At 71.3% G+C, this 228,757-nt stretch carries 192 protein-coding genes, 5 tRNA genes and 1 pseudogene (1 of these 198 cut by a window edge); 105 read left to right on the top strand and 93 right to left on the bottom strand.

Features of this window, described 5'->3' with window-relative positions:
• The 9 genes from ACFVQ0_RS27215 to ACFVQ0_RS27175 all read left to right on the top strand — a co-directional run.
• On the top strand, positions 1-525 hold the 3' portion of the coding sequence (locus ACFVQ0_RS27215; protein WP_390091821.1) for a tetratricopeptide repeat protein. Its footprint begins 2,232 nt before the window's first position; only the last 525 of its 2,757 coding nucleotides appear in the window; the start codon falls outside the window, past its left edge; the stop codon is at positions 523-525.
• 2 nt (positions 526-527) lie between these two features.
• On the top strand, positions 528-1,751 hold the full coding sequence (locus ACFVQ0_RS27210; protein ID WP_390091820.1) for a PP2C family serine/threonine-protein phosphatase: 1,224 nt from the start codon (positions 528-530) through the stop codon (positions 1,749-1,751).
• A gap of 89 nt (positions 1,752-1,840) precedes the next feature.
• Positions 1,841-3,199 (top strand): VWA domain-containing protein, encoded by a 1,359-nt coding sequence (locus ACFVQ0_RS27205; protein WP_390091819.1) that lies wholly within the window; start codon positions 1,841-1,843, stop codon positions 3,197-3,199.
• A gap of 107 nt (positions 3,200-3,306) precedes the next feature.
• Positions 3,307-4,689 carry an FHA domain-containing protein gene (locus ACFVQ0_RS27200; protein WP_390091818.1) on the top strand — a complete coding sequence of 461 codons (1,383 nt, stop codon included), beginning with the start codon at positions 3,307-3,309 and terminating at the stop codon, positions 4,687-4,689.
• Between the two features lie 109 nt (positions 4,690-4,798).
• The gene (locus ACFVQ0_RS27195) at positions 4,799-5,203 is read left to right on the top strand and encodes a globin (RefSeq protein WP_390091817.1); all 405 of its coding nucleotides are present in this window, start codon (positions 4,799-4,801) and stop codon (positions 5,201-5,203) included.
• A gap of 194 nt (positions 5,204-5,397) precedes the next feature.
• Positions 5,398-8,733: an FtsX-like permease family protein gene (locus ACFVQ0_RS27190; RefSeq protein WP_390091816.1), complete on the top strand. Its 3,336-nt coding sequence runs from the start codon at positions 5,398-5,400 to the stop codon at positions 8,731-8,733.
• A gap of 1 nt (position 8,734) precedes the next feature.
• Positions 8,735-11,548, top strand: coding sequence for an ABC transporter permease (locus tag ACFVQ0_RS27185; protein ID WP_390091815.1), 2,814 nt, complete (start codon positions 8,735-8,737; stop codon positions 11,546-11,548).
• A complete protein-coding gene (locus ACFVQ0_RS27180; protein WP_390091814.1) occupies positions 11,545-12,507 on the top strand; it encodes an ABC transporter ATP-binding protein in 963 nt (320 codons plus the stop codon). The genes ACFVQ0_RS27185 and ACFVQ0_RS27180 overlap by 4 nt, the downstream gene beginning before the upstream one ends.
• A gap of 59 nt (positions 12,508-12,566) precedes the next feature.
• Positions 12,567-13,616 carry a DUF2804 domain-containing protein gene (locus tag ACFVQ0_RS27175; protein ID WP_390091813.1) on the top strand — a complete coding sequence of 350 codons (1,050 nt, stop codon included), beginning with the start codon at positions 12,567-12,569 and terminating at the stop codon, positions 13,614-13,616.
• 72 nt (positions 13,617-13,688) lie between these two features.
• On the opposite strand, the gene ACFVQ0_RS27170 is transcribed toward ACFVQ0_RS27175, so the two are convergent.
• The 7 genes and pseudogenes from ACFVQ0_RS27170 to ACFVQ0_RS27140 all read right to left on the bottom strand — a co-directional run bounded on the left by ACFVQ0_RS27170 (position 13,689) and on the right by ACFVQ0_RS27140 (position 22,897).
• Positions 13,689-14,381 (bottom strand): hypothetical protein, encoded by a 693-nt coding sequence (locus tag ACFVQ0_RS27170; RefSeq protein ID WP_390091812.1) that lies wholly within the window; start codon positions 14,379-14,381, stop codon positions 13,689-13,691.
• Entirely contained in the window at positions 14,378-14,800 is a 423-nt protein-coding gene (locus ACFVQ0_RS27165; RefSeq protein ID WP_158072267.1) for a thioesterase family protein, read from the bottom strand. Before ACFVQ0_RS27165 ends, ACFVQ0_RS27170 begins: the two co-directional genes overlap by 4 nt.
• Positions 14,801-14,805: 5 nt before the next feature.
• Positions 14,806-16,470 carry an energy-dependent translational throttle protein EttA gene (gene ettA, locus ACFVQ0_RS27160; RefSeq protein ID WP_390091811.1) on the bottom strand — a complete coding sequence of 555 codons (1,665 nt, stop codon included), beginning with the start codon at positions 16,468-16,470 and terminating at the stop codon, positions 14,806-14,808.
• Positions 16,471-16,687: 217 nt separating this feature from the next.
• Positions 16,688-18,142, bottom strand: coding sequence for an LAETG motif-containing sortase-dependent surface protein (locus tag ACFVQ0_RS27155; RefSeq protein WP_390091810.1), 1,455 nt, complete (start codon positions 18,140-18,142; stop codon positions 16,688-16,690).
• A gap of 492 nt (positions 18,143-18,634) precedes the next feature.
• Positions 18,635-19,042: pseudogene (locus tag ACFVQ0_RS27150) on the bottom strand (single-stranded DNA-binding protein); the annotation flags it as partial.
• 103 nt (positions 19,043-19,145) lie between these two features.
• A complete protein-coding gene (locus ACFVQ0_RS27145; protein ID WP_390091809.1) occupies positions 19,146-21,257 on the bottom strand; it encodes a GTPase in 2,112 nt (703 codons plus the stop codon).
• A complete protein-coding gene (locus ACFVQ0_RS27140; protein WP_390091863.1) occupies positions 21,245-22,897 on the bottom strand; it encodes a dynamin family protein in 1,653 nt (550 codons plus the stop codon). The genes ACFVQ0_RS27145 and ACFVQ0_RS27140 overlap by 13 nt, the downstream gene beginning before the upstream one ends.
• A gap of 316 nt (positions 22,898-23,213) precedes the next feature.
• On the opposite strand from ACFVQ0_RS27140, the gene ACFVQ0_RS27135 reads away from it, so the two are divergent.
• From ACFVQ0_RS27135 to ACFVQ0_RS27120, 4 genes are all read left to right on the top strand, one after another.
• Positions 23,214-23,286 (top strand) — tRNA-Arg (locus ACFVQ0_RS27135).
• 191 nt (positions 23,287-23,477) lie between these two features.
• Positions 23,478-23,933 carry a MarR family winged helix-turn-helix transcriptional regulator gene (locus tag ACFVQ0_RS27130; RefSeq protein WP_390091808.1) on the top strand — a complete coding sequence of 152 codons (456 nt, stop codon included), beginning with the start codon at positions 23,478-23,480 and terminating at the stop codon, positions 23,931-23,933.
• Positions 23,930-24,790 (top strand): ABC transporter ATP-binding protein, encoded by an 861-nt coding sequence (locus ACFVQ0_RS27125; protein ID WP_390091807.1) that lies wholly within the window; start codon positions 23,930-23,932, stop codon positions 24,788-24,790. The genes ACFVQ0_RS27130 and ACFVQ0_RS27125 overlap by 4 nt, the downstream gene beginning before the upstream one ends.
• Positions 24,750-25,604, top strand: coding sequence for an ABC transporter permease (locus ACFVQ0_RS27120; RefSeq protein WP_390091806.1), 855 nt, complete (start codon positions 24,750-24,752; stop codon positions 25,602-25,604). Before ACFVQ0_RS27125 ends, ACFVQ0_RS27120 begins: the two co-directional genes overlap by 41 nt.
• Before the next feature lie 146 nt (positions 25,605-25,750).
• Here the strand turns inward: ACFVQ0_RS27120 and ACFVQ0_RS27115 are convergent, their stop codons facing one another.
• Positions 25,751-26,212, bottom strand: a complete 462-nt coding sequence (locus ACFVQ0_RS27115; RefSeq protein ID WP_390091805.1) for a hypothetical protein — start codon at positions 26,210-26,212, stop codon at positions 25,751-25,753.
• A gap of 274 nt (positions 26,213-26,486) precedes the next feature.
• Between ACFVQ0_RS27115 and ACFVQ0_RS27110 the strand changes: the two genes are divergently transcribed.
• From ACFVQ0_RS27110 to ACFVQ0_RS27085, 6 genes are all read left to right on the top strand, one after another.
• The gene (locus tag ACFVQ0_RS27110; protein WP_390091804.1) at positions 26,487-30,317 is read left to right on the top strand and encodes a DNA-binding protein; all 3,831 of its coding nucleotides are present in this window, start codon (positions 26,487-26,489) and stop codon (positions 30,315-30,317) included.
• 342 nt (positions 30,318-30,659) lie between these two features.
• Positions 30,660-32,201: a sugar ABC transporter ATP-binding protein gene (locus tag ACFVQ0_RS27105; protein WP_390091803.1), complete on the top strand. Its 1,542-nt coding sequence runs from the start codon at positions 30,660-30,662 to the stop codon at positions 32,199-32,201.
• Positions 32,198-33,253, top strand: coding sequence for an ABC transporter permease (locus ACFVQ0_RS27100; protein WP_390091802.1), 1,056 nt, complete (start codon positions 32,198-32,200; stop codon positions 33,251-33,253). Before ACFVQ0_RS27105 ends, ACFVQ0_RS27100 begins: the two co-directional genes overlap by 4 nt.
• Entirely contained in the window at positions 33,237-34,289 is a 1,053-nt protein-coding gene (locus ACFVQ0_RS27095) for an ABC transporter permease (RefSeq protein ID WP_390091801.1), read from the top strand. Before ACFVQ0_RS27100 ends, ACFVQ0_RS27095 begins: the two co-directional genes overlap by 17 nt.
• Positions 34,290-34,329: 40 nt before the next feature.
• On the top strand, positions 34,330-35,421 hold the full coding sequence (gene rhaS / locus ACFVQ0_RS27090; RefSeq protein WP_390091800.1) for a rhamnose ABC transporter substrate-binding protein: 1,092 nt from the start codon (positions 34,330-34,332) through the stop codon (positions 35,419-35,421).
• Positions 35,422-35,648: 227 nt separating this feature from the next.
• On the top strand, positions 35,649-36,758 hold the full coding sequence (locus ACFVQ0_RS27085) for a hypothetical protein (RefSeq protein ID WP_390091799.1): 1,110 nt from the start codon (positions 35,649-35,651) through the stop codon (positions 36,756-36,758).
• Positions 36,759-36,822: 64 nt separating this feature from the next.
• Here ACFVQ0_RS27085 and ACFVQ0_RS27080 read toward each other — a convergent pair whose 3' ends face one another.
• Positions 36,823-37,617, bottom strand: a complete 795-nt coding sequence (locus ACFVQ0_RS27080) for an SDR family oxidoreductase (protein WP_390091798.1) — start codon at positions 37,615-37,617, stop codon at positions 36,823-36,825.
• 184 nt (positions 37,618-37,801) lie between these two features.
• Between ACFVQ0_RS27080 and ACFVQ0_RS27075 the strand changes: the two genes are divergently transcribed.
• A complete protein-coding gene (locus tag ACFVQ0_RS27075) occupies positions 37,802-38,683 on the top strand; it encodes a helix-turn-helix transcriptional regulator (protein WP_390091797.1) in 882 nt (293 codons plus the stop codon).
• Here ACFVQ0_RS27075 and ACFVQ0_RS27070 read toward each other — a convergent pair.
• From ACFVQ0_RS27070 to iolC, 10 genes are all read right to left on the bottom strand, one after another.
• On the bottom strand, positions 38,667-39,197 hold the full coding sequence (locus tag ACFVQ0_RS27070; RefSeq protein ID WP_390091796.1) for a DUF1772 domain-containing protein: 531 nt from the start codon (positions 39,195-39,197) through the stop codon (positions 38,667-38,669). The genes ACFVQ0_RS27075 and ACFVQ0_RS27070 overlap by 17 nt on opposite strands.
• A 168-nt stretch (positions 39,198-39,365) precedes the next feature.
• On the bottom strand, positions 39,366-40,244 hold the full coding sequence (locus tag ACFVQ0_RS27065; RefSeq protein WP_390091795.1) for an ABC transporter permease: 879 nt from the start codon (positions 40,242-40,244) through the stop codon (positions 39,366-39,368).
• Complete coding sequence (locus ACFVQ0_RS27060) at positions 40,241-42,811, bottom strand: alpha/beta fold hydrolase (RefSeq protein WP_390091862.1); 2,571 nt, start codon at positions 42,809-42,811, stop codon at positions 40,241-40,243. The genes ACFVQ0_RS27065 and ACFVQ0_RS27060 overlap by 4 nt, the downstream gene beginning before the upstream one ends.
• Positions 42,812-42,965: 154 nt before the next feature.
• Positions 42,966-43,775, bottom strand: a complete 810-nt coding sequence (locus tag ACFVQ0_RS27055; RefSeq protein ID WP_390091794.1) for an alpha/beta fold hydrolase — start codon at positions 43,773-43,775, stop codon at positions 42,966-42,968.
• A gap of 24 nt (positions 43,776-43,799) precedes the next feature.
• Positions 43,800-44,432 (bottom strand): DUF4291 domain-containing protein, encoded by a 633-nt coding sequence (locus ACFVQ0_RS27050; protein ID WP_390091793.1) that lies wholly within the window; start codon positions 44,430-44,432, stop codon positions 43,800-43,802.
• Positions 44,433-44,580: 148 nt separating this feature from the next.
• The gene (gene mmsA, locus ACFVQ0_RS27045; RefSeq protein ID WP_390091792.1) at positions 44,581-46,080 is read right to left on the bottom strand and encodes a CoA-acylating methylmalonate-semialdehyde dehydrogenase; all 1,500 of its coding nucleotides are present in this window, start codon (positions 46,078-46,080) and stop codon (positions 44,581-44,583) included.
• Between the two features lie 12 nt (positions 46,081-46,092).
• The gene (gene iolD / locus ACFVQ0_RS27040; protein ID WP_390091791.1) at positions 46,093-47,970 is read right to left on the bottom strand and encodes a 3D-(3,5/4)-trihydroxycyclohexane-1,2-dione acylhydrolase (decyclizing); all 1,878 of its coding nucleotides are present in this window, start codon (positions 47,968-47,970) and stop codon (positions 46,093-46,095) included.
• Entirely contained in the window at positions 47,967-48,848 is an 882-nt protein-coding gene (gene iolB, locus ACFVQ0_RS27035) for a 5-deoxy-glucuronate isomerase (RefSeq protein ID WP_390091790.1), read from the bottom strand. The genes iolD and iolB overlap by 4 nt, the downstream gene beginning before the upstream one ends.
• On the bottom strand, positions 48,845-49,762 hold the full coding sequence (locus ACFVQ0_RS27030) for a deoxyribose-phosphate aldolase (RefSeq protein WP_390091789.1): 918 nt from the start codon (positions 49,760-49,762) through the stop codon (positions 48,845-48,847). Before ACFVQ0_RS27030 ends, iolB begins: the two co-directional genes overlap by 4 nt.
• On the bottom strand, positions 49,759-50,826 hold the full coding sequence (gene iolC / locus ACFVQ0_RS27025) for a 5-dehydro-2-deoxygluconokinase (protein WP_390091788.1): 1,068 nt from the start codon (positions 50,824-50,826) through the stop codon (positions 49,759-49,761). The genes ACFVQ0_RS27030 and iolC overlap by 4 nt, the downstream gene beginning before the upstream one ends.
• A gap of 147 nt (positions 50,827-50,973) precedes the next feature.
• On the opposite strand from iolC, the gene ACFVQ0_RS27020 reads away from it, so the two are divergent.
• On the top strand, positions 50,974-51,909 hold the full coding sequence (locus ACFVQ0_RS27020) for a sugar phosphate isomerase/epimerase family protein (protein WP_390091787.1): 936 nt from the start codon (positions 50,974-50,976) through the stop codon (positions 51,907-51,909).
• Between the two features lie 23 nt (positions 51,910-51,932).
• Here the strand turns inward: ACFVQ0_RS27020 and ACFVQ0_RS27015 are convergent, their stop codons facing one another.
• A complete protein-coding gene (locus ACFVQ0_RS27015; RefSeq protein WP_390091786.1) occupies positions 51,933-52,775 on the bottom strand; it encodes a DUF3626 domain-containing protein in 843 nt (280 codons plus the stop codon).
• A 50-nt stretch (positions 52,776-52,825) separates the two neighbouring features.
• The gene (locus tag ACFVQ0_RS27010) at positions 52,826-53,191 is read right to left on the bottom strand and encodes a hypothetical protein (RefSeq protein WP_390091785.1); all 366 of its coding nucleotides are present in this window, start codon (positions 53,189-53,191) and stop codon (positions 52,826-52,828) included.
• Between the two features lie 260 nt (positions 53,192-53,451).
• On the opposite strand from ACFVQ0_RS27010, the gene ACFVQ0_RS27005 reads away from it, so the two are divergent.
• The 3 genes from ACFVQ0_RS27005 to ACFVQ0_RS26995 all read left to right on the top strand — a co-directional run bounded on the left by ACFVQ0_RS27005 (position 53,452) and on the right by ACFVQ0_RS26995 (position 56,537).
• Positions 53,452-53,649, top strand: a complete 198-nt coding sequence (locus tag ACFVQ0_RS27005) for a helix-turn-helix transcriptional regulator (RefSeq protein WP_390091784.1) — start codon at positions 53,452-53,454, stop codon at positions 53,647-53,649.
• A 139-nt stretch (positions 53,650-53,788) separates the two neighbouring features.
• A complete protein-coding gene (locus tag ACFVQ0_RS27000; RefSeq protein ID WP_390091783.1) occupies positions 53,789-54,109 on the top strand; it encodes a heavy-metal-associated domain-containing protein in 321 nt (106 codons plus the stop codon).
• Between the two features lie 112 nt (positions 54,110-54,221).
• A complete protein-coding gene (locus tag ACFVQ0_RS26995) occupies positions 54,222-56,537 on the top strand; it encodes a heavy metal translocating P-type ATPase (RefSeq protein WP_390091782.1) in 2,316 nt (771 codons plus the stop codon).
• A 508-nt stretch (positions 56,538-57,045) separates the two neighbouring features.
• Here ACFVQ0_RS26995 and ACFVQ0_RS26990 read toward each other — a convergent pair.
• Both ACFVQ0_RS26990 and ACFVQ0_RS26985 read right to left on the bottom strand, forming a co-directional pair.
• Positions 57,046-58,335 (bottom strand): citrate synthase, encoded by a 1,290-nt coding sequence (locus ACFVQ0_RS26990; RefSeq protein ID WP_123525920.1) that lies wholly within the window; start codon positions 58,333-58,335, stop codon positions 57,046-57,048.
• Between the two features lie 129 nt (positions 58,336-58,464).
• Entirely contained in the window at positions 58,465-60,786 is a 2,322-nt protein-coding gene (locus ACFVQ0_RS26985; RefSeq protein ID WP_390091861.1) for an ATP-dependent RecD-like DNA helicase, read from the bottom strand.
• 191 nt (positions 60,787-60,977) lie between these two features.
• On the opposite strand from ACFVQ0_RS26985, the gene ACFVQ0_RS26980 reads away from it, so the two are divergent.
• Positions 60,978-61,808, top strand: a complete 831-nt coding sequence (locus ACFVQ0_RS26980) for a tetratricopeptide repeat protein (RefSeq protein WP_390091781.1) — start codon at positions 60,978-60,980, stop codon at positions 61,806-61,808.
• Between the two features lie 63 nt (positions 61,809-61,871).
• Here ACFVQ0_RS26980 and ACFVQ0_RS26975 read toward each other — a convergent pair whose 3' ends face one another.
• Positions 61,872-62,522 (bottom strand): NAD(P)-dependent oxidoreductase, encoded by a 651-nt coding sequence (locus ACFVQ0_RS26975; protein ID WP_390091780.1) that lies wholly within the window; start codon positions 62,520-62,522, stop codon positions 61,872-61,874.
• A 102-nt stretch (positions 62,523-62,624) separates the two neighbouring features.
• On the opposite strand from ACFVQ0_RS26975, the gene ACFVQ0_RS26970 reads away from it, so the two are divergent.
• Positions 62,625-63,032 carry a winged helix-turn-helix transcriptional regulator gene (locus tag ACFVQ0_RS26970; RefSeq protein WP_390091779.1) on the top strand — a complete coding sequence of 136 codons (408 nt, stop codon included), beginning with the start codon at positions 62,625-62,627 and terminating at the stop codon, positions 63,030-63,032.
• Here ACFVQ0_RS26970 and ACFVQ0_RS26965 read toward each other — a convergent pair.
• A complete protein-coding gene (locus ACFVQ0_RS26965) occupies positions 62,985-63,260 on the bottom strand; it encodes a hypothetical protein (RefSeq protein WP_390091860.1) in 276 nt (91 codons plus the stop codon). The two genes, ACFVQ0_RS26970 and ACFVQ0_RS26965, sit on opposite strands and share 48 nt — an antisense overlap.
• 193 nt (positions 63,261-63,453) lie before the next feature.
• Between ACFVQ0_RS26965 and ACFVQ0_RS26960 the strand changes: the two genes are divergently transcribed.
• From ACFVQ0_RS26960 to ACFVQ0_RS26950, 3 genes are all read left to right on the top strand, one after another.
• Positions 63,454-64,278 carry a helix-turn-helix domain-containing protein gene (locus tag ACFVQ0_RS26960; RefSeq protein WP_390091778.1) on the top strand — a complete coding sequence of 275 codons (825 nt, stop codon included), beginning with the start codon at positions 63,454-63,456 and terminating at the stop codon, positions 64,276-64,278.
• Positions 64,265-64,489 (top strand): DUF397 domain-containing protein, encoded by a 225-nt coding sequence (locus ACFVQ0_RS26955; RefSeq protein WP_390091777.1) that lies wholly within the window; start codon positions 64,265-64,267, stop codon positions 64,487-64,489. The genes ACFVQ0_RS26960 and ACFVQ0_RS26955 overlap by 14 nt, the downstream gene beginning before the upstream one ends.
• A gap of 136 nt (positions 64,490-64,625) precedes the next feature.
• A complete protein-coding gene (locus ACFVQ0_RS26950; protein WP_390091776.1) occupies positions 64,626-66,137 on the top strand; it encodes a carotenoid oxygenase family protein in 1,512 nt (503 codons plus the stop codon).
• Positions 66,138-66,342: 205 nt separating this feature from the next.
• Here the strand turns inward: ACFVQ0_RS26950 and ACFVQ0_RS26945 are convergent, their stop codons facing one another.
• From ACFVQ0_RS26945 to ACFVQ0_RS26935, 3 genes are read right to left on the bottom strand one after another with little or no spacing between them, the layout of a single operon-like run.
• Positions 66,343-67,170, bottom strand: coding sequence for a sugar phosphate isomerase/epimerase family protein (locus tag ACFVQ0_RS26945; RefSeq protein ID WP_390091775.1), 828 nt, complete (start codon positions 67,168-67,170; stop codon positions 66,343-66,345).
• Positions 67,167-68,312, bottom strand: a complete 1,146-nt coding sequence (locus tag ACFVQ0_RS26940) for a dihydrodipicolinate synthase family protein (RefSeq protein WP_390091774.1) — start codon at positions 68,310-68,312, stop codon at positions 67,167-67,169. The genes ACFVQ0_RS26945 and ACFVQ0_RS26940 overlap by 4 nt, the downstream gene beginning before the upstream one ends.
• On the bottom strand, positions 68,309-69,460 hold the full coding sequence (locus tag ACFVQ0_RS26935) for a Gfo/Idh/MocA family protein (protein WP_390091773.1): 1,152 nt from the start codon (positions 69,458-69,460) through the stop codon (positions 68,309-68,311). Before ACFVQ0_RS26935 ends, ACFVQ0_RS26940 begins: the two co-directional genes overlap by 4 nt.
• A 128-nt stretch (positions 69,461-69,588) precedes the next feature.
• Here ACFVQ0_RS26935 and ACFVQ0_RS26930 point away from each other — a divergent pair, with 128 nt between their 5' ends.
• A complete protein-coding gene (locus ACFVQ0_RS26930) occupies positions 69,589-70,674 on the top strand; it encodes a LacI family DNA-binding transcriptional regulator (protein ID WP_390091772.1) in 1,086 nt (361 codons plus the stop codon).
• Positions 70,675-70,822: 148 nt separating this feature from the next.
• Positions 70,823-71,611: a sugar phosphate isomerase/epimerase family protein gene (locus tag ACFVQ0_RS26925; RefSeq protein WP_390091771.1), complete on the top strand. Its 789-nt coding sequence runs from the start codon at positions 70,823-70,825 to the stop codon at positions 71,609-71,611.
• Between the two features lie 28 nt (positions 71,612-71,639).
• Here ACFVQ0_RS26925 and ACFVQ0_RS26920 read toward each other — a convergent pair whose 3' ends face one another.
• The gene (locus tag ACFVQ0_RS26920) at positions 71,640-72,542 is read right to left on the bottom strand and encodes an EamA family transporter (RefSeq protein ID WP_390091770.1); all 903 of its coding nucleotides are present in this window, start codon (positions 72,540-72,542) and stop codon (positions 71,640-71,642) included.
• Between the two features lie 113 nt (positions 72,543-72,655).
• Here ACFVQ0_RS26920 and ACFVQ0_RS26915 point away from each other — a divergent pair, with 113 nt between their 5' ends.
• Both ACFVQ0_RS26915 and ACFVQ0_RS26910 read left to right on the top strand, forming a co-directional pair.
• On the top strand, positions 72,656-73,567 hold the full coding sequence (locus tag ACFVQ0_RS26915) for a LysR family transcriptional regulator (protein WP_390091769.1): 912 nt from the start codon (positions 72,656-72,658) through the stop codon (positions 73,565-73,567).
• A 147-nt stretch (positions 73,568-73,714) separates the two neighbouring features.
• Positions 73,715-75,565, top strand: coding sequence for a glycoside hydrolase family 3 protein (locus ACFVQ0_RS26910; protein WP_390091768.1), 1,851 nt, complete (start codon positions 73,715-73,717; stop codon positions 75,563-75,565).
• 57 nt (positions 75,566-75,622) lie between these two features.
• Here ACFVQ0_RS26910 and ACFVQ0_RS26905 read toward each other — a convergent pair whose 3' ends face one another.
• Positions 75,623-77,098, bottom strand: a complete 1,476-nt coding sequence (locus tag ACFVQ0_RS26905) for a S28 family serine protease (RefSeq protein ID WP_390091767.1) — start codon at positions 77,096-77,098, stop codon at positions 75,623-75,625.
• 100 nt (positions 77,099-77,198) lie between these two features.
• On the bottom strand, positions 77,199-77,627 hold the full coding sequence (locus tag ACFVQ0_RS26900; RefSeq protein WP_390091766.1) for a hypothetical protein: 429 nt from the start codon (positions 77,625-77,627) through the stop codon (positions 77,199-77,201).
• A 176-nt stretch (positions 77,628-77,803) separates the two neighbouring features.
• Here ACFVQ0_RS26900 and ACFVQ0_RS26895 point away from each other — a divergent pair, with 176 nt between their 5' ends.
• Positions 77,804-78,301, top strand: a complete 498-nt coding sequence (locus tag ACFVQ0_RS26895; RefSeq protein WP_390091765.1) for a hypothetical protein — start codon at positions 77,804-77,806, stop codon at positions 78,299-78,301.
• Between the two features lie 18 nt (positions 78,302-78,319).
• On the opposite strand, the gene ACFVQ0_RS26890 is transcribed toward ACFVQ0_RS26895, so the two are convergent.
• Both ACFVQ0_RS26890 and ACFVQ0_RS26885 read right to left on the bottom strand, forming a co-directional pair.
• The gene (locus ACFVQ0_RS26890; RefSeq protein WP_390091764.1) at positions 78,320-82,060 is read right to left on the bottom strand and encodes an ABC transporter ATP-binding protein; all 3,741 of its coding nucleotides are present in this window, start codon (positions 82,058-82,060) and stop codon (positions 78,320-78,322) included.
• Between the two features lie 271 nt (positions 82,061-82,331).
• Positions 82,332-83,789, bottom strand: coding sequence for an MFS transporter (locus ACFVQ0_RS26885; protein WP_390091763.1), 1,458 nt, complete (start codon positions 83,787-83,789; stop codon positions 82,332-82,334).
• Between the two features lie 179 nt (positions 83,790-83,968).
• On the opposite strand from ACFVQ0_RS26885, the gene ACFVQ0_RS26880 reads away from it, so the two are divergent.
• On the top strand, positions 83,969-84,616 hold the full coding sequence (locus tag ACFVQ0_RS26880; protein ID WP_390091859.1) for a TetR/AcrR family transcriptional regulator: 648 nt from the start codon (positions 83,969-83,971) through the stop codon (positions 84,614-84,616).
• A gap of 4 nt (positions 84,617-84,620) precedes the next feature.
• On the opposite strand, the gene ACFVQ0_RS26875 is transcribed toward ACFVQ0_RS26880, so the two are convergent.
• The 3 genes from ACFVQ0_RS26875 to speB all read right to left on the bottom strand — a co-directional run bounded on the left by ACFVQ0_RS26875 (position 84,621) and on the right by speB (position 88,258).
• Positions 84,621-85,523, bottom strand: coding sequence for a serine hydrolase (locus tag ACFVQ0_RS26875; RefSeq protein ID WP_390091762.1), 903 nt, complete (start codon positions 85,521-85,523; stop codon positions 84,621-84,623).
• A gap of 84 nt (positions 85,524-85,607) precedes the next feature.
• A complete protein-coding gene (locus ACFVQ0_RS26870; protein WP_390091761.1) occupies positions 85,608-87,293 on the bottom strand; it encodes a thiamine pyrophosphate-binding protein in 1,686 nt (561 codons plus the stop codon).
• Positions 87,290-88,258, bottom strand: coding sequence for an agmatinase (gene speB / locus ACFVQ0_RS26865; protein ID WP_371773072.1), 969 nt, complete (start codon positions 88,256-88,258; stop codon positions 87,290-87,292). Before speB ends, ACFVQ0_RS26870 begins: the two co-directional genes overlap by 4 nt.
• Before the next feature lie 321 nt (positions 88,259-88,579).
• On the opposite strand from speB, the gene ACFVQ0_RS26860 reads away from it, so the two are divergent.
• Complete coding sequence (locus ACFVQ0_RS26860) at positions 88,580-89,257, top strand: TMEM175 family protein (RefSeq protein ID WP_390091760.1); 678 nt, start codon at positions 88,580-88,582, stop codon at positions 89,255-89,257.
• A 5-nt stretch (positions 89,258-89,262) separates the two neighbouring features.
• Here ACFVQ0_RS26860 and ACFVQ0_RS26855 read toward each other — a convergent pair whose 3' ends face one another.
• Positions 89,263-90,750 (bottom strand): sodium:solute symporter, encoded by a 1,488-nt coding sequence (locus tag ACFVQ0_RS26855; protein ID WP_390091759.1) that lies wholly within the window; start codon positions 90,748-90,750, stop codon positions 89,263-89,265.
• Positions 90,751-90,876: 126 nt separating this feature from the next.
• Here ACFVQ0_RS26855 and ACFVQ0_RS26850 point away from each other — a divergent pair, with 126 nt between their 5' ends.
• From ACFVQ0_RS26850 to ACFVQ0_RS26800, 11 genes are all read left to right on the top strand, one after another.
• Complete coding sequence (locus ACFVQ0_RS26850; RefSeq protein ID WP_390091758.1) at positions 90,877-92,331, top strand: PucR family transcriptional regulator; 1,455 nt, start codon at positions 90,877-90,879, stop codon at positions 92,329-92,331.
• Between the two features lie 103 nt (positions 92,332-92,434).
• On the top strand, positions 92,435-92,743 hold the full coding sequence (locus ACFVQ0_RS26845; RefSeq protein WP_390091757.1) for a hypothetical protein: 309 nt from the start codon (positions 92,435-92,437) through the stop codon (positions 92,741-92,743).
• Positions 92,744-92,916: 173 nt separating this feature from the next.
• Complete coding sequence (gene eccD, locus ACFVQ0_RS26840) at positions 92,917-94,257, top strand: type VII secretion integral membrane protein EccD (RefSeq protein WP_390091756.1); 1,341 nt, start codon at positions 92,917-92,919, stop codon at positions 94,255-94,257.
• Positions 94,258-94,330: 73 nt separating this feature from the next.
• Positions 94,331-95,446: a MinD/ParA family protein gene (locus ACFVQ0_RS26835; RefSeq protein WP_390091755.1), complete on the top strand. Its 1,116-nt coding sequence runs from the start codon at positions 94,331-94,333 to the stop codon at positions 95,444-95,446.
• 52 nt (positions 95,447-95,498) lie between these two features.
• A complete protein-coding gene (gene eccCa, locus ACFVQ0_RS26830) occupies positions 95,499-99,518 on the top strand; it encodes a type VII secretion protein EccCa (RefSeq protein WP_390091754.1) in 4,020 nt (1,339 codons plus the stop codon).
• A 46-nt stretch (positions 99,519-99,564) separates the two neighbouring features.
• Positions 99,565-100,977, top strand: a complete 1,413-nt coding sequence (locus tag ACFVQ0_RS26825) for a DUF6177 family protein (RefSeq protein WP_390091753.1) — start codon at positions 99,565-99,567, stop codon at positions 100,975-100,977.
• A 130-nt stretch (positions 100,978-101,107) separates the two neighbouring features.
• Positions 101,108-101,440, top strand: a complete 333-nt coding sequence (locus tag ACFVQ0_RS26820; protein ID WP_073739529.1) for a hypothetical protein — start codon at positions 101,108-101,110, stop codon at positions 101,438-101,440.
• A gap of 36 nt (positions 101,441-101,476) precedes the next feature.
• Positions 101,477-101,797 carry a pore-forming ESAT-6 family protein gene (locus ACFVQ0_RS26815; protein ID WP_390091858.1) on the top strand — a complete coding sequence of 107 codons (321 nt, stop codon included), beginning with the start codon at positions 101,477-101,479 and terminating at the stop codon, positions 101,795-101,797.
• A 47-nt stretch (positions 101,798-101,844) separates the two neighbouring features.
• The gene (locus ACFVQ0_RS26810) at positions 101,845-102,270 is read left to right on the top strand and encodes a DUF6507 family protein (protein ID WP_390091752.1); all 426 of its coding nucleotides are present in this window, start codon (positions 101,845-101,847) and stop codon (positions 102,268-102,270) included.
• Positions 102,267-104,753, top strand: coding sequence for a hypothetical protein (locus ACFVQ0_RS26805; RefSeq protein ID WP_390091751.1), 2,487 nt, complete (start codon positions 102,267-102,269; stop codon positions 104,751-104,753). The genes ACFVQ0_RS26810 and ACFVQ0_RS26805 overlap by 4 nt, the downstream gene beginning before the upstream one ends.
• A gap of 10 nt (positions 104,754-104,763) precedes the next feature.
• Complete coding sequence (locus ACFVQ0_RS26800) at positions 104,764-105,051, top strand: hypothetical protein (RefSeq protein ID WP_390091750.1); 288 nt, start codon at positions 104,764-104,766, stop codon at positions 105,049-105,051.
• 381 nt (positions 105,052-105,432) lie between these two features.
• On the opposite strand, the gene ACFVQ0_RS26795 is transcribed toward ACFVQ0_RS26800, so the two are convergent.
• Both ACFVQ0_RS26795 and ACFVQ0_RS26790 read right to left on the bottom strand, forming a co-directional pair.
• A complete protein-coding gene (locus ACFVQ0_RS26795) occupies positions 105,433-106,947 on the bottom strand; it encodes a DHA2 family efflux MFS transporter permease subunit (protein WP_390091749.1) in 1,515 nt (504 codons plus the stop codon).
• A 33-nt stretch (positions 106,948-106,980) separates the two neighbouring features.
• Complete coding sequence (locus ACFVQ0_RS26790) at positions 106,981-107,577, bottom strand: NADPH-dependent FMN reductase (protein ID WP_390091748.1); 597 nt, start codon at positions 107,575-107,577, stop codon at positions 106,981-106,983.
• Between the two features lie 99 nt (positions 107,578-107,676).
• Between ACFVQ0_RS26790 and ACFVQ0_RS26785 the strand changes: the two genes are divergently transcribed.
• The 4 genes from ACFVQ0_RS26785 (at position 107,677) to ACFVQ0_RS26770 (ending at position 111,809) form a co-directional block, all read left to right on the top strand.
• Positions 107,677-108,480: a TetR/AcrR family transcriptional regulator gene (locus tag ACFVQ0_RS26785; RefSeq protein WP_390091747.1), complete on the top strand. Its 804-nt coding sequence runs from the start codon at positions 107,677-107,679 to the stop codon at positions 108,478-108,480.
• A 165-nt stretch (positions 108,481-108,645) separates the two neighbouring features.
• Positions 108,646-109,803 (top strand): acyl-CoA dehydrogenase family protein, encoded by a 1,158-nt coding sequence (locus ACFVQ0_RS26780; protein ID WP_390091746.1) that lies wholly within the window; start codon positions 108,646-108,648, stop codon positions 109,801-109,803.
• Positions 109,804-109,821: 18 nt separating this feature from the next.
• The gene (gene tesB, locus ACFVQ0_RS26775) at positions 109,822-110,709 is read left to right on the top strand and encodes an acyl-CoA thioesterase II (protein ID WP_390091745.1); all 888 of its coding nucleotides are present in this window, start codon (positions 109,822-109,824) and stop codon (positions 110,707-110,709) included.
• A 59-nt stretch (positions 110,710-110,768) separates the two neighbouring features.
• A complete protein-coding gene (locus tag ACFVQ0_RS26770) occupies positions 110,769-111,809 on the top strand; it encodes a cation diffusion facilitator family transporter (protein WP_390091744.1) in 1,041 nt (346 codons plus the stop codon).
• A 12-nt stretch (positions 111,810-111,821) separates the two neighbouring features.
• On the opposite strand, the gene ACFVQ0_RS26765 is transcribed toward ACFVQ0_RS26770, so the two are convergent.
• On the bottom strand, positions 111,822-112,184 hold the full coding sequence (locus ACFVQ0_RS26765) for a DoxX family protein (RefSeq protein WP_390091743.1): 363 nt from the start codon (positions 112,182-112,184) through the stop codon (positions 111,822-111,824).
• Between the two features lie 122 nt (positions 112,185-112,306).
• Here ACFVQ0_RS26765 and ACFVQ0_RS26760 point away from each other — a divergent pair, with 122 nt between their 5' ends.
• Complete coding sequence (locus ACFVQ0_RS26760; RefSeq protein ID WP_390091742.1) at positions 112,307-112,684, top strand: winged helix-turn-helix transcriptional regulator; 378 nt, start codon at positions 112,307-112,309, stop codon at positions 112,682-112,684.
• Positions 112,685-112,708: 24 nt separating this feature from the next.
• On the opposite strand, the gene ACFVQ0_RS26755 is transcribed toward ACFVQ0_RS26760, so the two are convergent.
• The 4 genes from ACFVQ0_RS26755 to ACFVQ0_RS26740 form a co-directional block, all read right to left on the bottom strand.
• Positions 112,709-113,488 (bottom strand): phosphatase, encoded by a 780-nt coding sequence (locus tag ACFVQ0_RS26755; protein ID WP_024489938.1) that lies wholly within the window; start codon positions 113,486-113,488, stop codon positions 112,709-112,711.
• Between the two features lie 67 nt (positions 113,489-113,555).
• Positions 113,556-115,052 carry a DUF6056 family protein gene (locus tag ACFVQ0_RS26750; protein ID WP_390091741.1) on the bottom strand — a complete coding sequence of 499 codons (1,497 nt, stop codon included), beginning with the start codon at positions 115,050-115,052 and terminating at the stop codon, positions 113,556-113,558.
• A gap of 24 nt (positions 115,053-115,076) precedes the next feature.
• Positions 115,077-116,510, bottom strand: coding sequence for a glycosyltransferase (locus ACFVQ0_RS26745; RefSeq protein ID WP_390091740.1), 1,434 nt, complete (start codon positions 116,508-116,510; stop codon positions 115,077-115,079).
• Positions 116,511-116,651: 141 nt separating this feature from the next.
• Positions 116,652-117,296: a TetR family transcriptional regulator gene (locus ACFVQ0_RS26740; protein ID WP_390091739.1), complete on the bottom strand. Its 645-nt coding sequence runs from the start codon at positions 117,294-117,296 to the stop codon at positions 116,652-116,654.
• A 96-nt stretch (positions 117,297-117,392) separates the two neighbouring features.
• Between ACFVQ0_RS26740 and ACFVQ0_RS26735 the strand changes: the two genes are divergently transcribed.
• The 10 genes from ACFVQ0_RS26735 (at position 117,393) to ACFVQ0_RS26690 (ending at position 127,312) form a co-directional block, all read left to right on the top strand.
• The gene (locus ACFVQ0_RS26735; protein ID WP_390091738.1) at positions 117,393-119,000 is read left to right on the top strand and encodes a carboxyl transferase domain-containing protein; all 1,608 of its coding nucleotides are present in this window, start codon (positions 117,393-117,395) and stop codon (positions 118,998-119,000) included.
• Positions 119,001-119,007: 7 nt separating this feature from the next.
• Positions 119,008-121,089, top strand: a complete 2,082-nt coding sequence (locus ACFVQ0_RS26730) for a biotin carboxylase N-terminal domain-containing protein (RefSeq protein WP_390091737.1) — start codon at positions 119,008-119,010, stop codon at positions 121,087-121,089.
• Complete coding sequence (locus ACFVQ0_RS26725) at positions 121,086-122,045, top strand: hydroxymethylglutaryl-CoA lyase (protein WP_390091736.1); 960 nt, start codon at positions 121,086-121,088, stop codon at positions 122,043-122,045. The genes ACFVQ0_RS26730 and ACFVQ0_RS26725 overlap by 4 nt, the downstream gene beginning before the upstream one ends.
• 5 nt (positions 122,046-122,050) lie before the next feature.
• Positions 122,051-123,217 carry an acyl-CoA dehydrogenase family protein gene (locus tag ACFVQ0_RS26720; RefSeq protein WP_390091735.1) on the top strand — a complete coding sequence of 389 codons (1,167 nt, stop codon included), beginning with the start codon at positions 122,051-122,053 and terminating at the stop codon, positions 123,215-123,217.
• Between the two features lie 144 nt (positions 123,218-123,361).
• Positions 123,362-124,030, top strand: a complete 669-nt coding sequence (locus tag ACFVQ0_RS26715) for a YdcF family protein (RefSeq protein WP_390091734.1) — start codon at positions 123,362-123,364, stop codon at positions 124,028-124,030.
• 74 nt (positions 124,031-124,104) lie between these two features.
• Entirely contained in the window at positions 124,105-124,323 is a 219-nt protein-coding gene (locus ACFVQ0_RS26710; RefSeq protein ID WP_371773050.1) for a type II toxin-antitoxin system VapB family antitoxin, read from the top strand.
• On the top strand, positions 124,320-124,745 hold the full coding sequence (locus tag ACFVQ0_RS26705) for a PIN domain nuclease (RefSeq protein WP_390091733.1): 426 nt from the start codon (positions 124,320-124,322) through the stop codon (positions 124,743-124,745). The genes ACFVQ0_RS26710 and ACFVQ0_RS26705 overlap by 4 nt, the downstream gene beginning before the upstream one ends.
• Positions 124,746-124,884: 139 nt before the next feature.
• A complete protein-coding gene (locus ACFVQ0_RS26700; RefSeq protein ID WP_390091732.1) occupies positions 124,885-125,445 on the top strand; it encodes a histidine phosphatase family protein in 561 nt (186 codons plus the stop codon).
• Between the two features lie 55 nt (positions 125,446-125,500).
• The gene (locus tag ACFVQ0_RS26695) at positions 125,501-126,142 is read left to right on the top strand and encodes a GNAT family N-acetyltransferase (RefSeq protein WP_390091731.1); all 642 of its coding nucleotides are present in this window, start codon (positions 125,501-125,503) and stop codon (positions 126,140-126,142) included.
• 126 nt (positions 126,143-126,268) lie between these two features.
• The gene (locus ACFVQ0_RS26690; RefSeq protein ID WP_390091730.1) at positions 126,269-127,312 is read left to right on the top strand and encodes an ABC transporter substrate-binding protein; all 1,044 of its coding nucleotides are present in this window, start codon (positions 126,269-126,271) and stop codon (positions 127,310-127,312) included.
• Between the two features lie 100 nt (positions 127,313-127,412).
• On the opposite strand, the gene ACFVQ0_RS26685 is transcribed toward ACFVQ0_RS26690, so the two are convergent.
• Complete coding sequence (locus ACFVQ0_RS26685; protein ID WP_390091729.1) at positions 127,413-129,047, bottom strand: beta-N-acetylhexosaminidase; 1,635 nt, start codon at positions 129,045-129,047, stop codon at positions 127,413-127,415.
• A gap of 347 nt (positions 129,048-129,394) precedes the next feature.
• Here ACFVQ0_RS26685 and ACFVQ0_RS26680 point away from each other — a divergent pair, with 347 nt between their 5' ends.
• Together ACFVQ0_RS26680 and glmS are read left to right on the top strand one after the other, a co-directional pair.
• Positions 129,395-129,670 (top strand): hypothetical protein, encoded by a 276-nt coding sequence (locus tag ACFVQ0_RS26680; RefSeq protein ID WP_024489833.1) that lies wholly within the window; start codon positions 129,395-129,397, stop codon positions 129,668-129,670.
• Between the two features lie 98 nt (positions 129,671-129,768).
• Positions 129,769-131,598 carry a glutamine--fructose-6-phosphate transaminase (isomerizing) gene (gene glmS / locus ACFVQ0_RS26675; protein ID WP_390091728.1) on the top strand — a complete coding sequence of 610 codons (1,830 nt, stop codon included), beginning with the start codon at positions 129,769-129,771 and terminating at the stop codon, positions 131,596-131,598.
• Positions 131,599-131,849: 251 nt separating this feature from the next.
• On the opposite strand, the gene ACFVQ0_RS26670 is transcribed toward glmS, so the two are convergent.
• Positions 131,850-132,371, bottom strand: coding sequence for a universal stress protein (locus ACFVQ0_RS26670; RefSeq protein WP_024495021.1), 522 nt, complete (start codon positions 132,369-132,371; stop codon positions 131,850-131,852).
• Between the two features lie 1,080 nt (positions 132,372-133,451).
• Here ACFVQ0_RS26670 and ACFVQ0_RS26665 point away from each other — a divergent pair.
• The 3 genes from ACFVQ0_RS26665 (at position 133,452) to ACFVQ0_RS26655 (ending at position 135,501) form a co-directional block, all read left to right on the top strand.
• Positions 133,452-134,687: a helix-turn-helix domain-containing protein gene (locus tag ACFVQ0_RS26665; RefSeq protein ID WP_390091727.1), complete on the top strand. Its 1,236-nt coding sequence runs from the start codon at positions 133,452-133,454 to the stop codon at positions 134,685-134,687.
• Between the two features lie 10 nt (positions 134,688-134,697).
• Entirely contained in the window at positions 134,698-135,300 is a 603-nt protein-coding gene (gene orn, locus ACFVQ0_RS26660; RefSeq protein ID WP_390091726.1) for an oligoribonuclease, read from the top strand.
• A 128-nt stretch (positions 135,301-135,428) separates the two neighbouring features.
• Positions 135,429-135,501, top strand: a tRNA-His gene (locus ACFVQ0_RS26655).
• A 61-nt stretch (positions 135,502-135,562) separates the two neighbouring features.
• Here ACFVQ0_RS26655 and ACFVQ0_RS26650 read toward each other — a convergent pair.
• On the bottom strand, positions 135,563-135,919 hold the full coding sequence (locus ACFVQ0_RS26650) for a MerR family transcriptional regulator (RefSeq protein WP_390091725.1): 357 nt from the start codon (positions 135,917-135,919) through the stop codon (positions 135,563-135,565).
• A 188-nt stretch (positions 135,920-136,107) separates the two neighbouring features.
• On the opposite strand from ACFVQ0_RS26650, the gene ACFVQ0_RS26645 reads away from it, so the two are divergent.
• On the top strand, positions 136,108-137,013 hold the full coding sequence (locus tag ACFVQ0_RS26645; RefSeq protein ID WP_390091724.1) for an NADP-dependent oxidoreductase: 906 nt from the start codon (positions 136,108-136,110) through the stop codon (positions 137,011-137,013).
• A 52-nt stretch (positions 137,014-137,065) separates the two neighbouring features.
• On the opposite strand, the gene ACFVQ0_RS26640 is transcribed toward ACFVQ0_RS26645, so the two are convergent.
• The 5 genes from ACFVQ0_RS26640 to ACFVQ0_RS26620 form a co-directional block, all read right to left on the bottom strand.
• Positions 137,066-138,097 carry a LacI family DNA-binding transcriptional regulator gene (locus ACFVQ0_RS26640; protein WP_390091723.1) on the bottom strand — a complete coding sequence of 344 codons (1,032 nt, stop codon included), beginning with the start codon at positions 138,095-138,097 and terminating at the stop codon, positions 137,066-137,068.
• A 315-nt stretch (positions 138,098-138,412) separates the two neighbouring features.
• A complete protein-coding gene (locus ACFVQ0_RS26635; RefSeq protein ID WP_390091722.1) occupies positions 138,413-139,873 on the bottom strand; it encodes a GH1 family beta-glucosidase in 1,461 nt (486 codons plus the stop codon).
• A gap of 123 nt (positions 139,874-139,996) precedes the next feature.
• A complete protein-coding gene (locus tag ACFVQ0_RS26630; RefSeq protein ID WP_390091721.1) occupies positions 139,997-140,917 on the bottom strand; it encodes a carbohydrate ABC transporter permease in 921 nt (306 codons plus the stop codon).
• A gap of 15 nt (positions 140,918-140,932) precedes the next feature.
• Positions 140,933-141,931 (bottom strand): carbohydrate ABC transporter permease, encoded by a 999-nt coding sequence (locus ACFVQ0_RS26625; RefSeq protein WP_390091720.1) that lies wholly within the window; start codon positions 141,929-141,931, stop codon positions 140,933-140,935.
• A 188-nt stretch (positions 141,932-142,119) separates the two neighbouring features.
• On the bottom strand, positions 142,120-143,445 hold the full coding sequence (locus ACFVQ0_RS26620) for an ABC transporter substrate-binding protein (protein ID WP_390091719.1): 1,326 nt from the start codon (positions 143,443-143,445) through the stop codon (positions 142,120-142,122).
• A gap of 657 nt (positions 143,446-144,102) precedes the next feature.
• On the opposite strand from ACFVQ0_RS26620, the gene aspT (ACFVQ0_RS26615) reads away from it, so the two are divergent.
• The 3 genes from aspT (ACFVQ0_RS26615) (at position 144,103) to ACFVQ0_RS26605 (ending at position 149,227) form a co-directional block, all read left to right on the top strand.
• A complete protein-coding gene (aspT, locus tag ACFVQ0_RS26615; protein ID WP_390091718.1) occupies positions 144,103-145,779 on the top strand; it encodes an aspartate-alanine antiporter in 1,677 nt (558 codons plus the stop codon).
• 9 nt (positions 145,780-145,788) lie between these two features.
• Positions 145,789-147,492: an aspartate-alanine antiporter gene (aspT, locus tag ACFVQ0_RS26610; protein WP_390091717.1), complete on the top strand. Its 1,704-nt coding sequence runs from the start codon at positions 145,789-145,791 to the stop codon at positions 147,490-147,492.
• Between the two features lie 73 nt (positions 147,493-147,565).
• Positions 147,566-149,227 carry a bifunctional aspartate transaminase/aspartate 4-decarboxylase gene (locus ACFVQ0_RS26605; RefSeq protein WP_390091716.1) on the top strand — a complete coding sequence of 554 codons (1,662 nt, stop codon included), beginning with the start codon at positions 147,566-147,568 and terminating at the stop codon, positions 149,225-149,227.
• Between the two features lie 39 nt (positions 149,228-149,266).
• Here ACFVQ0_RS26605 and ACFVQ0_RS26600 read toward each other — a convergent pair whose 3' ends face one another.
• A complete protein-coding gene (locus tag ACFVQ0_RS26600; protein WP_390091715.1) occupies positions 149,267-149,959 on the bottom strand; it encodes a FadR/GntR family transcriptional regulator in 693 nt (230 codons plus the stop codon).
• A 186-nt stretch (positions 149,960-150,145) separates the two neighbouring features.
• Here ACFVQ0_RS26600 and ACFVQ0_RS26595 point away from each other — a divergent pair, with 186 nt between their 5' ends.
• Entirely contained in the window at positions 150,146-151,945 is a 1,800-nt protein-coding gene (locus tag ACFVQ0_RS26595; protein ID WP_390091857.1) for a 2-isopropylmalate synthase, read from the top strand.
• Positions 151,946-152,021: 76 nt separating this feature from the next.
• Here the strand turns inward: ACFVQ0_RS26595 and ACFVQ0_RS26590 are convergent, their stop codons facing one another.
• From ACFVQ0_RS26590 to ACFVQ0_RS26580, 3 genes are all read right to left on the bottom strand, one after another.
• A complete protein-coding gene (locus tag ACFVQ0_RS26590) occupies positions 152,022-153,488 on the bottom strand; it encodes a cellulose binding domain-containing protein (RefSeq protein WP_390091714.1) in 1,467 nt (488 codons plus the stop codon).
• 131 nt (positions 153,489-153,619) lie between these two features.
• Positions 153,620-155,065 (bottom strand): ATP-binding protein, encoded by a 1,446-nt coding sequence (locus tag ACFVQ0_RS26585; RefSeq protein WP_390091713.1) that lies wholly within the window; start codon positions 155,063-155,065, stop codon positions 153,620-153,622.
• The gene (locus tag ACFVQ0_RS26580) at positions 155,062-155,772 is read right to left on the bottom strand and encodes a response regulator transcription factor (protein WP_363224220.1); all 711 of its coding nucleotides are present in this window, start codon (positions 155,770-155,772) and stop codon (positions 155,062-155,064) included. The genes ACFVQ0_RS26585 and ACFVQ0_RS26580 overlap by 4 nt, the downstream gene beginning before the upstream one ends.
• Before the next feature lie 79 nt (positions 155,773-155,851).
• On the opposite strand from ACFVQ0_RS26580, the gene ACFVQ0_RS26575 reads away from it, so the two are divergent.
• Positions 155,852-156,388, top strand: coding sequence for a hypothetical protein (locus ACFVQ0_RS26575; protein ID WP_390091712.1), 537 nt, complete (start codon positions 155,852-155,854; stop codon positions 156,386-156,388).
• Between the two features lie 18 nt (positions 156,389-156,406).
• Here ACFVQ0_RS26575 and ACFVQ0_RS26570 read toward each other — a convergent pair whose 3' ends face one another.
• Entirely contained in the window at positions 156,407-157,333 is a 927-nt protein-coding gene (locus ACFVQ0_RS26570; protein WP_390091711.1) for a spermidine synthase, read from the bottom strand.
• A 93-nt stretch (positions 157,334-157,426) separates the two neighbouring features.
• Complete coding sequence (locus tag ACFVQ0_RS26565) at positions 157,427-157,897, bottom strand: hypothetical protein (protein ID WP_390091710.1); 471 nt, start codon at positions 157,895-157,897, stop codon at positions 157,427-157,429.
• A gap of 241 nt (positions 157,898-158,138) precedes the next feature.
• On the opposite strand from ACFVQ0_RS26565, the gene ACFVQ0_RS26560 reads away from it, so the two are divergent.
• On the top strand, positions 158,139-159,494 hold the full coding sequence (locus tag ACFVQ0_RS26560) for a tetratricopeptide repeat protein (protein WP_390091709.1): 1,356 nt from the start codon (positions 158,139-158,141) through the stop codon (positions 159,492-159,494).
• A gap of 58 nt (positions 159,495-159,552) precedes the next feature.
• Here the strand turns inward: ACFVQ0_RS26560 and ACFVQ0_RS26555 are convergent, their stop codons facing one another.
• Positions 159,553-160,149: a histidine phosphatase family protein gene (locus ACFVQ0_RS26555; RefSeq protein WP_390091708.1), complete on the bottom strand. Its 597-nt coding sequence runs from the start codon at positions 160,147-160,149 to the stop codon at positions 159,553-159,555.
• A 300-nt stretch (positions 160,150-160,449) separates the two neighbouring features.
• Here ACFVQ0_RS26555 and ACFVQ0_RS26550 point away from each other — a divergent pair, with 300 nt between their 5' ends.
• From ACFVQ0_RS26550 to ACFVQ0_RS26520, 7 genes are all read left to right on the top strand, one after another.
• A complete protein-coding gene (locus ACFVQ0_RS26550; protein ID WP_390091856.1) occupies positions 160,450-161,445 on the top strand; it encodes a phosphatase PAP2 family protein in 996 nt (331 codons plus the stop codon).
• On the top strand, positions 161,327-162,571 hold the full coding sequence (locus tag ACFVQ0_RS26545; protein WP_390091707.1) for a hypothetical protein: 1,245 nt from the start codon (positions 161,327-161,329) through the stop codon (positions 162,569-162,571). The genes ACFVQ0_RS26550 and ACFVQ0_RS26545 overlap by 119 nt, the downstream gene beginning before the upstream one ends.
• Positions 162,562-164,178: a hypothetical protein gene (locus ACFVQ0_RS26540; RefSeq protein WP_390091706.1), complete on the top strand. Its 1,617-nt coding sequence runs from the start codon at positions 162,562-162,564 to the stop codon at positions 164,176-164,178. Before ACFVQ0_RS26545 ends, ACFVQ0_RS26540 begins: the two co-directional genes overlap by 10 nt.
• Complete coding sequence (locus ACFVQ0_RS26535; protein WP_390091705.1) at positions 164,175-165,509, top strand: AAA domain-containing protein; 1,335 nt, start codon at positions 164,175-164,177, stop codon at positions 165,507-165,509. Before ACFVQ0_RS26540 ends, ACFVQ0_RS26535 begins: the two co-directional genes overlap by 4 nt.
• Positions 165,510-165,624: 115 nt before the next feature.
• Positions 165,625-165,966, top strand: coding sequence for a hypothetical protein (locus ACFVQ0_RS26530; RefSeq protein ID WP_327336994.1), 342 nt, complete (start codon positions 165,625-165,627; stop codon positions 165,964-165,966).
• Between the two features lie 199 nt (positions 165,967-166,165).
• Positions 166,166-166,882, top strand: a complete 717-nt coding sequence (locus tag ACFVQ0_RS26525) for a bifunctional DNA primase/polymerase (protein ID WP_390091704.1) — start codon at positions 166,166-166,168, stop codon at positions 166,880-166,882.
• Positions 166,873-166,946: transfer RNA gene (locus tag ACFVQ0_RS26520), tRNA-Lys, on the top strand. The genes ACFVQ0_RS26525 and ACFVQ0_RS26520 overlap by 10 nt, the downstream gene beginning before the upstream one ends.
• Before the next feature lie 60 nt (positions 166,947-167,006).
• Here ACFVQ0_RS26520 and ACFVQ0_RS26515 read toward each other — a convergent pair.
• Complete coding sequence (locus ACFVQ0_RS26515) at positions 167,007-168,221, bottom strand: M6 family metalloprotease domain-containing protein (RefSeq protein ID WP_390091703.1); 1,215 nt, start codon at positions 168,219-168,221, stop codon at positions 167,007-167,009.
• A gap of 429 nt (positions 168,222-168,650) precedes the next feature.
• Between ACFVQ0_RS26515 and ACFVQ0_RS26510 the strand changes: the two genes are divergently transcribed.
• Positions 168,651-170,546, top strand: coding sequence for a putative bifunctional diguanylate cyclase/phosphodiesterase (locus tag ACFVQ0_RS26510; protein WP_390091702.1), 1,896 nt, complete (start codon positions 168,651-168,653; stop codon positions 170,544-170,546).
• Positions 170,547-170,570: 24 nt separating this feature from the next.
• On the opposite strand, the gene ACFVQ0_RS26505 is transcribed toward ACFVQ0_RS26510, so the two are convergent.
• Both ACFVQ0_RS26505 and ACFVQ0_RS26500 read right to left on the bottom strand, forming a co-directional pair.
• Positions 170,571-171,668, bottom strand: a complete 1,098-nt coding sequence (locus ACFVQ0_RS26505; RefSeq protein WP_390091701.1) for an LLM class flavin-dependent oxidoreductase — start codon at positions 171,666-171,668, stop codon at positions 170,571-170,573.
• Between the two features lie 138 nt (positions 171,669-171,806).
• The gene (locus ACFVQ0_RS26500) at positions 171,807-172,619 is read right to left on the bottom strand and encodes a decarboxylase (protein WP_390091700.1); all 813 of its coding nucleotides are present in this window, start codon (positions 172,617-172,619) and stop codon (positions 171,807-171,809) included.
• Between the two features lie 198 nt (positions 172,620-172,817).
• Between ACFVQ0_RS26500 and ACFVQ0_RS26495 the strand changes: the two genes are divergently transcribed.
• The 8 genes from ACFVQ0_RS26495 to ACFVQ0_RS26460 all read left to right on the top strand — a co-directional run bounded on the left by ACFVQ0_RS26495 (position 172,818) and on the right by ACFVQ0_RS26460 (position 179,899).
• Complete coding sequence (locus ACFVQ0_RS26495) at positions 172,818-173,777, top strand: D-2-hydroxyacid dehydrogenase (RefSeq protein ID WP_390091699.1); 960 nt, start codon at positions 172,818-172,820, stop codon at positions 173,775-173,777.
• 256 nt (positions 173,778-174,033) lie between these two features.
• The gene (gene ehuB, locus ACFVQ0_RS26490) at positions 174,034-174,936 is read left to right on the top strand and encodes an ectoine/hydroxyectoine ABC transporter substrate-binding protein EhuB (RefSeq protein WP_390091698.1); all 903 of its coding nucleotides are present in this window, start codon (positions 174,034-174,036) and stop codon (positions 174,934-174,936) included.
• Positions 174,937-174,956: 20 nt separating this feature from the next.
• Complete coding sequence (gene ehuC / locus ACFVQ0_RS26485; RefSeq protein ID WP_390091697.1) at positions 174,957-175,691, top strand: ectoine/hydroxyectoine ABC transporter permease subunit EhuC; 735 nt, start codon at positions 174,957-174,959, stop codon at positions 175,689-175,691.
• A complete protein-coding gene (gene ehuD, locus ACFVQ0_RS26480) occupies positions 175,688-176,332 on the top strand; it encodes an ectoine/hydroxyectoine ABC transporter permease subunit EhuD (RefSeq protein WP_390091696.1) in 645 nt (214 codons plus the stop codon). The genes ehuC and ehuD overlap by 4 nt, the downstream gene beginning before the upstream one ends.
• Positions 176,322-177,173, top strand: coding sequence for an ectoine/hydroxyectoine ABC transporter ATP-binding protein EhuA (gene ehuA / locus ACFVQ0_RS26475; RefSeq protein ID WP_390091695.1), 852 nt, complete (start codon positions 176,322-176,324; stop codon positions 177,171-177,173). The genes ehuD and ehuA overlap by 11 nt, the downstream gene beginning before the upstream one ends.
• Before the next feature lie 166 nt (positions 177,174-177,339).
• The gene (locus ACFVQ0_RS26470) at positions 177,340-178,098 is read left to right on the top strand and encodes an IclR family transcriptional regulator (RefSeq protein ID WP_390091694.1); all 759 of its coding nucleotides are present in this window, start codon (positions 177,340-177,342) and stop codon (positions 178,096-178,098) included.
• 91 nt (positions 178,099-178,189) lie between these two features.
• A tRNA-Lys gene (locus ACFVQ0_RS26465) sits at positions 178,190-178,263 on the top strand.
• Positions 178,264-178,393: 130 nt separating this feature from the next.
• The gene (locus tag ACFVQ0_RS26460; RefSeq protein ID WP_390091693.1) at positions 178,394-179,899 is read left to right on the top strand and encodes an MFS transporter; all 1,506 of its coding nucleotides are present in this window, start codon (positions 178,394-178,396) and stop codon (positions 179,897-179,899) included.
• On the opposite strand, the gene ACFVQ0_RS26455 is transcribed toward ACFVQ0_RS26460, so the two are convergent.
• The 4 genes from ACFVQ0_RS26455 to ACFVQ0_RS26440 all read right to left on the bottom strand — a co-directional run bounded on the left by ACFVQ0_RS26455 (position 179,885) and on the right by ACFVQ0_RS26440 (position 185,450).
• Positions 179,885-181,552 (bottom strand): AMP-binding protein, encoded by a 1,668-nt coding sequence (locus ACFVQ0_RS26455; protein WP_390091692.1) that lies wholly within the window; start codon positions 181,550-181,552, stop codon positions 179,885-179,887. The genes ACFVQ0_RS26460 and ACFVQ0_RS26455 overlap by 15 nt on opposite strands.
• Before the next feature lie 26 nt (positions 181,553-181,578).
• Positions 181,579-182,169: a lytic polysaccharide monooxygenase gene (locus tag ACFVQ0_RS26450; protein WP_390091691.1), complete on the bottom strand. Its 591-nt coding sequence runs from the start codon at positions 182,167-182,169 to the stop codon at positions 181,579-181,581.
• A 160-nt stretch (positions 182,170-182,329) separates the two neighbouring features.
• Positions 182,330-184,003, bottom strand: coding sequence for an SPFH domain-containing protein (locus tag ACFVQ0_RS26445; protein ID WP_390091690.1), 1,674 nt, complete (start codon positions 184,001-184,003; stop codon positions 182,330-182,332).
• Between the two features lie 25 nt (positions 184,004-184,028).
• Positions 184,029-185,450: a peptidoglycan-binding protein gene (locus ACFVQ0_RS26440; protein ID WP_390091689.1), complete on the bottom strand. Its 1,422-nt coding sequence runs from the start codon at positions 185,448-185,450 to the stop codon at positions 184,029-184,031.
• Positions 185,451-185,633: 183 nt separating this feature from the next.
• Between ACFVQ0_RS26440 and ACFVQ0_RS26435 the strand changes: the two genes are divergently transcribed.
• From ACFVQ0_RS26435 to ACFVQ0_RS26425, 3 genes are all read left to right on the top strand, one after another.
• Positions 185,634-185,707 (top strand) — tRNA-Lys (locus tag ACFVQ0_RS26435).
• A gap of 567 nt (positions 185,708-186,274) precedes the next feature.
• On the top strand, positions 186,275-188,191 hold the full coding sequence (locus tag ACFVQ0_RS26430; RefSeq protein WP_390091688.1) for a glycosyltransferase family 2 protein: 1,917 nt from the start codon (positions 186,275-186,277) through the stop codon (positions 188,189-188,191).
• Positions 188,188-190,122, top strand: a complete 1,935-nt coding sequence (locus ACFVQ0_RS26425; protein ID WP_390091687.1) for a galactose oxidase-like domain-containing protein — start codon at positions 188,188-188,190, stop codon at positions 190,120-190,122. Before ACFVQ0_RS26430 ends, ACFVQ0_RS26425 begins: the two co-directional genes overlap by 4 nt.
• Positions 190,123-190,164: 42 nt before the next feature.
• On the opposite strand, the gene ACFVQ0_RS26420 is transcribed toward ACFVQ0_RS26425, so the two are convergent.
• From ACFVQ0_RS26420 to ACFVQ0_RS26355, 14 genes are all read right to left on the bottom strand, one after another.
• On the bottom strand, positions 190,165-191,214 hold the full coding sequence (locus tag ACFVQ0_RS26420; RefSeq protein ID WP_390091686.1) for a glycoside hydrolase family 6 protein: 1,050 nt from the start codon (positions 191,212-191,214) through the stop codon (positions 190,165-190,167).
• Between the two features lie 368 nt (positions 191,215-191,582).
• Positions 191,583-192,314: a class F sortase gene (locus ACFVQ0_RS26415; RefSeq protein WP_390091685.1), complete on the bottom strand. Its 732-nt coding sequence runs from the start codon at positions 192,312-192,314 to the stop codon at positions 191,583-191,585.
• Between the two features lies 1 nt (position 192,315).
• Complete coding sequence (locus ACFVQ0_RS26410; RefSeq protein ID WP_390091684.1) at positions 192,316-192,879, bottom strand: hypothetical protein; 564 nt, start codon at positions 192,877-192,879, stop codon at positions 192,316-192,318.
• A 117-nt stretch (positions 192,880-192,996) separates the two neighbouring features.
• On the bottom strand, positions 192,997-193,785 hold the full coding sequence (locus ACFVQ0_RS26405; RefSeq protein ID WP_390091683.1) for an HAD-IIA family hydrolase: 789 nt from the start codon (positions 193,783-193,785) through the stop codon (positions 192,997-192,999).
• A gap of 118 nt (positions 193,786-193,903) precedes the next feature.
• A complete protein-coding gene (locus ACFVQ0_RS26400) occupies positions 193,904-195,391 on the bottom strand; it encodes an alkaline phosphatase family protein (protein ID WP_390091855.1) in 1,488 nt (495 codons plus the stop codon).
• A 162-nt stretch (positions 195,392-195,553) separates the two neighbouring features.
• Positions 195,554-196,615 carry a 2-aminoethylphosphonate ABC transporter substrate-binding protein gene (locus ACFVQ0_RS26395; protein WP_390091682.1) on the bottom strand — a complete coding sequence of 354 codons (1,062 nt, stop codon included), beginning with the start codon at positions 196,613-196,615 and terminating at the stop codon, positions 195,554-195,556.
• A gap of 40 nt (positions 196,616-196,655) precedes the next feature.
• Positions 196,656-197,453 carry an ABC transporter permease gene (locus ACFVQ0_RS26390; RefSeq protein ID WP_390091681.1) on the bottom strand — a complete coding sequence of 266 codons (798 nt, stop codon included), beginning with the start codon at positions 197,451-197,453 and terminating at the stop codon, positions 196,656-196,658.
• Positions 197,440-198,336, bottom strand: a complete 897-nt coding sequence (locus tag ACFVQ0_RS26385; protein WP_390091680.1) for a 2-aminoethylphosphonate ABC transporter permease subunit — start codon at positions 198,334-198,336, stop codon at positions 197,440-197,442. The genes ACFVQ0_RS26390 and ACFVQ0_RS26385 overlap by 14 nt, the downstream gene beginning before the upstream one ends.
• Positions 198,329-199,411 (bottom strand): ABC transporter ATP-binding protein, encoded by a 1,083-nt coding sequence (locus ACFVQ0_RS26380; protein ID WP_390091679.1) that lies wholly within the window; start codon positions 199,409-199,411, stop codon positions 198,329-198,331. The genes ACFVQ0_RS26385 and ACFVQ0_RS26380 overlap by 8 nt, the downstream gene beginning before the upstream one ends.
• On the bottom strand, positions 199,408-200,067 hold the full coding sequence (locus tag ACFVQ0_RS26375; protein WP_390091854.1) for an HAD family hydrolase: 660 nt from the start codon (positions 200,065-200,067) through the stop codon (positions 199,408-199,410). Before ACFVQ0_RS26375 ends, ACFVQ0_RS26380 begins: the two co-directional genes overlap by 4 nt.
• An 89-nt stretch (positions 200,068-200,156) precedes the next feature.
• Entirely contained in the window at positions 200,157-201,281 is a 1,125-nt protein-coding gene (locus ACFVQ0_RS26370) for a TIGR03364 family FAD-dependent oxidoreductase (protein ID WP_390091678.1), read from the bottom strand.
• Positions 201,282-201,457: 176 nt separating this feature from the next.
• Positions 201,458-202,222, bottom strand: a complete 765-nt coding sequence (locus tag ACFVQ0_RS26365; RefSeq protein ID WP_389208572.1) for a GntR family transcriptional regulator — start codon at positions 202,220-202,222, stop codon at positions 201,458-201,460.
• Positions 202,223-202,332: 110 nt separating this feature from the next.
• Complete coding sequence (locus ACFVQ0_RS26360) at positions 202,333-203,517, bottom strand: hypothetical protein (protein ID WP_390091677.1); 1,185 nt, start codon at positions 203,515-203,517, stop codon at positions 202,333-202,335.
• A 198-nt stretch (positions 203,518-203,715) separates the two neighbouring features.
• Positions 203,716-204,834, bottom strand: coding sequence for an ROK family protein (locus ACFVQ0_RS26355; protein WP_390091676.1), 1,119 nt, complete (start codon positions 204,832-204,834; stop codon positions 203,716-203,718).
• Between the two features lie 56 nt (positions 204,835-204,890).
• Between ACFVQ0_RS26355 and ACFVQ0_RS26350 the strand changes: the two genes are divergently transcribed.
• Both ACFVQ0_RS26350 and ACFVQ0_RS26345 read left to right on the top strand, forming a co-directional pair.
• The gene (locus ACFVQ0_RS26350; protein ID WP_390091675.1) at positions 204,891-206,054 is read left to right on the top strand and encodes a Gfo/Idh/MocA family oxidoreductase; all 1,164 of its coding nucleotides are present in this window, start codon (positions 204,891-204,893) and stop codon (positions 206,052-206,054) included.
• Positions 206,051-206,530, top strand: coding sequence for a heme-degrading domain-containing protein (locus ACFVQ0_RS26345; RefSeq protein WP_390091674.1), 480 nt, complete (start codon positions 206,051-206,053; stop codon positions 206,528-206,530). The genes ACFVQ0_RS26350 and ACFVQ0_RS26345 overlap by 4 nt, the downstream gene beginning before the upstream one ends.
• 100 nt (positions 206,531-206,630) lie before the next feature.
• Here ACFVQ0_RS26345 and ACFVQ0_RS26340 read toward each other — a convergent pair whose 3' ends face one another.
• The 6 genes from ACFVQ0_RS26340 to ACFVQ0_RS26315 form a co-directional block, all read right to left on the bottom strand.
• A complete protein-coding gene (locus ACFVQ0_RS26340; RefSeq protein ID WP_390091673.1) occupies positions 206,631-207,491 on the bottom strand; it encodes a fumarylacetoacetate hydrolase family protein in 861 nt (286 codons plus the stop codon).
• 136 nt (positions 207,492-207,627) lie between these two features.
• Positions 207,628-208,398, bottom strand: a complete 771-nt coding sequence (locus tag ACFVQ0_RS26335) for a YidC/Oxa1 family membrane protein insertase (RefSeq protein ID WP_390091672.1) — start codon at positions 208,396-208,398, stop codon at positions 207,628-207,630.
• A 154-nt stretch (positions 208,399-208,552) separates the two neighbouring features.
• Positions 208,553-208,888 carry a DUF6412 domain-containing protein gene (locus tag ACFVQ0_RS26330; RefSeq protein ID WP_390091671.1) on the bottom strand — a complete coding sequence of 112 codons (336 nt, stop codon included), beginning with the start codon at positions 208,886-208,888 and terminating at the stop codon, positions 208,553-208,555.
• A gap of 135 nt (positions 208,889-209,023) precedes the next feature.
• Positions 209,024-210,529 (bottom strand): sodium:solute symporter, encoded by a 1,506-nt coding sequence (locus ACFVQ0_RS26325; RefSeq protein ID WP_390091670.1) that lies wholly within the window; start codon positions 210,527-210,529, stop codon positions 209,024-209,026.
• Positions 210,526-210,684, bottom strand: a complete 159-nt coding sequence (locus ACFVQ0_RS26320) for a DUF3311 domain-containing protein (RefSeq protein WP_390091853.1) — start codon at positions 210,682-210,684, stop codon at positions 210,526-210,528. Before ACFVQ0_RS26320 ends, ACFVQ0_RS26325 begins: the two co-directional genes overlap by 4 nt.
• 95 nt (positions 210,685-210,779) lie before the next feature.
• Positions 210,780-211,562 carry a class E sortase gene (locus ACFVQ0_RS26315; RefSeq protein WP_390091669.1) on the bottom strand — a complete coding sequence of 261 codons (783 nt, stop codon included), beginning with the start codon at positions 211,560-211,562 and terminating at the stop codon, positions 210,780-210,782.
• Between the two features lie 87 nt (positions 211,563-211,649).
• On the opposite strand from ACFVQ0_RS26315, the gene ACFVQ0_RS26310 reads away from it, so the two are divergent.
• The 5 genes from ACFVQ0_RS26310 to ACFVQ0_RS26290 all read left to right on the top strand — a co-directional run bounded on the left by ACFVQ0_RS26310 (position 211,650) and on the right by ACFVQ0_RS26290 (position 216,739).
• A complete protein-coding gene (locus ACFVQ0_RS26310) occupies positions 211,650-212,654 on the top strand; it encodes an SEC-C metal-binding domain-containing protein (RefSeq protein WP_390091668.1) in 1,005 nt (334 codons plus the stop codon).
• Between the two features lie 67 nt (positions 212,655-212,721).
• Positions 212,722-213,222 carry a GNAT family N-acetyltransferase gene (locus ACFVQ0_RS26305; RefSeq protein WP_390091667.1) on the top strand — a complete coding sequence of 167 codons (501 nt, stop codon included), beginning with the start codon at positions 212,722-212,724 and terminating at the stop codon, positions 213,220-213,222.
• A gap of 107 nt (positions 213,223-213,329) precedes the next feature.
• Positions 213,330-214,187 (top strand): methyltransferase domain-containing protein, encoded by an 858-nt coding sequence (locus ACFVQ0_RS26300; RefSeq protein WP_390091666.1) that lies wholly within the window; start codon positions 213,330-213,332, stop codon positions 214,185-214,187.
• Between the two features lie 472 nt (positions 214,188-214,659).
• The gene (locus ACFVQ0_RS26295; RefSeq protein ID WP_390091665.1) at positions 214,660-215,637 is read left to right on the top strand and encodes a NaeI family type II restriction endonuclease; all 978 of its coding nucleotides are present in this window, start codon (positions 214,660-214,662) and stop codon (positions 215,635-215,637) included.
• A gap of 715 nt (positions 215,638-216,352) precedes the next feature.
• On the top strand, positions 216,353-216,739 hold the full coding sequence (locus tag ACFVQ0_RS26290; RefSeq protein ID WP_390091852.1) for a very short patch repair endonuclease: 387 nt from the start codon (positions 216,353-216,355) through the stop codon (positions 216,737-216,739).
• On the opposite strand, the gene ACFVQ0_RS26285 is transcribed toward ACFVQ0_RS26290, so the two are convergent.
• Entirely contained in the window at positions 216,674-217,885 is a 1,212-nt protein-coding gene (locus ACFVQ0_RS26285; protein WP_390091664.1) for a DNA cytosine methyltransferase, read from the bottom strand. The genes ACFVQ0_RS26290 and ACFVQ0_RS26285 overlap by 66 nt on opposite strands.
• A 161-nt stretch (positions 217,886-218,046) precedes the next feature.
• Between ACFVQ0_RS26285 and ACFVQ0_RS26280 the strand changes: the two genes are divergently transcribed.
• Positions 218,047-218,790, top strand: a complete 744-nt coding sequence (locus ACFVQ0_RS26280; protein ID WP_390091663.1) for an HNH endonuclease — start codon at positions 218,047-218,049, stop codon at positions 218,788-218,790.
• A 141-nt stretch (positions 218,791-218,931) separates the two neighbouring features.
• Positions 218,932-219,084: a hypothetical protein gene (locus ACFVQ0_RS26275; protein WP_390091662.1), complete on the top strand. Its 153-nt coding sequence runs from the start codon at positions 218,932-218,934 to the stop codon at positions 219,082-219,084.
• Between the two features lie 718 nt (positions 219,085-219,802).
• Here the strand turns inward: ACFVQ0_RS26275 and ACFVQ0_RS26270 are convergent.
• The 3 genes from ACFVQ0_RS26270 to ACFVQ0_RS26260 form a co-directional block, all read right to left on the bottom strand.
• On the bottom strand, positions 219,803-220,951 hold the full coding sequence (locus ACFVQ0_RS26270; protein WP_390091661.1) for a tetratricopeptide repeat protein: 1,149 nt from the start codon (positions 220,949-220,951) through the stop codon (positions 219,803-219,805).
• Complete coding sequence (locus ACFVQ0_RS26265; protein ID WP_390091660.1) at positions 220,948-222,186, bottom strand: ATP-binding protein; 1,239 nt, start codon at positions 222,184-222,186, stop codon at positions 220,948-220,950. Before ACFVQ0_RS26265 ends, ACFVQ0_RS26270 begins: the two co-directional genes overlap by 4 nt.
• Before the next feature lie 83 nt (positions 222,187-222,269).
• Positions 222,270-223,799 (bottom strand): hypothetical protein, encoded by a 1,530-nt coding sequence (locus ACFVQ0_RS26260; RefSeq protein ID WP_390091659.1) that lies wholly within the window; start codon positions 223,797-223,799, stop codon positions 222,270-222,272.
• Positions 223,800-224,069: 270 nt separating this feature from the next.
• Between ACFVQ0_RS26260 and ACFVQ0_RS26255 the strand changes: the two genes are divergently transcribed.
• Entirely contained in the window at positions 224,070-224,870 is an 801-nt protein-coding gene (locus ACFVQ0_RS26255; RefSeq protein WP_390091658.1) for an alpha/beta fold hydrolase, read from the top strand.
• Between the two features lie 25 nt (positions 224,871-224,895).
• Here ACFVQ0_RS26255 and ACFVQ0_RS26250 read toward each other — a convergent pair whose 3' ends face one another.
• Both ACFVQ0_RS26250 and ACFVQ0_RS26245 read right to left on the bottom strand, forming a co-directional pair.
• Positions 224,896-225,498, bottom strand: a complete 603-nt coding sequence (locus tag ACFVQ0_RS26250; RefSeq protein WP_390091851.1) for a dihydrofolate reductase family protein — start codon at positions 225,496-225,498, stop codon at positions 224,896-224,898.
• A 218-nt stretch (positions 225,499-225,716) separates the two neighbouring features.
• On the bottom strand, positions 225,717-226,313 hold the full coding sequence (locus ACFVQ0_RS26245) for a TetR family transcriptional regulator (RefSeq protein WP_390091850.1): 597 nt from the start codon (positions 226,311-226,313) through the stop codon (positions 225,717-225,719).
• Positions 226,314-226,416: 103 nt separating this feature from the next.
• Here ACFVQ0_RS26245 and ACFVQ0_RS26240 point away from each other — a divergent pair, with 103 nt between their 5' ends.
• Together ACFVQ0_RS26240 and ACFVQ0_RS26235 are read left to right on the top strand one after the other, a co-directional pair.
• Complete coding sequence (locus tag ACFVQ0_RS26240) at positions 226,417-227,442, top strand: oxidoreductase (protein ID WP_390091657.1); 1,026 nt, start codon at positions 226,417-226,419, stop codon at positions 227,440-227,442.
• A gap of 5 nt (positions 227,443-227,447) precedes the next feature.
• Positions 227,448-228,194: a DUF1838 family protein gene (locus tag ACFVQ0_RS26235; RefSeq protein WP_390091656.1), complete on the top strand. Its 747-nt coding sequence runs from the start codon at positions 227,448-227,450 to the stop codon at positions 228,192-228,194.
• Here ACFVQ0_RS26235 and ACFVQ0_RS26230 read toward each other — a convergent pair.
• On the bottom strand, positions 228,178-228,757 hold a 580-nt coding region (locus ACFVQ0_RS26230), incomplete at its 5' end, for a GNAT family N-acetyltransferase (protein ID WP_390091655.1). The two genes, ACFVQ0_RS26235 and ACFVQ0_RS26230, sit on opposite strands and share 17 nt — an antisense overlap.

Below are 228,757 nucleotides of genomic sequence, written 5' to 3'. Positions count from 1 at the left end.
CTGGTGTGGGCCACCGATCCGAGCTTCGTGAGCGCCGCGTTCGGCCTGGCCCGGGTGCGGATCGCCGCCGGGGACCGGGGCGGGGCCGTCAGTTCGCTGGAGTCCGTGCCGGAGGCGTCGATCCACTACACGGCGGCCCGGGTCGCGGCGGTACGGGCCAGGCTGCGCGACCGGGCCCCGCAGGAGGCGCTGATCACCGATCTGATGGCGGCCTCCGCCCAGGTCTCCGGGCTGGCCGGTCTCGGTCTGGACGCGGTGCGCCGGGAGCAGTTGTCGACCGAGGTGCTGGGGACGGCGCTCGACTGGGTACTCTCCGGAAGTCCCGCGGCCAGTCCCCCGGCCCCGCCCGCGAGCGGCGGCGGGCAGGGGCCCGGGAAGCTGCTCGGAGTCGAGTTGAACGAGCGCGGCCTGCGGTTCGGGCTGGAGCGTTCGTACCGGATGCTCGCCCGGCTCGCGGAGCCCGGTGCCGAGAGGATCGAACTGGTGGAGCGGGCCAACCGTTTCCGCCCCCGAACGTGGGTGTGAAGATGTCGCAGAACGACCAGGAGACTGCCTTGTCGAGGTGTCCCGGCTGCCAGGAGCCGCTGGAGCCGGGGGATCTGTTCTGCGGTGCGTGCGGGTACGACCTGTCGTCCGTGCCCGAGCCGCCGCAGGACCACCCGACGATCGCCATGGGCACCGCGGTGACCGCCCCCGCCGAGCCCGGTCCGGCCGCCGCGCCGGCCGCGTCCGGCGATTTCGAGCTGGCGGCGCCCGCGGCGGGTGCGGCGCCCGATCCCCGTGCCGTCGCGGAGCCCTCCCCGACGCCGCCGGCCGGTACCAAGGTGTGCGTGGCCTGCCGGGCGGGCCGTGTCGATCTCGACGGCTACTGCGAGAACTGCGGCCACGCCCAGCCCCGCGAACGCGATCACATGGAGCAGGAGCTCGGCTCGGTCGCCGCGGTCACCGATCGCGGGCTGCGCCACCACCGCAACGAGGACTCGTTCGCGATCTCGACGACCGCGCTGCCCGACGGCACCCCGGCCGTGGTGGCGATCGTCTGCGACGGGGTGTCCTCCGCCAGCCGCCCCGACGAGGCGTCGGCCGCCGCGACGACCGCCGCCAACGAGTCGCTGCTGGAGTCGCTGCCACGCGGAACGCATCCGCAGCAGGCGATGCACGAGGCGATCGTGGCGGCCGCCGAATCGGTCAACCGGCTGGCCCAGGATCCCGGCCCGGCCGGGGAACGCGATCCGCACCGCCAGCAGAACGCCCCGGCGTGCACCCTGGTCGGCGCGATCATGGCCAACGGGCTGCTGATCGTCGGCTGGGTCGGCGACAGCCGGGTGTACTGGGTGCCCGAGGACCGGAACAGTCCGCCGGCCCGGCTCACGGAGGACGATTCCTGGGCCGCGCAGATGGTCGCGGCGGGCCTGATGAACGAGGCGGAGGCGTACGCGGACGAGCGGGCCCACGCCATCACCGGCTGGCTGGGCGCCGACTCCTACGAACTGGAGCCGCACACCGCCTCGTTCAAGCCGGACCGGCCGGGTACCGCGGTGATCTGCACGGACGGCCTGTGGAACTACGCGGAGTCCGCGGCGGAGATGTCCGCCGCGCTGCCCCAGGACGCGTACGAACGGCCGCTGCACGGCGCCCAGGTGCTGGTGGGTCACGCGCTCGACGGCGGGGGCCACGACAACGTAACAGTGGCACTGCTGCCGTTCGCCGTACCGGCGCAAGGGGCAGGATCCGCCGGGAGCGACGGTTGAGTCCTGTTCCGTCCGCCCCTTGCCCCTCCGATGTCTTTGTCCGTAAATCTGTCTTCATCTGACACGTGGAGCCTCAAGGAGCCGATCAGATGGCCAACTTCTCCAAGTCGAACGTGCCGCAGTTCTCCGTCGAGGTGTACCAGAACGAATTCCTGCCCGAGGGCGGCCGTGAGGTCAACGGCATCATCACCGTCACCTCGACCGGCGGTGGCACCACGGGCGGGGTTCCGCTGACGGGCGCCGCCCAGGCCTCCTCGCACCTGCCGGGACAGGCGCCGAACGCCGCCGTGGTGATCATGGTGGACTGCTCGGGTTCGATGGACTACCCGCCCACCAAGATGCGCAACGCCCGCGACGCCACGTCGGCGGCCATCGACACCCTGCGCGACGGCACCTCCTTCGCCGTGATCGGCGGTACGCACATCGCCAAGGAGGTCTACCCGGGCGGCGGCCGGCTCGCCACGGCCGGTCCGCAGACCAGGGCCCAGGCCAAGGAGGCGCTGCGCCGGCTCAGCGCGGGCGGCGGCACGGCGATCGGTACGTGGCTGCGGCTGGCCGACCGGCTGCTGGGCGCCACGGAGGTGAGCATCCGGCACGGCATCCTGCTGACCGACGGGCGCAACGAGCACGAGGCGCCGGAGGATCTGCGGGCCGCGCTCGACGCGTGTGCGGGCCGGTTCACCTGTGACGCCCGCGGGGTCGGCACCGACTGGGAAGTGAAAGAGGTCACAGCGATCGCCTCCGCACTGCTCGGCACCGCCGACATCGTCGCCGATCCGGCGGGGCTGGCCGCGGACTTCACGCAGATGATGGAGAACGCGATGGGCAAGGAGGTCGCGGACGTCGCGCTGCGGCTCTGGACCCCGGTAGGCGTGGAGATCAAGTTCGTCAAGCAGGTCGCGCCGACGGTCGCCGAACTGACCGACCGCCGTACGGAGGCGGGCCCGCGCGCGGGCGACTACCCCACCGGCTCCTGGGGCGACGAGTCCCGTGACTACCACGTGTGCGTGCAGGTACCGGAGGCCGGTATCGGTCAGGAGATGCTGGCGGCCCGGGTCTCGCTGATCCTTCCCGACCCGTCGGGCGGCGCGCCCCAGACCCTTTCGCAGGGGCTGGTACGGGCGGTGTGGACGGACGACATGGTGGCCTCGACGTCGATCAATCCGCAGGTCGCGCACTACACAGGTCAGGCGGAGCTGGCACAAGTCATCCAGCAGGGGCTCGATGCCCGCAAGTCGGGAGACTTCGACGGCGCGACGGCCAAACTCGGCCGCGCGGTGCAGCTGGCGTCGGCGTCCGGGAACGCGGACACTGCGAAACTGCTTTCGAAGGTGGTAGATGTCGTCGACGCGGCGACAGGTACTGTGCGACTGAAGGCGAAGGTCGCGGAAGCGGACGAGATGACACTCGAAACGCGCTCCACGAAGACCGTCCGCGTCAAGAAGTAACCACATATCCGCACTGATGAGCCGCCCGGCCGGATCCGTCCGCCGGGCGGCGAAGCAAGAAAAATGACGGCCCCCTGGGCCGGACGAGGAGAGGGGGAAGCGCCGACATGCCGACCTGCCCGAACGGACACCAGTCGGGTTCCGAGGACTGGTGCGAGGTCTGCGGCCATCGCGTGGCCGGGGCCGCTGTCCCCCCGCCGCCTCCTCCGCCGCCCGCGCCCGGCTACGGATACCCGCCGAGCCCCGGCCCGGACGCGAGCGCCCAGGCCGAGATCTGCCCGCAGTGCCGCACCCCGAGGGAGGCGATGGCGCCGTTCTGCGAGGAGTGCCGCTGGAACTTCCTCACGAACACCGCGACCTCGTACACCCCTCTGGCACCGCAGCACGGCGGACCGAGCGGCCCCGGTGGACCCGGTCCCGGCCCCGGTGGACCTGGCCCCGGCCCCGAGATCAGCCCGCCCCAGGGCTTCCCCGGCCAGCAGCCGCCCGGACCGCCGCAGCCCCGCGACCCGTTCGAGTACCAGGGTTCGCGCCCCTCGCAGGTGAACCGTCCGGCCGAACCGCTCTCCTCCGCTCCCGGTCAGCCCGGCCCCGGTCGGCCGCCGTTCCCGGGACAGCACGGGCAGCAGGGCCCGCCGCCTCCGCCGCCGTTCCAGCAGGGCCCCGGTCAGGGCCCGCAGGGACAGCCCGGTCCGCAGGGGCAGCACGGCCAGCAGAACCAGCAGGGCTTCCCGCAGGGACAGCAGGGGTTCCCGCAGGGACAGCAGCACGCCCAGCAGCAGGGTTCCTCGCAGGGCTCGCCGCCGCCGCCCTCGTTCCAGCAGCAGAGTGCCGCGCCCGCGTTCCAGCAGACCGCTCCCCCGGTCTTCGACCCGCCCGCCCCGCCGCCCGCCCCGCAGGCCGAGCGGCCCGGCGACGACGACTGGATGCTGTCGCCGCCCGCGCAGCCCCAGGCGCCGCAGCCGCCGATGCAGCAGCAGCCCTACCCCGGGCAGAACCAGGGCCCCGGCATGGGCCAGGACCAGGGTCCGGGGCAGGCACCCGGTCAGGGCCAGGGACCCGGTCAGGGACCGGACCAGGCGTCCACGAGCTGGGCGGCCGTCGTCGCTCCGGACCGTGACTACTTCCTGGCGATGATGCAGCGCAGCGGCCCCGAGGCCACCGGGCTCAACCTGCCCGCGTACTCCCCTGAGCAGCACCTTCCGCTGACCGGCAGCCAGATCACCATCGGCCGCCGCCGGCACAGCACGGGCGAGTCCCCCGACATCGACCTGTCCGTGCCCCCGGAGGACCCGGGTGTCTCGCACCAGCACGCGGTGCTGGTGCAGCAGCCGGACAGCAGCTGGGCCGTGGTCGACCAGAACTCCACCAACGGCACCACGCTCAACGGCGCGGAGGACCCGATCCAGCCCTACGTCCCCGTTCCGCTCCAGGACGGCGACCAGGTGCACGTCGGGGCGTGGACGACGATCACGATCCGCCGGGGCTGACGCTCCGGGCACGACGCACGGCCGGTGAGGGACGCCCTCACCGGCCGTTGTGATCATCGGGATGCACCGGCCCCCTGTTCCCCGCGGCGGCGTCTGCGACGATGGACAGGTGACTGAGAACCCGCGCGACACGGTGCAGGAGCTGACCTTCTACGAGCAGGTCGGCGGCGAGGAGACCTTCCGGCGCCTGGTCCACCGCTTCTACGAGGGCGTGGCCGGGGACCCGCTGCTGCGGCCGATGTACCCGGAGGAGGATCTGGGCCCGGCCGAGGAGCGGTTCACGCTGTTCCTGATCCAGTACTGGGGCGGCCCGCGCACCTACAGCGACCAGCGCGGACACCCGCGACTGCGGATGCGGCACGTACCGTTCCGGGTGGACCGGGCCGCGCACGACGCCTGGCTGAGCCATATGCGGGTGGCGCTCGACGAGCTCGGGCTGGCCCCGGAGCACGAGCGGCAGCTGTGGGACTACCTCACCTACGCGGCCGCCTCGATGGTGAACACCGAGGGCTGAGTACGGGTGTGAGCAGCGGGCGCGAGCAGCGGGCCGGGACGCACCGCGACGTGTGCGGAATCCGGTACTCCGCCGCCGAATAACGGTCACGATCCCATCAAGGTGTGGCCATGGGCGGTATACCGCGACAGGTCCACTCTGAAAGCATCCATGCAACGCCGGGGGGCGTGTTCATGAGATGAGGGTGGGGCAGGGTGACGGGGTTCGTTCTACTGCGGGTGAGGGCGCACCGGCTCCTCCTCGCCGCGGCCGTGCTGGCCGTGCTGCTCACCACCGCCGTCCTGGCCGCGCTCACCGCCTTCTCCGGCTCGATCGGCGACGCCGCGCTGCGCCACACCCTCACGCACCGGTCCGCCGCCGACGCGTCCTTCCTCATATCGGCGCAGGTCGCGCCCGAGCAGCGGGACGCCGTCGACGCCTCGGCGCGCAAGGCCGCCCGCACCACGTTCGACGGCCTTCCGGTGACCGTACGGAAGCTGGAGGCGTCGGGCCCGTACGCGCTGCCGCGCGGTCTCCAGACCCCGGCCGCCCGCCGCGGCGACCCCGACCTCACCCACTTCGCCTCGCTCGACCTCAGCCGCGTCCGGCTCACCGGCGGACGGATGCCCTCGGCCGGGGCGGGGAAGCCCGGAGACCCGGTCCAGGTCGCGCTGCCGGGCACCGCCGCGGAGGCCCTCGGGCTGAAGCCGGGCGCCCGGCTGACGCTCACCGACCGGATCGGCGGCAAGCGTCAGCAGATCCTCGTCACCGGTCTCTACGAGGCCACGGACCAGGCCGATCCGTACTGGCAGCTGGACCCGGCCGGCGGGCGCGGCGTCCGCCGGGTCGTCTTCACGACGTACGGACCGCTGCTCACAGACCCCGCGGTGCTCGGTTCGGGCCGGACCAGTTCCGGCGAGGTCTCCTATCTGGCGTCGGCCGACTTCCGCACCCTCACCACGGACCGGATGGCCGCGCTGCGCCGTGCGGCGACCGAGGGCCCCAAGCAGTTGCTCGCCGCCCCCGAGCTCAAGGACGGGGCGAGCGCGCAGACCCAGCTGCCCACCGTTCTCGACCAGATCGAGCGGGGGCTGCTCGTCTCCCGCTCGACGCTGATGATCGTGGCCGTGCAGCTGGTGCTGCTGGCCGGTTACACGCTGCTGCTGGTGGCCAGGCTGCTGAGCAGTGAGCGCGGCGGCGAGACGGAGCTGCTGCGGGCGCGCGGCGGGTCGCGCGCCCGGATCACCTCGTTCGCCGCGATCGAGGCGCTGCTGCTCGCGCTGCCCGCCGCCGTCGTCGCCCCGCTGCTCAGCGATCCGCTGACCCGGCTGCTGGCCGACCGGGGTGAGCTGTCCCGGATCGGGCTGCGGCTCGGCGGGGCCCCCACCGGGACCGTCTGGCTGGTGGCCGCCGTGACCGCGCTGGCGTGCGCGCTCGCCGTGGTGGCGCCGGCCCTCGCCGCGAGCGCCGGCGGACGCCGCTCCACCCGCGCCGCCGCCCTGCCCGCGCCGGTGCGCGCCGGGGCGGACGTCGGGCTGCTGGCGGTCGCGGGGGTGGCGTACTGGCAGCTCGACCGGCAGACCGGGGGCACGGGCAGCGGCGCCCTCAGCGACGACCGGGCGGGCGGCCTCGGCATCGATCCGCTGCTGGTCGTGGCGCCCGCCCTGGCCCTGCTCGCGGGCACCGTGGTGACGCTGCGGCTGCTGCCGCCCGCGGCCAGGCTCGCGGAGCGGCGGGCGGCCGGCGGCCGGGGGCTCGTCACGGCGCTGGCCGGCTGGCAGTTCAGCCGCCGCCCGCTGCGCGGCGCGGGTCCGGTGCTGCTGCTGGTGCTGTCGGTCGCGATGGGCATGCTGGCGATCGGCCAGAGCGCCTCGTGGGACCGTTCGCAGCAGGACCAGGCGGACTTCAGGTCCGGCGCCCCGGTCCGGCTGCTGGGCGGCGTCAACGCGGACCCGGCGCGCTCGGGCGCGTACGCGCGGCTGGCGGGGGTACGGCAGGCGGCGCCCGCGTTCCGTACGTCGGTGGAGCTCTCCGGGGGCCGCACGGCAGAGGTGCTGGCCCTGGACACCGGGCACGCCGACGAGCGGATGCTGATGCGCGACGACCTCGCCGACGGGGCCAAGGGCCGCCTGTTCGACTCCCTGGCGCCCTCTCGCACCACACGGGCGGGACTGCCGCTGCCGTCCGGCAGCACCGGGCTCCGCCTCGATCTGCGCATAGCGTCCGGGCCGAAGGCGGGAAGCACCCCGCGTTCCGGCACGAGCCCGGTGGTCACCGTGCTGCTGGAGGACCGTTACGGCATCCCGTACCGGGTGGTCGCCGGTTCCGTGCCGGTGGACGGGAAGGCACATCCGCTCTCGCTGAAGGTGGACCCGGCCGGTGAACTGTCGGTGACCGGGTTCGAGCTGGACAGCGCGCAGCCGGTCGGGCGGGGCGAATCGCACCGGCTCACCGTGAACCGGCTGCGGACCGTGACCGGGGGCGGCGCCGAACGGCCGGTCCCGGTCCCCGCCGGGTTCCGCTGGCGGGCGGCCCTGAGCACCGACGCGCTCGGGGAGGTCCGGCCGGGCCCCGCACTGCATCCGACCGGCTCGGCCGCACGGCCGCTCACCCTCGACTACCCGACCGGTTCCGTCACGGAGAAGGACGCTGTGTACGCGGTGCCGGCCCTCAATGTGCGGATCACCGCCGCGCGGCCCCCGGCGGCCACGCTCAACGGCGTGGCCACGGACGCCTATCTGAAGGCCTCCGGTGCCAGGACCGGCCAGAGCGTGGACGTGACGCTGGCCGGTGAGACGGTCCGGGTGAAGATCGTGCGGACCGTCCACGCGCTCCCGACGACCGGTCCTGGCTCCACCGCCTCCCTGTCCTCCACCTCCCTGTCCTCCGGGCAGACGCGGGCGGCCCGGGACGGCGGCGCCCTGCTCCTCGACCTCAGGGCCGTCAGCCAGGTCTTCGCGGAGCGCCCGAACTCCGTGCTCACCGCCACCGAGTGGTGGCTGAGCACCGCTCCCGGCCGCAGTGCCGAGGTGGCGGCCGCGCTCCGCGACCGGCCCGACACCGATCCGGCGCAGGTCCAGGTACGGGACGAGGTCGCGGACGAGCTGGTGAGCGATCCGCTGGGGGCAGGCCCGCAGTCCGCGCTGCTGGCGGTGGCGGTCGTCGCGGCGGCGCTGGCCGGGGTCGGCTTCGCGGTGACAGCGGTCGGCTCGCGGCGTGAACGGTCCGCCGAGTTCGCCGTCCTGCGGGCGCTGGGGGCGCCACGACGGCGGCTGGCCCGCATGATCGCCGCCGAACAGGGCGTGCTGATCGCCATCGGACTGCTGGTGGGAGCGGTCCTCGGGGCGCTGCTGACCCGGGCGGTGGTGCCGCTCGTCGTGCTGACCGGACAGGCCGCCCGGCCCGTACCGGACGTCTCTGTGCAGCTGCCCGCCGGACAGGTCGCGGTGCTGCTCGCCGCCTTCGCCGCCCTGCCGCTGCTGATCGTCGCGGTCCTCGCGCTCCGGCGGACAGACCCGGCGGTCTCGCTGCGCCATCAGGGAGACAACTGACATGAGCCCGCGTCCGAAGTTCTCCCGTACGACAGCGGCCTGCGCGCCATGGGTACGCACCCGGCTGCGCACCGCCCCGGGGGCGGCCTGCGCGCTCGGGCTGCTCGTGCTGCTGACGGCGTTCCTGGCCGCCGCGTTCCCACGGGCCGTCGACCGGTACGAGGGCGAGGGGCTGCGCCACGACCTCGACGCCGCCTCCCCCAGGCGCAGCGTCCTGGAGGTCAGCAGTCCGCCGCCGGGACTCCAGCTGCCGGAGGCGGCGCGCGAGAAGGCGGTGCGGGACGAGTCACTGGGCTCCGTGCACCGGGCGCTGCTGGCCGGGCTGCCAGGTCCGCTGCGGGCCGACAGCGGCCAGTCCGCGTACGGACTCCGGACGACGAACCCGATCTCCGCCACCGAGCCCTGGTTCCCCCGCCCCTACGGCATCGACCCGGAGCTGACGTACACGACGCAGTCGGGACTGCACGACCACGCCACCCTGCGCGCGGGCAGGTGGCCGGCCGTCCGCGGCAAGGTCACCGCCGCCACCAAGGAAGTACAGGCGGCGGTCACCGAGGAGACCGCGAAGGCGCTGCGGATCAAGGTCGGCTCGACCGTCTCCGTACCGGTCGCCAGGGGCGGGCGGTTCACGGTACGGATCACCGGCATCGTCACCCCGCTGCGCCCGGAGGCCGCCTACTGGTCGGCCGAGCAACTGCTGCGCACCCCCTCGCTGGTGGCCAAACCGTCGAAGACCGAGCCGCGCTACTACTGGACGGCGGCGCTGCTGCTGCCTCCGGACGCCGCGCCGGCGCTCCTCGCGACCACCGGACAGCCCGAGGCGTACTGGCGGATGATGCCGGACGTCTCGCGGCTGACCACCCAGGACACGGACCGGCTCCGCTCGTCCGTGGCCTCCCTGGAGGGCGGTCCCGGGCTGCTGAAAGTGCGCGCGTCCGCCGGTGCGACCGCGACGGTGACGACCGACCTGGACGAGACCGTCAGCACGTACGAGGGGACGCGGCAGGCGATCCGCCCTGTCGTCACCGTCGCCGCCGTCGGCATCGGGGCCGTCGCCGCCATCGTGCTGCTGATGACGGGCGGGCTGATCGCCGGCCGGCGACACGACGAACTCGCGCTGCTGCGGGCCCGGGGCGGCTCCCTGCGGTCCATCGGGGGCCGGCTGCTCGCCGAGACCGCGGTGACGGCCGTGCCCGCCGCCGCGCTGGGCCTGCTGCTCGCGGTGCTGGTGACCGGCGGGGGCCGACTGTGGCCCTCGGCGGCCGGGGCGGCGGCGGTAGGCGTACTGGTCTGCGCCGCGCTTCCGCTCCGTACCGTGCTGGCGCACCGCAGACCACGGCTGCACGGCGGCCGGGACGACCTGGTGAGCGTGCGGCCGTCCCGGCGGCGCACCGTCGCCGAGCTGACCCTGCTGGTGCTGGCCGTCGGCGCGGTCGTCGCCCTGCGCCGGCGCGGCACGGGCGGCGAGGGGGGCACCGACCTCCTGGCCAGCGCCGCCCCCGTGCTGGTCGCGCTGATCGCGGCGCTGGTGCTCGTCCGGCTCTACCCGCTGCCGCTGCGGCTCGCGCTGCGCTCCGTGGCACGGCTGCGCGGCGCCATCGGCTTCCTGGCGCTGGCCCGTGCCGGACGCTCCTCCGCCGCCGGCACGCTCCCGCTGCTGGCGCTGCTGGTGGCGCTGACGACGGCGGCGTTCGGCGGCTCGGTCCTGGCGGGGGTCGCGTCCGCCCGGGACACCGCGGCGGTCCTCGCGACCGGCGCGGACGCCCGGATCAGCGGCGAGGCCGACTCCGCACCACTGCCGGACAGCCTGGTCCGTGCGGTGTCCGGGGCGGACGGCGTACGGGAGGTGGCGGGCGTGCAGATCGAGTACGGCGTCTCGCTGCCGCCGCCCGAGCACGGCTTCGAGGACGCCCAGGGCACCACCCTGATCGGTGTCGACCCGGTCGGCTACGCCCGGCTGGCCCGGTCCACCGGCGTCGGCTCCTTCACCGCGGACCGGCTGAAGTACACCGGCCCGCCGACGCCGAAGGGCACGATGCCCGCCAAGGACCGGGTGCTGCCGGTCCTCGCCTCGCCGTCCGTCGCCCAGCGGCTCGGGGACCGGCCGCGCGACCTCCAGTCGATGGCCGGGGACTTCAAGGTCCGGGTGGCGGGCACGGTGGCGCACACGCCCGCCGTCACCGACACCTCCTTCATGGTCGTCGACGCGTCGGCCCTCACCCACCGGCAGACCACCGCCCTGCTGCTCACCGGCGACCGGCTGGACGCCGGGACGCTGCGTGCGGCGGCCCACAAGGCGGGCGAGGGCTTCACCGTGCGGCTGCGCTCGGAAGCGCGCGCGGCCTACGTGGACACCCCCATGCAGGTGGGCGCCGAGCGGATCTACACGGCGGCGATCGCGGCCGGCGCGGGCTACGCCCTGCTCGCCGTGCTCCTCTCGCTGCTCCGCACGGCACCGGAGCGCACCACACTGCTGGCCCGGCTGCGCACCATGGGCATCGGCACCCGGCAGGGCGGGCGCCTGCTGGGCTACGAGGCCATGCCGCAGGCGCTGCTCGCCGCCGTGGGCGGCCTGCTCGTCGGCCGGGCCACCATCGCGCTGCTGGCACCGGGCGTCGATCTGGTGCACCTCGCGCTCGCGACCGGGACGGGCTCCGGTCTGCTCTACGACGCACCGCTGCGGGCGGATGTGTGGTCCATGGTCCTGCCGGCACTCGGCGTGGTCGCCCTCACCGCCGCGGTGGCCGGTGTACAGGCCTGGTGGACCGGCCGCCGCGGCTCGATCACCGAACTCAGGGCAGGAGACTCCCGATGACGACTCCGTCGACCGATTCCACACTGGCGGAACTCGAACAGCGGGCCGCCGCACGCCGCGACCGGCCCTCCTACGGGCACGACGCGCTGATCTCCTGCGACCGGCTGGTGCGCATCTTCACCACGGACGGGGTGGAGGTGCAGGCCCTCCAGGGGCTCGATCTGCTGGTCGCGGAGGGCGAGTTGCTGGCGCTGGTCGGCGCTTCCGGCAGCGGCAAGTCGACGCTGATGAACATCCTGGCGGGCCTCGACGTACCGACGGCGGGCGCGGCGAAGGTGGCGGGCTGCGATCTGCTGTCGATGGGGCAGAAGGAGCGGCTCCGCTACCGCCGGGACGTCGTCGGTTTCGTCTGGCAGCAGACCGCCCGCAACCTGCTGCCCTATCTGACGGCGATCCAGAACGTCACGCTGCCGATGCAGCTGCGCGGCGGCCGGCGCAACCGTGAACGGGCAGCGCGCGCCGAGTCGTTGCTCGCGATGCTGGAGGTTGCGGACTGCCGTGACCGGCGCCCGAGGCAGATGTCGGGCGGTCAGCAGCAGCGGGTGGCGATCGCGGTCTCGCTGGCCAACTCCCCCTCGGTGCTGCTCGCGGACGAGCCGACCGGGGAGCTGGACTCGGCCACCGGTGAGCAGGTCTTCGCCGCCTTCCGCCGCGCCAACGAGGAGCTGGGCACGACGATCGTGATCGTCACGCACGACCAGGCCGTCGCCAACGAGGTCCGTCGCACGGTCGCCATCCGGGACGGCCGCACCTCCTTCGAGGTGGTGCGCCGCACCGAGGTCGACGCGGCGACGGGCCAGGAGTCCCAGGTGGCCCGCGAGTACGCGATGCTCGACCGGGCGGGGCGGCTGCAACTGCCCGCCGACTACACGGAGTCGCTGGGCATGGAGCACCGCGTGCTGCTGGAGCTGGAGCAGGACCACATCGGGGTCTGGCCGGACGCCCGCGAACCGGAGTGAGGCGGACCGCCCCGGAGGCGTCCCGAGGCCTGTCGCACGGTCCGCTGTAGGCTCCGCGCATGGCGACGCACGAGCACGAGATCACCGAGCCCGTCGATCTCTGCCGGCCCGACGGCCGTCTCGATCCGGCGGCGGTCGGCTGGTCCAGGGTGCCGCTGCACCGCGCCAATCTGCGTGGCTGGGGCCGGACGAAGCGCTGGGAGTACTGGTGCGTGACGACGCCCACCCATCTGGTGGCGCTGACCGTCAGTGACCTCGACTTCCTCGCCCTGAACACGGTCTACCTGCTCGAATACGCCCCGGGCGGGCTGGAGTCGGAGCGCACCGCGATCGTCCCCGGCGGCTTCGGCACCGGGCTCCCCGACACCGTGGCCGGGACCCCCGCCTCACAGGACGTGGTGGTCGGACCCGCTCGGCCGTCCGGCGGCAAGGTGCGGATCGAGATCCGCGACGAGAGCGCCGGGACCCGGCTGAGGGCCCGGTGTCTGACCTCGGACCGGGTGCCGCTTGAGGTGGACCTGCTGGTCGCCCGGCCACCGGGGCACGAATCGCTCTCCGTCGTGGTGCCGTGGAGCGACCGGCGCTTCCAGTACACCTCCAAGCACACCGCGCTCCCCGCGTCCGGCCGGGTCAGGGTCGGCACGGAGTTCCTGGAGTTCGACGGGGACGACACCTGGGCCGTCCTGGACCACGGCCGGGGCCGCTGGCCGCGCACGGTCGACTGGAACTGGGGCGCCGCCTCCGGACGCACCGGCGGGCACACGGTGGGCCTCCAGTTCGGCGGACGCTGGACGGCGGGCACGGGCTCCACCGAGAACGGGCTCTGCGTGGACGGCCGGCTCACCAAGATCGGCGAGGAGCTGGACTGGCGGTGGTCGACGGCCGACCTGCTCGCGCCCTGGACCATCCGTACGCCCTCGTCCGGCCAGGTCGACCTGACGTTCACGCCGTTCCACAACCGGTCGGCGCACACGGAGGCGGGTCTGATCGCCAACCGCACCGACCAGTGCTTCGGCCACTACGACGGCCGCGTCCGCACCGACGACGGCGAAGAGATCGTGGTGGAACGGCTGCTGGGCTGGGCCGAGGACGTCCACATGCGCTGGTGACCTGACTGCCGATCGCTCCTGGTCAGGAACAGGACGGACAGACCCTGCCGGACAGCCGCTGCCGGACTGGCTTTAGCCGCCGACCGAGACGCCGAGCGGGCCCAGCCCGGCACCGGCCCGGCGCAGGGCGATCGCGCCGAACGGGGTGCGCAGCCGCAGCCACGCCCCCGCCGTGAGCAGGGCGACGGGGAAGTCGGGCGCGGACCGGAGGAACCCGAGGGCCTGTGCCGCGTGCACGGCGCGCAGCGGGAGCTCCGTGCCGCCGACGGTCCGGGACCAGATGTCGCGTCCGATGAGATCCCGCTCCGCCCGCGTACGCCGGTCCTCCGGCAGTGCCTCGTCGCGCGCCCGGAACTCCTTCACGGCGGCGTTCAGTGCCGTGCCCAGGGCGACGGGGCCGGGCAGTGCCGGGTGGCGGCACTCCTGCCAGCCGCCGCGCGGGGGCAGCACGCCCGTCCAGGGCGGTCCGGTCACCGGCTGGGGCAGCGCCCCGGCGCCGGCGTCCGGTCCCTCGACGTCCAGGGATTCGAGGAGTTCGCCGGCCGACACCGTGACGTCGAAGTCATGGGTGTCCGCGAGGCGTACCGCACGGATCGCCAGGACCTCGAACGACGGCGGCCGGCCGAACACGGCGAGTGCCCCGCCGCCCGCCTGGAGGCGTACGGCGGCGGCCCGGTCGTAGTGGAGCAGCCGGCCGAGGAAGGCCGCGAGATCCGCGGCCTCCCTCGCGTCGGCGAACAGCAGCGACTGCACGGGCACGGTCATGCCGCGGCGGGCTCCTCTGCCAGGTACTTCTGGAGGAAGAGCTTCTCCTCCGCGGAGATCCGCCGAGGGCGCTCCTCCGCCAGGTCGTAGGGGACGACGATGGTCGACGCCCGTACGTAGACCTGCTCCGGGTCCTTGATCTCGTAGGCGATCGTCAGCGACGCGGCGCCGATCTTCGTGACCCAGGACTCGACGGTGACCGGCGTGTGCCGGTGGACCAGCGGCCGGACGTAGTCGATCTCGTGCCGGGCCACGACGGAGCCGCCCGCGAACGACGGCGAGCCGTCGCCCGGCGCCAGCCGGAACATGAAGTCGATGCGCGCCTCCTCCAGGTAGCGGAGGAAGACCACGTTGTTGACGTGGCCGAAGGCATCCATGTCCGACCAGCGCAGCGGGCAGCTGTAGATGTGACGTGCCAAGTCGATCAGCCTCGCGTGAGCTTCTTGTACGTGGCGCGGTGCGGACGGGCCGCGTCCGCACCGAGGCGCTCGACCTTGTTCTTCTCGTACGACTCGAAGTTGCCCTCGAACCAGTACCACTTGGAGTCGCCCTCGTACGCCAGGATGTGCGTGGCGACGCGGTCCAGGAACCAGCGGTCGTGGGAGATGACCACGGCCGCACCCGGGAACTCCAGGAGTGCGTTCTCCAGCGAGGAGAGGGTCTCGACGTCGAGGTCGTTGGTGGGCTCGTCGAGGAGCAGCAGGTTGCCGCCCTCCTTGAGCGTCAGCGCCAGGTTGAGGCGGTTGCGCTCACCACCGGAGAGGACACCGGCCGGCTTCTGCTGGTCCGGGCCCTTGAAGCCGAACGCGGAGACGTAGGCCCGCGAGGGCATCTCGACCTGGCCGACGTTGATGTAGTCCAGCTCGTCGGAGACGACGGCCCAGAGGGTCTTCTTCGGGTCGATGTTGGCGCGGGACTGGTCGACGTAGGAGATCTTGACCGTGTCGCCGACCTTGATGGCGCCGGAGTCCGGCGTCTCCAGGCCCTGGATCATCTTGAACAGCGTGGTCTTGCCCGCGCCGTTCGGACCGATGATGCCGACGATGCCGTTGCGCGGCAGCGTGAACGACAGGTCGTCGATGAGGACCTTGTCACCGAAGGCCTTCGAGAGGTTCTCGACCTCGACGACGATGGAACCGAGCCGCGGGCCCGGCGGGATCTGGATCTCCTCGAAGTCCAGCTTCCGCATCTTGTCCGCCTCGGCCGCCATCTCCTCGTACCGGGCGAGACGTGCCTTGGACTTGGTCTGCCGGCCCTTGGCGTTGGAGCGGACCCACTCCAGCTCTTCCTTGAGCCGCTTCTGACGCTTCTCGTCCTTGCGGCCCTCGACCTTGAGGCGGGTGGCCTTCTTCTCCAGGTACGTGGAGTAGTTGCCCTCGTAGGGGATGGCGCGGCCGCGGTCGAGTTCGAGGATCCACTCGGCGACGTTGTTCAGGAAGTACCGGTCGTGGGTCACGGCCACCACGGCGCCCGCGTACTTCGAGAGGTGCTGCTCCAGCCAGTTCACCGACTCGGCGTCCAGGTGGTTGGTGGGCTCGTCGAGCAGCAGCAGGTCCGGCGCCTCGATGAGCAGCTTGCAGAGCGCCACGCGGCGCTTCTCGCCACCGGAGAGGTTGACGACCGGCCAGTCGCCGGGCGGGCAGCCCAGGGCGTCCATGGCCTGCTCCAGCTGAGCGTCCAGGTCCCACGCGTTGGCGTGGTCCAGGTCCTCCTGGAGCTTGCCCATCTCGTCCATGAGTGCGTCGGTGTAGTCAGTCGCCATTTCCTCGGCGACCTCGTTGAACCGCTTCAGCTTGCCCATGATCTCGGCGGCGCCGTCCTGGACGTTCTCCAGCACGGACTTCGACTCGTCGAGGTGGGGCTCCTGCATGAGGATGCCGACGCTGAACCCGGGCGACAGGAAGGCGTCACCGTTGGACGGCTGCTCCAGGCCCGCCATGATCTTCAGCACCGTGGACTTACCGGCACCGTTGGGACCCACCACACCGATCTTCGCGCCGGGCAGGAAGCTCAGCGTGACGTCGTCAAGGATGACCTTGTCGCCGTGCGCCTTGCGTGTCTTGCGCATCGTGTAGATGTACTCAGCCAAGAGAAACCGTCCGGCAATCGATGAGTGGGCAGATACACCCATCTTGCCTGACGTCCGGGCCCGGATGGAAACCAGTACTGCCCGCGGTACCCGCCTTCCCGCTCCCCGGTCGGGTCCGGCCCGGACCCGACCCGGGCCCCGGGTACGCGACAGCCCCGGTACGCGGTCGCGTACCGGGGCTGCCATCAGCACATCGTCACCGTGTGCCTACGGTTCATCACTGGCCGGAGGTCTGGCCCTTGCGCCGACGGAGGAAGAAGACCGCGCCGCCGCCGATGACGACGAGGGCGATCGCGATCCCCGCGATGACCGGGGTGGCGTTGGAGCTTCCGGTCTCGGCGAGGTCACCCTCCGCGCCCGTGGAGCTGCCGCCCGCGGTGGCGGTGGTCGTGCTCGGCTGGTCAGCGGTCTGGGTGTCGAGGCCGCCGGTGGTGGTGGCGGGGCTGCTGGTCTTGCAGTCCAGCACGCCACTGAACGTCTTCGTGAACCCGCCGGGACCGGTGATCGTGAAGTCGTACGCCTGGTCCTCCGCGACCGGCACGGTCACCGTCGCGGACTTGCCCGCCGCGACGGTGTGCTCCGCCCCGGCCAGCTCGAAGGTGAACGGCTCGTCACCCTTGTTGCTCGCGGTGACGTCGACCCCGCCCTTGGCGCAGTTCTTCTTGGCGGAGAGCGCGGGCATCGCGCCCTTCTTGGCCCAGGTCGCCGTGGCGCTCGCGGAGACCGTGGACTCGCTGGAGCCGGCCAGGATCTGGGTCTGGCTCTTGGTCACACCGGCGAAGGCCCGGCCGACCGGTACCGAGGTGGTGGCCTGGACGGTCAGCGCCGCGGAGCCGTCGGCGGCGGCGGTCGGAACGTCGAAGTAGAGCTCGGTGCCGTTGGCCGCCGTGGTGACGTCCTTGCCCTTCTTGTCGGTGACCTTGATGCCGCTGGCGGAGTCGGCGGGCGGGGCCACCGAGACCTGACCGGCGTTGGTGCGGACGGTGACCGGGCCCAGCCGCTCACCGGACCGGCCGGACACGGCGGCGTTGTCCAGGGAGAGGGACGCCTTGGGCTCCGCCGTGTCGGTGGCCGACTTCTGCAGCCAGTCGGCGAGCTTCTCCGCCTGGCTATCGGACGCGTCGACGTCGGCGTTGTCCGAGAAGCGCCAGATGGCCACCTGGGTGCCCGCGGCGGCGGTCTTCTCGGTGAGCGGCCCGGTGCCCGCCGCCTCCGCGAGTGCCGAGAGGTCGTCGACCTGCGGGTAGGAGTGCTCAAGGATCCAGCGGATCCGGCCGGCGTTCTTGTTGCCGCCCAGCGAGGTCTGGTCCCAGGGGGTCTCCAGGTACTTCGCCTGGTCCTGGGTGGGGTTGTGGATGTCGATGCAGTACGTCTTGAGCTTGCCGCCGCCGTCGACGGTCATCTCGAAGAGCCCGGCCGGCAGCTGCTGGTCCTTGCCGTCCGCGTGCAGCACCGCGACGTCGTACGTCTTCAACCCGTCCAGTACCGCGCTCGCGCCGCCCTGGTGCTGCGGCGCCTCGTCGGCGGCCGCACCACCCGCACCGGCGAGGGTGCCGGCGATGACCAGACCGGATGCCACCACCGACGCCGCCAGGCGGGATATGCCCCGGATCCGTCGGGAATTGACCGTCGCCCTGGATGACGAAACGGTCGCTGAAGAAGCAAAAAACACAGAATTCCCCTCCGGGCGAGACCCTCGCGCCTGGTGCGCGTGTGGGGAATGTCCCGCCTGCCGACTCAAGTGCCCTGTGAGTACTGGGGAATCCTAAGTACGAAGCGAAGCACAGTCCCCCGTCATACCTTCGGATAACCATTCCGACTCAGAATCGTTATCCCCGGTATCGCCTCAGCGCGCGGCGGTTGGTGCGGCCGGTCAGGGCGCGGACACGAGCTCGGGCCCGCTCTTCCGGCGAACCACCCGCCGCCTGGCAGCTGGACGTTCCCCCCGGTCCGGCGGACCGCCCCGCCCTCCCTGCGGATCCTCCTGACCCAACTGGCCCAACTGGTCCGCCTCGCCCTCCTGGTCCATCCGACCCTCCTGGCCCACCTGATCCACCTGATCCAGCTGGCCCAGTTGATCCGGCAGCTCAGGCAGCTCAGGCTGGTCTGACCGCTGTTGCTCCGGCCGGTCCCGCCCGGACACCTCGCGCACCGCCCACCGGTCCGGCTCGGCCGCAACCGCACCGCCGGTGCGCGAGACCAGCCCCGGGTCCGCCCTGACCACCCGTCGGAACGCCGACGTGCCCCTGGTCAGATCGTGGCCCACCGCCGTCGCCTCGATGTCCACGAACGTCCGTCGCTGCCCCTCCCGTTCCTCCTCACGCACCTTCAGCCTGCCGTGCACCACCAGAGGTTCCCCGACGGAAACGGAACCCGTCAGATTGGACGCCAGGGTGCGCCATGCCCACACGGTGTAGAAGCTGGTGTGTCCGTCCGCCCAGAGCTGTTTCTCCCGGTCCCACCGCCGCGGCGTCACCGCGAACCGGAATCGCGCCATTCCGCCGCTCCGGGTCTCCCGGAACTCCACACCGGTGGCCGCATTGCCCACCAGCGTCACCAGGGTCTCGTTCATGACTCCGCCTCCCCCTCGCACTGGATTCAGTGACCCGCGCCCTTGCGGCCGGTCACTGATCCCATGCTGAGGGGGAGGCGGAATTCCTGCCGGCGCCTGTGGACTAACGGCCCGTTGTGGAAAACTCCGTCACCGCCACGAACCGTTCCCGCACCTCGCGGTAGCGCACCAGTTCCGCCGACACCGGATCGAGCACCCGGGCCCGCCCGCAGGCGGCCGCCGCCTCGCGCAGCCTGCGTTCGGCCTCCTGGCCGTACCGTCGTGCGGGCCCCCGGGCCGCCGCCGCGCACGACCACTCCACCAGCGGGCCGCCGATGATCCCCGCCAGCATCACCAGAGCGGGCGTCAGCAGCCCCGGTTCGAGCACGCCGATGATCTGGCCGATCAGCCACAGGCCGCCGAAGATCTGCAGCAGCGTCATCGCCACCTGGGCCAGTACGGCCGCGGGCCACCAGGCCGGGCGCGGAGGCCTGTTGCCGGCCCGCCCCCGGTGCGTACCGGCTCGCGCGCCGGGTTCCGCCGGCTCACCGGCGTCGTTCTCCGCGCCCCGCACCGGCGCCGCGCCGGCGCGCTCTGCCAGTTCGTCGAGCGCCTCCGGCAGCCCCTGCGCCCCGTGCACCGCGGCCTCGCGCACCGCTTGCGCCCACGGTCCCGGCAGCCCGTCGACGGCTTCGTCCGCGACCGTGCGTACCGCCTGTTCGACCCGCTGACGTGCGGTGAGCTGCTCCTCCGGCGGGGCGGTGAGTGCCGTCCGGTCGAGCAGCCGAGGGTGCCGGGTGGACTCGTACCAGCGCCACAGGCGCAGCCACGGTGTCCCGCACGCCCGGCCCGCGTTCCGGCGCCATTCGCGCTCCGCCGCCTGACCGGCCGCGGCGGCGCCGACGGCCTCCGCGAGCCGGCCGGCGAACTCCTCCCGTGCCCGCTCCCCCAGCCCGGTCCGCCCCTCGGCCACGTACACCGGGCGGAGCCTGGCGGCGGCGGCGTCCACATCGGCGGAGAGCCGGCGCGTCGCGGCCGTGCGCTCCTGGACGAACCGGCCGAGGAGTTCGCGCAGTTCGCCCACCCCGTCGCCGGTGAGCGCGGACAGGGAGAGCACGGTGGCGCCCGGTTCGCCGTGCTCGCCGAGGGCCATGCCGTCCTCGTCGAGCAGTCGGCGCAGATCGTCCAGGACCTGGTCGGCCGCGTCGCCGGGCAGCCGGTCGATCTGGTTGAGGACGACGAAGGTGACCTCCGCGTGCCCGGCGAGCGGGCGCAGATAGCGCTCGTGCAGTGCGGCGTCCGCGTACTTCTCCGGGTCCACGACCCAGACGACCGCGTCGACCAGCGCCAGCACCCGGTCCACCTGTTCGCGGTGTCCGGCCGCCGCCGAGTCGTGGTCCGGCAGGTCGACCAGGACGAGCCCCTGGAGCGTCTCGTCGGCCCCCGCGCCACCTGGCTGCGGCCGCCGCCTGAGCCGTCCCGGGATCGCCAGCCGGTCCAGCAGCCCCGCGGCGCCGTCCGTCCACGAGCAGGCGATGGGCGAGGCGGTGGTCGGCCTGCGTAGCCCGGACTCGGAGATCTGCGCGCCCGCCAGGGAGTTGAAGAGCGTCGACTTGCCGCTGCCGCTCGCTCCGGCGATCGCGACGACGGTGTGCCGGGAGGAGAGCCGCTGGCGCGCGGCGGCCTCGTCGAGCACTCGGCCCGCCTCCGCGAGGTCGGTCCGGTCGAGCCGGGCCCTGGAGAGCCCGACGAGCTCACGCAGTGCGTCCAGTCGGGGGCCGAGCGGGCTGCCGGAGGGGACGTACGCCTCGACCTGGGGCCGGGCGTCGTCCTCCGGTGCGGCCGCCGGTGCCTCCCGGGGCACGGCCCCGGCGGCGGCGCGGCGCGCGATGAGACCGTCGTCCCAGCCACCCCCCGTCCCGCCCAGGTCCTTCCCCCGGCCCTTCTCCCGGGCCGGTGCGCCGCTCTGCCCGCCGGCCTGTGCGCCGTCCTGCGCCGGGGCCTTCGCCCGGTCCCCGTCGGGAGCGGAACCCCCGTCCGGGCCGCGTCCAGGCTCGGACCGCGACTCGGACCGCGACTCGGACCCTGACTCGGTACGCGGCTCGGACCGTGGGTCGGACCGTGAGTCGGACCGTGGGTCGGACTGCGACTCGGAACGCGCCTCGGGCTGCGGCTCGGACCGCGGTCCTTGTCCCCGGCCCGGACCCTCGTCAGTGACGGCAGTCATCGCTGCCACCTCTCCTTCTGCAGTACGGACAGCGCGGCGATCAGTTCTGCTTGCGGCTCGGGGGCCACGTCGAGTGCGTCCAGCGGGGCGAGACGACGGTCGCGTTCGCCCCCGAGGACCTGGTCGAGATAGCTGGTGAGCAGTGCCCCGCCCTTGTCACGCAGCCTCAGGGCGCCCTGCGCGCCGATGCGTTCGGCCAGCTTTTCGCCGGCGGTACGGGCCCGCCGGCCGCCGAGCAGGGCGGCGGCCAGCAGGGCGGCGACGGTCTCCGCGTCGGGCGCCGCGTTGCGTTCCATGAGCCGCACCTCTTCCTCGGCCAGCTCCTCCAGGACCCTGCGCCAGCGCCGTACGGTCATGGCGATCCGGCCCCGGATGTCCTCCGCGGGCCCCCATCCGCCCTCTTCCCGGCCCACCTCCTCGAAGCCGAGGACCGCGGCCGCGGGCTCCTGCCGCCAGGTCGTCCGGATCTGTTCGTCGGCGGCCGCCACCGCGCACTCCAGGAGTGCGGCGAGGCTCTCCACCAGGGCTTCGAGGACTTCCTCCGTTGTGCTGTACAGCGGGTATCCGCGCCACCGGGTGCGGGCGTCCCCGGCGAGCGCCCCGCCGTTCTGCAGCCGCCGGCGTACTCGTGCGCCCTCCTTCCGGTACGCGTCCTCCACCACGCCGGTCAGCCGTACGGCGGCCGCGTACTGGGCCGCGACGGCCCCGGCGAGGGCGGGCAGCCGGACATCGAGCGAGTCGATGACCCCGGCCGCCGTACGCCCGACCGCCTGCTGACGGGCCGCCGGATCCTGCGCGCGGTGGCTGAGCCAGGCGCGCAGCGGGGCGACCGCCGTGGTGGGCAGCAGTCCGCTGCCGCCGCCCGCCGACTCGGGCAGTTCGGGGATGGTGAAGCGGGGGACCTCGCCGAGACCGGCCTTGGTGAGGAGCGCCCCGTACTGCCGCGACACCTCGGCGATCACCTGGTGCGGCACCCGGTCCAGGACGGTGACGAGCGAGGCGTCGTACTCCTTGGCGGTGCGCAGCAGGTGCCAGGGCACGGCGTCGGCGTACCGGGCCGCGGTGGTCACCATCACCCAGATGTCCGCCGCGCAGACGAGTTCGGCGGCCAGCACCCGGTTGCGCACGACGAGCGAGTCGATGTCGGGGGCGTCCAGCAGGGCGAGCCCGCGCGGCAGCCCGGCGGCGGTCTCGACGCGGAGCGCGGTCCCTTCCTCCGCCGCCTTCCCGCCGGCTCCGTCGAGGTGGTCGCACTGGCCGGGGTTGGCGGACTCCTCGGGCGACAGCCAGACCCGGGTCAGCTGCGGGAGCACCCGGATGTCGGCGAACCAGTGATGATCATCCGGATGGCAGACCAGCACCGGGGTACGCGTGGTCGGCCGCAGCACCCCGGCCTCGCTGACCCGGCGCCCCACCAGGGAGTTGACGAGCGTCGACTTGCCCGCGCCGGTGGACCCTCCGATGACCGCGAGCAGGGGTGCCTCCGGGTCCTTGAGGCGTGGCAGCAGGTAGTCGTCGAGCTGGGCGAGCAGCTCGATCCTGGTCTGCCTGGCGCGTGGAGCGCCCGGCAGCGGGAGTGGAAGACGCACGGCAGCGACACGGTCGCGCAGGGCGGAGAGTGCGTCGATGAGCTGAGGCCGTACGTCCAAGGTCACCACATGCGAAGAATGCCCAATTTTGGCGCCTTTTTGAAGCGTATAGCCCCCTCTGCGCGGCGGTTCCTCCTCAGGACAGAGGGGACGAGTGGGGCGCAGGCATAACGAGTGCACAACGCCCGGGGCGTGAGGCGCCAAAAGCTATGCATGAATCGCACCTACCTGCGATTATCGTTTCGCTTCACCGAACCTCCACATCGTGCCACGCAGGTGAAGCAACCGGGTCCAGGCGTTCGGAGCCCTATCCTTGTCCCGGCAGGTCGCGGACCGCCCGGGTCCCAGGGCTCCAGGTCACCGAGTCCACCACCCGGCCCCCGTAGCTCAGTGGATAGAGCAGGCGCCTTCTAAGCGCTTGGCCGCAGGTTCGAGTCCTGCCGGGGGCGCAGTTCGGCCCAGCCGATGCGGGGCCCTCCCACGGGAGGGCCTTTTTGCCGGCCGGAGGGACGCTAGCGAGCCCGGCGTAGTGACGGCGTAAATGACAGCGGGGTCGCGGGCCATGACAGCGGGGCCACGGGCGATGACAGCGGGGGCGCAGGCGCTGACATTAGTTCGTATGCAGAGCTAAAATGGAGCGGTGAAGGCGAGTGAACTCTCCGACGAGCTCGCCGGACTCCTGCCCCGTATCCAGCGGCTCGCCCGGCGCAGGCTGTGGAGCGGCTCTTCCGCTCCCCGGATGCGCGGGGCGCACGCCGAGCTGTTGCGGCTGGTGGTCACCGAGCCCGGCGTGCGCGTCTCGGCGGCCGCGCGGAGCCTCTCCCTGGCGGCCAACTCGGTGAGCACGCTGGTGAACCACCTGGCCGCGGAGGGGCTGCTGCGGCGGGAGAAGGACCCCGGGGACGGGCGCGCGGCGCTGCTGTACCCCACGCCCGCCGGGGTGGAGAGGCTGCATGAGTGGCACGCCCGCCGTGCCGCGCTCTTCCGCCGGCACCTGGCGGGGCTCGACGCCGAGGACCGCGCGGCGCTCGCCGCCGCCCTCCCGGCCCTGCACAGACTCGCCGCTTCCATGCGTGAGGGGGATGAGACCGAGTGACCACAGAAGCCGTACCCGCCGTCCGGTGCACCGGCCTGACCTACAGTTTCGGCGGCTCGAAGGCCGTCGACGGGCTGGACCTGCTGGTCCGGCCCGGGGAGGTGTTCGGGCTCCTCGGGCCGAACGGCGCGGGCAAGACCACCACCATGCGCGCCATCACCACCCTGCTGCCCGTCCCGGCCGGGACCGTCGAGGTGTTCGGCCATGACGCCGCACGGGAACGGATGGCGGTACGACGGCTGCTCGGCTACGTACCGCAGCAGTTGTCGGCCGACGCCGGGCTCACCGGGCTGGAGAACGTCCAGCTCTTCGCCCGGGTCTACGACGTGCCCCGCCGCGAGCGCGCGGCCCGGGTCGCCCAGGCGCTGGACGCCGTCGGGCTCGGCGAGGTCGCGGGGCGGCTCGCCGCCACGTACTCCGGCGGCATGGTGCGCCGCCTCGAACTGGCCCAGGCCCTGGTCAGCGCCCCCCGCCTGCTGATCCTGGACGAGCCGACGATCGGCCTGGACCCGATCGCCCGGGACAGCGTCTGGGACCGGATCAACGAGATCCGGACCGGCACCGGGATGACCGTGCTGGTGACCACCCACTCCATGGACGAGGCCGACCGCCGCTGCGACCGGCTCGCCCTGATGCACCTCGGCAGGCTCCGCGCGCTCGGCACCCCCGTCGAGCTGAAGGGCGAACTGGTCGCCCACCGCCGGGAATCCGGCGAACCCGCCACCCCGCCGCCGTCCCTGGAGGACGTCTTCCGGTACCACTCCGGAAGCGGACTGGACGACCCCGGGTCCGAGGCGGAGAAGGGAGCGTTCAACGATGTCCGCCGAACCCGCCGCACCGCGACCCGGCGCGGCTGAGCCCGATCCGCGCTTCGCCCTGCTGCTCACCCCGCCCCCGCCGCGCACCGGCTGGCGGGTCGTACCGGCGCGGGTCGGCGCGATGTGCGCTGTCGAACTGCAGAAGCTGCTGCACGACCGGACGGAGATCTACACCCGTGCCGTCCAGCCCGCGCTGTGGCTGCTGATCTTCGGTACGACGTTCTCCCGCATCCACGCCATCCCCACCGGTGGCGTCCCCTATCTCGACTTCCTCGCGCCCGGGATCATCGCCCAGTCGGCCATGTTCATCGCGATCTTCTACGGCATCATGATCATCTGGGAGCGCGACTCCGGGGTCCTCACCAAACTCATGGTCACACCGACCCCCCGGTCGGCCCTCGTGACCGGCAAGGCGTTCGCCGCCGGGGTGAAGGCCGTCATCCAGGCCGTCGTCGTCATCGTGATCGCCGCCCTGCTCGGCGTCGGCATGAGCTGGAACCCGCTGCACCTGCTCGGTGTGGCCGTGGTCGTCGTGCTCGCCTCCGCGTTCTTCTCGTGCCTGTCGATGACGATCGCCGGGATCGTGCTCACCCGTGACCGGCTGATGGGCATCGGCCAGGCCATCACGATGCCGCTGTTCTTCGCCTCCAACGCGCTCTACCCGGTCGCCCTGATGCCCGGCTGGCTCCAGGCGGTCAGCAAGGTGAACCCGCTGAGCTACCAGGTAGACGCCCTGCGCGGCCTGCTCATCGGCACGCCGTCCCATCTCGGCCTGGACTTCGGGGTGCTGGCCTTCGCCGCCGCCGTCGGCATCGTGGCCGCCGGATCCCTGCTCGGCCGGCTCGCCCGCTGACGCCACCGGGCGAAGGCTGTCGGTGCACCGGGGCGTGACCGGTTGGGCGGCGCCGCGCGTGGGCGCGATCCGGGTGGCGGGCCGCGTTGGGCCCGCCACCCGCCGGTCACGTCCCCGATCTCACCGGGCGGTGAGCCTGGCCGGACTCAGGACCACTTCTCCGTGCGGACGTAGGAGCCCTGCTTTCCGTCGAGGCGGATCTTGAGCCAGTCGTGGGTGCTGTTGGTCACCCCGGCCGCGATGACGGCGCCGTTGGGATTGCAGCGCTTCGAGCCGCTGTCCGCGACCTTCCGGAGCTTCTTCCCGCCCGTGGCCTCGTAGAGCCGGACCCTCATGGTGGCCTTGGTGTTGTAGCACCGCAGGACGACACGGGTCTTGCGGCTCGGCGACTTGTACGCCTTGGACTTCCACTGGCCGCTGCGCTGGGCGGGGACCCAGAAGTTGCTGTGGAGCGTGTGCCATCCGGCCTTCGCCGAGACGGCGTTCATCGAGACAGCCTTCGCCGGGACGGCCTTCTCGGGAGCGGCTGTCGCGGGGTTCGCCGTGGCCAGGCCGGATCCGAGCGCCAGGGCGGCGAGCGAAAGCGTGAGGCTCTTCCGGAGATTCATGTCCGGGGTTCCTTTCCCTAGTTGTGAACGCCGCGGGAACGGCCCACGACGTCCGTACGGCGGCACTGCGATGCGGTGCCGCGCCGGCCCTGCGGATCGGGCCGACGTGACCAGTCCAGCCGCCCGCACCGTTGTTCAGCAGGCCCCCTCCGCCACACCGAACAAAAAAGATCGCCCGGTCGGAGGGGCCGGATCGGCCCTTGTCCGGTTCCCCCGCGCCTTTTTACGGTGGTGGGAGACGGGTGCGACGGCGACTCAAGGGGAGAACAGCGCGATGGGGCGTCGTGAGACACCGGTGGATCCGGCCGCGGGGCCGGTGCAGCGGTTCGCCTACGAGTTACGGAAGCTGCGGCAGGAGGCGGGCGGTCTCACCTACCGGGAGATGGCGCGCCGCGTCCGCTACTCGCTCACCTCGCTCTCGCAGGCCGCCGCCGGCGAGCAGTTGCCGTCGCTGGCCCTCACCCTCGCCTATGTGGAGGCGTGCGGCGGCGACCCCGTTATGTGGAAGCGGCGTTGGCAGGAGGCGGCCCAGGAGCTGGGTGAAGCGGTGCGCGAGGACGAGGACGTCCCGTCGCCCTACCAGGGCCTGGCCAGGTTCGAACAGGGTGACCACGAACGGTTCTTCGGCCGTGCCGCCCTCGTGGAGGATGTCCGCGAGCTGGTGCTCTCGCACCGCTTCGCCGCTGTCTTCGGCCCCTCCGGAAGCGGTAAGTCCTCCCTGCTGCGGGCGGGGCTGATCCCCGCCCTGCGCGCCGAGTCCGGCTCCCTGGCGGAGATCCGCGTCCTGACCCCGGGTGAGCATCCGCTGCGCACCCACGAGCAGGCGCTACGGCCCAAGGAGGCCCGGGGCGACACCGTCCTCGTCGTGGACCAGTTCGAGGAGGTCTTCACTCTGTGCCGGGAGCCCGCCGAGCGCGCGGAGTTCCTCGAAGCCCTCCTCGCGGCCCGGGAGAGCGACCGGCTGCGCGTCGTGATCGCCGTACGGGCCGACTTCTACGGCCGCTGCGCCGAGCACCGGGGCCTCGCGGACGCTCTGCGGGAGGCGAGCCTGCTGGTGGGGCCGATGAGCCCGGCCGAACTGCGCGAGGCTGTCGTGAGACCCGCCCAGGGCGCGGGGCTGATCGTCGAGCGTGAGCTGACCGCCCTCCTGGTCGAGGAGGCCGTGCGCGAACCGGGCGGTCTGCCCCTGCTCTCCCACTGCCTGCGTGAGACGTGGCGCCGCCGCCGCGGCCGGGCGCTGACCATGGAGGCGTACGCGGCGGCGGGCGGCATGCACGGCGCGATCGCGAAGACCGCGGAAGAGGTCTACAGCCGGTTCTCCACCGACGAGGCGGAACTGGCCCGGCTCGTGATGCTGCGGTTGATCACCCCCGGAGAGGGCTCCCCGGACACCCGCCGCCCGGTGGGGCGTACGGAACTGGACTTCGCCCCCGCCGACGCGGTGGCCCCGGTCCTCGACCGCCTGGCCGGAGCCCGCCTCCTCACCCTCGACGACCACACGGTCGACCTGGCCCACGAAGCCCTCATCACGTCCTGGCCCCGCCTGCACGCCTGGGTCGAGGAGACCCGCGAGCGCCTGCGCACCCACCGCCGCCTGACCGAGGCGGCCCACACGTGGGAGGGTCTGGCCCGTGATCCGGGATCCCTCTACCGGGGTACGCGCCTGGCGACGGCGGAGGAGCACCTCGCGGATCAGCCCCTGACCCCGGTGGAACAGGCGTTTCTGACCGGCAGCCGGACCGCCCGCACCAGGGAACTCCGCCGCCGCCGCACCCTGCTGACCGCCCTCGCCTCCCTCCTCGTCCTCGCTCTCGTCGCGGGACTCACCGCCTGGCAGCAGTCACGCACCAGCGACCACCGCCACCGGGAGTCCGAAGCCCGCCGGATCGCGGCGGTGGCCGACAGCATGCGCGCCACCGACCCGGTCACCGCGGCCCGGCTGAGCGTCGCGTCCTGGCGACTCGCCCACACCGTGGAGACCCGCTCGGCCGTGCTCTCCGCACTGAACAGCCATGAACGTGACGCATTCCGGATCCCGGAGGGCGACGCCCGCTCCACCGTCCGCCGCCTCACCGGCGACGGGCGGACCCTGGTCTCGGCCTCCCGCGACCACGTCCGCGTCTGGGACCTGCGAACCCACCGCCTCACCCACACCTACCCGGGACCCGGGCGACGGCTGTCCGGTCCGGACAACGACGTGATCAGCCCGGACGGCCGGACGTTGGCGCTGCGCGGGGAGGAGTCCGTGGCGCTGTGGGACATCCGCACCGGGCGGCTGACGAAGCACCTGCGAGCGGAGCTTCCGGCATCCACCGTCTTCAGCGGGGACGGACGCAGCCTCGTGATCCAGGCCGCGAACGGCACGCGCGTATGGGATGTGCGGAATCACCGGCTGCGGATGGGCACGGGAGCGGGCGAAGTGGAGGAGACCTCGGAAGCGGCCATCAGCGCGGACGGGCACCGACTGGCGGCGTGCGACGCCCGGCACCACCTCCAGATCCGGGAAACCGGCCGCCGCGCCCCACTGAAACTGTCCTGGACGGCCGCGTACGGGCCAGGCTTCTGTGCCCGGCCCCGCATCGCCTTCTCCCCCGACGGCACCGCCGTCGCGCTCGGTTCCGCCACCGGAGTCCGGATCCGCGACATCGTCTCGGGGCGTGAACTCGCCCGGCTGGACACGGAAGCGGCGGCCGACGTGCGGTTCAGCCCGGACGGGGCGTTCGTGGCCACGCTCGACGAGGAAGGCCGCCTCCTCCTGTGGCGCCTGGCGTCACCCGCCGCGGCTCCGGTGTTCCGTCACACCCTGGGCAGCGGGGACGTCGACCACTACGAGGTCGATTTCGCCGCGGCCGGGCTCCGGTACCTCGACAGCTCGCGCACGGCGGTCCGGACTCTGGCACTGGGCGGGTCGACCACGTCCGGCTGGCGCCGGCAGGCCGTGTCCGACGCCCTGCTGTCCCGGGACGGCCGGACATTGGCCACCCTGCGCGCCCCGACGGACGACAAGGACGACAAAGACGGAAAGGGCGACATGGACGGCAGCGGTGTCAGCCTGTGGGACACCCGGACCGGCAAGGCGGTCATGACCACGCCGGACGAGCCGTGCCCCACAGAAGAGACCGACGCCGGGGAGACCGATACCGGGAAGGCCGATGCCGGGGCGGAGACCGGCTCGTCCTCTGGGCCGCGCGCCGAGGAGGAGACGGCCACGGCCGACGGCGGGGAACTCCAGGACGCGTCGCAGGACCTCGACTGCTTCGACGTGATGGCGTTGAGCGCCGACGGCCGCACCTTCGCCTACGCCAGAAGCGGCACCTTCCCGGACGAGCCCGCCGGCTCGCGCGTCGCGGTCTGGGACGTACCGGAGCACCGCAGGCGCGCGACCGTCACCGTCCGCCCCGACCGGGACGGGATGACCGGCGTCGACGGACTGGCCCTGAGCCCCGACGGCCGCACCCTGTACATGTCCCGGACCACCACACGGCAGTTCGTCGAGGTCTGGGACGTACAGCGGAACAAGCGCCTGCGGACGCTGGACGATGTCCCCTCGGGCGGCTTGGCCGTCCGCGACGACCAGCGCCTCCTCGTCACCGGGCAGGACCAGGTGGCCGACCTGCGTACGGGGCGCACCGATCACCGCACCCTCGGCGACGGCGTGTCCGATGTGGCGGCCTTCAGCCCGGACGGGGCGCATTTCGCGGCCGGTGACGCCCAGGGGCGCGTCACCGTGTGGGACGGCGAGGTCCGCGACCGCGTCGGGGCGGTCACCGCGGGACCCGGCGAAGCCACCGCCGCGCTCGCCTTCTCCCCGGACGGCGGCACCCTGGCGGTCGCCGGCAGCGGGGGCACTGTCCGACTCTGGGACGTGGCCTCCAGCCGCCCTCTCGGATCCGCCCTCCCCACCGCCGGAGACCGCCCCCTGGGGCTCGCCTTCGACCGGGACGGCACCACGTTGTACGTCACCGGCACCCACGCCCGGCTCCGGACGTACGGCATCGCCCCCGCCCGGGTCGCTGACCAGGTCTGTGCCCGTACCGGCTCCGGGCTCTCCCCTGCGGCCTGGAGGGCGTACCTGCCCGGCATCCCGTATCGCAGCACCTGCTGACCTGTCAGGCCCTCGCGTCCGCGCACAACGACACACGACTGCGCGTGACACGCATGACGCACACGAAGACGCATGACGACGCACACCTCACATGGCATGAATCGATTCATCGCGCGGATGATCGCTCCCCCGCCGACTCCCCGTCAAGGACCCCCGCGATCCCGTCCCACCGTCAACCCGCTTCCCGCACCGATCCCTCCAGCCTTAGCAAATTCCCACGACCCACCCATTGACTACGCCCGCGCACCCCGTCTAGCTTCCGAGGAGCCCGGTTGAAACCTTTCACGACGTGTGGGTCCTCACGGCCTCCCGCCGGTCCGGTCCACCGCTCAGGAGCCCCTCATGAACAAGTCCGCCAAGGGCCCGGACTCGGCACCGGAGCCGGCCCCGGTGCTGGCCCTAAAAGAGGTGCGCAAATCCTTCGGCGCCGTAAGGGCCCTGCAAGACGTGTCGCTCGAACTCTTCCCCGGTGAGGCGCACGCACTCGCCGGGGAGAACGGCGCGGGAAAGTCCACCCTCATCAAGACACTCGCCGGGGTGCACCGTCCTGACAACGGTGTCGTACTGCTCGACGGGAAGCCCGTCGTCTTCAGCGGCCCCGCCGCCGCCCGCGATGCCGGTATCGCCGTCATCTACCAGGAACCGACGCTGTTCCCCGATCTGTCGATCGCGGAGAACATCTTCATGGGCCGTCAGCCCCGTCGTTCCCTCGGCCGGATCGACCGCGGAGCCGTGCGCGACACGACCGCGGGGCTGATGCGCCGGCTCGGCGTCGATCTGGACCCCGACCGGCCGGCCCGCGGGCTGTCCATCGCCGACCAGCAGATCGTCGAGATCGCCAAGGCGCTCTCCTTCGAGGCCCGCGTCCTGATCATGGACGAGCCGACCGCCGCGCTCACCGGCAGCGAGACCGCCCGGCTGTTCTCCGTCGTACGGGCGCTGCGCGCCGAGGGTGCGGCCGTGCTGTTCATCTCGCACCGGCTGGACGAGATATTCGAGCTGTGCCAGCGCGTCACCACCCTCAGGGACGGCCGGTGGATCTCCACGGAGCCGCTGGACGGGCTCACCCAGGACGGGCTCGTGCGGCTCATGGTCGGCCGCGACCTCGACGAGCTCTACCCGAAGCAGGACGCCGCCGTCGGGGAAGTCGCCCTCTCCGTGCGGCGCCTGACCCGGGAGGGCGTCTTCCGCGACGTGTCGTTCGAGGTGCGCCGGGGCGAGATCGTCGCACTGGCCGGGCTCGTCGGGGCCGGGCGCACGGAGGTGGCGCAGGCCGTCTTCGGCGTCGACCGCCCCGACGCGGGCGAGGTACGGGTGAACGGCACCGTGCTGCGCGCCGGTTCGCCCACCGCCGCGATGGCCGCCGGACTCGCCCTCGTACCCGAGGACCGCCGGCAGCGCGGGCTCGTCATGGAGATGTCGATCGAGCGCAACATCGGCCTCACCGGGCTCGGCAGGGTCCGCCGCCGCGGACTGGTCAGCCGGGCCCTGGAGCACGACCGGGCCGCCGACTGGGCGCTGCGCCTCCAGCTCAAGTACAACCGGCTGGCCGACTCCGCCGGCGTCCTGTCCGGCGGCAACCAGCAGAAGGTCGTGCTGGCCAAGTGGCTGGCGACCGAACCCTGCGTACTCATCGTCGACGAGCCGACCCGGGGCATCGACGTCGGCACCAAGGCCGAGGTCCACCGGCTGCTCTCCGCACTGGCCGCCGACGGGCTCGCGGTGCTGATGATCTCCTCCGATCTGCCCGAGGTGATCGGCATGGCCGACCGGGTGCTCGTCATGCACGAGGGCCGGCTCGCCGCCGAACTCCCGCGCGCGGACGCCACCGAGGAGACCGTCATGGCGGCGGCGACCGGACTCGGCGAAAGGACAGCGGCATGACCACCACCGTCGCAAGCCCGCCGGACAGCGGCCCGAAGGCGCCGAGCCGCAGCGCGGCCTCGCTCGTGGACACCGTCTTCCGGGCCCGCGAGATCTCCATCGCCGGGGCGCTGATCCTGCTGATCCTCGGCACCTACCTGGCCAACCCGCGCTTCCTGTCCGACCAGGGCATCAAGGACCTGCTGCTCAACTCCTCGATCCTGGTGCTGCTCGCGGTCGGCCAGTCGGCCGTCGTGATCACCCGCAACATCGACCTCTCGGTCGGCTCCGTCGTCGGGCTCTCCGCGTTCGCCTGCGGCAAGTTCGTCGCCGGTACCGATCACGGGGTGGTCACCGTGATGCTGCTGGGCATCGCCATCGGGGTGGTGTGCGGGCTGGTGTCCGGCGCACTCGTCAGTTTCGGCAGGGTGCCCGCGCTCGTCGTGACGCTCGGCATGCTCTACATCATCCAGGGCGTCGACTACTGGTGGGCCAAGGGCGACCAGATCGGCGCCGCCGAGGTCCCCGACCAGATCCTCGGCCTCGGCAGCGGATCCCTGCTGGGCGTGCCGTACCTGCCACTGATCACCGTGGTGCTGCTCGCCGCGACCGCGTACTTCCTGCGCGGCTACCGCTCGGGGCGCGAGCTGTACGCGATCGGGTCGAACCCGGAGGCCGCGGTGCTCGCCGGGGTGCCGATCCGGCGCCGGATCCTGGCCGCGTACGCCTTCTCGGGGGCCGTCGCCGGTTTCGCCGGGACGCTGTGGCTGGCCAGGTTCGGCACGGTCGTCGCGGACAACGCGCACGGCTGGGAGCTGACCGTCGTGAGCGCCGTCGTCGTCGGCGGCGTCGCCATCACCGGCGGCACGGGCACGGTCTGGGGCGCCGCGCTGGGCGCCCTGCTGCTCACCACCATCGGCAGCGTGCTGGTGGTCCTGAAGGTCGACTCGTTCTGGCAGGGCGCCATCACCGGCGCGCTGCTGCTCCTGGCCATCAGCATCGACCGAATCGTGAACCTGCGGATGACCGCCGCACTGAGGAAGAGGAGCGCCCGGCATGGCAATGGCGCCTGAGACCGAGAAGGCGGTGCCCGCCGCCCCGAAGGGGTCCGCCAGGACGAGGGGTTCGCTGCGTGGACTGGCGCTGCGCTGGGACAGCGCGGTCGGGGCGCTGCTGGTGGCGGTGGTCGTCGTGGGGCTCGCCACCACCGACGGCTTCGGTTCCGGTGAGAACCTCGCGTTCGCGTTCAACGACATCGTCGAGGTCGCCCTCATCGCGCTGCCGATGACCCTTCTGGTGGTCGCCGGACAGGTCGACCTGTCGGTCGCCTCGATGCTGGGCCTGGGCAGCGCGCTGACCGGTGCGCTGTGGAACGCGGGGTGGGCGTTCGAGACGATCGTGCCGGTGGTGCTGCTGGTGGGCGTCGCCGGGGGGCTGCTCAACGGCTGGCTGGTCACCAAGGTCGGGCTGCCGTCGCTGGCCGTCACGATCGGCACGCTCGCGCTCTTCCGGGGGCTGGCCTCCGTGGCGCTCGGCAGCGACGCGGTGACGGACTTCCCGCAGACGTACGCGGACTGGGCCGTCGACACCACCACGGTGCCCGGCACCTTCCTCACGTACCCCGTCCTGCTGTTCATCGTGCTCGCCGTGGTCACCGCGATCGTGCTGCACGCGACCGGCCTGGGGCGTTCGCTGTTCGCGATCGGGGCGCAGGAGGAGGCCGCGTACTTCGCGGGCATCCGGGTCAAGCGGATCAAGCTGCTGCTGTTCGTCGTCACCGGGCTGTTCTCCGCCTTCGCGGGGATCGTCTTCACACTCCGCTACGGAAGCGCCCGCGCCGACAACGGGCTCGGCTTCGAGATGCTCGTGATCGCCTCCGTGCTGCTCGGCGGCATCGACTTCGACGGCGGAAAGGGCACGCTGTTCGGCGCGGTCGCCGGGGTGCTGCTCATCGGTGTCCTGAAGAACCTGCTGACCCTCAACGACGTCGCCAACGAGGTGCAGGTCATCGTGACCGGTCTGCTGCTCGTGGCTTCCGTGCTCACCCCACGCGTCATCGCGGCCGTGGTCGAACGACGCCACCGGCGCGCCGCCGGGGCCCGCCCGTAACCCTTCCCGTCCCACTCTCCTCGAAAGGCACCCCGCCGCCATGATGCTCCGCACCGCCGCCGGTCGTCGCGCCGTCGCCACCGCCACCGGCGCGCTCTCGCTCGCCCTCGCCCTCAGCGCCTGTTCCGGCACCACGAAGGACAGTTCCGACAAGGAGTCCACGAAGACCGGGGCCGGGGCCACGGCGAAGGCCGATCCCGGCGCGGCGCTCAAGAAGGGGCTGAAGCTCGCCTTCCTGCCCAAGCAGATCAACAACCCGTACGAGAAGATCGTCGACGACGCGGGGATCGAGGCGGCCAAGGAGTACGGCGGCACGGGCAAGGAGGTCGGCCCGTCCGACGCCAGCGCCTCCTCGCAGGTCAGCTACGTCAACACGCTGATCCAGCAGCGCCAGGACGCGATCCTGGTCGCCGCCAACGACCCGAACGCGGTGTGCGGCCCGCTGAAGCAGGCCATGAAGAAGAACATCAAGGTCGTGGCGTACGACTCCGACACCGCGAAGGAGTGCCGCCAGCTCTTCATCAACCAGGCGAGCTCCGAGGAGATCGGCCGCAGCCTGGTGCAGCACCTCGGTGAGCAGATCGGCTACAAGGGCAAGATCGCGATCCTCTCGGCCACCCAGAACGCGACGAACCAGAACACCTGGATCGACTTCATGAAGGACGAGCTGAAGCTGCCCAAGTACAAGGACATGAAGCTGGTGAAGGTGGCGTACGGGGACGACGCGGACCAGAAGTCGTTCCAGCAGACCCAGGGCCTGATGCAGGCCTACCCCGATCTGAAGGGCATCATCTCGCCCACCACCGTCGGCATCGCCGCCGCCGCCCGCTACCTGAGCGACTCCTCTTACAAGGGCAAGGTCGTGCTGAACGGCCTGGGCACGCCGAACCAGATGCGCAAGTACGTCAAGGACGACACCGTCGAGCAGTTCTCGCTGTGGAACCCGGAGGAGCTCGGGTACCTCGGTTCGTACGCCGCCGCGGCGCTGGCGTCCGGTCAGATCACCGGTGCCGAGGGCGAGAAGTTCAAGGCGGGCAAGCTCGGCGAGTACACGGTCGGCAAGGACGGCGAGGTCATCCTCGGCAAGCCGACCGTCTTCGACAAGAAGAACATCGACAAGTTCGACTTCTGAACCGCCGCTCGACCACCGGCACGTGGCGGCCTTCCCACGCCCGGACTCCCCAGGGGTCCGGGCCCGCCGTCTGTCCGGACAAAGCCCGTCACCGATGTCCGTACATTCACCCTTCAGAACTTTGTTCGCCCATGCCGGAAACCGGCGTAGGATCCGGGCGAATTGACTACGGGAGCGCCGCCGCGGGCGGCACGCGTCACCGGGCCGAGCGGCCCGAAGGGGGAACGGTGGCACACAGGAACAAGCCGGTGCGGCTGAGACGGGCGACCTGGTGGTGCCGCGTCACCGGCACCGCGGCGCTGGTGACCGGGGCCGTCACCGCGCTGAACCTGCTCTTCCCGGCCCAGGACGGGCCGCTGCTGGGCGACGGTTCGGTGCTCTACGCGGTACTGACGGCCCTGCTGGGCCTGCTGTGGTGGGCCGGTGCGCTGCTCGCCCCGCCCCTGACCGTCCCGTCGCCGCCGCACGCCACCGGCTTCGTCCCGGTCCCCGCGCGGCTGCCCCGCCGCCGGATGACCCGTGCGACTCTCATGCCCTCGCTGTTCATGGCCGTGCTGCCACTCGTCGTGGTGCGCACGGTCGGGGCCCACGCCGGGCCGTTGAAGCCGGTGATGCCGCTGCTCATCGCCGTCGCCGCCCTGATCTCGCTGTTCCTGCTGCGCGGTTGGCTGAGCGGCCTCACCGGCGGCTCAGCCCACTCCGGGCCCGCCGAGCTGCGCCGGGACGCAGCTGCCGGGGAGGTCGCGGCCCGCCGGGTGCGGGTGGGGCCGGCCGTGTGGGTCGGTGAGGGCGACGGACGCTGGAGCGCGTCGCGCCGGCTGATGGTGGTGGCGGAGGACCGGCAGATCGCGCTGCGGACCGCGCAGGAGGAGACCGCGTACTTCCCGTGGCTGGACCTGGAGTCGGCCGCTGTCCTGGAGGGCCGGGAGGGCTGGCTGTGCTGGGCGGCGGCCGGTGGCTCCTGGGGCGATCCGGTGGAGCAGATGGGCGCCGCGCTGGTCACCGATGACGGTTACGTGGTCTGGGGGTCCACCGACCGCCACGTCGCGGAAGCGGCGTACGCGCCGGAGCACTCCTACCCCACGGCACCCCGAAGCGTGCGCCGTGCTCCGCGCGCCTCCCTCTACCGCCCCGACGTGCACGGGTACGCGCTGGCCATGGCCGCGGCGACCCTCCTCGCCCTCGTGCCGGCCGAACGCGGTGTGGGGCCGGACGCGCTGTCCTGGTGCCTGGCCCTGGCCGGTGCCTTCACCGGCGTCCGCGGGGTGTACGGCTACACCCGGCGGCTCGCCGAGCGTCCGGGCCCTGGCTGGGCGCCCCCGGGGTCCGGCGGATGATCTCCTCGATCGCCGGTCGGCTGCCGGAATCGCGGCCTGCGAAATCCATGACACCGAGTCTGTCCTACGCGGTTGTGGCGATGCCGCCGTCGACGGGGATCACGGCGCCCGTGAGGTAGGCGCCTGCCCGGCTGGCGAGGAACACGGCGACACCTGCCATGTCGTCGTCGCGGCCGATCCGGCCCAGTGGGGCCGACGCCGCGATCGCCTCGCCGAGCTCATCGAGGGTCGCCGCCATCATCGTCGACGGAAACGGCCCCGGCGCCACGGCGTTCACGCTGACGTGCTGCGGTCCCAGCTCCTTGGCGAGCACTCTGGTGAGTTGATGCAGTGCGGCCTTGCTGCTGGAGTACGAGTAGTTGGGCCGCTGGGGGATGTGGATGGCGGCGATGCTGCCGATGTTGATGATCCGTGCGGGATCGTCGGCGGTGCCCGCCCTGCGAAGTGCGGGCAGCAGCGCCTGGACCAGCCAGAACGGCGACTTCAGGTTGAGGTCGACGACCGTGTCCCAGGCCGCGTCCGGGAACGTCTCCAGCGGCTCGTCCCACATCGCGCCCGCGTTGTTGACGAGGATGTCGAGACGTTCCGAGTCGGCGGCGACGAGGCCGGACAGCCGCCGGCACTCGTCGTGGCGGGACAGGTCGGCCGGGATGGCCCGCACTTCACCGAATTCGGACAGCCGTTCCTGCGCCTGAGCGCACGCTTTCGCGTTGCGTGAGCTGATGACCACGCGGGCGCCCGCCTGGAGAAGGCCACGCGCGATCATCATCCCGATGCCTCTGGTGCCACCGGTGACGAGCGCGCGCTTTCCGCTCAGATCGAAGAGTTCTTCGTGCGTTGTGAATTGGTTGTCTAGCACTTGACGCCTTACTGGTCGGTCGTACGGGATGGTGCGCCGGGGTGTTCAGCATCTCGGTGTGAGGGTGCTCCGGCCTGCCGTGTCACCGCATGGAACCCGTATTCGTGCGCGGGTGGGAGTCACTGCTCTTCCGGGTAACGGCAGTACCTCCCAGCACATCGCCACACGACCTACGGTGGGTGAAGTGACCGACAGCAAGAGGCATGAGCAGGCCGACGAGGTGCGGGAGTTCCTCAGCACCCGTCGCGCCCGGCTCACCCCCCAGCGGGCAGGGCTGCCCGTCTTCGGCGGCAATCGACGTGTGACCGGGTTGCGCCGGGAGGAGGTAGCACTGCTGGCCGGGATGAGCGTCGACTACTACATCCGTCTTGAGCGCGGGAACTTGCGGGGCGCCTCGGACTCGGTACTGGACTCCTTGTGCCACGCACTTCAGCTCGACGATGCCGAGCGGGCCCACCTCTACGACCTGGCCCGCGCCACCGCGTCGGAGCGCCGGCCGCCCACTGCGACGGGGCGGATCCGACCGGTGGTGCTGCGGGTGCTCGACGCGATGACCGACCAGCCGGCCTACATCCGCAACGGGCGGTTCGACATCCTCGCCGCCAACCCTCTCGGCCAGGCTCTGTATGCCCCGGTCTACGATTCTCCGCTGTTCGCGCAGCGTGGTCCGGTCAACACCGCGCGGTTCCTGTTCCTCGATCCTGGTTCTGCCGATTTCTGGCCCGATCGGGAGAAGGCCGCCAACGACTCGGTCGCCCTGCTGCGCACCGAGACCGGCCGCTCGCCGCAGGACAAGGGCCTGATGGACCTGATCGGCGAGCTCTCCACGAAGAGCGGCGAGTTCGCCCGGCGTTGGGCTCGGCACGACGTGAGGTTCCACCACTCCGGCGTGAAGCGACTCCACCACCCGCTCGTCGGGGACCTGGCCCTGCCCTACGACGCCCTCGACCTGCCCGCTGACCCCGGGCTCCGTATCACCGTCTACTCGCCCGAGCCCGACTCACCCGAACGCCAGGCACTCGATCTTCTGGGCAGCTGGATTCGGAGCACTAGTTGGCGGCAATGATCAGCAGGATGAACGCGGCGAGCGAGAGCGCGGTCCGGACCTGGTGAAGGATGTTCCAGCGAGCCTCGAACGCGGTACGGGCCACGCTGTCGGCCTTCGCGCCGACCTCGCCGTCCTCGCCCGGTGCCGCTGCGGCCGGTACCGGCACCGAGGCGGGCGCGGACACCGGTTCGGACACCGGTTCCGCTGCGGCGAGCGCCTTGTTGAGCGGGATGTTGCCCGCGATCGTGACCACATGGGAGACGACGGAGCAGGCCAGCGCCCCGGCCACCAGCGGCCATTCCCAGTCGTGGGTCCCGGCGACGAGCGTGACGGCGGGAAAGACGATCACGCCGAGGAAGACGATCAGAAACCCGGGTCCGGGGACCTTCTCGTTGATCCGGCGCATCGCGGCCGTGAATCCGTCGTCCGGCAGGGCCGCGAGGCCGGGCATGACGACGACCAGGAACGTCAGCAGGAATCCCGCGTACAGGCCGGTCGTGGTCACGGCGAGGGCGAGGAACAAGGAGGCCATGGCTCATCATGGCGCAGCGGCCCCGGCCGCACAGCCTGAATTCGCATGCCCGTGCGACCGAAGGTCCGCTGCCGGGGCCGGGACCGGACCGGCCCTGGGTGGGGGGCGGACCGGCCCCCGCCGGTCCGTCCCCCACCCGCGTCCGCCGCGGTGTCGCCCCGGCGGGGTTCAGGACACGATGTCCTTACGGCTGAACCCCCGGAAGGCGAGCGCGAACAGGATGAGGGCGTACGCAACCGAGACCGAGGCGCCCTTCACCATGCCGCCCCACTCCAGTTCGGGCTGGAGCGCGTCCGCCCAGGCGAACTGCCAGTGCGCGGGCAGGAAGTCGCGCCAGGAGCCGAGCGCGGTGACGGCGTCCAGCACATTGCCGACGATGGTCAGCCCGACCGCGCCGCCGACCGCGCCCAGCGGGGCGTCCGTCCTGGTCGACAGCCAGAACGCCAGCCCGGCGGTGACGAGTTGGGAGACGAAGATGAAGGCGACGACGAGCGCGAGCCTGGGCACCGTGTCCCCGGTCGCGAGCGCGCCCCCGGTGGGCAGTTCGAGCGGCCCCCAGCCGTACGCGGCGGCGCCGGCGGCCAGCGCGACGAGCGGCAGCAGCACCATCGCGGCCAGGCTGAAGCCGAGCGCCACGACGAGCTTGCTCCACAGCAGCCGGGCCCTGGGCACGGGCGCCGCCAACAGATAGCGCAGCGAGGACCAGCTGGCCTCAGAGGCGACGGTGTCGCCGCAGAACAGCGCGACCGGGACCACGAGCAGGAAGCCGGCCGAGACGAACAGGCAGGTCGCGGCGAAGTTCGCGGCGGACTGGGTCGCGGTGTCCATCAGGGTGAGCCGGCTGCCGCCCCCCGGCCCGCCGTCCGGGGTGCCGCCGATCGCGAACGCGATGATCAGGATGAACGGCAGGGCGGCCAGCACCCCGCCCATCAGCAGGGTGCGCCGTCTGCGCAGCTGCCGGGCGGCCTCCACCCGCAGCGGGAGGGTGTGCCGGGCGCGGTATCCGGGCGCTTCCGGCGCTTCGGTGACTTCGGCTGCGGTACTCATGCGGAGCCTCCGGAGATCAGGGTGAGGAACGCGTCCTCCAGGCGGCGGTGCGGTCCGACGCCGGTCAACGGGACGTCGAGGCGGACCAGTTCCGCGATCAGCTGCGAGGACGTCGCCCCGTCGAGCCGGACCAGGAGCCCGTGTCCGTCGTCCGTGCGGACGGCGGAGGCGAGGCCGGGGAGTGCGGCGATCTTCTCCACCAGGGGTTCGGTGAGCCGGTCCGCCGTGCTGACGAGCAGCATGTCGCCGGAGCCGGTGATCTCGGCGACCGGGCCCGCCTGGACGAGCCGTCCCCGGTCCATGACCACCAGGTGGGTGCAGGACTGTTCGACCTCGGACAGCAGGTGGCTGGAGACGATGACGGTACGGCCGCCGGCCGCGTACCGGATCATCACGTCCCGCATCTCGCGGATCTGGGGCGGGTCGAGGCCGTTGGTCGGCTCGTCGAGGATGAGGAGGTCCGGCATGCCCAGCATGGCCTGGGCGATGGCGAGCCGTTGCCGCATGCCCTGCGAGTACGTGCGGACCGCGCGGGCCAGCGCGTCACCGAGCCCGGCGATCTCCAGGGCCTCTTCGATGCACGAGTCGGCGGCGGGGCGTCCGGTGGCCTGCCAGTAAAGCTCCAGGTTGGCGCGTCCGGACAGGTGCGGCAGGAATCCGGCCCCCTCCACGAAGGCACCGACGCGGGAGAGGACGGGCGCCCCGGGCCGGATGGCCCGCCCGAAGACCCGGATCTCGCCGTCGTCGGGGGTGATGAGCCCCATCAGCATGCGCAGCGTGGTGGTCTTGCCCGCGCCGTTCGGGCCGAGGAGCCCGAGCACCTGGCCCTTCTCGACGCGGAAGGACAGCTCGCGGACGGCGTACCGGTCGGCGGACCTGGCGTACTTCTTCGACAGGCCGGTGATCTGGAGCGGTACGTCGGTGAGTTCGGGGTCGGGGGCGGGGGTGGTCGTCCGGCGCCGCGTGGTGAGCAGCAGGGCAGCGGCGATCAGGACGGCGGCGGCCGGGAGCGCCCAGGTCCACCGGGGCAGCCCGGCGGAGGCGGTGGTGAGGCCGGGCACGGTGGGGATGGTGAGCGGGCTGTCGAGGGAGACGGTGTACGTGGTCGGCGCGGCCGGGGAGGCGTAGCCGAGGTCGGTGGCGGCCAGTACGAGCCGCAGCCGGTGTCCGGAGTCGAATTCGTGGTCGACGGCGGGCAGGTTCAGCGTGAGGGGCCTGCCCTGCTGGTCCGGGGTGATCCGGTAGGGGGCGACGAGCTGGGAGGGCAGCGCCTGCTGCTTGCCGTCCGGCGAGACGTCGTACACCTTGCCGAACAGGACCGCGTCGCCCTTGCCCGCCTTCACGTTCACGCGGACGGTCGGTGAGCCGGTGACGCGGCGCGCGGTCTTGAGCGGGGCGGATTCGAAGCGGGCGTTCTGTCCGGGGAAGTCGACGGAGAGCCCGCCGCCGAAGTTGGACAGCTGGGCGAGGCCGCCGCCGAGGCCGGGAACGGCGGAGATGGCGGGCGGTCCGGCTCCGGCGGGGTTGTTGAACGTCTGGGCCCCGCCGCGCAGTTCGACCGGTTCGCCGCCGCTGTGGAGTCCGGGGTAGCTGTCGCCGCTCGCGCCCCTGGTGAGGGCGGCTCCGTCGGTGGAGTCGATGCCTCCGGTCCGGGTGACGCGGAACGCCGGTCCGGTGTCGGTGCCCTTGTCGTCCTTGAGGTAGCGGTCGAACCAGCTGGTGACCCGTTGCCGTACCCGGTCGGACTCCTTGTCGCCGCCGTCGTGGCCGCCGGCGACCCAGTCGACGGAGACGGGCGCGCCGTTCGCCTCGATGGCCTTCGCCATGGCGTCGGCCTCGCCGAGCGGGAAGAGCGAGTCGGCCTGTCCCTGCATGATCAGCGCGGGCACCTTGATCCGGTCGGCCACGGCGCTCGGTGACCGCTCGGTGAGCAGCGCGCGGGCGGCGGCGTCCGGCTTCCCGATGACGGCGACCCGCTGGTACATCTCGCAGAGCCGCTTCTCCAGGTTGTCACAGCCGCCGCCGGTGGTCAGGAAGATCCCGGCCCACAGCTTCTTGAACACCCCGTCGGGGAACAGCGCGTCGGCGAGGTTCCAGTACGTCATCTCCGGGGCGATGGCGTCGACCCGCCGGTCGTACCCGGCGGCCAGCAGCGAGATCGCCCCGCCGTAGGAGGCGCCGGTGACCCCGACCCTGGGGTCACCGGAGGCGTCGAGCCGTACTTCGGGCTGTTCGGCCAGCCAGTCGATCAGCCGGGAGACGTCCTTCACCTCGGCGTCGGGTGCGTTGAGGGAGGTCTTCCCGCCGGATTTGCCGAAGCCGCGGGCGGACCAGGTCAGCACGGCGTATCCGTCGCGGGCCAGCTGCTGCGCCTGGGAACGGGAGTTGTCCTTGGTGCGGCCGTAGCCGTGGCCGATGAGCACGGCGGGCCTGCGCTGCGAGCCTCCGGTGGTGAAGTACGAGGTGTCGATGGACACCCCGTCGATACGCATCATCCGGTCCTGGCGGTGCACGGCCGGCGCGCTGTCGTCGGCCACGGCGGTCCAGGTGCCCGCACCGGCCAGCACGACGAACGCGGCGACGCCGGCCGCCCACCGGCCTCGGGCACGGGGCAGCAGGCGTCGCCACCGGGACGTACGGGCGTGAGGGATCTCCATGCGTCGAGCCTATGCGGGCCGCCACGGCGTCCTGGCAGCCGCCAGGGGGAGGTACCCGGCCTCCTCAGGGCGTACGGCGTTCCCCGGGCGTACTGCGCTCGCGGTACGGGGGTGCCGCCAGCGCCTCGGCGGTGGCGCTCGCGAAGGCCTCCGGGTTGTCGAGCATGATGTTGTGCCCGCAGTCCGGGATCGCGACCACGGACACCCCGGCGGCGCTGAGGGCGTCGGCACCGGGGAGCCGGTCGCTCTCCGGCAGCAGGAAGGTGCGGGGAATCCTCAGCCCCACCAGGAGCTCCCGCATCGTGGGGACCGTGCCCCCGGCGAGGTGGACCGCGCTGCGGTACAGGGCCTCCCGGCCGGCCAGCCGCATCGTGGCCCACCAGTGGGCACCGGCCCGGTCGCGGATCTCCTCCCAGCCGCCCGCCAGGAACTCCTGCTCGGAGTAGGAGGCGATGTCGCTGCTGCCGCCGGAGAGGCGGGTGGGCGGGATCGGGTCGAGGTTGGCGTCGACCAGGACGAGCCGGGAGACCAGCCGAGGGTGCCGCGCGGCCAGGACGATGGCCACGGAGCCGCCCATGCTGTGCGCGATCAGCTCCGCGCCCGTGACACCCGCGGCTGTCAGGGCCTCGGCAAGCGCGTCCGCGTGTGCTTCCAGCGTGTAGCCGAAGCCGGTCGGCCGGTCGCTGATGCCGTGGCCGAGCAGGTCGATCAGCAGGGAACGGCGCCCGGCCAGCAGCGGGTGGACGGCGGTCTGCGTGAAGTAGGCGGGGGAACTGGCACCCAGCCCGTGCACGTAGACGCGGGCCGGTTCCCGCCCCGGCAGCTCGACCCAGCGGATCCGGTCGCCTTCGGGCGTCACAACGGCGTTGCGCACTGTCTGCCCCCGTTCACATCGAGATCAGTGGATGGATTGAACCGGAGCAGCCACCGTAGCCGGGGGCACCTGCCCGGCGGCCGGGTACGGCGTCTCCGCCGGCAGCAGCCGGGCCGCAGCTTCGTCCGCACCCTCGCGGACCAGCTCATGGATCCGACGGGCCAGCGGGGTCACGTCGCGGACGGACACCGTCCACTCGTCCGCGTAACGCCGCGCCGCCTCACCCGAGAGGCCGAGCTGGAGGGAGCGGTACGGAAGCCGGTTCAGGTGCAGATCGCGCTCGGGGTCCCACTGGACGCGCGCCGGGGCGCGGCGCAGAGTGCGCTGCCAGCTCGCGCGGTCGGGGTGCACGCCCCGTTCGTAGTGAGAGAGTTCGGCGTTCGCGAGCGCCCAGTCGAAGCCCTCACGGGTGATCTCGACGGCGAGCACGGTCTCCTGACCCTCCTTCAGTGCCCAGCCGCAGCGGTACATCATCCACAGAAAGCTGGGCTTTATCCATGTCATGCGATCCCGCTTCCAGGCCGGCGGGAAGCGCCCGTCGCGGGCGGCGGGCAGGCCGAGGTGAGGGGAGTACGCCTGGTAGACGGTGATGGTGGTGTCGGTGTGGAGCGCGCGTATCTCGTGCTGGTGCGGCGTCGGTTCGGCCGGTCGGGTCATGCGGACATCCCAACACGGCGGTACGAACGGGGCGAAGGGATTTTCCTCGCGGTCAGTCCGTCACGGTCGCCTCACGAACCACCGCAGGGCCGCCTCCCGGGGGGAGCGGCCCTGCGGTTGCGTGCGGGTGCGGTTCAGGTGGGCGCGGTCAGTGGTTGCTGGGGAAGCCCAGGTCCACGCCGGCCGGGGCGTCGGCCGGGTCCGGCCAGCGGGTGGTGGTGACCTTGCCGCGGGTGTAGAAGTGCACGCCGTCGTTGCCGTAGATGTGGTGGTCGCCGAAGAGCGAGTCCTTCCAGCCACCGAAGGAGTGGTAGCCCACCGGGACCGGGATCGGGACGTTGATGCCGACCATGCCCGCCTCGATCTCCAGCTGGAAGCGGCGGGCGGCGCCGCCGTCGCGGGTGAAGATCGCGGTGCCGTTGCCGTACGGCGAGGCGTTCATCAGCGCGACGCCCTCCTCGTACGTGTCGACGCGCAGCACGCACAGGACCGGGCCGAAGATCTCGTCCTTGTAGGCGTCCGAGTCGGTGGAGACGTTGTCGAGGAGGGAGAGGCCGATCCAGTGGCCGTCCGCGAAGCCCTCGACCGTGTGGCCTGTGCCGTCCAAGACGACATCGGCGCCCTGGGCGGCCGCGCCGGTCACGTAGGAGGCGACCTTGTCGCGGTGGGCGGCAGTGATCAGCGGGCCCATCTCGGAGGCCGGGTCGTTGCCGGGGCCGATCTTGATCTTCTCGGCGCGGTCCTTGATCCGGGCGACGAGGTCGTCCGCGACCGCGCCGACGGCGACGACCGCGGAGATCGCCATGCAGCGCTCACCGGCCGAGCCGTACGCGGCGGAGACGGCGGCGTCGGCGGCGGCGTCGAGGTCCGCGTCGGGCAGCACCAGCATGTGGTTCTTCGCACCGCCGAGGGCCTGGACGCGCTTGCCGTTGGCGGAGGCCGTGGCGTGGATGTAGCGGGCGATCGGGGTGGACCCGACGAACGAGACGACGGAGACGTCCGGGTGGTTCAGCAGGCCGTCGACGGCGACCTTGTCACCGTGCAGGACGTTCAGGACGCCGTCCGGCAGACCGGCCTCAGAGGCCAGCTCGGCAAGGAGGTTGGCGGCCGACGGGTCCTTCTCGCTGGGCTTGAGGACGAACGTGTTGCCGCAGGCGATGGCCAGCGGGAACATCCACATCGGCACCATGGCCGGGAAGTTGAACGGCGTGATGCCCGCCACGACACCGATCGACTGGCGGATCGAGGAGACGTCGACCCGGGTGGACACCTGGGTCGACAGCTCGCCCTTGAGCTGGGTGGTGATGCCGCACGCCAGCTCGACGATCTCCAGTCCGCGGGCCACCTCGCCCAGCGCGTCCGAGTGCACCTTGCCGTGCTCGGCGGTGATCAGCGCGGCGATCTCGTCCCGGTGGGCGTCCAGCAGCGCGCGGTAGCGGAACAGGATCGCGGTCCGGGCGGACAGCGAGGAGGTGCCCCACGTCGCGTACGCGTCCTTCGCGGCGGCCACCGCGGCGTCGACCTCGTCCGGGGAGGCCAGCGCGACCTGGGTGGTGACGGCACCGGTGGCCGGGTCGGTGACCGGGCCGTAGTTGCCCGACGCGCCCTCGACGGTCTTGCCACCGATCCAGTGGTTGACGGTCTTCATTCTGTGACTCCTTCAGAGGTGGCTGCGTCGGTCGGTGACGTGACGTTCGTACTCTTCCCGGGCTCTTGCCGCCGACGGGCGAGTGGCCGTCTCGGCCACGGGAACATCCCACCACGCCTGTGCCGGAGGGGGCCCCGACACTGTGTCTGCCGTTTCGGTCTCGACGTAGACACAAGTGGGACGGTCCTCCGCCCGCGCCACCGCGAGGGCTTCCCGCAGTTCACGGACGGTGCTGGCCCGCAGCACCCGCATCCCGAGCGAGGCCGCGTTCGCCGCGAGATCGACGGGGAGCGGCGGACCGGTGAAGCCGCCGTCGGCGGCGCGGTGGCGGTAGGCGGTGCCGAAGCGTTCGGCGCCGACGGACTCGGAGAGTCCGCCGATGGACGCGTACCCGTGGTTCTGCAGGACGACCAGCTTGACGGGCAGGCCCTGCTGGACGGCGGTGACGATCTCGGTGGGGTTCATCAGGTACGTGCCGTCGCCGACGAGCGCCCAGACCGGGGAGCCGGGGGCGGCCAGCTGGACGCCGATCGCCGCCGGGATCTCGTATCCCATGCAGGAGTAGCCGTACTCGACGTGGTACTGGTGCGGCGACCGGGTCCGCCAGAGTTTGTGCAGGTCACCGGGGAGCGAACCGGCCGCGTTGATCAGGATGTCGTCGTCGGTGACCAGTTCGTCGAGGAGACCGAGGACCTGGGCCTGGGTGGGGCGGGCGGCCGGGTCCGGGGTGGCGTAGGCGGCGTCGACGCGCTTCTCCCAGGCCGCCTTGGCCCCGGTGTACTCGCTCTCGTACGCGGGGTCCACGCGGTGCTCGCCCGCCAGGATCCCGGTCAGTGCTTCGAGTGCGGTGCGGGCGTCGGCGACGAGCGGGAGCGCGCCGAGCTTGTGGGCGTCGAATCCGGTGATGTTGAGGTTGAGGAAGCGCACCTCCGGGTCGGCGAAGAGGGTGGCGGACGCGGTGGTGAAGTCGGAGTAGCGGGTGCCGACCCCGATCACCAGGTCGGCGGTGCGCGCCAGTTCGTCGGCGGTCGCGGTGCCGGTGTGGCCGATGCCGCCGAGGTCGGCGGGGTGGTCGTGGCGCAGGGAGCCCTTGCCCGCCTGGGTGGAGGCGACGGGGATCGCGGTGGCGGCGGCGAACGCGGCCAGGGCCTCCTCGGCGGCGCTGTGGTGGACCCCGCCGCCCGCGACGACCAGCGGCCGGCGGGCGGCGCGCACCGCCGCCGCCGCCCGGTCGAGCTCCTGCGGGTCCGGGACCGGTCTGCGTACGTGCCAGACGCGGGTCGCGAAGAACTCCTCCGGCCAGTCGTACGCCTCGGCCTGGACGTCCTGCGGCAGCGCGAGCGTGACGGCACCGGTCTCCGCCGGGTCGGTGAGGACCCGCACGGCCCGGAGCGCGGCCGTGATCAGCGCCTCCGGGCGGTCGATCCGGTCGAAGTAGCGGGAGACGGGGCGCAGGCAGTCGTTGACCGAGATGTCGCCCTGGCCCGGGACCTCCAGCTGCTGGAGCACGGGCTCCGCGGGGCGGGTCGCGAAGGTGTCGCCGGGCAGCAGCAGGACCGGGAGGCGGTTGATGGTGGCGAGGGCCGCCCCGGTGACGAGATTGGTGGCGCCCGGACCGATGGAGGTGGTGACGGCGTGCGCGGAGAGCCGGCCGGACCGGCGGGCGTATCCGACGGCGGCGTGCACCATGGCCTGCTCGTTGCGGCCCTGGAGGTAGGGCATGGTGTCCCCGGCCTCCAGGAGCGCCTGGCCGACGCCCGCGACGTTACCGTGGCCGAAGATCCCCCAGGTGGCGCCGATCAGCCGGCGGTGCACGCCGTCGCGTTCGGTGTACTGGGCGGCGAGGAAGTCCACCAGCGCCTGGGCGGTGGTGAGGCGGCGGGTACTCATGCGCGGTCCTCCGGTCCGTAGAACGGGAGCCTGGGGTCCATGGGCCCGGACGGCCAGGTGTCGCGGATCCAGCCGTGCTCGGGGTGGTCGCGGATCAGCCACTGCCGCTCGTCGCCCGGGCCCGCCATCACGTTGAGGTAGTACAGCGTGCGGCCGGGCGCGGCGATGGACGGGCCGTGCCAGCCGTCCGGGATCAGGACCGCGTCGCCGCTGCGGACCTCGGCCAGCACGTCCGTACCGCCGGGGCGGGACGGGGACACCCGGTGGTAGCCGAGGCCGTCGTCCGCCACCTCGAAGTAGTAGATCTCTTCGAGCACGCACTCCTCACCGGGGCGGTCCTCGTCGTGCTTGTGCGGCGGGTAGGAGGACCAGTTGCCGCCGGGCGTCAGTACCTCGACGGCGATCAGCCGGTCGCAGTCGAAGGTGTCGGCGGCGGCGAAGTTGTTGACCTGCCGGGAGCAGGTGCCGGAGCCGCGCAGCTCGACGGGTACCTCCGGCGCGGGGCCGTAGCGAGCGGGGAGTCGTCGCTCGCACTTCGCTCCTGCCAGGGCGAAGCGGCCCCCTGCGCCGGAGGCGATCTGTGCATGGGCGTCACGCGGTACGTACGCGAAGTCGGATACCCCGCTGAACACGCTTTCCCGGCCCAGCAGTTCAAAGATCTCATCTGAGACGTGCACCGTACAGGCACCCGTCAACGGCAGCACGATCCACTCGCTCTCTCCGGTGACAAGTGTGTGAACACCTCCCGGTTCGAGCTCCACCACGCGCAGGCTCGACCGCTCCCAGCCGGCCTGCTCAGGGCTGATGTCGAGGGCGTAGGGTCCGCGCGCCGCGCTCCCGGCCGGCAGGTGGTACCCGGGTTCTCCGTACATGGTCATGCTCCCTCCCTACCCCTCGCGCCCGGTTCGAGCAGCGATACGGCCGTGTCGACCGCGGCGCCCACGTCCCCGTCCGACGGGTAGAGCAGCGACCGCCCCACCACCAGACCCCGGACGGTCGGCAGCCGCAGCGCGGTGCGCCACCTCTCGTACGCCCCGTCCTGGTCCGCGCCCACCTCGCCGCCGAGCAGCACGGCGGGCAGCGTGGAGCTCTCCATGACCCGCGCCATGTCCTCGGGCTTCTCGGTGACCGGGACCTTGAGCCAGGTGTACGCGGAGGTGCCGGCGAGTCCGGAGGCGATGGCGATGGAGGTGCTCACCGCGGCGGCGCTCAGGTCGTTGCGGACCTTGCCGCCGGTGCGGCGGCAGAGGAACGGTTCGACGAAGACCGGCAGCCGGTAGGCGGCCATGGCGTCGATCGCGCGGGCGGTGGTGTGCATCGTGTCGAGGGAGCCGGGGTCGTCGTAGTCGATCCGCAGCAGCAGCTTGCCCGCGTCGAAGCCGAGCCGGGCGAGGTCTTCCGGGCGGTGTCCGGTGAAGCGGTCGTCCAGCTCGAAGGCGGCGCCGGCCAGGCCGCCCCGGTTCATCGAGCCGATGACGACCTTGTCCTCCAGCGCGCCCAGGAGCAGCAGGTCGTCGAGGATGTCGGCGGTGGCGAGGACGCCGTCGACGCCGGGTCTGGAGAGCGCCAGGCAGAGCCGGTCCAGCAGTTCGAACCGGTTGGCCATGGCGAGTTCCCGCTCCCCGACGGCGAGCGAGCCCCGGGCCGGATGGTCGGCGGCGATGATCATCAGCCGCCCGCCGCTGCCGACGAGCGGCCGCCTGCGCCGCCGCGCGGCGGCCTCCGCGACGGCTTCCGGGTGGTGCATGCGCAGGTGGACGAGGTCGGAGACGGAAGCGGCCGGGGCGGTCATGAAGCCGCTCCGGTTCCGGTGGGCGCGGGGCGCGGGTCCGTCGCGTTGACGGAGCCCGCGGCGAGGGCCGCCTCGACCTCGTGCGGGAACGGCATCGCGGAGGAGCAGGCGAGCCTGGAGGCCACGATGGCGCCCGCCGCGTTGGCGTACCGCATGACGCGGGCGGTGTCCCAGCCGGCGAGCAGACCGTGGCAGAGCGCGCCGCCGAACGCGTCCCCGGCGCCCAGGCCGTTGACCACCTCGACCGGGAGCGGCGGAACGTCGGCGACCGTGCCGTCGCGGTGGACCGCGAGGACGCCGCCGGGGCCCTGCTTCACGACGGCCAGCTCGACCCCGGCGGCGAGCAGGGCGCGCGCGGCGGCGTACGGTTCGCGCTCGCCGGTCGCGATCTCGCACTCGTCGAGGTTGCCCACGGCGACGGTGGCGTGGGCGAGGGCCTCGCGGTAGCGGGCGGAGGCGGCGGGGTGGGGCGAGCGGCCGGGCGGGCCGCCGGGTGCGGGGTCCTGCGGAGTCTCTGCCGTGGCGTCCCGCGGGGCGTCCCAGAACATCGGGCGCCAGTCGAGGTCGAAGACCGTGATGCCCGAACGGTTCCTGGCCCGCAGCGCGGTGAGCGTCGCGGAGCAGCTGGGTTCGGCGCAGAGTCCGGTGCCGGTCATCCAGAAGACCCGGGCGGACGCGACGGCCTCCAGGTCCAGTTCCGAGGGGTGGATCTCCAGGTCCGGGGCCTTGGGCGCACGGTAGAAGTAGAGCGGGAAGTCGTCGGGCGGGAAGATCTCGCAGAAGGTGACGGGGGTCGGGTACGCGTCGACGTCCGTCACCCACCGGTCGTCCACCCCGAACTCCCTGAGCTGCTGGTGGAGGTACTCCCCGAACGCGTCCCGCCCCGTCCGGGTCACCACCGCGCTGCGCCTGCCCAGCCGTGCCGCCGCGACGGCGACGTTGGTGGGCGAACCGCCGAGGAACTTCCCGAAGGCGTCCACCCGGGCCAGCGGCAGGCCCGTCTGGAGGGGGTAGAGATCCACTCCGATCCGGCCCATCGTGATCACGTCGTACGGCTCAGCCATCTGTGTCCCTTCGACGACCCGTGCGGCAGCTGGCGGACGCAACTGTCGCCCCCGGTCTAACTCCTCCCCCGAATGCTGTCAATGATTGGTCCGGACATACGGACTAATGCTTGACACCCCTCTCCCCGGGCGCGGAGGCTGGAGCGCATGACCACCTCCGCACCCCCTCCGGCCCGCATCCGCATCGGCTCCGCGCCCGACTCCTGGGGGGTGTGGTTCCCCGACGATCCGCGGCAGGTGCCCTGGCAGCGCTTCCTCGACGAGGTCTCCACCGCCGGTTACGAGTGGATCGAGCTCGGCCCGTACGGCTACCTCCCGACCGATCCGGCCCGGCTCACCGACGAGACCCACAGCCGAGGGCTCAGCGTTTCCGCGGGTACCGTTTTCACCGGATTGCACCACGGTCCGGGCGTCTGGGAACGGACCTGGGCGCATGTCGCGGACATCGCGGAGCTCACCCGGGCGATGGGTGCGGACCATCTCGTGGTCATCCCGTCGTTCTGGCGCGACGACAAGACGGGCGAGGTGCTGGAGGACCGCACCCTCACCGCCGAGCAGTGGCGTGACCTCACCACCCAGACGGAGCGGCTGGGGCGCGAGGTGCGGGACCGTTTCGGTCTGCGGATCGTCGTCCACCCGCACGCCGACACCCATATCGACAGCGAGGAGAACGTCAGCCGCTTCCTCGACGCCACCGATTCCTCGCTGGTCTCGCTCTGCCTCGACACCGGGCACTACGCGTACTGCGGCGGCGACAGCGTCAAGCTGATCGAGACCTACGGTGAACGGATCGGCTATCTGCACCTCAAGCAGGTCGACCCGGAGATCCTGGCCGAAGTGGTGGCGGACGAGGTGCCGTTCGGGCCGGCGGTGGCGCGCGGGGTGATGTGCGAGCCGCCGGGCGGGGTGCCCGCCCTGGCGCCGGTGCTGGAAGCCGCCCGCCGGCTGGACGTGGACCTGTTCGCGATCGTCGAGCAGGACATGTACCCGTGCGCGCCCGACGCGCCGTTCCCGATCGCCCGCCGCACCAGGGAGTTCCTGCGCTCCTGCGGCGGCCCGGGGCAGGCCGCCCGACCCGTCTGAACGGCGCTGCGGCCTTCGGGCGATCAGGCCGATTCGGTACGGGCCGGGGCGCCGAACCGGGCCAGGCAGTGCCAGACCTTCTTCAGCGACTGCGCGGCGTAGCGGCCGGTGCGGGCGGCCTCCCCGATGATCCGGGGATCGAGCAGTCCGCCCCGGGAGATCTCCACGCCGAGATCGACGAACTCCTGCCCCCGGTAGTCCGCGTGGCGGCGCAGCTCCGCCGCGGTCAGGCGGAACCCGCCGTGCCATTCCGTGGGGCAGGGCAGCCGTCGCGCGGCCTCCTCCACGGCGGTGCCCCGGAAGCTCGGGTCGAGGACCAGCGCCTCCGGATGGCGGTCGAGCAGGACCGGCCCGTGCACCTGCGCCTCGATGTAGTCGTCGAGCGCGTCCCGGCTGTCGGACTCCGCGAGTTCGATGAGGCCCATCCGGTCGGCGACGCCGAAGTCGGAGGGCTCGGCGGCGCTGTCCGGGTAACAGAAGGTGGTTCGCTCCAGCGCCTGCGCGGTCAGCCTGAAGTGCGCGGAGCCGAACCGTGGTGCTGCCCCGGTCTCCTGGCGCCGGAAGTTCAACGCCCCGTACACCGGCCGCCGCTCGCCGGGCGCGCCGTCGTACGCGCCGCCGAAGATCCGGCTCTCCCAGCGCCACCGGTCACCGCCCGGATGAGCCGTCAGCCCGCCGTTGCTGGTGCCGGTGACGAACTGCGAACGGTAGACGCCGTCCTGGGCGAGCGCGGCCAGGACGGAGCGGCCGCCCGCCATCCGGTCCGGGTGGAAGTTCAGCGTGAGCGGCACGGAGCGGTCCAGCGGCCGCCCGGAGGAGAGGGAGGCCACATGACGCAGCGCGGCCCACTCCTGCCCCCCGTTCACCCGGCCCGGCTCCTGTCTCCGGTCTGCCCGGCCCGGCTCCCGTCTGCCGTTCATGTGGCGTCGGGATCCGCGGCCCGGCCGTCCCGCGTGTCCGTCGCGACGGCCTCCGCGTCCTTCGACAGGTTCACCGCCTGGAGCAGGCTCAGGCCCCGCTCGGCCGTGCGCAGAGCCTTGACCGCGGCCACGGTGCGGGGCGGGCCCTCGTACCCGGTCGATGCCATCCTGCGCAGCGCCCAGCGGCCGCGCAGTTCCGCGTCCGGAACGGCGCCGGCCTCGGCGGTGAGGGCCATGGCCCTCTCCAGGCCGGGGCGTTCCTCGGCGGGTGCGGTGTCCAGAGCCTGCCGGAGCAGGGTGGTGATGTCGTCCGCCTCGCGCAGTACGAGTACGGCCATGTTCTGCTTCCCGAAACCAGTCATGGAACGATCGTGCCCGGAGTCCGTCTCGGTATCACCGCAGTTGAGGCACATCTGAGCTGCGGAGGCCGGGGCGCGCGGTCTCGCGGGCGCGCAGGGTGCGTTTGCCCCATTGCGTCCCTTCCGCCACAGAGGTCACTCCCCCGTCACGCATATCTCCATTGCGCGGGTCTTTCGTCACAGGCGCTCGACAGCCCCTCCCCGCTTCTGATCGCGCTCGTTCACCCGGACACAGCCCGAGTGATCCAGAGAGGTGTCACCGAATGACGGACAGAAGGCTCTGGTCCTACAAGGACATCGCCGCTCACATCCGGGTGCAGCCGGACACCGTCCGCTCCTACCGGAAACGCGGCCTCCTTCCGCCACCGGACCACGTGGAGGGCGGCAGACCGTACTGGTACGCGGACACCATCCGCACCTGGGTCACCACCCGCCCCGGCAACCGGAGCCGCCGTGACTGACCCGCCCGACACCCGCACCGCTCGCATTCATACCCCCTAGGGGTATAGTGTGGTGAGTGTGGAGGCGCACCGGCCTTCCCGGACCCCCGCCGGGCGCCCGTCTCCACACCCACACGTGCCCGTCGAAGAGGAGAAAACGATGACCGCCGAGACCCAGCTCCCCCAGGCGAACGGCCAGGCGACCGGCTCCTGCTGCTCCCCCAGCGGCTCCTGCCACGACGGCGCGAGCGCCGACGCGAAGCAGGGCGGCGTGACCACGGTCTACCAGGTCACCGGCATGACCTGCGGACACTGCGAGGGCGCCGTTTCGGAGGAGATCTCCGGAATCGAGGGCGTCACCTCGGTGAAGGCGGTGGCGTCCACCGGCCAGGTGACGGTGACCTCCCGGGCCCCGCTGGACGGGGAGGCCGTACGCGCCGCCGTCGACGAGGCCGGTTACGAGCTGACCGGCCGGGCCTGACCGCCGGAACCCCCGTCTTCCACTCCACCCGCGTCACCCCTTCGCCGCCGGGCCGGACCGACCAGCAGATACTGGTGGGGTACGGCCCGGTCGGCGTTTCAGGAGTTCGGACATGCACAGCGCGACAGAGACCGAAGCCCCGGCGGCGGAGAGCTCGGAGGCCGAGTTCATGATCGGCGGGATGACCTGCGCCTCCTGCGCGGCCCGCGTCGAGAAGAAGCTGAACCGGATGGACGGGGTCACCGCCACCGTCAACTACGCCACCGAGAAGGCCCGGGTCCTCTACGGACCGGAGACCGGCGTCGCGGATCTGATCGCGACCGTGCGGAAGACGGGCTACACGGCGGAACCGGTCCACCGCCCCGCACCGGCACCGGCCCCTCCGAGCCAGGAGACGGCACCGACACCCCAGGCGCCCGAGAAGTCGGAGACAGCTGACCCCGGCCCCGACACCGACGCAGCCCTCGCCTCGCTGCGCCGGCGCCTCATCGTGTCGGCGGTCCTCGCCGTCCCCGTCGTCCTGCTGGCGATGATCCCGGCCCTCCAGTTCGACAACTGGCAGTGGCTCTCGCTCACCCTGGCCTCCCCCGTCGTCGTCTGGGGCGGGCTGCCCTTCCACCGGGCGACCTGGACCAACCTGCGGCACGGCGCGGCCACCATGGACACCCTCGTCTCGGTCGGCACCCTCGCCGCCTTCGGCTGGTCGCTCTGGGCGCTGTTCCTCGGTGACGCCGGAATGCCCGGCATGCGGCACGGCTTCGACTTCACGGTCTCGCGCACGGAAGGCTCCTCCACGATCTACCTGGAGGTGGCCGCGGGAGTCGTCACGTTCATCCTGCTGGGCCGCTACCTGGAGGCGCGGTCCAAGCGGAAGGCCGGTTCCGCCCTGCGGGCCCTGATGCACCTGGGTGCCAAGGACGTCGCGGTGCTGCGCGACGGCACCGAGGTACGCGTCCCGGTCGCCCGGCTCACGGTCGGGGACCGCTTCGTGGTCCGGCCCGGGGAGAAGGTCGCCACCGACGGCACGGTCGTCGAGGGCGCCTCCGCGGTGGACGCGTCCATGCTCACCGGCGAGTCCGTCCCGGTCGACGTGGTGGCCGGGGACTCCGTCACCGGCGCCACCGTGAACGTCTCGGGCCGGCTCGTCGTCGAGGCCACCCGGGTCGGCGCGGACACCCAGCTGGCCCGGATGGCGAAGCTGGTCGAGGACGCGCAGAACGGCAAGGCCGAGGTGCAGCGGCTCGCGGACCGGATCTCGGCGGTGTTCGTCCCCGTGGTCCTGCTGATCGCGGTGGCCACCCTGATCGCCTGGCTGCTGGCCACGGACGACGTGACGGCCGCTTTCACCGCCGCCGTCGCCGTGCTGATCATCGCCTGCCCGTGCGCCCTCGGCCTCGCCACCCCGACCGCCCTCATGGTCGGCACCGGACGCGGCGCCCAGCTCGGCATCCTCATCAAGGGCCCCGAAGTACTGGAGACCACCCGCCGCGTCGACACCATCGTCCTCGACAAGACCGGCACCGTCACCACCGGCAAAATGACCCTCCACTCCGTCCACACCACCCCCGGCACCACGGAAACCGACATCCTGCGCCTCGCCGGAGCACTGGAACACGCCTCCGAACACCCCATCGCCCAGGCCGTCGCCACCGGAGCCACCGAACGCACCACCACCCCCCTCCCCACCCCCGAGAACTTCGTCAACGTCCCCGGCCTCGGCGTCCAGGGCGCCGTCGAGGGGTACAAGGTGCTCGTCGGCCGCCCCCGGCTGCTCACCGAAGCCGGAATCGGCCTTCCGGATGTGCTGACCGCCGCCCTGACGGAAGCCGCCGCGCAGGGACGTACGGCGGTCGCGGTCGCCTGGGACGGTGAGGCGCGGGGCGTCCTCGAAGTCGCCGACGCGGTCAAGGAATCCAGCGCGGCGGCCGTCGCGGACCTCCGCGCACTCGGCCTGACACCGATCCTGCTGACCGGCGACAACCGCGCGGTGGCCCAGTCCGTGGCCCGCGCGGTCGGGATCGACGAGGTGCGGGCCGAGGTGCTTCCCGAGGAAAAGGCGCACGTCATCGAGCGGTTGCAGGCCGAGGGACGTGCGGTCGCGATGGTCGGGGACGGGGTCAACGACGCCGCCGCACTGGCCACCGCCGACCTCGGTCTGGCGATGGGAACCGGCACGGACGCGGCGATCGAGGCGAGCGATCTGACCCTCGTTCGTGGAGATCTCAAGGTGGCCGCCGATGCCATCCGGCTCTCCCGGCGTACCCTGACCACCATCAGGGGCAACCTTTTCTGGGCATTCGGTTACAACGTTGCTGCTCTACCCCTTGCGGCATTTGGCCTGCTCAACCCTATGATTGCTGGAGCGGCGATGGCGTTCTCATCGGTCTTCGTCGTAACGAACAGCCTGCGCTTGAGGTCCTTCACGTAACGTCCACAAAGAGATCTAGATCACACTGATTCAGGGGTAACCATTCGGTGGGTTCGCGAGTCTAAGAGTGCGATGCCAAAGGATGTCTTGGGGGACGTCCGACGGAGGGTCTTGGGGGACGCTCCGGGCAAGCGTTGGCCGGGGCACGTGCACCGGGGAGCTTTGAGCGGCCCTCCCGTCGGTACGTACCCCGGCAGACCGCCGGCAGGCAGGTTGTACGAGAGGTAAGCGCAGTACACGCAGTACCCGAGGAACCCAGGAGCTTCGGCTCCCACTGAACGCCCGGCCGGATCCCGTGGGGGGAATCCGCTCCGGGATATGGGAAGCGCCTCGCTGTCGGCCCGTGGGGGGATCGACGGCGGGGCGCTTCTCGCATGTGCACCTCGGTCCCGGCCCCGGCGGGACAAGCAAATCGCCCCGGACACCGCGCTCTGTGCGAAAGCGCGGCAGTCGGGGCGAAGGCAACCGGCCGGGAGGGGCCGGGGGTGAGGCAGGGGTGGTCCGGGGCTCAGCGGCCCTCGACCGGGACGAAGTCGCGCAGGACCTCGCCGGTGTAGATCTGGCGCGGGCGGCCGATGCGGGAACCCGGCTCCTTGATCATCTCGTGCCACTGGGCGATCCAGCCCGGAAGCCGGCCGATCGCGAAGAGCACGGTGAACATCTCGCTCGGGAAGCCCATGGCCCGGTAGATGAGACCGGTGTAGAAGTCCACGTTGGGGTAGAGGTTGCGCGAGACGAAGTACTCGTCGGAGAGCGCGTGCTCCTCCAGCTTGAGCGCGATGTCGAGCAGCTCGTCGGACTTGCCGAGCGAGGAGAGCACATCGTGGGCCGCGGCCTTGATGATCTTGGCGCGCGGGTCGAAGGACTTGTACACCCGGTGGCCGAAGCCCATCAGGCGGACGCCGTCCTCCTTGTTCTTCACCTTGCTGATGAAGGAGTCGACGTCGCCGCCGTTGGCCTGGATGCCCTCAAGCATCTCCAGCACCGACTGGTTGGCGCCACCGTGCAGGGGGCCCCACAGCGCCGAGATACCGGCGGAGATCGAGGCGAACATGTTCGCCTGCGAGGAGCCGACCAGACGCACGGTGGAGGTCGAACAGTTCTGCTCGTGGTCCGCGTGCAGGATGAGCAGCTTCTCCAGCGCCGAGACGACGACCGGGTCCGGCACGTACTCCTGGGCGGGGACCGAGAAGGTCATGCGCAGGAAGTTCTCGACGTAACCGAGGTCGTTGCGCGGGTAGACGAACGGGTGACCGATCGACTTCTTGTACGCGTACGCCGCGATGGTCGGCAGCTTGGCCAGCAGCCGGATCGTCGAGAGGTGACGCTGCTCCTCGTCGAACGGGTTGTGGCTGTCCTGGTAGAACGTGGACAGCGCGCTGACGACCGAGGACAGCATGGCCATCGGGTGGGCGTCGCGCGGGAAGCCGTCGAAGAACCGCTTGACGTCCTCGTGCAGCAGCGTGTGCTGGGTGATCTCGTTCTTGAAGGTCGACAGCTCGTCGACCTTCGGAAGCTCACCGTTGATGAGCGTGTACGCGACTTCGAGGAACGTCGATTGCTCGGCGAGCTGCTCGATCGGGTAGCCGCGGTACCGCAGGATGCCCTGCTCGCCATCGAGGTAGGTGATGGCGGATTTATACGCAGCGGTGTTGCCGTATCCGCTGTCCAGCGTCACCAGGCCGGTGTTCGCCCGGAGCTTCCCGATGTCGAAGCCCTTGTCGCCGACGGTGCTGTCGATCACCGGGTAGGTGTACTCGTCATCGCCGTACCGCAGTACTACAGAGTTGTCGCTCACGTCATCCCTCACCGACGTAGTGCCTCTTCTTCGAGGTTCCCTGACTGTCTCTACCCTCCCCCATTTGGCTCAGGAGAGTGCACTCGGGGTCGTCCATTGGACCTACTCGCGGCACTGAGTGCCGCGAACTTATTCATCCTGCCCCCTTGACTGCGGTTCCGGAAGACCTCCGTGATGTTTCCCACCGATTTGATCGATCATTTTTTCGGCAGATCCTCCTTCCACACCTCCCCGCAGCCGGTAATCCAGCGCTGTGCAACGTCTGCCTGCGGAAACCGTGCGGACCGCCTGCCCGATCGCCTGCCGCGAGCCGACCAGGACGACGAGCTTCTTCGCCCTCGTCACGGCCGTGTAGAGCAGGTTCCGCTGGAGCATCATCCAGGCGCTCTTCGTCACCGGGATGACGACGGCCGGGTACTCGCTGCCCTGGGAGCGGTGGATCGTCATGGCGTACGCGTGGGACAGCTCGTCCAGCTCGTCGAAGTCGTAACCGATCTCCTCGTCCTCGTCCGTGAGGACGGTCAGCCTCTGCTCGTCGGCGTCGAGAGCGGTGACCACGCCGACGGTGCCGTTGAAGACACCGTTCTCGCCCTTGTCGTAGTTGTTGCGGATCTGGGTGACCTTGTCGCCCACCCGGAACACCCGGCCGCCGAACCGCTTCTCCGGCAGATCGGGGCGGGCGGGTGTGATGGCCTGCTGGAGCAGACCGTTGAGGTGGCCCGCGCCGGCCGGTCCTCGGTGCATCGGAGCGAGTACCTGCACGTCGCGGCGGGGGTTCAGGCCGAACTTCGCCGGGATGCGGCGGGCCGCGACATCGACCGCGAGCACGCCCGCGTCCTCCGTCTCGTCCGCCACGAAGAGGAAGAAGTCGCTCAGCCCCTGGGTGAGCGGCGGGATACCGGAGTTGATCCGGTGGGCGTTGGTGACGACGCCGGACTTCTGGGCCTGCCGGAAGATGGTGGTCAGCCGGACCGCCGGAACGGGGCCGCCGTCGGCCAGCAGATCCCGCAGCACCTCCCCCGCGCCGACCGACGGCAGCTGGTCCACGTCCCCGACGAGCAGCAGATGTGCACCGGGTGCCACCGCCTTGACGAGCTTGTTGGCGAGCAGCAGATCGAGCATCGACGCCTCGTCCACGACGACCAGATCGGCGTCCAGCGGGCGGTCCCGGTCGTACGCGGCGTCCCCGCCGGGCTTGAGCTCCAGCAGCCTGTGCACGGTGGAGGCCTCGGCCCCCGTCAGCTCGGAGAGCCGCTTCGCCGCCCGCCCGGTCGGCGCGGCCAGCACCACCTTGGCCTTCTTGGCGCGCGCCAGCTCCACGATGGACCGGACGGTGAACGACTTACCGCAGCCCGGCCCGCCCGTCAGCACAGCCACCTTCCGGCTGAGCGCGAGCCGCACGGCGGCCTCCTGCTCGGGCGCCAGAGTCGCGCCGGTACGGCCCGCGAGCCACTTCAGGGCCTTGTCCCAGTCGACGCCCCCGAAGGCCGGCATCCGCTCCTCCGGCGTCCGCAGCAGCCGCCGCACCTGGGCGGCGAGCGCGATCTCGGCCCGGTGGAAGGGCACCAGGTACACGGCGGTGACCGGCTCACCGCCCTCCGGCGAGGGCACCTTCTCCCGTACGACGCCCTCCGGGTCCTCGGCCAGTTCGGCGAGGCACTCGATGACCAGCCCGGTGTCCACCTGGAGCAGCTTCACCGCGTCCGCGATCAGCCGCTCCTCGGGCAGGAAGCAGTGGCCCTGGTCCGTGGACTGCGACAGCGCGTACTGGAGCCCGGCCTTGACCCGTTCCGGGCTGTCGTGCGGGATGCCGACCGCCTGGGCGATCTTGTCGGCGGTGAGGAAGCCGATGCCCCAGACGTCGGCGGCCAGCCGGTAGGGCTCGTTCTTCACCACGGAGATCGAGGCGTCCTCGTACTTCTTGTAGATGCGGACGGCGATGGACGTCGAGACACCTACGCCCTGGAGGAAGACCATGACCTCCTTGATCGCCTTCTGCTCCTCCCAGGCGGCGGCGATCATCTTCGTCCGCTTCGGACCGAGCCCCGGCACCTCGACGAGCCGCTTCGGCTGCTGCTCGATGATGTCGAGGGTGTCGACGCCGAAGTGGGTGGTGATCCGGTCGGCCATGACGGGACCGATGCCCTTGATCAGCCCGGAGCCGAGGTAGCGGCGGATGCCCTGGATGGTGGCGGGGAGGATCGTCGTGTAGTTCTCGACGGTGAACTGCTTGCCGTACTGCGAGTGCGAGCCCCAACGCCCTTCCATCCGCAGCGACTCCCCGGGCTGCGCCCCGAGCAGCGACCCGACGACGGTGAGCAGGTCGTTGCTCCCCCGCCCGGTGTCGACGCGCGCGACCGTGTACCCGTTCTCCTCGTTCGCGAACGTGATGCGTTCGAGTACGCCTTCCAGGACGGCCAGGTTGGGCGTGGACGATGTCGTGGAGGACATGGTGGACATGGGTGCGACGGTACCGGGCTGCGCCGACACCACGCGGTACGTCCCCGGATACCGGGCCATCCAGTGGACGCCCTGGCCTTCTTCGTCGCGGCAGCCCACGGCGGAGGCTCCGCACTGACCACGACACCTGCCTCAGGATCGCCGAGGAGTTCGGGGCGCAAGGCATCCGTATGCTCCCGGCCATGAGATTCTTCCGGTCGCGCGGCCGAAGCGACGCCGAACAAATAACGGGAACGCCTGTCGACGAGGCCAAAGCCCTCTACGAAGCCCGGCGCTACGCCGAGGCGGAGGCCGCGTCCCGCGCGGTGGCCCGGTCGCGGCCGCCCAACGACGAGTACGCGGCGGTGGCGCTGAACATCGCCGCGCTCGCGACGGGCGCCCAGGGGCGCCACGCCGAGTCGCTCGCCACCTATGACGAAGCGCTGGCGGCCTTCAGCCGGACGTTCGGAGCCGATCACTGGCTGACCCTGAAGCTGCGCTCGGACCGTGCCCAGCAGAGGATCTCGCTCGGACAGCACGCCGAGTGCGAGGCGGAATGCAGGGCCGTCATCGAGGCCGCCGGGCGCGGTACCGGGCCGGAATGGTCCCAGCTGACAGCGGCCGCCCGCAATGGGCTGGCCTTCGCCCTCAACGCACAGGGACGTCACCAGGAGGCCGAGGTGCTCGCCCGCGAGTCCCTGGCCGCCTATCCCGAACGTGACCGGGGTGCGCTCGTACTGCGGCTCGGCCTGGCTCGCAGCCTCAACGGTCAGTCCCGCTACGAAGAGGCCCTCACCGAGGCACGCCGTGCCGACAAGCTGTACCGCTCACTGCCCGAGCAACAGCGCCACCCGGATGTGGGCGGCGTTGAACTGGTCTTCGCCACCGCCCTGTTGGGATTGGGTCGCGCTCCCGACGCCCGACGTCAGGCCGCGACCGCTCACGATGCCTGCCTGGCCTCGTTCGGCCCCGACCACCGCCGCACCGTCGAAGCCCGAACGCTGCTCGAACGTATAGACGACACTCGTCCATGAGCGCGCACTGTTGATGGCCGGACTCGACCACGCCCGACCGGGACCGGCACCCCGGCCCGGCGGTCAGCCCGCCACTGCCGTGAGGGAGCGGTGGTGCTTCGGGGTCTCGATCTCGTCGACCAGCGCGACCGCGAGGTCCGCGTAGGAGAAGGACGGGGCGCCGTCGGCCATCACCTGCTCGCCGCCCGTCCGGTAATGGCCGGTGCGCGGGGCCTCGTCGTCCAGCATCACGGGCGGCGGGGCGATGACGAGCCAGTCGATGCCGGTCTCCGCGGCGCGGAGCACGTCGAGTTCGGCGGAGTGGCCGAGCGAGAAGGCCCGCGCCTCCTCCGGGAAGCCCGGAGCGTCATGGACGGCCACGCCCGGCGCGGTCTCCAGGACGGACCCGATACCGATGAGCACCAACCGGCCGACGCCCGCCCGCGCCAGCCCGTCCAACAGGGCGTGCGCCGCGCTCACGTAGAAGTCCCGCGACGGCACGTCCATCCGGCCGGCCGCGCTGATCGCGGCGTCGTGCCCCGCCGCGGCCTCCGCGACGCTGTCCGCCCGGGTGACATCACCGGCGACGACACGGACGCTGTCACCGGCCGGGCCCTTGTACGCGGCCACGTCCCGCACCACGGCCGTCACCCGATGCCCACGGGCGACGGCCTCCGCGACGGCCCGCCGCCCGGCCCGTCCACCGGCCCCGAAGACAATAATCCTGCTGCTCATGGGGTTCCCCCTCGCCAAGGCCCGCGGACCGCCGGCCGATGAGGCGGACGCTAGCCCCGCACCCCATGGTTTCCGCAACGATAGTTACGTACGCTCGCCAGGGTGAGCCAACCACTTGATCCCGAAATGTTCACCGGCTGCTCCCACACGGCTTCCCCGTTCCGGATCGGCGGCAAATGGACCCCGAAGATCATCCGGTGCCTGGAGTCCGGCCCGCGGCGCTTCTCCGAGCTGGAGATCCCGCTGCGCTCCATCACGCCGAAGGTGCTGACGGAGACCCTGCGCGCGATGGAACGGGACGCGCTCATCACCCGCACCGTCCACCTGGACGCCCCGGCCCCGGCCCCGGTCAGCTACGAACTGACCCCGCTCGGCCGCACCCTCCTCGCGCCCATGGCCGCCTGCTGCGCATGGGCGGCGGAGCACCTGCCGACGCTGCTGGACGCCAGGGACGCCCACGGGTCACCAGTCGTCGATGCCGGGATCGGCCACCGCCACGCCCAGCCGTGAGCCCCGGCTCTCCGCGACCCGCTTGACCGTCCGCAGCGACTCGGTCAACCGACAGGCGAGGAAGTGGAGTTCCGTCCCGGCGGCCTTCCGGTCCGCCAGGAGTTCGGTGGCGTGCCCGATCAGATCACCCGCCATGGCGAGCTGGATGTTCTCGAAGCCGTCCGCCATCCGCGACACGTACCCGCTGCCGTCCCCGATGACGTAACACGGCTTGCCGTCCTGCCCCATCCAGGGCAGTTGCCTGATCCCGTCGCCCTCGCGCCCGTTGTGCTCCACGTCGGCCCTCTTCTCCCGATTCCGATCCCGATGACGAGTTCAATGCTTTGTGTAGCGAACCCATCACAGAATGGGGTCACGGATCGCTACGCTGCCAGGGGGTGGGGGATGACAGCGCGTCCGTCAAGACGGGGAGTCGGATCACGTGGGAACGAAGCGAAGGCCGCGTACGCCTCGGGAGAAGTACGGCGAGGAGCTGAAGCTGCGGCGCATCGCGGCGGGGCTGACGCAGGAGGCGCTGGGCGAGATGGTGGTGTGCTCGCCCACGCTGATCAGTCACTACGAGGCCGGGCGACGGCTGCCGAGCCCGGAGGACGCGCAGCGGATCGACCGCGCACTGGGCACGGACGGGTTCTTCGCCCGGTGGCTGGAGGACCTGGACTCGAAGTACGCCGACCACTTCGCGTCCGTGGCCGACCTGGAAAAGCAGGCGACGCTCATCCAGCAGTTCGCGCTCTCACTCGTGCCGGGGCTGCTCCAGACGGAGGGCTATGCGCGAGCACTGTTCCAGGCGGTCAGTCCGAACTACCGCCCGGAAGACGTTGACAAGGACGTTGTCATTCGAACAGCCCGTGCCCGCATCCTCGATGGACCGCTGGCCCCCATCCTGTGGACGATGCTGGACGAAGCGGTACTACGACGGCAGGTCGGCGGCCCCAAGGTCATGGCAGAGCAGCTGAACAAGATCGCAGACATGGCCGAGACCGGACGACTCCGGCTTCATGTGCTTCCGTTCGGGACGGGAGCACACTCTCTGCAAGAGGGCCTGGCATCCCTGATGAGCTTCGCGGACGCGCAACCAGTGGCCTACGTCGAGGGCTACTTGACGGGCAATCTGATGGACGATCCACTGATGGTGAAGGCATGCCGTACGGTCTACGATCTTGCCCTGAGCGATGCGATGTCGCATCAGGAATCACTTGCCCTTGTGCGAGCGGCAGCAGAGGATCACGAACATGGCCAGCAGTAAGCGGAGTGTCGCGAACTCATCCACTCTCTCTGGATGGTTCAAGTCCAGCTACAGCGGCGGAAGCCAGGGAGACTGCCTGGAGGTCGCCGCCGGCCATGCCGCCGTCCCCGTCCGTGACAGCAAGTCCCCCGCCGGCCCCGCCATTGTCTTCGCCACAGCAGGCTGGGCCTCCTTCGTCACCGCCGTCAAGGGGGGCCGGTTCACGGCCTGATCCTGGCCCTGACCCACGTAAGGAACAGGGGGTCTGACACCACCCCAGAACGGTGTCCACCCCTCCTCCGCCGGGGCGTTCGGCGTCGCAGACTCATGACCGTGGTTCACGACAACACCGGTCAGGAGTAAGGCACATGACGCGACACACACGACGCGACGTACTGCGCGGGGCGGCGGCGCTGGCTGCCGCGGGCGGGCTCGTCGCCGCCGGGCCCGGCTCGCAGCCGGCCGCCGCCGCCCAGGAACCGGGCGGGGCGGGCACGCGGCACTTTCCGTTCCTTGAGGGGGCGTTCAAGCCGGTCACCGAGGAGCTGACCGCGTTCGACCTTCCGGTCACCGGGCGCATCCCGCGCGAGCTGAACGGCCGGTATCTGCGCAACGGGCCCAATGTCCTCGGCCTGGAGGACCCGCGCGCCCATCACTGGATGCTCGGCGCCGGCATGGTGCACGGGGTGCGGCTGCGCGACGGGCGGGCCGAGTGGTACCGCAACCGGTGGGTTCGGTCGTCGCAGGTCGCGGGCGAGCTCGGGGAGCCGTATCCGGGGCCCGTGCCGCCGGACGACTTCCCCTGCAACACCCACGTCATCCCGTACCGGGGGCGGATTCTCGCGCTCCAGGAGAGCGGGCCGACGCCGTACGAGCTGGACGGCGAGCTGAACACCGTGGGAACCCATGACTTCCGGGGGACGCTGGAGGGCGCGTTCACCGCCCATACCAAGTTCGACGCGCACGCGGGTGAGCTGCACGCGATCACGTACTACCCGACCTGGGACCACGTACGGCATCTGGTCGTGGACCCGGCGGGCCGGGTCTCGCGCACCACACGGATTCCGGTGGCGGACGCGCCGATGATCCACGACTTCGCGCTCACCGAGAACTACGTGGTGGTCTTCGACATGCCGGTCACCTTCGACCCGGCGGGGGCCGAGCGCGGTGACCCGGTGCCGTACGTCTGGAACCGGAAGCACCCGGCGCGGGTCGGCGTCCTGCCGCGCGCGGGCGGTACGACGCGGTGGTTCGAGGTGGACCCGGTCTACTACTCGCACACGCTGAACGCGTACGAGGAGGGGTCGGACATCGTCGTCGACCTGACGACGTTCCCGGCGCCCTTCCTCGTCGCCGGCAACGGCTCGGGCGGTCCGTACGGGGCCGGTACCGGGCGGCTGGAACGGTGGACGATCGGCCTCGGTCACGGCCGGGTGCGGACGCGGACCATCGACGACCGGCCGCAGGAGTTCCCGCGCGTCAACGAGGCGCTGGTGTCGCGCCGGCACCGCTACGGATACTCGGCGGCGGCCGGGGAGATGACGCTGGCCTACCTCACGGCCGACGGCGGCAGCCCGCCCGACCGGGCGTTCGGCAACGCGCTCTACAAGCACGATCTGTTGCGCGGCACCTCGCAGGTCCACCGGCTGCCCCGGAACGCGGCGGCGAGCGAGGCGGTGTTCGTGCCGTCCGACCCGTGCGCCCGTAAGGCGGCCGAGGACGACGGGTACGCGATCGCGTACGTGCACAATCCGGACCGCGGGGCGTCGGACCTGCTGATCCTCGCCGCGCAGGACTTCACGGGCGAGCCGGTCGCCCGGATCGAGCTGCCCGGGCGGGTGCCGCTCGGCTTCCACGGGAGCTGGATTCCGGACGCCTGAGCTCCCCGCACAGCGAAACGGGGCCCGGTCTTCCGACCGGACCCCACTCGCTCTCCCCCGCTGTCAGGGCTTCCCCATCCCCCCGGATACACCCCCCGGAAGCTCCCGACTACAGATATGACTCGGCAGGGCCCCGGAGGGTTGCACGGTTGGGCAATCTTTCTGCCCCGGAGGTCACTTGCGCCGATACCTCCCGGTCACGGCGTCAGCAGGCGTGCTCCACGTACCGGGCGGCGACCTCCGCGAGGACCTCTGAGCCGTCGCGGGCCCACAGCTCCTCGTTGAAGATCTCCACCTCGATCGGCCCGTCGAAGCCGGTGGCCTCCACCGCCGTGCGGAAGGCGCGGAAGTCCACGCAGCCGTCGCCCAGTTGGCCCCGGCCGACCAGCACGCCCGCCGGGAGCGGGGTGATCCAGTCGGCGAGCTGGAAGGAGTGGATGCGGCCGCCCGCGCCCGCGCGGGCGATCTGGGCCGGGGCCTGGTCGTCCCACCAGAGGTGGTACGTGTCGACGACGACCCCGACCTGGTCCGCCGGGAAGCGTTCCGCGAGGTCCAGGGCCTGGGACAGGGTGGAGACCACGCAGCGGTCGGAGGCGAACATCGGGTGCAGCGGCTCGATCGCCAGGCGCACGCCCCGCTCCGCCGCGTACGGGGCCAGCTCCCCCAGTGCGTCCGCGATGCGCTCGCGGGCGCCGTACAGGTCCTTGGATCCGGCCGGGAGGCCGCCCGAGACCAGCACCAGGGTGTCCGTGGAGAGGCCCGCCGCCTCGTCGAGCGCCGCGCGGTTGTCGTCCAGGGCGCGGGCGCGCCCGGCCGGGTCGAGGGCGGTGAGGAAACCGCCCCGGCAGAGGCTGGTGACGGACAGGCCCGCGTCGGAGAGGAGACGGGCCGTCGCCTCCACGCCGTACTCCTGGACGGGGGCGCGCCACAGGCCGACCTTGTCGATGCCCGCCTTCACGCAGCCCTCGGTCAGCTCGGGCAGCGACCACTGCTTGATGGTCTCCTGATTGATGGAGAGACGGCCGTCGCTCATCGGGTGCCTCCGTTGACCGTGAGCAGCGCGCGCATCCGGGAGTCCGCCAGTTCGGGATCGGGGAACAGGCCGAGCCGGTCGGCCAGTTCGTACGCCTTCGCCAGATGCGGCAGCGAGCGGGCCGACTGGAGGCCGCCCACCATCGTGAAGTGGTCCTGGTGACCGGCCAGCCAGGCGAGGAACACCACGCCCGTCTTGTAGTAGCGGGTCGGCGTCTGGAAGAGGTGGCGGGACAACTCGACCGTCGGGTCCAGGAGTTCGCGGAAGCCCTTGGTGTCGCCGGTGTCCAGGACCCGGACCGCGTGCGCGGCGAGCGGGCCGAGCGGGTCGAAGATGCCGAGCAGCGCGTGGCTGAAGCCCCGGTCGTCGCCCGCGATCAGTTCGGGGTAGTTGAAGTCGTCGCCCGTGTAGCAGCGCACCCCGCTGGGCAGGCGGCGCCGGACGTCGATCTCGCGCTCCGCGTCGAGGAGGGAGATCTTGATGCCGTCGACCTTGTCCGGGTGTTCCGCGATGACCTGGAGGAAGGTGTCGGTGGCCGCGTCGAGGTCCGCGGAGCCCCAGTAGCCGTCCAGCGCCGGGTCGAACATCGGGCCGAGCCAGTGCAGCACGACCGGCTCGGAGGCCTGGCGCAGCAGGTGGGCGTACGTCTCCAGGTAGTCCTGCGGGCCGTTCGCCGCGGCGGCGAGTGCGCGGGAGGCCATCAGGATGGCCTGCGCCCCGCTCCCCTCGACCAGGGCGAGCTGTTCCTCGTACGCGGACCGGACCTCGGCCAGCGAGGCGGGGCCGGGCGGCAGCTGGTCGGTGCCGACGCCGCAGGCGATCGCGCCGCCGACGGACTTGGCCTCCGCCGCCGAGCGCCGGATCAGCTCGGCGGCACCGGCCCAGTCCAGGCCCATGCCGCGCTGGGCGGTGTCCATGGCCTCCGCGACCCCGAGGCCGTGCGACCAGAGGTGGCGGCGGAAGGCGAGGGTGGCGTCCCAGTCGACGGCGGCCGGGGAGTCGGGGCTGACGTCCGCGTACGGGTCGGCCACGACGTGGGCGGCCGAGAAGACCGTACGGGAGGCCAGCGGCGCCCCGCCCGGGGCGAGGTCGAGCGGGGTGGTGCGGGGCTCGTACGGGCCCTGCGGGAGGTGGATGGTCACAGGCTCAGCTCCGGGACGTCGAAGCGGCGGCCGTCCGCGGAGGACTTGAGGCCGAGCTCCGCGAGCTGGACGCCGCGCGCGCCCGCCATCAGGTCCCAGGTGTAGGGCTCGTCCAGCACGATGTGGCGCAGGAACAGCTCCCACTGGGCCTTGAAGCCGTTGTCGAAGACCGTGTTGTCGGGGACTTCCTGCCACTGGTCGCGGAAGGACTCGGTGGCCGGGAGGTCCGGGTTCCAGACCGGCTTGGGGGTGGCCGATCGGTGCTGGACGCGGCAGTTGCGCAGCCCCGCGACGGCGGAGCCGTGGGTGCCGTCGACCTGGAACTCGACCAGTTCGTCGCGGTTGACCCGGACCGTCCAGGAGGAGTTGATCTGCGCGACGGCGCCGCTCTCCAGCTGGAAGATGCCGTACGCGGCGTCGTCGGCGGTCGCGGCGTACGGCTTGCCGTGCTCGTCCCAGCGCTCCGGGATGTGCGTCTGGACGTGCGCCTGGACGGTGGTGACCCGGCCGAACAGCTCGTGGAGCACGTACTCCCAGTGCGGGAACATGTCGACGACGATGCCGCCGCCGTCCTCCGCGCGGTAGTTCCAGGACGGGCGCTGGGCCTCCTGCCAGTCGCCCTCGAAGACCCAGTAGCCGAACTCGCCGCGCACGGAGAGGATCTCCCCGAAGAAGCCGCCGTCGATGAGGCGCTTCAGCTTCAGCAGGCCCGGCAGGAAGATCTTGTCCTGGACGACACCGTGCTTGATGCCGGCGTCCCGGGCGAGCCGGGCCAGCTCCAGGGCGCCCGCGACGTCGGTGGCGGTGGGCTTCTCGGTGTAGATGTGCTTGCCCGCCGCGATGGCCTTCTTGATCGCGTCGACGCGTGCCGAGGTGACCTGGGCGTCGAAGTAGATGTCGATGGTCTCGTCCGCGAGCACCGCGTCGAGGTCGGTCGACCACTCGGTCAGGCCGTGCTGCTCGGCAAGCGCCTCCAGCGCGTGGGCCCGGCGGCCGACGAGGACCGGCTCGGGCCACAGCACGTCGCCGTTGCCGAGGTCGAGGCCGCCCTGCTCCCTGATCGCGAGGACCGAGCGCACCAGGTGCTGCCGGTATCCCATGCGACCCGTCACGCCGTTCATGGCGATGCGCACTGTCCTGCGTGTCACGAAAGTTCCTCCATACACTCGTAGCAAGCGCTTTCTATCGTGGATGACGCTAGCCTGCCGACAGCGGCCCGGACAAGAGGGGCCCACCGATTGGACCTCTCCCCTCACCACACCCCGGAGGAATCCCGATGACTGTCACCCTGGCGGACGTGGCGGCTCGCGCCCGGGTGTCCCCGGCCACGGTCTCCCGTGTGCTGAACGGCAACTACCCGGTGGCGGCGTCCACTCGGGAGCGGGTCCTGCGTGCGGTGGACGATCTGGACTACGTGCTGAACGGGCCCGCCAGCTCACTCGCGGCCGCCACCTCCGACCTGATCGGCATCCTGGTCAACGACATCGCGGACCCCTTCTTCGGGATCATGGCGGGCGCCGCGCAGACGGAGATCGGCGGTCCGGGCGACGGTTCCGGCCGGGCGGGCGGCGAGAAGCTCGCCATCGTCTGCAACACCGGCGGCACCCCGGAACGCGAGCTCACCTACCTGACCCTGCTCCAGCGCCAGCGCGCCGCCGCCGTCGTCCTGACCGGCGGCGCGGTGGAGGACCCGGCGCACCGGGCCGCCGTGTCCGCGAAGCTGGCCAAGCTCGCGGACGCCGGGACCAGGGTGGTCCTGTGCGGGCGGCCCCCGCTGCCGGACAGCGAAGCGGTCCTGGCCGCGCTCGCCTTCGACAACCGGGGCGGCGGCCGGCGGCTGACCGAGCACCTGATCTCGCTGGGCCACCGCAGCATCGGCTACGCGGCGGGCCCGCTGGAGCGGACCACGACCCGCCACCGGCTGGAGGGCCACCGCGAGGCGATGAGGGCGGCGGGGCTGTACGGGGACGGGGGCGGGGGCTTGCGTGCCGAGGAGCGTCTCACCGTGCACGGCTCCTACGACCGCGGCTCGGGCTACGACGCCACCGTCGAACTCCTGCGCCGCGAACCGGGGATCACGGCCGTCGTCGCCGCGAACGACACGGTCGCCCTGGGCGCCGCCGCGGCCATCCGCGACCAGGGACTGCGCATCCCCGAGGACATCTCGGTGGCCGGATTCGACGATCTGCCGTTCTCGGTGGACGTGGTCCCGGCGCTGACCACGGTGCGGCTGCCGCTCTTCGAGGCGGGGGCGCGGGCGGGCCGGCTGGCGATGGGCAAGGAGGCCCCGCCGCCGGGCGGCATCGCGACGATCCCGGCGGAGCTGATGGTGCGCGGCTCGACGGCGGCGCCCCGGAAGTGACCCGCTCGCGGTGTCCGGGTCCGCAGGGGTGACTTGGTTGCGCCCGACCGGGGCATCCGTAGTTCAGGCCGCAAGCCGATGATGTACCGGCCACCGACCGGGCCGTACGGTGCGGGGGCAGGGCAGGTACCGATGGAAGGACACGCACGTGAAGCTCGCTTTCTCCACCCTCGGGGTGCCGGGGCTGCCGATATCCGAGGTCGTCCGGCTGGCCGCCGAGCACGGCTACCAGGGGGTGGAGCTGCGCGCCCACCCGGAGGAGCCGGTGCACCCCGGGCTCTCGATGCTCGAACGCGCCGATGTGGTCGAGGAGTTCAAGCGGGGCGGGATCGAGATCCTGACCGTGGCCGGCTACGTCAGGGCCGCGTCCGAGGGCGAGGACCAGCCGGTGCTCGACGAGCTGGCCGGTCTGGTGGAGCTGGCCAGGGACCTGGGCGCGCGCAACGTCCGGGTCTTCCCCGGCGGCGGTGGCCAGGACCCCGCCACGGCCGACGCGACCGCCGCCCGCAGGCTGGCCGCCGCCGCTCCGTACGCCGCGGACATGGGCGTACGCATCCTGCTGGAGACCCACGACTCGCACCGCGCGGGAGCCGACGTGGCACGGGTGGTGGGCACGGTGGGGCACGGGAGCATCGGCGCGCTGTGGGACGTCATGCACACCTGGCTGGCCGGGGAGGAGCCGGTCGCGAGCCATGCGGTGCTGGCCCCGCACCTGGGCTACGTCCAGGTGAAGGACATCGCGTCCGCCGAGGACACCGAGCCCCTCGCCCTGGGCGCCGGGGTGCTGCCGCTGCGGGCCTGCCTGGACACCCTGGACCCGGACAGCTGGGTCTGCTGGGAGTACGAGAAGCGCTGGCACCCGGGGGCGGCGGAGCTGCCGGGGCTGCTGAGCGCGGGGCGCGAGCACCTGCTGCGGCTGGGCGCGCCGAAGCAGTAGGGCCGCGGCCGCCCGCCGGAGCCGGCCCTCAGACGGGGGCCGGCTCGGGGCTCTTCGGCGTCACGCCCCGGGGCCGCCGCGCCCCGGCGAGCGAGGTCAGCGCCACCCCGCCGACCAGCAGCGCCGCCGCGCACCACCGCAGCGGGCTCACCGACTCGTCGAGCAGCAGGGCGGCCGAGGACATCCCGAAGACGGGCACCAGCAGGGTGAACGGGGCCACGGAGGAAGCCGGGTACCGGCTCAGCAGGAAGCCCCAGGCCCCGAAGCCGAACACCGTGGTGATCCAGGCGACGTAGACGATGATCGCGGCGCCGCTCCAGTCGAGCGCGGCCAGTGCCTCCGTATCGCGGTGCCGGCCCTCGAAGAGGAGCGAGAGCCCCAGCAGCGGCAGTACCGGGACGGTGGAGACCCAGACCATGAAGTTGAGGGCGTCGGGCGGGGCGGCCTTGCGGGTCAGCACGTTGGACACGCCCCAGCAGGCCGCCGCCGCGATCACCAGGACGAAGGCGAGCACCGGCCCGCCCGCCCCTTCGTCGACCGCCGCGACCCCGATACCGGCGAGGGCCACGCCCATCCCCAGCACCCTTACCCGGCCCGGCCGTTCGCCCAGCGCGAGCGCCGCGAACAAGGCGGTGAAGACGGCCTGGACCTGGAGGACCAGGGAGGAGAGTCCGGCGCCCATCCCCCGGTCCATGCCGATGAACAGCAGCCCGAACTTGGCCATCCCGAGGACCAGGCCCACCCCCACCACCCACTTCCAGGCGACCTTCGGGCGGCCGACGAAGAAGACCGCGGGCAGCGCCGCGACCAGGAAGCGCAGGGCGGAGAAGAGCAGCGGCGGGAAGTGCGCGAGGCCCAGCTCGATGACGACGAAATTGACACCCCAGACGGCTGCCACCAGGGCGGCCAGGGCGATGTGGAGGGGACGCATGCCCCGAGGATCACCCGCACCGACCGTTTAGCACCAGCGCGGATTTCTTCATGGTGAAATTGAGTGCTGCTAATGAATCCCCCTGACGCACTGATGTGATCCCGGAGGCTCCGGTGCTCGATCTCTCCCGGCTGCGCGCGCTGCACGCCATCTCCGTGCACGGTTCCGTCGCGGGCGCCGCCGCCGCGCTCGGCTACACCCCGTCGGCGGTCTCGCAGCAGATCACCAAGCTGGAGCGGGAGACCCGCACGACGCTGCTTGAGCGTCGCGGACGCGGGGTCGCGCTCACCGAGGAGGCGCTCCATCTGGCCGCCACCGCACAGCAGTTGCTGGCGATCGTGGAGCGGGCCGAGACGACCCTGGAGGAGCGCAGGGGGCTGCCGACGGGGCGGCTGTCGATCGGCGCGTTCGCCTCCGCGGCGCGTGGGCTGCTGCCCGGGGTGCTGGCGGAGCTGGACCGCGAGCACCCGGCCCTGGACGTGCGGATGACCGAGGTCGATCCGCACCTCTCGGTCGACCTGGTGGCCAAGGGCGTGATCGACCTGGCCGTCGCGCACGACTGGGACATCGCGCCGCTGCCCGCCCCGGAGGGCGTGGCGCAGGCGGTGATCGGGGAGGACCGCTGCGATCTGCTGGTGCCCGCGGGCCACCGGCTGGCGGGCCGGGACGGGGTGCGGCGCGAGGAGCTGGCGCGGGAGCGGTGGATCTGCCAGCCGCCGGGGACGGTCTGCCACGACTGGCTCGTACGGACACTGCGTACGGCGGGCTACGAGCCGGACATCCGGCACCAGGCGGAGGAGAACCACACCCAACTGGCCCTGCTCGCCGCCGGTCTCGGCGTCGCGATGATGCCCCGGCTGGGACGCGGGCCGCTGCCGGACGGGGTGGCGGCGGTGCGGATCGAGCCGGTTCCGGTGCGCAGGCTGTACGCGCTGTGGCGCACGGAGGCGGCCCGCCGCCCGGCGATCACGGCGGCCGTCTCGGCGCTCCAGGCGCACGGCGTGGACGCGGGGCTGCGGCAGTAGCGGCCGGTCCGGGGCGCGGCGGCGTCCGACGGGGACGCGCTCAAAACGGTCCGCACCCTTGACCGGAAGTTATTTTCTGGATATCCGTGATCCCTGGAAGTTTCTTTCACCATCATCTCGTCACCGAGTACGGCCGAAGGAGCTCACGTGCACCACCGCCCCTCCAGACGCACCCTCCTCACCGCCACCGCCGCCACCGCAGTCGTCGCGGCGACGGGTACGGCACTCGCCCCCGGCGCCGTCGCCGCCCGGAACTCCTCCGGCGGCAGCCACAACTCCGCAGCCACCACCCGGCGGCTGAAGCGGATCATCTCCCGGATGAGCCTGGAGGAGAAGGTCGGCCAGCTGTTCGTCATGCGGGTCTACGGGCACTCCGCCACCGACCCCGACCAGGCCGACATCGACGCCAACCTCGCCGAGATCGGTGTGCGCACCGCGGCGGAGATGATCGCCAAGTACCACCTCGGCGGGATCATCTACTTCACCTGGGCGCACAACACCCGTGACCCGCACCAGATCGCGGATCTCTCCAACGGCATCCAGCGCGCCGGTCTGGCGGGTCCCAGCTCCCTGCCGCTCCTCATCTCCACCGACCAGGAGCACGGCATCGTCTGCCGGGTCGGTGAGCCCGCCACGCTGATGCCGGGCGCGATGGCGCTGGGCGCGGGCCGTTCGCGCTCCGACGCCCGCGAGGCGGGGCGGATCGCGGGCGCCGAGCTGGCCGCGATCGGCATCTGCCAGAACTACGCGCCGGACGCGGACGTCAACGTCAACCCGGCCAACCCGGTGATCGGGGTGCGCTCCTTCGGCTCGGACCCGGAGTCGGTGGCCGGGATGGTCGCCGCCCAGGTGAAGGGGTACCAGAGCGCCGGGATCGCCTCCACGGCCAAGCACTTCCCCGGCCACGGCGACACCAGCACCGACAGCCACACCGGCCTGCCGGTCATCACCCACACCCGCGAGCAGTGGGCCGAGCTGGACCGGCCGCCGTTCCGGGCCGCGATCGCCGCCGGTATCGACTCGATCATGACCGCGCACATCGTGGTCCCCGCGCTCGACCCGGCCGAGGACCCGGCGACCCTGTCCCGGCCCATCCTCACCGGAATCCTGCGCGAGGAACTGGGCTACGACGGCGTCGTGGTCACCGACTCGCTCGGCATGGAGGGCGTGCGGACGAAGTACGGCGACGAGCGCGTGCCGGTGCTCGCCGTACAGGCGGGCGTCGACCAGCTGCTCAACCCGCCGGACCTCGACGTCTCCTGGAACGCCCTGCTGGCGGCCGTGAAGAGCGGCGAGGTCAGTGAGGCCCGGATCGATGAATCGATCCTGCGCATCCTGCGGCTGAAGACGAAGCTCGGGCTGTTCGAGGACCCGTTCGTCAGCCGCCGGGGCGTGGACCGTACGGTCGGCACCCGGTCGCACCTGGCCGCCGCCGACCGGATCGCGGAGCACACCACCACGCTGCTGGCCAACAAGGGCGCGCTGCTGCCGCTGTCGCGCCGCTCGCACCGCGAACTGCTGGTGGTGGGCGCCGATCCGGCCTCCCCGTCCGGTACGACGGGACCGCCGACGGCCACCCTGGCCGCGGAGTTCAAGAAGCTGGGGTACGCGGCCACCGCCCTGTCCACCGGCACCGCGCCCGCCCGGGCGGACATCGACGCGGCGGTGGCGGCCGCGCGGGGCAAGGACGCGGTGGTGGTGGGCACGTACAACGTCACGGCGACCAGCTCGCAACGGACCCTGGTGAGCGCGCTGGCCGCGACCGGCGTGCCGGTGATCACGCTCGCGATCCGCAATCCGTACGACATCGCCCAGCTGGACGGCACGGGGCACGCGGCGAGCCTGGCCGCGTACTCCTGGACGGATGTCGAACTGCGGGCGGCGGCACGGGTGATCGCGGGCCGCGCCGAACCGCGTGGCGCCCTGCCGGTGCCGGTCCAGCGCGCGGACGACCCGTCGCGGGTGCTGTACCCGGTGGGCTACGGGCTGTCGTACTAGCTCGCTGAAGGACCCTCCCTGTGCCGGCGGCAGCCACTGCCGCCGGCACAGGTACGGCTACGGGCGCCGGTGGCCGAGCCGGTGCTCGGTCGTCAGGTCCCGCTTGTCGAGCACCGCGTCGAACTTCGCGAGCGGCTTCGCCTTGGCCGGGTCCGCCTGGACGGCGGCCGGGGCGACGCCCGCCCAGCGCAGGATGGCGGCGGTGGCCGTGGCGTTCTCGGCCGGGACGAGCCCCGCGACGGTCGCCCCGTGGTTGCCGCCGGGCACGGTGAAGACGTGGCTGTCACGGGCGCCGGCTCCGAGCCGGAAGCGCTCCGCGCCGTAGGGGTCGTTCTCCCCGTACACGTACAGCATGTGATCGGCGTGGTGCTTCACCCAGTTGTCGATGTCGCGCATCACCCCGGGCTGGAACTTCATCGGGATGGAGCGCGGCACGAAGGTGCGCGGCGGCTGGTAGCCGTAGCGGCTCAGCTTGCCGAGCCAGGGCTGCTTGATGTCGGGCGAACCCAGCTGGGTGCCCGCCTGGTAGTAGTACGGCGTGTACGTCTCCAGGCCCTGGTCGGCGTAGGCGGAGAAGCCGGAGATCGAGTCGACGGAGTCCCAGATCTCCTGGTCGGTGGCAGACTTGGCGTCCGCCGGAAGGGAGTCGCAGTCGGCGAGCAGGCTGTACTGCCAGAACGCCCAGACGTAGTCCATGACGACGGCCTCGTACGCCTTGTCGAGGGTGCCGACGGTGTTGAAGGTGTAGCCGTTCTCGGCGGCGTACTGCCGGTACTTCTTCTCCAGCGGCTCCCGGCGGATGAGCGCCTGACGCTGCACGCCGTTCAGCTTGTCGCGGCACTCCTTGGTCCCGACGTTGGCCAGGAACCGGTCGTACGTCGAGTCCTCCTTGTCGACCACGTCGTTGGGCGCGACGTACGCGACGACGCCGTCCATGTCCTTCGGGTAGTAGCGCTCGTAGTACGTGGCCGTCATGCCGCCCTTGGAACCGCCGGTGGTCAGCCAGTTCTTCGAGTAGATCCGCTTCAGCGCGGTGAAGACCCGGTGCTGGTCGGCGGCGGCCTGCTGGATGTCGAGCTTGGACCAGTCGGCGGGCGACGGGCGGGACGGGGTGAAGAACCGGTACTCCAGCGAGACCTGGTTGCCGTCCACGATCCGGGTCGGCTCGGAGCGGCCGGGGTTGGTGGAGACGTTGTATCCGCTGGTGAAGAACACCGTCGGGCGGGAGGTGTCCTTGTGCAGCAGGGTGATCCGCTGCTGGAACGTCCCCTTGGACGGGTGCCGGTGGTCGACCGGCTGGGTGTAGTCGAGTACGAAGTAGCGGTACCCCGGGTAGGGCTTCTCCTCGATCAGGCTCATTCCCGGGATGGCCAGGATGCGGTCCTTGATGTCCGTACTCGTACCGGTGTCACCGACGGCGGATCGGAGCGCGGCCGGTTCGGCGGCGGTGGCCGCCCCGGCGGAGGCACCCGTCGCGCTCACTGTGCCGATGAGCATCGCGAGCGACAGGACACCTCTGAGAGCCTTGCGCATTCTCACCCTCCCCTTGGTTCACAACAGACCACGTGAACCTAGCGGGGCAACACCGGTGCCGCCAGACCTCATTGCCGCCGGGCCCCGACAAATCACCCGGTCAGCACAGGATCCAGTCCGTGGTGCCCGTCTTCCCCGAGATGGTGCCGGACGCCCGGACGCACCGGTTCAGCGCGTGGACCGTCACCGGACCGGCCTGCTGCGTGAAGTTGCCCTTGTCGACGACGGGGCGGCCGCCGCGCGGCTGGATCTGTACGGACATCTTGCGGCGCGCTCCGGGCTTGGCGGCGACCGCGAGGGCGCAGGCGTAGGAGCGGGTCCGGTAGACGCGCAGCTCGCCCGTGCCGAACTTCAGGGTCTTCGCGGGGCGTCCGGCGCAGACCGACGCGGCTTCCGCACCGGTCGCGCCGATCCCGCCGACGAGCACTCCGAGGGCGGTGGCCAGGGCGAGCACCAGCAGCCGCGCGGAGCCCCCGCGCCCCGTGCGCCCACCCGGCACCCCGGCCCGTCCGATCGTCGCTCCTGTCACCAGGCCACCCCATCGCCTCATCGAACACATGCACCTCTTTCCGACGCATGCGCATATCTGCGTACGACGCGGGAGGCCATCCGGAGGTTGCACCCGGCGTGCTCCACATTTCGGGCAACCAAATCGCCACACGATGACTCCAACAGGACAGAGCCATACGAAAGGAAGGCATCGACATGACCCGCCCCAGCACCTCCCGGCACCCCCGCGGCCGCCGCATCATCGGCCGCACCCTGCTCGCGGCCGCGCTCCTGACCGCGGTCGCCGCCGTCCCGGCCGCCGCCGCCGTCGCACCCCAGCGGGCGACCACCGCCGCGGCCCGCGACGACGTCGCGGAGGCGGAGGCCCAGCAGGTCTCCCACTTCTACGCCTCGTACCTCGACGCCGTCGCCGCGGAGAACGGCGGCAACCTCGCCACCGCGCTCCGCGGCTTCTACCTGGCGCCCGAGCTGCGCAAGGAGCTGCGCGCCTGGGAGAAGGCCAACCACGCGGACGGCGTGCTGCGCGCCCAGGACGTCCCGGCCGCCTTCCGCGTCACCGCGGGCGGCAGCGGCGCCGGCCACGCCTGGACGCACGTCCGGCTGACCTGGGGTTCGGTCGCCCACCCGACGTACACCGAGCTGACCGTGCAGTCGGCGCTGGGCACCGGGAAGATCACCGGCATCCGCGGCTGAGCCGTCACGTCCGCAGTCTCACACCCCGGCGGGCTCGTCCTCCCCTATGAAGGTGCGCCACAGCACGGCGTACTTCCCGTCCAGGGCGAGGAGTTCGTCGTGCGTGCCGTCCTCGACGACCCGGCCGTGATCCATCACCACGACCCGGTCGGCGCGGGCGGCCGTGGTCAGCCGGTGGGCGACGACCAGGGTGGTCCGCCGGCCGGCCAGCCGGTCCGTCGCCTGGTTCACCAGCGCCTCGCTGGCCAGGTCGAGGGAGGCGGTGGCCTCGTCGAGCAGCAGGATGTCCGGGTCGACGAGTTCGGCGCGGGCGAGCGCGACCAGCTGCCGCTGCCCGGCGGAGAGGTTGCGGCCCCGCTCCGCGACCTCGTGCAGATAGCCGCCTTCCAGGGTGGCGATCATGTCGTGCGCGCCGACCGCCCTGGACGCCGCCTCCACCTGCGCGTCGGTGGCCTCCGGCCGCCCGTACGCGATGGCGTCGCGGACCGTGCCCGCGAAGAGGTACGCCTCCTGCGGGACGACCCCGAGCCGGTGCCGGTACGCGGTGAGCCCGAGGTGGCGCAGATCGGTGCCGTCCGCCGTGACCCGGCCGGCCGTCGGGTCGTAGAACCGGGCGACGAGCTTGACCAGGGTGGACTTGCCCGCGCCGGTCTCACCGACGAACGCGACCGTCTGGCCGGCCGGGATCCGCAGATCCACCCCGGTGAGCGCGTCCTCCTCCCCCGTGTACGCGAACGACACATCCTCGAACGCGATCTCGCCGCGCAGCGACAGCACGTCCAGCGGTTCGTCCCGGTCCGCGGTGGACGTCGGCTCCTGAAGCAGCTCCTGGATCCGGCCGAGCGAGACGGTGGCCTGCTGGTAGCCGTCGAAGACCTGGGAGAGCTGCTGCACGGGGGCGAAGAACAGATCGATGTAGAGCAGGTAGGCGACGAGGGCGCCCGTGGTGAGCGTGCCGTTGTCGACCCGTCCCGCGCCGACGATCAGCACCGCCGCCGCGGCCACAGACGACAGCAGCTGGACGAACGGGAAGTAGACCGAGATCAGCCACTGGCCCCGGACCCGGGCCTCGCGGTAGTAGTCGCTGCGCCCGGCGAACCGCTCGGCCCCGTCCCGCTCGCGCCGGAAGGCCTGCACGATCCGGAGCCCGGAGACGGACTCCTGGAGGTCGGCGTTGACGGCGCTGATGCGCTCACGGGCCAGCTCGTACGCCTTGACGCTGCTGCGGCGGAAGAAGACCGTGCCGATGATCAGCACCGGCAGGGTCGCGAAGACCACCAGGGCCAGTTCGACGTCCAGGACCAGCAGCGCGACCATGATCCCGAAGAAGGTGACGACGGAGACGAAGGCCGTGACCAGTCCGGTCTGCAGGAACGTGGACAGCGCGTCCACGTCCGTCGTCATCCGGGTCATGATCCGGCCGGTCAGCTCGCGCTCGTAGTAGTCGAGGCCGAGGCGCTGGAGCTGGGCGAAGATCTTCAGCCGCAGTGAGTAGAGCACCCGCTCGCCGGTGCGGCCCGTCATCCGGGTCTCACCGATCTGGGCCGCCCACTGCACCAGTACCACGACGAGGCCGAGGGCGGAGGCCGCCCAGACCGCGCCGAGGGCCAGCTGGGTGACGCCCTCGTCGATGCCGTTCCTGATCAGCACCGGCAGGAGGAGCCCGGCTCCGGCGTCCACGGCCACCAGCGCGAGGCTGACCAGCAGCGGAAGCCCGAAGCCGCGCAGCAGCCGGCGGAGCCCGTACGACTCCTCCGCGTGCACGGCGCGGGCCTCGTCGACGTCCGGGGTGTCGGTCGCCGGGGGCAGGGCGTCGACCTGGGCGAGGAGCTCGGGGGTGGCGGGGGTGCCGGCCGCGTCGGTCTCCCTGGCCTCCTCCTTGCGCACCCACAGCTGGGGGGTGATGCCGCGCTCCGCGTCGAATTCGGCGTCCAGCTCCTCCTGGAGGGCGCGGTCGTCCTCCGGATCCGCGACGGGACCGGCCGGCCGGTGCCCCGGCGAGGTGGAGCCCAGCTCGTCCGGGTCGGTGAGCAGCCGCCGGTAGAGCGCGGAGCGGCGCTCCAGCTCCTCGTGCGTGCCGATGTCCGCGAGCCGGCCGTTCTCCAGGACGGCGATCCGGTCCGCGAGGTTGAGGGTGGAGCGGCGGTGGGCGATCAGCAGCGTCGTGCGGCCCGCCATCACGCCGCGCAGCGCCTCGTGGATCTCGTGCTCGACCCGGGCGTCGACGGCGGAGGTGGCGTCGTCCAGGAGGAGGAGCCGGGGGTCGGTGAGGATGGCGCGGGCGAGCGCGACGCGCTGGCGCTGGCCGCCGGAGAGGGTCAGTCCGTGCTCGCCGACCTCGGTCTCGTACGCCTTGGGCAGTTCGGAGATGAACCGGTGGGCCTGGGCGGCGCGGGCGGCCCGTTCGATCTGCTCGTCGGTGGCGTCCGGGAGCCCGTAGGCGATGTTGGCGCGGATGGTGTCGGAGAACAGGAAGCTGTCCTCCGGTACGAGGCCGATGGCGGCCCGCAACGAGTCGAGGGTGAGCTCGCGGACGTCGTGGCCGCCGACCAGGACCGCGCCGTGCGTCACGTCGTAGAAGCGCGGCAGGAGCATCGAGACGGTGGACTTGCCGCTGCCGGACGCGCCGACGACGGCGACGGTCTCGCCGGGCTCGATGGTGAGCGAGAAGCCGTCCAGGACGGGGCGGTCCTGGTCATAGCCGAACCGGACGTCGTCGAATTCGACGCTGGCCCGTGCGTCGGTGGGGAGCTGCTTGGTGCCGTCCAGCATCGTCGGCTCGGTGTCGATGAGTTCGAGTACGCGTTCCACCCCGGCGCGGGCCTGCTGTCCCACGGTGAGGACCATGGCGAGCATCCGGACCGGGCCGACGAGCTGGGCGAGGTAGGTGGAGAACGCGACGAACGTGCCGAGGGTGATCTCGCCCCGGGTGGCGAGCCAGCCGCCGAGGGCCAGCATGGCGACCTGGCCGAGCGCGGGGACGGCCTGGAGGGCGGGGGTGTAGCGGGAGTTCAGCCGGATGGTGCGCAGCCGCCCGGCGAAGAGCCGGCGTCCGACCTCGCGCAGCTTGCCGGTCTCCTGGTCCTCCTGACCGAACCCCTTGACGACGCGGACCCCGGAGACGGCCCCGTCGACGACTCCGGCCACGGCCGCGGCCTGCGACTGGGCGTACCAGGTGGCGGGGAAGAGCCGGGTGCGGGAGCGGCGGGCGATGTACCAGAGCGCGGGGGCGACGGCCACGGCGACGAGGGTCAGCAGCGGCGAGAGCGACGCCATGATCACCAGGGAGAGCAGGAAGAGCAGCACGTTCCCGATGGTCATCGGGAGCATGAACAGCAGCCCCTGGATCAGCTGGAGGTCGCTGGTGGCGCGCCCGACGACCTGTCCGGTGGACAGCTCGTCCTGCCGCTTCCCGTCGAGGCGGGTGATCGTCCCGTAGATCTCGGTCCGCAGGTCGTGCTGGACGTCCAGGGCGAGCCGGCCGCCGTAGTAGCGGCGGATGTACGTGGAGACGTACACGAGCGCGGCGGCCCCGATCAGCAGTCCGGTCCAGACGGCCAGGGAACGGGTGTGGTTGCCGACCACATCGTCGATGATCACCTTGGTGATCAGCGGGACCAGGGCCATCACGCCCATTCCGGCGAGCGACGAGCCGAGCGACAGCAGCACGTTGCGCCGGTACCGCCAGGCGTAACCGCTCAGCCTGCGCGCCCAGCCACGGGGCCGCTGCCCCTCGTCTGTCTCCCCTGCGTCCGACACCCGATGCCTCCCGTTCGACCTGCTCTTCCGGAAGGCACCAACAGGGCGGGTGGCGGATTTCATCCCTCCGCAACAAATACCCGCCCTGCGGCCTAGGGCTTGTCCGGTGGATCAGGGTCGGATAGGGCGCGGCGTCTGGTGCGGTGCATCGCAAGGCGCCGGAGCGTCTCGATAGCGGAGCTATTGGGGCGTTTCGGCAACGCGGCGAGGTGCCGTGCCAGACGCCGCGCCCCCGGCCATGATCCGCCGGACAAGCCCTAGGCCTGTCGTCTCAGTGCGCTTCCTCCGTGACTCGGGAGTTGGTGAGGGAGAGCGCGCCGCCCGCGGCGATCAGGCCGACGACGGCCGCGAGTATCGCGTAGGTGATCCGCTCGCCGTGGAAGAACGACGCCACCAGGGCGTCGCTCCAGGTGCCCGCGGGCAGCTGGGTGGTGACCAGTACGGCGATCAGGGTGCCGACCAGGGCGGTGCCGATGCTGCTGCCGACCTCCTGGGCGGTGTCGTTGAGGGCCGTGCCGATCGAGGTGCGGTTGGACGGCATCGCGTCGACGAGCGCGATGGCGCAGATGGTCATGACGGTGCGCAGCCCGATGGTCATCACGACCATGCAGAGCGCTATGACGCCGTACCCGTGGTCGACGCCCCAGGACAGTCCGGCCAGGGAGCCGGCCAGGCAGGCCGCGCCGACCAGACAGGCGACGCGGTGGCCGAACCGTGCCGCGAGCCATTCGGACAGCGGGGTCGCGAGGATCATCGTCAGGATGAGCGGCAGGTTCGCCAGTCCGGCCCGTACGGGGCTCCATCCGTAGGCGTACTGGAAGTGGAGGATCAGGCCGAACATCACGGCGGCCATCGCGATGGCCGTGCCGATCTGCGCGATGGCGGCACCGCGCACGGTGCCGTTGGAGAAGAGGCGCAGGTCGAGCATGGGCGCCGGGCTGCGGCGCTCGTGCCACACGAAGGCCAGTCCCGCGACGAGGGCGCCGAGGAGCGAGGCGAGGGTGGCCGCGGAGAGCCAGCCGTGCTCGACGCCGCTGGTCAGCGAGTAGCAGGCGAGGCCGATGGTGGCGACGCTCAGGACGGCGCCGGGCAGGTCGAGCCGGTCGCGGGTCAGGTCCTGCGGCCGGTCGGCCGGGACGCCGAGGCGGACGCCGATGGCCGCGATCAGGGCGATCGGGGCGTTGACGAGCAGCAGCCACTGCCACCGCACGTGGGCCAGGGCGGTGCCGCCCAGCAGCGGGCCGAGGACGAAGCCGGACATGCCGACGATGATCATCAGGGTCATGGCGCGCATCCGCAGCGCCTTGTCGTCGAAGAGCCGGAAGACCAGCGAGTTGGTGATGGGGGCCATGGCCGCGGCGGCGATGCCGAGGCCGGCCCGCAGGGTGATGAGCTGCCCCGCCGTGGAGACCGCGGCGACGCCCAGGCTGAGCAGGCCGAACACCGCGAGGCCGACCAGCAGCACGCGCCGCCGCCCGAGCCGGTCGGCCATCGATCCCGCTGTCAGCAGCAGGCCGCCGAACGTCAGCGAGTAGGCGCCGGTGACCCACTGCAGCGCGGTCGTGCCGCTGCCGAGGTCCCGGCCGATCGTGGGCAGTGCGATCGAGAGCAGGGTGTTGTCGACCATTTCGACGAAGAAGGCCAGACAGAGCGCGGCCAGGGGTATCCATGCGGCGCGCAGGGACGGATAGGTGCGTGGCGCGCTGGGCGCGGTGGCGGTGGTGGTCATGACGGGCCTCCTTCCGGAACGTCTCCGAGTATCGAACGACGTTCTACAATAGAACGTGGTTCGACAATAGAACGGAGTTCGATAGATGCGCAAGCTGTGATTGGATGGGTGACATGACAGGCCCGCGACCACGACCCGCCGATCGCCCTTCCCGAGGACGTCAGCGTGGATCGCACTCCATCGAGGCCGTCCTCTCGGCGGCCGTGGCCCTGCTCGACGAGGCGGGCGAGCCGGCGCTGACCCTCCGCGCCCTCGCGGCCCGGCTCGGCACGGGCGTCGGCAGCATCTACTGGTACGTATCCGGCAAGGACGACCTGCTCGACCGCGCCATCGACCATGTGCTGGGCGGGGTGCTGACCACCGTCGAGAAGCAGCACAGCAGCGGCGATCCGATCGACGACCTGCGCGTGATGGCCGTCACCCTGTTCGACGCGGTCGTGGACCGGCCGTGGCTGGGCGCGCACTTCATGCGGAACATCGACGTCGAGGGCAACGCGTTGCGGCTCTACGAGGAGCTGGGGCAGCAGACGCTCCGGCTCGGCCTCACGCCCCGGCAGCGGTTCCACGCCGTGACGGCGATCGTGGGCGTCGTGGTCGCCAACGCCGCCGACATGGGGCAGGAGCCGCCCCAGGAGGTGGTCGACGGACTCGTGGGCCGCGAGGAGTTCCTCGGCCGCTACGCCGCGACGTGGCGCACGCTCGACGCCGGGACGTACCCGTTCCTGCACGACATCGTCGACGAGTTCGACGGGCACGACGACAAGGAACAGTTCCTCGCCGGGCTGGAGCTGACGCTGTCGGGCCTGCGCCTCCAGGCGGGGACCTGACGGCTCAGCGGTTCAGCGCGGCGGCGTCCAGGTGGCTCGCGTACCGCGCGTTCAGGTCCTTGTGCACGGCCCGCGCCACCGCCTGGATGGTGTCGACGCCGTCGTTCATCGTCCTGTTGTCCTGGGTGAGCACCGAGAGCGCGTAGTCGTGGCCCCGGCCCGTGAAGGCGCCGATGCTGTGCACCCGCCAGCCGTGGGTGGCCCGGCGGAGCCAGCCGTTCTTGAGCTGGACGGTGGCCGAGGCCGGGACCCCGGCGGGTGTTCCCCAGCGTTGCGAGGCGACGACCCTCCCCATCAGTCCCAGCTCGTAGGCGCGGGCCTTGTCGCTGAGCACCGGGTTCGCCGTGGTGAGCAGGGCCAGCAGCCGCTGCTCGTCCTGCGCGGTGATCTGCGTGAGCCCCCAGTAGCCGCCAGACCCGGGTGTCGTGTGCGTCATCCCGGCCGCCTTGAGGAAGGCCCTGATCCTGGTGGCGCCGAGCTGCTTCCACAGGCTGGTGGTGGCGTTGTTGTCGGACTTGGTGATCATGGCGGTGCTGAGATCGCTCTCGCGCCGCGTCAGGTGGCGGTGGTGCGTGGCGCTGTCCCGGAGCAGCGCGGCCAGCACAGTCGCCTTCACGACGCTGGCGGAGTCGTACGCCGATGTGGACCGCAGCGCGCACGTGGTGCCGGTGGTCCGGTCGTGGAGCGCCAACGCGGTGGTCGACCCGCGCCCCCTGAGCGCCGCGGTGATGTCCTTCGACAGCGTCGCGGCGAGGGCGGGCCTGCCGGAGGCGCAGCTCACCCCGGGCGTCGTGGCGGTGGCGGGCACCGAGCAGAGCGCGACGGCGGCGAGCACGGTGACGGCCAGCGCGGCGGTCGGTGCGGGCCGGGAACGGCGGGATGTGCGGGATACGCGGAATGCGGTCATGGTGTACCCGGATCAACGCGACACGCCCGGAGCCGTTACGGTTCCGGGCGTGTCGCGTTCGGCCCCCTCAGAGGCGCGGCTTCCTCACAGGTGCGTCGGCTCGAACATCCTGAGCAGCGCCGGGAGCACCACGACCGAGGGGCCCGGCTGCGCGAAGGACTTGGCCAGGTCGGCGGCGAGCGTCTCCGGGCTCGTACGGACCGCGGGGACGCCGAAGGACTCGGCCAGGGCGACGAAGTCCGGGCGGGACAGCTCCGTACCGGTGGCCTCACCGAACGCGTCGGTCATGTACTCGCGCAGGATGCCGTACCCGCCGTCGTCCACGATCAGCCAGGTGACCGGGAGGTCGTACTGGCGGGCGGTGGCCAGCTCCGCGATGGAGTACATCGCGCCGCCGTCACCGGAGACCGCCAGGACCGGCTTCGTGCGGTCGGCCGCCGCCGCGCCGATGGCCGCCGGGAATCCGTAGCCGAGACCGCCCGCGCCCTGGGCGGAGTGCATGGTGTTGGGGTGGCGGGCGTCGAAGGCGGACCAGGCCCAGTAGGCGAGGATCGTCATGTCCCAGAAGCTGGGGGACGTGTCGGGCAGGGCCGCCCGGATCTCGCCGAGGAGGTGCTGCTCCAGGGTGCGCTCCTGGGCGTCGATCCTGTCCCGTACCCGGCCGAGCAGCTCCCGGACGCGCTCGGCGGCTGTCGGGTCCTCGCGCGGGGTGACCGCTTCGAGGAGGTCTGCCAGGGCGTCCCTGGCATCCGCGTGGATGCCGAGCGCCGGGTGGTTGGACTCCAGCTTGCCGGCGTCGGCCTCGATCTGGACGACCCGGCCGCGCGGGGCGAACGTGTAGTAGTTCGACGAGAGTTCACCGAGTCCGGAGCCGACGACCAGCAGGACGTCGGCGTCCTCCAGGAAGTCCGTCGTGTGCCGGTCCTCCAGCCAGGACTGGAGCGAGAGCGGGTGCTCCCACGGGAAGGCGCCCTTGCCCCCGAAGGTGGTGACGACCGGGGCACCGATCTTCTCCGCGAGGGCGCGCAGCTTGCCGGACGCGTCGGAGCGGACGACGCCGCCGCCCGCGATGATCGCGGGCCGCTCGGCGTTCGACAGCAGGTGGGCGGCGACGGCGATGAGTTCGGGCCTTGCATGCACCTCGCGCGGGGTCGCGTCCATCGCCGTGACGACGGGCAGCGTCGTCCCGGCGAGGAGCACGTCCTGCGGGATCTCGACCCAGACCGGTCCGTGCGGGGCCGTCAGCGCGGACTCCCAGGCGGCGGCGATCGCGGACGGGATCTGCGAGGCCGTACGCACGGTGTGCACGGACTTCACGATGTCGCGGAACGACGCCTTCTGGTCGCGCAGTTCGTGCAGGTAGCCGTGGCGTCCGCCGCCGAGTCCCGCCACCGGGATCTGGCTGGAGATCGCGAGCACGGGGGCGGAGGCCGCGGCGGCCTCCTGGAGCGCGGCGAGCGAGGTGAGCGCGCCGGGTCCGGTGGACAGCAGGAGCGGGGCGACCTCGCCGGTGACACGGCCGTAGGCGTCGGCGGCGAAGCCCGCGTTGTTCTCGACGCGCAGGCCGATGTAGCCGAGGGACGAGCGGCGCAGCGCGTCGAACATGCCGAGCGCGTGCTGTCCGGGCAGCCCGAAGACGGTGGTCGCGCCGAGTCCCTGGAGGGTCTCGACGACGAGGTCGCCGCCGTTGCGGCCGGACGGGGGGTTCAGCGCGGCGGCGAGCTGCTCGGGGGTGAGCTCGGGCCGCTCGTCGTGGTGGTCGTGGCTCACTTCGTCCGTGCCTCTGCAATCTGGCGGGTCATGATCGTCGTCAGCTCGTACGCGGTGTGGGAGGCGGCGACGGAGGTGATCTCGGCGTGATCGTACGCGGGGGCGACCTCGACCAGGTCGGCGGAGACCAGGTTGCAGGAGGACAGCCCGCGCACGATTTCGAGCAGCTCGCGGGAGGTGAGGCCGCCGGCCTCCGGGGTGCCGGTGCCGGGGGCGTGCGCCGGGTCGAGGACGTCGATGTCGATGGAGATGTAGAGCGGCCGGTCACCGATGCGCTGCCGGAGCTGGTCGGCGATCTCGTCGACGCCGCGCCGCATGACGTCGGCGGAGGTCACGATCCCGAAGCCCATCTTGGCGTCGTCGGTGAGGTCCTGCTTCCCGTAGAGCGGGCCCCGGGTGCCGACGTGGGAGAGCGCGGAGGTGTCGAGGATGCCCTCCTCCACGGCCCGGCGGAACGGGGTGCCGTGGGTGTACTCGGCGCCGAAGTAGGTGTCCCAGGTGTCCAGGTGCGCGTCGAAGTGGAGCAGCGCGACGGGCCCGTGCTTCTTGGCGACGGAGCGCAGCAGCGGCAGCGCGATGGTGTGGTCGCCGCCGAGCGTCATCAGCCGGGCGCCGGTGGAGAGCAGATCGTCGGCCGCGGCCTCGATCGTCTCGACGGCCTCGTTGATGTTGAACGGGTTGGCCGCGATGTCACCGGCGTCCGCGACCTGCGCGAGGGCGAACGGTGAGGCGTCCTGCGCCGGGTTGTACGGGCGCAGCAGCCGCGAGGCCTCCCGGATCGCGTTGCCGCCGAACCGGGCGCCGGGCCGGTAGGAGACCCCGGTGTCGAAGGGCACGCCGACGACGGCGACGTCCGTCGTCCCGACCTCGTCGAGGCGGGGCAGCCGGGCGAACGTCGCGGGCCCGGCGTACCGGGGGACGCGGGAGGAGTCGACGGGGCCGCGCGGCGTTTCGGTGCTGCTCATGAGGTGGGTGACCTTTCCTGTGATGCCTGTGATGCCTGTGATTCCTTCGGCAACGCGCTGCTTCTTCGGTCTGCGGGATCTCCCGGAACGGCCCGGAAGCACGCGCACGGGTCCGCTGTCGACGGTAAGCGGCGGGCCAATGGGCCAGAAGTGTCGATTTCATCCATTCTCGCCGACCGGAAAGGATGAACCATCCATATCCCGTCGCACGGCCGCCGACATTCGGCTTCTGCCGGGGGCGGGCCCCGGCGAGCTCAGGAGCGGATGGCCCGGCGCTCCCTAGGATCGGGGGGTGAGGATCTTGACCGACGGGAGCCCCGGATGAGCGATGACGCGCGGCCGGAGCCCGGCCTCTCGACGGAGCGGCTGAACTTCTTCACGGACGCGATCTTCGCCATCGCCATGACGCTGCTGGCTGTCGAGCTGGAGCGCCCGGACAAGGCGGAACTGGCGTCGGCCCGTTCGCTGGGCCGTTTCCTGGTGGACCAGCGGAGCTCCTACCTCGCGTTCGCGCTGTCGTTCGCCCTGCTCTGGTCGGTCTGGCGCCGCCATCACCAGCTGATGGACCGGATCCGCGTGCTGTCGAAGACCTTCGCCTTCTGGCACGCACCGTTCCTGCTGCTGGTGGCGTTCCTGCCGTTCCCGACGGCCGTCATCGGTTCGGCGATCACCAATCCGATGGCGCAGACCCTGTTCGCCGGCACGATGGCGGGCATCCTGTTCTGCGAGGTCGCGCTGAAGGAGGTGTCGGCCGACGCCGGTCTCGTCATCGGTGACGTGGCCCTGGCCCGGCGGCACGCCAACGCCTCGTGGGCGGTGGCCCTCTGGTTCACCCTGAGCCTCGGCCTCGCGTGGGCGTTCTCCTACGCCTATCTCCTGTGGTTCCTCGCGCCGTTGGCGGCCGGGTACGGCGGAACGCTCGTCACCCGGCTGCGCGCCCGCCGCCCGGCCCCGCACGGCGAGGACGGGCGGCGCCAGGACGGGCGCGAGGACGGCTGACCGCGTCAGCCCGCCGCCACTTCCGTCACCCGCTCGCCCGGCTCGCGCTCCGGCTCCGCCTCCCCGCCACGCCCCGCCAGCCGCTCGCGCCAGGCCAGGAGCACCGCCGCGTCCGTCGGCTTCGTGGCCAGCGAGACGACTACGTAGACGGCGAGCGAGGCCAGCAGCCCGTAGTAGACCGGCTCGTTCGCGAGGATTCCGTACCCCGCCATCAGCCCGATCACCGCGAGGCCGCCCACCGCCACGGCGGCCAGCGCCCCGGCCGCCGTGCCCCGGCGCCAGAGCAGGCCGCCGAGGATCGGTACCAGCAGTCCGCCGACGAGCAGGTTGTAGGCGACGGTCAGGGCCTCGACCACGTTGTTCAGCGCGATGGCGATGAGGATCACCGCGATGCCCATGATCAGGATGAAGGCGCGGTTGCCCTTCACCTCGTCGTGTTCCGCACTGTCCCCGCCCCGGGTGACCGCGCCCTTGAGCCGGGACCAGATGTCGTTGTTGGCCACCGTCGCGCAGGCGATCAGCGCACCGGAGGAGGTGGACATCACGGCGGCGAGCGCGGCGGCCAGGACCAGACCGCGTACGCCCACCGGGAGTTCGTCCTTGACGATGGTCGCGAAGGCCGCGTCCGCGGTGGGCAGCTTCGGGTACATGACCTTGGCCGCCGTACCGATGACGGCGCCCGCGACGGCGTACACCAGGCAGTACGTACCGGCGACCGTTCCGCCCAGCCGCGCCACCCGGTCGCTGCGGGCGGTGAACACCCGCTGCCAGATGTCCTGGCCGATCAGCATGCCGAAGGTGTAGATCAGCACGTACGTGAAGATCGTCTCGCCGCCGATGCCCAGCGGGTCGAAGTACTCGGTGGGCAGCTTGGCCTTCATCTCGCCGAAACCACCGGCCTTGATCACCGCGATGGGCAGCAGGAGCAGCAGCACCCCGATGGTCTTGACGACGAACTGGACCATGTCCGTGAGCGTGATCGACCACATGCCGCCGAGCGTCGAGTACGCGACGACGATGGTGCCGCCGAGGACGATCGCGACGGTCCGGTTCATGTCGAAGAGGACGTCGAAGATGGTGGCGTACGCGATGGTCGAGGTGACCGCGAGCATCAGCGTGTACGCCCACATGACGATGCCCGAGATGAGCCCGGCCCGGCCGCCGTAGCGCAGGTCGAGCATCTCGGAGACGGTGTAGACCTTCAGCCGCGCGATGCGGGCGGAGAAGAACACGGAGAGGGCGAGCAGCCCGAGGCCGATGGTGAAGACCATCCAGGCACCGGAGAGCCCGTACTGGTAGCCGAGGCCGACCCCGCCGATCGTGGAGGCACCGCCGAGGACGATGGCGGCCATGGTGCCGGAGTACATGAAGGGGCCGAGCCGACGGCCCGCCACCAGGAACTCGCTCTTGGACTTGGCGCGGCGCATGCCCCACCAGCCCATGGCGAGCATGCCGGCCAGATAGACGACGATCACGGCGTAGTCGACTGCCATGGGCTTTCCTCCGTCTCGATCACAAGGTTCGCGGGTTCGGTTGTCGTGAAGACGGTAGGTGGCCCGGAAGCGACGCTGAAGTGTACGTTTCATCCATTCTCACCGCACCGAACGGATGAACCCTCCATGCCGGAATCCCCCGCCGCACCGGCCGCCCCGCCGACCCCGCCCATCCCGCTGACCGAGCTGCTGGCCAGGGAGGGGCTCGGGCTGCGCCGGATCGCGGGCCCCGCGGAGGCGGAGCTGCTGTGGGTGCACACCTCGGAGATGGCCGACCCGTATCCGTATCTGCTCGGCGGTGAGCTGCTGCTGAGCGCCGGGGTGCTGCTCACGGACCCGGACACCTATGTGTCACGGCTGGTGGAGGCGGGGGCGGCGGCGCTCGGATTCGGGGTGCGGCCGGTGCACGACACGGTGCCCGCGGAGCTGATCGCGGCGTGCGAACGGTACGGGCTGCCGCTGATCGAGGTGCCGCCCGAGACCCCGTTCACGGCGATCGCCCGCGCGGTGTGGCAGCTGATGGCCCAGGCCCGGGTACGCGAACTGCGCCGGGTGACCCGCGCCCAGCAGGCCCTGGCGACAGCGGCGGCCAGGACCGATCCGGTACCGGCCGTGCTGCACCAGCTGGCGGCCCAGTTGGAGGGGCGGGCGGTGCTGCTCACGGCCGACGGCGAGGAACTGCACGCGGCCGGCCGGACACCGGCCCCCGACGTACGGGCCGCGCTCACCCGGCTCTCCCGGGTGGTCGCGCCGGTCGTACGCCCCGCGCCCGCCTCGGCCACCGACACCCTGGGCACCACCCATCTCGCCGCGTACGCGCTGGGCGGCGGGCAGGGCCTCGTCCTGACCCTGGCGACGGAACGGCGCGAGGCGGGCGACCACACCATCGCCGGGGTCGCGGTCGTCCTGCTCTCCCTGCTGGCCGCCCCGCACCAGGGCGCCGACGCCGCCGGCCGCTCCGCCGCACTGGTCCGGCTGCTGCTGGGCGCGGACCCGGCGGCCGTCGCCCCGCTGCTGGGCGGCGCGGAGCGGTGGACGGTGGTGCACGCGCGCCGGGGCGGCGGCGACCCGGTGGACCCGCTCACGGCCGGGGCGCTCGGCGCGGCCCTGGGCTCGGCGCTGGTCGACGCGGGCCGGGGCGGCGCGGCGGTACGGGTGCTGGTCCCCGGCGACGACCGGATCACCCCGCAGCCCGGCTGGACCCTCGGCGCCTCCGCCCCCGCCGCGATCACCGCGCTGGACTCGGCCGACGCCCAGGCCGCACGCGCCCTCGGCCGCGCGGAGGCGACCCGCACCCCACTGGCGGTGGACGCGCCGGTCACCCGCCTCGCCGCCCTGGTCCCCCCGGAAGCCGCCCAGGCCCATGCCCGCGCCCTGTTGGCCCCCCTCACCGAGCCCCTCACCGAGACGCTGCGCTGCTGGCTGAGCCTGCACGGCAGCTGGGACCGCACGGCGACCGCCCTCCGCGTCCACCGCAACACGGTCCGCCAGCGCATCGGGCGGTGCGCGGTGCTGCTGGGGGCGGACCTGGACGACATGGACGTACGGACGGAGCTGTGGTTCGCGCTCCGGCAGGGGTGACGGGGGCGGGGATCGGGGGCGGGGCGGGGACGGCCGGTTCCGGCGGGACGCGGTGTCCTGACCGCCGGCCCATGACATATGTTGCAGTGGCAAAGGGGGGCCCATGGCACGGGATTACGACAGTCAACTGCTGGAATCGGTGGGAGTACGCCGCCGCAGGATGCGTGACGCGCTCCTGTTCGGCACCCAGCGCGCGCGGCGCACGGCGGACGAACGGCTCGGGAAGGTGTTCGCGGGAATCGCGATCACCGCCGTGCTGTGCGCGGGGTGCGTGGGCTGGTCCTTCCTCCAGCACACCCTGGACAGGCAGAAGGCCGAACAACAGAAGCAGCAGCGCCAGTCCCAGCAGTACGAGGCCCCCGCGCACTCACCCCCGCGGTCCGCCTCGCCCTCCACCGGCGCCGCGCGATAGACCGCGCGGCGGACGCGGCACCGAAACGCGGCGGCACACCTGCCCCTGATGCGGCGGGGAAGGGAATTCCGCCAAGTTCAGGACCGTAGAAGAACCCGCGGCACACTTTGCCCAATTAGCCCGAAATTCCGGAAATTCGCGATGGTAGGTTTGCGCAAGTGGCGAGCACAGCAATGACTTCCCGAGCGGAAATGAGCCGGGTGACCCTGGTCGGCGAGCGGCGCCGGGCCGACATCGTGCTGCCCTCGGACACTCCTGTCGGGCAACTCCTGCCGGACATTCTGCAACTGCTGGACGACCGGGCCGCATCGCGGCCGCTCACCAGGCAGTTGATCACCTCCGACGGCTCGGCCCTGCCGCATGACAGCACCCTGGCGTCGGCGGGCATCGGGGACGGCGCCGTACTCCGGCTCGTCCGCGCCCATGCCGCGCCACCGGCCCCGGTGGTTCACGACGTCACCGACCTGGTGGCCGACAGCCTCGACCTGCAGGCCTGGCGGTGGAGCCCCGGGGCACGACGGGCCGGGGCGGGGGCGACGACCGTGGTCTTCGCGGTGATCGCCGCACTGCTCGCCCGCCACGAGTTCCCGCTCGCCGCGCTGGCCGGGGCCCTGACGGTCGTCACCGTCGCCCTCGTCGTGGTGGGTGCGCTCGTCGCACGGCTCGGCCGGGGCAATCGCGGCCTGGCGGCCGCCCTGCTGTTCGTCTCCGCCGGGCTCGCCGTCCTCACCGCCTGGACCGCCGCCGACGCCTACGACTGGTCCGGGGCGCTCCGGCTGGCCGGGGTGGCGGGCGCGGTCGCCGTATCGCTGGCCCTGCTCGGCTTCTTCTCGCCGTTGGGCCGGGGCGGTCTCATCGGGGCCGTGGCGACGGCAGCCCTCACCCTCGTCTGGGAGAGCGTGGCCGCCGCCGAACCGGACCCGGCCCGGCTCGGTGCCGTCATGGCGGTGGTCTCCGTGGTCCTGCTCGGCGTGCTGCCTCGGCTCGCCCTGATGGCGTCCGGCCTCACCGCACTCGACGACCGGCGCTCGGGCGGTGTGTCCGTCAGCCGCCACGACGTGGGCAACGCACTCGCCGCCACGCATCGCGGGCTCGCCCTCGCGACCTTCGTCACCTCGGTGTCGGCGGCCGCCGCGGGCTGGCTCCTCACCCTGGCAGACCGGCCGACCGCGTGGACGGTGCTGCTGCCCTCGCTCGTCGCCGTGGTGCTCCTGTCGCGGGCCCGAGCCTTCCCGCTGGTGGCCGAGGTGGTGGCGCTCTTCGCCGCCGCCGCTGTCCTCCTCGTCCGGCTGGTGATGCTGTGGGCGGAGCAGGCCGGCGGCACCGGGCCCGTCGCGGTGCTGTGCGCGGCGGCGCTGCTGCCCCTGCTGGCCCTGGCCGTCGAGCCGCCCGAGCACGTGCGGGTCCGGCTGCGACGCACGGCCGACCTGGTCGAGTCCATCGGCGTCGTGGGGCTCTTCCCGCTCGCCATCGGCGTGTTCGGCATCTACGGACAGCTCCTCAACAAGTTCTGACGTCTCAGACTCCACATGTGCGGGCGCTCCGGGCGGGACAGCGAAGCGGAGAAGCCGGAGAAGAAGGGCCGACATGCCGAACGCGGACAACTGGCAGGGCGATGTGCTGCGCGATCTGGGGAACCCCGCCGCGCAGAGTGCCGTGGGCCCCGGCGTCCGGCCCACAACGGCGCCCACCCCGGCCCAGTCACGACCACAACCAGAGCCACAGCCACAGCCACCCGTCCCGGTCCAGCAGCAGGCGCGGGCCGGCACCGGGCGCTCGCGGACGCCGGGCTCGCGGGCTGTGCTGGACGAGGCGCTGGCCGCCGCGGCACGCCGGCCGCCGCATGGCGAGCCGGTCACCGTCCGGGCCTCGCGTGCGCTGCGCCGGATCGCGTCCTCCTCGGTGTCACGCGAGGTCGCCGAGCTCACCCGTACCGCCGAACTGCTCCAGCAGCCGGTGACGACGGGGCGGCAGATCGCCGTCACCTCCATCCGGGGCGGCGCGGGCAAGACCACCGTCGCCGCGCTGCTCGGCACGGCGTACGCGCACTACCGCCAGGATCCGGTCCTGCTGGTCGAGGCCGATCCGGCCCTGGGCTCGCTGCCGCTGCGGCTCGGCGCAGAGACGCTGCGCTGGACCACGGCCGATCTGGCGGACATCGTGCAGCCGCAGATGTCGCTGCTCGACGTCACCGGCTACCTCGTCCAGCTCCCCGACAACGCCTGGCTGCTGCCCGGCAGCCAGGGCCGGATCGGGGCGATGCTGGACACCCCGACGTACGAACGGGTCATGGTGGCGCTGCGGCGCTACTTCGGCGTGACGGTCGTCGACTGCGAGACGCTGCCCGCCGAGGTCGCCCGGGTCGCACTCTCGGCCGCCCAGGCCCGGGTGCTCGCCGCGCCCGCCACGCTGGACGGCGTCGCGAGTACGTACGCCGTGCTGCAGTGGATGCAGCAACTGCCCCGCCAGGTGATCGAGGGGACGCTGGTCGTACTCTCCAGCCTGACGGCGCGCCCGGGCATCGACCTGGACAAGGCCGCCGGGAGGCTCGGCTCCACCGGTGCGGGCGTCCATGTCCTGCCCTACGACCGGCACCTGGCGGCGGGCGGTCCGCTGAACACCGAGCTGCTCGCGCGGCCGACCCGGCTGGCGGCCACCCGGCTGGCGGCCGAGGTCTTCCAGCTCTCCCAGAAGCGCCGGTGACCCCGATGCCGCCCAGGAGCCACCAGCCGGCCGTGAACCCCGGACGGAACCGATGAGTACCCGACTGATCCACCGCCCCGCCCGGACCACCCGCCCGCCGGCCGCGTCGGCGCCCCGCACCATCGAGGCGCCGCCCAACCTCCCCGAGGGGAAGTCGGGGAACATCGCGATGTCACTGCTGCCGGTCGCCGGGGTCATGTCGTCCGTCGTGATGATGACGGTCGTCCGCAACAGCCAGTTCGCGGGACTCGGCGCGATCATCCTCGTGGTCACCGTCATCGGCTCCGTGGCCCTGCTCCTCTCGCAGCGCGGCAAGGCCCAGCGCACCCGCCGCACACAGCGCGAGGCCTACCTCGCCTATGTGGAGGACCTGCGGGAGGAGTTGTCGGCGGAGGAGCGCGCGCGGCGCGAGCGGGCCGATGTGCTGAACCCGTCCCCGTACGCCCTGTACGACATCGTGCGTGACCCGGCCCGCCTCTGGGAGCGGCGCAGGGCCGACGACGACTTCCTGCGGGTACGGGTCGGCACCGGCGAGATGCCCGTGCGGGACCTGCGGATCGCCGAGCCGGGCTCGTCCGTCCTGACCCCGCCCGACCTCTTCATGCTCAACGAGGCCACGGCCCTGGTGAACCGGTTCCGCGACGGCACCGAGCTGCCGCTGACCGTCCCGCTCGACCGGGTCGGCAACATCAGCGTGATCGGCCCACGCGAGGACTGCCTGCGGGTCGCCCGCGCCCTGGTCGTCCAGACGGCGGCCCTGCACGCACCCGACGACGTGGCCATCGCCGTCGCGGCGCCGGGCGAGCGCATAGCGGACTGGGAGTGGGCCAAGTGGCTTCCGCACCTGCTCGACTCCGAGCAGTCCGACGGACCGGTCGCCGCCCGCCGCATGGCGCCCTCCACGCCCCAGCTGGCCCACCGGCTCGGTGCCGAGCTGCGCCGCCGGGCCTCGTACGCCGCCGAGGTCCGGCGTGGTCTGGCCGGCCAGGACGCGCTTTCCATGAACTCCCGGCTGCTCGTCATCACCGACGGGCACGGCGAGGACGCCGTGGACCTGCCCCGCCCCGACGACGCGGTCGGTCTGCGCGAGATGGGTGTGAGCGTGCTGCACCTGCTCGAACAGCGGGTGCACGAACCGGGACACGTCAACGTACGCATCACCGTCGACGGCACCGATGTGACCATCGAGGACCTGCGGGAGCCGGAGCCCGTCCTGGCTCACGGCACGGTGGACCAGGTCGGCATTCCCTTCGCAGAGGGGCTCACCCGGATGCTCGCACCGCTGCGGCTGTCCGCCGAGTCCCTGGTGGACGCCCCGCTCTCCGGCCCTGTCGAGTTCGCCGCGATGCTCGGCATCGACGACGTGGCCCGGCTCGACCTGGCGCGGCTCTGGGCGCCGCGCGGGGAGCGGGCCTTCCTGCGCGTTCCCATCGGCATCAGCGACTCCCACGAGCCGGTGCTCCTGGACCTCAAGGAATCCTCCGAACTGGGCATGGGGCCGCACGGGCTGTGCGTGGGCGCCACCGGTTCGGGCAAGTCGGAGCTGCTGCGGACCTTGGTCCTCGGCCTGGCGGCCACCCATCCCCCCGAGGAACTCGCTCTCGTCCTCGTCGACTACAAGGGCGGTGCCACGTTCGCGCCCTTCGCGGGACTGCCGCACGTCGCGGGAGTCATCACCAACCTGGAGAACCAGGCCGGTCTGGTCGAACGCGTCCACTCCTCGCTCGCCGGTGAGGTCAAGCGGCGCCAGCAGGCGCTGAAGGACGCGGGCAACGTGGCCGACATCGGGGACTACGCGGCGCTGCGCGCACAGAAGCGGCCCGACCTGGATCCGCTGCCGCATCTCTTCGTCGTGATCGACGAGTTCGGTGAACTGCTCACAGCGAAGCCCGACTTCATCGATCTGTTCCTCTCCATCGGCCGGATCGGGCGCTCCATCGGCGTCCACCTCCTGCTCTCCAGCCAGCGGATCGAGGGCGGCCGGCTGAAGGGCCTGGAGACCTACCTCTCCTACCGGCTCGGACTGCGGACCTTCTCCGCCGACGAGTCGCGCACGGTCCTGGACACCACGGACGCGTTCCACCTGCCGCCGCTGCCCGGCTTCGGCTATCTCAAGGTCGACACCAGCCACTACACCCGGTTCAAGGCCGGATATGTCTCGGGCGGTTACCACGGCCCGGCCCGGCACACCGCCGAGGAGGAGACCGGACCCCTCGCGCTGGCCTACGAGGCGTTCAACACCCTGGCCGGACCGGACAGCACCCAGGAGTCCCAGGAGCCGGCATCCCGCCGACGTGAGACCGGTCCGACCGAACTCGGCATCATGGTCGATCAGTTGACCGGTGCCGCACCAGGGGTGCGCAGCATCTGGCTGCCCCCGCTGCCCGCCGCGGTCGCCCTGGACACGGTCGCCGGGCCGCTGGACGTCGGCCTGCGCGGGATGCGCCTGACCGGAGCGCGGCCGGGCGGCGGCAGGCCCGGCGCCCGTCGGACGGGTCCGCTCCTGGTGCCGCTCGGCCTGCTGGACGACCCCGCCAGGCAGTGGCAGGGGCAGTGGCTCCTGGACCTCACCGTGGCCGGCGGGCACGCGGCCGTCATCGGCGGCCCGCAGTCCGGCAGGACGACGCTCCTGCGCACCCTCGTACTCTCCCTCGCACTGACCCACACCCCGCAGGAGGTCGGCGTCTACGGACTCGACCTGGTAGGCGGCGGCCTCCAGGCACTCTCGGAGCTGCCGCACGTGGGCGGTGTCGCGGGCCGTGCGGACCGGGAACGGACGGCCCGCACCGTCGAGGAGGTCCGCGCCATGCTCGCCGTGCGCGAGAACCTCTTCCGGGAGCACGGCATCGACTCGGTCGAACAGCTGCGCACCCTGCACGCGGCGGGCCGGCTGCCGCTGCTGGCATCCGCCGAGATCCTGCTCGTCATCGACGGTTTCGGCGCGCTGCGCGACGAGTTCGACGACCTCGACGACGCGATCGCGGACATCCTCAAGCGCGGCGGCGGCTACGGAATCCATGTCGTCGCGAGCATGTTGCGCTGGAACGACGTACGTATCGCCGTCCAGTCCAACTTCGGTACCCGGGTCGAGTTGCGTCTGAACGATCCCGGTGAGTCGAGCATCGACCGCAAGCTCGCCGCGACCCTCTCCCCCGACGAGCCGGGCCGCGTCCTCACCGACGGCAAGCTCTTCGCCCAGGTCGCCCTCCCGCGTACCGACGGCCTGGCCGACACGGCGGATCTGGGCGCGGTCCTGGAGCGCACGGCCCGAACGGTGCGGGCCACCTGGCACGGTGAGGTCGCCCAGCCCGTCCGGGTACTGCCCCATGTCCTGGAGCCGCGGCTGCTGCCGGGCCCGCTCGCCGAGCCTCGCCGGGTTCCCGTCGGGCTGGACCAGTCGGCCCTGGCGCCCGTCCTGCTCGACCTGTTCGGGCACGACCAGCACCTGCTGGTACTGGGAGACACCGAGTGCGGCAAGACGAACCTGCTGCGGGCGGTCGCGGACGGTCTCGTCGACCGGTACGGCGAGGACGATCTGGTGTTCGCCGTGATGGACCCGCGGCGCTCCCTGCGGGGTGTGGTCCCGGAGGAGTTCAACGGCGGCTACGCCTACAACTCCAAGCTGTGCGCCGGGCTCTGTGCCGCGATCACTACCGAACTGGAGAAGCGGCTGCCCGACGAGACCGCCCGGCTGGAGGACCTGGAGCCGGGGAACTGGGGCAAGGGTCCGCGCATCGTGGTCATGGTGGACGATTACGACGTACTGACGACCGCCGGCCAGTCGCCGCTGGCCGGGTTCCTCCCGTACATCCCGTCGGCGGTCGACATCGGCCTCCACTTCGTGCTGACGCGACGCGTGGCCGGCGCCTCGCGCGGTGTGTACGAGCCGCTGGTGCAGAGCCTGCGGGAGTCGGGTGCCTCGGCCCTGGTGATGTCCGGCGACCGGAGCGAGGGCCAGCTCTTCCCGGGGGTGTACGCGTCGCGGCAGGCACCGGGACGTGGCGTGTTCCTCCAGCGGGGCCGGCCCAACCGGCTGATCCAGACGGTGTACGCACCGGGGCGAGCGACCTGATGGACATCGGCCGCGGCCGCCGGACGACGAAGGACGGGACGACCCCATGACGAAGGACGTCATCGCGCTCACCACCCGCATGCCCGATCCGTGGAGCGTGCTCGCGGGCCTGCTCTCCGGCGGCCCGGACAAACTGGCGGGCACCCACGGAGAGGGCGCTGTGGTGCAGCTCTGCGATGTGCGGGGGCGCCCGCTCGTCTCGGTCGAGGCACCGCTGCTGGTCGCCGTGGAGGGTGAGGCGGAGCGGCTGCTCGGGGCGAGCGCGCCGCCGGTCCCCTACTGGTGGACCGAGGCCCGCGCCACGACGGGCATCGCGGAGGCGGAACAGCTCGCGGGGACGTTCGCGGCCCGGCTCACCGCGCTGGTGGGCGGCTCCGCCTGGCCGCCGGACGCCGTCGGCTCACTCACCGTGGTGCCGGGCGACGGGGTGAGCGTCGCCCCGGCGCCGGCCGCCGCGCAGCCCGCCGTGGACGTGCTCACCGACAAGGTCGCCGTCGTCATCCAGGACCGCCCGGTCGTCGCGATGACGGCCTGGCTCTCCGACGCCTTCCGGGCGGCCGCCGAGGCGGGGCTCGGCCTCCAGATCGTCAGCCCGGCGGGCACCACGCTCTCCCCCGCCGTACGCGACAGCCTCGGCGGATGGCCGTCGCGCTGGATCGTCCAGGACGAGCGGGACGGGTACTACGACGGCCTGTCGGGGGCCGTACTGCGGTGGCAGGACGGCGTGTTCGCGCCCGTCGCCTCTCCGGACGCGGCCGAGGACGCTCCCGTGGCGGCCTCCTACCAGGAGGTCACGGACACGGGTGAACGCCAGCTCGCCCTGACCTTCCGCATGGTCCACCCGGCGGACGACCGGCTGGTGCTCGGCGGCGGCCTGGAGGCGGTGTGGCGGGCGCTGACCGGGAGGCCCCCGGCGGGCTGGGGTACCTCGGAGCCGGCGAACCTTCCGTGGTCACCGCGCCAGTTGACCGACCTGGCCCACCGCAGGGCGCCGGAGCCGACGTGGCTCGTGGCGGTCGGCGGCGGCCCGGAGCGGCCGGGCCTGGCCACCGTACGCGTCGCGCGCACCGAGGCGGGCGTCGAGGAGCACGTCACGGTGGCGTTCGGCTACGGAAGCGGCGAGGAATGCCCCGTGGAGGCTCTGCCCGCCCTCGCGGAGGAACTCGCCACCCGGCACCACCTCCAGTCGATGCTCGTACAGCTTCGCAAAGCGCGACGCGACATGGCGGTGCCCGCGCGCTTCGAGGGACCGGGCGTTCCGCTGGCTTTCGTGCTCGGTGCGGAGGAGGTGCGCACGATTCCCGGCGACCGGGCCCACCGCACGCCGCTGCCGGACGCGCCCGTCCCGCTCGGCCCGAAAACCCGCCCCGCCCTGTACTACCCGCTGCCGGGCGACCCTTCGGACCTGTCGGGCTGGCTGGACTTCGAGCGCCTGATGCGCCACCTCAAGGGGACGTAGCGGGCCTGGTCGGCACAGTGGGCCTGATGTGGCCCAGGTCTGTCCGATTGCAGATTGCAGTAGCTATCGACGGGTTGATAGACATGGACCCGAGCATGAAATCACGCGTTCGAGTGGGTGGGGGAAGCTGATGAAGTTCGACATGGGGGCGTCGGTCCTTTCGACGCTGATGTCGCAGTCACAGGGCTCCAGTACGGACCTGGGCACGCTGATCCGGCAGTTGATCGCGGCGGCTGAGCCACTGGAGGGCAAGTTCAACGGGGCGGGCAAGGTCGCGTTCGACGACTTCAAGAATCGCTCCGACGAGATCACCGCGGCGTTGAACGCGTCGCTGTCCGGGATCCTCGGCGGCCAGTCGGGGATGGACGCGGCGTTCGCCTCGGGTGACCAGGAGCAGGGCGACAACGCGAAGACGCAGATGTCGTCGGCCAACTTCGACGCGGCACGCTTCGGCGGCCGCTGAACCGGGTTCGCGTTATCTGACGGGGAGTGAGGAATGATGGCGGGACACGCGGGAAACACCGACCGGCGTTCGTACGACACGGGCGCCTCCACCGAGGCCCAGGGCAACATCCAAGCGGTGATCGCTCAGCTGGAATTGGTGATCACGGCCCGGGACACCCAGGTGAAGACGGCGATGAGCGACTTCGCGGCCGACGGCGTGGCTGATGAGTACCACGGCAAGGAACTGCGGTGGAACGCGACGTCGCAGGAGGTCAGGAACATCATCCAGCTGCTGCGTTCGACGCTGGAGAAGAACGACGGTACGGCGCAGCAGACGCTGGCGCGCGCGAAGGCAGCGGTCGACAACATCGGCTGAGCGGTTCGCCGTGTCATTCGGTTCGGTACGGGGGCGGGGGATTTTCTGTGACGGCGTGGGACATCGAGCCGCAGGGTGTACAGGGGCAGCTGAAGCAGGTCGGCGCACACGCGGGTGACCTGGAGAAGGCGCTGAACGCCATGGTCACCGCGATGTCGGAGGCGGCGACGCACGCGGGTACGGCGGTACCGGGCACGGCGGCGTCGCTGCCGGTGGCCGGGCCGGTGGCAGTGGGGGCGGAGCCGTTGTCGCATCCCACGCTGGGGCCGGTGGCAGCGGCGCTGGGCACATACATGACGGCGCGGAAGCCGCAGTTGAAGTCGATGGCGGAGCGCATCCAGGCGGCCGTGCTGGGTGCCGGGACAGCGACGAACGAGTACGTGGAGGGCGACCTGGACACCGCGAAGCAGGCCCAGGACGCCGCGAAGTCCGTCCGGCTGGACCTGCTGAAGGACATGGGGGCCGCCAAGTGAGCGGGAACGAGGCGGTCACCCCGTCAGGCATCCCGGTCTTCACCGGCAACCTCGGCCTGCTGGACACCAGCGTGACCGCGCTGGCCAAGAGCGGAACGTCGATCGCCACGGCCGCCGGTGACGTACACAGCAGCTTCGGCGGCCTCCAGGCGTTCTACAAGGCACCCGAGGCCGACCAGCTGTTCGCCACGACGAAGCCGGTCTCGGACCGGGGGACCTCCCTGAAGTCGGACCTGACCACGATCACCGGCGCGCTCAGCACGTACTCGGACGAGGCCTACCCTCTGGTCGAGAAGCTGAAGGAACTCAGGCGCGAAGCCGACGCCTTCGTCGTCCAGATCAGGGACGACGACAAGTGGCGCGAGGACGGCGACCTGGTCGACGAGAACAACCACCGCCGCGACGAGATCGCCGAGACCTGGACGGCGTTCCAGGCCGTGGAGCGGGCCTGCCACGACAAGATCGTCGCCCTGGTCGGCGGCCCCGCACTGAAGATCGACGACGGCTCCGGCAAGAAGGGGACGTACGGCTACGACGCCGAGACCCTCAAACACGCCGAAGGGCTGCCCTGGGGCGACCCGGTCGAGGAGTCCAAGCCCTGGTGGTACGTCCACGAACACGCCTGGGACTTCATCAAGGGCTTCTTCGTCGACGGCGTCTGGGGCACGATCAAGGGCCTGGGCACCCTGGTCGGAACGGACGGCTGGGACTCCGCCAAGCAGGCCTGGTCGGGCCTGGGCAAGCTCGCCACCGGCCTGGTGATCACCGCCACACCGCTGGCCGGCCTGTTCTGGACTCTGCCGGACGACAAGCTCCCTTCGTACCTGCGTGACTCCCGCAAGGCGATGAAGGAGACCGGCAAGGCGCTGGTGGCCTGGGACCAATGGGGCGAGAACCCGTCCCGCGCCGCGGGCGCGGTCACGTTCAACGTCATCACGACCGTCTTCACCGGCGGCACGGGCGGCGCGGCCTCCGGCGCCGGAAAGGCCGCCCTCGCCGCGAAGGCGGTGTCCACAGCGGGCAAGGTGGGCCGGTTCGTCGACCCGATGACGTACGTCTTCAAGGGCGCGGGCATGGGCCTGACGAAGATCGGTGACGTCATGGCGGGCTTCAGGGGCCTGAGCACCACAGAGATCCCTCCCCTTCCGGAAGGCGTCGTCACCCTCCCGGAAGGCGGCTTCAAACTCGCCGACGGGACGCTTCACCTCCCGGAGGGCTCAGCAGCCCCAGAGGGCGCGTTCGCGGTCCCGGGCAACTCGTTCAAACTCCCGGACGGCGCGGAAATCCCCCCGGGCGCGACCAACCTGGGCGACGGCGTGGTCCACCTCCCCAAGGGCACGGCACCCCCCGCAGGCTCCCTCCGCATCCCCGAAGGCACCCTCAAACTGCCCGAAGGCACGACAGCCCTGCCCGAGAACGTACTCAAGGGCACGGACGAACACGGCAACACCGTCTACCTGGACCGCCCGGGCAACGTCCTCAAGGAAGACGGCACCCTCAAGCAACACCACAGCGCCGCGAAGCGGGAGGACGTGACCACTGGCGCGGAGACCCCGCTGCGGCAGCCGGCCCTGGTCGGCGCCCACACCGTCGCCAACTCCTCGGACGGGGCGCTCCGAATGGGCGACGACCTGGGGGACGTGGGGCGGGCCGGCGACGACGCCACCAGCACCGGCAGGACGCCGTCGGGCGGTATGGCGAACAGCCTGCCGGGCGGAGCGGCCGACCAAATGCCCCACAACAACAATGGTGACCCCACAACCGTGGACGGCCACAGCGGCGGGGGTGGCCACCCCACCTCGGATGGCGGCCACACAGCATCCGGATCGGCCGACGGTGCTACAGAATCCGGCAGTGGCCACTCGAACACAGAGGGGTCCAGCGGCAGCTCCGGCTCTGCGAACGGCAGTTCCCCAGCGAACCCGCCATTGGATCCTCAGACCGTAACTAGCCGGATCAGGGATCTGGACGACCGACAAGGCGGTGAGGGACACGCACCGGGACGTCACCTCTACCCGGACGACGATGCCCTGCGGAAACGGCTGGGCACTGTACTCACCGAATCCGATGGAACACCCAAGATCTATGGTCCGAATTCAAGCAACCCCGGACTTCTCAAGTCTGAGAACAACGTTGACCCCTTGACTGGAACCACTGTCGACGGAGTACACGGCGGTGTCCATCGGGTCGGACCGTTCGCCACAAGGTTCGATGATGCTCAGGATATGGTGCGCGCGGATATGTACTTCCGCGACGAGATCGCGCGAACCGGTCAAGCTCCTCCAGAAACCCCCATCGACCAGGTACTTGGCACCGGTGCAGAGGAGCGGCTGAGCGGCTACTACCGCGACCCCGCCAACCCCAGCACGTTCAAGCAGGTCGACTTCACCGACGGCACGATCGTTCCTGTATACAAGTTCCACGACGGAAAATATACGCTTCACACCATGTTCGCCAACCCTGCGCCCGGCCGACATCCCTAGGAGGATTTAAATGGACAAAGAATTTTCGGGCTTCCTGAGAATCTATCTCAACGAAGAACAGGCGTACGACAACACTGGCTACTTGCGCCCGACCTTGATGAGCTTCAACGACTCATACGTCCAAATGATCCGCGAGGGTTTCACCGAGATTATTCGGGATAAAAATTTCGGGACAGCAGAGTACGAGCGCTTGACGAATATCGAGTTCCCAGATTATGACTCCCTCCAGCAATACCTCTTGGACATGTACTCATACCTGTTCCAGGACGCCATCACTCAACCACTCCCTCCCGCATAGAAAAAGACAACGGGGGCAGCCCGTCGTCTTACCTGCTACTCAAGGAACATGTGGAGCAACCTGGTCACCGCGATCAGGCACGCCAATCCCGAGACTGCCCGGATCGCCGGCAAGGAAACGCTACTAAAGAACCTTTACCCACCACTTGAGCTATTCCAGCTTTACAACTGCGGGCAGGCCGAAAGAACTGCCGCAGTTCGGCTGGTCCGGCGAAATCGACACGTGAGCACCACCAGTGGCTACCTACCGACCCGCCCAGTGGCACGTCCCCGATGGACGACCCAGGACTCCACCCACTCCTTCCCCCCTTGCTGGTCCGTCCATCGCGGCCGTGAAAGCGGGAACACTGACCGCCCGACACCAACACCTCCACTCCCCCGGTCACTCCTTCCGCAGCGGAACCTCCCGCATCAGCCAGGCCGCCAGGAAGATCACGGCCCCCAGCAGGGCGGTGCCCAGGAGCACCCCGTGCAGACCTTCGGTGACCGCTGTCCGTACCGCGTTCCGGATCTCGTCCGGCATCCCGCCTACCGCCGCGGGCGTCCAGGACGTGCCGCCCCCGGGGGCGGCGTCCGCGTGGAGGCGGCTCGTGTAGACGGCGCCGAGCACCGCGATGCCCAGGGAGCCGCCGATCGTGCGGACGAGGGTGGCGGTTCCCGTGGCGGCGCCCATGTCGCGCGGTGTGGCGCTGTTGATGGTGACGAGCAGGGTGCTCTGCATCAGCAGGCCCAGGCCGATGCCCAGCACGAGGGTCAGCGCGGAGGTCAGCGCCGTGGGGGTGCCGGTGTCCGTCGTCAGCAGGACGAGCGCGCCCATGGCCGTCAGCGCGCCGCCGGCGATGGGGTACGGGCGGTAGCGGCCGCCGCTCGCGAGGAGCCGCCCGACCAGGAGTTGCGCGCCGAACATCCCCGCCATCAGGGGGAGCAGCAGCATGCCGCTGGCCGTCGCGGACGCGCCGCGGACGAACTGCATGTACTGCGGCAGGTAGGTGGACGCCCCCACCATGGCGGCGCCCGCCAGGAACGTGAGGACCTGGGCGAGCGTGAAGTTGCGGTCGGCGAACAGCCGGGGCGGGATGACCGGTTCCGCGGCGCGCCGCTCGATCCGGACGAACCAGGCAAGGGCGAGGGCGCCGGCCGTTCCGAGGCCGATGATCTGCGGTGACGGCCAGGCGTACCGCGTACCGCCCCAGCTGCCGACCAGGGTGAGGGCCAGGATGGCGGCGCAGAGCAGTCCGGCCCCCGCGTAGTCGATCCGGGCCCTGACCCGCTCGGTGTGCAGGCGCAGGCGGAGGCCGATGACGAGCAGGGCGACCGCGCCGAGGGGGACGTTGACGTAGAAGACCCAGCGCCAGTTCAGCTGGTCGGTGAGGAAGCCGCCGAGCAGCGGGCCGCCCACCAGGGCGACGGGCATCATGGCGCCGATCATCGCCTGCGAGCGGCCGGCCCGGGAGGGCGGCAACATCACGCCGATGATGGAGATGGCGCCGACCATGAGGCCGCCCGCGCCGAGTCCCTGGACGGCGCGGAACGCGATGAGCTGGCCCATGTCCTGGGCGAGCCCGGAGAGCACCGAGCCCGCGAGGAAGACCGTGATCGAGCTGATGAAGCTGCCCTTGCGGCCGTAGAGGTCACCGAGTTTGCCCCAGATGGGGGTGGAGACGGAGGCGGTGAGCAGATAGGCCGTCACCACCCAGGACAAGTGGTCGAGACCGCCCAGGTCACCGACGATCGTGGGCAGGGCGGTGCCCACGATCGTGCCGTCGAGCAGACCGAGCATCAGCCCGAGGAGGAGCCCGAACAGGACCGGCTTCGACGGGCCGCTCCCGTCGCCGCCGGGTGGTCGGCCGGTGTCCGGCGTCTGTGCGGTGTCCGTGTCGTTCGTACGCTCGCTCATGGGTACCCCCGGGCGATGTGAGGTCAGGTCGGGTCAGGCCGTGTACGGACGGGTGGACCTGGCGTCCCGCAGGGCGTGCCCCCACCAGGCCAGCTGGTCGAGCAGGGCCTTGGCCGCCGCGTCGACCGCGGAGTCGTCGACGGCACCGTCCTCACCGAAACTTCCGTAGGCGTTGTGGAAGCTGACGGTGTTGCGGATGGTCGTGGCGTTCAGCTCGGCCATGACGACGCGGAGCTGTTCGACGGCGCGCAGGCCGCCGGAGAGGCCGCCGTACGAGACGAAGGCGACCGGCTTGGCGTGCCACTGCTCGTTGTGCCAGTCGATGGCGTTCTTCAGCGACGCGGGAAAGCTGTGGTTGTACTCCGGGGTGACGAAGACGAACGCGTCGGCCGCCGCGAGGCGCGGTGACACCAGGGCCAGGGCCTCTTCCGTACCCGGCGCCGGGGGCTGTCCGAACGCGGGCATGACGGTGGGCAGCGGGGTCTCGGTGAGGTCGACGACATCCGCCGTCATGTCGCCGCGCCCGGACAGGTGTCCCTTCAGCCACTGGGTGACGACGGGTGCGAATCGGCCCTCGCGGGTGCTGCCGACGACGACGGCGACGCGGAGCTGCGGGTGGGTGCTGGGCATGGTTCCCCCTGGAAGCGGCGAATGTGTACAACGTATCCGTCTGCGTACGACGTATTTCTGTGCGTACAACGTATCCAGCGATGTGTACGTTGTCTACCGATGGATACGTTGTACGCTGACGACCCCGTCGAGAGGAGCCCGTCCGTGGCCGGCCAGAAGAAGGACAGCAACAAGGGCGCCGCCGGGCCGGACACGTCCCTCTGGCAGCGGCTGGAGCAGTCGGGGGCCGCGCCACGGGCCTCGCTGACCCTGGAGCGGATCGGGGCGGTCGCCGTGGAGATCGCGGACGCGGAGGGCTTCGCCGCCGTCACCATGCGCAGGCTCGCCGCAGAACTGGGCGTCGCCCCCATGGCCGCCTACCGCCACGTCTCCGGCAAGGACGACCTGTGGGCACTGATGGCCGAGCGGGTGACCGCGGAGATGCGGATCCCGGACGCGGTGACCGAATGGCGCGAGGTGCTGCGCACCTTCGGTCTGCTGACCCGGGACATGATGCTGCGGCACCCGTGGGTCGGGCAGCTGCCGACCCATCTCTTCGTCCTCACCCCCGGCCGGCTGGCCATCGCGGAACGGCAGCTGTCGGCGCTCGACGGGCTCGGCCTCGACGAGGACTCGATGATGGTCGCCTTCCGGACCGTGAGCGCCTTCGCCCATGGCGCCAGCCAGTCGGAGGTGGCCCTGCGGGAGTGGACGGAGTCCGCGGGCTGGTCGTCCGGCGACGAGACGCGAATGGGTCTCGCGCCGCAGATGACGTACCTGATGGGCACCGGGCGCTATCCCACCTACCGGCGCTACGGACTGCGGGCGACCCGCAAGGACGACGCCACCTGGGCGTTCGAGAGGGGCCTGGACTGCGTGCTGGACGGGATCGCCGCCCGGCTCGGCATCCGAGGCGGGCCCTGACGGACAGCGCCGGCGCGTTCCCCGCCGGCGTCGGCGTGCTCAGTGGCGTGCTCAGTGGCGTGCTCAGCATCACCCTGGACAGTGCCGGTGACCGCCGGGTAACTTCTAACCAGGGCTGAGCAAGCGCTTAGCCGAGCCGAGCGAAGCCGACCAGGGAGGCACCCCGTGCGCCGTACGGTATTCAACGAGGACCACGAGGCGTTCCGGGAGACCATCCGCGCCTTCATCGCGGCCGAGGTCGTGCCGGTGTACGACGAGTGGTTCGCGGCCGGCCAGGCGCCGCGCGACTTCTACCTCAAGCTCGGCGAGCTGGGCGTCTTCGGGATCAACGTGGACGAGGAGTACGACGGCGCGGGCATCGACTCGCACAAGTACGAGGCCGTCATCTACGAGGAGACCGCCCGCGCGGGCGTGTCCTTCGGCGGCTCCGGGGTGCACACGCTGCTCGGCCTGCCCTACATCAAGATGCTCGCCACCGGCGAGCAGAAGAAGCGCTGGCTGCCGAAGTTCACCACCGGCGAGGAGATGTGGGCCCTCGCGATGACCGAGCCGGGCACCGGTTCCGACGTCGCGGGCATGAAGACCACCGCCAAGCTCTCCGAGGACGGCACGCACTACGTCCTCAACGGTGCCAAGACCTTCATCACCGGCGGTGTGCACGCCGACCGGGTCATCGTCTGCGCCCGCACCTCCGCCCCGCGCGAGGACGACCGCCGCTTCGGGATCTCGCTGTTCGCCGTCGACACCAAGTCCGAGGGCTACTCGGTCGGCCGCAAGCTCGACAAGCTGGGCCTGAAGGTCTCCGACACCGCGGAGCTGGCGTTCGTCGACGTCAAGGTCCCGGCGGAGGACCTCCTCGGCGAGGAGAACAAGGGCTTCGGCTACCTCGGCACCAACCTGGCCTCCGAGCGCTGGGGCATCGCCTTCGGCGCGTACGCGCAGGCCGCGGCGGCTGTCCGGTTCGCCAAGGAGTACGTGCTCGACCGCACCGTCTTCGGCAAGACCGTCGCCTCGTTCCAGAACACCAAGTTCGAGCTGGCCGCCTGCCAGGCCGAGGTGGACGCGGCCCAGGCCGTCGCCGACCGGGCGCTGGAGGCGCTGGACGCCGGTGAGCTGACCGCCGCCGAGGCCGCCTCCGCGAAGCTGTTCTGCACCGAGGTCGCGCACCGCGTGATCGACCGCTGCCTCCAGCTGCACGGCGGCTACGGCTTCATGAACGAGTACCCGATCGCCCGCCTGTACGCGGACAACCGGGTCAACCGGATCTACGGCGGCACCAGCGAGGTCATGAAGTCGATCATCGCCAAGTCCATGGGCCTGTAGAGCGGCTACGTTCTCTCCATGAGCACCGCACACGATCCCCTGCACGACCTCCTCCAGCTGCTGGACCTGGAGCAGATCGAGCGGGACATCTTCCGGGGCACGAGCCGTTCGGCGCTCGTGCCCCGCGTCTTCGGCGGACAGGTCGCGGCCCAGGCGCTGGTCGCCGCGGGCCGCACCGTCCCCGCGGACCGGAGCGCCCACTCGCTGCACTCGTACTTCCTGCGGGCGGGCGACCCCGGCGCGCCGATCGTCTACAGCGTCGACCGCATCCGGGACGGGCGCTCCTTCACCACCCGGCGGGTCGTCGCCGTCCAGCACGGGCAGCCGATCTTCCACCTCTCCGCGTCCTTCCAGACGTACGAAGCGGGCCTGGAGCACCAGGCGCCCATGCCGGCCGCGCCGGAGCCGGAGACGCTGCCCACGGCCGCCGAGATGCTGCCGCGCTACGCGGACCGGTTCAGCGACCCCGGTGTCGTGGACCGGCTCATCGAGGCGCGGGCGGCGGTCGACCTGCGGTACGTGGACGCCCCGCCGTTCGGCACCGTCGGGGAGTCGCGCGAGCCCCGCTCGCAGGTGTGGTTCCGTACCAACGGCAAGCTGGCCGACGATCCGCTGCTGCACGTCTGCATGGCGACGTACGTCTCCGACATGACGCTGCTCGACTCGGTGCTGCTCGCCCACGGGCGCGGCGGCTGGGCGGTCGGTGACGTGGTGGGCGCGAGCCTGGACCACGCGATGTGGTTCCACCGGCCGTTCCGGGCCGACGAATGGCTGCTGTACGACCAGGAGTCGCCGTCCGCGTCCGGCGGGCGCGGGCTGGGCCAGGCCCGTATCTACACGCAGGACGGCCGCCTCGCGATCACCGTCATCCAGGAGGGCGTCATCCGGGTCCCCCGGAAGGACTGATCGGAACCCGTGGCCGTGCGTGGGACATGCCCGGCCCGGCTGAGGACATACTCCCCACCATGAGTGACGAGAAATCATCGGGTGGGGAGTCCACGTTCACGGTTGTCGTCGCCGCGGCGGCCAACCTCGGCGTCGCCGTGGCGAAGGCCGTCGCGGGGCTGATCAGCGGATCGAGCGCGATGCTCTCGGAGGCGGCGCACTCGGTCGCCGACACCGTCACCGAGGTACTGCTGCTCACCTCGCTCAAACGCAGCGAGAAGCCGGCCGATGAGGACCACCCGCTGGGCTACGGCCCCGAGCGCTACATCTGGGCGATGCTCGCCTCCGTCGCCACGTTCGTCGGCGGCGCGGTCTTCTCGCTGTACGACGGCGTGCACACCCTGATGGCGGGCGAGGACCTCGGCGATCCACTGGTCTCCTACATCGTGCTCGGCATCGCCTTCCTGCTGGAGGGCTACTCCCTGCGCACCGGGCTGCGCCAGGTCCGCGGCGAAGCGGCCCGGATCGGCACGGACCCCTCCCACTACTTCCGCCGCACGCCCGACACCGCGGTCAAGGCCGTGGTGATGGAGGACTCGGCGGCCCTGATCGGACTGCTGCTGGCCGCGGGCGGACTGCTCGGCGGCCAGCTCTCCGGCTCGGGTGTGTGGGACGGGGTCGCGTCGATCCTGATCGGTGTCCTTCTCGTGTACGTGGCCTGGGTGCTCGGCCGCTCGAACGCCCAGCTGCTGATCGGCCGTCCGGTCCCGCAGTCGATGCGGACCGGGATTCGGGAGGAACTGCTCTCGGTGCCGCACATCATCGAGGTCCTGGAGCTGACCACCCTCATCCAGGGGCCGACCGAGATCATGGTCGCCGCGAAGGTCGACTTCCGGGACATCGCCAGTGCCGAGCAGGTGGAGTGGGCCTGCGAGGAGGCCGAGCAGCAGTTGCGGGAGCGGTATCCGTCGATCCGGCGCGTCTACCTGGACCCGACGCCGGGGGTGGCACAGCGCCGCCGGGCCCGGGCCGCCGGGGGGAATCCGGTGGTCGGGCCCGGCGACGGGGAGGGCAACGGGGACGGCGGAGGGCTGTTCACCGACCGCCAGGAGGAGGACTGAGTTCTGTCCCCGTCACCACGTCGTGGCGAGCCAGGCCGCCACCGCCGCGAGGACGATGAGAGCGACGTTGAGGCCGGTCTCCTTCACCTCGCTCCGTGACAGGTGCAGGGCGGTCGCCAGCACCTGGAGCACCAGGAGGCCGAGCGCGGCCGCCATCGCCAGACCGGGCGCGACCCCGGTGAGGGGCGGCAGTACGAGGCCCGCGGCACCCAGGATCTCGACGGCGCCGATGGCCCGGACCAGCCCCATCGGGACCGTGTCCACCCAGCCCATCATCGGCGCCAGCCGCTCCTTCGACTGCACGGCCTTCTTGCCGCCCGCGTACAGGTAGAAGACTCCCAGCAGCCCGGCGACGATCCAGTACGCGATCTCCATGCCCATCCCCTCCGTCAATGGTTACGACTTGTCCGTAACCACATGGTCGGTGACTATGGAGACGCTTACAAAAGGCACACCGGTGTGCCTGAGGGCTGTCCCGCAGCGAACAGGAGCCGCCGATGTCGAAGTACCGCGACAGCTGCCTCATCCGCGGCGACGGCGGCCGGGCGATCCGGGGCATCCTGGACCGCATCGGTGACAAGTGGACCCTGCTGGTGGTGGCCACCCTGGACGGTGAGCGGATGCGGTTCACCGAGCTCCAGCAGCGCATCCCGGGGATCTCCCAGCGCATGCTCACCCGTACCGTCCGGCACCTGGAGCGCGACGGTCTGGTGACCCGCACGGCGTTCCCCGAGGTGCCGCCGCGCGTCGAGTACGAGCTCACCGCCACGGGGCGCACCCTGATCGAGCCCGCAGTGAAGCTGGCCGAGTGGGCCGTCGACCACAACCCCGGCATCGAACGGAACCAGGCGGCCTACGACTCCGAGCACTCCTGAGCGCGTGAGGCCGCCGAAGGGCCGTCAGAGCAGCCCGGCCGCGTCCAGCAGGTACTCCGTCATCGGGTCGTAGAACCGCGGGTCCAGCACGTGGTCGTCCAGCGGGACGGCCACCTGGAGGGTGCCCTCCGCCTCCCCCAGGAACAGCGCCGGATCGTTGCAGTCCGCGTAGCCGATGGCGTCGAGCCCGCGCTGTGCCGCGCATCCGGCCCAGCCGTGGTCGGCGACGACCAGGTCGGGCATGGGGCGCCCCTCACGCTCCAGACCGTCCAGGATCGCCGCCATCGGGGCCGGGGAGTGGGTGTGCCAGAGCGTCGCGCCGCGCTCCTGGACGGCGACGTCGGCGAACTGGAAGACCATGCCCTCGTCCGCCATCAGCCCGGACGGGATCCGGACGATCTCGCAGCCCGCGGCCCGCAGGGCGGCCGCCGTCTGCCGGTGGACGTCCAGCAGCCCGCCCGGGTGACCGGTGGCGAACAGCACCCGCTCGGAGCCGTCGGCCGCCTTCCGCAGCCGGGCCGCCGCCCGGTCCAGGGCGTCGACGGTGAGCTCGGGGTCGATGGTGTCCTGGCCGAAGCGGTGCTCCGGGTCGTCGCTGACCCCGCACCGCTCGGCCATCACGGCCAGCACGTCCTGCTCGTCGCGCCACCGGTCGCCCAGCTCCAGGCCCAGCCAGAAGTGGCGGTCGCCGTTGGCCAGCTTCCGGTAGTGGGAGAGGTTGTTGTCGCGCGGAGTGGCGACGTCTCCGGCTATACGCGTACGGACGAGTTGTTCGACGAGGGCGGCGCGGCTGGGTATCGGCATGAACCCATTGTGCCGTCAGGTGTGCGCAGTGTGCCGTGCCGAGTGGCTGTCCAGCCCGCGACGCGGGTCAGTGCGGCGGCCCGGGGACCGGTTGGGTCGAGTAGGTGATCCGCTTCAGGTGGTAGTACCGCGCCGTGCAGTCGGCCGGCCAGACGCTCCGCCCGTGGTTCCCGAAGGGGTCGCGCATCTGCCCCACGGAGGCCGGTGCGTACGGCAGGACCTCCGCGCCCCTGGCCGCCTCCTGGCGCAGCCACCGGTCCTGGCGGTCCCAGTGCCGGGCCCGTACGTCCATGTCGTGGGCCAGGCCCGTCAGCGGCACGAACAGCCCCACGCAGACCGCCGCGCAGAGCAGCGCCGCCGCCCCCGTGACGAGGGGGACGGCGGCCCGCGCGCGGGTGCGCAGGGCGGTGCCGAGCAGGGCGCCGAGTCCGGCGAGGAGCAGCACGAACAGGAAGAGGTAGTCGTTCCAGGTGCGGGTGCCGTACGTCAGCATGTTGTGCTCGAAGGCCGGGAGGGTGACGAGCGTGCAGAGGTACCCGGACACCAGGAACGCCGCCACCGCCGCCAGGGCCGGGAGCAGCGGCCGGGCGCGCAGGGGCCCGTCGGCCGCCCCGTCGCTCCCGCGCAGCAGCAGGCCCAGCAGGACGCCGACGGCGAGCGCGCCGAGGTAGGTCCAGGTGGTGAGGACGGTCCCCAGGATGTCGCCGTAGGTCCGCAGCGCGTCGGCCAGCGATCCGGTGTCGACGACGGACGTGGCGCCGGTGCCGAACCGGTCGCGGCGGTGCCGGGAGCCGGGCGAGGTGTAGATGATGACCAGCCCCGCCACCAGGGCGGCCAGCGCGACGCCGCACCAGAGCCGGGTGCGGTGGCGGCCGGGTCCTGGCCGCGACCGGAGGCTGAGCAGCAGCGCGGTGCAGAGCAGGACGCCCGCGACGATCGACGTTCCTTCCGAGAGGGTCCCGATGAACAGCCCGGCCACGGCGGCGACGCACAGCGCGAGGATCCGCCCCCGGCGCGACCGGGCCCGCAGCAGCGGGATCACCGCCGCGGCGGCCAGGGCCGGGGCCACGGTGTGCGAGACGGAGGAGGCGGGCCAGTAGAACGTCTTGTACGTGTTGGGGGTGGCGAAGAAGAACACCGCCGCCGTCATCGACGCGACGAGCAGCGGCACTCCGCGCGGCGCGGTCCGTCCGGCGCTGTGCAGGGCGGCCGGGACCAGTGCCCACAGCACGGCGAGGATCAGCAGTCCGCTGAGGGTGGCGTACCACTGGTGGCCCGGCACGCCGCCGGCCCCGTACAGCGCGACCATCAGGGCGTTGGCGACGCGTCCGTTGTCGTGCAGGTAGAACTTCCCGATCATGCCGGAGACGCCGTCGTCGCGCAGGACGGGCAGGAAGCACCAGTCGTCGCCGCCCGGCCGCACCAGCCGGCCGATCCAGAAGGACGCGGCGAGCAGGGCCAGCGGGAACACGGTGAGCACGGCCGCCCAGAGCGGCAGCCGGGGCCTCGGGGGCTTCGGTGTCGCGGGTGGGGTGTCCGCCGTTCCCGGTGGTTCCGCGGTCATGGGTGTGCCGGTTCCCTTCGTGGGTCAGTCGCCGGGGCGGCCGGTCCGGCCCGGCAGTGGTTCCGGCTGCCGGGAGACGGCCGCGCCGGAGGTGATGGCCCACCGCGCGATCAGGAAGGAGAACGGGGTGGCGAGAATTCCGGCGGTCAGCGCGGCGATGTTCTTTCCCATGCCCAGATGGCTCACTCCGACATAGAGCAGCGCCCCGGAAAGGACGAGATTGACGAGGCTCGACAGCGGAAAGCGGACGAAGGCCCGCCATGTCGGGCTCGTCCGGCAGGTGATGTAGGAGTTGAGCAGGAAGGAGCCGACAATGCTGATGCAATAGCCGATGACGTGGGCGGTCAGATAGGGAATCCAGTGGTTGAGTGTCGCGTAGACGCTCAGATAGACCGCGGTATTGACGACGCCGATCATGGCGAAGGTGATGAACTGCCGCACGGTCCGCGAACGGCCGCTGCCGAAGGCACTCGCGCCACCGCCTCTCACCCGTAACGGCCGATCGGGTGCGGCGGGGGTGGCGGGGGCGGGCTGTTCGCTGGTCTCCCGGATCAGGTAGTGCGGGCGGTTCTTCGTCTCGCAGTAGATCCGGCCGACGTACTCACCGACGATGCCGAGCGTGACCAGCTGGATCCCGCCGAGCGCCACGACGGCGGTGAGCAGGCTGGTGTAGCCGGGCACCCCCACCCCGTGGCGTGCCACCTCCACGATGATCCACAGGGCGTACCCCATCGCGGCCAGGGCCATCAGGAGGCCCGCGTAGATGGCGAGGCGCAGGGGGCGGTTGTTGAAGGAGATCAGCCCGTCGATGCCGTAGTTGAGCAGCCGCCTGCTGCCCCACTTCGAGCGTCCGGCCACCCGCTGGGCGTTGTGGTAGGTGAAGGTGGTGGTGTCGAAGCCGATCCAGGAGAAGATCCCCTTGGAGAACCGGTTGGACTCGGGGAGCGCGAGGACGCTGTCGACCGCGCGGCGGGACAGCAGCCGGAAATCCCCCTCGCCGTCGACCACCGAGACGTCCATGAAGTGCCCCATGGCGCGGTAGTAGCTACGGCTCGCGTACGAACGCAGGGCCCCCTCGCCCTCGCGGTCGCGCCGGGCGATCACCTGGTCGTAGCCGTGCCGGCTCAACTCCATCATGCGGGGCAGGAGTTCGGGCGGGTGCTGGAGGTCGGCGTCCATGAGCACCACCGAGTCCCCGCGGGACATGCGGAGTCCGGCGAGCATGGCGGCCTCCTTGCCGAAATTACGGCTGAAGGCGGTGTAACGGACCCGTTCGTCGACGGCTGCCAGGCGGATCAGTTCGGCACGGGTGAGATCCTCGCTGCCGTCGTCGACATAGCAGACCTCGAAACTCTTCCCGGTCGGTTCGAGGGCGGTGACCAGGGCGCGGTGAAACGCTTTGACGGCCTCTTCCTCGTTATAACAGGGGACAACGATCGATACCTGGCAGTTTTTCATTCAATTCCCCATCAGGCGCGGACCCGACCGCTCCGAAGCCTATGTCCGCACTCGGCAGAAACAACTCAGGCGAATGGGAGTCGTGGGGAAAAGTCGGCACGGATTCGCGACCGGCAGCCCGGGGCGGGCCGTCCGGCGGCCCTATTCCGGGATATCGCCGCGCGACGGCAGCGCCCCGCCCGCCGCGTCGAAGGCGCCCCGGGCCAGCCGGTGCAGCAGCGCCGCCGTGTCCGTGCGGTCGGGCAGCGCGCCGGGGCGGCCCAGGTGCGGGGTGGAGTTCAGCAGGCCGAAGACGGCGTGCACGGCGGCGCGCGCCTCGTGCTCGGGGAGGTCCGGATAGAGGCCGCGGACGACGCCGACCCACACCTCGACGTACTGGCGCTGGAGCCGGCGCACCCGCTTGCGGTCGGTGTCCCGCAGCCGGTCCAGCTCCCGGTCGTGCAGGGTGATCAGGGGGCGGTCGTCGAGGGCGAAGTCGATGTGGCCCGCGATGAGCGCGTCCAGCAGCGCCTCGTGCGAGCCGTCGTGGGAGGCCGCGTCCTCCGAGACGCGCTGCTCGCCGCCGGCCAGCAGCCGCTCACTGATGCCGACCAGCAGTTCGGCGAGCATCGCGTCCTTGCCGGGGAAGTGGCGGTAGAGGCCGGGGCCGCTGATGCCGACGGCGGCGCCTATCTCGTCGACGCCGACGCCGTGGAAGCCGCGCTCGGCAAAGAGGCGCGCGGCCTCCTTGAGGATCTGCTCACGGCGGGTGGGAGCCGCGACGCGGGCGGCGGCATGGGTGCTCATGACCAATCATTCTAGACAGGCGCGTTAGCGGTCGTTAACCTGTGGTTGACGTTAACGCTCACTAACACAGCGGTACGGGCAAGGGGGCTCGACAGGATGCAGCAGGCACCGGTGCTGGCGAGCGCGGCCGATCCCGCCTCCGAGGCCTGGCAGGCCAACGAGGCGGCACATCACGCGCTCACCGACGAGCTGCGCAAGCGGCTCGCCACGGCCAGGCTCGGCGGGGGTGAGAAGGCCCGCGCCCGGCATGTGGCGCGCGGCAAGCTGCTGCCCCGGGAGCGGGTGGACACCCTCCTCGATCCGGGCTCGCCCTTCCTGGAGCTGGCCCCGCTGGCGGCCGAGGGGCTGTACGGGGGCGCGGCACCGGCCGCCGGAGTGATCGCCGGGATCGGCCGGGTCAGTGGCCGGGAGTGCGTGATCGTCGCCAATGACGCGACCGTCAAGGGCGGCACGTACTACCCGATGACCGTGAAGAAGCATCTGCGGGCCCAGGAGGTGGCGCTGGAGAACCGGCTGCCCTGCCTCTACCTCGTGGACTCCGGGGGCGCCTTCCTGCCGATGCAGGACGAGGTGTTCCCGGACCGGGAGCACTTCGGACGGATCTTCTACAACCAGGCCCGGATGTCAGGGGCCGGCATCCCGCAGATCGCGGCGGTGCTCGGCTCCTGCACGGCCGGCGGGGCGTACGTCCCCGCGATGAGCGACGAGGCCGTGATCGTCCGGAACCAGGGCACGATCTTCCTGGGCGGGCCCCCGCTGGTGAAGGCCGCGACCGGCGAGGTCGTGACGGCGGAGGAGCTGGGCGGCGGCGAGGTCCACTCCCGTACGTCCGGGGTCACCGACCACCTCGCGGAGGACGACGCGCACGCGCTGCGGATCGTCCGGAACATCGTGGCCACCCTGCCGGACCGGGGCGCGCTGCCCTGGTCCGTACAGCCGGCCGACGAGCCGAAGGTGGACCCGGCCGGTCTGTACGGGGCGGTGCCCGTCGACTCGCGCACGCCGTACGACGTACGAGAGGTGATCGCCCGGGTCGTCGACGGTTCCCGCTTCGCGGAGTTCAAGGCCGAGTACGGGACGACGCTGATCACCGGCTTCGCCCACATCCACGGCCACCCGGTCGGGATCGTCGCCAACAACGGCATTCTGTTCTCCGAGTCCGCCCAGAAGGGCGCGCACTTCATCGAGCTGTGCGACCAGCGCGGCATCCCGCTGGTCTTCCTCCAGAACATCTCCGGCTTCATGGTCGGCCGCGACTACGAGGCCGGCGGCATCGCCAAGCACGGCGCGAAGATGGTCACCGCCGTCGCCTGCACGCGTGTCCCGAAGCTGACCGTGGTGGTCGGCGGCTCCTACGGCGCGGGCAACTACTCGATGTGCGGCCGGGCCTACAGCCCCCGGTTCCTGTGGATGTGGCCCAACGCCAAGATCTCGGTCATGGGCGGCGAGCAGGCCGCGTCCGTCCTCGCCACGGTCAAGCGCGACCAGCTCGGCGACGACTGGAGCGCCGAGGACGAGGAGTCCTTCAAGGCCCCGATCCGCGAGCAGTACGAGACCCAGGGCAACGCGTACTACGCCACCGCCCGGCTCTGGGACGACGGTGTGATCGACCCGATGGAGACCCGGCAGGTGCTGGGGCTCGCCCTGACCGCCTGCGCCAACGCCCCGCTGGGCGATGCCGGTTTCGGCGTCTTCCGGATGTGAGGAAGAGATGACGATGTTCGACACTGTCCTCGTCGCCAACCGCGGCGAGATCGCGGTCCGGGTCATCCGGACGCTGCGCGAGCTGGGGGTGCGCTCGGTCGCCGTCTTCAGCGACGCGGACGCGGACGCCCGGCACGTACGGGAGGCCGATACGGCGGTACGGATCGGCCCCGCCCCGGCATCCGAGAGCTACCTCTCGGCGGACCGGCTGCTGGAGGCGGCCCGCCGCACCGGCGCGCAGGCCGTCCACCCCGGCTACGGCTTCCTCGCGGAGAACGCGGGCTTCGCCCAGGCGTGCGCGGACGCCGGCCTGGTCTTCATCGGGCCGCCCGCCGCCGCGATCGCCCTGATGGGCGACAAGATCCGGGCCAAGGAGACGGTCGCGGCGGCCGGTGTCCCGGTCGTCCCCGGCTCCACCGGAAGCGCCCTGACCGATGACCAACTGGCCGACGCGGCGCGCGAGATCGGCATGCCGGTGCTGCTGAAGCCCTCCGCGGGCGGCGGCGGCAAGGGCATGCGGCTGGTCCACGACGCGGCGCTGCTCACCGAGGAGATCGCGGCGGCCCGGCGCGAGGCACGCGCCTCCTTCGGGGACGACACCCTGCTCGTGGAGCGGTGGATCGACCGGCCGCGCCACATCGAGATCCAGGTCCTGGCGGACGGGCACGGCAACGTCGTGCACCTCGGTGAGCGCGAGTGCTCGCTCCAGCGCCGCCACCAGAAGATCATCGAGGAGGCGCCCTCCGTCCTGCTCGACGAGGCCACCCGGACGGCGATGGGCGAGGCGGCCGTGCGGGCCGCCCGCTCCTGCGGCTATGTCGGCGCGGGCACGGTGGAGTTCATCGTGCCCGGCGGCGACCCGGCCGCGTACTGCTTCATGGAGATGAACACCCGCCTCCAGGTGGAGCACCCGGTGACCGAGCTGATCACCGGCCTGGACCTGGTGGAATGGCAGCTGCGCGTCGCCTCGGGCGAGCGACTCCCGTACGCCCAGGCAGACATCACCCTCACCGGGCACGCGGTGGAGGCGCGGGTCTGCGCCGAGGACCCGGCGCGCGGCTTCCTGCCCTCGGGCGGCACCGTGCTGGCGCTGGACGAGCCGCGGGGCGGCGGGGTGCGGACGGACTCGGGGCTCGCCGAGGGCGGCGAGGTCGGCAGCCTGTACGACCCGATGCTGTCCAAGGTGATCGCGTACGGCCCCGACCGGGCGACGGCCCTGCGCCGGCTGCGGGCGGCGCTCGCGGACACGGTGGTGCTGGGCGTCCCGACCAACGCGGGCTTCCTGCGCCGCCTGCTCGGCCACCCGGCGGTGGTGGCGGGTGACCTCGACACCGGCCTGGTGGAGCGCGAGGTGGACACGCTGGTGCCGGACGGGGTCCCGGAGGAGGTGTACGCGGCCGCCGCGCTGCTGCGGCAGCACTCCCCCGCGCCCGCCCCCGGCCCGCGCGCCTGGACCGACCCGTTCTCGGCCGGGGACGGCTGGCGCCTGGGCGGCACCCCGGCGCGCACGGTGCGGCACTTCCGGATTCCCGGCCACGAACCGGTGCAGGTGGGCCTGCGTCCGTGCGGCGCCGCCACCGAGCTGACCTTCGGCCACATCGGCGAGGGCGCGCCGCCGGCCCCCGACTCGGGCAGCTGCGGTCCGCTGGGCCCGCTGCCGGGCAGCGCGGAGACGGCCAGGACGCTGACGGTGACCGAGGACCGGATCACGCTCGAACTCGCGGGCGTGACGCACTCGTTCGCGTACGCCACCTCCCCCGAGGGCCTCTGGCTCGGCCGGGACGGCGACACCTGGCACGTCCGGGACCACGACCCGGTGGAGGCGTCGCTGACCGGCGCCGGCCGCTCCGGGGCGGACACCCTGGCCGCACCGATGCCCGGCACCGTCACGGTGGTGAAGGTGGCCGTCGGGGACGAGGTCGCGGCCGGGCAGAGCCTGCTGGTGGTGGAGGCGATGAAGATGGAGCACGTCATCTCCGCCCCGCACGCCGGCACCGTCACCGAACTCGACGTCACGGCCGGGACCACGGTCGCCATGGACCAGGTACTGGCCGTGGTCACGCCCGTGGCCGCCGGGGAGGAAGCATGACGACGACCACCCGCGCCCTGCCGATGACCGTCCCGGATCCGGGCCTGCCCGCCCGGATCCGGATCCACGAGGTAGGCGCCCGCGACGGACTCCAGAACGAGAAGGGCGTCGTGCCGACCGAGGTGAAGGCGGAGTTCATCCGCCGGCTCGCGGTCGCCGGGCTCTCCACGATCGAGGCGACGAGCTTCGTCCACCCCAAGTGGGTACCCCAACTGGCCGACGCCGAGAATCTCTTCCCCCTCCTCGGCGACATCGCGGACGTGGGCGACGTGGCACTGCCGGTCCTGGTGCCGAACGAACGGGGGCTGGACCGGGCACTCGCGCTCGGCGCCCGCCGGATCGCCGTCTTCGGCTCCGCGACGGAGACCTTCGCGGCCCGCAACCTCAACCGCACCGTCGACGAGTCCCTCGCCATGTTCGAGCCCGTCGTGGCCCGCGCCAAGGCGGACCGGGTGCATGTGCGCGGCTACCTGTCGATGTGCTTCGGCGACCCGTGGGAGGGCGCCGTACCGGTCCCCCAGGTCGTCCGGGTGGCGAAGGCGCTGATGGACCTCGGCTGCGACGAACTGTCGCTCGGCGACACGATCGGCGTCGCGACCCCCGGCCACGTACAGACCCTGCTTTCGGGGCTGAACGAAGCGGGCGTGCGCACGGAGACGATCGGGGTGCACTTCCACGACACGTACGGGCAGGCCCTGTCCAACACCCTGGCCGCCCTCCGGCACGGCGTCACCACCGTGGACGCCTCGGCGGGCGGCCTCGGCGGCTGCCCGTACGCGAAGAGCGCGACCGGAAACCTCGCCACCGAGGATCTCGTGTGGATGCTCGACGGCCTCGGCATCGAAACCGGGGTCGACCTCGACGCGCTCACCGCCACCAGCGTGTGGCTCGCCGAACAACTGGGCCGACCCAGCCCGTCCCGCACCGTCCGCGCCCTGTCCCACAAGGAGCAGTAGAACCCATGTCCCTGGACCACCGGCTGACCGCCGAGCACGAAGAACTGCGCCGCACCGTCGAGGAGTTCGCGCACGACGTGGTCGCACCGAAGATCGGTGACTTCTACGAGCGCCACGAATTCCCGTACGAGATCGTGCGGGAGATGGGGCGGATGGGCCTGTTCGGGCTGCCGTTCCCGGAGGAGTACGGCGGCATGGGCGGCGACTACCTCGCGCTCGGGATCGCTCTGGAGGAGCTGGCCCGGGTCGACTCCTCGGTGGCGATCACCCTGGAGGCCGGGGTCTCGCTGGGTGCGATGCCGGTGTTCCGCTTCGGCACGGAGGAGCAGAAGCGGCAGTGGCTGCCGAGGCTCTGCGCGGGCGAGGCGCTCGGCGCGTTCGGCCTGACCGAGCCGGACGGCGGCTCCGACGCGGGCGGCACCCGGACGACGGCGGTGCTGGACGAGGCGACGGATGAGTGGGTGATCAACGGCTCCAAGTGCTTCATCACCAACTCCGGTACGGACATCACCGAGTTGGTGACGGTCACGGCGGTGACGGGCCGCAAGGAGGACGGCCGCCCCCGCATCTCCGCGATCATCGTCCCGTCCGGCACCCCCGGCTTCACGGTCGCCGCCCCCTACTCCAAGGTCGGCTGGAACGCCTCGGACACCCGCGAGCTGTCCTTCACCGACGTCCGCGTCCCGGCGGCGAACCTCCTGGGCGAGGAGGGCCGAGGCTACGCGCAGTTCCTGCGGATCCTGGACGAGGGCCGGATCGCCATCGCGGCCCTCTCCACGGGCCTCGCGCAGGGCTGTGTGGACGAGTCGGTGAAGTACGCCGCCGAGCGGCACGCCTTCGGAAAGCCGATCGGCGCCAACCAGGCGATCCAGTTCAAGATCGCGGACATGGAGATGCGGGCGCACATGGCCCGCATCGGCTGGCGCGACGCGGCCTCCCGGCTGCTGGCGGACGAGCCGTTCAAGAAGGAGGCGGCCATCGCCAAGCTGTACTCCTCGACCGTCGCGGTGGACAACGCCCGCGAGGCGACCCAGATCCACGGCGGCTACGGCTTCATGAACGAGTACCCGGTGGCCCGGATGTGGCGCGACTCCAAGATCCTGGAGATCGGCGAGGGCACCAGCGAGGTCCAGCGCATGCTGATCGCGCGGGAGCTGGGGCTGCCGGGCTGAGACGGGGGACGCCGCGGGAGAGGCGGGCGATGCCGGGCGGCCGGGGCCCAAGGTCGGCGCCCGGCGCCTTCCGCCCGCCTCACGCTTCAGGTGGTCGTACGACTTCGAGGTTCCGGACTCTGCACACAGCAAGGGCAATGCGCGGTGATTTCCTCACAGGCCAGGTCGGACGCCCAAGCCCTCTGGGACCACCACCTGATGCACCACGACCCACGCCCCTGCTCGGTGGCGATCGGTCTCGGGAGTCACGACCTCGGGGTCGCCGACGCGACCGTCAACCTCTACCGGCGCGGCATGACGCCCCTCATCGTCTTCACCGGCGCGACCAGCAGCACCACGCGGGCCCGCATGCCGCGTGGTGAAGCCGTGCACTACCGGGAGCGGGCGCTCGAACTCGGCGTGCCCGAAAGCGCCGTGCTCACCGAACCACGCGCCCGCAACACGGGCGAGAACATCCGCTTCTCCCGGGCCCTGCTCGAAGAAGCTGGTGTGGACGTCTCGTCCGTGCTGCTGATCAGTAAGCCGTACGAAGAACGACGCGCCCACGCCACAGCGCGCAAGCTGTGGCCGGGCGTCGAGTTCGTGAGCGCGTCGGAACCGGTCACATTCGAGGAGTACCTGGCCTCCGTCCAGAACGACCGCATGGTGGTCGACATGCTGGTCGGCGCGTTGCAGCGGCTGATGATCTATCCCGCCCAGGGCTTCATGGTCCGCGATCCCGTTCCCGATGCGGTGGCGGCCGCCTACCAGCGTCTGCGCCTGGCGGGGTTCACGAGCCGCCTCGTCGCGGACGGGAACGGCGCCCGCCACTGAGGCATCGCCACTCCCGGACCACGGCATATATACTGAGCCAGACAGTATATCGACCGCGTATCCGGGAGGCCCCTGTGTCCAAGACCCTCGTGGACGTCGACGATCAGATGCTCGCCTTCGCCCAGCAGCAGCTCGGCACGTCCACCAAGCGGGAGACGATCAACCGCGCGCTGACGATAGCCGCAGCGGTCAGCGCGGACGACCGGGCGCGGGCGCTGCGATGGCTGCAGGACAACGCGGACCAGTTCCTGGACTTCGACGTCCTCGAAGAGCGGGAGCGGACCGGCCTGTGAGGTACCTCGCCGACACGTCCGCGGTCTGGCGCCTGCTCCGCAGGCAGGTCGGGGATCCATGGCCGCAACGCGTCTCCCAGGGGCTCGTGTCCCTGTGCCCGCCCGTCGAGGCCGAACTCATGCCGGCGCTTCGGGCGGACCGCGATCACGAACCCTTCTTCACCATGCTCGGCCAGACCTTCGGCTGGGTACCGGCCCTCGACGACCCCTGGCCGAGGATCATCGATGTCCAGCGCGAGCTGGTGCGGATCGGCCATCACCGGGGCCCTTCACCCATCGACATCATGATCGCCCTGACAGCGCGACAGCACCGGCTCACGGTGCTGCACGTGGATGACGACTTCGGCTCCATCGCCAAGGTGTGCCCCGACATCGCCATGATGCGGCTCCACCCCGTCGAGGGCCGGGCCCCCGGATCATGACGCCGAGACGCCGCGGCGCCCGCCGATCACCCGTCCTGAGCCGCGGCTGCGAGTACGGCACCGAGGGCGACGGTCGCGTCGAAGAGCACCCGGGAGCGCACCGCGATGCTCGCGTCCCGATGCGGCCCCAGGGGCCCTCATGACAGTTGAGATCGTTTACGAGACGCACTCCACCACCACGGACAACGAGGCCGGTATCGCCACCGGCTGGCTGCCGGGGGAGCTCTCGGACCTGGGCCGCCGCCAGGCCCTTGAACTGGGCGAGCGCCGGCCGGGCGATGGCTTCGCGGCCGTGTTCACCTCCGACCTGCGCCGGGCCGTCCAGACGGCCCGGACCGCGTACCCCGGCGGCCGGCCACCGATCCACCAGGACGTCCGACTGCGCGAGTGCGACTACGGCGACCTCAACGGAACCCCTCGCCCGCACATCGCCGCCCGCCGCCTCCAGCACATCGACGTCCCGTTTCCCGGCGGCCAGAGCTACCGCCAAGTCGTCGCGGCCACCCGCGCCTTCCTCCACGACCTGGCAACCGGCTGGGACAGCAGCAGAATCCTGGTGATCGCCCACTCGGCCAACCACTGGGCGCTGGAGCACCTCCTCGCGGGAACGCTGTTGGAGGACCTGCTCCGGGAACCACCGGCCTGGCAGCCGGGGCGACGGTACGAGTTGCCCGGCGACGGGCCCGTCGAAGCCGAGTGACGGCCGGACGCCAATTCGTTCGACACCAACCGCCCCGCCCCGGCAGTGTTCGTCCATGGAACCGCAGCACTGGCCCCTGTACGGGCTTCGCATCCGCACCCCGCGTCTGGAGCTCCGCCTTCCGGACCTGGGGCTGCTGGACGAGCTGGCCTCGGTCGCCGCCGACGGGGTGCACGCCCCGGACACCATGCCGTTCACCGTCCCGTGGACCGACGGCACGCCCGCAGAGCGCGGCCGGGCGGTGTTCCAGCACGTGCTGGCCTCCGTCGCCAACTGGTCTCAGCGGGAATGGTCGTTGAGCCTCGTCGTGCTGCACGAGGGCCGGGTGGTCGGGCGGCAGGACGTGATGGCGAAGGACTTCGCGGTGACCGGTGAGGTGAGCACCGGGTCCTGGCTGGGGCTGGGGTACCAGGGGCGGGGCATCGGCACCGAGATGCGGGCCGCCGCGCTCCATCTCGCCTTCGCCGGTCTCGGGGCCCGTACGGCGGTCTCGGCCGCGATGACGGACAACCCGCGCTCGCTCGGCGTCTCGCGGCGGCTCGGGTACCTCCCGGACGGGCTGGAGACCGCCGCCCTGCGCGGCGCGCCCGTCACGCTGCAACGGTTGCGGCTGGGGCGCGAGCGGTGGGCGGAGCACCGCGCCGTCGACGTCACGGTGGAGGGGCTCGACGGGTGCCGTGCGGAGTTCGGCGGGTGAGAGGAGCCGCCGGCCGGGGCGCCCGGGCGGGGTCCGGCCGGGGCCGGAACGCATAGAAGGTTAGGCTAACCTTCCTCCGGACCGGCTCAAGGCTGGTCCCCGGCCCGTACGAAAGTGGAACCTGTCATGCGCACTGCCCGACCGTCCCACCCCACCCGCCGTGGCCTGCTGGCCATGGGCGGCGCCGTAGGTCTCGGCGCCGTGCTCGCCGCCTGCGGCGACAGCGACGGGAAGGGCAGCGGATCCGGCGGCTCCAAGAGCGCCGACGCCGGGCCGTGGAGCTTCAAGGACGACCGGGGCAGGACCGCGGAGGCCAAGTCGGTCCCGAAGAACATCGTCGCCTTCACCGGTGTCGCCGCCGCGCTCCACGACTACGGGGTCGAGGTCAAGGCCGTCTTCGGCCCGACGAAGACCAAGGACGGCAAGGCCGATGTGCAGGCCGGTGACCTGGACGTCAGCAAGGTCGAGATCCTCGGCAACGTCTGGGGCGAGTTCAACGTCGAGAAGTACGCGGCGCTCGGCCCGGAGCTGCTGGTCACCGCGATGTGGGAGAAGGACGCCCTCTGGTACGTGCCGGACCAGTCCAAGGACAAGATCCTGAAGCTGGCCCCCAGCGTCGCCCTGTGGGCCGCGCAGACCACGATCCCCAAGGCCATCCAGCGCCACGAGGACCTCGCCGCGTCGCTCGGCGCCGACCTCAAGGCCAAGGCGGTCACCGACGCCAAGGCCCGCTTCGAGAAGGCCGCGGCCCGGCTGCGCGCCGCCGCGAAGTCCAAGCCGGACATCAAGGTCCTGATCGGCTCGGCCAGCCAGGACCTCTTCTACGTCACGCTCGCGAAGACCGCCGCCGACACCCTGTACTTCCAGGAGCTGGGCGTGAACTTCGTCGAGCCGAAGGTGAACTCCGCCGGCTTCTTCGAGGAGCTGAGCTGGGAGAACGTCGACAAGTACCAGGCCGACGTCATCATGATGGACAACCGGTCCTCGGCGCTCCAGCCCGGCGCCCTGACCGCCAAGCCGACCTGGACGCAGCTGCCCGCCGTCAAGGCCGGACAGGTCATCCCCCGTACCACGGAGCCGATCTTCAGCTACGACAAGTGCGCGCCGATCCTCGAAGACCTCGCGAAGGCCATCGAGGACGCCAAGAAGGTCACCAAGAAGGCCGCCTGACCCCGGAATCGGGCACTCCGGTCGACAACGAGGGGGGCGGGTTTCGCCCGTCCGGCGGTGGAGGACAGCGCCTCCACCGCCGGACGAGCAGTCACTCCTGTCAGCCCGCCGGCCACGGCACCTGCGGCGACCGGTAGTAGTCGATCCCCATCGCCGTGAACCGCGGCCCGAGCGCCGCCAGCCGCAGCTTGTACGTGTCCCAGTCGTGCGTCGCCGCCGGGGACCAGCCCAGCTCCGCCGCCCCCGGCAGCCGCGGGAACGCCATCGCGTCGATGTCGTCGCTGTCCGTCAGGGTCTCCGCCCAGATCGGCGCCTCGACGCCCAGCACCGCGCTCTCCGGGGCACCTGCGAGGTACGTCGCCGGGTCCCAGTCGTAGGAGCGCTGGACCTCGACCAGACCGGCCCACTTCAGGCCCAGTACGGTCTGGTCGTTGTACTTCATGTCCAGGTACACCCGGTCCGCCGGGGACAGCACCAGCCTGGTGCCGTTCTTCGCGGCGTCCACCACCTGCTGCCGGTCCGCGGCGGACGTCTTGTCGTAGCCCCAGTACTGGGCGACCGCGCCCTTGACCGGCGTGGCCCCGGTGATCTGGTGCCAGCCCATCACGGTCTTGCCGTACTTGCCGACGGTGGCCTGCGCGTGGTTCATGATCTTGGCGTAGTCCTCGTGGCTGGTGGAGTGCGCCTCGTCACCGCCGATGTGGAGGTACCTGCCGGGGGTCAGCGCGGCCACTTCGCCGATGACGTCGTCGATGAAGTCGTACGTGACGTCCTTGCCCGCGCACAGCGAGCTGAAGCCGACCTCGATGCCCGTGTAGAGCGGCGGCGCGACACCGTCGCAGTTCAGCTCGGCGTACGAGGCGAGAGCCGCGTTGGTGTGGCTCGGCATGTCGATCTCCGGCACCACCTCCAGGTAGCGGGAGGCCGCGTAGTTCACGATCTCCTTGTACTGGGCCTTGGTGTAGTAGCCGCCGGTCCCGCCGCCGACCTCCGTCGAGCCGCCGTACGTGGCCAGCTTCGGCCAGGAGTCGATGGCGATCCGCCAGCCCTGGTCGTCGGAGAGGTGCAGATGGAACGTGTTGATCTTGTACAGCGCGAGCTGGTCGATGTACCGCTTGACCTCGGTGACCGAGAAGAAGTGCCGCGAGACGTCGAGCATCGCGCCCCGGTAGCCGTAGCGCGGCGTGTCGGTCACGGTGCCGCCCGCGACGCTCCAGGGGCCCTTCTGGCGGCTGTCCGACTCGATCCGGGCCGGCAGCAGCTGACGCAGCGTCTGGACGCCGTGGAAGAGCCCTGCCGGCTTCCGGGCGGTGATGGTGACGGAGCCGCGCCCGGAGGTCAGGGTGTACCCCTCCGCGCCCAGCTTGCTGTCGCCGGAGCCGAGCCGGAGCCGGATGCCGTCGGCGCCGTCCTTGGTGGTGACCGGCAGGGCGTAACCCGTGGACGGGCGCAGCACGCCCGCCAGGTACTCGCCGATCCTGCGGGCCTCGCCGGACGAGCCGTCGACCCGGATCCGGGTGCTGTCGACGAGGGAGTACGGGGAGCCGCCCGGTCGCACGGAGGCGGGGACGGGGACGAGCTGGCCGAGGGGTCTCGGCGCCGGGACCGTCGCCTCGCTGCCCGCCGCGGACGCCGTGGGCGCCGCGCACGCGGTGGAGACACCGGCCGCGGTGATGAGTAGCAGCGAGCCGAGAAGACGGGGTAGAGCACTGCGTCGCGCGGTGTGCAGTCTCACAAGCCGGGTCCCTTTCTACGGGGTCACATCTGCTTCTGCGGGGTCACGTCCGCGGATCTCCTGACCGACCGGACCGTCGCCATGCGTACCGCTTACCCAATGGATGGTCAAGGTGTAGACCACTTCCCCGCGTTGCCCGCGCCGGAACGTGGCCGACGTCCCGCGGCTTATGGCCGAATTCATCCCGGCGGCCCCGTCCGTCACACGGACGAGCGGGTGCCACAGCGGGCCGGCCGGGGGCACCCGGCACCCCCACTGATCACGGAATCAGAGCCATTCGCGCCGAGTCCTGCCCGATATCGGGCAGAATTGTTGCGCTGGAGCCCCTTCCATCGCAGTATCGACGAGTGCTCGAACGCCGCTCGTCGTACGACGACCTCATCGACCACCTGGTGCGCAGCACCGCGCTCCAGCGCGGCGAGGCCTCCCGGGTGATCCTCGACGTGCTGGCGTACTTCGACGAGACGACCGAGGACTTCGTCCGCCGCCGCCACCGCGAACTGCAGTCCGGTGGCCTGGTCAACGCGGAGATCTTCGAACGGATCGCGGCCGAACTGCCGCACCGGGCGGTCGCACCGCCGGAGCTGTCGCTCCGCCAGCTGCGCCGCATCGTCTACGGCTGAGACCGGCCCGGCGCACGGCACCGGGCACCCACTTACTTGCACGTCTTACTTGTACGTCTACTTGTACGTCGATGGATTGACGGAGGGGCAGGGACGCCATGTGCGGAATCGTCGGTTATATCGGAAAGCGTGACGTGGCTCCGCTGCTGCTGGAGGGACTGCAGCGGCTGGAGTACCGGGGTTACGACTCCGCGGGCATCGTGATCACCGGCAAGCCGGCGGCCGGGAAGCCCGCCACGCTGAAGATGGTCAAGGCCAAGGGCCGGGTCCGCGAGCTGGAGGCCCGGGTCCCCAAGCGGTTCACCGGCACCACCGGCATCGCCCACACCCGCTGGGCCACCCACGGCGCCCCGAGCGACGAGAACGCCCACCCGCACCTGGACGCGGCCGGCAAGGTCGCCGTCGTCCACAACGGGATCATCGACAACGCCTCCGAGCTGCGCCCGCGGCTCGAAGCGGAGGGTGTCGTCTTCCTCTCCGAGACCGACACCGAGGTGCTGGTCCACCTGATCGCCCGCTCGGAGGCGGACACCCTGGAGGAGAAGGTCCGCGAGGCGCTGCGCTCGATCGAGGGCACGTACGGCATCGCCGTGATGCACGCCGACTTCAACGACCGCATCGTCGTCGCCCGCAACGGCTCCCCGGTCGTCCTCGGCATCGGCGAGAAGGAGATGTTCGTCGCCTCCGACGTCGCCGCCCTGGTCACCCACACCCGCCAGGTCGTCACCCTCGACGACGGTGAGATGGCCACCCTCAAGGCCGACGACTTCCGTACGTACACGACGGAGGGCTCGACCACGACGGCCACGCCGACCACCGTGGAGTGGGAGGCCGAGTCGTACGACATGGGCGGCCACGACACGTACATGCACAAGGAGATCTCGGAGCAGGCAGAGGCCGTCGACCGGGTGCTGCGCGGGCGGATCGACGACCGGTTCGCCACCGTCCACCTGGGCGGCCTCAACCTGGACGCCCGCGAGGCGCGCGGGGTCCGCCGGATCAAGATCCTCGGCTGCGGCACCTCGTACCACGCGGGCCAGATCGGCGCCCAGCTGATCGAGGAGCTCGCCCGCATCCCCGCCGACGCCGAGCCCGCCTCCGAGTTCCGCTACCGCAACCCGGTGGTGGACCCGGACACGCTGTACGTCGCGGTCTCCCAGTCGGGCGAGACGTACGACGTGCTGGCGGCCGTCCAGGAGCTCAAGCGCAAGGGTGCGCGGGTGCTCGGGGTGGTCAACGTGGTCGGTTCCGCGATCGCCCGGGAGGCGGACGGCGGTACGTACGTGCACGCCGGTCCCGAGGTGTGTGTCGTCTCGACGAAGTGCTTCACCAACACCGTCGTCGCGTTCGCGCTGCTCGCCCTGCACCTGGGCCGGATCCGGGACCTGTCGGTCGCCGACGGCAAGCGGATCATCGAGGGCCTGCGCAGGCTGCCCGCCCAGATCAGCGAGATCCTTGAGACCGAGGACGAGATCAAGAAGCTGGCCGCGGAGTACGCGGACGCGAAGTCGATGATGTTCATCGGCCGGGTGCGCGGCTACCCCGTCGCCCGTGAGGCCTCGCTGAAGCTCAAGGAGGTCTCGTACATCCACGCGGAGGCCTACCCGGCCTCCGAGCTGAAGCACGGGCCGCTCGCGCTGATCGAGCCCGCGATGCCGACCGTGGCGATCGTGCCGGACGACGACCTGCTGGAGAAGAACCGCGCCGCGATGGAGGAGATCAAGGCCCGCAGCGGCCGCATCCTCGCCATCGCGCACCAGGTGCAGGACAAGGCCGACCACACCATCGTCGTACCGAAGAACGAGAACGAGCTGGACCCGATCCTGATGGGCATCCCGCTCCAGCTCTTCGCGTACCACACGGCGCTGGCCATGGGCCGGGACATCGACAAGCCGCGCAACCTGGCGAAGTCCGTCACCGTCGAGTAGCCGCGCCGCCGCCCCCGGCCGGGGGCGGCCCCGTTCGCATGCAATCGCACCTTTTCCCAGCGGCTCTTATCCACCCCTCACAACCGCACAATCCACTTTTTCGGCTTGGCGGTTTGTTTCACCCCCCTGTTTTGGTAGTCGAGTTGACGCCAAGAGCCGGGCCGGGCGTCCGGAACGAGACCGGCCGCCCGGAAAGCCCGGCGGACGGTCGGACGGGTGCACTCGAACGAGGGAGGGAGAGAGAGGGGCCGCTACGGAATGACGACGACCGGGCGCTGTGCGCGCCGCGCCAGCCGGCCCGCCACGGAGCCGAAGATCCGGCCGACGATGCCCTGGGTCGAGCCCACCACGATCGCGTCGGCCGAGTACTCGCGGCCGACCTCCTCCAGCTCGTGGCAGATGTCCCCGCCGCGCTCGACGAGCACCCAGGGGACCTCGGTGAGGTAGTCCGCGCAGGCGAGCTCCAGGCCGAGGACCTCGGTCCGGTGATCGGGCACATCGACGAAGACGGGCGGCTCGCAGCCTGCCCAGACCGTGGTCGGCAGCCGGTTGGCGACATGGACGATGATCAGGCCGGAGCCCGATCTTCGGGCCATGCCGATGGCGTAGGCGAGGGCTCGTTCGCTGGAGGTCGAGCCGTCGAAGCCGACGACGACCCCGTGCCGGAACGCGGGATCGCAGGAATGACGTGTTTCTTCGACCGCCTGCGGGCCCGACTCGGGGTCGGCTACCTGCTTGCGGTCCGCGGGTTCAGGGATTTCGTGACCGGCCATCGGTGTCTCGGCGAAGAGAGTCCTCGTGAGGAGAGCGACTAGCGACTTGGGGAGCTGCGTCAGAGCTGTGTGAGAGCTGCGTCAGTGGGCGGTGTGGCGGTGTCCGGGAATCATCTTCCCAACCCCTTACCCCCAAGGGTACGGCGCCACTCCTCCACGGCTCAGATCCGCGCAAAGCGCGCGCGACGTTTCACGGAGCATGCCCGAGACCGCCCCGTATGGCAATGCCGGTTGTGCCGTACACCGACGTCAACCGATGTCACAGGATCCGGGCGGCCGCCGGGCGGCGACCGGCGGACCGGACGGGCGCCGCACGCCGGGCGTCGGGGGCCGCACGCAGGGTCGTCGTCGATCCCGTCGTCGATCCGTCGTCGGGATGCCGTCGGGATGTCGTCGGGGCGCCGTCGAGGTCCCCTCGGGACGCCGTCGAGGTCTTGTCGGGATGCCGTCGGGTCGTCGGCGAAGTGTCCGACCGCTCGGTACCGACCTCCGCGCCGTCCGGCGGACCGGGAGGCGATACCGCGCACGGGCGCGTCCGGGTCCGCCCGTCCGGAACCCGCCGCACCGCCGGCGCACCCGCACGCCCCCCGGTCGGCATCCGGACACCCCCAACGGCACCGCCCACCCCCTCCGGACCGGCCGGTGGGGGCGCATGGAAGCGGCCGCCCTTCCGGGGCGTGCGCCGGTTGAACGAATGATTTCCGCACACGCGACCGTATGTTTTCAGCCAACTTCATTCCCCAGCCAATCCCTTGCCGAAATGGCCGATCAACCCCCTTGCCAGCAGGCAGAAGGAGACCGCGCGGTACGCTTCCACCCAACGGGGACGGGCCATGAACGCCAGGCGCACTTCCCTGCACGACTCACGAGTGAAACGCTTCGTGATCGAATGCTTCCCGCCAGGTTGCCTTGTCGACATAAAGCCGGTTGGTGAACTTGTCACGACGGCACCACGGGACGCAGTAGATTCGATCTTGGGTGTCGAAGGCTGGGGACTCGTGCACGACCGAGGGGACAAGTGCAGGTGCGACAGGCCCGTAAGGACCAGGAAGACGCGAACACCGAGGGGGGCTTAGCGTCATGAGCCAGGACTCCGCCACCGCAACGGAGGCTGTACGGAAGCTGAGCGGGCGCCGGCGCCGGGAGGTCGTGGCCGTACTGCTGTTCAGCGGCGGCCCCATCTTCGAGAGCTCCATCCCGCTCTCCGTGTTCGGTATCGACCGCCAGGACGCGGGAGTTCCGCGCTACCGGCTTCTCGTGTGCAGCGGCGAAGAGGGACCGCTGCGCACCACAGGGGGACTCGAACTCACCGCGCCCTACGGGCTGGAGGCGATCAGCAGGGCAGGCACCGTCGTGGTGCCCGCCTGGCGCTCGATCACCTCGCCACCGCCCGTGGAGGCACTGGACGCGCTGCGCCGCGCCCACGAGGAAGGGGCCAGAATCGTCGGGCTGTGCACGGGGGCCTTCGTCCTCGCCGCGGCCGGACTGCTCGACGGCCGCCCGGCGACCACGCACTGGATGTACGCGCCGACGCTGGCCAAGCGCTATCCGTCGGTCCACGTCGATCCGCGCGAACTGTTCGTCGACGACGGCGACGTGCTCACGTCCGCGGGCACAGCGGCGGGCATCGACCTCTGCCTGCACATAGTCCGCTCGGACCACGGCACGGAGGCCGCCGGGGCACTCGCCCGCCGGCTCGTCGTGCCACCGCGGCGCAGTGGCGGCCAGGAGCGCTACCTGGACAGGTCTTTACCGGAGGAGATCGGCTCCGACCCGCTCGCCGAGGTCGTGGCCTGGGCCCTGGAGCATCTGCACGAGCAGTTCGACGTGGAGACGCTCGCCGCGCGCGCCTACATGAGCCGGCGGACCTTCGACCGGAGGTTCCGCTCGCTCACCGGCAGCGCACCGCTGCAGTGGCTGATCACCCAGCGGGTGCTGCAGGCGCAGCGGCTGCTGGAGACGTCCGACTACTCGGTCGACGAGGTCGCGGGCCGCTGCGGCTTCCGCTCGCCGGTCGCGTTGCGCGGGCACTTCCGGCGTCAGCTGGGCTCCTCCCCCGCCGCGTACCGGGCCGCCTACCGGGCCCGTCGTCCGCAGGGCGGAGGTCCTGAGCCGGTCGGCCAGGCCGCCGAGCAGTCGGTGCCCGCCCAGGCGGGTCCCGGGAACCGTCGCACCGTGGCGGCTCCCGCTCCCGCGGGCCAGTCCGCCGCTGTCCCGGCAGCGCTGGACCCGGGCCGCACCGAGCAGGGGCGGCCGGGCTCCGACCCGTACGCGACAGGGCGCCCGGCCCTGCCGGGGCAGCGGAGTGCCCCGTAGGGTGGGGCGCATGAACGATCGCATGGTGTGGATCGACTGCGAGATGACCGGGCTCTCGTTGACGGAAGACGCACTCATCGAGGTGGCCGCACTGGTCACCGACTCGGAGTTGAACGTGCTCGGCGACGGGGTGGACATCGTGATCCGCCCGCCGGACGCGGCCCTGGAGACCATGCCCGAGGTGGTGCGGCAGATGCACACCGCCTCGGGCCTCCTCGACGAGCTGGCCGGGGGCACCACCCTGGCCGACGCGGAGGAGCGGGTCCTGTCCTACGTGCGCGAGCACGTGAAGGAGCCCGGCAAGGCACCGCTCTGCGGAAACACGGTCGGCACCGACCGGGGCTTCCTGCTGCGCGACATGCCGTCGCTGGAGGGCTACCTCCACTACCGGATCGTCGATGTCTCCTCGATCAAGGAACTGGCCCGCCGCTGGTTCCCGAGGGCGTACTTCAACAGCCCGGAGAAGAACGGCAACCACCGGGCGCTGGCGGACATCCGCGACTCCATCACAGAGCTGCGCTACTACCGCGAGGCGGTCTTCGTCCCGCAGCCCGGACCGGACTCCGAGCGCGCGAAGTCGATCGCGGCGCGGCTGTCGTCGCCCCCGGCCTAGGCTCAACGAAAAACCGCTGGTCACGGCCCTTCCGGGGGCCGCGACCGGCGGCAGAACAATGAGGGCGCGAGCACCCTCAAAGACCCTGTACACTTTTTCTCGGCCGGTCGGAAAGACGACCGGACGTGGTGGGTATAGCTCAGACGGTAGAGCACCTGGTTGTGGTCCAGGATGTCGCGGGTTCGAGTCCCGTTACTCACCCTGAACGAAGAAGGCCTGACCCGTGGAAGCGGGTCAGGCCTTCTTCGTGTCCGCGGGTCGATCAATCCCGCGTCACGCTCGCCGCGGTCACGTTCTCGATCACGCGGCCGAGCTTGGCCTCGGCCCGGGTCAGGTCCAGGATGCGTGCGGCGATGCGGTCGCGTTCGACGACGAGCTGGTCCAGCATGGCCGGGGTCGCGACGCCGGTGCTCACGCACGGCAGGAGGTCGACGACGGTACGGCTGGAGAGGCCGGCCGCGAAGAGGTCCTGGATGAGCTGGACCCGCTCCAGGGCCTCTTCGGGATAGTCCCGCTGCCCACCGGGCGTCCGCGCCGATTCCAGGAGCCGCTGCTCCTCGTAGTAGCGCAGGGCCCGCACGCTGACCCCCGACCGCCTGGCGAGCTGTCCGATGCGCATGACGCGGTCGCCCCCTTCCCACTCGTACCTCACGTTCACGTCAGGTTCAGGCTAGCAATACCGGCTCCGGGGGCGGTCCCGAGAAGTCGCGGCGGTTGTGGCTTGCACCTCACGTCAACGTCAGGTTCTAGAGTGACGAACGCCGGACGAACACGTCGTTCCGGCCCGTCGAAGTGAGGCAGACCATCATGCGCGCAGCCCGGTTCCACGAGTACGGCGACGCGGAGAGCCTGGTGATCGAGCAGGCCCCCGACCCCCACCCCGGACCCGGTGAGATCCGTGTCCGCGTCGCGGCGGCCGGCGTCAATCCCATCGACTGGAAGCTGCGCGCCGGCGCCCTGCGCCTCCTGATTCCCCTGGAGCTGCCCGCCATTCCCGGGCGCGACGCCGCCGGTGTGGTCGACGAGATCGGCGACGGGGTGCGGGGCGTGAGCGTCGGCGACCGCGTCTTCGGACTGGGCGGTGTCACCGGGGCCACCGCGGAGCTGTTCGTCCTCTCGGCCTGGGCCCGCATCCCCGGCACGTGGAGCGAGGAGCAGGCCGCCGGTGCCGGTCTCGCGTCAGTGACCGCGATGGGTGGACTGAACGCGCTCGGCCCCCTCGCGGGGCGCACTCTTCTCGTCGAGGGCGCCGCCGGGGGCGTGGGCAGCGCGGCGGTCGAGATCGCGGTGGCGCAGGGGGCCACCGTGATCGGGACAGCCAGTGAACGCAACCACGAGTTCCTCACCGCACTCGGCGCCGTTCCCACCACCTACGGCCCCGGCCTCGCGCAGCGCCTCACCGCCCTCGCTCCGCACGGCGTCGACATCGTGCTCGACACCGCGGCCTCCGGCTCCCTGGACGACCTCGTGGCGATCGCAGGTGACCCGGAGCGCGTCGCGACAGTCGCGGACCACGCGGGCGGGCAGCGCCTGGGCACGCATGTGGTCAACGCGCAGAACGATTCCGCCCTCCTGTCCGAGGCGGCGGAACTGGGCGGGCAGGGCCGCTACACGCCCCGTATCGAACAGACCTACCCGCTGGAGCGGATCGCCGACGCCCACGCGCACGCCGAGCGCGGACGCACCCGGGGAAAGATCGTGATCAGCGTCTGAGGGATCGCGGTCCGCCTCCGAACGGGGCGGTCGCCCGGCACCGCGCCCGTCCTCACGACGAGTCGCGCACGACCAGTTCCGTCGGGAGCACGATCTGCGGCCGCTCGTCGCTCTCGCCCGCGATCAGGTCGAGGAGCACCCGGGTCATCGTGCGGCCCATCTCCTCGATCGGCTGCCGCACGCTGGTGAGGGCCGGGTCCATGTGGCGGGCCACGGCCGAGTCGTCGAAGCCGATGAGGGCCACGTCGTCCGGGATGCGCCGGCCGGCCTCGCGGAGCACCTGGCGGGCGCCCGCGGCCATCAGGTCGGACGCGGCGAAGACCGCGTCCACGTCGGGGCGGCGGTCGAGCAGCTCGCGCATGGCGCGGACGCCGCCCTCCTCGGAGAAGTCGGCGGGGGCGATCAGCCGCTCGTCGGGTTCCAGGCCCGCGTCGGCGACGGCCTTGCGGTAGCCGTCCAGCCGTCGCTGGGAGGCGTAGACGTCGAGTCGGCCCGTGATGGTGGCGATGGAGCGGCGGCCCCGGGAGGCGAGGTGCTCGACGGCTCCCCTGGCACCCTCGAAGTTGTCGGAGTCGACCGAGGGCAGCGGCTCCGCGGCGGACCTGCGGCCGTTCATCACGGCGGGCATGCCCAGCTGCTCCAGCAGGTCCGGCAGCGGGTCGTCCGCGTGCACGGAGACCAGCAGCACGCCGTCCACGCGGTGGGCGGTGAGGTACTGGGCCAGCCTGCGGCGTTCCCGGTCGCTGCCGACCAGGGTGAGCAGCAGCTGCATCTCGGTGTCGGCCAGGGCCGCGCCGACGCCTCGGACGATGTCGGAGAAGTAGGGCTCCGCGAAGAAGCGGCTCTCCGACTCCGGGACCACGAGCGCGATGGCGTCCGTGCGGTTGCCGGCCAGGGCGCGGGCGGCGCGGTTGGGTACGTAGCCCAGCTCGGCGACGGCCGCCTCCACCGCCTCCCTGGTGTGCGCGCTGACCCTCGGCGAACCGTTGATGACGCGTGAGGCCGTGCCGCGGCCCACTCCCGCCCGTGCCGCGACTTCCTCCAGCGTGGGCCGGCCCCCGCTCCGTACTCGCGCTGCCGTCATGGCTGCCTCCCGTTCGCGGTCAATTTCTCACAGTCGGATAACCAAACCAAGTCCTGGTGTTGGCTCTCTTGACACTCGACGGGACCGGTCGGCCGTTCCCCCGCCCCCATCGTGGGAGCGCTCCCACCCTACGCGCGCGGTCAAGCGTCCGTGCGGGCCGGGGTGCGGGCGGGGGCGCGGGCCGGGGTGCGGCCGCACCCGGCGGGCCTGCGGACACGGCTGAGACCCGGCACCGGGCCGGGTCTCAGAGGTGAGGGCTGCTCAGGCGGTCGCGGTCAACCCCCTTGGAGGCGAAGGGGATTGACCGTCCGGGCCTCAGGCGGGGCCGGTCGGCGGCAGGCCGTGGCGGCGGATCACGTCGGCGTACCAGTGGGCGCTCGCCTTGGGGATGCGGCGCTGGGAGGCGTAGTCGACGTACACCGCACCGAAGCGCTTCGAATAGCCGTACGCCCACTCGAAGTTGTCCATCAGCGACCACAGGAAGTAGCCCCGGACATCGGCGCCGTCGGCCACCGCGCGCTGCACGGCGTCGAGGTGGCCGTGCAGGTACGCGATCCGCTCGGGGTCCTCCACCCGGCCCTCGGGCGAGACGTAGTCGTCGAAGGCGGCGCCGTTCTCGGTGACCATCAGGGGCAGGCCCGGGTGGTCGCGGGTGACGTCCATGAGGAGGCTGTAGAGCCCGTTGGGGTCGATCGACCAGTTCATCGCGGTGCGCTCCTTCCCCTCGGCCAGGTGGAAGGCGACGTGCTCGGAGCCGGGCCACGGGGAGTAGTCACTGGCGCCGTGCCCGTCGTTGCGCGTGTCGCCGGAACCCTCCGCGGGCGTGGAGACCAGCGTCGGCGTGTAGTAGTTGACGCCGAGCACGTCGACCGGGCGGGAGATGGCGGCCAGGTCGCCGTCCTGGACCAGCTGCGACCAGTCCACCAGGTGCCTGGTGTCCGCGATCAGGTCCTCCGGGTACTCGCCGCGCAGCATCGGACCGGTGAAGATCCGGTTGCCCACCGCGTCGATCCGGCGGGCGGCGTCGGCGTCGGCCGCGCTCGCGGTGAGCGGGCGGACCTGGTGGAGATTGAGGGTGACCGAGGTCTGCACGGCAGCGGGGAGTTGACCGCGCAGAACCTCGATCGCCCGGCCATGGGCGAGGTTGAGGTGATGGGCCGCCCGCAGGGCGGAGGCGGGCTCGGTGCGGCCCGGCGCGTGCACACCGGAGCCGTATCCGAGGAAGGCCGAGCACCACGGCTCGTTGAAGGTGGTCCACGTCCCGACACGGTCACCGAGGGCGCCCGCCATGATCGCGGCGTAGTCCGTGAACCGGTCCGCTGTCACCCGCTGCGGCCAGCCGCCGGCGTCCTCCAGCTCCTGGGGCAGGTCCCAGTGGTAGAGGGTGGCGACCGGGGTGATGCCGGCTTCGAGCAGCTCGTCGACGAGCTTGCGGTAGAAGTCGAGGCCGCGCTCGACGGCGGGGCCGCGCCCGGTGGGCTGCACCCGGGACCAGGAGATGGAGAAACGGTACGCCTTCAGCCCGAGCCGCTTCATCAGCGCCACGTCGTCGCGGTACAGGTGGTAGTGGTCGGCGGCGATGTCTCCGGTGTCGCCGTTGCGGACCTTGCCCGGCGTACGGCTGAAGGTGTCCCAGATGGAGGGGGTGCGGCCGTCCTCGGCCGCGGCGCCCTCGACCTGGTAGGCGGCGGTGGCCGCCCCCCAGACGAAGCCTGTCGGAAATCTCGTTGCCTCGGGCGCCTGCTTCGGGGCGATGTCGGGTCGTACAGCAGTCATGCGGGAGCGCTCCCAGGAGTGGACGGACAGGGGCGGGAAGGGGTGGTGCTCCGGAACCCGTACGGCCCTCGGTCGGGTAGGGCCGTACGGGACTTCCGGCAGTGGTCGTCGGCGGGTGGTGCGTCAGCCCTTGACGGCGCCGGACATGATTCCGCCGACGATCCGCTTTCCGAAGACCACGAACACCACGAGCAGTGGCAGCGTGCTGATCAGCGCGCCGGCCATCACGATGCTCTGGTCGGGGGTGTAGGAGGCGCTCAGCTGGCCGAGGGCCACCTGGAGCGTCGGGTTCTGCTGGTTCAGCGCGAGGTAGGGCCAGAAGAAGTCGTTCCACGCCTGGACGAAGGTGAGCATGCCGAGCACCATCATCGCCGGACGGGCCACCGGCAGCACGATGCTCAGCACGATACGGAAGTTGTTCGCGCCGTCGATCTTGGCAGCCTCGATCAGCTCGTACGGGAGCGCCTCGCTCAGGTACTGCCGCATGAAGAACACGCCGAACGCGCTGACCAGGGTCGGAAAGATGACCGACTCCAGCTTCCCGCCCCAGCCGAGGTCGGCCATCATCATGAACAGCGGGACGACGCTGAGCTGCGGCGGGATCGTCAGGGTCAGGATGACCCCGGTCATCAGGCCGCCCCGGCCGCGGAACCGCATCTTCGCGAAGGCGTAGCCGGCCAGGGTGCAGAAGAAGAGCGTCGCCACCGTGATGCAGGACGAGACGACGAAGCTGTTGAGGATCGCCTTGCCCAGATGGGCCTGGTTCCAGGCGGCGTCGAGGTTGTGCATCAGCCGGCCGCCCGGCAGGAACGGCGGTGTGCTGGCGAGCACTTCGTCCTGGGTGTGGGAGGCGGCCACCAGGGTCCAGTAGAGCGGCAGCAGCGAGCCGATGCCGACGACGGCCAGCGCTATGTAGGCGAACGGCCCGCCGTTCAGCTGCTTGCCCGCGCCGGGCTTGAAGCGGCTCGCGCGCTTCGGCGCGCGGTGCTCGGTACGTGCCGGGAGGACGGTCCCCGGAACTTGGGTGGGGCTGGTGATGGTCATGGATATCGCTCCCGGTCAGACCGCGGATTTGCGTACGAAGCGGCCGAACAGCCAGTTGATCCCGGCGATGATCAGCAGGAGGGCGAGCATCGCCCAGGCCACTGCGGCGGCCGGACCGAGATGTCCGAGGTTCCAGCCGTAGTTGTACAGATAGACGCTGAGCGTCTCGTACTGATTCTCGTTTCCGCCGGTCGCGCCGAGCGTGCCGCCCTCCAGCAGCAGGGGCTCACCGAACAGCTGCATGGAACCGATGGTCGAGATGACGATCGTGAAGAGGATCGTGGGCCGCAGCGAGGGGATGGTCACCTTGCGGAACTGCTGCCAGCGCGAGGCTCCGTCGAGCGAGGCGGCCTCGTACAGATCGGTGGGTACGGCCTGCATCGCCGCCAGGTAGATCAGGGTGTTGTAGCCGGTCCAGCGCCAGATCACGATGACCGAGATGGCGATCTTGGACGTCCAGTGCCCGTTGGCCCAGTTCGTGTCGCCGAGACCGACGAAGTGCAGCACCCAGTTCAGCAGGCCGCCGTCGGCCCGGAAGACCAGGGCGAAGACCAGGGCCGCGGAGGCCACAGAGGTCGCGTACGGGGTGAGGATGATCGTCCGCCAGAAGGTGCTGGCGCGGAGCTTGTAGTTCAGCAGGTGGGCCAGGCCCAGGGCGACGAGCAGCTGCGGGACCGTCGACATGACACCGATCAGGAAGGTGTTGGCGACGGCCGTCCAGAACTCCGCGTCGTGCAGGATCCGGTCGAAGTTGCCCCAGCCGACCCACTCCATCTGGTTCATGCCGGTCATCTCGACCCGATGCAGGGCGATCCACCCGGTGTAGATCAGCGGATAGAGCCCGAAGGCGCCGAAGACGAGGAAGAACGGGGCTATGTAGGCGTACGGCGACGCCTTGTCGTCGAAGCGCCAGAGCCGGCTCCGCCACGTCTGCCGGCGGGCGTTCACCGGCTTCTTCTGGGAGCCGCGCGGTGGCGGAACGTATGCGTCCCGGGTGGGAGTCGAGGTGGCCACGGGCGGGAGTCCTTCCCTGGATTGCTTGGTTGCCCGGGTGCGGGGCGGTGTCCGCGGTGGGCTTCCACGGGGCGGCCGGGGAGGTACCCGGCCGCCCCGTGGAAGCCCACCAGGAGACGGGACGCGCCCGGCACGGGGCGGGGACACGCAGGTGCGGGCGGCCCGGAGGCCGCCCGCTGCTGCGACGGTCAGCCGATCACCTTGTCGATGGCCTTGGTCGCCGCGTCCCACGCGTCGTCCGGCTTGGTGCCGCGCTGCTCCATGTTGTTGATCTGGGTGGAGATGCTGTCCTTGATAGCGGCGTCCTTCGGGCCGAGGACGGTCTCGGGGATGGACTTGGCCTCATCGGCGTAGATCTGGCCGATCGGCGCGTCGTTGAAGTAGGGAAGCTTTCCGTTCTTCACGTCGGGCAGGTCGTACGCGCCCTTGTTGGACGGGAAGACACCGATCGCCTTGAAGACGGCGGCCTGCTGCTCGGGAGCGGTCAGCCACTTGACGAGCTTGCCGGCCTCCTCGACGTTCTTGCCGGACTTCGGCACCCCGAGGAAGGAACCGCCCCAGTTGGCGGCGGTCTCGCCGGGCGCCGTGGTGATGTCCCACTTGCCCTTGTTGCCGTCACCCGCGGCGAGCGAGATCTGACCGGCCATCCAGGCGGGGCAGACCACGGTGGCCATGGTGCCCTTGCGCAGCGCGGCCTTCCACGGGTCGCCGAACTGGGCGAGGCCCTGGGTCAGCTTCTTGTCAGCGGCCTCGGCGGAGAGGTCCCAGCCCTGCTTGACGCTGGGGCTGTCCTTGTAGATCGGCTTGCCCGACTCGTCGTAGTACTGCTTCGCGTTCGAGCTGACCACGGCGTTGAACATGGCGCTCGCGGAGTCCATGAAGTAGGTGCCCGCCGGGGCGTTCTTCTTGTACTCCTCACCGAGCTTGAGGTAGTCCTCCCAGCCCCCGGCGAACTTGGCCGCGACTTCCTTGCGGTCGGTCGGCAGGCCCGCCTTCTTGAACAGCTCGGTGTTGTAGCAGAGCGACATCGGGCCGATGTCGGTGCCCGCGCCGATCACCTTGCCGTCCTTGGTGGTCGCCTGCTTCTCCTTCCAGGAGACCCAGTCGTTGACGTCGATCACCTTGCTGAGGTCGGCGAACTGGTCCGCCTTGGTGTCGACGACCTCCTTGATCCGGCCGACCTCAAGACCCTGGACGTCCGCCAGACCACTGCCCGAGTTCAGCTGCTGGAGCAGCTTGGGGTAGTAGTTCTTCTCCTCGGCGGTGGTGTCTTCCTTCACCGTGATGTTCGGGTGCAGCTCGTGGTACTTGGCGAAGAGGCCGGCTTCCTTGTAGCCGAACTGCCCGTAGTCGGCGACGGTCAGCGTGATCTTCCCGTTCGCATCGGAGCTCGTGTCCGATGAGTCCGAGTCGCTGCTGCAGCCGGTCAGCATCAGTGCCGAGGCTGTCAGGCCCGTGGTGACCAGAACCGCGGCTTTGCGGCTCCGACCGGCGACGGTGCGGGTGATACGCATTCCACTACTCCTTGTTCCAGGGTGGGACTGGCTCACTGCGTGGCATTCGCACAGGTGAGTGCGGGTGCCGGAGGGTTCAGGGGGGAGGACACGGGCAGTGCCGTTCGCGCGAGAAATCCTCTTGCGATGTGGGAGCGCTCCCATGCGTCGATGTCGGAAGGTTGCTGCCTGGGAGGGGTGGGTGTCAAGAGTTGAAGACGCTTCCGTTGCGCGAGCGTGTCCTGCAAGTCACGAGACCGTGTCCGGCCAAGGGCTTGCCAAAGCGCGTGGCCGAGGAAACCGGAACCGGCGCCTCCCGAAAACCCGCAGGTGAGAGTGGTGTTGAAGGCGGATCAGCGGAGCGGGAGCGCGAAGCCGAGCCGATCGGCCCGGATTTCCGGAGCCGCCCGGAAACGACCGCCACCACCCCCGGCCGGAACACGAGGGCCCGACGGAAGGTGAACGGGACACCGGCTCGCGGGGGCGACCCGGACCACCTCCGCGTTCTTTCCCCGAATCCGGCCGGCGGCGCACCGGGGCACGCGGCCAACTGGCGGACGCCTGTCAGGTGGCCGACATACGGACAACTGGCTGGAAATGCCTTGCACCTCACGCCCTGTTAAATTCACCGCTATGTACCTATTCATCCTTTATATTCGCTCGGGTGGGTGAGGCTGGATGGGAGTCATCCGGGACCATCCGGAGCTCGCGCTCTTCCTCTGCCTTTCCCTCGGCTACCTGGTCGGCAAGATCCGCGTCGGTCCGATCACCCTCGGCGGCATCTGCGGGACGCTGATCGTCGCGCTGCTGATCGGCACCCGGCACGTCAGCGTCAACGACGACGTCAAGACCGTCTTCTTCGCGCTGTTCATCTTCTCGCTGGGCTACCTGGCCGGCCCGCAGTTCTTCGCCAACCTCAACCGCAAGAGCCTGCGCTTCTTCGCCCTCTGCCTGATCGAGCTGGTCTGCGTGCTCGGCATCGCCCTGGGCATCGCCAAGGCGTTCGACCTCGACGTGGGCACCGCCTCGGGCATCCTGGCGGGTGCGGCGACCGAGTCCGCGGTCGTCGGTACGGCCACCGAGGCCATCGGCAAGCTCGACAACCTGAGCCAGAGCCAGATCACCCAGTACCAGGGGCACGTCGCCACCGCGTACACCGTCTGCTACCTCTTCGGCCTGATCACCATCGTGCTGTTCACCAGCCAGATCATGCCGATGCTGCTGCGCATCAACCTCGCCGACGCCTCGCGCGAGCTGTGGGAGAAGATGCGCGGCGGGGCCGCGGGGCTGGAGGACGACGAGCGGGAGGCGCTGCCCGGGACCGTCGGCCGCACCTTCCTGGTGACGCTCGCGGACGGCCGCCGGATCGGTGAGCTGGAGGCCGGTCTCGACAACGCCGTCACCGTCGAGGGCGTCAAGCGCGGCAGCAAGGTGCTCGACCCCTCCCCCGATCTGGAACTGACCCTGAGCGACCTCGTCCAGGTCGTCGGGCGGCGCTCCGCGATCATCACGGCCGGCCGGGAGATCGGCCCGGAGACACCGGCGGTACCCGGTCTGGACACCCCCCTGGCCACCACCCAGGTCGCGGTGACCGAGAAGGCCACCGCGGGGTCGACCATCGCCCACTTGGAGCAGACCCATCCCGAGTTCCGCAAGGACGGGGTCTACATCACCGACGTGCTGCGCAACGACCAGCATCTGCCCGCCTCGGCCGAGACCACGGTCCAGCGCGGTGACGTACTGACGCTCGTCGGCGCCCGCGCCGGGCTCAACCGGCTCGTCGCGAAGATCGGTGCCGTCGTCAAGAACGACACGACCGACTACATCTACCTCGGCCTCGGCATCGTCACCGGTTCACTGCTCGGCCAGGTCGTCGTGCGCATCGGTGACATCCCGCTGTCGCTCGGCACCGGCGGCGGCTGCCTGGTCACGGGGCTGCTCTTCGGCTGGTTCCGCTCCCGCAAGCAGACCTTCGGGGCCTTCCCGCCGCAGGCCGCGAACACCCTGAAGGACCTGGGCCTGGCCGTCTTCATCGCCTGCACCGGGCTCACCGCCGGACCGCAGGCCTGGCCACTGCTCAAGGAGTACGGCGCGCTGCTTCCGTTCGCGGGCATCGCCATGGTGCTGATCCCCGCGTCCATCTCACTGATCGTCGGGCTGAAGCTCCTGCGGATCGAGAAACCGCTGCTGATCGGGGCCATCGCGGGACAGCAGTGCTCGACCCCGGCGATCACCTCCATCACCCAGGTGGCGCAGAGCTCCGTACCGCTGCTCGGCTACACGATCACGTACGCGCTCTCGAACTTCCTGCTGCCACTGACCGGACCGATCCTCGTAGGGGTCCTGGGGGCCTAGGGGGCCTGAATGATCGACTTCCTGAACCGCAACATCTTCACTCCCCATCCAGAGCTGCTGGTCTTCCTGGTCGTCGCGTTCGGCTTCCTGATCGGGAAGATCCGCTACAAGGCGATCGCGCTGGGCGCGGTGACGGGCTGTCTGGTCGCCGGTCTGGTGCTGGGCGCGCAGTTCAAGGTCCAGATCGACGGGACGGTGAAGAACCTCTTCTTCATCATGTTCCTGTTCGCCCTCGGCTACCGGGTGGGCCCGCAGTTCTTCCGGGGGCTGCGCAAGGACGGACTGCCGCAGGTCGTCAACGCGGTCGTCGTCTGCGTCACCGGACTGCTGGTCTCCTGGCTCTTCGCCTCGATCCTCGGCTACGGACCCGGCCTCGGCGCCGGCCTGATGAGCGGGGCGCTCACCCAGTCCGCGGCCATCGGTGTCGCCCAGGACGCCATCGGCACCCTGCCGGGCCTCTCCTCCGCACAGGTGAAGTCCGAGCAGAACCTGGTGGCGGTCGGCTACGCGGTGACGTATCCGCTCGGCACCATCCTGTGCGCGATGCTGCTCGCCAACGTACTGCCGCGGCTCTACCGCAAGAACCTCGCGAAGGAGAGCGCCGAGCTGGCCGCGGAGCTGGACGCGCCGGACGACAACCCGGACGAGGGCGAGGGCTACTACGAGACGGTGCTGCGCGCCTACCGGGTCGAGCGCCCCGATCTCGTCGGCCGCAGCATCGCGGACTTCGAGAGCCAGCAGCAGGCGCTCGGCCGGCGCGTCTACATCACCCAGGTCCGGCGCGAGGGAACGATCCTGCCGCAGGCCCAGACGCTGGTGCTGCGGGACGGCGACACCGTCGCGGTCAGCGCGCTCCGGCACGACCTGGTGGACTTCGACGCCCGTACCCATGTGGGCGCAGAGGCGGACGACGTCGCGCTGCTCGGGTACCGGACGGAGAACCTGCACGTGGTGGCGTCCGAGAAGGCCCAGCTGGGGCGGACGGTGGCGGAGCTGCGCCGGGAGCCGTTCATGGCCGGGGTCTACATCGAGAAGATCTACCGGGCGGGCGCCGAATTCCCCTTCCGGCTCTCCACCCCGGTCGAGCGCGGCGACACCCTGGTGCTGAGCGGACCCGAGCGGCTGGTCGGCCCGGCGGGGCGGGAGCTCGGCAAGCCGGTGCCGACGAGCTTCGCCACCGACATGATCTGGGTCGGCCTCGGCATCTTCCTCGGCGGCTGCATCGGCATTCCGGCGCTGACCGCGGGCGGGGTGCCGATCTCGCTCTCCACCTCGGGCGGCGGCCTCATCATGGGGCTGGTCTTCGGCTGGATCCGGGGCAAGTACCCGACGTACGGGAACGTGCCGCCGGGCGCCCAGTGGTTCATGGACACCCTCGGACTGTGCATGTTCGTCGCGGTGGTCGGCATCAACGCCGGTCCCAGCTTCACCAGCGGGCTGTCCTCCGCGGGCTGGGGGCTGCTGCTCCTGGGCGCCGTCGCCACGGTCGTACCGCTGCTCGTCGGCTTCCTGGTGGGCCACTACATCCAGAAGATCAGATTCCCGATCCTGATGGGCGTGCTCGCCGGGGGCCAGACCACCACGGCGGCGATCGGCGCCATCAACGAGACCTCCAAGTCCCAGATCCCCACGCTCGGCTACACGATCCCGTACGCCGTCGGCAATGTGCTGCTGACCGTGTGGGGCGCCGTGATCGTGATCCTCAACCACTGAACGTGCTCGTGATCCTCAACCACTGACCTGCTCGTGATCCACCACCCCTGACCCTGAACACGGGAGCGCAGACATGCCCAAGGCCACCCTCAGCCGTGCCGAGATCCGCTCTTTCGCCCAGCTCAGCCCGTTCGAGCTGAAGGACAAGTTCATCAGCATCGCCCAGGCCGAGCAGAGCGACAAACCCGGCCAGAAGGGCAAGGCGATGCGCGCCATGCTCAACGCCGGCCGAGGCAACCCCAACTGGATCGCCACCGGTCCCCGGGAGGCGTACCACGCCCTCGGCTACTTCGCGCTCTCCGAGTCCCGCCGGGTCTGGACGGCCGACAACCTGGGCGGGATGCCCGAGGAGGCGGGCTGCGCGGAGCGCTTCGCCACCTTCGTCCGCACGCATCCGGAGCTGCCCGGGATCGAGCTGCTCCAGTCGAGCATCGATCTGGCGATCAAGCGGTTCGGCTTCGTGCCCGACTCCTTCGTCCACGAGCTGGCGGACTCCTCGATCGGGGACAACTACCCGGTGCCGGGGCGCATCCTGACGCATGTGGAGCAGGTCGTACGCGGTTACGTGGCCGACGAGATGTTCGACCACCGGCCGCCGGAGGGACAGCACCTGAGCCTGTTCGCGACCGAGGGCGGCACGGCGGCGATGTGCTACATCTTCGACTCGCTGATGAAGAACGGGATCCTGCACAAGGGCGACCGGATCGCCCTGATGGTGCCGGTGTTCACGCCGTACCTGGAGATCCCCGAGCTCGACACGTACGGCTTCGACGTCGTCCGCGTCGAGGCGAACCTGTTCACCGAGACCGGTGTGCGGCAGTGGCGCTACCCGCCGGAGGAGATCGAGAAGCTGGCCGATCCGTCGGTCAAGCTGGTCTGCTGCGTCAACCCGAGCAACCCGCCCTCGCTCGCGCTCGCACCGAAGGTCGCCGAGCAGATCGTAGGAATCGTCGCGGACCGGAACCCGAACCTGATCGTGGTGACGGACGACGTGTACGGGACCTTCGTCGAGGGGTTCCGCTCGCTGGCCGCGGACCTGCCGCGCAACACGCTGCTGGTGTACTCGTACTCCAAGCACTACGGCGCCACCGGCTGGCGGCTCGGCGTCATCGGGCTGCACGACGACAACGTCATCGACGACATGCTGCGGGCGCAGGACGCGGCGCAGAAGGCCCGGCTGAACAGCCGGTACGGGACGCTGTCCCTGGAGCCGGAGAAGATCCGGTTCATCGACCGGCTGGTCGCGGACTCCCGGCAGGTGGCGCTGAACCACACGGCGGGCCTGTCGCTGCCGCAGCAGGTGATGATGACGCTCTTCTCGCTGTTCGACATGCTGGACGAGGGCCAGGCGTACAAGGCCCGGATCCGCTCGATCGTCCGGCAGCGCCTCGAACTCCTGCTGGAGGGGGCCCACATGAAGATCTCGGAGGATCCCAAGAGGGCCGCGTACTACATCGAACTCGACCTGCTGGCCGAGGCGGAGCGCACCCTCGGCAAGGAGTTCGCCGACTATCTGGAGCAGAACTACGAGCCCGTCGACCCGCTGTTCCGGCTGGCCGAGCAGACGTCCGTGGTGCTGCTGAACGGCGGCGGCTTCGACGGCCCCGAGTGGTCGGTCCGGGTCTCGCTGGCCAATCTGGACGACCTGGACTACCTGAAGATCGGGCATCAGCTGCGGGCGATCTTCGACGAGTACGCGCAGGAGTGGCGGGACTCGGGGGCGGGCGCCGCGTAGCCGGGACGGCGCCGGACGCGGGGCGCGCGGCCGGGCCGGTCAGGCGGCGCGCAGGCGGGCCAGGGTCTTCTCCAGCTCCGCCTGGGCGGCCCGGCCCGCCGCTTCCGCGTCGCCCGCCACGACGGCGGTGACCAGCGCCTGATGGGCCGCGTCGCCGTGGTGCGGGTCCTCGCGGCGCAGGCCGGTCAGCTCCACCAGGTCGATGAGGGCCTGGCGGAGCGCGGGGGCGAACTCCGCGAAGAGGTCGGTGAGCACCGGGTTGTGGGCCGCCGCGAGGACGGTCCGGTGCAGTGCGATGTCCGCGTCCACGAAGGCGTCGTCGGGGCCCGCGCCCGCCGCCCGCCGCGCCGTGAGCGCCGCGTCCAGGGCGGCCAGGTCCTCGTCGGTGCGGCGCCGGGCGGCCAGCCGGGCCGCCTGCACCTCGACCAGCATGCGCACCTCGTAGACATCGGCGACCGCGGCCCGGCGCAGCCGGACCGGCCAGTCCTCGGCCGCGTGGTCCGCGATGACGAAGACCCCGGACCCCTGGCGGGACTGGAGCAGGCCGAGCGCGGCGAGGGTGCGCACCGCCTCGCGGACGGTGGAGCGGCCCACGCCCAGTGTTCTCGCGAGGGTGGTCTCGCCGGGGATCTTCGTGCCGACCGGCCAGTGCCCCTCGGTGATCTGCGCGCGCAAATGGCCGGCGGCCTGGTCGACCAAGGGGCTGGGGCTGAGCGGGCCGAGCGTGGACACGAATTCACCTGTCAGGTTGTCTGAGGACTTGGTTTCTGGCTACTGTACCGGCCATGACGTACCGCGGTCTCCTTCTTCTCGGCTGCCGCGGCGGGGCCTGAAGCGATCGGCACCCCGCCGCGGGGTGCCGTGCTGTGCCGGTCGCGTCCGGCGATGCGAGAAGAGACCCCGCTCATGACCGAGTTCATGCCAGAGACCCCGTCGGCGACCACGCCCGCGGCCGCGTCCGACGTCCTGTCACCGACGCACGGCTTCCCCACGATCTGCACCCCGCGCGGGCCGGTGCCCTCGGCGGCGCCCCGCTGGAACCGGCAGCGCTCCAGCTCGATGCCGTCGCACCGGTACCGTTCCGCCTTCGACCGCGTCGAGATCCCGCTGACCGGGCGCACCTGGCCGCAGGCCCGGATCGAGCGGGCCCCGCTCTGGGTCCCCGTCGACCTGCGGGACGGCAACCAGGCGCTGGCCGAGCCGATGGACACCCCACGCAAGCGCCGGATGTTCGATCTGCTCGTCGCGATGGGCTTCAAGGAGATCGAGATCGGCTACCCGTCCGCGAGCCGCACCGACTTCGACTTCGTCCGGCATCTGGCGACGAGCGGGGCGGTGCCGGACGACGTGACGGTCGTCGTCTTCACCCCGGCCAGGGCGGATCTGATCGAGCGGACCTTCGAGTCCGTCGCTGGGATGGACCGGGTGGTCGTCCACCTCTACATCCCGACCGCCCCCGTCTGGCGGGACGTCGTCCTGGGACGCGACCGGGCCGGGGTGCACGGGGTGGTGCTGGAGGCCGCGCGGCTGATGGAGCGCCTCGCGCGGGCCAGGCCCGGCGCGGACATCCGGTTCGAGTTCTCGCCCGAGGTCTTCATCCTCACCGAGCCGGACTACGTACTGGAGATCTGCAACAGCCTGACCGAGCTGTGGGACGCCTCACCGGACCGCCCGGTGATCCACAACCTGCCCGCCACGGTGGAGATCGCGACGCCCAACGTCTACGCCGACCAGATCGAGTACATGCACCGCCACCTGGACCGGCGCGATTCGGTGATCCTCTCCGTCCACCCGCACAACGACCGGGGTACGGGGGTGGCGTGCGCGGAGCTCGCGGTGCTGGCGGGGGCGCAGCGCGTGGAGGGCTGTCTGTTCGGCAACGGGGAGCGCACCGGCAACGTCGACCTGGTCAACCTGGCGCTGAACCTGCACGCGCAGGGCGTCGACCCGATGATCGACTTCTCGGACATCGACGAGATCCGCCGCACCGTCGAGCACTGCAACCGGCTGCCGGTGCCGCCTCGCCATCCGTACGGCGGCGACCTGGTGTACACGGCGTTCTCCGGCACCCACCAGGACGCGATCAGCAAGGGCCTCGCGCACCACCGGAGCAGCGGCTCCGAGGTGTGGTCGGTGCCGTACCTGCCGATCGACCCGGCGGACGTGGGGCGCAGTTACGAGGCCGTCATCCGGGTCAACAGCCAGTCCGGCAAGGGCGGCATCGCCCATCTGCTGCGCGACGGCTACGGGGTGGACCTGCCGGCCCGGATGCGGGCGGACTTCTCCCGTACGGTGCAGGACGCGACGGACGACAGCGGTCTGGAGGCCACGGCGAAGGACCTGTGGGAGCTGTTCGAGGCCACGTACCTGGTACCGGGCCGGGACGGGGCGGTCGCCCTGACGTCCTGGTCCGCGGAGCGTGATCCGGCCGGTGGGCAGCGGTTCGTCTGCACCCTGCGGGTGGACGGGCGGGAGGGCGACTACGAGGGCACGGGCGCCGGCACGGTGTCCGCGTTCACGGACGCGCTGGCGGCCGCCGGGGTGGAGGTCACCATCCTCGACTTCTCCGAGCACGGGGCGGACGCGGCCTGGTCCACGGTGACCGCGTACGCGGAGTGCCGGGTGGACGGCGAGGTCCACTGGGGCGCGGGCCAGGACGCGTCCGCACTCGCGGCGTCGGTCGCGGCGGTGCTGTCGGCGGTGAACCGGGCACGTTAGCGACCGTCGAATGGGGGCGCACCCCGGCCGGTTGTGGGGGGCGTGGGGACCGGCCGGGATGCGCGGGGGATGGTGGCTACTTGTAGGCGCCGAACGCCTTCGTGAAGGCGAGCGGCTCCTGGGCGATCGAGCTGCACGACGCGTCGGCGGTCGGCTTCGCGCCGCCCTCGCACTCCTTGTCCCGGGTGCCCGACCACATCGCCAGCCAGCCGAGCCCCTTCTCCTGGGCGAACTCCACCAGCTGCGTGGCGTCCTCGACCTTGAAGACCTCGGTGCTGACGTCGTTGACCCCGATCATCGGGGTGACGGCGACGGCCTTCCAGGCGTCCGCGTCGGAGAGCCCGAGCACGCCCTTGATCTGGGCCTGTGTCGCGGTGGCGGCCTGGATCGCGTACGTGCCCATGTCGCCGCTGTACGAGGCGCCGTAGTCCATCGCCATGATGTTGACGGCCCCGACGTCGACGCCGTTCTTCTTCGCGTCGGCGACCAGGTCCACCCCGGGCTGGGTCAGGCCCTCCGGCATCACCGGCAGGGTGAAGGAGACGTCCAGGCCGGGGTGGGACTTCTGGAGCTGCGCGATGGCCTGCGAGCGGCGGGAGTTGGCCGCGGTGTCGGGGAGCGCGCCGCCCTCGATGTCGAAGTCGACCTTGGTCAGCTTGTACGTGTCCACGACCTTGCCGTAGGCCGCGGCCAGGTCGGCCGCCGAGGTGCAGTTCAGTGCCAGCTCGGAGCCGGACGCGCCGCCGAAGGAGACCCGGACGTCGCCGCCCGCCGCGCGCAGGCCGTCGATCTGGGAGGCGACCTGATCGTCACCGAGGCCGGTGACGCCGCCCCAGAGCGGGGCGCAGCTGCCGCCGGAGGTGATGAAGGCGAGGTTGAACTGCTTGACGCCGGTCTTGGCGGCGGTGCCGGTGAGGTCGAAGGCCGGGTAGAGGGAGGTGTCGACGTACGGGGCGAAGCCCGCCCCGCTCGCCGTGCCGCCGCTGCCGCCGCCCGCGTCGGTCTTGGTGGGGGTCGGCGTGGGGGTGCCGGCCGGCGGCTTCGTGGGGGTGGGGGTGGGGGTCGCGGTGCCGGTGGGGCGGCCGCTGGGCTCCGGGGTGGCTCCGGTGTCGACGGAGCACTTGGTGCCGTCGACGACGCAGCCGGTGGGGTCGGCCGCCTTGTCGTCGGAGCTGGTGACGAATCCGATGGTGACGGACTTGCCGGGGGCCAGTTCCTTGTCCCAGCTCGCCGGGGTGACGGTGACGTGGTTGCCGTCGACGGTGTGCTCGCCGTTCCACAGCGAGCTGAGCTTCGTGCCGGCCGGCAGGTCGAACTCCAGCGTCCAGCCGGACTTGGCGCTGTCCGTGTCGTTGGTGACCACGTACTGCGCGGTGTAGCCGCCCGTCCAGCCGCTGGTCCTGGTGTAGGCGGCGCCGACCGCCGATGCCTGGGCCGTGCCGGTGAGGGCGAAGACCGTCCCGCCGATCACGGCCGCGGCGACGACCGCGCCGACCGCTTTGGTCCGGGTGCTCGCCGTGCGCCGGTGCGTGCTGGTGCCCATCGCGTTCCTGCCTCGTCGTACGGAAGTGGGGGGAATACGAGAGGACGCTAGCGGCACCACAACCGGCAAATGCGGCACTTCGGACCCGAGTTGATGTTCTTAGGGTGGGCTTAAGGAGCGCATCGGCCGGTCTAAAGGTTCGGGCCCGTCCCGGAGCGGAACCGGGCCCCCGCCCCCCGCCGGTTCACCGCGCGCCGCTGCCGGCCGAGCCGGTGCCCGCGCCCCTTGGGCCGCTGCCCGCCGAGCCCGATCCAGATGCGCACCTCCGTACCGCCGAGCACGGAGCGGCCGATCCGCACATCGCCGCCGGTGGACTCAGCGACCCGGCGGACGATGTCCAGGCCGAGCCCGGTCGAGCCCACCGCGCCCTTCGCGCCGCCGTGTCCGCTGCCGCCGCGCGCCAGCGCCGCCCTGGGGTCCGCGATGCCGCCGCCCGCGTCCGAGACCAGCACGATCACCGCGTCGCCGCTGTGGTGGACGTCCACGGCGAAGGCGGTGCCCTCCGGGGTGTGCCGGAAGACGTTGCCGAGCAGCGCGTCCAGCGCCGCCGCCAGTTCGGGGCGGGCCACCGGGATGCGCACCGTACGGTCCACCCCGGCGAGGCGCACCTCGCGGCCCTCGTCCTCGGCCAGCGCGGACCAGAAGGCCATGCGTTCGCGGATCACCTCGGAGGCGTCGCAGCCGGCTCCGGGGCCGCCGCCCTGCCCCTGGGTCTGCGGGCGCTGCTCCCGGGCGGTCCTGATGATCGTGTCGACCTCGCGCTCCAACTGCTCGACGGCCGCCCGGGTCTGCTCGGCCGCCGGGCCCTCCCCGAGCGAGGCGGCGTTGAGCCGCAGCACGGTGAGCGGGGTGCGCAGCCGGTGCGAGAGGTCGGCGGCCAGTTCGCGTTCGTTGGCGAGGAGCTGGACGACCTGGTCGGCCATGGAGTTGAACGCGACGGCGGCGGAGTGCAGTTCGGTCGGGCCCTCCTCCGGCACCCTGGTCCCGAGCCGCCCCTCCCCCAGGTCCTGGGCGGCCCCGGCGAGCCGCCGGGCGGGCTCCACCATGCGTACGCCGAGCCGGTCGGCCACCGCGACCGAGCCGACGATCAGCGCGATGCCGACGCCCGCCAGCATCAGCCAGGCGGTGGTGACCCCGTTGGAGACCTCGGCGTCGGGCACGAACACCTCGACGACGGCGGTGCCCCCGGCGCCGAGCGCGGTGGGCTGGAGGAGCGCGGAGCCGCCGGGCACCTCGGAGATGGAGGCGCGCCCCGATGCCCGTACGGTCTCCAGGTCCTTGCGGGTGGCGCGCCGGCGGCCGATCTCCACCGCCTGCCTGTCGGCCTCCGCGGCGGCGGGTATGTGGACGGCCATCCGGTCGTCGGCGCCGGGTTCCGTGGTGAGCACGGCCTTGAGGAGTTCGGCGCGGTCGGTGGTGATGGAGAGCGTGGGGCCGATCGTCGCGGCCTGCCGTTCGGCGTCGGAGAAGGCCCGGTCGCTGGCCATCTCCTTGACGACGAGGCCGAGGGGTACGGCGAAGGCGATCACGACCATCGCGGTGACGGCCAGGCAGACCTTGACCAGCGCCCATCTCATGCGGGCTGCTCCGGGGGCGCGGCGGGCGGCTGCAGTTTCACGCCGACGCCGCGCAGGGTGTGCAGGTATCGGGGCCGGGCGGCCGTCTCGCCCAGTTTCCGGCGGAGCCAGGACAGATGGACGTCGATGGTCTGGTCGTCCCCGTACGACTGCTGCCAGACCTCGGCGAGGAGTTCCTTGCGCGGGACGACGACGCCCGGCCGGCCGGCCAGGAAGGTCAGCAGGTCGAACTCCCGCCGGGTGAGGTCGAGGCCGGTGCCGTCGAGTTCGGCCAGGCGCCGCAGCGGGTCGATGGAGAGCCCGCCGACCCGGATGACGCGCGGGGAGGCCGACCGCCCCTCGGAGGCGCGCGAGCGGCGCAGTACGGCGGCCATCCGTGCGGCGAGGTGTTCCACGGAGAAGGGTTTGGTCAGGTAGTCGTCCGCACCGTCGTTGAGCAGCCGGACGATCTCGCTCTCGTCGTCGCGGGCGGTCGCGATGATGACGGGCACGTCGGTGATGCCGCGCAGCATCTTGAGCGCCTCGGAGCCGTCGAGATCGGGCAGCCCGAGATCGAGGATGACCACGTCGAAGCGGAAGTGGGCGACCTCGCGCAGCGCTTCGAGCGCGGTGCCGACACTCCGTACGGTGTGCGACGCCTCGGTCAGGTGCCGGATGAGGGCGGAACGTACGAACTGGTCGTCCTCGACCACAAGCACACTTGGCATGGGCGGCACCGTACGCCATCGGGCGGTTCCGGGTCCGCCCGATCCCGGGGACGGTCCTCCATGGTGCAGGATGTGCCGGATGCGACGAGGACTCGTACACGGGCTCGCGTGGTCGCTCGCCACCGGCGCGGCGGTCACGCTGTCGTGGTGGGGTGTGCACACGGTGATGGCGGGGACGGCGTACGACCCGCCGCGCGCGGTGCCGATCTCCGCGAGCGCGCGGGCGACCACGGAGACCCTGTCGTCCTCGACGCACCGCCCCGAGCCGTCCCCGTCACAGACCTCACCGAAGGCTTCCGCCCCGAAGCCGTCGGCGACGTCCGCGAGTCCCTCCCCCACCCGCTCGCACGCCCCGGCGGGCACGCCCCGGCCCGCCGCCACGGCCACCCCCGCCGGGACGGCGAGGAGTTACGCGACGGACGGCGGACGGGTCGTCTTCGAGCTGGGCGCGGACAGCGCGAAGCTGGTCTCTGCGACACCGGAGCAGGGCTGGTCGATGCGGGTCTGGACGGAACCGGCCTGGATCCGGGTCAACTTCGCCCGGGACGACGGCACGACGGTCTCGGTGTTCTGCACCTGGAACGGCTATCCGCCGAAGGTCGAGATCGTGACGTGACGGCGGTGCGGCGGGTGTTCAGTCGAAGGCGGACGCGGGTGGCGGCGGCGAGGGCCTGGCGTCGGCGTCGTGCACCGGGGCCGCGCCTCCGGTGAAGTCCGCGAGGGCCCGGCCGTGTTCGACGCGCCCCGGATGCGGGTCGGTCGCCACCCGGCGGGTCAGCTCCGCGAGCTTCGGGACCGCGTCGGAGGCGAGCAGTACGGCGTTGCCGAAGCGCCGGCCGCGGAACACGGTCGGGTCCGCGGCGAGCGCCAGCTCGGGGAAGACGGTGGCGGCGGTGGCGATCTGGCCGCGCAGATGGGCGAGCGGGGGGCCGTCCGCGAGGTTGGCCACGTAGGTCCCGCCGGGCTTCAGGACGCGGCGCACCTCCGCGAGGAACTCGGTGCTGGTGAGGTGGGCGGGGGTACGGGCCCCGCTGAAGACGTCCGCGATGACCAGGTCTGCCCAGCCGTCCTGGATCTTCCCGAGCCCGGCGCGGGCGTCGGTGGCCCTGACCCTGATCCTGGCCTGCGGGTCCAGCGGCAGTTCCCGGCGGACCAGTTGGACGAGCGCCGCGTCCACCTCGACGATCTGCTGGGTGGAGCGGGGCCGGGTCGCCGCGATGTAGCGGGCGAGTGTGAAGGCCCCGCCGCCCAGGTGCACGACGTGCAGCGGCTGCCCGGCGGGCGCGGCCAGGTCCGCGATGTGGCCGATCCGGCGCTGGTACTCGAAGGAGAGGTACGCGGGGTCCTCCAGGTCCACGTGGGACTGCGGGGCGCCGTCGATCGTCAGCGTCCAGGCGCGCCTGCGCTCCCGGTCGGGGACCAGCTCGGCGAGGCCGCCGTCCACCGGTTCCGAGACGTTGCCCCCGGAGTGCCCGGAGCCGCGGGCCGCCTTGCGGTCGGTCCCGCGGTCCGGGCGCTGCTTTCGGCTTCCCGCTCCGCCGGAAGCTCCTCGACGTGCCACTGCCGCTACCTGCTTAACGCTCATATGGTCCGGGACCGGCCGGGTCCGGCCGTGCGGGGCGGCCGTACGGACACGCCCCAGGACATTATGGGCTCAGCGGCAGTTGTCGGCCGCCTCGATCAGCCGGGCGGCCTGGTCGAGCGCGGCCCGCAGCGCGGCCGGGTCGGTGACCGAGGTGTCGTCGCCGGGCGGCAGCAGCCAGCCGCTGCCGGAGACGGGCGGCTCCGCGGGGATGCGCAGCCCTCTGCCGTTGGTGCTCGTACAGGCACTGCCCGGTACGTCCCACGCCTCGGCGGTGCCCGGCGGCACCAGGAAGCCGACGGTGGCGCAGGGGCCGTCGTGCAGGACCGGGCCGACGGCCTCCTGATCGGCGCCCCGGCGCAGGATGTCCGCCGCCTCCAGTCCCTGACGGGCGGGAACGGTCACCAGGTCGCAGGGTTCCGCGCCGGGGAGCGGGCCGGTCGCGGCGCGCTCCTGTGCGGGTGCCATGGGGCCGGTCGTCGCGGTCTGTGCGGCCGTCGTCGCGGTCGTCCGCGAGCCGGTCGCCATGTCGGTGTGCAACAAGGGACCTCTCCTCTCATCGCCGGGCGGAGCCGGACTCCGTCGCCACATGGACCAACGCGCGGACCGCGTCAAGGGCTACGGCTCCACACCGCCGCAAAGGGTGGCAGTTCATGGCGGATCGTGGGCGAGATACCCGTTTTGTCAGTAAACACAGCGTGTGGGAGTTGTCACAGCAGGTACGTTCTTGCCCCGCCGGGACACCGGAAACAATCGCCCGGCTCGCACCAGAGAGGGCCCCGCCATGGTGTCGACACGGGCAGTTCCCAACCTCGCCTTCCGGCGGCTGCGCGGACAGCGCTCCGCCGGGGAGTTCGCTGCCGCGGTACGCAGGTCCGCCCGCGAGATCGGCGAGCAGGTCGCGTGCGACGCCCGGTACATCGGGCGCGTGGAGTCCGGCGAGATCCGTTGCCCGAACTACGCGTACGAGCGGGTCTTCCTGCACATGTTCCCCGGGGCGAACCTGGTGGACCTGGGCTTCTCACCGCGTGAATCGGTACGCGGCCGGGGGGCTCAGTCCGCCGCGGACGCCCCTTCGTCCCCGACTTCGCCGCTGCTCGGCAGCGACACCGACGAGGAGTGCGACGTGCTGCGTCGCGTATTCATGACAAGCGGCTCCACCACGATGGCGGCCGCGTCCCTGAGCCTGGGCCTGGGCGGTATGGCCGCCTCCGTCTCGCTGCCCGCGCAGCGCAGGGTGGGCGAGCCGGAGGTGCACGCCGTCGAGAAGGCGGTACGGCAGATCCGTCTGCTGGACGACCGGCACGGGGGTGACGGCCTGTACCGCCGGGCCTCCCAGCCGCTGCGGGCGGCGTACGCGCTGCTCGACTCCGGGACCGCGACCCGGCGCTCCACGGCGGACCGGCTGCACTCCGGGGCCGGCGAGCTGGCGATCTCGGTGGGCTGGCTGGCCCATGACTCGGGCCGGTTCGAGGACGCCCGCTCGCACTACGCGGAGGCGCTTGCCACGGCGCGGGTGGCCGGGGACCACGCGCTGGAGGCGCACGCCTTCTGCAACGCGTCGTTCCTGGCCCGGGACACCGGGCGCTCGCGCGAGTCGGTGCGGGCCGCGGAGGCGGGGCTGCGGGCCGCGCGGCCGCTGGGCTCACCCCGGCTGATGGCGCTGCTCTCGCTGCGGGAGGCGGGCGGCCGGGCGGGGCTCGGCGACCGCACGGGCTGCGAGCGGGCGCTCGGCCGGGCGCACACCTCGTTCGGGCAGGGGCCCTCCCCTTCGGACCCGGAGTGGATGAGCTTCTTCCGGGAGGCGGAGCTGGAGATGCTGGAGGCGCAGTGCTGGGCGGCGCTGGGCGACTGGTCGCGGGCGGCCCGGCACGCGCGGCGGGCGACGCGGCTCCAGGACCCGCACTTCACCCGGAACCTGGCGCTGTACCGGGCCGAGCTGACCACGGACCTGGCCCGCGCGGGCCTCGCGGAGGAGGCGGCGGCCACGGGCCACCAGGTGCTGGACCTGCTGGACCAGGTCCGCTCCTCCCGGATCAGGACGATGCTGGCGGGCGCGGTGGCGGTCCTGCGGCCCCGGGGCCGGGGCTCCGTCGACATCACGGACTTCCTCGACCGCCACGGGACGGCGAGCGCGTAGCGCCTCCGGGGGCGCCTCAGCCCGGCCGTCCCGAACCGTGGGTGCCGGGTGGGCCGGGCTACCGTTCCAGGTGGCCCGTGTCGTTCCAGCGTTCCAGGGCCGGCGTCCCGTAGGCCCAGCCCAGGACGGACAGCGACGTCGGCTCCAGCCGGATGCGCGCCGCGAAGGACACGTCCTCGCCCAGCCACCGCGCCCCCAGGGCCCGCAGGATGTGGCCGTGGGCGAACACCAGGACGTCGCGGTCGGCCGAGCGGGCCCACTCGATGACCTCGTCGGCACGGGCCGACAGCTCGGCCAGGGTCTCCCCCTCCGGAACGCCGTCGCGCCAGATGAACCAGTCCGGACGGGTCGCCTTGATCGCGGCCGGCGTCATCCCCTCGTACGCCCCGTAGTCCCACTCCATCAGCGCGTCCCACGGCTCGGCCCGGTCACCGAACCCCGCGAGCTCGCAGGTCTCGGAGGCCCGCACCAGCGGGCTGGTCCTGACCTCAAGACCGGGCAGGTCCGCCCACGGCCCCCGGTGCAGCCGCTCCCCCAGCAGCTTGGCGCCCTCGCGCCCGGCGTCGAGCAGGGGGATGTCCGTCCTGCCGGTGTGATTGCCGTTGACGGACCATTCCGTCTGGCCGTGCCGGGCAAGCAGGATTCGCGGTGCCATGTGACGGCTCTCCCTGAAACTGAGACCTCTGACGCTGGATCTGAGATCTTGGACATCGACAGGGACGCAACCGTCCGACACGCTACGGGTGAACGGGTGGGAACGGAACGTCCGGTTTTCCATCATCCCGCACACGCTCGTGACGCAACCCCTGGGGCCGTAGAGGCGTCCCTCTCAACGCAGACCGAACAGAGCGGCTGAGGGGTGCCGAGCGCACCCCTGGGGGAATCCCGGCCGCACCGCACCGTACGGTTGAACGTCCGCCGTCGGCCGCATGAACACATGATGGAGAACTTCCGGATGCCGCCTGCCACCACCGCGCCCGCGCAGCGCCCCCGGCCCCGCTGGTGGACCGAGCTCCCGCTGCTCGCCCTGGTGTACGCGGCGTATTCGGGCGGCAGACTGCTGGTGCGCGGCGACGTGTCGACGGCCGTCGACCACGGACTGCGCATCCTGGACCTGGAGCAGACGCTCCGTATCAACTTCGAACACCCCCTCAACCGGCTGCTCACCGCGCACTCCTCGATCGGGATACCCGCCGACTTCGCGTACGCGTCGCTGCACTACCTGATAACCCCGGCCGTGCTCATATGGATGTTCCGTCGGCACTCGCAGGCCTACCGCAGGGCCCGCACCTGGCTGATGACGTCCACGATGCTCGGCCTGATCGGTTTCACCCTGATGCCGACCTGCCCGCCCCGGCTGCTGGCCGCCGGGCACGGCTTCGTCGACACGATGGCGCAGTACAGCTCGTACGGGTGGTGGGGCACGGAGGCGTCCGCCCCGCGCGGTATGGGCGGAATGACCAATCAGTACGCGGCGATGCCGAGCCTGCACGTCGGCTGGGCGCTGTGGTGCGGGATCCTCATCTGGCGCCACGGGCGCCACCCGCTCGTCCGGGCGGCAGGCGTCGCCTACCCCCTGATCACCATCTTCGTGGTGATGGGCACCGCCAACCACTACTTCCTCGACGCGGTGGCCGGTGCCGCCGTGATGGGTCTCGGCGCCCTGCTGGGCCGGCCGGTGACCCGGCTCGCCAACAAGGTCGCCGACGCGGCCAAGGCCCGCTTCGCACGGGCGGGTACGGCCACGGAGTCCCCGGATGTCAGTGCCGGATGCAAGACTTCCGCGGGTGAGCGAATCCCCGGCCAGCGGACCTCCTCCGCAGATCCCACCGATGCCCCGGCACCGGCCGGTCCAGCTGCCCCGGCCGACATCCCGGCCGACGTCCCGGCCCCGGCCGGAAGCGCGGCGGGACGTACCGTCGGCGGTGACACTGCGGCAGCGGCTCGCTGAGCTGAGAGGCCCGGCCGTCGCGCCCCGTCCGCTGGACGCCCGCGCACTGGCCGCCCTCGCCGCCAACCCCGGCTGCAAGCGGCGCGCCCTGCTCGACGGCGCCGGGGTCGACAAGACCGCCCTGGCCACCGCGCTCGGCTCCCCGGCCCCCTTCGGCCAGTCCCAGTTCGCCTTCATGCGCGGCAACGCCTTCGAGGCCAAGGTCAAGGCCGACGGCGGTACGGAGCTGATGCGGCTGCTGCACGAGCGGCTCGGTGAGCCCGGCGAACCACCGCGCGACATCGCGGTGCCCGATCTGAGCGCGGCCGGTCCCGAGGGCCGCGCCGCGCGCACCGCGCTGGCTCTGCGGGAGGCGACCGGGGCGGGCGGCTGGGCGCTCCTGGACCACCCGATGCTGGCCCTGGAGGTGGCGGGCTCGCCCGCCTATCTGGAACCGGACGCGGTGGTGGTGCACCCCGACGGCACCTGGACGGTCGTCGAGATCAAGTCCTTCCCCATGATCGACGGTTCCGCCGACGCGGCGAAGGTCGGCGCGGCCGCCCGCCAGTCCGCGGTCTACGTACTGGCGTTGGAGCGGATCGCCGCCGCCACCGACGGGGCGGAGGTCGGCCACCGGGTGCTGCTGGTCTGCCCGAAGGACTTCTCCAACCTGCCGGCCGCCTCCGTCGTCGACGTGCGCAAGCAGTGCGCGGTCACCCGCCGCCAGCTCATCCGGCTCACCCGGATCGAGGACATCGCGGCGGCCCTGCCCGAGGGCACCACGTTCGACCCGGAGCGCTCTGCGGAGGAGCTGGGCCGCGCCGTCGAGTCGGTCACCGCGGCGTACGCCCCGGAGTGCCTGGCCGCCTGCGAACTGGCCTTCCACTGCCGGGGCAAGGCGCGCGCCACCGGGGCCGTGGAGGCGCTGGGGCGCAGCGTGCGGGGCGAGCTCGGCGGGCTGACCACGGTCGGCGCGGTGCTGGCCGCGGCGTCGGGCAAGGAGGGCGATCCGGCGGACCCGACGGTCTCCGCGCTGCGCCGCGCCGCCGCGCTGCGCGCCGAGGCGCTTAGGTCCTGTCCGGAGTCCCCCCGCGGCGTCGCGGCGGAACTCCGGACAGGACCTGAAGGCGGGCCGGGATGCCGCTGATCTCCACCCTGGCCAGGCTGGAGGCCGTGGAGAGCGGCCGCGCCCAGCCGCTGGCCACGGTCCGCCACCGCCATCTGACGGACCGGCCGCTGGTCCTGGTGCCGCTGACCACGTCCGGCGAGGCGGGCGCCCCGCTCGGCGCGCTGGTCGGCTCGGAGCGGGACGCGCCCCGGCTGCTGGTCGTGGCCCAGCCGCGCGACCGGGATCTGCGGTTCGCGTTCCTCGCGGAGCTGGCGGAGGCGGTGCTGCCGCACATCGAGTCGTACGCCGATGTGATCGAGTCCGCCGAGCGCAGCGAGACGGACCCGGCGACCGGCAAGAAGGTCAAGGTCGAGACCGAGCTGTGCACGGACGCCGCGCAGCTGATCGTGCCGAGCCGGGCGGGCATCGAGTTCGTCCGGCTGCTGGGCCGCTCCATGCGGTTCCGGCGCACCGCGGAGGACGACCCCGACACCCCGTATCCGGCGCCCGCCCGCGTCCCGCTGCTGGGCCGCTGGCTGACGCACTACGGCGAGCGCGCCCGGGTGCCGGGCTCCTCGTTGCTGCTGGCCTGCACGGATCTACTCAACCGGCACTGGGCGAGCGGCCAGTCCAGCCTGGAGGACCAGCATCTGGGCGCCCTGCTCGCCTGGGTCGATCCGCCGGCCGGCGAGTCCGGGGCGGAGGCCGCGCTCCGCGCCGAGCTGGCCCGGGACCACGCGGGGCAGCTGCTGTGCCCGCCCGCGGGTCCGGCCACCGATCCGGATTTCGACAACCGGCTGCTGGCCCCCGCGATCGAGCGGTACGACCGGGCGCGCACCGCGCTGGGCGCCGCGCAGGACGGGCTGGCGGCCGATGCCGGGCTCGCCGCGCTGACGGCGGCCGAGCGGGAGATCAGGGCGCTGCTGGCGGGCGTCCTGCGGCCGACCTGGGACGCCGTGTGGCGGGGCCTGGACCTGCTGCGGGAGCTGCCGGAGGGGGCCAGGGCCGAGGACCGCTGGACCCGTGACCGCTGGTCGTTCACCGGCCACCGCGACCGGGTCCGGTCCGGCGAGCCGCCGCAGCCGCGCCGGGACGACGCGGTGACGGCGGCCCGCAAGCTCGCCTCGCGGGAGACCGCCCAGGCGCAGCTGGAGGCCCAGGAGGCGCTGGACGATCCGCTGGTGCTGGCGGGCCGCCGGCTGGCGGGCGAGGCGTTCATCGGGGAGGTGGTGGCGGTGGAGATGGCGTACAGCGAGTCCAAGCGCCCCTCGCCGCGCCCGCTGGTCACCGTCCGGACCGACGAGCGGCCGCAGCTGGCCGAGCGGGTCAAGGTCTACCGCTCGCTGGACGGGAAACCACAGACCGCCGAGTTCGTGGGGTACGGCTCCGGGGACGGGCAGGAGGAGGGTGCCGCGCCCGCTCCGGTGCTGCGGATCATGGACCGGATGGGCAGGGGCAAGGAGCCGGCCCCGGGGTCCGTCCCCGAGCCGGGCGACCGGATCGCCTGGACCCTGTTCGAGCACGACCAGCGCGGCGGACCGCAGCTGCCGGACGCGGAGGAGACCCCGTGGACCCACGGCGGCCCGCCGGGCGCCGGTGCGACGGCCGAGCGCCCCGACCCCGTGACCCCGGAGGACCTGCTGTGAGCGACCGACTCGATCCGGGGGCGGCGGCGGGCCGGGCCACCGCACAGATCCTGGACGACACGCTGAACGGCACCGCGCGCGGCATCGTGGTGGACTCCCCGCCGGGCGCGGGCAAGTCGACCCTGGTGGTCCGCGCCGCGCTCGAACTGGCGGCGGCCGGACGCCCGCTGATGGTCGTCGCGCAGACGAACGCCCAGGTCGACGATCTGGTGGTGCGGCTGGCGGAGAAGGAGCCGGGGCTCCCGGTCGGCCGGCTGCACAGCAGCGACTCGGACCCGTACGACAAGGTGCTGGACGGGCTGGACAACGTACGCAAGTCGGCGAAGGCGGCGGATCTGGCCGGGCTGGACATCGTCATCTCGACGGCCGCGAAGTGGGCCCATGTGAAGAACGTCGAGCCGTGGGGGCACGCGATCGTCGACGAGGCGTACCAGATGCGTTCGGACGCGCTGCTGGCCGTCGCCGGGCTCTTCGAGCGGGCGCTGTTCGTGGGCGATCCGGGCCAGCTCGACCCGTTCTCGATCGTCGGCGCGGACCAGTGGGCGGGGCTGAGTTACGACCCGTCCGCGAGCGCGGTCTCCACGCTGCTGGCGCACAATCCGGAGCTGCCGCAGCGCAGGCTGCCGGTCTCCTGGCGGCTGCCCGCGTCGGCCGCGCAGCTGGTCTCGGACGCGTTCTACCCGTACACCCCGTTCCGCAGCGGTACGGACCACGGGGACCGGCTGCTCTCGTTCGGCGTCGGGTCGGACGGCTCGGCGGCGGACCGGGTGCTGGACGAGGCCGCGGAGTCCGGCTGGGGGCTGCTGGAGCTGCCCGCCCGGCACACCCCGCGCACCGACCCGGAGGCGGTCCGGGCGGTGGCCACGGTGGTGCGCCGGCTCCTGGACCGGGGCGGCGCGGCGACCAGCGAGCGCTCCCCCGACCCGGCGCCGGTGACGGCGGACCGGGTGGCGGTCGGCACGGCCCACCGCGACCAGGCGGCGGCGGTGCGGGCGGCGCTCGCGGAGCTGGGGGTGACGGGCGTCGCGGTGGACACCGCGAACCGGCTCCAGGGCCGGGAGTTCGATGTGACGGTGGTCCTGCACCCGCTGTCCGGGCGGCCGGACGCCACCGCGTTCCATCTGGAGACGGGCCGGCTGTGCGTGCTGGCCTCGCGCCACCGGCACGCCTGCGTCGTGGTCTGCCGCGCGGGCGTCGCGGAGCTGCTCGACGAGCACCCGTCGACGGAGCCGGTCCAGCTGGGCGTCACCGTGAAGTTCCCGGACGGCTGGGAGGCGAACCACCGGGTGCTGGCACATCTGGCGGAACACCGGGTGCGCTGGGGGCGTTGAGCCCGGGGCGCGGAGAGTGGCTCCGCGCACGCATCCCGGGCACGCTCCGGGCGCCCTTGCGGCGGGCTGGACAATAGAGGGTGGCCGTCGGGCCCACCGGAGGAGGAACAACCACATGGCACAACCCGAGCGGAACGAGCGGCAGCGGCTGCGTCCCGCACCCCTGCTCTTCGAGCCGTCGGCGTCGGTCGCCGATCCGGAGCACTTCTTCGACCTGGAGTCGATGGAGGATCCGAAGGAGCTGCTGAGCCGTTCCACCGAGCTGGCCCTGGCGTTCCGCGCCGCGACCGACCGGGCGGTCGAGTTCCAGGCGATCGCCGCCGCCCAGCTCGCCGATCCGCGCCGGTTCGACCGGCTCACCACGGCGGACATCGCGCAGCGGGCGGAGTGGACGGAGGACTACGCGACGAAGATGGTCGAGTTCGGCCGGAGCCTGCTGAACGACCCCAGGCCCTGAGCAGGCCCACCCGCCGACAGACCCACCCGCCGCCGTGCCGGGGCGCCGACGCCGGCCGGGTCCGACCCGTGGCTGATGCTGACCGCGGGTAGAACCACTGGCATATGCCCGGGGGCAAGATACTCCTCACCACCCCGACCTGTCCCGATTTCCGGCAACTCTCGGAATCCGCTTGATCACTCCCGGTAGACCTGTGTGCATGACCGCATGGCTGCCAGACGAAACGACCCTGCATCACGGCGACGGCCCCTACCGGGAGGACCGCGCCGCTGACGTATTCGCCGTCCTGCGCGAGCAGGCCGGTAACCAGACGGCCCAGGTGACCGCGGCCGGTGCCGCCTGGCTGGCCGGCGCGGCGGCGTACCCGCGCAGCGCCCTGAGCCAGTGGGAGTCGCACCCGTCCGCCCCCGGTGTGCTGCCGTGCGGCTCGTCCTTCGATGTGGTGAACGTGCCCACGCTCTTCGGTCGCCGGATGCTCGAACACCTCTGGGCGGACGGACCGGGCTCCGGGCCGGTCGCCACGCACCGCGGCCGGATGCTGCTCTTCGCCTCCCCCGGGACCGCCCAGCGACTGCCCTCGCTGCTCGACTGGGAGGAGTGGGGCGGGGGCGTCGCGTCCCGGTCCGCCGGGGGTTCGGCCGAGCAGGACGAGAGCGGCCGCAAGGTGCCCCCGCTGCTCTGCCACGGCACCGGGGACGCGGTGACCGTGCCGCCCCTGACCTGCGGACCGAACACCTCCGGCCCCCGCTGGGTGGTCGCCCCTGACACCCGGAACCCCTGGCTGCCCGGACCCGACGTACTGCTCTGGGCGTGTGTGCGGGTGGCCCGCTCCGTGCCCTCGTCCGGGCCCCGTATTTCGATTTTTCCTCCCGCCGATCAGGGTGCTAAGGTCTACGACGTCAGCAGGCGCCGCTAGCTCAGTTGGTTAGAGCAGCTGACTCTTAATCAGCGGGTCCGGGGTTCGAGTCCCTGGCGGCGCACAGACGGAAGAAGCCCCTCGCGAGAGCGAGGGGCTTCTTCGTTGTGCCGGGTCGGCGCCACTACGTCCCGGTGGTGATCCGGACCGTCCAGGCGCCGGACGGGGTCCGGTCGGCGACCTCGATCGTGGTGTGCCCGCCGGGTACGGAGAACGTCTCACCGACCCGCAGCGGGGCGTCCGCGAGCGGCGGATAGACCGACTGTTCCCAGCAGGCGTCGGTGCCGGGGTGGGTGTCGATGACGTCGACCGGTCCGCCGCCGGACGGGGTCTCGTTGCGGATCCGGTAGAGCAGCACGCCCTCGCTGCACGTCGACCGGTCGTTGCCGGTGGCGCTGCGGGCCTCGATCCCCACGGCGCTGCCCTCGCCCGTCCTGATCACCGCGAGCCGGGTCCCGATGGACGCGCCGGGCACCGGCACGGCGGCCATCGGCTCCAGGGTGAGCACCCGGTCGCTCTGGACGCAGACCACCTGCCGGTCGTCCAGCCAGCCCAGCTTCCACTTGTGCCAGCCGAAGAGATCGGGCGCGAGCCCGAACTGGCTGCCCATCACGTCCCAGTCGCCCACATAGGTGTCCCAGTCGCCCTTGCCGTCCGAGGGGCGGTGGTAGAGGTCGGGCAGGTCGAAGACGTGTCCGGTCTCGTGGGCCAGCACGTTGTGGTCCGGCGGGTGCTGTTCGAAAACGGTGACGACGCGCCTGATGTCCGTACCGTCGGCGTGCAGCGGCTGATCGAAGTTGACGACCTTGGTGGCGTCGGAGTCGACGCCCGGGGCGTCCGGGTCCGCGACGAGGTAGACGATGTCGTACTTCGAGAAGTCCACCTCGGGGTCGGCCGCGTCGATCGCGTCGTGCAGATAGGCGCTGCGCCGGTCGCTGGACCAGTCACGCTTTATGCCGTACTGGACCGACGGCTTGGGCATCTGGATCCACCGCTTCTGCGGGTGCGGGCGCAGGGTGAATTTTCCGTAGCTCGCGCGCTGGAAGAACCGGGTGGTGGCGGGGAAGTAGTCGGCGGTGAGTTCGGCGGGGGTGGTGACGGGCCGGGCGTCCGGGAACGAGAGGAAGACCATCACCGCGTCGAGCGGATGGTCGGGGCGCGGGTAGGCGCCGTTCCACTCGTCCAGGCCCAGCGAGTGGTGGGCCGAGGTCCGGGGCAGCGCGCAGGCGGCGGCCGCACCGGTGGCGGCCGCGGCGGGACCCGCGACGAGGGAGGTGGCGGCGACCGCCAGCAGGGAGACCAGGCCGGCCGTCACGGCGCGCGGACTCGGCCTCACCACTCCTCCGGGTCCGTGCTGACGCGGCACATCTACCTCCGGGTGCGGGGTGCGGACGCCTCGGATCTTCAGCACCCTCCCGACCACCCTGTGGCGATTCAGGCGTTACGTCCTGTTGAGCTGCCCCACTCGGGTCAGCGCCTCGACCCACACACCCCCTCACAGACAGTCACAATCGATCACCGCCACACCTCGAAAGAGCAGAGCCGCACAGAAACGATCAGGCATGGGCAAACCGGATCTGCGCGCGAATGGCCCATGCACACCGGTCGTGGGGCCCGGAACGGTCGGGGCGCTGGAACGGCCGAGCCGCCAGCCTCTATGCTTCACCTCGCTTTCCTCCGCGAATTCCGCCCCTGACAACGGCGCTCCGCGCGGCGGGCCAGTCCGACCAGACCTGTCCGGGACAGAACTGCATGGCGGGAGCGAACGGTGAGCGCAACCTCCGATGGGCCGAGGCCCCCGGCAGGCACAGCACCCTCTTCCGCACGACCATCGGTCACGGAGCGTCATGAGTCATGGCCCGCCGGGGGCACCCCCGCGGACGCCTCCGGAGAAACGGCGCTCTCCGCGCCGCACGACTACCGGGCCGCCTTCCTCGCCGCCACCCTCCCGATGGCCGTCGTCGACCACGAGGGCCTGATCGTCACCGCGAACGAGGCGCTGTCCGCCCTGGTCGGCATCGCCGCCCCGGCACTCACCGCGCAGTCCGCCTCCGACCTGGTCGACCTCGCGGCGGACGGCCGCACCTGGCACGCGTACCGCGAGGTGCTGCACGGCAGGCGCTCCCGCTTCCGCTGCACCCGCCGGCTCAAGCACCCCGACGGGCGCTCCCTGTGGGCCGAGATCACCGTCGTACCGATGCCGGGTTCGCGGGAGGAGACCGGGACCGGCGCCGCGCACCGGCAGGTCCTGCTCTCCGTCGCGGACGTCAGCGACCGGCGCGAGCTGCAGAAGAGGCTGCGCCACCTCCAGATGCACGACCCGGTGACCCGACTGCCCAACCGCACGCTGTTCTTCGAGCGGCTCTCCGCCGTCCTGGAGACCCCGCCGTACCAGGACGACACCCGCCCCGGACGCGGCCGGATCGGGCTCTGCTACCTCGATCTGGACGGCTTCAAGGCGGTCAACGACACCCTGGGACACCGGATCGGGGACCGGCTGCTCGCCGCCGTCGCCGCCCGGCTCACCGACTGCGCGGAGCAGGAGGGCCTCCACCCCGGCGGTGCCCCGCTGGTGGCGCGGCTCGGCGGGGACGAGTTCGCGATCCTGGTCGAGGAGTCCACGGGCACCCGGCAGCTGACCGATCTCGCCCGCACCGTGCTCGCCGCGCTCCAGAAGCCCTTCGAACTGGGCGGCCAGCGGCTCTCCGTCTCGGCCTCGATCGGTGTGGTGGAGCGGCCGGTGGCGGGCACCTCGGCCACCGGGCTCATGCAGGCCGCCGATACGACGCTGTACTGGGCGAAGGCCGACGGCAAGGCCCGCTGGACCCTCTTCGACCCGGAGCGCAACGCCCACCGGATGACGCGCCAGGCCCTCTCGTCCACGCTCCGTCCCGCCGTGGAGCGCGGTGAGTTCACCATCGAGTACCAGCCGCTGGTCGGCATGGCCGACGGGGTGGTGCGCGGGGTGGAGGCGCTGGTGCGCTGGAACCATCCGCAGTTCGGCATGCTCTCGCCCAACCGGTTCGTCGCCATCGCGGAGGAGGACGGCTCGATCGTGCAGCTGGGCCGCTGGGTGCTGCGGGCGGCGTGCCGTCAGGCCCGGCGCTGGCAGCTCGACCACCCGGCCGAGCAGCCGCTGTTCATCAGCGTCAACGTCGCGGTCCGCCAGGTCTGGGACTCCGACCTGGTCACCGATGTGGCGGAGATCCTCGCGGAGACCGGCCTGGCCCCGGCGCTGCTCCAGCTGGAGCTGACCGAGTCCGCGGTGATGGGTTCGGCGGGCCGGCCGCTCCAGTCCCTCCAGGCACTGAGCGACATGGGCGTCCGGATCGCCATCGACGACTTCGGGACCGGCTACTCCAACCTCGCCTACCTGAGCCGCCTGCCCGTCTCCGTACTGAAGCTGGACGGCGCCTTCGTACGCGGCTTCCGCTACGAGGACGGCGCGCATCCCAGCCCCGCCGACGAGACGATCGTCGAGGCGATGGTCCAGCTGGCGCACCGGCTGGGCCTGACCGTCACCGCGGAGTGCGTGGAGACGGCCGGCCAGGCGGAGCGGCTGCGCCGGATCGGCTGCGACACCGGGCAGGGCTGGCTCTACTCGCGCGCGGTCGCCCCGGAGCGCATCGCCGAACTGCTCGGCGCCCGTGCCCAGGAGGCCTGAGGGGACGGACCGGGGCGCTCCGGGTCAGGCGCCCGGCAGCCCGTAGGCGTCCGCGATCAGCCCGTAGCTGCGCAGCCGGGCCTCGCCGCCGTGGGCGTTGGCGGTGATCATCAGCTCGTCGGCGCCGGTGCGCTTGGCCAGGTCGTCGAGGCCGGTGCGGACCTCGTCGGCGGTGCCGTGGACGATGTTGACGAGCCAGCTGTCGACGAACTCGCGCTCCATCGGGGTGAAGGCGTACGCCTCCGCCTCCTCCGGCGTCGGGACCAGACCGGGGCGGCCGGAGCGCAGCCGGAGCATCGACAGGGCGCCGGTCAGCACCTGGCGGCGGGCCTCGCGCTCGTCCTCCGCGGCCAGCGCGGCGACGCCGATCAGGGCGTACGGGGCGTCCAGCACCGCGGACGGCCTGAAGGACTCCCGGTACAGCTCAAGGGCCGGGATGGTGTTCTGGGCCGAGAAGTGGTGGGCGAAGGCGAAGGGCAGGCCGAGCACGCCGGCCAGCCGGGCGCTGAAGCCCGAGGAGCCGAGCAGCCACAGGGGCGGCCGGGCCGGGGACTGGACGCCGCCCTCCGCGGTGGCCTGGACGGGGCCGGGGACCGCGTGGATGCGGGCGTAGGGGTGGCCGTCGGGGAAGTCGTCGTCCAGGAAGCGGGTCAGCTCGGCCAGCTGCTGCGGGAAGTCGTCGGCGCCCTCGTTGAGCCGTTCGCTGCGGCGCAGGGCGGCGGCGGTCGCGCCGTCGGTGCCGGGGGCGCGGCCGAGGCCGAGGTCGACGCGGCCGGGGGCCATGGCCTCCAGGGTGCCGAACTGCTCGGCGATGACGAGCGGGGCGTGGTTGGGCAGCATGACGCCGCCGGATCCGAGCCGGATGCGTTCGGTGTGGGCGGCGGTGTGGGCCAGGATCACGGCCGGCGAGGAGGAGGCGACGCCGGGCATCGAGTGGTGTTCCGCGACCCAGTAGCGGTGGAAGCCGCGCCGCTCCGCGAGCTGCGCGATCTCGACCCCGGTGCGCAGGGCCCGGCTCGCGGTACTGCCCTGTCCCACGGTCACCAGATCGAGCACGGAGAGCGGAACGGGTGCCGTTCCCTCCGCCTTGCCACGGATCTCGTCGCCTCGAATCTCGTCCACGTCCTGACCTCTCCGATGGTGCTCTGATATCCCTCTGTACGTCCGGAGAGAACGAACAGGAGGATGGCTCCGTTTATTCCGGGGACGGTTGCTGTTCCGGAGCCCGGCCGCGCGGGGTCCGGTTGCTCCGGGGTCCGCTTACTCCGGGGTCCGGCGGGTGCCTCCGCCGTGCGCGTACGAGCGGCCGCTGCCCCAGATCGGCCGGGCCGGCGGCTCCGCCGGGGCCGGCGGTGCCTCGCGGGCCGCGAAGAGCGTGCCGAGCCGCGCGGCCCAGGCGGGGCGGTCGGCCAGCCGCAGGGCCTCCCGGACGGACACCTGGTTCGCGGTGAGGACCGGTTTGCCGAGCAGTTCCTCCAGCTCCGTGAGGTGGGCGACCGTGTGCAGGGCGGTGTCCGGCAGCAGTACCGCGTCCGCGTCCGGCCGGTCGGCGGCGGTGGCCAGCTCCTTGACCCGGTCCGGGCCCCAGCCGGCGACCTCCTCGGCCGTGGCGGCACCGGCCGCGTGGGTGGCGACCACCTCGATGCCCTCGGCCGTCAGGAACGCGGTGAAGCGCGCGGCGATCTCCTCCGGGTACGTCGCGGCCACCGCGACCCGGGCCGCGCCCAGCTTCCGTACCGCGTGGACGAAGCCGATGGAGGTGCTGGAGACGGGCACGCCCAGCGCGCGGGCCAGCGTCGCGGCCTGGGCGTGGGCGCCCTGCGGCCCGTACAGGAAACTGCCGCCGTCGCAGGCCCAGACGACGGACTCGACCCCGGAGCGCCCCAGCTCCTGCGCCCCGGCCGCCAGCCCCTCGGGGGTGCCCAGGGCCCGCAGGGCGTCCTCGCGGTAGGCGTCCTCGGGGCAGTCGGTGTGCTGGACGACGAGTCTGATGGTGCTGTCGAGCAGGATCTCCATGCGCGGGAAGTCACCCGCCGCGAAATGGCCCGGGTAGAGGAATCCGACGGTCGTCATGTCCACCCTTCCTGTGCGCCGGCAACTGTCCGGCTGTCTTGCGGAGCTCCCCCGTCTCCGTTCAAGTATTCCCCCATCCGCCCGGGTCATCGCTACGAGCTGTTGACGGGGGCCGGAGCGGCTGCGAGCGTGACCCCTGAGCCCACCCAGGGCCTGTCGTCAGACTGGCCCAGGCCGACGCGGGAGGAACCGTCCCCCATGCCGGAGCCCGTTCTGCTGGTACTGGACGCCGACCCACCGCCCCGGCTCGGCCGGCTGGCCGGGCGGGTCACGGTCCGGCACACCGACGCGGCCGGTCTGGCCGCCCGGCTCCCGCACGCCGATGTCCTGCTGGTCTGGGACTTCACCTCCGACGCGGTACGGGAGGCCTGGCCGGGTGACGGGCCTCGCCCTTCCTGGGTGCATACGGCGAGCGCGGGCGTGGACCGGCTGCTCTGCCCGGAGCTGGTGGAGTGCGACACGGTGGTGACCAACGCCCGGGGCGTGTTCGAACAGCCGATCGCCGAGTACGTGGCGGGGCTGGTGCTGGCGTTCGCGAAGGACCTCCCCGGCACCCTGGAGCTCCAGCGGGCGCGGCGGTGGCGGCACCGCGAGAGCGCCCCGGTCGCCGGTACCCGTGCCGTGGTCGTCGGCGCCGGGCCGATCGGGCGGGCGGTCACCCGGCTGCTGATGGCGCTGGGCGTCGAGGTGGCCCTGGTGGGGCGTACGGCCCGGCGCACGATCCACGGGGCGGAGGATCTGGACCCGCTGGCGGCGCGCGCCGACTGGGTGATCTGCGCGGCCCCGCTGACCCCTCGGACGTACGGGATGTTCGACAGCCGGTTCTTCGGGCTGATGCAGCCTTCGGCCCGGTTCATCAACGTGGGGCGCGGCCCGATGGTCGTCGAGGGCGATCTGGTGGACGCGCTGCGCAAGCGGTGGATCGCGGGGGCGGCGCTCGACGTGTTCGCCACGGAACCGCTCGATCCGCGGAGCCCGCTGTGGGACGTGCCCGGCCTGATCGTCTCGCCGCACATGAGCGGGGACACGGTGGGCTGGCGGGACCGGCTCGGTGAGCAGTTCGTCGAGATGTACGAACTGCGGGCGGCCGGTCGGCCGTTGCCGAACGTGGTGGACAAACGGCTCGGCTACATCCCGGGGACGGATCCGGGCGAGTGACCCCAACCCGGCCCGTTCCATACCGACTTCACCACCCCATTGCGGACATCTACTGATAACACCCCGTCATCCGTCGCATCCCGCAAGGAAATACACCCTGCGCACATCTCGTCGCGCTCCGCCCAACTTCGGACACGGGAAGGTCACCCTCCGGCCACCGTTCGGTTACATGCGATCTCCGGCTGCATAGACGTACGGGAGCGGGCAGGCGTTCACCCTGTCCGGACTGTTCGACCCTTCCAGGAGACTGCGAACCATGGCTGACTTCCCTAACCTGTCCCGCCGGGGCTTTCTCAACCGATCGGCAGCCGTGGGCGGTCTGCTCGTCGTCCCCGGCCTGCTCACCGCGTGCAGCAAGACCGGCGCCGACTCCGCGGACGGCGAGGGAGCCCTCGACAAGCTCCGCAAGCAGGGCTTCGTCCGGGTCGCGTACGCCGACGAGGCCCCGTACGGCTACATGGAGGGCAAGCAGCTCAAGGGCGAGGCGCCCGCCCTGCACCGGGAGATCTTCAAGGCGCTGGGGGTCGACGAGCTGCGGCCCACCCTCTCCGAGTGGGACGGTCTGATCCCGGGCCTCCAGGCCAAGAAGTACGACGTGGTCAGCGCCGGTATGGCGATCACCCCCGAGCGCTGTGCCAACGCGCTGTTCTCCGAGCCCGAGTTCATCTCGCCGACCGCGATGATGGTGAAGAAGGGCAACCCGAAGAAGGTCACCGACCTGGCCTCCGCGAAGGCGGCCGGGCTCACCATCGGTGTGATGGCGGGTGCGGTCGAGGGCTCGTACGCCGAGGGCGCCGGCATCTCCAAGAGCAAGATCAAGACGTTGCAGAAGCCGCAGGACGGCGCGGACGCGGTCAAGGGCGGCCGGGTCGACGCGTTCCTGCTGACCGGCATCTCGCTGCGCTGGCTCGCCAAGACCAACGCGGGCACGGAGGTCACCGAGGCCTTCCTGCCGGAGCTCAAGGGCAAGAAGCAGTACAGCCCCGGCGGCGCCGTCTTCCGCAAGGGCAACGAGGATCTGCGGGACGCCTTCAACCGCGAGCTGAAGAAGATCGTCTCCGACAAGTCGCGCTATGTGAGCCTGCTCCAGGACTACGGCTTCGGAGCCAGCGAGCTGCCGCCGGCCGACCTGAAGACGGCCGATCTCTGCAAGGGCTGACAGGGACGGAACCCCACCGCATGAGTGATTTCTTCTCCGCCTTCATGGACGATCTCCCACAGTTGCGTTCCGGACTGTGGGTGACCCTGGAAGCCACCATCCTGGGCGCGCTGCTGGCCCTGGTGCTGTCGTTCGTCCTCGGCCTGATGTCGATCAGCCGGCTGCTGCTGTCGCGCGGCGTCTCGCGCGTGGTCGTGGAGTTCTTCCGCGGCACCTCGCTGTACGTCCAGCTGTTCTGGTTCTACTACGCGATGCCGCCGCTCACGGGTTACGAACTGTCGCCGCTGCTCTGCGGCGTCCTCGCCTTCGGCCTCAACTACGGCGCGTACGGCGCCGAGGTGGTGCGCGGGGCGATCAACTCCGTTCCGCGCGCCCAGTACGAGGCGACGATCGCACTGAACATGACGCCGCTGCACCGGATGCGCAAGGTGATCATGCCGCAGGCCTGGGTGCAGATGCTGCCCTCGCTCACCAACCTGCTGATCCAGCTGCTGAAGTGCACGCCGCTGCTGTGGCTGATCTCGGCCGCCGACCTGATGACCGCAGTCGAGAAGCTGCGCAGCCGTACGGGTGAGACCCTCACCGCGTATGTGACCCTGCTGGCCTGCTACTTCGTGATCGCGTACGCGCTGACCCTGCTGATGAACCTGCTGGAGCGGTCCGCCAAACGGCGGCTCGGCATGGAGACCACCGGGGGCAGCCTGCTGAAGTCCCGTAGCGCCGTGACCGCCGCCGCCGCTGGAGGTGCCCGGTGAACGAGGGATTCAAGTGGGACGCCGTGGGCGAGGCCCTGCCCCTGCTTCTGCAGGGGTTCAAGATCACCCTGCTGGCCACTCTGCTGGGCACGGTGGTCGCCGCGGTGCTCGGGCTGGCGATCGCGGTCGCCGGACGGGCCCCGAGCCGGTTCGTGACGGTGCCGGTGAAGGTGGTGATGGAGTTCATCCGCTCCACCCCGCTGCTGATCCAGCTCGTCGGCGCCGCCGCCGTGTTCAGCTCGGTGGAGCCGCTGTACGTCGGCATCGTGGTGCTGGGCATCCACTACGCCACGTACACCTCCGAGGTGTACCGCGCCGGGATCGACAGCGTCCCGAAGGGGCAGTGGGAAGCCTGCCGGGCGCTGTCCATGTCGCCCCGCAGGACCTGGCAGGCCGTGATCCTGCCGCAGGCGGTGCGCAACGTACTGCCCGCCCTCGGGAACTACGCGATCCTGATGTTCAAGGAGACCCCGTTCCTCGCCGTGATCACGGTGCAGGAGATGGTCTTCAAAGCCCGTGAGTACGGGGCCGAGCACTTCGTGTACACCGAGGTGTTCACGCTCGCCGGGGTGCTCTTCCTGGTCGCGAGCTACCCGACCTCGCTGTTGATGAGAAATCTGGAGAAGCGCCTTGGCCACTGAACCTCTCCCCGTGCAGAAGACCGCGGCCACGGCGCCCGAGGACGTCGTGCCGGTCTCCGTCTCCAAGGACACCGGGCATCCGCTGGTCCGCTTCGACAAGGTGGTCAAGCAGTACGGCGACCACGTCGTCCTCGACCAGCTGGACTTCACGGTCGAGCGCGGCGAGCACGTCACCCTGATCGGGCCCAGCGGCTCGGGCAAGACCACGATCCTGCGGCTGCTGATGACGCTGGAGAAGGTCAGCGACGGCGTGATCCGGATCAACGGCGACCCGCTGACGCACATGACGGCGGCGGACGGTTCGCTGAAGCCGGCCTCCGAGAAGCATCTGCGCGAGGCGCGGAAGAAGATCGGGATGGTCTTCCAGCAGTTCAACCTCTTCCCCAACATGAAGGTGCTCCAGAACATCACGGAGGCACCGGTCAACGTCCTGGGCATGGACCGCGACAAGGCGGAGACCCGGGCCAAGGAGCTGCTCGACCTGGTCGGGCTCTCGGCGAAGGTCGACGCCCACCCCTCCCAGCTCTCCGGTGGCCAGCAGCAGCGGGTCGCGATCGCGCGGGCGCTGGCGATGGAACCGGAGATCCTGCTCCTGGACGAGGTGACGTCGGCGCTCGACCCGGAGCTGGTGGCCGGCGTCCTGGAGCTGCTGAGCGATATCGCGCGCAACACCGACATCACCATGCTCTGTGTGACCCACGAGATGAACTTCGCCCGTGACGTCTCGGAGAAGGTGCTGATGTTCGACGCCGGGCGGGTCGTGGAGTCGGGTTCACCGGAGAAAATCTTCACGGATCCGGAACACGAACGCACGCGCGAATTCCTCAACGCGGTGCTGTGACCTCGGCATCCGTCGTCCACTCCTGACGCTGGCATATGCCAGGTGCGTGCGCCCCGGTCCACCGGGCCGGGGCGCACGGCGGAGTCGTCAACACCAGCCCCTGAACAGGCCATTGGCGGCTATCGTGAGGGCAGAGCTTGCGGTCACAACCTGGTAGGGGGAAACCGTGGCGTTGAAGCCCGAACCGACCGCGCCGTTCCATTCGGTGCAGTACGCCCTCCGTGTCCTCGAAACGGTCTCCAAACACGGCAATGGCGTGACGGACACCCAGATCGCCCGGGAGACGGGACTGCCCGTCGGGCATCTCGCCTCCCTTCTGCTGATGCTGCGCCGCGAGGGGTACGTCGAGCAGATCGCCGACGGCGCGTATGTGATCGGCGCCTCACTGCTGCTGCTCGGTTCCGGCGCGGCGCGCAGACAGGCCGTGGAGGCCCGGCTCCAGCAGGCACTGGTGCAGCTGCGCGACTCGGTCGGCGCGGCGATCTACATCAGCCGGTACATGGACGGCGAGATCCGGGTCACCCAGTACGCCGACGGGCCGCGCACCCCGGCGGTCAACGAGTGGGTGGACTTCCGGTCCTCCGCGCACGCCTCGGCCATCGGCAAGTGCCTGCTGACCCAGCTGGACCAGAACGGCCGCCGCGACCACATCTCCCGGCACAAGACCGCCCGGCTGACATCGCGGACGATCACGAGCGAGCGGGTCCTCTTCTCCAAGCTGGACAGCCAGCCGGCGACGGTCCCGGTGCTCGACCTCCAGGAGTACGCGGTCGGCACGGTGTGCGCGGCGGTGCCGCTGACCGCCGGGTCGTCGGCGGGATGCCTGGCACTCTCGCTGCCCGTCGAGGACGCGCACCGGCTGCGCGAGGCGGCGGACACGCTGAACCGGCGCGCGGCCCCGGTCCTGCTGTCCCTGGCCCTCTAGGGAGGGGGCCCGCGGGAGGGGCCCGAGACCGGGTCCGCCGGGGGTTGTCATTCGCACCCCTGAGGACCAGGTATTATTTTCGAGTCAGCAGGCGCCGCTAGCTCAGTTGGTTAGAGCAGCTGACTCTTAATCAGCGGGTCCGGGGTTCGAGTCCCTGGCGGCGCACAGACAACACACGAGGCGGTCTCCGTTCAACGGAGGCCGCCTCGTGTGTTTTGCGCTGCCGGCAGATCTGTACAAGCGTTTTACACTTACGTACTAGACATCTGTTTTAAACGCTCGTACATTTCCAGGCATGACAACTCCCACGCGCACCACCACGGCACCCGGCGAGCGTGCCGGCCGCAAGGAGTGGACCGCCTTCGTGGTCCTGCTGCTCCCCCTCCTCCTGGTCTCGATGGACGTCTCCGTCCTCTTCTTCGCGATCCCGTCCATCGACCGGGACCTCGCGCCCAGCGCCACCCAGCAGCTCTGGATCTTCGATGTGTACGCCTTCGCCCTCTCCGGCCTGCTCATCACGATGGGCTCGCTCGGCGACCGGATCGGCCGCCGCAAGCTGCTGCTGATCGGCGCCCTCGCCTTCGGCGCCGCCTCGGTCGGCGCCGCCTACGCCTCCAGCCCCGAGATGCTCATCGCGGCCCGCGCCGTGCTGGGGATCGGTGGTGCGACGCTGATGCCGTCGACGATGGGCCTGGTGCGGAACATGTTCCGCGACGAGACCCAGCGCAGCCGGGCCGTCGGCATCTGGTCCGGTGCCATGGCCGGCGGGATCGCGCTCGGCTCCGTACTCAGCGGCGTCATGCTGGAGCACTTCTGGTGGGGTTCGGTCTTCCTGATCAACGTGCCGGCGATGGTGCTGCTGCTGGTCCTGGTGCCGGTGCTGGTGCCGGAGTTCAAGGACCCGAACCCGGGCCGCTTCGACTTCCTCAGCGTGCCGCTCTCGATGGGCTCGGTGCTGCCGGTCGTCTACGGGGTCAAGGAGACCGCCGCCCACGGCATGGACACGCGCAACGCCCTGGTCGTCGTCGCCGGGCTCGTCGTCGGCTGGTTCTTCGTCCGCCGGCAGCGCCGCCGGGACGACGCGATGATCAGCCGGGAGCTGTTCCGCGGCCGCGGCTTCGCCGCCGGGATCGGGCTGAACGCGCTGGCCTCCTTCGCGATGATGGGCTCCGCCTTCTTCACCACCCAGTACCTCCAGTCGGTGCTCGGCATGAGCACGATGGAGGCCTCGCTGTGGAGCCTGGCACCGTCCCTCGCGGTCGGCGCCGCCGCGCCCACCGCCACGGCCGTCGCCCAGCGGGTCGAGCGGAGCAGGGTCGTCTGCGCCGGGTTCGTGATCGCGGCGGCCGGCTTCGGCGTCCTGGCCCTGTCCGGCACCGACTCGCTGTGGGTACTGCTCGTCGGATCGGCCGTGATGAGCAGCGGCATCGTGACCGTCATGGCGCTCGTCTCGGACATGGCGCTGTCCACCAGCCCGCCGGAGAAAGCGAGTTCGGCCGCCTCGCTGCTGGAGACCGGGCAGGAGTTCGGCGGGGCGATGGGGATGGCGCTGCTGGGTGCGGTGGCGACCGCGGTGTACACCGCCCAGATGCCGGACTCGGCGCCCGCCGCGGCCCGCAAGACGCTGCCGGGGGCGCTGTCCACCGGTGACGGATCGCTGATCTCGCTCGGCCGGGAGGCCTTCGTGCACAGCATGAGCTACGCCTCGGTGGCCGGGGCGCTGCTCCTGCTGGCGGGCGCGGTCCTCGCGGTGACCCAGCTGCGGCGGGCGATGCTCCCGGGCCCGTCAGGCGTCCGGTGACAGCAGACCGGCCCGGCCGTGCTCCTCGAACTCCGCAGTGAGGGAGTTGAGTTGTTCCTCCCCGAACGGTACGTAAACACCCTCCTGGTCCCGGCACCACACAGCGGTCCCGGTCCGGAAGCCCTCCAGGCGCAGCCCGGCCCGGTGCACCTTGTTCGTCGCGGTCACCGGCATCGTGGGCACGATCCGCACGAACCGGGGTGCCATCTTCGTACCCAGGTCGGGCTGGTCCCGGAGGAAGGCGGCGAAGGCGGCCGGATCGAATCCGGCCCCCTCGCGCAGCGCCAGTGCCGCCATGACCTGGTCCCCCGCGACCGGGTCGGGCACCGCGTAGACCGCGACGGCGGCCGCGTCCGCCCAGCGGGCGAGGATGTTCTCGATCATCGCGGCGGCCAGGTTCTCGCTGTCGACCCGGAGCCGGTCCTCGGTGCGGCCCGCGAAGTAGAGGAAGCCGTCGGGGTCGCGGAAGAAGAGGTCGCCGGTCCAGTACCAGCCGCCGCGCACCCGGGCGGCGTCCGCCTCCTCGTTGCGCCAGTAGCCCTCGAACGGGGTCCGGCCCCGGTTGACCAGCTCCCCTATCGCGGCGGCGCCGTTGAGCAGCTTCCCGCCCTCGTCGAAGACGGCGGCGACCCGCTCGCGGCCCGTCTCGGGGTCGACGACCGCGAGGTCGTCGCGGTCCGCGGCCCGGCCGATCGCGCCGGGCGGGGTGTCCGGGGTCCGCTGGATCGCGGCGCCGCCCTCCGAGGAGCCGTAGCCCTCGACCAGCCGCACCCCGAACCGCTCCCGGAAGCGGGCCGCGTCCACCGCGCCCGCCTCGGTGCCGAAGCCGATCCGCAGCGGGTGCTCCCGGTCGTCGGGGCGCTCCGGGGTGGCCAGCAGGTACTGCACGGCACGGCCGACGTAGGTGAAGTAGGTGGCTCCGTGGGCGCGTACGTCGGAGAGGAAACCGGAGGCCGAGAAGCGGCGGCGCAGCGCCACGGCGGCGCCGCCGGCCAGCGCGGGGGACCAGTCCGCGATCACCGCGTTGCCGTGGAACATCGGCATGCAGATGTAGTGGACGTCCTCGGGGCCGATGCCGAAGTGCTCGACGAGCGAGTGGCCGGCCGCGGCGAGGCGCCCCTGGGTGCAGAGCGCGGCCTTGGGGGCGCCGGTGGAGCCGGAGGTGAAGTAGAGCAGCATCCGGGTTCCGGGTCCGGGGCGGGCGATGACCGTGTCACCCGGCTCGGCCCCGGCGTAGGGGGCGAGCAGTGCGGCGTACGCCTCGGTGTCGGTGACCAGTACCCGGACGCCGGGCAGTTCGAGGCCGTCGAGCAGCGGCAGATGGGCGCGCTCGGTGATCAGCACCCGGCATTCGGTGTGCGTGATGTCGCGGGCCAGCTCGGCGCCGCGACGGGTGGGGTTGAGGCCGGCGACGGCGGCCCCGGCCAGGGCCGCCGCGCTCAACCACAGCGGGAATTCGGGGGTGTTGTCGAGCAGCACCCCGAGGTGCGGTTCGCCGCCCGCCGGCAGCAGATCCGCCAGGAGCGCGGCCCGTGCGGCAGCGCCGGAGGCGACCTGGTGGTGGCTGAGAACGGTGTCCTCGTGCCGTAATCCCGGCCGGTGGTCGCCCCATTGGCGCTGTACGAGCTCCGCGACGGTGCCTGCGCTCCTCATGGCGCCGCACGGTAACTGACTAAGCGTCAGAACTGAACATCGGAGCAGGCGTAGAACGCGTTCGCCGTGTCCGCGATGTTCCAGACGCTCAGGATGATGTGCTTCCCGGTCTTCTGGGTGGGGATGGTGCCCTGCTGGGTCAGCGTGGCGGGCGGCTGCTGGTTGTTGTACGGCACCGTCAGGAAGGGCTGGGCCTCCAGGTCGGAGCGCTTGAGCGGCTTGGTGGGGTCCCAGCCGTTCTTGGTGATGTAGTAGCGGAAGTCCGTGGTGGCGTGCCGGGCGGTGAACTGCCAGCGGAAGCTGAAGCCCTGGCCCGCGGTGACCTTGGTGGTGGGCCAGTTGCCGCCGCGCGGGTCGTCGAGCTGCGCGAACTCGCCATGGCCGCCGGAACAGATCGCACCGTCGGCGGGACCCGCCGACGGGAAGCCCTTGGGGCCCTCGACGCTCTGCGGCTCCCACTGGATGTTGCCGCAGCCGGTCACCGTGCCGTTGGCGCACAGCTTCTGACGGCTGATGGGGTTGTCCGTGTAGCCGTGGCTGCTGGCGCTGCTGGTCGCGAACATCGAGACGCCCGCCACCGCCAGACCCACCAGGGCCGCACTTGTCTTCTTACGCATTGCTGACGCTCCTCGGAGTACGTGGGGGAGGTTCCATGAGCACTGCTGCGCGCGGGTCGTGCGGTCTAGACCAAGTTCTAGATTATTGACGGATCATGAACATGTCCAGACCAATGTGAGTTCGATTCCGGTTCACCTGACACCGGCTCCGAGGGCGGTTTCAGGCACTGTCCCCACCACCGCGTCCGGTGTAGAAGGCCACGGTCAAGTCCTTCACCAGTGACTTCCGTTCGTAGTCGTCCAGCTCCACGAGCCCCCGGGCGGTCAGCCGGCTGACGGTGTCGTCGACCGCGTCCACCACCGACGTCAGCACGCTGTCGCGGTGTTTGGCGTCGATGGCCGCGATCCGGCGCCGCTGCATGGCCGCGGCCACCTCCGGCGCGTACTCGATCCCGGTCGGCTGCGCCGAGTACACCTCGACGCCGACCGGCTCGCAGTCCGCCTTCAGCATCCGGGTCAGCGCGTCGCCCACGGCCTCGGCGTTGCGCAGGGTGTGGGCGTCCTCGTGGAAGGCGTCGGCGGGCAGCTGCGAGAGGACCCGCGCCATCGCCGCCTCCACCTGCTCGCGCAGGTACTCCTCGTGGTCCGCGATGCCCAGCGTCGCCCGCACGGTGTCCTCGACCCGCCACACGACCAGCACGACGACCCGCAGCGCGGTGCCGTTCGCGTCCACCGCGGGCAACGGCTCGCTGCGCCAGTGCCGCAGCCGGACATCGACCCGGCGGCGCAGCAGCAAGGGGCTCACCCACATCAGTCCGGTGCGCCGCACGCTGCCCCGGTACTGGCCGAAGAGGGTGAGCACCCACGCGTACCCGACCCGGCCGCGGGTCAGTCCGCCGAGCGCGAAGAGCACCCCGGTCAGCAGCAGCGCGAGCGCCGCCCAGGCGCCGAGACCGATGCCGTCGTACGGACGCGGGCCGAGCCCGAACCGGGACAGCACCCCGCCCGGCAGCGCACCCGCCCACCACAGCACCCCGCCCGCCGCGGCGAGTGAGCAGAGGGCGGCGAGCAGGGCCGCCCAGCCGGGCAGCGCGGGGCCCGGCCGTTCGTTCAGCCGGGGGTCCGCGACCGGCGCGGGCCGGGTCGAGGGCCGCACCTGCGGTGACCGGGGCAGCGGCGGCCGCCGGACACCGGCCGGCTGCTCGCTGCCGGGCGCCCTGCGGACGACGGTGGCGGGCAGCGCGACGGCGTCGGAGGCGACCTCGGGGTCGTCGCGGAAGAGCAGGTGCACCGGGATGGAGGCGGTGCGCTCGTTGGCGATGACCGAGTGGTGGCGTCCGGTGTCCACCCGTACCTCGGTACGCAGCTCGGTGCGCGTCCCGGTACGGATCTCGCCCGTGTCGCCGTCCCCGTCGTCGTCGCCGTCGTCGAAGGACAGCGAGAGGGAGGGGCCGAGGTCCCGGCGGGCCGGGGCGAGCCCCGGTCCGGGGAGGAACGGGCCCGCCGCCAGGGCCGGCCGCCCCGGATCACCCGCGCCCTCCCGCACCTCCGCGTCCGCGCGGACGACCGGATCGACGGCCGTGCCCGGAACCGACACAGAGGCGGAGGTCGTACCGAAGGCGGAGCCTCCGCCCTCGCCCGTGCCCGGCGTCAGGTCGAGCACCAGGTCGACCACGGAGTCCGGCCCGGAGCGCGCCACCGGTCCGCTCCCCCGCTCCCCCGGCTCCGGGTCCGGCCAGCCGTAGGGCCCGACCGGACCCGGCGCCCGCTCCGGTGCGGCCCACTCCCGCACCGGGAGCGCCCCGTACCTCTCCTCGCCGTAACCCGGGCTCTCCGGGCTCCCGTTCTCCCCGTGCTCCTGGTTCCCGGAGCTGTCCGGCACCGTGGATCGCATTCCCGCCTCCGTCATGTGCGTCGTGTCACGCGAAGAGTCGCCGCCAGGTCTCCGGACCCGGATAGCCGTCGGCCTCCGCACCCCGCCAGCCCTGGGCCTTCTGGAAGGCCTCGACATTGCGCCGGTCCGCCTCGGTCCACCGGGGGCCGGGGCCCGACAGGTAGTACTTGCCGTATCCCTTCTTCACCAACTGTTTCCCGAGCCTGTCGACATGGCTGTTGGACTGACCCGTCCGGAAATAGCCGCGCCCGGGGAAGGCCGGCACCGCCGTCGAGCCGCCCTGCCCGCTGCTGCCGGTGGCGGGGATGCTGCGGCCGGTGCCGCCGGTCAGCAGGCGCCAGGTGTCGGGGCCCGGGATTCCGTCGGCCTCCTTGCCCTTCCAGCCCTGGGCCTTCTGGAACGCCTCGGTCGCCTTCCGGTCGGCGCTGCCCCAGGCGGGCCCCGGACCGACCTTGTAGAAGCGCTTGCCACCGCGTGCGACGAGCAGTTCGCCGAGCTGGGTGACGTAGGCGTTGTTGGCGCCCGGACCGAATTTCCCGGCCCCCGGGAACGTCTTCGTCGAGCCGCTGCCGCCGGTTCCGGTGCTCAGCCCCTTGTAGCGGTAGGCGACGTAGCTGCCCGAGTTGGTCCAGTACGCCATGGGTGTCGTCTGCTTGCGGGTGTGCGGCGTGGTCTGCTCGTACGCCGTGTAGTGGGTGTGCGTGGAGTCCGTCCAGCCGCCGAAGATCGTGACGTGCGAGCCCTTCGAGGGGTCGGCCGGGTTGTGGAAGAGCAGGATGTCGCCGGGCTGGAGATCCTCCCGGGCGATCCGCGTCCCGTACGAGGCGAGGCTGCCGGTCCACTCGTTGCCGGGCAGGTTCCAGGCCATCGACACATAGCCGGAACAGTCCTGCCGGTACCCGTCCGACCAGTACTTGCTCATGCTGTACGGGACCTGCGCGGTGATCCACTTCTTGGCGCGGTTGATGATGTCGGCCCGGCTGGTCGTGCGCAGCACGGGCGTGCCCGTCTGCGAGGCCGGCGGTCCGGAGGCTCCCGCGCCCTGCAGCGGACCCGGTCCGCCCTGCGGACTCTCCGGTCCGGGGTCCAACGGATCGGCCGCGTCCCCCGGCTCGGCCGGCAGGGCGAGCCCGGCCGGTACCGCGCCGGCGGCGGGAGCCGGCCCGGCTCCCGGCTCCGGGTCGCCCGGCGGGGCCGAGTCGCCCGGCAGGGCCGGATCGGTCACCGGGGCGGGGTCGGCCGCCGCCGTCGCCGCCTCCGCCAGACCGGCGCTCAGCACCACCCCGGCGGCGGTGACCAGCACCAGCGCGCGCCGCGCGCCGTGCGCGGCCGGATGTCCTCCCTGCCGCGTCGGCAGTGCCGCGGCTGCGGTTCGCCGTCGCGCGGCGCACCCCGCACAGGTGCAGTCGATGGCGGGTACGTACTCCTCGAAGGCCGGCACAGTCATGCGATTCCCTCCGCAGTTGTCAAGATCTTTGGGAGCATCTGTACGGGCGTCAGTGTCTCAACTCTCCTGACATATCGCATTTTGACGGATAGAAGAGAAAAAACGACCATCCGACAGGCCGGGCCGGGCCGGAAATGGTCAGGACCACCGTCCCGGATCGGGTAGAGTTCTCCAGGTCAGCAGGCGCCGCTAGCTCAGTTGGTTAGAGCAGCTGACTCTTAATCAGCGGGTCCGGGGTTCGAGTCCCTGGCGGCGCACGCATAGTCAAGGCCCCCTCACCACGCGCGAGGGGGCCTTGACTGTTCTCCGGCCCACCCCCGGCCCGCTCTCCGGCGTCTCACACAGGCGTCGCACAGCGAATTCTTTGCTCACGCACAGTCTGCCCAGACCCGACGCACAGTAATCAGTTGGTCACCGGGAGGCGCGGACCCCCTTCGCGAGCGCTTCCGTCACCTCGCCTTACGCCCCCGCCCCCTCGCGTCGCAAGGGCCCCTCAAATCGTGCGTATGAGCGGTTAATAGTCTGTTTCACCCTTGCGGACACGGCCTGTGTCGGCCAACCTGTCTGGGGGTCGCCGGCACCAACCATGCCGACGGCCCCAGCAGTTGGAAGCATCAGAGGGGGATGTTCCGGTTGTGCGCGGTGTGGGGTGGGGGCCTCACACATGAGCAAATGCCGAACAGGCATCATGCAACCGGAAGGGCACCGTTCCATGTCTCTGGAAGAGTGCCCGCCACTGAGCCGTCGGTCGCGTTCCAGGGGGCACGCGGCAGGCGAAAGGACCGACCGACCACGCAGCCCGCCTGCGTGCAGGGGGATGACCCATGACGTCGACGCCGCCAGGCGCCCGGCCGAACAACGACGACCCTTCCCGGACCACCCAGCTCCGGATACCCCCGCAGTTCCGGACCGGGGGCCGCCGCCGGCGCCCGCAGAAGGCGCTGCCACGCTACGACTACGAGCACTACAGCCGGCTCGCCGGGCCACTGACCCAGCCCGATCCGGCCAAGCCGTACACCGTGAAGTACCGCTCGCTCCTCTCCCAGGAGCCGCACCGGATACGCGCGGCCCTCCTGCTGGGCGCCGCACCGCTCGTCTCGCTCGGCCTGTTCGCCTGGCTGATGCAGCCCGAGCACTGGACGCGGCGCGACCCGAACCTCAGAGACGACACGCTGCTGATCCTCGACATCGTGATGCTGGTGTCGATCGGTCTGATCGAGCTGTTCCGTACCCTGAACGTCCTCTCCAACGCGCACGCCACGCTGGTCGCGCGCGATCCGGTGCCGGTCGTGCCGGAGAACGGCACCCGGGTCGCCTTCCTCACCTCCTTCGTCCCGGGCAAGGAGCCCCTGGAGATGGTGACGAAGACCCTGGAGGCCGCCGTCCGCATCCGCCACCGCGGACTGATGCACGTCTGGCTGCTCGACGAGGGCGACGACCCGGCCGTCAAGGAGGTCTGCCGGCGGCTGGGGGTGCACCACTTCTCCCGCAAGGGCGTGGCGCACTGGAACCAGGCCAAGGGCCCGCACCGCGCGAAGACCAAGCACGGCAACTACAACGCCTGGCTCGACGCGCACGGCGACGCGTACGACTTCTTCGCCTCGGTCGACACCGACCACGTCCCCCTGCCCAACTACCTGGAGCGGATGCTCGGCTACTTCCGCGACCCGGACGTCGGCTTCGTCATCGGCCCGCAGGTCTACGGCAACTACGACACCTTCGTCACCAAGGCCGCCGAATCGCAGCAGTTCCTCTTCCACGCGCTGATCCAGCGCGCGGGCAACCGCTACGGCGCCCCGATGTTCGTCGGCACCAGCAACGCGGTGCGGATCTCGGCCCTCAAGCAGATCGGCGGCCTGTACGACTCGATCACCGAGGACATGGCGACCGGCTTCGAGATGCACCGCGCCCGCAATCCGCGCACCGGCCGCAAGTGGCGTTCGGTGTACACCCCGGACGTACTGGCCGTGGGCGAGGGCCCGACCGCGTGGACGGACTTCTTCACCCAGCAGCTGCGCTGGTCGCGCGGGACGTACGAGACGATCCTCAAGCAGTACTGGAAGGGCTTCTTCTCACTGCCCGCGGGCAGGCTCTTCAACTACACCATGATGATCATCTTCTACCCGATGTCCGCCATGAACTGGATCCTCGCCGCCCTCAGTTGCGCCCTGTTCCTGGGCATGGGCGCCTCCGGTGTGCAGATCGACCCGGTCGTCTGGATGATGCTGTACGGCAACGCCTCCGCGCTCCAGATCGGCCTGTACATCTGGAACCGCCGGCACAACGTCTCGCCGCACGAGCCCGAGGGCTCCGGCGGGCTCGCCGGCATGATGATGTCCGCGCTCTCCGCGCCGATCTACGCCCGCTCGCTGATGGACGCCGTGCTGCGCCGCAAGAGCTCCTTCGTGGTCACGCCCAAGGGCGACTCCTCCAGCCCGGACACCCTCTTCGGGACCTTCCGCATCCACCTCTTCTTCATCCTCGTCTTCGCCGGCTCGATCGTGGCGTCCCTCGTCCTCGGCCACAGCCATCCCGCGATGCTCACCTGGGCCGCCCTGGCGCTGCTGATCACCGCCGCGCCGGTCTTCGGCTGGCGGTACACCGTGCGGGCGGAGAGGAAGAAGCGGCGCGCGGGACCGCCGCCACCGAGCGGCCCGCCCGCCGCCACCCAGCAGGAGCAGCCCCACTGGGCCGGGAACGAACAGACCATGCAGATCGCCCTTGGGGGACGTAAACGATGAAGTACCGTCCGAGCCGCCGTACCCGCCGCATGGCGATCAGTACGGCGGTCGTCCTCGCGCTCGCGGGAGCGAACGGGCCGTGGCTGTACCGCTTCAGCACCGAGCGCTACCACGACTACAAGATCAACCAGGCCGGCTACAAGGCCACCAACGGCCACTGGGAGTTCCTGGACATCCCGTCCGAGTTCAAGATCAACACGATCCACGCGGCGCTGCTGCACACCGGCAAGGTGCTGCTGGTCGCGGGCTCCGGCAACAACCAGAAGAACTTCGACGCGAAGAGCTTCCGCTCCGTGCTGTGGGACCCGAAGACCAACGCGTTCAAGAACGTACCCACGCCCAAGGACATGTTCTGCGCCGGTCACACCCAGCTGCCCGACGGCAAGCTGCTCATAGCCGGCGGCACGAAGCAGTACGAGAAGCTCAAGGGCGACGTCACCAAGGCCGGCGGCCTGATGATCGTCCACAACGAGGACCCGGACAAGCCGATCACGCTTCCGGCGGGCACCAGATTCACCGGCAAGACCAACGGCAGGACCTTCGTCACCAAGGACCCCGTGCTGGTGGAGAAGGCCAAGAAGGTCTTCGACAAGAACACCGGCGCCTTCCTGCGCAACGACCCCGGGCTCGGCCGGATCTACGTCGAGGCGCAGAAGTCCGGTACGGAGTACGAGACGGGCACGGAGGACAACTACCGGATAGCCGGGCTGTCCGGCTCCGACACCCGCAACGTGTACGGGATCGCCCAGAAGCTCGCCCTGGACAAGAAGGACTTCCAGGGCATCCGGGAGGCCTTCGAGTTCGATCCGGTGGCGGAGAAGTACATCACCGTCGACCCGATGAACGAGGCCCGCTGGTACCCGACGCTCACCACCCTCAAGGACGGCAAGGTCCTCGCCCTCTCCGGCCTGGACGAGATCGGGCAGATCGTGCCCGGCAAGGACGAGGTCTACGACCCGGAGACCAGGAAGTGGACGTACACCGGCATCGTCCGGAAGTTCCCCACCTATCCCGCGGTCTTCCTCCTCAACGACGGCAAGCTCTTCTACTCCGGCTCGAACGCGGGCTACGGCCCCGCCGACGTCGGCCGCGCACCCGGCGTCTGGGACCTGGCGACGAACAAGTTCACCAAGGTCCCCGGACTGAGCGACCCGGACAAGATGGAGACCTCGGCGACCGTACGGCTGCCCCCGGCCCAGGACGAGAAGTTCATGGTGATCGGCGGCGGCGGCGTCGGTGAGTCCGACAAGTCCAGCGAGAAGTCCCGGCTGGTCGACCTGAAGGACGCGGACCCGAGGTTCAAGGACGGTGCCTCACTGGACGAGGGCACCCGCTACCCCAGCGCGTCCCTGCTCCCCGACGACTCCCTGCTGGTCACCGGCGGCTCCAATGACTACCGGGGCCGGGGCGGCTCCAACGTCCTGCAGGCCAGGCTGTACGACGCGAAGACGGACACGTACGAGCGGGTCGCGGACCCGGCGGTGGGCCGCAACTACCACTCGGGCTCGGTGCTGCTGCCCGACGGCCGGGTGATGATCTTCGGCTCCGACTCGCTCTACTCCGACAAGGCCAACACCCGGCCCGGCGTCTTCGAGCAGCGCGTCGAGATCTACACCCCGCCCTACCTGTACCGCGACTCACGGCCCGAACTGACCGCCGGACCGAAGGAGATCAAGCGCGGCGGCACCGCGGTGTTCACCACCAACCAGGCAGCGGACATCAAGTCCGCGAAGCTGATGCGGCCGAGCGCGGTCACCCACGTCACGGACACCGACCAGCGCTCCGTGGCGCTGGACCTGAAGAAGACGGACGGCGGGATCTCGGTGACCGTGCCGGACAACCGCGCGCTGGTGCCGTCGGGCTGGTACATGCTCTTCGTCACCGACAGCAAGGGCACCCCGTCCGAGGGAACCTGGGTCGAGGTGCCGTAGGGCCGGTAGCCGAATCACCCCCGGCACCGGGCAGGATCTCGCCTATCCGGTGCCGCGGGCCAGGCCCAGCGCGTATGCGGGCCACCAGTCGCCGGCCTTCGGGCCGCCCCGGCAGTCACCGTCCGACTCCCCCGGGCGCTTGATCCAGAGGTAGGCGTCGACCAGTTCGTCACCCGTGGACGTCGTCGGCGGCTCGCCGAGGGCCCGGCCCGGCGGGTTGCACCAGCTCTTGGCGGGATCGCCGCCGGTGTAGGGGCCGTTGCCGTTGCGGCTGGTGTCGATGACGAACGGCTTGCCGCCCACCTTCGCGGACAGCCGCTTGCCGAAATCCTTGCTGACCTCGGTGGTCTGGAAGTTGGAGACGTTCACCGCGAACCCGTCGGCCGCGTCGATGCCCGCCTGCCGCAGGGGCTGGAAGAGCGCGTCCGGTGTGTGCCAGCCCGCGTTGCCCGCGTCCAGGTAGACCTTGGTGCCGGGCAGCTTCTCCAGCCTCTCCACCGCGCCCTTGAGCAGGTCGTAGCGCTCCTCGTGGAACTCCTGCGGGGTGCACCCGTCGACCAGGTGCAGCACCGCGTCCGGCTCCAGGATCACCGTGGCGCCCCGGTCACCGATGCCCTTGGCGACGTCCTCCAGCCAGCTCCGGTACGCGTCGCCGTCGGCGGCGCCGCCCTTGGAGAACTGTCCGCAGTCCCGGTGCGGGATGTTGTAGAGGACCAGCAGCGCCTCCCGGCCGGCCTTCTCCGCCGCCTCCGTGAAGCCCTTCGCCTCGGCCTCCGGACTGTCCGGCCCGATCCACTCACCGACCGGCTGCGACGCGATCCTGCGGACCAGGCCCGCGTCCCGGCTGTTGCCGTCCTCGGTGTACCGGGCGACCTGCCGGGCGGCGTTCCCGTCGGGGTTGACCCAGTACGGGTCGGTGCCCTCGGGCCGCTGGCCGATGGCGGCGGGGTTCTTCCCCGCACCGGAGCCCTGCCCGCCACCGCCACCGCCACCGTCACCGGAGGTGGAACATCCGGCGAGCAGCAGCACCGCGCCGAGCACGGCCGCACCCGCTCCCCGCATACCGAACCGGCCGTTGTGGCTGCCGTACATCCACTCCCCTTGGGTCCTGTCCGGTGTTCCCCGTCGCATCGCCGCCCATCCTGGCACAGCGCCCGGGAGCGGCCCGGCTCCTCACCGCTTCCCCGGAGAGCCGTTACGGCGGTTTCACCACGCTCTGCCCGACTTGACCGGGCGCGGAGCGTGACCGGTTATCGACGTACCGTCAGAACTCAACTGTTCGGGGCGAGTTCGGCGTCCTACAGTGTGCGTGCGGCGGGCCGGACGCCAACGACCTCCCGTGTCCGCGCCGGGCCACTCCCGCGGCCCGCGCCCCGCGGTCGAGGACCGGCCCGGCCGGCGCCCGGAGAACCCGGGCGGCCGGCCGGGCCGTGTACCGCAGGCGTGTACCGCAGACCGGGCTACGCCGGCTTCGCGTCCTTCTCCGTCCTCCCGGCCTTCTCCGCGGCCTTCTCTGCGGCCTTCTCCGCCGACTCCTCGCCGGTCAGGTACGCCGAGACGACCACGTTCGCGGTGTACGAGTGCGAGGCGCGGTCGTACGTACCGCCGCAGGTGATCAGCCGGAGCTCGGCCCGGCCGTCCTTGCGGGGCCCGTACGCCTTCTGGGCGTTGAAGCGGGCCCGGGTGAAGACCTGGACGTCGTCGATGGTGAACTCCGCGACCGTGCCGTCGGTCCGGGTCACCTCGACCTTGGCGCCGGGGCGGGCCGCGCTGAGACCGTAGAAGACGGCCGGTTTCGTCTCGGTGTCGACGTGGCCGACGAACAGGGCCGGGCCCTTGGCGCCGGGCTCGGTGCCGTTGCCGTACCAGCCGACCGTCTGGGGCGTGTCGAACGACGGCGGCGCGATCGCGCCGTCCGCGTCCAGGCCCCGGGAGACGACGGGGGCCCGGATGCCGATCGACGGGATCTCCACGCTCCTCGGCGTCACGCCCTTGATCGGCTCGTGCGCCGGGGGCAGCGGGACGCCGAGCGGGCGTCCGACGGCGGCGACGTCCCCGGTGGTCGGGGCGGAGCCGATGCCGGAGCCGTCGGTGATGCCCCGGCCCCAGAGCCACAGGCCCAGCAGGAGGACGGCCCAGGCCACTCCGGTGAGCAGCCTGCCGTGCCCCGTCGGGCGGTCCTCGGAGGACATGTCAGTCGAGGGCCGGACGGCGGCGGCGCGCGCTGCGGAAGGCGACCGCGACGGCGGCTACGGCGGCCAGGGCGAGGCCGACCACCGCGTGGATGGTGCCGGGGCCCTCCTGGTGGGCGGCCTGGTCCGCGAGCACGGCGGTGCCGCCGCCGCCCGCGCGGACGGGGGCGACCGGCATGGGCCGGTTGCGGTGGACGACGGTGACGACGCCGGACACCTTGGTGTGCTTGTCGTCCTTGCACACCACCTGGATGTCGTAGTCGCCGGGCTCGGCGTCGGAGCGGATCCGGGCCTCCGCGAAGAGCGTCCGGTCGTCGCCGGGCGAGAAGCGCGCCTCGGAGACGAAGGCATCGGAGTTCCCCTTGGCCTCCTTGCCCTTGCAGCCGCCGACCTCCAGGTCGACCTCGCCGCCCGGCGCGATGGAGGACGGGGAGACCGAGAGAGTGGCCCGGGACCGCGAATCCTGGTCGTGGTCGGAACCGGAGTCGGCCAGTGCGACGGAAGCGGGCATCAGGGTCGCCGCAGCCGCTGCGGCGGCACAGAACGTGAGGGGTATTGAACGCATCGTGAACCTCCTTATGGAAGGTTCACGCGTGCGGCGCGTTTCCGCATCCGCAGGGGGCCGGGGACTGGGCCGGTGGAGTGCGGGGAGCGGTGCCGGAGCACCGCTCCCCGCCCGTGATCAGCCCAGCTCCACGAGGTCCACGAGGTCGGCGATGGACTCGACGACGGTGGACGGCCGGAACGGGTACTTGTCGATGTCCTCGACCGTGGTGAGCCCGGTGAGCACCAGGAACGTCTGCATGCCCGCCTCCAGTCCGGCCAGCACGTCGGTGTCCATCCGGTCACCGATCATGGCGCTGGACTCGGAGTGGGCGCCGATCGCGTTGAGCCCGGTGCGCATCATCAGCGGGTTGGGCTTGCCCGCGAAGTACGGGGCCTTGCCGGTCGCCTTGGTGATGAGGGCGGCGACGGACCCGGTGGCGGGCAGCGGGCCCTCGGCGGACGGGCCGGTCTCGTCCGGGTTGGTGCAGATGAAGCGGGCGCCGCCGTTGATCAGCCGGATCGCCTTGGTGAGCGCCTCGAAGGAGTACGTACGGGTCTCCCCGAGCACCACGTAGTCCGGCTCGTGGTCGGTGAGGACGTAGCCGATGTCGTGCAGCGCCGTCGTCAGCCCGGCCTCGCCGATGACGTACGCCGTGCCGCCGGGCCGCTGGTCGTCCAGGAACTGGGCGGTGGCGAGCGCGGAGGTCCAGATGTTCTCCACGGGCACGTCGAGGCCCATCCGGTTGAGCCGGGCGTGCAGGTCGCGCGCGGTGTAGATGGAGTTGTTGGTGAGGACCAGGAAGGGCAGCCCGGACTCCCGCAGCCGCTTGATGAAGGCGTCGGCCCCGGGGATCGGGGTCCCCTCGTGGATGAGGACTCCGTCCATGTCGGTGAGCCAGGACGAGATCGGCTTGCGCTCTGCCATGCGGGACTCCTGATGTGCCGTACGCCGGGTGCGGGACGCCGGCGGCACCGCGTTGTGCAGCGCCGGCGTACCCGATTTTAGAGGGTCCGGGTCCGGGCGTTCCGGCCGCGGCTCCGGATCAGCCGGATGTGACGCTCACACCGTCGACCGCCCAGAACCAGTTGTTGCCCCCGGTGTACCGGAACCGGATCCGCGCGGTGGAGGCCCCGGCCGGGACCTTGAGGGCGATCGACTCGTTCACGGAGACGGCGTCGGAGGTGTACGTCTTGACGGAGACGGGTGCGGCGCCGTCGTAGGAGACGAGGACCTCGCCCTTCTGCGGGGACTCCTGACGGTAGTGGGTGGTATAGGCGAGGGTGGCGGTGCGGCCGCCGGTGACCGGCCAGGCGGGGCTGATCAGGGTGGAGTCGAAGGTGCCCGTGTAGCTCTTGTCGACCCATTCGTCGCCGTCCGCGACCGCGAAGACGTTCCGGGCCCGGACGTTGTTCTCGCGCCACTGGCCGCGCTCCGCGGCGGTCCAGAACTCGTCGGTGGTGAAGGTCCAGCCGCGCCATTCGGTGACGCCGCCGGTGCCCATCGCGCTGTTGTCGATGGTCCATCCGGCGGGCGGGGTGTGCGTGAAGCCGAGGACCGCGCTGCCGATACCCGTCTCGTCCACCCGGGTCTGGAGCTTGGGGCGCAGCGCGTCGAAGGCGTCGGGGGACGGCTGCTGGAGCGGGCGCCCGTCCAGGCCCCAGGCCGGGTCCACGGCTATGCCGAGGTGGGCGAGGGCGGAGACCGCGACGTCCGGCATCTTGATGTCGTACCGGGTCGAGCCCGCGGTGATGGAGCCGCCGGTCGCGATGAGGAAGGTCTGCCGCTCGGCCGCGCTGGCCCCGCCGTGGCCGCCCGCGTCGGTGTGCCCGTGGTCGGCGGTGATCATGATGAGCCAGTCCTCCGAGCCGTAGGTGGCCCGGCCCTTCACCGCCGCGACCAGCTGGCCGACCTGGGTGTCGACGCCGTGGATCGCGTCCAGGTACTGGCTGCTGGCGGCGCCGTAGCTGTGGCCCGCGTGGTCGACGTTGTCGAGGTGGACGAAGACCGCGTCCCGGTTGCCGCCTGCCAGCTCGGCGGCGGCCCGGCTGGTGGTGCCGGTGTCGTACTCGGCGTCCGGGGTGGAGACCCGGGTGTCGACCTTCGCGGAGAAGATCGTGTCGGTGACCGGGTTCCAGGAGGCCACGGCGTACGTCGAGAGCGCGGGCTTCGCCGTCTCGATCCGGGTCAGGAAGTCCGGGTACTTGGCGAAGGCGTTGCCGGTGAAGGCGTTGTCCTTGACGTGGTGCTTGTCGGGCCAGACGCCCGTGATGATCGTGGACCAGCCGGGGCCGGACAGGGTGGGGGCCATCGGGTCCGCGTAGAGCGGGCTGACGGAGGTGAGTCCGGCGGCCATCAGCGCGTCGAGGTGGGGCGCGTCCGCGTCCTTGATTCTGTTCAGCAGGGCGCCGTCCAGGCCGATGACCAGGACCTTGGGGGTACGGGCGGCGGCCGCGCCGGCGACGCCCGCGGTGGCGAGCGGTGCTGCGGCGGCGAGGGCGGCCGCGCTCATGAGGAGTGTGCGGCGGGACATACCTGAGGTCACGAGATCCTCCGTCGGAGTGGTGGGGGCACACGGAAAACCCGTTCAACTCCCCGCTTTTCGGCGAGGAGTTGAACTTGGGCCTAGACCCGTTATCTTTTCGCGATGATCCGCCGGAGGTCCAGACCCCTGCGGTGAATGGTCCGGCAACGGTCAGCTGCCGGTGGCCGACTTCCAGGCGTCCACGTAGGAGTCGAGGTTGGCCGCGATGTCCGACCAGTCCGGCTCGAAGACCTCGACCCCGTCCATCAGCTTCTTCAGCGCGACCGCGTTGGGGTCGCCCGCCTCGATGTCCTCGCGGGCAGCGAAGCCGCCGCCGACCGCGCTGACGTCCTTCTGGGCCTGCTCGGCGAGCATGAAGTCGAGCAGCTTCTTGCCGTTGGCGCTGTGCGGGGCCTTGGTGACGAGGCCGGCCGCGTAGGGCAGGGCGAAGGTGGTGGGCTTGGCACCGGCCTTCGCGGGGAACCAGATGCCGAGGTTCGGCATGTCCTTGGACTGGGCGTAGTTCATCTGGACGTCACCGTTGGCGGCGAAGAGTTCACCCTTGTCGACCTTGGGCGCGAGCTTGCCGGTGGAGGCGGACGGGCCGACGTTGTTGGCCTGGAGCTTCTTCAGGTACGCCATCGCCGGCTCCTTGCCGCCGAAGTCGTGCATGGCCTTGATGAGTACGGCGGTGCCGTCACCGGCGACCCCGGGGGTGGAGTACTGGACCTTCTCCTTGTACTTCCCGTCGAGCAGCTCCTCCCAGGTGGCGGGCGGGGTCTTCAGCTCCTTCGTGTTGTGGATGAAGCCGAAGTAGTTGTTGACGACCGAGGTCCACTTGGCGTCGGACGCCTTGTCGGCGCTCGCCACCTGGTCGGATCCGGCCGGCTCGTACGCCTGGAGGAGGCCCTTGGAGTCGGCCTGCTGGATGAACGGCGGGAGGGTGATCAGCACATCGGCCTGGGTGTTGGTCTTCTCGCGGACGGCGCGCTGCACCATCTCGCCGGAGCCGCCCTCCACGTACTTGACCTTGATGCCGGTCTTCTTCTCGAAGTCCTTGAAGACCTTGTCGTACCAGCCGTCGCCGTTCTCGCCCTTGAGCCCGTCGGCGCTGTAGACGGTGACGACCTTCGCGTCGGAGGCGGCGGAGGAGCCGCCGCAGGCGGACAGCGAGGCGGCAAGGGCGAGCGCGCCGGTGACAGCGGCTATGGGCCTGAGGTGGTTCTTGCGCATGGGATTCGTATCTCCTGGAGAACGTGTCTGTGCGGGGAGGTCAGCGGTAGGAGGCCCTGGTGCGGATGCGGGAGACCGCGAACAGCACGAGGAGCGTCGTCGCCATCAGGACCACGGCGACGGCGGCTCCGGTGAAGAGCGAGCCGCGGTCGGTGGCCGCGAAGATCTGCACCGGAAGGGGCGTCCAGTCCGGCGGGTAGAGCATCATCGTGGCGCTCAGCTCACCCATGGACAGGGCGAAGCACAGCCCGGCCGCCGCGGTGAGCGACGGCAGCAGGAGCGGCAGCTTGATGCGCCACAGTACGTACGAGGGCCGGGCGCCGAGGCTGGCGGCGGCCTGTTCGTACATCGGGTCGAGACGTACTGTCGCGGCCGAAACCGACGAATAGGCGAACGCCGTGACAAGAACCGTGTGCGCGAGGATCACGATCCAGCGCGTCCCGTTGAGCAGCACCGGCGGCCGGCTGAACGCGACGAGCACCGCGAGCCCGACGACGACCGACGGCACGGCCACCGGCAGCATGAACAGCCCGTCGAGGAACCGTTTCCCGCGCCGCCCCAGCGAGGCCGCGGCGAGCGCCGCCCAGGAGCCGACGAGCAGCGCGAGGAGGCTGGCGGTGACGGCGGTGACCAGGCTCGTGGTGAGCGCCTGGAGGGAGTCCCCCGCGGTCGCCGCGTCGTAGTGGGCGAGGGTCGGCCCCGAGGGGAAGGCCCCGGACCAGTTCGTGGCGAACGACGCGGCGAGGACGACCAGCAGCGGCACCGCGAACAGCGGGACGAACAGCAGCAGGAACACGGCCCAGGTGGCCCACTTCCCGGTACGGCTATGCACCAGCACGGCGGCTCACCACCCGGTACAGGCTGTAGAGGCCGACGGAGATCGCGATGTTGACGACGGCCACGACGCAGGCGGCCGGGTAGTCGGACTCCAGGATCGCCTTGCTGTAGACGAGCATCGGCAGGGTGGTGACGCCCTTCGCGCCGGTGAACAGCACGATGCCGAACTCGTTGAGGCACATCACCAGGACGAGGCTGCCGCCCGCCGCGAGCGCGGGCAGCGCCTCGGGGAGGATCACCTGCCGCACGATCCGGGCGGGCCCGGCGCCCAGCGAGGACGCCACCTCCAGTTGTGCGGTGTCGAGCTGGGAGAAGGCGGCGAGCAGCGGGCGCATCACGAACGGGGTGAAGTAGGTGATCTCGGCCAGGAGCACGCCCCACGGTGTGGTGAGGAAGTGGAACGGCCCCTCGGCCGCCCCGGTGACACCGGTCCACGCCCCGTTGGCCATCCCCGCGTTGCCGTAGATGAACAGCAGCGCGAGCGTGATCAGGAAGGACGGGAAGGAGAGGAACACGTCGACGAACCGGGCGACGGCCTTGGCACCGGGAAACGGCACGAAGGCGATGACCATGGCGAGGACGAAGCCGAGGACGAGACACCCGACGGTCGCACCGGCCGCGAGCCACACAGTGGTGGTGAGCGCCGACCGGAAGGAGGCGGAGGCGAAGACCTCGGTGTACGGGGCGAAGGAGGTACCCCCCTCGTCGGGGCTGAAGGACTGCCGCACGACGAGGTACAGCGGATAGAGGAACACGACGGCGAGCACAGCGACGGGGGGCACGGCCCAGGCTGTTGTGGGCATTCGTTCCGCCAGGGCGGAACGGGTGGGCACAACCCCCGGTGCGGGGCGCCGCCGCGTGAGCGGTGCGCTGGTGTCAGCCACGGCCACCCGCCCCCGCAGGCAGCAGCACCGCGTCCTGCGCCGCGAAGTGCAGCATGGCCCTGTCCCCCAGTACGGGCGTCTCCCGCAGCTCCCGGACGTCCGCCTTGATCCGGTGCCCGTCGACATCGACGTACAGCCGGTGGGTGGAGCCGCGCCACTGGACCTCGCAGATCGTGCCGGTCAGCGCGTTGGGCCCGGCGCCGAGCCCGACCAGGTGCGGCCGGACGCAGAGCGTGGCGGTGACGCCCTCTGCCACCTCGCCGGTGGGTACGGCGAGTGCGTGCCCGGCGAAGTCCACGGTGTCGCCGGTCTTCGCGACGGTGACCGGCAGCAGGTTGGCGTTGCCGACGAACGAGGCGGTGAACTCCGTGCGCGGGCGGCGGTACAGCTCCTGCGGGGTGTCGCAGTCCCGCAGCCGGGCCCGGTCCATGACGGCGATCCGGTCCGCGAGGGTGAGCGCCTCGACCTGGTCGTGGGTGACGTACAGGATGGAGACGTCGGGCAGTTCCCGGTGCAGCCGGGCCAGTTCGGTGAGCATCCCGGACCGCAGCTGGGCGTCGAGCGCGGAGAGCGGTTCGTCGAGCAGCAGGACACCGGGGCGGATGGCGAGGGCGCGGGCGATGGCGACGCGCTGCTGCTGGCCGCCGGAGAGTTCGCGCGGGTAGCGGCGGGCGTACCCGGCCATGCCGACGAGTTCGAGCGCCTCCGCGACCCGGCCCGGGATCTCGGACCTGTCGGCCTTCTGGGCCTTCAGGCCGAAGGCGACGTTGTCCTGGACCCGCAGGTGCGGGAAGAGGGCGTAGCTCTGGACGACCATGCCGATGCCGCGCTTGTGCGGCGGGAGGGCGGTGACGTCGCGGTCGCCGATGTACACCCGCCCGGAGACCGGCCGGACGAATCCGGCGACGGCGCGCAGGGCGGTCGTCTTGCCGGATCCGGAGGGCCCGAGCAGGGCCATGACCTCGCCGGGTTCGACGGTGAGGTCGAGGCCGTCCAGGACGGTGTTCCCGCCGTACGCGACGCTGACCCGGTCGAACCTGATGCCGCTGCGGACGGCCGTGGCCCCGCCCGTCATGCCTCGGCCCGCGCGATCAGGTCCGGCAGTTCGGCAACGGAGCCCAGCACGTGGGTGGCGCCGCTGCGGATGAGCCGGTCCTTGTCGTGGGCGCCGGTGAGGACACCCGCGACGATCCCGGCCCCGGAGCGTACGCCGCTGAGCATGTCGTACGAGGTGTCCCCCGCGACGACGGTCCGGCGGACGTCGTCCACCGCCCCGGTGCGCAGGAGCGCGGCGAGGACCATGTCCGGGTAGGGGCGGCCCCGGCCGCCCGCGTCGGCGGGGCAGAGGGTCAGCTCGACGAGGTCCCGCCAGCCGAGCGCGGCGAGGATCGCGTCCTGGGTGGTGCGGGCGAACCCGGTGGACAGGACCACGGTGCGACCCTCGGTCCGGAGCCGCTCGATGGCCTCGGGGGCGCCGGGGACGGGGGCGATGAGGCCGCCGTCGACCAGTTCCCCGTACGCCTTCTCGAACGCGGCGTTGGCCTGCTGGGCGAGGGCCTCCTCGCCGAAGAGGTGCCGGAACACGGTGATCTTGGACTCGCCCATGGTGGCGCGGACGTAGTCGAGCTTCTCGGCGTGGTCGTCGGAGCCGGGCCGTACGCCGAGGTGTTCGGCGGCGGCGGAGAAGGCCCGCTCGACGAGGCCGCCGTCGGCGACGGTGGTGCCCGCCATGTCGAGGACGATCAGGTCGTGGGTGTTGCCGGTCTTGTCCGTGCCGGGGGTGTTGTTCGTGCCGTGGGTGTTGTTCGTGGTCAACTTCTTCACCAGCCCAGTTCGTTGGCGGTCGTTTCTGCGATGGCGGGTGAGCAGGTCATGCCGCGTCCGCCCGGTCCGGTGACGAGCCAGACGCCGTCGCGCACCTGCTGGCGGTGGACGACGCGGCTGGTGTCGGTGCACTGGGCGTAGACCCCGGCCCAGCGGTGGCGGATGCGCGGCAGCGGGCGGCCCAGGAAGGACTCGACGACCTCGGTGAGGTGCTCGTACGGCTCCTCGACGGTGTCGAAGGCGAAGGGGTGCTCGTACTCGTGGGTGTCACCGATGGTCAGTCCGCCGTCGCGGCGCTGCACCATCAGGAGCTGCATCCGGTGCTCCGCGGCGGTGGGGGCCTGGGGCTGTCCGGCGTTCAGGGCGTCGAGCGCCTCGCCCCGGTAGGCGGGGTAGTAGCGGAAGCTGTCGGCGTCCGCGACGGACGTGGTGAGCTTCTCCCCGAGCGCGTCGGTCTGCATCATCTGGAGCCGGACCCGGCGCACCGGCAGATCGGGACCGGCCAGTTCGCGGACGAGCCCGCCGAGCCAGGCGCCGGTGGCCAGGACGACGGCGTCGCCCGTGTGCACGTCGCCGTGGTCGTCGCGGACGGACGCGGTGCCTACCACCTCGCGCACCTCGCGGCCCCCGAGGTAGGTGTACCGGCCGGAGGCCAGCAGCTCCCGCTTCAGGGCGAGCTGGGCGATGCGCGGCTCCACGGCCGCGTCCCGCTCGCACCACAGGGCGGCGCGGAAGTCGCCGCGCAGCGCCGGGTTGACCGCGCGGGCCTCCGCGGCGGTGAGCAGCTTGTAGCCGCGGGCCGCCGCGTCGGGGCGGGCGACGGCCGCCTCTGCGACGGCGGTCTCGCGTTCGGTCCGCAGCGGGGTGAGCGAGCCGCAGGCGCGGAAGCCCAGGTCCGGTACCCGCTCCCCGATCGACTCCCACAGCTCACGGGCGCGGAGCGCGGTCTCCAGCTCCTCGCCGCCGGCCCGGCCGCTGACCCATATCTGTCCGAAATTGCGGAGTGACGCTCCGCGTGCCTCGCTCTCGCGCTCGATCTGTACGACCTCGTGGCCGCGGTTGACTGCGTGCCAGGCGTGCATGGTTCCCACCACGCCGGCTCCTACGACGATGACTCTCACGACGGCAACGCTCCTCGGGACGGGTGACCCGTACGGATCGGTACGGCAACGGGAGGGTGAACTGAGCCCCAAGCTTGGCCTAGACCCGTTACGTTCCCGTTATCGGAGTGAGTCGATCCGCCGTCCGCTGCCGACGAGGCGAGCCGATCCGCCGTCCGCCCGCGCCGCGTTACGGGTCAGCCGCGTCCGCTCAGGTGGGCGGTGAAGGAGAACCGGTCGCCCCGGAACAGGGTCCGTACCCGCTCCAGCGGCTGCCCGCCCGCGTCCCGCGAGACCCGGTGGATCAGCAGCATGGGCAGCGCGGGCGGCGTACCGATGAGCAGCGCCTCGCGCGGGGTGGCGAGCACGGTCTCGATGCGCTCGTCCGCGTCACCGAAGGAGATCCCGAGCCGGTCGTGGAGATAGGCGTAGAACGAGGAGTCGGGGTCGAACTTCTCGGCCAGGTCCGGCACCCGGGCGACACTGACGTACGTGCTCTCCAGCCCGACCCGGTCGTCGTCGGCGAGCAGCACCCGCTCCAGGTGCCAGACCGGCTCCCCGCGCTCCGCCCCGATCTCGGCGGCGAGCGCCTCGGGGCAGGGGAAGCGTTCCAGCCCGATGAGATGGCGCCCCGGCGTGCGGCCCTGCCGGCGTACGCCCTCCGTGTAGCTGGCGAGGGAGAGCGGCTGCTCCAGCTTGGGGCCGGCGACCACCGTGCCCCGGCCCTGCCGGGCGAGGCGCCCCTCCAGGAGCAGTTCGCGCAGCGCCTGGCGCACGGTCTCGCGCGACACCCCGTAGCGCAGGGCGAGATCGCGCTCCGGCGGTAGCATGCCGCCCTCGCCCAACTCCTCGATGAGGGCGGAGACATGGGCCTTCACGGCGTAGTACTTGGGAATACGGCCGTGCTCCGGGATGCCGGAGCGGATCGGTGCGCCAGGTGTCTGGTCGTGCGGGTAGTCCACGGCCCGATGGTGGCAGACGGACATGAACACCGGTGGACGCTCCGGCACTCGGCGGCCGGAAGTCGGTGCCGGGACGTCAGCGGCGGGGCGCGGTATGCCGACGGGGTACGTCAGTGGCGGGCGCGGCGCGTCCGGCGGGACCAGGCCACCATCGCTCCGCCGCCGATCAGGAAACCGGAGACGGTGAGGACCGGCCGGGGCAGCGCCACGGGGATACCGGTCCTGGCCAGTTCCGGCACTCCTGCCGGGTCCCGGCCGGGTGCGACGGGGCGCGGGGTGCCGTTGGGGCGGGTGCCGTCGGGGAGGCGGCCGGGCGCCTCGGCCGTGCCGTCGCTCTCCCGGCCGGTGCCGTCGGTCTCGCGGCCCTTGCCGATTTCGCCGGTGCCGTCGTTGTCGCGGCCGGTCCCGTCGCGGTCCACGCCCGCCCCGCCGCCGTCCTCGACCACGGTGAACACGTAGTCCTCGGACTCGCCGACCCACTCCCCGTCGCTGCCCTGCGGTGCCGTACCGGTGCCGCCCGCCGGGTGCTTGCGCTGGACGATCGCGGCGTTGGCGGTGATCCGGCCGGGGCTGGTGTCGGAGGTGAACGCGAGCCGGACCTGAACGGTGACGGTGCGGCCCGCGGGCACGGTGAAGCCCTCGAAGGCGTCGTCGCCGACTCCGCCGAAGACGCCGATGTGCTCGTCCCGGTCGGTCGTCTCCCAGGTGACGCGGTGTTCCACGTCCGGATGGGCGCGCTCGGAGAACTTCAGCTGGATCTGGTCCGAGGTCAGCTTGCGGTCCTCGTCGGTGAGGACGAGGACCGGGTGGATGGAGCGGCAGGCCCGGGAGGTGGTGTTGGTCAGGTCCAGGAACCAGGTGCCGTAGCCGCCGCCGGACGCGTAGGTGTCGGGGCCGCCGTGGATCCGGGTGTCGATCGGGAAATCGGCCGCCTCCGGATCACCGCAGGCGGGCTGCTGCTCGGCCCCGGCGGCGGTGACTGCGGATGCCGCGGTGCCGGCGGCCGGTGCGCCTGCCGCGGAAGCGGCCGAAACAGACGCCGAAACAGACGCCGAAGCCGGTCCCGAGGACGATGCCGCCAAGGCCGGGGGCAGCGGCATGGCCGGGGTGGCGGCCTGATTGCGCTGCGGCGCCGCGGACGCGTTCGCCGCCCCGCCGAGCACGACGGCGGGCACGACACTGGCCGCGGCCAGCCCGAGCACCAGCCCGTGCCGGGGCCGCCCGGTGGGTGCGGACGGGGGCGGCGGCGCGGGGTGCTCCGGGGGTGTGGCGGGCGGGGGCGGTGTGGGGGGCATGAGGGCGGCCTTCGCTGCTCGCGGAAACGGTCGGCTCGCCCCGGACCCGGAGTTCACCGGTATGGACCCGCGACGCTGCCACGCACCCCGGGGCGCTCCCGCGCAGACATGCCGGGGACCGCCCGGCCCTCGGCGCGGAACCCCTCGATCAGCCGAGCCGCGACGCCTGCGCCCCGTCCCCCACCCCCTCGGGCTCTCTCACCCGTCCCGGTCCGCGTCGTTGCCGCCGACGCGGCCGAACAGCGGGGCCAGGACCAGTTGCGCCGCCCCCTCGGCCACCGGCCGGTCGCCCCCGCCCGCGGTGACGTCCGGTACCGGCGCCCCGCCCACGCCGCCGCCACGCCGGGCCCGCTCGTCGAGCACCGCGCGCACGCCTCGTACGTACGCGTCGGGGTCTGCCGCGACGGTGCGTCCGCCCAGCACCACCCGGTCGATGTCGAGCAGCGCGACCAGGTTCGCGGCGCCGGTGCCGAGCACCCGCGCGGCCTCGGCCACATCGCCTCCGGCCACCGCCGCCAGGCAGAGCGCCTCGATGCAGCCGCGCCCGCCGCAGCCGCACCGCGGACCGTCCAGCTGGATGGTCTGATGGCCGAACTCACCGGCTCCGGTACGGGCCCCCCGGTGCAGCGCCCCGCCGAGGACCAGCCCCGCGCCGAGCCCGGTCCCGAGATGGAGGTAGGCGAAGTCGGCCGGGCCCGGCGCCTGGAGGGCGAGGCCGAGAGCGGCGGCGTTGGTGTCCTTGTCGATGACGACGGGCAGCCCGGTCCGCGCGGTGAGCGCGTCCCCGAGCCGGTAGCCGTCCCACTGCGGGAATCCGGTGACGCGGTGCAGCACCCCGTCCCGGTGGTCGAGCGGCCCCGGTACCGCCGCGCCCACGCCGAGCACCGGCCGGGCGCCGTCCCCGCGCACCTCCGCCACCGCCCCGGCGGCCGCCGCGACCACCTCGTCGGCCGGGGCGCCGAAGTCCAGCGGAGCCGTACGGCTCGTGACGACGGTGCCCGCGAGGTCGACGAGCACCACGGTCAGCCCGTCGCGGTCCAGGTGCAGCCCCACCGCGTGACCCGCGTCCGGCACCAGCCGCAGCACGGTCCGGGGTTTGCCGCCCGTGGAGGCGCGGTGCCCCGCCTCCGTGGCCAGCCCCTCGGCGCGCAGCCGTGCGGTGATCTTGCTGACGGCCTGCGGGGTGAGCCCCGTCCGCTCGGCCAGTTCGAGCCGGCTGATCCCGCTCTCGCCCGCGGCCCGCAGCAGGTCCAGCACGAGCGCCGCGTTGTGGCCGCGCAGCGTCGGCAGGTTGGCGCCGCTATTACTCCTGTTCACGGACCCATTGTCGCTGCCGCTTGCACTTTGGCAACAGCGTTGCCAAAGTGGAACGCATGACTGCCCACGCGACTCACGAGACCTCCGGCACGTCCGGGACCCCCCTGCGCGTCGGACTCGTCGGCTACGGCCTGGCGGGTTCCGTCTTCCATGCCCCGCTGATCGCCGCGACCGACGGCCTCGTCCTGGACACGGTCGTCACGTCCAACGAGGAGCGGCGGGAGCAGGCCCGCGCCGAATTCCCCGGCGTACGGTTCGCCGCCTCGCCGGACGAGCTGTGGCAGCGGGCCGACGAGCTCGACCTGATCGTCATCGCGTCGCCGAACAAGACGCACGTCCCGATCGCCGCTGCCGCGATCAGGGCCGGTCTGCCGGTGGTCGTGGACAAGCCGATCGCCGGTTCCGCCGAGGAGGCGCGGCAGCTGGCGGCCCTGGCCGAGGAGCACGGGGTGCTGCTCTCGGTCTTCCAGAACCGCCGCTGGGACAACGACTTCCTCACCCTGCGCTCGCTGCTCGCGGACGGTGCGCTGGGCGAGGTGCAGCGCTTCGAGTCCCGCTTCGAGCGGTGGCGGCCGCAGCCGAAGGGCGGCTGGCGCGAGTCGGGCGACCCGCAGGAGATCGGCGGGCTGCTGTTCGACCTGGGCAGCCATGTCGTCGACCAGGCGCTGGTGCTGTTCGGCCCGGCGGTGCGGGTGTACGCGGAGTCGGACGTACGCCGTCCGGGCGCGGCGGCCGACGACGACACGTTCGTGGCGATCACCCATGAGAGCGGGGTCCGCTCGCACCTGTACGTCAGCGCGACGACGGCCCAGCTCGGCCCGCGTTTCCGGGTGCTCGGTGCCACGGCGGGCTATGTGAAGTACGGCCTCGACCCCCAGGAGGCGGCCCTGCGCGAGGGCGCCCGCCCCTCTGCGGACGAGCCGTGGGGCGAGGAGGCCGAGGAGCTGTGGGGCCGGCTCGGCTCGGGCGAGTCCCCGCTCACGGGCGGCGGCGCCCCGGTCCGTACGCTGCCGGGCGACTACCCCGCGTACTACGCGGCGGTCACCGACGCGCTGCGCGGAAAGGGCGAGAATCCGGTGACCGCGCTCCAGGCCGCCGCGGCGCTGGACGTCCTGGAGGCAGCGCGCCGCTCGGCCCGCGAGGGCGTCACGGTCACCCTGCCCGCGACCCCCGCCACCGCCCCCGTCACCGCCCCCGTCACAGAGGAGCAGCCCGCATGAACCCCACCGCTCCGACCATCTCCGAGCTGATCGCGCAGGAGCGCAGGCTGACGCTGCCGCATTTCGGCTACGACGACGCGTACGCGCTCGGCGGCCTGCTCGTCGCCCTGGCCCGGGAGCGGCACGCGCCGGTCGCGATCGACATCCGGCGCGGGGCGCAGCAGCTGTTCCACGCCGCGCTGCCGGGTTCGAGCGCGGACAACGACGCCTGGATCGACCGCAAGCGCAGGGTCGTCGAACGCTACGGGGAGAGCTCCTACCTGGTCGGAACCCGGTTCCGGGCCAAGGGGACGACGTTCGACGACTCCTCGCGGCTGAACCCGGCCACGTACGCCGCGCACGGCGGCTCGTTCCCGATCTCGGTCGAGGGCGCGGGCGTCATCGGCTCGGTCACGGTCTCCGGACTGCCCCAGGCGGAGGACCACGCGCTGGTGGTCGAGGCCCTGGAACAGTTCGCGACGACGATCAGCGGCTGACCGCGAGGAGGACCGCTCGGAGGGGTGGGAACACCGTCACGGACAGCCCCACCCCTCCGATCTTTCACCCCGGGCGCACCACGCCCGGGAACCGCACCCTCTACGCCCCCTTCAACTCCTGCCGCTGCCGCCCCAGCCCGGCGATCTCCAGCTCCACGACATCCCCCGCCCGGAGATACGGCTTGGGCTCGGGCTGCCCCATGGCCACCCCGGCCGGCGTGCCGGTGTTGATCACGTCGCCCGGATACAGGGTCATGAAGTGGCTCAGGTAGCGCACGACCTCACCGACCGGGAAGATCTGCTCGGCCGTCGTGCCGTCCTGCTTCAGCTCACCGTTGACCCAGAGCTTCAGCGGCAGCGCCTGCGGGTCGGCGACCTCGTCGGCCGTCACCAGCCACGGGCCCAGCGGGTTGAACGTCTCGCAGTTCTTGCCCTTGTCCCAGGTGCCGCCGCGCTCGATCTGGTACTCGCGCTCGGAGACGTCGTGCGCGACCGCGTACCCGGCGACGTGGGCGAGGCCCTCCTCCGCCGAGTCCAGGTACCGGGCGGTGCGGCCGATGACGACCGCGAGCTCGACCTCCCAGTCGGTCTTCACACTGCCGCGCGGCACCAGCACCGTGTCCTCGGGCCCGACGACGGTGTCCGGCGCCTTGAAGAACAGGATCGGCTCCGCCGGTATCTGCGCGCCGGTCTCCGTGGCATGGTCGTGGTAGTTCAGCCCGATGCACACGATCTTGCCGATCCGGGCGAGCGGCGGACCCACCCGCAGCCCCTCGGCGTCGAGCACCGGCAGCTCGCCGGGCGCGGCCGCGGCCGCCCGGACCCGGGCCAGCGCGTCCTCGTCGGCGAGCAGCGCGCTGTCGATGTCGGTGACGACTCCCGACAGGTCACGCAGGGTGCCGTCCTCATCCAGCAGCGCCGGTCGTTCCGCGCCTGACGTACCCACACGAAGCAGCTTCAACGGTCTGTCTCCCCTTGGTCGAGATCGGGCCCGTCGGATGGGTTGCGGCCATCGCAGGCTTGTCCGATCCTCCAAGACATCCGATCACCCCGCAAGACCCTGTTCACACACTGGACCGGCGCAGTGGCGTCCGCGATTACGCCGCGGTGGCCATGGCGGCACCGGCGGCGGGCATGTCGCGGTACAGGTAGGCCCGCTCGATCGCGGTCCAGGTGGTGCTGGTGACGACGTACAGCGCGGCGGCCAGCGGCACGAAGGCGACCGTGAAGAGGGTGAAGAAGGACATCAGCGGCATCACCTTCGTCATGGCGCCCATGCCCGGAACCGGCTGTCCGTCGGGCCCGGTGGCCGGGGTGGCGGGGTTGGCCGCCATCTGCCGCTTCGTCCGGCCGTAGTTGAACGTGGCGACGGCGGCGACGATCACGAACAGCCCCAGGTAGACGAGCCCGTGGGCGCCGAACACCCCGCCGTTCGCGAGCGCGTCGTGCCAGCGCTCGCCCAGCGGGGCGCCGAAGAGCTGGTGGCCGAGGAGCTGGTTGGCGTCGCCGCCGATCTTCTGGCTGGAGAAGAGGTGGTAGAGCAGGAAGAAGGCCGGCATCTGGAGCAGGCTGGGCAGGCAGCCGGAGAGCGGCGAGACCTTCTCCTCCTTGTGCAGCTCCATGATCGCCTTCTGCATCCGCTCGGGGTTCTTCTTGTGCTTCTTGCGGAGTTCGGCGATCTGCGGCTGGAGCCGCCGCTGCGCCTTCTGCCCGCGCGCCGCGGCCCGCGACAGGGGGTGCACGGCGAGCCGGACGAGCGCGGTGAACAGCACGATCGCGGCGGCGGTGGACGCGGTCTGGAAGAAGGGGTGCAGCAGATCGGCGAAGGCGCCGACCAGGCTGGCGAACGCGGACATGAAGGCGGACATGGATGAGCCCTCCGGGGGTCTCGTCGTGCCGGGAAGTGGATCAGCTGCGAATCAGCTGTGGATCGGCTTCGGCATGACGAACCGCGCGGGGCGCCCGCGTACGCACAGCAAAGCAGCACGTACCGGACGGGAAGGAGAGGGAGAGAGGGGAGCCCTACGCGGCCGTCAGGAGGACGAGGCCGGGGGCTCGGGGGCGTCGGCGCCCCTTGGCGTCGGGGTCCCGTTGCGGGAGGAACGCGGTGCGTTTCTCCCGGTCGCGCATGGCGGTACGGACCCGGGTGCGGGGCACCGGGGCGGCGCAGCGGGCGCTGATGACCGAGCAGGCGACGAGTGCGGTACCGGCTGCCGCGGTGGCGGCGAGCGCGACGGCGGCGGAGAGGCTGCCGCCCTCCGCGAGCAGGACCTCGGTGAGGAAGAAGAGCAGCAGCCCGGCGGGGCGGAGCAGCCGGGCGAGGCCACCGCGCAAGCGGTTCATGGCCGTTGCGTCCATGGGTCCTCCCCCTCTCGCGCTCCTGCGGCCGCGGCGTAAAGCGGCACTTCAACCTTTAACCGTTATACACGATGGGCCTAGGGCCTTTCGTTTGGATCAGGCCGGGCTCGCGGGGTCTGATCCAAACGAAAGGCCCTAGCCCGCCACCGTGCCCGATACGCGGTCCTCGATCTCGTCGCGCGCCAGCACGTCCTCGTCCGGCCGTTCGTCGCGTTCGCGCGGCCCCGCGTACGTCACCGCCAGCGCGACGGCCAGATTGGCGCCGAGCGCGACGATCCCGGCGTTCACGCCCCACACCGGATCGTTCTCCGTGAAGACGAACCCGCACACCACACCCACCCCCACGACCAGCCCGCTCATCGCCCCGAGCAGCGTCAGCCTCCGCCACATCAGCCCCAGCAACACCATGGGGAGCAGCTGCGCCATCCCCTCGTACGAGATCAGCGACAGCCGCACGAGGGTGTTCGGCGCGGTGTACGTGAGCAGCAGGGCCAGGCTCCCCGCGATGACGACGACGGCCTGGGCCGCGCCCTTCTGCCGCTGCTTCCAGCGCGGTACGAGGGAGAGCACGCTGCGTCCCCACATCGTGCCGATGACCAGCATGAAGACGGCCATCGGCACGATCGAGGAGAGCGCGGCGGCGACCCCGATGACCCCGACCGACCAGGCGGGCAGCGAGTCCACGACCAGCTTGAAGAGGGCCAGGTTGGATTCGGCCCCGACCAGCCCCGGGACGACGAACAGGGCCGCCATGCCGAGCAGCATCGGCACGAACAGCAGCACGTTGTAGGCGGGCAGCCACATGGCGTTGCGCCGCAGCACGTCGGCGTTCCTGGCGCCGAGGTACCCGGCCACGGTCGTCGGGAAGATCACCACGGTCAGCGAGTTGAGGAACGAGGTGGTGATGAACCAGGCCTGCCCCATCCCGCTGTTCCCGTGTCCGGGGAAGGTCAGCCACTCGCTCTTCTCGGTGACGAGCCGGTCGAGGAAGGGCCCGTAACCGTCGAAGTAGTGCATCGGTACGTAGACGGCGAGGAAGCCGAGCGTGGCGATCACCATGACGTCCTTCAGCACGGACACCCACGCGCTGCCGCGCAGCCCGCTGACGACGACGAAGCCGGTGGTGACGGCGAAGGCGATGAAGTAGGCCCAGTTCAGGCTGATGGCGCCGTAGGAGATCGTCGAGACGACCACGCCCATGCCGGTGATCTGGAGCTGGATGTACGGGAGCAGGAAGACGGTCGCGAGGACGGCGGTGAGCGCCCCGAGCCAGGGCCGACCGAAGCGGTGGGCCACCATGTCGGTGATCCCCACGAGTCCGTGCTCGCGCGCGTACGCCCAGAGCATCGGCCCGACGACGTAGCCGACGGCGTAGCCGCAGGACATGTACGCCACCACGTAGAGCACCGGGGCCCCGTAGTTGTAACCCCAGCCCGCGGCGCCCAGGTAGCTGAAGCTCGTGTAGCCCTCACCGGCCATGAGCACCCAGATGAAGACGGTCCCGAGGCTGCGCCCGCCCACCGACCACTCGGCGAGCCCGCCCCCCTTCGCCCCGCGCCGCCCGCGCACGGCGAACAGTCCGAGGGCCACGGTGGCGACCATGAAGACCCCGAAGACGGAGGTCGCGACGGCGGCGTTCACCGGCGGTCCCCCCGCCGGGCCAGCCAGACGGCGACGGGGGTCAGCACGGTCGCCCCGAGCAGCCAGAAGAAGAGGAACGGCAGCCCGAGAACGACGGGACGGACCCGGTTCACGAACGGCAGCGCCCCCAGGTAGAGCACGTAGGGAACCAGCAACCACAACAACTGCGGACGTCGTCTGAGCACGTCAGAGACCCTAGAACCTTTTCGTCGGATCAGGCCGTGTTCCGCTGCCTCCCCCCTGCCTCTCCCTATCTCCCCCGCACATCCGTCAGCTTCCCCCACACCACCAGCCGGTAGCGGGAGGTGAACTCGGGCGTGCACGTCGTCAACGTCACATAGGACCCGGCCGCCCGGTACCCGACGTACGGCTTCACGTTGCTGCGCGGCACGGCGGCCACCACCCCGCCGTCCCCCGCGCCGGTCTGCGGGAGGGTCTTGTCGACGGTGTACGTGTAGACGGCGTCCCGGGTCTCGACGGTGACGCGGTCGCCCCGGCGCAGCCGGTTGATGTAGCGGAACGGTTCGCCGTGGGTGTTGCGGTGGGCGGCGAGCGCGAAGTTCCCGGAGGCGCCGGGCTGCGCGGTGCCCGGATAGTGGCCGACGTACCCCTTGTCGAGGACGCCGCTCCTGCTGATGCCCTGGGCGACGGGTGCGGTGAGCCCGATGCGCGGGATGCGGATGACGGCGTAGGCCTGGGACCGGCGGGGCGCGGAGGCATTGGCGGGGGCCGCGCCCTTCGTGTCGCCCGCCTCCCCCGGACCCACGGCGGGACTGTCGTCCGCGGGCTCCTCCGGCACCTCCGACGGCGACGGCTCGGGCGGCGGCTCCTCCCAGTCCCGCTGGAGGGCCTGAACGGTGTGCGCGGCGCCGGCGCGGGCCTGCCGGTTGGTCCACCACAGCTGGTGGGCGACGAGCAGCAGCAGGACGACGCCGAGGGTCACCACCACCTCGGCGCTCGTCCACAGCCCCCGCGCAGCGGCCCGCCGCCCCCGCGAGTTCCGCTGCACGACCACAGGTATCCGCTTGACCACGGCCCGCACGATAGGGCCAAGCCCCGTAACTCTCCAGAGCCCGAACAACTCTCCGCCCCGTGGCCGTACCGCAGTACGGTGTGGTTCATGCGCCCCGACACGCCTGCCGACCACATCACCGAAGCCGAGCGCCTGCTGCGCACCGCGGCACGGTACCCGGAGGACCACGAGCCGCTGCTCCTCCAGGCCGCCGCCCATCTGGAGCTCGCCGGAGAGCGCGCCCGCGCCACAACGCTCTACGACGAACTGCTCAGCGCTCCCGGCACCGAGCACCCGCACCTGGTCAAGGCGCTCAACGCCGCCAACCTGTGGGAGTACGGCCACGAGGCCGAGGCCCGCGCGATCATCGACGGCATCCGCGCGGCGGGCCCGCTGGAGGCGGCTCCCTGGGAGATCGCCGCGGAGACCCTGGAGGCCCACGACGAGCTGGAGTCGGCCCACGACTACTTCTCCGCGGCCCTCACCCTGCTCATCGCGCCGGGCGAGGAAGTCCCGTACGCCACTCAGTCGTTGCTGACCGGCCGGCACCGGGTACGCCGCCTGATGGGCGTCCGGCACGACGCCTGGGACGAGCTGGCCGACACCCTGCACACGGCGGCCGTCCCGCTGGACGAGCTCCACGACCCCAAGCGCCTGTGGGCCCTGGGCTCCTCCGACCCGGGCGAGCTGCGCGCCGAGATCACCCGCCTGCGCGCCGAGCTCGGCACCTACCGCACCGCTCTCTCCCGCCCCTTCCCGGTGGCGGTGCTGCACTGGCCGCTGGCCGAACTGGACGAGCTCCTCACCGCGTACCCGGGCCTCGGCAGCGAGTACGCCTCCCACCCGGACCACCTGGCCCGCCTGGAGGCGGCCCTGCGCGACCTCCATGCGACGGGCACCCCGAACCTCGGCATCGTGACGGGCACGGTCCCGTCGTACGAGGCGTTCGCCGCCTCGGAGGCCGCCTCCCCCGCCGACCCGGACCTGCTCCCCCAGTACGCCACCACCCTGGCGGCCCGGGGCCGCGCGGTCCCGTGGCCCCCGGCGAGGAGCGCGGACTGCTGGTGCGGCACGGGACGGTCGTACCGCGACTGCCACGGGGGCGCGCTCTAGGTGTATTGATCACGACCGCGTCAATATCCGGATGCCGGGGCGCGCACCGACTGGGTACGGTCCGGCCATGCCCGAACTCCAGCGGCTGCGCGCCGACCACGCCCCGGCCCTCCTCGCGTTCGAGCGGGCCAACCGCGCGTTCTTCGCGGCGACGGTGCCGGACCGCGGCGACGACTACTTCACCGGCTTCGCCGCCCGCCACGAGGCCCTCCTCGCCGAGCAGGCGGCCGGCACCTGCCACTTCCACCTCCTGGTGGCCGAGGACAGCGGCGAGGTGCTGGGCCGCTTCAACCTGGTGGACGTGGCGGACGGCGCCGCGGACCTGGGCTTCCGCCTGGCGGAGAGCGCGACGGGCCGCGGCCTGGCCACGTCGACGGTCCGCCGCCTCTTCACCCTGTGCTCGACCACGTACGCCCTGACCACACTCCGCGCGGCGGCCACCGTCACGAACACCGCCTCCCGAGCGGTCCTGACCCGGACGGGGTTCGCCCCCACGGGCGAGGAGGTACTGCTGAGCGGGAAGCGGGGCCTGGCGTACCTACGAGAACTATCAACTGTCAAGCCGTAACAGTGAGTTGACACGACGGACACGGGCGACGCAGGTCTCGACCGAACAGGCTGACCGGACCCGCTGATCCACCGAAATCACCGCGGCGTTGCCGTAAGAATGGGGCAATGGCATCACCTGAGGCGATGACGACGGCCGACTACGTCCACGGCTACTCCGACCGCGAGGCGACCCGGCTCGGCGACCAGGCGGACACCCTGGCGGCACTCCTGCACGCGGGCACGGCGTACCCGGCCGGCAGCCGGGTACTGGAGATCGGCTGCGGGGTCGGCGCCCAGACGGTCCACCTGGCCCAAGCTGCCCCGGAGGCCCGGATCACCGCGGTCGACCACTCCGCCGAATCCCTATCACAGGCCCGCGCCCGTGTCGCGGACCACGCACCGGGGGCGGACGTGGAGTGGCACCACGCCGACCTGTTCGACCTCCCCTTCGCCCCCGCGGAGTTCGACCACGTCTTCGTCTGCTTCGTCCTGGAACACCTGCCGGACCCCGGCCGGGCCCTGGCCGTTCTACGCCGCGTACTGCGCCCTGAAGGCACCATCACCGTGGTCGAGGGCGACCACGGCTCCGCGCTCTTCCACCCCGCCAGCACCCTGGCCCGAGCCGTGATCGACTGCCAGGTCCAACTCCAGTCGGCCGCCGGCGGAGACGCCCTCATCGGCCGGCGATTACACCCGCTGCTGGCCCGCGCCGGATACGACGACATCATGGTCCGCCCCCGCACGGTGTACGCGGACCAGACCCGCCCCACACTGGTCGACGGCTTCACCCGCAACACGTTCATCGCCATGATCGAAGCGGTCCGGGACGAGGCCCTGGCCGCCGACCTCATGACCGAGGCCGACTGGGACCGGGGCATCACGGACCTGCACCGCACCGCCCTGACCCACGGGACCTTCCACTACACGTTCTTCAAGGCGGTCGCGGTGAATCGGTCGGGCGGCGGCGGCGCCGCGGGCGGGTGAGCGTCGCTATCGCTCGGCCTGCGCCCCGCACCTACTGCGCGGGGACTGGAGTGCGACCACGAGCGCCGTGCACGTGGATCCAGATGCCGAGGAAGCCAACGAGCTGCGACCTCTTCTTTCGACTCACCGAAAACACTCCCCATGGGCCTCCGCGCGACGCCCCTGGCGGGCCGCCCAAAGCCCGAGCGGTCGGCACTTGCAAGCAGCCCACCCTGGTCCTGGCCTTCTGAGCGACGGGGCATGCGGCAGCACGACTTTGCACCGCCGACTCCTCGAAGATCATTTTTGCCTTCGCCCCCATCCGCCGAGGTCGACCATCGACTCAACACGACAGCTCCTTCCCCTCCAGGTCAAGGATTCCAGCCGTGCCCAGGACGTCTTCGTGACAACAGCTTGCCTCTGTGGGAACTCTGCAACCACCCCTGGCAGTCAAGCTAGGTAGCCATCCGCACAGATCCACGAAAGGTAATAAGTGACACTCTTTGACGCTCCAGGACCGGTATCGGGTGTTTGCGATGATCCGGAACTGATGCTGGTATACCATCATTTGATCCAGCTGGATCCGGACGGCAGACGCCTTGCCCGCGTACTGCGGGACACCATCGACCAGTTGCTCAACGGTGAAGCCACGGGACGCTACGACTGGGCCAGCCTGTTCAAGACTGAGAAGACCCACGCGGGGACGCTTGTCGAGATCAACCTGCAGCGCGAGTTCCAGTTCAACGACGGCACCTACATGGACTACCGCATCGAGGGAATCGACGTCGACTGCAAGTATTCCCAAAGGTTTGGCTCCTGGATGATTCCGCCTGAGGCAGAAGGTCATCTTTGCCTGCTCGTCTGGGCCGATGACTACCAAAGCCTCTGGAGCGCCGGCCTCTTGCGGATCAAGCGTGAATGGCTCAACGGCGGTACCAACCGGGACATGAAGTTCACTATCAAGGCAGAACACCGGAACAAGGTCACGTGGCTCTGGAAGGACGCTGCTCTGCCGGAGAACATTCTGCTTCATCTGGCCCCATCAACCCGGTCTCGCATCCTGCTCCCTGGAAAGAACAAGGGTCAAGAACGCGTCCGTGAGCTGTTCCGCGCCGTCCACGGCAAACGAATCGGCCGCGGCGTCGTACGTACCGCTGCCCAGCAGCTCGACTACATGGCGCGAGTACGCGAGGGAAGCAAAGGACGCGCCCGCCCTGCATTGCGCCCCGACGGAATCATCATCTTGGGCGACTACCGCAGTCACCAAGCAGTAGCACGAGCTCTGGGCGGACCGGTACCAGAGGAAGGAGAGTTCGTCGCACACCGCATCGTGCGAGCCCGCGCCAAGCACCGTGGTCGCCCTCAGGCCGAGATCGAAGGAGAATTCTGGGTCGTAGCCGACCCTGATGACGAAGTCGAGGCGGCACCAAAGCTGCCAGAGGCCCAGGCAAGCAGGGGTGAGCCAGCTTAGTGGCGTCTCCAGCCCGAGGAATACACCTCCCTGCAGCACGCGTCCAAGGCCGGAGTGGGCAGCGACCGGAAAGCCCCCCTTATTGCAGACGGAGCGATCGCAATAGATACAAACGTCCTGCTCAGCCTCGACGCGCAGGCCCTCCCTGCGCACCGACGGGCGCTGGACGCTCCCTGCTAAGTCCAGAGCCACGACTGCGGCATTTGCGCCAGGCAGGTCGACGCACCAATCCGTCGAAATAAGCCGCACGGCGCCAAGTCTGCAGCGAAGAAGACCCGGTCACGCACGCAGCGAGTGCTAAGGGAGCAGACCCCCAAGCCGTCCGACGATGACATCGCCAAGCGCCGAAGATGGCGATATTCCATTCCAGGACGAATCCCTACTTGGCGACCAGGTTTCCTGCCACCAAAGACGGAACAACTCCGGTAGCACTTCGAGGAATCCTCGGGGTACAGGTGGAGAGCCACACACGATCTCGTGATCTTGGATTTGGCTTATACTGGAATAGAAAATTCAGCTCACGAGCTTCGCCCGCTTGATCTAAATATCCACTTGCCCTGCTTCTCACCCAAGGAACACTGCACGGAAAGTGAATTCCTACGCAGAGAAGAGAAGGCTCATCCTAAGAAAGCTGGCATTCCTGAAAATGGTTAGCGAAATTCCCTGGCAAGCCCCAGAAGGATCCTGGGCCTCATCCGATGCCAGACGCCGCAACATGCAGGCGATCCGCAGCCGGGACACCAAGCCGGAACTTCTGCTCCGGCGACTCCTTCATGCTCAGGGCCTGCGGTACCGAGTGGCCGCAAAGCCCCTGCCAGACCTTCGCCGGACGGCAGATATCGTCTTCCGCCCGGCGAAGCTAGCCGTTTTCGTCGATGGTTGTTATTGGCACGGCTGTCCAGACCACTACGTTCCACCCAAGACCAACGCCAACTATTGGTCAGCCAAGGTCCTGCAAAACATGACCCGAGACCGGGACACCAACACGCAGCTTCAAGCAGCAGGATGGACAGTGCTTCGGTTCTGGGAACACGAGTCAGCCGACGACTGCGCCATCACGATCACTGCTGCGCTCGGTCGCAATCGGGACAGTCGGCACTGAAATCTCGGTCAATCCGAACAGCAGCTCACTATCCCGCTTGCCAGCCGTCGTACGCTGCTGTCGAACGCGAGCGACAACACCGGCCTCCTTGGCACCCCTGAGCGCGGCGATGACTTGCTCACCAACCGCTTGGGCCACAGGTGGCGGGAAGGCATTTCCCACTTGCCGGTAGGCGGCAGTCTTCTTTCCCTTGAATTTCCAGTACTGAGGAAACCCTTGGATGATCGCGGCCTGCTCGACAGTGAGCTTGGGGCCCGCGGCGGAAAAAAGGTCACGCTCCTGACTTCCCTGCCGCTTCATTTCGGTTGAGTCATTTGCTACCCCAAGCCCGCAGACACCGAGCGCCGCCCATGCCTTCTTCGCCCGGGTTGGGCCTAGATCAGCACCACCATGCTTCTTGGACCCGCCCACGAGCGTGGGAGCAACTCCCTTAAGCGCCTTCTGTCGCCAGGTATTCAGCGCGTTTGCAGCGCGCGGGTCATCGACCTCAGCGAACCGGGCGGCCATCGTCTTGTCCAGTGCCGCCCGCACCGTCCGCAGCTTGAGCATCCTTGGCTTGGCAGGAGAAAAATAGGGGATGTACTCCCGCTTCAAAGCCACAAGAATGGCGCGAGGCCGGAGTTGCGGAACGCCATAGTCCTTGGCTTCCAGCACTGTCCAGTAACACTTCTCGTAGCCCATGCATTCTAGGCGTTCGAGCAGTTCTTCTCGGTACCCCTGGAACTTTTCCTTTGGCTCCAGTAGTCCTCGAACATTTTCGATTAGTACAGCCTTCGGCTCCAGTTCACCGACAAGGTTGAGCATGGTCGGGAATAGGTCCCTCTCATCGTCCCGCCCCAGTTGCTTACCTGCGACAGAAAATGGCGGGCACGGAACGCCGCCGGCCAGGAGGTCAAGATCACCCGGCTCCAGTCCCAGATCCAGCCTCAATTCCTCGGGATCGAGCTTGGTCAGATCGGCCTGTTTGACCATGCACCCTTCCCACTCGGGGTTACCCTCCACATTCTCCTTGAGAGTTTCCACGGCATGGCGATCAATCTCGATCAGTGCGAGATGTCGAAATAGCGCATTGTGCAGGCCTAGGGCCTGCCCGCCTGCCCCAGCGCAGATCTCAACCGAGGTGAACGTCCTCTTGGTGCTGGTCATACACCCTCCTTCCAAACGAGCCCGACTGGCACGGCTTCCCACCAGTCATCACAGAGGGTGACAGACCCCACTGACAACGCGACCGCCTTCAAGTGTGCGTCACGCATCAATGCGCTCCTACCGCCCCACACGTGACAGGGAACACTCATACGATATGGCCCATGCCTAGAATCCCCGCGTGGACCCACGACGAGCTGTTGCTGGCCTGCGCTCTGGTAGTCGAGAACGGCTGGAGCGAGCTCAGGGAGCGCGACCCTCGTGTGCTTGACCTCTCGGACCTGCTTCGTTCCTTGCCCATCCACGAGGGCGTCGCACAATCGACCTCTCAGTTCAGGTCGACCGGAAGCGTCAGCCACAAAACCACCGACCTGGCGACGAATCACCCTGGGTATGCCGGCGCTCCCACCAAGGGAGGACGCCTGGACAGGGAAGTGATCGCAGCCTTCATCGCACGGCCCTCGGAGATGCTTGAGGCTGCCCAGGGCCTGCGGCTGGGCATCGGCACAGGCGAGCTCCACAGGATTCCTCCAGAACCAGACGAACTTGATGAAGAAGGAAACTCGGCGGTCGAAGGCCGCCTTCTCGTCCGCTGGGCGCTGCACCGCGAACGCGACCGCGGCCTCCGGGCGCGCAAGGTCGGACAGGCAGTGAAGTTGGGTCGCCCCCTGCGGTGCGAAGTCTGCACCTTCGATTTTGGCCGGACCTACGGGCCTCTTGGCCAGGGCTACATCGAAGTACACCACCGACTGCCCCTTCACCTATCTGGCCCGCGTGAGACCAAGCTGGATGACCTGGCCTTCCTCTGCGCCAACTGCCACCGCATGTGCCACAAGCGACGCCCTGGTGAATCCTGGCGCACCCCCGGCACTCTGCGGGCCGAAATGGACCAGTTCAGCTCCCCCTGAGCCGAGGATCTCGTGGCGGAGAACACGCAGACCGTTCTCCGCACATACCGAGAACCGCGTCGATTCGCGAGTACGGTCATGTTCATGACTGACTACATAGGTCGTAGATGCTTACATAGCAGTGCAAATACCACTGCGCCGATGGCCCCATCACTCTGGCGCCAGGTCAACCGCTCGGACGAGATCCCAATGCGCTCCATCAGGCACTGCGGCTCAGGCTGCACCGGACTGCAGCTCGAAACGGTCCTGGGCCCGGTCCAGCGCCTCGTCCACGTCAGAGCCGTGAACGCGTAGCCAAAGGAGGCCGTTGATCAGTTCTACAGCCGCCTCCTCCAAGGCAGCCACGCTCGCCCGCCCTCACCTCCGGCGCCGGAGTAGAGCGTCAAACACGCCTCCCCCCTGGCGACCCGCCGGTCGCCGAGGTGCCCATCCGGTGCGGCGAGCGACGTAGCCAGATCACGCCAGACCAGCCTCGACTCGGCACCGAGGATGACGCCCTATCGGCCCCGCCACGGCGTCCAGCAACGCCATGCCGCGCCCTGACTCGCCGTCCGGCCCCGCATGCACAAGCGTCGGAAGTACTCGAGTGTCCGGATCCCCGAGCGCCGCCCGAAGACGTGTGCCGTTCATCTCGACGACGAGTGTCGCCGACGTTCCTTCGCCGACGCGTCTGATGAAATTCGCCGCGAGCTCGCCGACACTGATCTCGGCAGCGTCCACCACATCCGGGAGACCCCACAAGCGCAGATGCAACCGCACGACGCACCTCAGGCCGGCTATCTCCGCAGACTCCGCCAGGAACGGAAGCTCCCAGGGCTTTCGCGTCATGCAAGCTCCGATTGCGTGCTGTGGTGTGGCTGGTCGAGAGTGCCGGACTGCTCTGACGGCCGGGGAGGCGACGTTACGCATCGCGCGGGACCTGGCAGGGCAGATGGATTACACCGCGGGCACCGTTCTGTACGACCTCAAGTGAGCTGCCCAGAAGGAGCCCCGACTGCCTCTTCGATCCGACTCAAGCAGCCTTCGGCCGGTCCAGCCACATCGTCGCCAGGGACGGCACCAGGCCCGCCCAGAAGAGCACCAGCGGGATCGTGCGTTCCGTCCAGGGGATCTGGGTGATCAGCAGGGCGCAGAGCATGGCCCACGCGGCTTGGCCCAGGACGATGCGGGACCAGGGCATGCGGCGGACGAGGGAGCGGAGGTTGACGCGGATGCCGGTGCGGAGGCGGTGGTAGCGGAGGAGGGCGCCGAGGGCCCAGATGACCGCCATCGGGACGAGGTCCCAGAGGCGCTGGCCGAGGACCAGGGGGAGCTCTCGTTGGGTGTCGCCGTCCGTGGCGAAGAGGTCGATGCCTGTGGCGGCGAGGGCCAGGCAGAGGAGGGCGGGCCAGCGGAGGCCGCGCAGGAGGCGGTAGGAGGCCGCGTCGAGGCCGCGCTGCATGGGGGCGGAGTCCGGGGCGGCGGACAGTGCGTCGGCGTACAGGGTGGCGGCTTCCGTCGCCTTGACGCCGGGGGCGGTCGCCGCGGCCTTCGTCCGGCGGGCCAGGGCCTGTTCGTGTTGCGGGTCGAGGCGGAGGATGGCCTCGTCCATCCGGGCGGCGGCGCTCCGGTCGGCGGACATGTCGGCGATGAGCCAGGCCACCTCGTAGGCGTACACCTGCTCGGGGGCCAGCCGGATGGCTTCCTGGGCGAGGGCGTCGGCCTCCCGCAGGCCGGCCTCCATGTCCTCGCGCCGGACCTGGCCGCCGTTGGCCTGGCCGGAGCTGATCATCCTGATGCGCCAGAGCCAGTCGGCGAGCCGCGCGTAGGTGAACCAGTAGTCGGGCGCCAGCCGGATCGCCTCGCGCAGCACGCCCTCGGTCTCCGGGAAGCGGCTGTTCACCCGCAGGGCGCGGGCGTGCATGAGGAGCGCGCCGATGTCCTGGGCGTTCAGGGCCAGCGCCCGCTCGGTGGCCTCCAGCGCCTTCGGGCGGTTCTCCTTGTCGCCCGGGTCGCTCCGGTCGATCTCCCCGAGGTGGCTCCGGGCGAGTTCGACCCAGGCGCTGATGTCGTCGGGGTCCTCCGCGAGCCGCTGGGCCAGCAGTTCCCTGGCCTCCTCGTACCGCTTGAGGTCGTTGAGGAGGTCGGCCCGCTCCACCGCGGGGTGCGGGGTCGTGGTCACAGCTTGCGCCTCTTCTTCAGGTACGTCACCAGGTCGTCGTACATGCCGCCCTCGTTGGCGAACATCGCCACGTTGCGCGCGGAGGAGAACCACGGTTCGGCCGACGGTACGACTTCCTTCGCAGCGGCCAGCAGGTCCTTCATGTTGATCATCCGTACGTTTCCGGAGCGCGCCGAATCCAGCAGTGCCCGTTCGGCCGCCGCCTCGCAGACATGGGCCAGGTCCGCGCCGGACAGCCCCTCTGTGATCTTGGCCAGCTTGCCCACGTCGACGTTCTCGATGGGCCGGTCCCTCAGGTGATAGCGGAGGATGGCCTCCCGGGCGGGGCCGTCGGGCGGGAGGACGAGGATCGTCCTGTCGAGGCGGCCTGGGCGGCGCAGGGCGTTGTCCACGTCCCAGGGCACGTTGGTGGCGGCCAGGACGAAGACGCCCTCGTTCGCCGCGGAGTCGATGCCGTCCAGCTCACTGAGCAGCTGGTTGACCACGTTGCGCATGCCGCTGTGCCCGGTGCGGCTGCGCTTGGCGCCGAGGGCGTCCAGCTCGTCCAGGAAGACCACGCAGGGCGCCTGCCGGCGGGCGGTCTCGAAGACCTCGTGCATGTTGCGTTCCGAGTTGCCGATCCACATGTCGAGCACGTCGTTCACGGACACCGAAAGGAACGCGGCGCCCAGTTCACCGGCCACCGCCCGCGCGATGAACGTCTTGCCGCAGCCGGGCGGCCCGTACAGCAACAGCCCGCCGCGCAGGCTCTTCCCGTACAGCTTGCGCAGCTCGGGGTTGCGCAGCGGGGCGAGGAAGGCGGCGTCCAGGCGGTCCTTCACCTCCTGCATGCCGCCGACGTCGGTCAGTCGTACGGTGCCGGGGTCCTCCACGTCCCACGCGTCGGCGCCCGCGGAGTCGTCCTGCCCGTCCGCGCGGACGGGCGCCTCGGTGAACCGGGGCGGCACCGCGTCCCCGACCTGCTGCTCGGCGGCCTTCCAGTCGAACCCCGCCCGTGGGCGCGGGTGTTCCGCCGGTACGGACGGGGCCGGGGCGCCCATCGCCCTGGCCATCAGGTCCCGGGCCTGGGCGTCGCCCGGTGCGTGCTGCAGAGCCACGGCCGCCTCGCCGACGGCCTCTTCCCCCCGGTCCGCCTCCAGCAGGAGCTGGGCCAGGTGGAGCCGCAGGGGCACATCGGCGGGGGCGGCGGCGACCGCGGTGCGCAGGCTCTGTATGAGAGGGGAGTCGTCCGGCATGATCCACAGCCTAGCGGCGCCCTACGACACGCCTCGGGGCCCTCGGGCGGACTGCGCCGTGCGGGACTTGCCGGTGCTCCGGGTCAGAGAGCGGCCTCGGTGGCCCCGGCGTTCTCGCGCGGCCCCGCCGGAGCCGCGTCGGGCGCCCGGCCCGCCGGTGGTACGGCGCCGAGGTTGTCGGGCGCACCGGCCCGGTGGTCCGTCGCCGCGCGGCGACGTGTCACGAAGCCGGTCGCGACGAGGGCGAGGGCCACGGTCCCGGAGAGCGCGGGCCAGTACACGTACCGGTAGTTGGACTCGGGCGCCGTGGGCAGGTAGGCGAGGATGTACAGGAGTGAACTCGCCCCGAGGAGGCGGATTTCCCGGGTGTAGGGCCCCGCCCAGCGGCGGCGCAGCACGAGCACCAGCGAGACGGCCAGCCAGAACCAGCCCTGGAAGAGCATCGGCAGATCGCGGCCGAAGCCGGTCACGTAGTTCCGCAGGGCGAACCTCAGCGTGTCGTTCAGTGGCTGCTTCCGTACCAGGGGATGCAGTCGGGCACCGGCATTGGCGTGGGTGCCGTTCCAGAAGGTCTGGTTGCTCTGGAAGAGCAGTTTGGTGAAGACGCGGCCCCGGTACTCGGCGTAGCCCTTCCAGTGGCGCGGCATCTGCCGCGCCCACATCCGGACGATGACATCGGCGTGCCGGTCCAGGTAGGTGACGTCGAACGGCCGGCTGTGCGGGAAGCACTGCAAGTACGCGTCCGAGGCGATGTTCCGCCTCTGGCAGTCCGCCGCGGTGGCGACCAGGCGTTCCCGCAAGTCCGGTGCCGCGTGCGCCTGTTCCGCCGCGGATCGCATCTGGTCCGGGGTCAGCACATGTGCGAGGTCGTCCACCGGGATCACCGCGTACACGCGGGTGGCCAGCGGAGTGGTGGCCGCGGACACCCCGGCGCCGCAGGCGATCACGAGAGCGGCGAGGACCCCGGTGGCCGCCAGCCAGCGGCGCCGGCCGGGGGTGGGCCACGCGGCGAGGACCAGGAGGGCGAAGACCGGGATCACGGCCGGGACGCCGTTCTTGCGCACCAGGGCGGCGTACACGAGGAACAGCAGGCCCGACACCAACAGGGCCCAGCGGCTCACGACCCGGTCGCGCGGCAGTTCACGCACGGTCAGCGCGATGGCGAGGACGGCGAGGAGCGCGTACGCCAGGTGCACGTCCTTCCACACCACTCCGGTGAAGTTGACGATGTGCGGCGCCAGGCCCACGGCCAGCACCGCGAGGGAGAGCGCCCGGCTGCCGGACCTCTTCCACACCAGCCGGGCGAGGACCCACAACGCCCCCCACAGCACTGCGGCCTGAAGCGCGGCCATGGTGGAGAAGTTGCCCGTGATCCGGATGAGGACACGCCACAGCAGCGCCATCACCGGGGGGTGCCAGTCGTTCACCGGCTCGTCCCCCAGCGCCTGCCACAGCTGGGTGTTGCTGTCCGCGCTGAGGTACCCGGGGTGAAAGACGGTTGCCACGGCGTAGCCGCAGCCTGCCGCGACGGCCGCCAGGCACCACGGCCACAGCGTGCCGTCCCTCCAGGCTCCGCGCAGTGCCGTGGTCCACCGGTCGACGGTTCCGGACATGTGGGCGGAGCCCTCCCAGCCGAGGATGACGGGTCTCGCTGCCGCTCGACCACGTTCCAGGGGCGAACAGCGTTCCAGGAGGAACAGCTGGCGCACAACGTGGCGGAAATCTATGCGTATGGGACCTCAAAGGACAAACCGGAACGATAATTTGTCTGCGGGCCTTCACTCCGCTGCCGCCCCGACCGCCCCGACCACCCCTGGCGCCTGGTGTCGGTGTCGGGTGTCGGGTTCTATGTGGAAGCCGCTCCCCCAGTCCTGGAGGCACGCATGTCCTGGTCCGAGCGCACGGTGACGCGGGACGGTGTCCGGCTGGTCTGCCGGGACCGGGGCGGGCCGGGGCAGCCCGCCGTCCTGTTGCACGGACTGGCGGGCCACGCCGGTGAATGGGACGCCGTGGCACGGGCCCTGAGCCCCGGTCTCCGGATCGTCGCGGTCGATCAGCGCGGGCACGGCGCCGCCGAACGCCGTCCGCAGGATGTCTCCCGCGCCGCCTATGTCGCGGACGTCATCGCCGTGGCCGATCAGCTCGGACTGCGACAGCCCGTCCTCATCGGCCAGTCCCTGGGTGCCCACACCGCCATGCTCACCGCCGCCGCCCACCCCGCCCGCGTACGCGCACTCGTCCTCATCGAGGCGGGTCCTGGCGGCGCGGATCCGGACACGCCCTCCGAGATCGGCAGTTGGCTGGACACCTGGCCGACGCCGTTCCCCTCGCGCGAGGCCGCCGTCCGGTTCTTCGGCGGCGGACCGCTCGGTGCGGGCTGGGCGGGCGGGCTGGAGGAACGCGAGGACGGCTGGTGGCCACGGTTCGACCGGGACGTCATGGTCGGCTCTCTCGCGGAGAACGCGCGGCGCCCGTTCTGGGACGAGTGGGACGCCGTCACCTGCCCGACCCTGCTCGTCCTGGGCCAGAACGGCTTCGTCCCGCCGCAGGAGGTCGACGAGATGCTGCGCCGGCGCCCCGACACCGAGGCCGCCTGCCTTCCCGGCACCGGCCACGACCTGCACCTGGAGCGGCCCGCGGCCCTGCATGACCTGATCTCCGGGTTCCTGGCCGGGATCGGCTGACGGAGCGGGGCGCCGGGGCGGCGATTCACCCCCGGCCAGGGGCGCGGTCATACGTCAGGAACATCGCCCCGCTGTCCAGGACCTTGTGGTCCGTGAGCGTCCAGGCGTTCGGGCTGAACGTGGCCCCTCCGGAGAAGAGCGGGATGCCCGCGCCGATGGTCATCGGGCTCAGCTTGACGATCAGGGTGTCGATCTCGGAGTACAGGGCGCCCGCGAGCTCCCCGCCGCCGATCAGCCAGATGTCCTTGCCCGCCGCCCGCTTCAGCTCCCTCACTCGCGCCACCGGGTCGTCCGCCACGACCTCCACAGCGGGGTCCGGGCTTTCACCCAGGGTCCGGGAGAACACGAGGTGCCGAAGATGCGGGTAGGCGTCGGTCACCCCGGCCTTGAGACCGATCTCGTAGGACCTGCGGCCTTCGAGGACGGTGTCGAAGTGCGTGCCCGGCGCGGAGATGGACAGCGCGGTACGGGCCGGGCCGGGCAGAGTCTCCGGGTACTCGGCGATCATGTGCCCGATGTAGTCCTCCGGGACCGGCCAGAATCCGTCCGGGCCGGTGGGGTCGGCACCGTCCGGGCCCGCGATGAAACCGTCCAGGGTGGCGGCGATGTAGTACACGAGCTTGCGCACGGAGGGCCTTTCGTCCACGGCGGCCGCCACGGGGCGGGCGGTCCTCGGCGCTCATGATCAGACAGGCCCGCCCGTCGCGCAACGGGTGGCGGGGAGCCGGGTCCACGGCGGTGAAGACCCGGGACGCCGGGATGTGGCCCCAGGGCCTGCCGTCGCCCGGCAGACGGCAGTTCGACGACAGTCCCTGGCGGCGTGAGTGCGATGTCCCCCCGTTTCGCTCAGGCCGGACGCATGCCGTCCAGCGCCGGGTTGATCACCGCGAAGGCCTGGACGAGGAGGTCGGCCGGGTCCTCCGTCCCGTCGCTCGCGCTCCACCCGTGCAGTACGGCGTCGAAGGCGTTCAGCGCCATTCCGGCGGCCAGCCTCGGGTAGAGGCCGGATTCCGCCTCCGGACCCGGGCGCCGGGCCAGCTCCTCCGCCAGCTCGTCCCGCCACTGCGCCTGGCGTTCCAGGAAGCGGGCGAGCAGGGCGGGGGTGCGCAGGATCAGCTGGACGACGCGGAGCGCCCTGTCCGAATCGGCGTGACCGGCGCAGGCCGCGAGGGGGACGCGGACGGCGTGCAGCAACGCGACGGAGGGCGGTTCCGCCTCGGGGCGGGCCGCGAGCTCCGCGCGGATACCGGTGCCCATGTCGGCCAGGAAGCGGACGACGACGTCCTCCTTGGACGCGAAGTACCGGAAGAACGTCCGCTTGGACACGCCCGCAGCGGTCACGATCTCGTCGATCGTCACGGCGTCGAACCCCTTCGACGCCATCAACTGCAGCGCCGCTTCGGTCAGTTCTTCGGAAACGAGCTGACGCTTCCGCTCGGCCATCGTCACTTCGGGGCGGGTACTCACTCACTCAGGGTACTTCATGCCCTCAATGGCACTCAGTAGCATATTGACACCAAGTGCCATCAAGGGCAGCCTGTGCCGCATGACACAGCGACAGGAGCAGGAGCAGGAGCAGCACGGACAGCAGGAACGGCAAGGGCGGGGACGCGGGCCGCGGAAGCGGCGGCCGCAGCGGTGGACCTCCGAACAGATGCCGGACCAGACCGGGCGGGTCTACGTCGTCACCGGCGCCAACAGCGGACTCGGCCTGGCCACCACCCGCGCGGTCGCCCGCCGGGGAGCGCACGTGGTCCTCGCCGTCCGCGACGAGGACAAGGGCCGCCGGGCAGTCGCCGGGATTACCGCGGAGCACCCGGACGCGAGCCTTGAGGTGCGGCGCCTCGACCTCGCCGATCTCGACTCGGTGCGCGCCTTCGCCGATGTGGTGCGCACCGCCCATCCGCGTCTGGACGTGCTCGTCAACAACGCCGGGGTGATGGCACCGCCCCGGTCGCTGAGCGCGCAGGGCCACGAGTCGCAGTTCGCGTCCAACCATCTCGGCCACTTCGCGCTGACCGGGCTGCTCCTCGACCTGCTGACCCCGGGCATCGATCCGGTGGTGGTCACGGTGAGTTCGGCCAACCACCGCAAGGCGAGCCTCTTCTTCGACGACCTCACGGGCGAGCGCCACTACTCACCGATGGGGTACTACAACCAGTCGAAGCTCGCCAACGCCGTCTTCGGCCACGTGCTCCACCGTCGGCTCAGCGAGGCGGGCAGCCCGGTACGCAGCGTGCTCGCCCACCCCGGCTACACCGCGACCGGCCTCCAGACGGACGGGCCCGTCGGCCCGGTGAAGCTGCTGTTCGGCCACCTCCTCACCCCCCTCGCCCAGGACCCCGACCAAGGCGCGCTGCCACAGCTCTACGCGGCCACGGACCCGAGCGTGGTGGGCGGCGAGTTCATCGGGCCGGACGGCATGGCGGAACTGCGCGGCCGTCCGACGCGGGTGGAACTGTCCGCCGGGGCCGCCGACGCCGCGACCGGCCGCCGGCTGTGGGAGCTCTCGGAACGCGCGACGGGCGTGAGGTACGTGTTTCCCTCCCCTGCCCGGCGTCGCGCAGAGTAGGACGTATGACGACACCCGCAGAGCTGCTCCGCTCCTTCGCCCGCACCCGCGCCTCACTCGACGGCGAGGAGGTTACGTACTGGTGGTCAGGCGACGTGTACGCATGGTCGCCCGACGAGCCCTACCAGCGTGTCTTCGGCTTCGAAGGCCTCAACGTCGCCCGCCTCGTCCAGGACGCCGAAGCCGGTCCTGACGCCTACCAACTGCTCACCCGCGAGGCCGCCTTCTATCTGGACCCCGCGAGCCGCGAGATCCTGGAGACCTGGCAGGACCTGCCCGTGGTGCACGTGTGGAACGACCCGGCGAACCAGAAGTGGCGCCCGTTCCCGGTCCCGGTGACCGAGCTGGGCGGGCAGGTCTGCTTCAGCCTGGAGATCCCGCTCGCCTACCCCTCGCCGCTGCCGGTGGCCCAGTACCCCGTCCACTCGGCCGGCGACACGTACAAGGCCCTGGAGCTCTTCCAGTTCTTCGCCGACCGGGCGGACCTGGCGGGGCCGGCCCCCAGCGTGCCGGCCACCATGTCGTGGACCCGGATGTCCCCGTGGCTCCCGTGGATGGCACGTGGTCAGCGGCCCGGTGGCCTCACGTACCACTGCCGGGGCCGCAAGCTCGGCTCGTACACCGAGGTCCCCGAGCGGACCCGTGCCTACATCGCCTCCCACCAACCGGAGTTCGCCCACGCCCCGGACAAGTGGAGCGAGCCGAACGAGACCAGCTGGACGTACTTCCGCAAGCTCAACCCGCCGCGGTAGCAGCCGGACCGGCCCCGGCATCGACCCCGGCATCGGCTTCGGCGCTGTTCGTGCGGATCCGGGCATGGAGGTGTACGTCGTGCCGGCCGTCCGCGTGCAGCCAGGCCCCGCGCCGGATGCCCTCCACCTCGAACCCGGCCTTGACCGCCACCCGGCAGGACGCGTGGTTGGCGGTCGAGTGCTCCAGCTCGACGCGGTGGAAGCCGCGCTCGTACAGCGCCCACCGGGTGACGGCCTCGGCCGCCCGGGGGCACAGGCCGCGGCCGCGCGCCGACGGGACGGTCCAGTAGGCGAGTTCGGCCGAACCGCCGTGCAGCTCGAAGGACTTCAGGGCGACCCGGCCCAACAGCGCGTCGCTCTCCGCGTCGACGAGCGCCCAGTGGGCGCCCCGCTGGGACGGCCATTCGCCCCGCCACGCCTCGATCCAGCCCCGCGCCTCCGCCTCCGAGTCGGCCCGCCGCACGTGCCAGGGCGTGTCGTCAAACTGCCGTCGTTGCCCGTAGGGCGGCCGGGCGGCGTCAGGTGCGTGCTCTCGGCGTGCCGGCCCCAGGCCCCTGTACTGG

This window comes from Streptomyces sp. NPDC057900, from assembly GCF_042887885.1.
GTDB lineage: Bacteria > Actinomycetota > Actinomycetes > Streptomycetales > Streptomycetaceae > Streptomyces.
Note: the sequence above shows the minus strand (reverse complement) of the source record. Positions and strands in the feature narration are given on the sequence as shown.

Coding starts and splice junctions, on each gene's coding strand:
- ACFVQ0_RS27210 (WP_390091820.1), top strand. CDS start 528: ATGTCGCAGAACGACCAGGAGACTGCCTTGTCGAGGTGTCCCGGCTGC.
- ACFVQ0_RS27205 (WP_390091819.1), top strand. CDS start 1,841: ATGGCCAACTTCTCCAAGTCGAACGTGCCGCAGTTCTCCGTCGAGGTG.
- ACFVQ0_RS27200 (WP_390091818.1), top strand. CDS start 3,307: ATGCCGACCTGCCCGAACGGACACCAGTCGGGTTCCGAGGACTGGTGC.
- ACFVQ0_RS27185 (WP_390091815.1), top strand. CDS start 8,735: ATGAGCCCGCGTCCGAAGTTCTCCCGTACGACAGCGGCCTGCGCGCCA.
- ACFVQ0_RS27180 (WP_390091814.1), top strand. CDS start 11,545: ATGACGACTCCGTCGACCGATTCCACACTGGCGGAACTCGAACAGCGG.
- ACFVQ0_RS27175 (WP_390091813.1), top strand. CDS start 12,567: ATGGCGACGCACGAGCACGAGATCACCGAGCCCGTCGATCTCTGCCGG.
- ACFVQ0_RS27170 (WP_390091812.1), bottom strand. CDS start 14,381: ATGACCGTGCCCGTGCAGTCGCTGCTGTTCGCCGACGCGAGGGAGGCC.
- ACFVQ0_RS27120 (WP_390091806.1), top strand. CDS start 24,750: ATGTCCGCCGAACCCGCCGCACCGCGACCCGGCGCGGCTGAGCCCGAT.
- ACFVQ0_RS27115 (WP_390091805.1), bottom strand. CDS start 26,212: ATGAATCTCCGGAAGAGCCTCACGCTTTCGCTCGCCGCCCTGGCGCTC.
- ACFVQ0_RS27110 (WP_390091804.1), top strand. CDS start 26,487: ATGGGGCGTCGTGAGACACCGGTGGATCCGGCCGCGGGGCCGGTGCAG.
- ACFVQ0_RS27105 (WP_390091803.1), top strand. CDS start 30,660: ATGAACAAGTCCGCCAAGGGCCCGGACTCGGCACCGGAGCCGGCCCCG.
- ACFVQ0_RS27100 (WP_390091802.1), top strand. CDS start 32,198: ATGACCACCACCGTCGCAAGCCCGCCGGACAGCGGCCCGAAGGCGCCG.
- ACFVQ0_RS27095 (WP_390091801.1), top strand. CDS start 33,237: ATGGCAATGGCGCCTGAGACCGAGAAGGCGGTGCCCGCCGCCCCGAAG.
- rhaS (WP_390091800.1), top strand. CDS start 34,330: ATGATGCTCCGCACCGCCGCCGGTCGTCGCGCCGTCGCCACCGCCACC.
- ACFVQ0_RS27070 (WP_390091796.1), bottom strand. CDS start 39,197: ATGGCCTCCTTGTTCCTCGCCCTCGCCGTGACCACGACCGGCCTGTAC.
- ACFVQ0_RS27065 (WP_390091795.1), bottom strand. CDS start 40,244: ATGAGTACCGCAGCCGAAGTCACCGAAGCGCCGGAAGCGCCCGGATAC.
- ACFVQ0_RS27050 (WP_390091793.1), bottom strand. CDS start 44,432: ATGACCCGACCGGCCGAACCGACGCCGCACCAGCACGAGATACGCGCG.
- mmsA (WP_390091792.1), bottom strand. CDS start 46,080: ATGAAGACCGTCAACCACTGGATCGGTGGCAAGACCGTCGAGGGCGCG.
- iolD (WP_390091791.1), bottom strand. CDS start 47,970: ATGAGTACCCGCCGCCTCACCACCGCCCAGGCGCTGGTGGACTTCCTC.
- iolB (WP_390091790.1), bottom strand. CDS start 48,848: ATGACCATGTACGGAGAACCCGGGTACCACCTGCCGGCCGGGAGCGCG.
- ACFVQ0_RS27030 (WP_390091789.1), bottom strand. CDS start 49,762: ATGACCGCCCCGGCCGCTTCCGTCTCCGACCTCGTCCACCTGCGCATG.
- iolC (WP_390091788.1), bottom strand. CDS start 50,826: ATGGCTGAGCCGTACGACGTGATCACGATGGGCCGGATCGGAGTGGAT.
- ACFVQ0_RS27020 (WP_390091787.1), top strand. CDS start 50,974: ATGACCACCTCCGCACCCCCTCCGGCCCGCATCCGCATCGGCTCCGCG.
- ACFVQ0_RS27010 (WP_390091785.1), bottom strand. CDS start 53,191: ATGACTGGTTTCGGGAAGCAGAACATGGCCGTACTCGTACTGCGCGAG.
- ACFVQ0_RS27005 (WP_390091784.1), top strand. CDS start 53,452: ATGACGGACAGAAGGCTCTGGTCCTACAAGGACATCGCCGCTCACATC.
- ACFVQ0_RS27000 (WP_390091783.1), top strand. CDS start 53,789: ATGACCGCCGAGACCCAGCTCCCCCAGGCGAACGGCCAGGCGACCGGC.
- ACFVQ0_RS26995 (WP_390091782.1), top strand. CDS start 54,222: ATGCACAGCGCGACAGAGACCGAAGCCCCGGCGGCGGAGAGCTCGGAG.
- ACFVQ0_RS26985 (WP_390091861.1), bottom strand. CDS start 60,786: ATGTCCTCCACGACATCGTCCACGCCCAACCTGGCCGTCCTGGAAGGC.
- ACFVQ0_RS26980 (WP_390091781.1), top strand. CDS start 60,978: ATGAGATTCTTCCGGTCGCGCGGCCGAAGCGACGCCGAACAAATAACG.
- ACFVQ0_RS26975 (WP_390091780.1), bottom strand. CDS start 62,522: ATGAGCAGCAGGATTATTGTCTTCGGGGCCGGTGGACGGGCCGGGCGG.
- ACFVQ0_RS26965 (WP_390091860.1), bottom strand. CDS start 63,260: ATGGGGCAGGACGGCAAGCCGTGTTACGTCATCGGGGACGGCAGCGGG.
- ACFVQ0_RS26955 (WP_390091777.1), top strand. CDS start 64,265: ATGGCCAGCAGTAAGCGGAGTGTCGCGAACTCATCCACTCTCTCTGGA.
- ACFVQ0_RS26950 (WP_390091776.1), top strand. CDS start 64,626: ATGACGCGACACACACGACGCGACGTACTGCGCGGGGCGGCGGCGCTG.
- ACFVQ0_RS26945 (WP_390091775.1), bottom strand. CDS start 67,170: ATGAGCGACGGCCGTCTCTCCATCAATCAGGAGACCATCAAGCAGTGG.
- ACFVQ0_RS26930 (WP_390091772.1), top strand. CDS start 69,589: ATGACTGTCACCCTGGCGGACGTGGCGGCTCGCGCCCGGGTGTCCCCG.
- ACFVQ0_RS26920 (WP_390091770.1), bottom strand. CDS start 72,542: ATGCGTCCCCTCCACATCGCCCTGGCCGCCCTGGTGGCAGCCGTCTGG.
- ACFVQ0_RS26905 (WP_390091767.1), bottom strand. CDS start 77,098: ATGCGCAAGGCTCTCAGAGGTGTCCTGTCGCTCGCGATGCTCATCGGC.
- ACFVQ0_RS26895 (WP_390091765.1), top strand. CDS start 77,804: ATGACCCGCCCCAGCACCTCCCGGCACCCCCGCGGCCGCCGCATCATC.
- ACFVQ0_RS26885 (WP_390091763.1), bottom strand. CDS start 83,789: ATGACCACCACCGCCACCGCGCCCAGCGCGCCACGCACCTATCCGTCC.
- ACFVQ0_RS26875 (WP_390091762.1), bottom strand. CDS start 85,523: ATGACCGCATTCCGCGTATCCCGCACATCCCGCCGTTCCCGGCCCGCA.
- speB (WP_371773072.1), bottom strand. CDS start 88,258: ATGAGCAGCACCGAAACGCCGCGCGGCCCCGTCGACTCCTCCCGCGTC.
- ACFVQ0_RS26860 (WP_390091760.1), top strand. CDS start 88,580: ATGAGCGATGACGCGCGGCCGGAGCCCGGCCTCTCGACGGAGCGGCTG.
- ACFVQ0_RS26855 (WP_390091759.1), bottom strand. CDS start 90,750: ATGGCAGTCGACTACGCCGTGATCGTCGTCTATCTGGCCGGCATGCTC.
- ACFVQ0_RS26850 (WP_390091758.1), top strand. CDS start 90,877: ATGCCGGAATCCCCCGCCGCACCGGCCGCCCCGCCGACCCCGCCCATC.
- ACFVQ0_RS26845 (WP_390091757.1), top strand. CDS start 92,435: ATGGCACGGGATTACGACAGTCAACTGCTGGAATCGGTGGGAGTACGC.
- eccD (WP_390091756.1), top strand. CDS start 92,917: ATGACTTCCCGAGCGGAAATGAGCCGGGTGACCCTGGTCGGCGAGCGG.
- ACFVQ0_RS26835 (WP_390091755.1), top strand. CDS start 94,331: ATGCCGAACGCGGACAACTGGCAGGGCGATGTGCTGCGCGATCTGGGG.
- eccCa (WP_390091754.1), top strand. CDS start 95,499: ATGAGTACCCGACTGATCCACCGCCCCGCCCGGACCACCCGCCCGCCG.
- ACFVQ0_RS26825 (WP_390091753.1), top strand. CDS start 99,565: ATGACGAAGGACGTCATCGCGCTCACCACCCGCATGCCCGATCCGTGG.
- ACFVQ0_RS26820 (WP_073739529.1), top strand. CDS start 101,108: ATGAAGTTCGACATGGGGGCGTCGGTCCTTTCGACGCTGATGTCGCAG.
- ACFVQ0_RS26815 (WP_390091858.1), top strand. CDS start 101,477: ATGGCGGGACACGCGGGAAACACCGACCGGCGTTCGTACGACACGGGC.
- ACFVQ0_RS26800 (WP_390091750.1), top strand. CDS start 104,764: ATGGACAAAGAATTTTCGGGCTTCCTGAGAATCTATCTCAACGAAGAA.
- ACFVQ0_RS26795 (WP_390091749.1), bottom strand. CDS start 106,947: ATGAGCGAGCGTACGAACGACACGGACACCGCACAGACGCCGGACACC.
- ACFVQ0_RS26790 (WP_390091748.1), bottom strand. CDS start 107,577: ATGCCCAGCACCCACCCGCAGCTCCGCGTCGCCGTCGTCGTCGGCAGC.
- ACFVQ0_RS26785 (WP_390091747.1), top strand. CDS start 107,677: ATGGATACGTTGTACGCTGACGACCCCGTCGAGAGGAGCCCGTCCGTG.
- tesB (WP_390091745.1), top strand. CDS start 109,822: ATGAGCACCGCACACGATCCCCTGCACGACCTCCTCCAGCTGCTGGAC.
- ACFVQ0_RS26770 (WP_390091744.1), top strand. CDS start 110,769: ATGAGTGACGAGAAATCATCGGGTGGGGAGTCCACGTTCACGGTTGTC.
- ACFVQ0_RS26765 (WP_390091743.1), bottom strand. CDS start 112,184: ATGGAGATCGCGTACTGGATCGTCGCCGGGCTGCTGGGAGTCTTCTAC.
- ACFVQ0_RS26760 (WP_390091742.1), top strand. CDS start 112,307: ATGTCGAAGTACCGCGACAGCTGCCTCATCCGCGGCGACGGCGGCCGG.
- ACFVQ0_RS26755 (WP_024489938.1), bottom strand. CDS start 113,488: ATGCCGATACCCAGCCGCGCCGCCCTCGTCGAACAACTCGTCCGTACG.
- ACFVQ0_RS26750 (WP_390091741.1), bottom strand. CDS start 115,052: ATGACCGCGGAACCACCGGGAACGGCGGACACCCCACCCGCGACACCG.
- ACFVQ0_RS26745 (WP_390091740.1), bottom strand. CDS start 116,510: ATGAAAAACTGCCAGGTATCGATCGTTGTCCCCTGTTATAACGAGGAA.
- ACFVQ0_RS26740 (WP_390091739.1), bottom strand. CDS start 117,296: ATGAGCACCCATGCCGCCGCCCGCGTCGCGGCTCCCACCCGCCGTGAG.
- ACFVQ0_RS26735 (WP_390091738.1), top strand. CDS start 117,393: ATGCAGCAGGCACCGGTGCTGGCGAGCGCGGCCGATCCCGCCTCCGAG.
- ACFVQ0_RS26730 (WP_390091737.1), top strand. CDS start 119,008: ATGACGATGTTCGACACTGTCCTCGTCGCCAACCGCGGCGAGATCGCG.
- ACFVQ0_RS26725 (WP_390091736.1), top strand. CDS start 121,086: ATGACGACGACCACCCGCGCCCTGCCGATGACCGTCCCGGATCCGGGC.
- ACFVQ0_RS26720 (WP_390091735.1), top strand. CDS start 122,051: ATGTCCCTGGACCACCGGCTGACCGCCGAGCACGAAGAACTGCGCCGC.
- ACFVQ0_RS26700 (WP_390091732.1), top strand. CDS start 124,885: ATGACAGTTGAGATCGTTTACGAGACGCACTCCACCACCACGGACAAC.
- ACFVQ0_RS26695 (WP_390091731.1), top strand. CDS start 125,501: ATGGAACCGCAGCACTGGCCCCTGTACGGGCTTCGCATCCGCACCCCG.
- ACFVQ0_RS26690 (WP_390091730.1), top strand. CDS start 126,269: ATGCGCACTGCCCGACCGTCCCACCCCACCCGCCGTGGCCTGCTGGCC.
- glmS (WP_390091728.1), top strand. CDS start 129,769: ATGTGCGGAATCGTCGGTTATATCGGAAAGCGTGACGTGGCTCCGCTG.
- ACFVQ0_RS26670 (WP_024495021.1), bottom strand. CDS start 132,371: ATGGCCGGTCACGAAATCCCTGAACCCGCGGACCGCAAGCAGGTAGCC.
- ACFVQ0_RS26665 (WP_390091727.1), top strand. CDS start 133,452: ATGAGCCAGGACTCCGCCACCGCAACGGAGGCTGTACGGAAGCTGAGC.
- orn (WP_390091726.1), top strand. CDS start 134,698: ATGAACGATCGCATGGTGTGGATCGACTGCGAGATGACCGGGCTCTCG.
- ACFVQ0_RS26650 (WP_390091725.1), bottom strand. CDS start 135,919: ATGCGCATCGGACAGCTCGCCAGGCGGTCGGGGGTCAGCGTGCGGGCC.
- ACFVQ0_RS26645 (WP_390091724.1), top strand. CDS start 136,108: ATGCGCGCAGCCCGGTTCCACGAGTACGGCGACGCGGAGAGCCTGGTG.
- ACFVQ0_RS26640 (WP_390091723.1), bottom strand. CDS start 138,097: ATGACGGCAGCGCGAGTACGGAGCGGGGGCCGGCCCACGCTGGAGGAA.
- ACFVQ0_RS26635 (WP_390091722.1), bottom strand. CDS start 139,873: ATGACTGCTGTACGACCCGACATCGCCCCGAAGCAGGCGCCCGAGGCA.
- ACFVQ0_RS26630 (WP_390091721.1), bottom strand. CDS start 140,917: ATGACCATCACCAGCCCCACCCAAGTTCCGGGGACCGTCCTCCCGGCA.
- ACFVQ0_RS26620 (WP_390091719.1), bottom strand. CDS start 143,445: ATGCGTATCACCCGCACCGTCGCCGGTCGGAGCCGCAAAGCCGCGGTT.
- aspT (WP_390091718.1), top strand. CDS start 144,103: ATGGGAGTCATCCGGGACCATCCGGAGCTCGCGCTCTTCCTCTGCCTT.
- aspT (WP_390091717.1), top strand. CDS start 145,789: ATGATCGACTTCCTGAACCGCAACATCTTCACTCCCCATCCAGAGCTG.
- ACFVQ0_RS26605 (WP_390091716.1), top strand. CDS start 147,566: ATGCCCAAGGCCACCCTCAGCCGTGCCGAGATCCGCTCTTTCGCCCAG.
- ACFVQ0_RS26595 (WP_390091857.1), top strand. CDS start 150,146: ATGCCAGAGACCCCGTCGGCGACCACGCCCGCGGCCGCGTCCGACGTC.
- ACFVQ0_RS26590 (WP_390091714.1), bottom strand. CDS start 153,488: ATGGGCACCAGCACGCACCGGCGCACGGCGAGCACCCGGACCAAAGCG.
- ACFVQ0_RS26585 (WP_390091713.1), bottom strand. CDS start 155,065: ATGAGATGGGCGCTGGTCAAGGTCTGCCTGGCCGTCACCGCGATGGTC.
- ACFVQ0_RS26580 (WP_363224220.1), bottom strand. CDS start 155,772: ATGCCAAGTGTGCTTGTGGTCGAGGACGACCAGTTCGTACGTTCCGCC.
- ACFVQ0_RS26575 (WP_390091712.1), top strand. CDS start 155,852: ATGCGACGAGGACTCGTACACGGGCTCGCGTGGTCGCTCGCCACCGGC.
- ACFVQ0_RS26560 (WP_390091709.1), top strand. CDS start 158,139: ATGGTGTCGACACGGGCAGTTCCCAACCTCGCCTTCCGGCGGCTGCGC.
- ACFVQ0_RS26555 (WP_390091708.1), bottom strand. CDS start 160,149: ATGGCACCGCGAATCCTGCTTGCCCGGCACGGCCAGACGGAATGGTCC.
- ACFVQ0_RS26550 (WP_390091856.1), top strand. CDS start 160,450: ATGCCGCCTGCCACCACCGCGCCCGCGCAGCGCCCCCGGCCCCGCTGG.
- ACFVQ0_RS26545 (WP_390091707.1), top strand. CDS start 161,327: ATGCCCCGGCACCGGCCGGTCCAGCTGCCCCGGCCGACATCCCGGCCG.
- ACFVQ0_RS26540 (WP_390091706.1), top strand. CDS start 162,562: ATGCCGCTGATCTCCACCCTGGCCAGGCTGGAGGCCGTGGAGAGCGGC.
- ACFVQ0_RS26530 (WP_327336994.1), top strand. CDS start 165,625: ATGGCACAACCCGAGCGGAACGAGCGGCAGCGGCTGCGTCCCGCACCC.
- ACFVQ0_RS26525 (WP_390091704.1), top strand. CDS start 166,166: ATGACCGCATGGCTGCCAGACGAAACGACCCTGCATCACGGCGACGGC.
- ACFVQ0_RS26500 (WP_390091700.1), bottom strand. CDS start 172,619: ATGACGACCGTCGGATTCCTCTACCCGGGCCATTTCGCGGCGGGTGAC.
- ACFVQ0_RS26495 (WP_390091699.1), top strand. CDS start 172,818: ATGCCGGAGCCCGTTCTGCTGGTACTGGACGCCGACCCACCGCCCCGG.
- ehuB (WP_390091698.1), top strand. CDS start 174,034: ATGGCTGACTTCCCTAACCTGTCCCGCCGGGGCTTTCTCAACCGATCG.
- ehuC (WP_390091697.1), top strand. CDS start 174,957: ATGAGTGATTTCTTCTCCGCCTTCATGGACGATCTCCCACAGTTGCGT.
- ACFVQ0_RS26460 (WP_390091693.1), top strand. CDS start 178,394: ATGACAACTCCCACGCGCACCACCACGGCACCCGGCGAGCGTGCCGGC.
- ACFVQ0_RS26455 (WP_390091692.1), bottom strand. CDS start 181,552: ATGAGGAGCGCAGGCACCGTCGCGGAGCTCGTACAGCGCCAATGGGGC.
- ACFVQ0_RS26450 (WP_390091691.1), bottom strand. CDS start 182,169: ATGCGTAAGAAGACAAGTGCGGCCCTGGTGGGTCTGGCGGTGGCGGGC.
- ACFVQ0_RS26445 (WP_390091690.1), bottom strand. CDS start 184,003: ATGCGATCCACGGTGCCGGACAGCTCCGGGAACCAGGAGCACGGGGAG.
- ACFVQ0_RS26440 (WP_390091689.1), bottom strand. CDS start 185,450: ATGACTGTGCCGGCCTTCGAGGAGTACGTACCCGCCATCGACTGCACC.
- ACFVQ0_RS26430 (WP_390091688.1), top strand. CDS start 186,275: ATGACGTCGACGCCGCCAGGCGCCCGGCCGAACAACGACGACCCTTCC.
- ACFVQ0_RS26425 (WP_390091687.1), top strand. CDS start 188,188: ATGAAGTACCGTCCGAGCCGCCGTACCCGCCGCATGGCGATCAGTACG.
- ACFVQ0_RS26420 (WP_390091686.1), bottom strand. CDS start 191,214: ATGTACGGCAGCCACAACGGCCGGTTCGGTATGCGGGGAGCGGGTGCG.
- ACFVQ0_RS26415 (WP_390091685.1), bottom strand. CDS start 192,314: ATGTCCTCCGAGGACCGCCCGACGGGGCACGGCAGGCTGCTCACCGGA.
- ACFVQ0_RS26410 (WP_390091684.1), bottom strand. CDS start 192,879: ATGCGTTCAATACCCCTCACGTTCTGTGCCGCCGCAGCGGCTGCGGCG.
- ACFVQ0_RS26405 (WP_390091683.1), bottom strand. CDS start 193,785: ATGGCAGAGCGCAAGCCGATCTCGTCCTGGCTCACCGACATGGACGGA.
- ACFVQ0_RS26400 (WP_390091855.1), bottom strand. CDS start 195,391: ATGTCCCGCCGCACACTCCTCATGAGCGCGGCCGCCCTCGCCGCCGCA.
- ACFVQ0_RS26395 (WP_390091682.1), bottom strand. CDS start 196,615: ATGCGCAAGAACCACCTCAGGCCCATAGCCGCTGTCACCGGCGCGCTC.
- ACFVQ0_RS26380 (WP_390091679.1), bottom strand. CDS start 199,411: ATGACGGGCGGGGCCACGGCCGTCCGCAGCGGCATCAGGTTCGACCGG.
- ACFVQ0_RS26375 (WP_390091854.1), bottom strand. CDS start 200,067: ATGGCGGGCACCACCGTCGCCGACGGCGGCCTCGTCGAGCGGGCCTTC.
- ACFVQ0_RS26360 (WP_390091677.1), bottom strand. CDS start 203,517: ATGCCCCCCACACCGCCCCCGCCCGCCACACCCCCGGAGCACCCCGCG.
- ACFVQ0_RS26350 (WP_390091675.1), top strand. CDS start 204,891: ATGACTGCCCACGCGACTCACGAGACCTCCGGCACGTCCGGGACCCCC.
- ACFVQ0_RS26345 (WP_390091674.1), top strand. CDS start 206,051: ATGAACCCCACCGCTCCGACCATCTCCGAGCTGATCGCGCAGGAGCGC.
- ACFVQ0_RS26335 (WP_390091672.1), bottom strand. CDS start 208,398: ATGTCCGCCTTCATGTCCGCGTTCGCCAGCCTGGTCGGCGCCTTCGCC.
- ACFVQ0_RS26330 (WP_390091671.1), bottom strand. CDS start 208,888: ATGGACGCAACGGCCATGAACCGCTTGCGCGGTGGCCTCGCCCGGCTG.
- ACFVQ0_RS26310 (WP_390091668.1), top strand. CDS start 211,650: ATGCGCCCCGACACGCCTGCCGACCACATCACCGAAGCCGAGCGCCTG.
- ACFVQ0_RS26305 (WP_390091667.1), top strand. CDS start 212,722: ATGCCCGAACTCCAGCGGCTGCGCGCCGACCACGCCCCGGCCCTCCTC.
- ACFVQ0_RS26300 (WP_390091666.1), top strand. CDS start 213,330: ATGGCATCACCTGAGGCGATGACGACGGCCGACTACGTCCACGGCTAC.
- ACFVQ0_RS26290 (WP_390091852.1), top strand. CDS start 216,353: ATGCAGGCGATCCGCAGCCGGGACACCAAGCCGGAACTTCTGCTCCGG.
- ACFVQ0_RS26285 (WP_390091664.1), bottom strand. CDS start 217,885: ATGACCAGCACCAAGAGGACGTTCACCTCGGTTGAGATCTGCGCTGGG.
- ACFVQ0_RS26280 (WP_390091663.1), top strand. CDS start 218,047: ATGCCTAGAATCCCCGCGTGGACCCACGACGAGCTGTTGCTGGCCTGC.
- ACFVQ0_RS26275 (WP_390091662.1), top strand. CDS start 218,932: ATGGCCCCATCACTCTGGCGCCAGGTCAACCGCTCGGACGAGATCCCA.
- ACFVQ0_RS26265 (WP_390091660.1), bottom strand. CDS start 222,186: ATGCCGGACGACTCCCCTCTCATACAGAGCCTGCGCACCGCGGTCGCC.
- ACFVQ0_RS26260 (WP_390091659.1), bottom strand. CDS start 223,799: ATGTCCGGAACCGTCGACCGGTGGACCACGGCACTGCGCGGAGCCTGG.
- ACFVQ0_RS26255 (WP_390091658.1), top strand. CDS start 224,070: ATGTCCTGGTCCGAGCGCACGGTGACGCGGGACGGTGTCCGGCTGGTC.
- ACFVQ0_RS26245 (WP_390091850.1), bottom strand. CDS start 226,313: ATGGCCGAGCGGAAGCGTCAGCTCGTTTCCGAAGAACTGACCGAAGCG.
- ACFVQ0_RS26240 (WP_390091657.1), top strand. CDS start 226,417: ATGACACAGCGACAGGAGCAGGAGCAGGAGCAGCACGGACAGCAGGAA.
- ACFVQ0_RS26235 (WP_390091656.1), top strand. CDS start 227,448: ATGACGACACCCGCAGAGCTGCTCCGCTCCTTCGCCCGCACCCGCGCC.